This window comes from Achromobacter xylosoxidans, assembly GCF_001457475.1.
Lineage (GTDB): Bacteria > Pseudomonadota > Gammaproteobacteria > Burkholderiales > Burkholderiaceae_B > Achromobacter > Achromobacter xylosoxidans.
This window is the reverse complement of the sequence record NZ_LN831029.1, coordinates 3,969,459-4,194,542: the sequence shown is the minus strand read 5'-3', so window position 1 is coordinate 4,194,542 and position 225,084 is coordinate 3,969,459. Positions and strand designations below refer to the sequence as shown.

The window sequence follows — 225,084 nt, the reverse complement described above, 5'->3', positions numbered from 1 at the left end:
CGGGTGGAAACCTGGGACTGCGCTGTGTATGCGCTTTGGGTCGCGGAGCATCTTGGCCTGACCCGCAAAACAGAGGCGTGGTGGGATGCGATGGCGGCCAAGTTGGACGCGTTGCCGCCGCCTGCCGATTCGGTGGAGGCGGATGACGCGCCGCCGCCAGCCGCGCGCGGCAGGCGACCGTCACCAGCGGTCCCGGCCGAGGCGGCGGCCGCCAAGCCCCGGGCGCCGCCTCGGCCGGCCCGGCGCCGATCGTCTTCCTCCAGCTATTTGAAGGCCCGCAGGTAGAGAGGTGCTGCGGGCATAACCTCGGCCATAGAACAGGGCGAAAAAATGGCGTACACCCAAGCCGACCTCGAAAAGCTGGACCGTGCGATCGCGGGCAGCCAGCTTGAGGTCCAGTACGACGGCAAGCGCGTGCGCTTTCGCAGCATCGACGAACTCATGCGAGCGCGAGCGCACGTATCCGCAGAAATCAACAAGGGCAAGCGGCGCCCGCGACAGTTTCGACTACGCAGCGCCGGAAAGGGAATTCGATGAGCTACGCCAAGCACCGCCGGTCCGGCCTTCTGGTGCCGCGGCGTCTGAATGCACAGATGAGTTCCAGCTACGAGAGCGGCAGCGCGACCGGCAGCCGCGCGAAGAACTGGAATCCGTCGGCGGCCGGCCCGAACTCTGCTGCAACGCAGGGACTGCCCCTGCAGCGGCGACGGGCCAGGGACGCGGTCCGCAATGATCCGTGGGCGTCTACCGCCGAGCGCAAGTGGGACAGCAACGCGGTGGGTACGGGCATTCAGCCCTACCCGCAGCACCCCGACAAGTCGGTGCGCAGGCTCTTGAAAGAGCTGTGGGCGGACTGGTGTATAGAGGCGGATGCCGACGGGCGCCTAGATTTCTACGGCATGCAGTCGCTGGCGGACCGATCCATCTTCACTGCGGGGGAAATCTTCTGTCGGTTTCGTCGGCGGCGTCCTTCGGACGGCCTGGTGGTCCCGCTGCAGCTGCAACTGATTGAGGGCGACCAGGTTCCGGTGGAACGCACGTACTCACTGCCCAATGGCGGCGAGGTGGTCAATGGCATCGAATTCGATCCCATCGGCCGGCGGGCAGCCGTTCACATGTGGCGGCGTCACCCCGGCGAGTTCGGGCGGTCCAGCCCTGCGCAGGAGATTGTGTCAGTGCCGGCGGACCAGGTAATCCACGCATACCAGATGCAGCGGCCTGGCCAAGTTCGTGGGGTGCCGGCCCTTGCAACGGTGCTGCTGCGTCTGAAGTCGATCGACAACCTGGATGACGCGGTGATGTACCGCCAGGAGGTGTCCAACCTGTTCGCCGGCTTCATCACCAGGCCGGATCCTGATGAAGATCCGACCAATCCGTTGACGGGCGACCAGGAAGACTATGTCGAGGATGACGACGGAATCCCGTTGGTGTCCATGGAGCCGGGCACGATGCAGGAGCTGGCGCCCGGCGAGCAGGTGACGTTCTCGACGCCGCCCGGGGCCGACAACAACTATGACAGCTTCATGCGGCATCAACTGATGGCGGCTTTCGCCTCTGTCGGGATTCCCTATGAGCTGGCGACAGGAGACCTGCGCAACATCAGCGATCGGGCGCTGCGGGTGCTGGTGAACGAGTTCCACCGTCTGATCGAGCAATACCAGTGGCACTGCCTTATTCATCAATTTTGCCGACCGGTATGGGCGGCATGGATCGATGCGCTGGCGCTGGCCGGCACCATTCCGATGCCGGATTACCACCGGCGTCGCCGCGAGTGGCTGCGCGTCCTCTGGGTTCCGCAGGGCTGGCCGTACTTCCATCCGGTGCAGGACATTGAGGCCAAGAAAATGCAGGTGCGATCTGGCTTCACAAGCCGCTCGGCGGTGATCTTGGCCCAGGGTGATGACCCTGATCAGGTCGCCGCCGACATCGAAGCGGACAACTTGGCGGCGGACGCCGCGCGGGCGGTGTTCGACAGCGATCCGCGGCGGTCTACATCTGCCGGCAAGGCTCTTTCACCGGCCGATGCGGAATAGCAGCAGCAATTTCAACTATGGAGCCATCATGGCAAAGAAGCTCTGGTACACGATCACTGCAAAGGCGCAGGCCGAAAAGCCGGTGGTCGAAATCCGAATCTACGACGAAATCAGCTTCTGGGGGACAACTGCCGAGGCCTTCGTGGCAGAGTTGGACGCGGCGGCGGCCGGCGGCGCCGATATCGTGGTGTCGCTCAACAGCCCTGGGGGCGACGTCTTCGACGCGCTCGCGATCTATAACGCGCTGCGGCGCTATGCCGGCCGGGTGACGACTCGGGTTGACGGATTCGCGGCATCGGCGGCGTCCCTGATCGCAATGGCGGGCGATCAGCTGATCATGCCGGAGAACGCTCAACTGATGATCCACAACGCCTGGACCATCGCTGGCGGAACGGCCGAGGACCTGCGCTCGACCGCGGACATGATGGATCGGGTCCGCGACGGCGTTGTCGCAGCCTATTCGCGCAAGAGCGGGCAGGACGCCGACAAGATCGTGGAAATGATGGACGCGACCACGTGGATGTCGGCGTTGGAGGCGCAGGCCCTGGGATTCTGCGATCTTATCGAAGATCCTGTGCGCCTCCAGATGTCTTCCGATCTGGCCGCTGAGGTGCTCCGAAAGCATAAGAATCTGCCGGCGGAGGTGTCCGCGATGCTGGATGCGCTCGAGGCCGAGTCGCCCTGCGACCCCGCTCCGCCGCCTGCCACGACGACGGATGCGCCGCCGCTGGCGCCCGCCGCCGAGCCTCAAGCCAATGCGGCCCAGGCCACGGCCCTTGTCGGCCACGTATACGCCGCCTGCCGGACTGCCGGTGTGGCCCATCTCGCGGAGGGCGTACTACTTTCCTGCGGCCTCGCAAGCAAAGAGGGGGCGGACGAGCGAATCGTCCAGGCGGCCGAGATCGCCGGCGTCTGCCTGGCCGCCAAGATGGCCGACAAAGCACCCGAATTTGTCGCGGCAGGTCTTTCGGTGGACCAGGCCCGGGCAAGGCTGTTCGACGCTCTGGCCTCGGCTTCCGAGCAAACCGTCGACAACAGGCAGCGGCCGGACGCTAACCCGGCCAGGGCGGCCCCGGCGCTTTCGGTCACCAACTTCTACGAGGCTCGTGCTGCGGCACGCCGCCGCGCGTCCTAAGCAGCACTCAACCACCCTGGAGAACGTATGAACATCCTGCACGAAAAAGCCCGTACCGCCGAATTCCTCTTGTCCGAGGGCGCCGGCGAGATCTCCCGCGAGAAAATCATCTTGGCCGCCACGGCGACCGGCTACCCGTCCGGCCAGGTGCTGGGGCAGATCACTGCCACCAAGCAATACGCGGCGTATAACCCCGCCGGCGCCGATGGCACGGAAAAGGCCGCTGCGGTGCTGTACGGCGCGGCGGACATCTCGACGGACCTCCAGCCGGCGACTGCCATCGTCCGCCTCGCGGAAGTCGCGGCAGCGTCCCTGACCGGCCTGGACGCCGAAGCCCGCGCCGATTTCGCCCCGACCTTCCTGATCGTCCGCGACTAATTCGCGCCGTCGGAACCCCGTTCAAGGACCAAAGTATGGCCCGCTTAGGCGGGCCATCGTCATTTTCAGGAGCCTCCAACATGGCACACATCGATATCTTCCGCGACAACGCGTTCTCCCTGGCGTCCCTGACGGCCGCCCTCAACGTCCAGCCCGAAGGCCAGGCCGTGCCCTCCACTCTGGACAGCATGTTCGACGAGGACGGCGTTTCGACGCTGACGGTCTCGATCGAGCGCGAAAATGGCAAGCTCGCCCTGGTGCCGGACTCTCCCCGCGGCTCGCCTGGCCAGACCACCGAGAAGGACCGCCGCGACCTGATCCCGTTCAACACGCTGCACCTGCCGCTGCGTGACACGATCTATGCCGACGAGATCCAGGGCGTGCGCGCGTTCGGCACCGAGAGCGAGCTGGAGGTGATGCAGGGCATCGTCAACAAGCGCACCGTGAAGCTGCGCTCGAGGATCAACGCTACGCTCGCCTACCATCGCCTGGGTGCTGTCACCGGCAAGATCTTCGATGCCGACGGCCAGCGCGTGCTGCTCGATCTGTACGACCGATTCGGCTACACGCAGAAGACGGTGAACCTGGCGCTGGGTACAGCCACCACCAAGGTGCGTCAGAAGGTGCTCGACGCCAAGCGCCAGGCCGAAGACGCGCTCGCCGGCGCCGTCCAGATCAAGGGCTGGCTCGGCATTATGGGGCGCGCCCTGTACGACGCGTTTACCGGCCACGATTCCGTCGAGAAGGCGTTCGACCGCTGGAAGGACGGCGAATTCCTGCGCGCCGACATGCGCAAGGGCTTCATCTTCGAAGACGTCGAGTGGAAGGAGTACTACGGCAAAGTCGGTGCCGTGACCTTCCTCGATCCGAACGAGGGCTACCTGGTGCCGATCGTCACCGAAGATCTGTTCCAGACCCGCTTCGCGCCGGCCAACCACATCGACGTTGTCAACACCCCGGGCCTGCCGTTCTATGCCTCGCAGGAGATTCTCCAGCACGGCATGGGCGTCGACCTGAAGGTGCAGTCCAACCCGCTGACGATCAACACGCGGCCGAACGCCGTCATCCGGCTGAAGGCGTCGTAAGCACCATGTGGGACAACGCGATCTTTGATGAAGCGTTCGACCAGGCCGGGATGCGCGAGCTTGCCAGCCTGGACGGCGTTGTCCCCGCCGTCGATTTCATGGTCCGGTTTGACCGGCCCGATGTGATCGACGAGGCGAATTTGGTCCACTCCACCGATTACGAGATCGAATTCACGACGGCGTCGGCCCCCGGCTTGAAGTACCACACCCGCCTATGGATTGGGGGGAAGCTCTACCGAGTTCGGCAGGAACCCACCGTGCGTGGGGATGGGTACTGGACCCGCGCTTTGTTGGAGCTTTTGCCATGACCTCGCTGGCGCAACGTTACGTGGAGGACCTTCGCTTGGCCCTCGCGGGGGCGTCCGGAGACTTTCCGGCAGCTGTTGAGAATTCCCCCATGCGCGCGATCTCGCGCGAGGACCCGAAGGTCGTCTCGGTGCAGTTGGGGGCCGAGTCGATCCAGGAGCTGTTGTCGCCGCGTGTCACTCGAGTTCGTGAAATCCATCTGATCGTTCATACATGCGGCGACGATCACCTCCAATTGGCCGAGGAGGTGTTCGAAGCAGCGCAGCCGATCGTGATGGGGTATTCCGGGCCCAACATGGTGTCGATCGTAGAGTTCGGCACGGACGAGCCCAAGTACGCCAATGGCGATCTTCGTCGGCAGGTGGTCACCAAGCGCTACCGCATCACCTATCAGACCGATGAGCATTCGCTGGGCGCGTAACGCCCCAGCACTCGAAGGAGAACAGTATGTCCGCAATGAAAGCGGCCGGCGCGCCGGAGACCGATGCCGATACCGAGACAGTCGGCACCCCTTCCGCAGCGATCAGCCCGGCTGCGGCGGCGCCTGACAAGTTCCACGGACAGGGCGGCAGCTACGTGCGCGATCCCACCACGGGCGAGCGCGTGCTTGTCGAGCGGACGTCGCCGTGTGACTGCGGTGGCGCCAGCTGATCACTTGAATTCAGATACTTACGGAGCCAATAATGGCCAAATCCATCCGAAAGACGCTGTTGCTGGCTAAGATCCAGACGGCGGAAGGGGTCGACCCGGTTCCCACCGGGGCCGCCAACGCGATCCTGCTGCGCAACGTGACCGCCACGCCCCTGTCGGCCGAATTCGTCGAACGCGCGCTGCTGCGGCCCTACATGGGCAACGCGGGTCAAGTGGCGACCACCCAGTACGCCCAGATTGAAGGCGAGGTCGAGCTGGCCGGGTCGGGTACGGCTGGTAAGGCGCCGGCTTGGGGGCCGCTGCTGCGCGCTTGTGGCTTCGCCGAGACGGTCACGACCGGAACGGACGTGCGCTACCTGCCGGTGTCCGAAAATTTCGAGCGCATCGCGCTGCACTATTACCTGGACGGTGTCTTCCACAAGATCCTGGATGCGCGCGGCACGGTGTCTTTCGACCTGACCGCCAAGGGCATCCCGTTCATGCGCTTTCGTTTTATGGGCGTCTATCTGCCCATCACTGACGGCACCAACCCCACCGACGTGGATTACAGCGCTTTCCAAATCCCGAAGGGGGTCAACAAGGCCAACACGCCGGCCTGGTCCCTGGGCAGCTATTCCGGTTGCTTGCAGTCGCTGACCTTCGATATCGCCAACCAGCTGGTCTGGCGTTCGCTGATCGGCTGCGAAGGGGCCGAGATCACCGACCGCCAGCCGACCGGCAAGATTTCCCTCGAGCTGCCGCGCATCGCCCAGCTGGATTGGCCGGCGATCGTGCTGTCCGGCGAAGGTAAGGCGCTGGCGATTCAGCATGGCACGGCTGCTGGCAACATCGTCGAGATCAAGGCACCCACCGCGCAGCTGACCAACCCGGCCTATTCGGACCAGGACAACGTGGCAATGCTCGGCCTGGACATGAATGTGAACCCGGGACCGGACGGCAACGACGAACTGGAAATCATCGTTCGCTAACCCGCCTCGCGGTCGAGCCCTCCAACTATCTGCGCCCGGCCCGACCGGGCGCTTTCTATTCCGGAGCTTTCCATGGCTTTTGTGGTTACCAAGCGCGCCCTTGCGGCGTGCGATATCAAGGTTGTCGTCCACGGCGAAAGCGGCGCACCTGTCGAAATCGACTTCATTGCGCAATACAAGCGCAGCCCGCTGGATCAGATCAACGCGCTGCACGACGCGATGACCAATGCCTACCGTGAGCGCGTCGGTCAGCCGCTGCTGCCTGTGGCCAAAGGCCAGAAGGCGCCCGAAAAGTGGGAGTACGCCTCGGACGTCGAGTTCATCAAGGACAGGATGACCGGCTGGCTGGGTGTGCGCGACGGCCAGGGTGACGCCGTGCCGTTCTCGGTCAAGGCGCTGGACCAGGTCCTCAAGGATTGGCCTGAACTGGTCGCGCCGCTGTTCCAAGGCTTCTGGCGGGCCCATCAGCAGGTGCGGGAAAAAAACTCCTAGAGGCCGCGCGGTACTGGGCGATGGGCGGTCGGCGCGCACAAGCCGCGTTCGACCCCGATGACGCAGTGCTGGCGGCCTTGGCTTTGGCTGGTGCGCCTGCGGACGTTCTGGACGCGGCAGGAGCCAGGGCGGCCGACGAGCCCTTCGAGGTGTTCGAGGAGAACTGGGAGACGGTCAGGGCATTTCTGGAGCTTGAAACATGCTGGACTTGGGTGGCCCCCGCAATGGGGCCTCCACTGCGTACTGGCATTTCGGCGACCGAGATTCGCGCAACGCTGGAGGTCCTAATGCCTCCGGGGGCGGACCTGAGGGAGGCGTTTTTGGATATCCGCGCGATGGAGCGCGCCGCCTTGGAGGTCTTTTTGGGGCAGGCGTAGGCCGGAAATTTGAACTTTCAGCGGCAGAATTCAATGAATGACAAGGTTCTAGGCGTCACGCTGACCGCGAACGAAGCTGACCTTCTACGCGGATTTTCGGCGTCCGGTGCCGCGACGGCGGAATTTGCCGCCACGGCCGAGGCCAATTTGGGCCGAGCGAGCGCGGCCTCTGCGCGGATGGGCGCATCCGCGGGGCAGATGGGCCAAGCCGTTAACGCCTCTGCGGCGGGTAGCCAGGCGTTCGTGCAGACGTCTGATAGGTTCGTCCAGGGCCTCGAGCGCCAGGTACAGGCGATTGGCAAGACGAGGTCCGAATTGCTCGAGCTGCAGGCGGCCGAGCTTGGCGTATCCGCCCGTGCTGCCCCCTTGATTGCCAAGCTGCGCGAACAGGAAGTTGCGTTGGGCTCGTCCGGCCGCGCGCTGGATAGGTACGGCAATAGCGCCGCACAGACCGCAGCCGCCATGCGGGGTGTACCGGCGCAGCTGACCGACATCGTGGTGTCCTTGCAGGGTGGGCAACAGCCCATGACCGTCCTGCTGCAGCAGGGCGGCCAGCTAAAGGACATGTTCGGCGGCGTTGTGCCGGCCGCGAAGGCGCTGGGAAGCACGCTTCTTGGGCTGATCAACCCTTATACCCTGGCCGCTGGCGCGGCTGTGGCCTTCGGTATAGCCGCCTATCAGGGAAGCGAGGACGCCTCACGCCTGAATCGGACTATTCAGCTGACGGGCAACTATGCGGGGGTAACGGCGGAGAAGATCCGCAGTATGGCCGCCGCCGCAGCTGGTGAGAATGGAAGCCGCGGCAGGGCGCAGCAGGCAGTCGAGGCGCTGGTCGCGACGGGGCAGATTTCGGCCGACACCATCCAGATGATGTCAAGCTCGATGGTTGCCTTCCAAAAGGCATCGGGCCAGGCCATGGACGAAATCTCCAAGGATTTCGCCAAGATGCCCGAAGGGGTGACGAAGTGGGCAGAGGAGCATAACCGCTCGCTCAACTTCATGAGCCTGGCTCAGTGGGACTACATCCGTACGCTGGAGGAGACAGGCAACCGCGAAGGTGCCATGCAGGAGACCTCGCGGGCCCTGCACGACTATCTGGGCACTGAAGCGCCGGAAAAACTGGGCGTGCTCGAACGTGCGTGGCGGGACGTGAAGGGCGCCGTCGACGGCGCCTGGGAGTCAATGAAGCGGGTGGGGCAGGAGCAGGACCCGCTGGAAGCGCGTATCGCCACGCTGCGCGAGAACATTGCGCTGATGCGCCAGCGTGATGCAGGGCCGGCCGGATTGAATGAGGCTGGCCGTGCGCGCGTGAGAAATGCCGAGGGTGCCCTGGGCGACGCGCTGGATCAGAAGGGCCTGGCGGATGCCGTTGCGCAGGTCAAGGGGCTCAATGCCGCGGCGAACGCGGCGGCTATCGAGGCGGCCAAGAGCCTGGATGCTTACGACAAGCAAACCAACAAGGTTCGGCAGCTGACCGAGGCGCTGGAGAAAAACGCGCGCCTGGAGGCGGCCATTCGTGCCGTCAATCCCGAGGATGACCGGATATCGTCCAAAGCCATCCGGGAACGCGAAGCAGAGACCCGCAAGAAGTTCCAGGACAAGGACGCCGTCAGCGCCGGGCAGAATTCACTGTCTGGCCAGCTGGCAGCGATGCAAGCCCAGGCGCGCCTGCGTGAGGAGGCCTTGCGCGCTGAAACGGCCGCGCTGGAAGGCCAAAGGGCGGCCGGCCTGTTGTCCGAAGAGGCATTCATTCGGCGACGGGCGGCGGCCCAACGGGCAGCCCTCAGCGACGAGCTGGACATCGCCCGCAAACAAGCGGATATCGCCGGCGGCAAGAAGCAGATTGCCGAACGCGAGCGCTACGCCGGCCGGGTGCAGGAACTCGAGGCCCAGATCGCGAGGTCGCAGCAGCAAGAAGCGACCGACATCGAGAAGTACCAGGCCAAGATCCGGGGTGCCCTACGCGCTACGCAGCTCGATATCGCCAATTACAGCGAAACCCGCGCTCTACAGGAAAGCCGGCAGAACAACGCGCTGACCCTGGGCAGCAACGATCGAGCGCTGGTGGATGCTATCAACCAAGCGCAAGACAGGTTTCGGCGGATCCGCGACGGCTTCACCGACAAGATGCTGCGCGAAGGCGGCGGCGGTGCGCTGGAGTCTGATCAATATCTGCAGGGCATTGCTCAGATCGACGCCGCAATGCAGGCACAGATCGAGCGCGAGCGCGGCTACATGGAGGAACGGGTAGCGCTTCAAGGCGATTGGAAGAACGGAGCCATTCGCGCGCTGAACGACTGGTCTGACGCGTCTGCCAACGTCATGGCGCAATCGCAGCAGGTGTTTTCCAGTCTGTTTCAGGGCATGTCGGACGCTGTGGCCTCCTTCGTGGTCAGTGGCAAGGCGAATTTCGCAGATTTTGCGAAGAGTGTCCTTTCTGACTTGGCACGCATCGCGGCGCGTCAGGCGACGATGGGGATTTTCACCAGCGTCGTCGGCTCCTTGTTCGGTGCTGCATCTGGAGCTGCAGCCGGGACTGAAGCGGCAGCAAGTCAAGTCCAGGCGTCGGGTGGTGACGGAATCGGATCGCTGATCGCGTCGAATGGCTGGACCGCCAACGCCAAGGGCAATGTCTACGAGTCGCCGAGTCTCTCGGCTTTTTCGAATGGCGTCTTCCATACGCCCCAGGTGTTCCAGTTCGCGAAAGGAGCCGGGGTGTTCGCCGAGGCGGGTCCCGAAGCCATCATGCCCTTGCGGCGAGGTCCGGACGGACGTCTCGGGGTGCAGGCCCTAGGCATGGCGCAGCCCTCGCAAGCAGCGGCTCCCGTGCAGGTCAACATCTATATGCAACAGGACGGAACCAGCAGGACGGAAGCACCCCAGGGGCTGGAGCAATTCGGGCGTGAACTGGGCGAATTCGTCGATTCGCGGTGCCAGGTTCTTATCGCGAAGTCTTACCGCCCAGGCGGGGCGTCTTGGAACGAGCGCTATGGAAGGAAGGGGCAATGAGCAATTTGGAGGTTTTTCAGTGGAGTCCCAGGCGAAATCCGCAGGCGGAAGTGAAGTTCAGGGTTCTCCGGGCCCAGTTTGGCGACGGCTATGAACAGGTCGTCGGGGATGGAATAAACAATCGCACCGAGTCTTGGCCGCTGTCGTTCTTTGGCAGCGAGTCAGAAATCCGGCCGATCAAGGATTTTCTCGATCGCCACGGCGCCTCGCGGGCCTTCCTGTGGACCGCGCCGCTGGGAACCCAAACATCGTACCGCGCCGGCGACTATCAATTGGTGGCGATGGGAGGCGGTTGGTACACGATCTCGGTGACATTCACACAGCGGCATGTGCCGTAGAGACTATGCAAGAACTTGAACAAATCCCCATTGGCCAGCAGGACAATGATGGCACGGGTGACCCGTTGCGCAACGGAATGGCCAAAGTCAACGCCAACTTCACCAAGGTGCAGGCCGGCGTCGACGCGGTGGAGTTGACCGCGGCGAACGCGGCACAGACTGCCACCGAAGCCAAGACCACGGCCGACGCCGCGATTCCCGCCGCCCAGAAGGGCATGGCCGGGGGCGTGGCGCCTCTGGACGCCTCCGGCAAGGTGCCGGCCACGCACCTGCCGGAACTGGCGGACTATATCCCGGTGGAAGAGAAGGGAGCCGCCGAGGGCGTGGCGCCGCTGGACGCTGGCACAAAAGTGCCAGTGGCGAACCTGCCTGTGGGAACGGCGGGCGGTGTGGCGCCCCTGGGGGCGGATGGCAAGGTGCCGGCCGTCAACCTGCCCGCCGCCGAGGACTCCATCCCGCTGTCGCAGAAGGGGCAACCGGGGGGCGTGGCGTCGTTGGACACGGGTGGGAAGGTGCCCGCCGCCCAGCTGCCTCCGATCCCTACCGGCCCGCCGGTCGGTTCGGTGGCATGGTGGCCGCTGCGCTCGTCCATCCCGGCAGGGCAGATCCCCGCCGATGGGCAGACCATCAGCCGCGCCACCTTCCACGACCTTGCCGCCATGGTGGCGGCCGGCACGGTGCCGGTGGTGCCCGAAGCCGACTGGCTGGCCGATCCGCTCAAACGCGGCAGTTACACCACCGGCGATGGATCTTCCACTATCCGGGTGCCGGATTTCAATGGGAAGGCCGCTGGTTCTCTCGGAGCCCTTTTTCAGCGAGGTGACGGTGCAGTTGCCAACGGCATTATCACGAGGGACGCGATGCAGGGCCACTTTCACGCCGCAAGAAACCCGGGTGCGGCCTATGGCGGGGGTTCCTCAATTCAAGCTATCCAGTCGAACGCCGGAAGTTATGCGTTCGCCGATGGTGGTGTCGGGACGCCGACTTCGGACGGGACAAACGGCACGCCCAGGACTGCCGCTGAAACCCGTCCGATCAACGTATCTGGCGTTTGGACTATCCACGCGTTCGGCGCCGTCACCAACCCGGGGAGCGCTGACGCTGCGCAGCTGGCCAGCGACTATGCGGCGTTGAATTCCGCTTTCCAAACGCTGAATGGCCAACTCGCGTTCACCATTCTCTACCCCAACGGCGGTACGGCCGCCAACCCTGCTTCGGTTGCCGCGAATTCCACCTATGTTCTGACGCCGCCCGCGCCTTTCCTCGGGTTCAATCTGCTTTGCCGCGCCGAGCTGCTTTACACGGACGGATGGGCGGAAACAGGCTGGTACACCGATAGTTCCGGCGGTAACCGAGCCTTCGGAACCAGGGCGGGGCAACTTAGCAACGGCGCCATTCTTGTGCGGACCGGAGCTAGCGGCGTCGATCCATTGCCAAACCTAGCCGGAACGCCTACGCAGGGATCGCTTGTTTCCCCCAACAAATGCCGGGTTTTAGTCTGGAGGGTGAAGGGATGAAAATTTACGCCGAAATTGGCGAGAGCCACCAACGGGTAGGCGGAGATTGCCCGCCCGGTTGGATATTGATGGATGGCGAGCGGCCAGGCGATCATCACATTGCTGCGGAGGATGGAACTTGGGTCGAGCGGCCCGCGTTTCCACCACCTGTGTCGCGCTACCAGGGCCGCGAGGCAATGCGCCTCACGCCATATCCGAAGGAGGGGCGGCCGGACTGGACGCTGTTCGACGCCTTCGAAGAACTGCTGAACGATCCGGCCACGCCGGCGTACTACCGGCGTGCCTGGGACGAGTTGCAGGCGTTCGAATGGGGCAGCGCCATGCTGCACGCGGCGGCCGACGTACTTGGGCTTACGCTGGCCCAGCGCCTGGACCTGTTCGGCTTGGCGGCCACGTTGAAGGCATAGGGGGCAGAATGCGGATCTATGCAGATGTGCAAAAGCTTGAGGTCGGCGACCTGGTCGAACTCTACGAGCTGGACGCCACGCCGATCGGCGGGACGCTTCAGCGCTTCCATGGCTATACGCAGGTCGGCCCTATCTGGTGGCAGGGCAACCAGTACGACCCGTGGGCGATCACGGCGGAAGGCTTCGAGCAGGTGGGCGACGGCCAGCAGCCCACGCCCACGCTGTCTGTCGGAAATATCGGCGCGGACGCCGAGGGCAAGCCGATCGCCGGCGTCATTTCGTCGCTGTGCATCGCGCTGGATGACCTGGTGGGCGCCTGGGTGCGGGTGCGGCGCACACTGGGCAGCTATCTCGATGCCAAGAATTTCCCGGAAGGCAACCCCACGGCGAACCCCGCCGAAGAGTTGCCGGCCGAGGTCTGGATTGTGCAGCAGAAGACGGCAGAAACCGCCGAGGTGGTGGAATTCCAACTGTCGAGTGCGCTGGACTTCGACGGGCAGCAATTGCCCAGCCGGCCGATTCTCGCCGGCGTGTGTAGCTGGCTGCGCAAGGGCGGCTACCGCGGCCCGTATTGCGGCTACACCGGAAGCCGCATGTTTGACTTGGCCGGCAACCCGGTCACGGACCCGGCGCGCGATCGCTGCTCGGGCCTCATGTCCGACTGCAAGAAGCGATTCGGTGAATACGAGGTCATCAACTTCGGCGGGTTCCCCTCGGCCGACCTGATCAGGGGATAGACATGCGCAAGAAGACGATGGAGGCCATCCGCGCCCATGCGGTGGCCGAGTACCCGCGCGAGTGCTGCGGGCTGGTGGTGATGGCGGCGCGCAGGGAGGTGTATGTACCGTGCCGGAATACGGCGGCCAGCGCCGACCATTTCGTGCTGGCGGCCGACGACTACGCTGCGGCCGAAGACACAGGCCGGATCGTGGCAATCGTGCATTCGCATCCCGACGAGACGCCGGCGCCGAGCGAGGCGGACCGTGTGGCCTGCGAGGCTACGGGGCTTCCCTGGTTCATCGTGGCCGTGGCCAGGGATGACGACGGCGCCGTGGTGGCGGGCGAGGTGCGGGGCTTTACGCCGGTGGGCTTCCAGGCCCCGTTGCTGGGCCGTCAGTTCGCGCATGGCGTGCTGGACTGCTACAGCCTGGTGCGGGATTGGTACAAGCGCGAGCGCGGTATCGAGCTGCTGGACTTCCAGCGCGATGACGGCTGGTGGGAGCCAGGCCGCGAAGGCGACCTGTACATGGACCACTACGCCGAGGCGGGATTCCGGCCGCTGCAGGCTGGCGAGGACATGGCGCCAGGCGACGTGATCCTGATGCAGGTCCGATCCAACCGCGCCAACCACGCCGGCGTGTTCCTGGGCGCCGAAGGGCTTAAAGAGGCGCCGGGCCTGTTCTCGGTTCCGGACGCGATGCTGCACCACCTGTACGGGCGCCAGTCTGAGCGGGTGGTGTATGGCGGATATTGGCGCGAAGCAACGCGCCTGGTCCTGCGATATCAAGGGTGAAGCATGAACGAAATACTACGCACGGTGCGCCTGTACGGGGGCCTGGGCGCGCGATTCGGCCGGGTGCATAGGCTGGCGGTCAACAGCACCGCGGAGGCCGTCCGCGCGCTCTGCGTGTTGTTGCCTGGCCTTGAGGCTGAGATGGCGGCAAGCGCAGGGCAGGGCGTGGCCTACGCCTGCTTCGTCGGAAAGCGGAACCTGACGGAGGACCAGCTTTCGCATCCGGTCGGGGACGCCGATATCCGCATCGCGCCAATGCCTGCCGGTGGCAAGCGCGGCGGGTTGTTCCAGACCGTCCTGGGAGCCGCGCTTATCGCGCTGGCAGTTTGGAACCCTATGGGGTGGGTGGCATTGGGTGCGCAGGGGGCGATAGGCACGACTGCGATGTTCTCGATGGGGGTGTCGTTGGCGTTGGGTGGTGTGGTGCAAATGCTCTCGCCCCAACAGCGAGCGCTAAGTGCCGCAGATCGGCCCGAAAACGGCGCCTCCTACAACTTCAATGGACCGGTGAACACGTCGGCCCAGGGCAACCCGGTGCCGGTGTTGTACGGACGCATGATTATCGGCAGCGCGACGGTCTCGGCCGGAATATTCTCTGAGGATCAGGCATGAAAATGAGGCAGCGCAGAAAGGCACCTTCGGGTGCCTTTTTTTATGGGCGTCGTCTGGGTGAAGTCGCGCCTGTCGTCGGCCATAAGGGCGGCAAGGGTGGCGGTGGTGGCCGAGGCCCCAGCGAAGCCCCGGATAGCCTGCATAGCATCGCCTATGCCCGCGTCATCGATTTGTTGAGCGAAGGCGAGATCTACGGCCCTGTGCATGGCCTTGGTGGCGCGCTGCGCGACGTATACCTGAATGGCACGCCCGTTGCGAACGCCGACGGCTCGCTGAACTTTTCCAACGTGTCGATCGACTTCCGGACTGGCACGCAATGGCAAGACCCGTTGCCTGGCTTCCCGGCGTCCGAGAACACCATCAGCGTCAACACCGAACTGAAGGCCACGCAGCCCTGGGTCCGCCTGTTCACCAATCGCCAGTTGTCCGCTGTACGGGTGACGCTGGCCGTCGAGGGCTTGAGCCGCGCCGACACTTCGAACGGCGACATCAACGGCTACCGGGTCGAGTACGCAATTGACGTGAGCCGTGATGGTGCTGCCTACCAGCAGGTGCTGGCCAGCGCGTTTGATGGCAAGACCACGCAGCGCTACGCGCGCTCGCATCGCATTGACCTGCCTGCCGGTGCGCAGCAGGGGTGGAGCGTTCGCGTTCGGCGCCTGACGGCTAACGCGAACAGCAACACGATCGCGGATCGCACCATCGTCGACGCCGTGACCGAAGTGATCGACGCCAAGCTGCGCTATCCCATGTCCGCTGTCGTCGGGATCAAGATCGACGCGGCGCAGTTTCAAAGCGTGCCCACGCGCGCCTACGACATGAAGGGGCGCATCATCCGGGTGCCGAGTAACTACGACCCGGAGACGCGCACCTATATCGGAACCTGGGACGGCACGTTCAAGACGGCGTGGACCGATAACCCGGCCTGGGTGTTCTTCGACCTGGTCGGCAACGACCGCTACGGCCTAGGCGAGCGGGTTCCGGCCGGCTGGCTGGACAAGTGGGGCCTGTACCAGATCGGGCGCTACTGCGACGAACTGGTGGACGATGGTTTCGGAGGGAAGGAACCGCGCTTCACCTGCAATGTCTACCTTCAGACGACGGCCGACGCGTACCGGGTGATCCAGGATCTCGCATCGGTGTTTCGCGGCATGGCGTACTGGGCGAATTCTTCGGTGATCGCCGTGGCCGACATGCCGGGTGATCCGGTCTATACCTACTCGTCAGCCAACGTCATTGATGGCCGGTTTTCCTACACCGGGTCGGCGCTGAACACGCGCTACACGGTCGCGCTGGTGTCCTGGTGCGATCTGACGGATATGGGGCGCCAGAAGGTCGAGTACGTCGAGAACCGCGAAGGCATCGCGCGCTACGGCATCAAGCAGCTGGAGGTTACCGCCTTTGGATGCACGTCGCGCGGCCAGGCGAACCGGGTTGGAAAGTGGCTTTTGCTGACCTCCAATCTGGAGACCCGCGGCGTCACCTTCAGCGTCGGCCTGGAGCAATGCCAGGTCCGCCCTGGCAGCATCATCCGCGTTGCGGACCAGCATCTGGCCGGCCGGCGTATCGGCGGGCGCATCAGGGAAGCGACGGCGAGCCGAATCGTGGTCGACGCCGAGCTGGGCATCCGGCCGGGTGACCGCTTGACCGTGAACCTGCCCAGCGGAAAGTCCGAAACGCGCGTGGTGTCGTCGGCCATGGGAGAGCCGTTGACGCTGGACAGCGGCGTCTACAGCTACGACTCCACGAAGCTGACGGCGGACATGATTGGCCTGCCCGGAACGGCCATGCATATCGACGTCCAGATACCATTTTCCGAGGTGCCCGAGCCGGAATGCGTATGGACGCTGGAATCCGAAGCGCTGTCGGCGCAGACGTTCCGCGTCCTGAGCATCAAGCGCAAGGACGGCGTGCTGGCCGATATCTCGGCCATCCAGCACGAGCCGGGAAAGTTCAACAACGTGGACTTCGGCACGCGGCTGGACCGCCCTCCGATTTCGGTGGTGCCGCCTGGCGTGCAGTCGCCGCCTACGGAGCCGAAGATCAGCGCCTATTACATCGTTAGCCAGGGCATTGCGAATCACACCGCCGTTTTCGAATGGAAGGCGGCCGATAGCGCAGTGGCCTATGAGGTGCAGTGGCGCCGGGACAACTCGGACTGGATCAACCTGCCGCGCACGGGCTACACGCGGGTGGAGGTGCCGAACATCTACGCCGGTGGCTACACATTCCGCGTGCGAGCTTTGAACTCGCTTGGCGTTGCGTCGATCTGGACCACGTCTACGCTGACGCAGCTGGACGGCATTGTCGGGCCGCCGCCGGTGGTGACCAGCCTGGTGGCCACCGGGCTGCTGTTCGCCATCCAGCTGGACTGGGGACTGCCGCCTGGGCCGTCGATCATCGAGCGCACGGAAATCTACTACTCGCAGAATTCCAGCTTCGATTCGGCCATCCCGCTGGGCGTCTTCGCCTACCCGCAGAACACGCACACGCTGCTGGGCCTGCTGGCGGGCAAGGAACTGTGGTTCTGGGCGCGGCTGGTCGACAAGAACGGCGTGGCGGGTGCTTGGTATCCCTCGGAAAGCGGCCTTGGTATTCGCGGCCAGGCCAGTACGGACGCAACGCCAATCCTGGAGCAGATCGGCGGCAAGATCGAGAAATCCATGCTTGGGCAGGACTTGATCACCGAAATTGAATCCGGGGGCGGGGCGGCGACCGAGATCAAGCAGGTGAAAGACGGCCTCAATGCGATGGTGAGCATCAAGGCCGGCGTGACCGTGGACGGCAAGTATTACAGCGCCGGCATGGGTGTCGGTGTCGAAAACACGCCCGAGGGCATGCAGACGCAGGTTCTTTTCTTGGCCGACCGTCTGGCGCTCATCAACCTGATCAACGGCGTTGTCACCACGCCGTTTGTGATCCAGAACGGGCAGACGTTCATCAACCAGGCCTTTATCGGCAACGGCTGGATCACCAACGCCATGATCGGCAATTACATCCAGTCGAACGACTACGTGCCGGGCGTGTCGGGGTGGCGTATCGACAAAGGCGGCGTGCTGGAAATGAACAGCGCGCTACCTGGCGGGGGGCGCCTTCGGATCAATGGGCAAAACGTGGTGGTGTTCGATCCGAATGGCGTGGACCGCGTGACGTTGGGGTATCTACCGTAATGGCTACCTATGGACTACGAACAAAGACCGCTGGCGGGCTGAGTCAGGTCCAGTTCACAACGCGCCTGCCTCGGCGGATCGGCGAGCTGGTCACGGGGCTTTCGGATGGCTCGATCAGCGTGCCGGAGTTCGCCGGCCGCGCGCCGGTCTATCAACTGTCGGCGGTGGCAGGGACGAGCATCGGCTTCACCATGGTCCCGATCATCTCCATCGTCGGTACTACCCTGAGCTGGACTTTCGATATGCCCGCTGCCTATAGGGCGAGCGCTCGGGTTACATATGGAGTTCTAGGGTAATGGCGGATTATGGTTTCAGGGCGCGGAACGGTTCGAATGAAATCCAGATTGACAGCACGTACAAGAATTTCGCCTTGCGTGATAAGGGCGTAATCACTGCGTCTGAAGGTTGGTTCCACGTCAATTTCCGGCAGGCCAACGCTTACACGGCGCGCAACACCGGGGTTGTGGCCTTTCGATCCAATGGCGCCGCCACACTCTACGGTATGTCGCCTAGCGGCAGTGGCATGTCGTTGAACTTCCTGGGCTATCAGCCTGGAGGCACCCCGGTCACCATCTGGTGGTATGTGTTCGACGAGCCCATCGAGGCGTCAGTCCCGAGCGGGGAGCGATACGGAATGATCGTCAAGAACGCATCAGGGGTGAAGACGTTCGATTCCAGGATCGATTACATGCGGACGGCCGATTTCTGGAGCGGAACGGCAAACGATATCCCGTCTACAAGCTCGGGGCTTCCTCCGAACTTTGTGCTGCGGGTCTATCCTGGGATTACGCCGGCCATCATCCAGGGGAACATGTGCAATAGCCAGACCGAGGTGCCAATAGGCGTCGGTCCTGGCGTGCAGTTCATGCAGTTTCGCATGTGGCAGATGGCCAAACAGGACGGCGGTACGATCGGCCAGACGATATGTGTCGAGGACTATGGTCCGAGTGCGACACCGTCAAACTGGCCGGATATCCGCCGGACGCAATTCAGTTCAACCATCATCGACGTGACCGGCCTTTGATTTAGGTTTTCTCTTACCCGCTTCGGCGGGTTTTTTTTCGTCCACACAACGGGAGGCAGCAATGCGAACCCAACAAGGGAGTATGCAAATGGAACCGAGTTCCACCGGTTTGGGTGGCTTGGCGGCCTTGAAGGTCGCAATGGCTTACGGCATTCCCGCCGCCGTGGCTGCAATGCTCGGGCTGCTGATCATGCCGCCTCGCACCGCGCGGGAGTTCACCGTTCGCACCGTCTGCACGGTCGCGTGTTCGTTCATGTTTGGGCCGGCCCTGGCCGGCGCAGTTATCGCGTGGAAGCCAGGCCTGATGGATGCCATGACTTGGTTGGCCCACCATGGCGCCGGATCCGACGATGCGCTGTTGGCGAAGTTCTATGTCCTGGGGCCGAGCATGCTGCTTGCCGGCTTGCCGGCGTGGTGGGTGCTGGGCGCCTACATGCGCTGGATGGCGAGCATGCGGAAAAAGGGACTTTTGGAATGGTTTGCCGAGGCACGGGCCAAGCTGCTGGGGCTGCGGTCGGGCGGGGAGGGCTGAACCATGGACCTGAAGAAGATTATCGATACGGGCATCCGCCCTGGGCTGGCGCTGCTGCCGGCGCGCATGGACACGGCCGAGGCGCGCGTCATGTTGCTGGCAATCGGCCTGCAGGAAAGTCGATTTACGCACCGCCAGCAGATCGGCGGGCCGGCGCGGGGCTTCTGGCAATTCGAGAAGGGCACGCGCGCCAGCCGCGGCGGCGTGTGGGGCGTGTTCCTGCACGCGGCGAGCAAGAGCCACTTGGCGGCGCTCTGCAAGGCCCGCAGCGTAGTCTGCGACCCAGATGCGATCTACGCCGCGCTGGAGTATGACGACGTGCTGGCCGCCGGCGTGGCGCGGCTGCTGCTGTGGACCGACCCGAAGGCGCTGCCCGCTATCGGCGATGTTGACACAGGATGGGCGCAGTACCTGCGCACCTGGCGGCCCGGGAAGCCGCATCCGAAGACCTGGCCGGCGCTGTATGCCCAGGCCATGGCCGCCGTGGAGATCTGACCATGCCCGCATTCGTACAACGGATATGGGGCTATCTGGTCGCCGCGCTGGCGGCTGTAGCCGCGGTGGCGCTGGTCTACCTGCGCGGGCGCAGCGCTGGCCGTGCGGATGAGCGCCAGGAGCGCAACGAGAGGATCAACGAACAGGCGGCGAAAGCTCGCCAGGAGGTGCGCAATGTGGAGGGTGACGTTGCCCGTATGGACGATGATGCAGTTTCTGATCGCCTCAAGTCTGGCTGGGTGCGCCGCCCCGGCCAGGGTGGGCGTTGAGTATTGCGACCATGCGCGGCCGATCTATTTCGACTCGGCTGTGCGGGTTGATGAGACCCCCCCGGAGATTCGACGCCAGATACTGAAGAGCAACGAAACTTGGAAACGACTCTGCGCAGCGAGCGGAAGGTAGCTGTCAACGTTCAGGGGCGCAGCGCTTGACGCTTGCCCGAAATTCCGATTCGGGCATGGCCCAAAGGGTCCGACCGTACGTGTGAATGGCTATATCGGAGCCTGCGCCATTCTTGGTCGCCATTGCAAGGTAAACCATGTCTCGGGGCGAGCCGATCATGAACTCAACTGTATCGGAACCAGGGTAAGTTGTGACTTCCAACATATCAGTTGGCAAAGCGCGCATACACCGCGTCACTGCGTCAACTGGTGTAGAGCTTGTGTACGTCTCGCCTGGAGAGGAACGCAGCTGAGTCAGGGTTTTTGAAGGGGCGCAGCCAGAAACCGCCATCGACACGGCAACGACCATGAGTATTCGAATCACGCCGCATTCCCAAAGTGTGCTTGCCCGCTTTTTAACACACATCGTCGGGTGCTTTAGATGGCGTTACCCACTGCATCCACCACCCCTGGTAGTAGCGCACGCCGGCGATTTCTTCGAAGCCACAGACCATCATGCCCCGGTCCGATCCAAAGGTCAGCAACACCGGGTCAAGCAGGTCAGGGATCGCGCTTGGAATTCGGGCGCCGAACTTGGCCAAGCTCTCCATGGTCAGGCGGGGTACATGGCGATTTAGCCCCTGATGGGGCATGGTGTACATGTGGACCGTGCCCACGACGGGCTGGCCTGGATCGTTATCGCGGCGACGTTCGCCAAGGTGGTGCGTCCGGAGGACGCTGCACTGAAATTGCACGGTCTTGCTCAAAAATACTGTATGGACATCCAGTTTAAACAGTCCTAGAATTCGCGCAATTCGGCCCCGATTTCGGCCGATAGGGGACGGAACATGGCCGATGCGGCAGACTGGCAGCAGAGGGACGAGTACTACTGGGCAGGGCCTGGCGGGTGGACCATCTGCCGGGTGTTCGCACAGAACCGCTGGCAATATGAGGTGTGGGCCGCGAACGGCACACGCCACGGCATGGAGCCGTCCCTAGCCGCCGCGATCACTCTCTATGAGAAGGTCAAGCCCGCAGCATAGGCGGCACCGGGTCGATTGCATCGGGAAGCTGGTATTTTGAGTTTCCAACTTCCTGGCGCACTGGGTGCCAGGTGAAGGCCGTCTCCGGTAGGCCATGCTCCAGCAGCGCAAGCGCCTGCGCGGTGGGAAATTCCGGGTCCATCCAGTGGATGGCGAGGTCGGGCGGCAGCGCTACAGGCCGCCGGTCGTGAACGTCGATCATGCCGCCCAGGGAGTCGTTCGTGACGAGTGCGAAGCCGTGGGCCTCGTCCTTGTCCGCTCCGGGGCGCCAGTTGCTCAGGGCTGCAAAGAACAGGGGCGCGTTGTCGGTGGCGTGGATGTAGTAGGGCTGCTTGGGCGGCTTCGGCCCATCGGCCAGGGGCTTCCATTCGTACCAGCCATTCGCCGGCACCAGGATGCGGCCGCGTGCGGTGAGCATCTTCCAGGGCCAGGCGCCGGCGAGGATCTTGTCCAGCCGCGCGCTCGACATGAAGTACTTCGAGTTGTGCGGGCGCCAGCCCCAGTGCAGGCGCTCCAGTTGGAAGTCACCGGCCAGGCGATGCATTGCCAGGGGGCGTGCGCCCGGCGGGATGTTGTAGAGCGGGCCGGCGGGGTCATCGAAGACGCGGCGAGGGTTGGGAAAGATGCGCTCGACGTAATCGAGCGGGCCGGACTTCTGGACGATGCGACCACACATGACGCGCTCCTGACCAGGGGGAAGGTCCAGTATAGGTTCGGCGCTCGGGTCCCAAACGAAAAAAGGCGGAAGGGCTCATGGCCCTCCCGCCTGAATGACAACTTACGGACAACATGAGGCCGCAAAGCCGCATGAACACTGGATTGTGTAGGGGTTCGAGTCCCCTCCTTCGCACCACGTATTGCCTGACACTGTTTTGGCGTTACGCCAACAATGTCATACAACCCCCGAGGATTCGAGTGCCTCGGGGGTTTTCTTTTGCCAACAGCTTTGACATCCGCCCATTAAATCGCCTACTTTGCTACGCCAAATCCACGCCAGGATTTACGCCAAAGGGGATGAAATTGGGTACTTTCCGCAAGCGCGGGGACACATGTCGCACCGAGGTCAGCAAGGGCGGCACCAGGGAGAGCAAGACGTTTGCCACCAAGCGGGAGGCCCAGGAATGGGCTGCCAGCAGGGAAACGGAGCTGGCTACAACTGCCGTGGGCGGTATCGTCGTCAGGACGTTGGCCCAGGTCCTGGAGCGGTTCCGCGACGAGGTTTCGCCCAAGAACAAGGGGCACCGCTGGGAACGCGTGCGGATCGACCGCTTCCTGAAGGACGAGCCGGAACTGTGCGCCAAACCTATCCACGCCGTCACCACGGTGGATCTGGCGGCCTGGCGCGACAAACGGCTGGGCCAGGTGCAGCCCACATCCTGCCGGCGCGATATCGCCCTCCTGCGCGTGGCCTGGGGCTACGCCAGGAAGGAATGGCACAACGTCAAGATGACGCTTCGCTGGCGCTGACCATGCCGTCCAAGGGGCGCCACCGTGAGCGCATTTATACCCAGGAAGAAATAGACCGGATCGTGCTGGCACTGGGGTGGGAAGAGGGAAAACCCGTCGAAGACAAGCGCCACCAGACCGCGGTGGCGTTCCTCTTGCCGCTGGAGATGGCGATGCGGTCCGGCGAGCTGCTGTCCCTGGAGCGGGCCCAGGTTGACCTGAAGAAGCAGGTAGCCCAGTTGGACCAGACCAAGAACGGCGACCGACGCGCCGTGCCGCTGTCGAAGCGCGCGGTGTCCATTTTCAAGGCGCTCAATAGCGTGGACAAGGTACGCATGTTCACCCTGACCGGCGCGCTGCGCGATGTCTACTTCCGCCATGCCAAGACGCTGGCACAGGTGGAGGGCGCCACGGTCCATGACGCCCGCGCGACCGCGCTGACGCGGCTGGCCAAGAAGCTGAGCATTTTGGAGCTGGCGCGGATGGTGGGCCACCGGGACCCGCGCAGCCTGATGATCTATTACCGCGAAAGCGCTACTGATATTGCTAAGAAACTAGGATGATCACTATGGGACCTGTTGAGGTTGTAAGGATTCTAATAACGGCTTGGGCAAATCGGCGACGAAAGCAGTTCAAGTTCTGGTGGGCTGGCGTGGTCCACCAAGCACAGCTGGAAAAGCTGAATGCCAGCCTGCCCCATCAGGATGAAAAGGGCGCTGTTGATCGAGCTTGGGCCATTATCTCGGACATCGACAGACTAGAGACGAGTACCGCGGTTCTGCAATCGGAATATCTCATCCGTGAAGCGCGACGGATCGGTGCAGAAATTCCCCCGCAAGAGGTGGGAGAATTCTATGGGCAAGTAGACGTGCACGATAACTACTCGGAAGCTTGGTATCTAACTCCGAGGGGCTTTTTAGCGGTGCGCAGCGCGATATTGGATGCAAAAAAACGGCGCCGAGAGGGCGCCATGTTTTGGTTTGGGATATTCGGCTCGCTTTTCGGTATGGCCATGGCCGTATGGAAAAGCCTGCCGACTTAGATAGAGCCGTCACGGCCCATGGTTATCGTGCGCGCCGGCCATCTGGCGCTTTGCGCTGGCACTCGATCCAGTCATCCACCTCTTCGGCCTTCCATCGGCGCACACCGCCGAATTGGAAGGGCCTGGGGAAGTGAACTTTCTTGAGCGACGCATTGATGTTCGTCTGAATTTCCTTCAAAGATGCTGGTCGCTCCTCATGGGGCGCTCGTACGGATTGGTATTCCGCGTCCATTTTTTTGATGAGAAGTTCACCTTTCTGTGCGGCCCCAATCAGTTCTGTCACATGGTTTATTGCCTTTCTGAGCTGCGCGGCGATCGACTGTCGTATTTCGCGCAACGCTCGGTCCTCTTTTTGAGCGCTTATCCTGGCCACTCGCGCCTGATCTGCTCCCATGCGATACGCCATAAAAATCGCTACTACAGAGCCGGCGGCTTGTGCCCAGGAGGCCAGCTCTCCGCTGTTCTTGGGAGTGAAATCGGATTCGAAAAAAGTGGTGAAGCCAATCGAAAAAAAGAACGTCACGGCGATCACGCCGAAGATCAGGGCGAAGTAAGTAAGCGCCGTACGAATTCTCTCGGAAGACATTTTGTTTTTAAGTGGCTAGTAGTATCGGGGAGAAAATCGTACAGCAGGAGTGTGTGCAATGCGTGATTACTCAAAAGTGGGTCCGCAGTTCTAGAGCGGACGCACAGGCCGAGCCTTGAAGAAGGAAGGGCCCGAGGTCGTCATCGTGGCCATGTACTTGATGACTGCCAGCACGCCACGATGCTGGGCCTGTACTACCTGAACTCGTCCCACATCACGGTCGACACCGGCCTGTCCTTGGAAGGGGCTATGAAGGGGCTTCGAAGCGCCTGCGAAGTGGGGTTTTGCCGCTTCGACGAGGACGGCATGGTTGTGTGGGTGCCGAGCCGTTCTGGCAGTTCAAGGACCGAGTGATCGCGCGTGCCGGCCTGACCGACGACGACAAAGCGCGGCTGCGCGCCGACTACGGGGTGAGCCTGTGAACGCGGCCGTTCAGTGCGTCTACTGCGAGCGCTTCACGCTGCGCCACCCGCACACCGCCATGGCCGCGCAAGGCCTGGGCCGCTGCGCGCTCGTGACCGACCGTCCCGGCAGCTTCGTCAGCCCGTTGTGGCGCCGCAGCTGCGCCACCTACCAACCCGCGCCGGCGGCCAGGGCCGAGGCGCGCATCGAATGGCTGCGCGACCTGCGCAGCGAGGGAGCCTGATGCGCGGTTCGCGCGTAGTGCGCGAGGGCGCCGGCGTGGTCGAGGAGGGGAAGAAGGGCGAGGAAGCCCGCGCCATGGACCTAGCTGAATCCCTGCTGCGCGGTGCGGGCCTTGTCGGCGAATAGGATCTGAGATAGCGTTTTGCCAGCTCCCCAAGATCTTGGTTGCTTATGACATTCAACCCGTGGATTGTCCGCCCGCTTCCGTCAAAAGCGGAGGAGAAAAAAGAACGCGCGCGTCGACGAAAAATAGAGCGCGAAGAACAGCGAATGGCCTATGAACTCAGGGCCTACAAAAATCAGGATCGGCGGGATACGAGCCATGATGCGCGTGCAGAGAGGCTATCGCGCGAGAACATTGAAAATCTGGAGACTATCCTCGCAGCCCTGCGGGGTCGAGCCTTTAGGGCATGGTATGAGGCAACGACTGGCGAGCCCGTGTCGGACTTCTTGGAGGAGGTACTGCTTTCGCCTGAGGAGTTTGAAACGCGCTACACCCGCTTATCGTGGCACCGGGACTATCAAAACTGGCTGGAGTCTCGGATTGAGCGAGTGGCCAACGACAACCCATGGAAGAATCCAGAAAAGGTCGGGCATTGGGCGAGGGCAATTCAGGAATGCTCAGAGCCGAAGGAACGGAGACGACTGCTGATGCGGCTCGCGACGCCGGCGTGGGCAGATCGCAAAAAGATCAGGATGATCTATGACGAACGGGATCGAATCGAACTCGAAACCGGCATTCCGCACGACGTCGATCACGTCGTGCCGTTGGTCAACCCGCTGGTGTGTGGGCTTCATTGCGAAGCCAATCTGCGGATCGTGCCCGCGGTCTTGAACCGGAGCAAGTCCAACAAGTTCGACCCGGACCTTTCTCACGATGCTTGACAAAAAAGTGAGCAATCCGCAAAATCGGCCCCATTCTGTCACTGGGTAACAGTGCGTCTTAAGACCCCGCCGGGAAACCGAGCGGGGTTTTTTCATGCCGGGAGCAACTGACGGACAAAAGGGAACGAGTAATAGAAGCTCGTCCCGATGCGCCACAAGCATACGAGGAATGCGCCTGCCGTCAAGAGCCATGGCACAGTCAATTCAAGCAAGTTCCAAGAAGGCTGATATGCACGTTTCCAGGCTCTCATGTGCAGCAGGAAGTAGACCCATGGGCGTATTGCCACTTCAGTTTTTTGCATCTCCCCAACGAAGCGCGTTGCTGCAACGGTAGCCATCCCCGGCTCGGTGCTGGTTTGCAGTATTTGGACCCATCGCGAGGAGTACTTCCCGTGACGGCCATTCCATGAGCATGGGCCGGATTCCAAGAGTGTCAGGTTCTCACCCTCGGGCCTACTCGGAAAGCGAAATACAAGCTTGGACCCTTTCGATTTAGGAAGCCCATCGGCCGAGTTAATGGCAAGTGTGAGCTTAAGCAGTTGATCGCGATTGGCCCGGTAAGATCTGCGCCGGCGATCTCCCCACTCTTTGCGAAGCTCTACGTTCTCCGCAGCTTCGTGCCCGGTTGGGGCGAAGTGATATCGAAGGGCAAAGTAGGTCAATACCATAAGCGCCGCGATCCATGCCCGCCACGGCTCGACCGCGCTTAGATCGACAGCGCCAACCAATTTGCCGTCCAGAGGGATTCCGAGCGCCCATACAGCGAGGATGCCTGAGGCAACGGCCATCAAATTGCGTCGAGCTTTTTCAGCAACGTCCTCCAACTCCATCTCCTCATCCTCAGAGTGCACCTTCCACAAGTCAGGGCATTGTATTGCACTCTGTTACATTCGCCCTATGCCAAAACTCAAGTCTCATGCGCCCAAGCCGGCGCGGAAGTCGCCCGCGCGCTCCAAACGCACGCGTGTCGAACGCCGCCCGCCGCGTGGTGTCTGCGGACAGCCCGCTGACGCCCCAGCAGCGCCGGTTTGTGGACGAGTTCGCAGCGGGCGGCTTCCTGAACCCGACCAAGGCCTTCGAGGCGGCCTACCGGGCCCGCGGTGCTGCGGCCATCAGCGGCGCGTCGCGCTTGTTGAACTAGGCTAACGTCGCGGCGGTGGTGCAGGCACTGCGCGACAAGCTGTCGGCGAAACTGGAAGTCACCGCCCAGCGCGTCCTCGAGAAATGGGTGGACATGGGCTTCTACGACGGGGCGGACCTGGTGGTGACGGACGAGAATGGCGTACTGCGCGATATCACCAGCCCGAAGGATCTGCGGCTGCTGCCCGAGCGCGTGCGCCGCTGCGTGATCGGTTGGACCTACGACAAGGGCGGCGACCTCATCCTCAAGCTGGCGCCTAAGACGCCGAACCTGGAACTGATCGCGCGCCACCTGGGGCATGTTCGTGGAGCGCAAGGAGCTGCGACTGGGCGACCTGGACAAGAAGTCAGACGCCGAACTGGACGCCGCTATCGCGCAGGCTGCCCAGGAAATCGCCCAGGCCGAAGGCATCCCGGTGGAAATGGTTCTTGCCCAACTGCGCGTGGGCGGCGCTGGCGCCGGGCCCACGATGCACTGATGTCCAATCCGCGCGTGATGCTGGCCAGGGCGCTGCAGGAGCGTGCCTAGCGCGCCAAGCGCAACCGGTTGAAGTACCACCGGCCGTACGAGAAACAGAGGGAGTTCCACGCACAAGGCGCCGCATACGGCGAGCGCCTTTTTTCTGCCGGCAACCAGCTGGGCAAGACGTTCCCGGGCGCCTACGAGACGGCGATGCACCTGACCGGGCGCTACCCGGAATGGTGGGAAGGCAAGGTTTTCCAGAAACCCGCGGCGGGCTGGGCGGCCTCGGTGTCGTCGGCGCTGACGCGCGACGGCATGCAGCGCCTGCTGTTGGGCCGGCCTGGCGTCGACTAGCGAACGCGGGACCGGCGCCATCCCTGGCGACGCCATCAAGGAGGTGGCGCCGCTGGCCGGCGTGCCGGGCGCGGTGTCCATGATCGTGGTGCGCCATGGCGGTGGCGGCGACGTTCAGGCCGGCGAGCGTGCTGGGCTTTCGCACCTACGAGCAGGGCGGGGAGAAGTTCCAGGCCGAAACCCTGGATTTCGTCTGGCTGGATGAGGAGCCGCCGCACGACATCTACATGGAGGCTGTCACCCGGACCAACACGACGTTGGGCCCGGTGTACCTGACCTTCACGCCTCTGATGGGCATGTCGGCGACGGTCAAGCGGTTCCTGATCGACAAGCACGCCGGCACCGCGTGGTGTTCATGGGCATCTACGATGCCGAGCACTACACCCGCGAGTAGGCCGATGCGATCCTGGCCAACTGCCGGCAACTACAAGGTCGGGCGCACGCGCATCGCTGGCATGGATATCTCGATCGAGAATCCCGAGGGGTCGGAGCGCCGCGGCAGGTCTCCCGACGGCACCAGCTGGGTCGACCGGATGGCGGAAGCGCTGGCGTGCGGCGAGTCGGGGCGAATCGTCGAGGCGCGTTCTCTCTTTTGGGATCGGAGCAACTGGCGACCCCTGTGCTGGGCATGTCACTCGCGCAAGACTGCGAGAGGATGGCGCGTTCGGCAACCGGCGGCGAGTGCGGTAGGCGGTAGGGGCGCAGACGTCTGCACGAGAAGATCCGAGCGGGGTAGGAAATATATAGATCAGCCGACATTTTTGCCGCAGGCGGCGCAGCGCTGAAATTGGTCAGCCGTTAGTTCGGGCGAACGGTGGAATTTGAGCGTCGTGAGATGTTACATTTGGTGTTTCAAACCCTGCAGAGTTGAGTATGGAATGCGCTACAGCTGCCCTGTTGTGCGACGCTAAGCCGTGGCTAGAGGCCCTCTATTTTGTCGCTGGGGGGCCGATCTTGGCGGCTCTTGCTGCTGTGGGCCTCGGCCAGATTAGTGCGCTCAAGACCCAGATGAGAATTACACAAGATATCGAGTCGCGCAGGCTGATGTTCGAGATCAAAATGTCTTTTGATGCATGGGTAAGGTCTATGAACGACAAATGGGACACCCTGGAAGTTCCGCCACGATTCGGCGAGTCGCTCGTGAGGCTGAGTCGCGACGCTGTGGAAATCGGGTACGCGGAAGATTACAAGACCTACGAAGGGGAAGAGTATGCAGAGCTTCGAGAATTCGTTGGAGAAATTTACAGTGCGCTCAACGCCTATGTGCCTCAGTTTTTCTCTCTGATGAATGAACGCGGAGACGAGCTCTATCAGTTGTTCGGTTATCAGTATGTAAAGATGATGAATACAGTCTGCGTCGTCCGATTGCCCAGCTGGATTGAGCAGCACGCCGGTGACGCTCCGGTGGCGAACGCTATGTTGGCGTTGCAGTACTCCTGGGGCGAAAAGATGGGCATGGACCGGAAGTCCGTGGCTGTGATGCCTGCAAAGGGTGCACAAAAGGTCAACCAGCACGAGCCGGAGTGGAAGAGGCGTTTGCCGCTCAACTTCGACGGTGGATGGGCGAAGGGGATGACATTCACTCGCAGATACGATCTTCGCTAGCGCGACGTCGTGAACTCACCGACGTCTGCCAATTCAAGGCCCGGCAAATCATGCCGGGCCTTTTTGTTGGTGTTTCCGCTGGTAGCGAGGATTGGCGCGAGGTAGGGGGTCAAAAGTCACGGCGATTCGCGTCGGGACCGAGCGCCCAGCTGAATTTTTATGGGAAAGGGAAACCTATGCACTCGACTCGCGTGTGGACCTACTGCCCTCGAGCCAAGGTGGATGAACAGTCCAAGGCCGATGCTGCGCCCTATGGAATATGGGAGGCGGCGGACGCGCTACAAGTCACCGAGGGCGACGTCGTGGACTATCGACCGATGAAGGAACAGGTGCGGGAGCGACCGTGCCATGATTCATCGCTAGTGTATCGCTCGTCACATACCTTCTCCGAGGCGAATGGCTATCGACGATTTCTAGAAGTGAAGACACTGTGAGTTTGTCCACATCCTCGCCGATGCCTTCTACCAACGGCGTGCTGTGCATTCCCTGCAGGGTTGCGATGACTGCCAACACTTCATTCTTGGCTTTGTCGAAAGCCTGCGTGAGCTGCTCCGAAGTTGTTCGGGCACGTTGCAGTGTGGCCTCTCCGTCGTCACCAAGGATCGCGGCGCGCACCTCGGCCGACTCGTATTGGACCCAGTTCGCATGAGCGGGGTTAAAGGGGTTCTCGCGCAACCCTTGTTCGATGCTGAAGTGGACCGACGGCGGCGGAACGTCGAAATTTTTCCAATACACGCGCGCGTGATATCCTATCCATGAGCCGCTGGCGCTTTTGCCCAATGCCCGAGCGGCCTTCTCAATTGACAGGTAGGCATCGTCTGATCCGCTAGCCGTGACTGACGTTATCGTCAGTTGGTCTATGGTTCGTCCAAGCTGGCCGATGCGATGTTCAATTGCGCTCACCAAATGTGTGCAGACCGATCCGCCGGAAAAATGCCGATCGAGCTCGATAAAGCGCATGTCAAATCTATTGCTTAACGTGGACCCGTACTGTATCAAGTCTAGGATTTCTGCAGAGCGAGCAGCAACTACGGGTGTTGGAATGACGCAGCTCACGCCGAGCAACCTATCGGCCCCATATTGGCCCCATATTGGCCCCATTTTGTCTTGGAACCCGCATAGATAATGGATTTCCGAGTCCCCTCCTTCGCGCCAACCCCATTCAGGCACTGATCCGGCGATACGCCGGCAGTAGTGTCCCCCAAACCCCGAGACATCCGCTGTGTTCCGGGGTTTTTCATTTGGCGGGCTATCTGCCGATCTTGAATCCCCATATTGAGGGCCAGAGCCCCACGCCGGCCCGCGCCTGTACCGCCGGTCCCCTGCTTGTTATAAAGAGCCCTGAAGCTTTTCTTGTCGAGCGAGGATAAATGTTGTCGATTCAAATGCTTAGCCGCGGCGGCCTGTTGTTGCTTGTCGCGCTCCTGTCCGGCTGTTCCTCCTCGTCCATCAATCCCTGGTCTTCGCCCGCTGCCCCCGGTTCCGGCTCCGACTCGTCACGGGTCAGCCTGGAATGCCGGGTCAGCCGCAGCAGCTGCATCTATGAAGGCAAATACGAGGCGGGCGAGCGTGACTATGCCGAAGACGAGGCCAAGCGCTTGAATCGGGCCGAAATGGAACGGTTGCGCCGCGCTTTCGGCGGTTGAGCCGGGAGGTGAAAACGCCCGCCGGCTGGCGGGCGTTGATGCCGCCATCGGCGGCGCGCCGCATGCGGCGCTTTCGGAGAGGTCGAAGGCGGGGCCGGCGCTCAAGCGGCCGCGGGGGCGGTGGCTTGCGGTTTGCCGTAGAACACCCGAGCGCAGACCACGCCGCTTATCAGTCCGGGCACGCCGCCCAGGAACAGCGGAAAGCCCAGTTCGGACAGCGTGTTCTCGCGCACGGCGAAGCCCGCGAGGAAAACGAAGGCATAGAGACCGCCCAGCAGCCCCGGCCAGCAATACGAGCGCCATGTCACGACGGCGGGCCGGCAGGCGCCCGTCACCAGGCCGCACAGCAGCGCGGGCACGCCGCCGTACAGGTACGACCAGGGCACCAGGAAGACCGACATGAACAGCGATTCCAGGCTCATCGCGGCGGTGGCCAGAAACAGCGCGAACACCAGGGTGCCTACCGGGGGACCCAGCGCGGCGAACAGGGCGGCGCCAGCGGCGCCTGCGCGGGCAATGTCGCCGCGCGTCTTGCCTTCGGGCCGGCGCACGATGCGCCACGTCAGCACGCCCAGCGACGCGGCGGCCAGCACACATACGGATAACAACAGCACGGCGTGCCTTTCAAGTGTCGGTGGGTCGGTTGGGGAACAGGTTCAATGACAGGATGGCATCGGGATAGGTCGCCAGCAGCATCCCCGACAGGTGGCCGTGCAAGGCGCCGAACAGCGGCCAGCTCAGCGCCTCGCTGCCGGGCAGCAGGTCCAGCAGCATCAGCTGGCCGGTGCGCACGGTGCCGACGAAATAGGCGCGTTCGTCATGCTGGCCGGTGGGCGTGGCGCGATAGATCTTGGTGGCTCGGCCGCTGTCGTCCTTGCGCCAACTGTTGCCGCTGGTCGTGGCGCGGGCGCCGATGGGGGCGATGTCCGCCTGGATGGTTTCCCAAAGGGCGCGGGCGTTGGCGGCGTATACGACGATGGTCATGGTGGGCGCTGTCCTATGCGAAAAATTGGGAACGCGAGGCCGGGCACGGCAAAGTTACCAACGTGGCCGTGGCACGGCAAGCGCTGGAGCGTTGCGCCGCGGGCTCAGTCGCCCGCCAATTCCCGCAGTTCGTCGGCGCGGCTGATGTTCAGCAGCATCGGGCAATACTCATACATGGGTGAACCGACATGCGCCCCGGCCAGCGCGCAATGGCCGTTGCGGTACGCCAGCCAGGCCTTCTGGGTCTGTTCCAGCTTGGCGGCGTCGTCCGGGTAGTCGGTGGCCAGGCGTGCCTGGATCCGGGCGTAGAGCGTGTTGATTTCACGTTTGGCCGCCGCCGAGACGCCTTCCGCGCAGGCGCCGACGGTGCCGTTGTTGGTGACGCCGGCATCGCGCAGGCAGCGGTCGTACTGGCCCATGTAGTCCGGCGTGGAGGCGCCCAGGACCAGGGCGGGAGACAGCATCAGGGAAAGCGCGAGGGCGTGTCGGATCATGGTGGCGCGAAGGTGAAAGTGAACGGATCGGGTGCGCTGGAAGCGGCGCGCAGCGCAAGCATACCGCCAGTCCCGGCTTGGTGTTTTCCCGGTTGACACTATGCTGGATAGTCCATAAAGTCACTCGCACAGATCTAGATAAAAGACCATCTGTAAGATGGTCTTTTATCGCGCGCACGCTGCGTCGACCTCTTACAGAAATAATTCCAAGAGGAGACCGCCGTGCAATCATTACCCGTCAAGCTGCGTGGCATCGACGATGTCATCGCGTATATCGATTCATGTCCGGGCATCGTCGGCCGGGCCGGCCTGATATGGTGGCTCGCCCTGGGCGGATTGTTCCTGGATGCATTCGCCAATTCCGCGCTCAGCGCGGGCCTGGGGCCCATGACGCGCGACCTTGGCCTGAGCGCGGGCCAGGTCGCGTTGATGACGTCCTTCGCGTCCTGGGTGGCCATCGCCTTCAATCCCATCGGCGGCTGGATGGCGGATCGCTGGGGCCGCATGCGGCCTCTCATCACGGCCAAGCTGCTGGCGCTGATCGGCGCGCTGCTGGTGGTGTTCGCGCCGTCGTTCGACGTCATCCTGGCGGGCCGTTTCTTCGTGGGCGCGGCCTACGGCATCGACTTCGCCATCGCGATGGCGGTGCTGGCGGAATTCACGCCCGTCAGGCTCAAGAGCCGCCTGAACACCTGGCAGGGCATGTGGTACACGGCGGTCTGCTCCAATCTGCTGCTGGCGCTGCTGTTCCATTCATGGGAAGTGGGCGACGCGATCTGGCGCTATTCGGTCGCGGCCACCGCGGTGTTCGCGCTGGCCATCCTGGTGCTGCAACTGCGCTACATGGTCGAAAGCCCGATCTGGCTGGCGCGCAAGGAGCGCGTCGACGAGGCGGCCGTGGCGATGACCCGCATCTACGGCCAGCCGTTCACGGCGGCGCCGCCGCACGAGCGCGTGCCGGTGGTCAACCAGGCGCGGCGCGGCCTGGCCAATGTGCTGCTGATCTTCCGCGGCGTGTACCTGCCGCGCACGATACTGGCGGCCACGGTGCAGATCGGCCAGTCCATCCAGTATTTCGCGGTGGGCTGGTACCTGCCGCTCATCAGCGCGGCACTGTTCGGCAAGGACTTCGTCTACGCCACGGTGGGCGCGCTGGTGTTCAACATCTTCGGCATCTTCGGCGGCTTCATGTCGCCCTACATCGGTCGCAAGCTGGGCCTGCGGCGCGCCTCGGCGTTCGGCTTTGCGGCCGTCTTCCTGATGCTGCTGATCCTGGGCACCTTCCACGGCAAGATGCCGTTGTGGCTGGCGGTGGCGGTGCCGTCGCTGTTCATCCTGTTCCATTCCGGCGGTCCGGGCGCCAACGGCAAGAGCCTGTCGTCGCTGTCGTTCCGCGGTGAATTGCGGGCTGGCGCCAACGGGGTCATCGGCGCGCTCGGCTCGATCGGCGCGGCGGTCGGCCTGCTGGTGTTCCCGCTGTTCCGCGAAAGCTATGGCCTGGAGAAGACCTTCCTGATCCTGTCTGCCGTCCCGCTGGCGGCCAGCATCATCTGCTTTGCCATCAAATGGGATCCCACCCGCAGCGGCATCAATCCGGACAACGAAGCCGGCGCGCCGCAGTTCAAGGGGGACGAGAACCTGCCCGCGCTCGACCCGGCGCTGGGGAAAACCGCAAGATGACGCACGGAGACAACATGTCGAACAACGTGATCCTGGCCATCGACGCCGGCACCTCGGGGACACGCGCCGCCCTGGTGTCGGGCGACGGTCACGTGTCGGGCCAGGAATACCTGGCCCTGCAGGTCGATACGCCGCGCCCCGGCGTGGTCGAGCAGGATGCCGATGCGATTCTCGAAAGAACGCTGCAGGTGTGCCGCAAGGTGATCGCGCAGGCGCGTCGCGACGGCCAGGCCATCGTGGCGTTGGCATTGGCCACGCAGCGCGCCACCGCGGTGCTGTGGGATACCGCCACGGGCCGCGCGCTGGTGCCGGCCATGGTGTGGCAGGACACGCGCTATGTCGATGAACTCGATCGCCTGGCGCCCGCCTGGAACCCGCGCCTGCTGGAGCAGGTGGGCCGCCCGGCCGGTGTGCGTTCGCCGTATCTGTGGGCGGCGCGCCACCTGCGCGATTCACCGGCCGTGGCGCAGGCCTGGCGCGAGCGCCGGCTGGCGTTCGGCACCGTCGACACCTGGCTGCTATGGCATATGTCGGACCGCCGCGAATGCGTGACGACGCCCACCAATGCCACCTCGGCCGGCGCCTATGTTTTGTCCGGGCACCGCTACTACCTGGACTGGATCGACGCGCTGGAGTTTCCGCGCGAGCTGCTGCCGGCCTTGCGCCAGGAAGCCGACGATTTCGGCCAGACGCGCGCGGACCTCCTGGGCCTTGCCGTGCCGATACGGGCGTCGGCCGGCGACCAGCACGCGGGCGCGGTGGGCCTGGGCTGCCTGGATCGCGGGCAGGCGATGTGCGTGCATGGCACGGGCAGTTTCGTCGACCTGATCATCGGCCCCGAGGCGCCCGTCAACAGCGGCCGCTACGAAGGCTCGCTGACGATGACGGCGCGGCGCCAGGACCAGGTGTCGCACTTCGCGGTCGAGACCTTCGTCGCCACCACCGGTTCGGCCTTGAACTGGGTCTGCGACAAGCTGAAGTGGTTCAGGAACGCGCAGGAGATCAGTGAACTGGCCGCCACCGCGCAATCGGCGGGCGGCGTGACATTCATCCCGGCCTTGACCGGGTTGCGCGTGCCGCGCATGGCGGCCGGCGCGCGCGCCTCGCTCACCGGCATCTCCATGGCTACCACGCAGGCCGAAGTGGCCTACGCGATCCTGGAAGGCATCGCCCATTCGGTGGCCAGTTGCATCGAGGCGGACGAGGAAGTATCGGGCGTGCAGGTGTCGGAACTGGTGGTGGGCGGAGGCCTGTCCAGCAGCGATCCGTTGCTGCGCATCCAGGCGGACCTGCTGGGGATACCGATCCGCCGCATGCAGGAGGCCGATCGCGCCAGCCTGCGCGGCGCGGCGTTCCTGGCGGGGGCGTCGGGCCTGCTGTGGCCATCGTTGCAGGCCGCGCGCCAGACCGCCGCCACCGATGCGGTATTCCAACCCACCCTGGCGGCCGAGGCCCGCGCCCGCCGCCGCGCGCTGTGGCATTCGCGCGTCGAATCCGAACTGGCCCACGCGGGCCTGTATTCCCAGGACAAGCAGGAGGCATTGCGGACATGATCGGGTTGCCATCGAGAAAGCCCAGGAAGGATCGGGCCGGCATGACCCGCGGCGAACCGTTGCGGCTGGCGCGGCAGGAACAGGCGGACCGGCTGGGCGGCGAACACTTCGACATGCTCATCGTCGGCGGCGGCATCACGGGCGCCTACGCGGCGCTGGACGCCAGCCTGCGCGGCTACCGCGTCGCGCTGGTCGAAAAAGACGACTTCGCCTCGGGCACCTCGTCCAAGTCGTCCAAGATGGTGCATGGCGGACTGCGCTACATCGAGCAGGGCAACCTGGGCCTGGTGCGCCATTCCCTGCACGAACGCCAGCGACTGCGGCGCAACGCCCGCCACCTGGTGCAGCGCCTGCCGTTCCTGTTTCCGCTGCTGGAACGCGACGGCGTCTTCGACAAGCGGCTGGCCAAGGCGTTCGAGAGCCTGCTCTGGACCTACGACTTGGCCGGCGGCTGGCGCGAGGGCATCCTGCACCAGAAGCTGACCCCCGAGGAAGTGCTGTCGCATTGCCCCACCTTCAAGCAGGACGGCCTGCTTGGCGGCTTCCTGTATTTCGACGCGCGGGTCGATGACGCGCGCCTGACGCTGGCGGTGGCGCGCACCGCGGCGTTCCACGGCGCGGCGGTGCTGAACCACGCCCGGGCCATTGAAGTCACGCGCGACACGCATGGCAAGGTCGACGGCGCCATCGTGCAGGCCGGGCAGGCCGAGATCCGCGTGCGCGCCAACGTGGTGATCATGGCCACCGGCGTCTGGCTGCGCGACTGGAACGGCAGCCGCAAGGGCGATCCCCAGGCCTTGCACATCCGCCCCGCCAAGGGCGTGCACGTGGCCGTGCCCTGGCTGAAGGTGCGCAACGACTGCACGGTGACGATCCCGGTGCCGGGCCGCAGCCGCCGCGCCACCATCACGCGCTGGGGCAATGTCTCGTACCTGGGCACCACCGACGAAGACTACGCGGGCGACCTCGACGATGTCCATTGCACCCGCCGCGAACTCGATTTCCTGCTGGAAGGGGCGCGTTCGGCGCTCAAGACCGACCTGCGCGCCGAGGATGTGGTGGGCAGCATCGCCGGCTGCCGGCCGCTGGTCGCGCCGCCGGGCGGCAAGACGCTGGAGATCAAGCGCAACCACGAAATCCGGATCGCGGCCGATGGCCTGGTCACCATCGTCGGCGGCAAGCTGACGACCTCGCGCCACATGGCCGAGCAGACCATCGACGCCGCGCAGAAGGTGCTGGGGCGCAAGGCGCGCTGTGTCACGGCCAGCGCCTTCCTGCTGGGCGCGGCCGGCTACGACCCGCAGGCCATCGTGGCCTCGGGCGGCCTGTCCGCGCACCTGGGCGAACGCTATGGCACCGAGGCGCGCTTCGTCAGCGACCTGATGCAGCAGACGCCGGCGCTGGCGGCGCCGCTGGTGCCGGGGTTGCCGTACACCGAGGCCGAGGCGCTGTACGCCGTGCGCCACGAGCTGGCGGCCACGGTCGAAGACGTGCTCTCGCGCCGCATGCGGGCAAGGCTGATGGCGCGCGACGCCTCCGCCGAGGCCGCCGAACGCGTGGGCAAGATACTGCAGGCCGAACTGGGCCTGTCCGACGCCGCGGTGGCGCAACAGGTGCGCAGCTACCGCGCCGCCATCGAGCATGAAAAGTCCGTACTAATGGGAGACGACTCGTGATCAGTAAAGAAGCTATCAAGCGCGGCTACAACCGCGGCAACTACGTAGTGGGCGCGCACACGCCGCCGGCCTACGCGGCGGGCCTGACGCAGGCTGGCACCGAGCCGGGCCTGCAACGCGATCCCGTGTCCGTATCGGCCGCGCAGGTCGAGGCGCTGCGAGCGGCCGCCGACGAGGTGTTGACCACCACCGCCGACGCCGTGGCCTGGACGCGCGATTGGTGGGCCGGCTCGATGATGACCGAGACCGCCGGCCGCCCGGCCACGCCGCACGCGGTGATCGTCAAGGTGTCGACGGTGGAGCAGGTGCAGGCCGTGATGCGCATCGCGCACGCGGCCGCCATTCCCGTCACCGTGTCGGCGGGGCGCAGCAACGTCACCGGGGCGGCGCTGCCGCTGCGCGGCGGCATCGTGCTGGACGTCTGCCAGTTGAACCGCTTCATCGGGATTGACCGCGAAAGCCAGATCGTCGAGGTCGAGGCGGGTATGTTCGGCGACGTGTTCGAGCAGGCCATCCAGCGCGAGCATGGCCTGACCATGGGCCATTGGCCGTCCTCGTTCGGCATCAGCACCGTCGGCGGCTGGGTCGCATGCCGCGGCGCGGGACAACTGTCCACGCGCTACGGCAAGATCGAGGACATGGTGTTCGGCATGGACGTGGTGCTGGCCGATGGCAGCCTGATCACGGTGGGCGGTTATTCGCGCGCGGCGCTGGGCCCCGACCTGCTGCAGCTGTTCATCGGCTCCGAGGGCACGCTGGGGGTGGTGGTGCGGGTCCGCCTGAAGCTGCATCGCCTGCCCGATTACGGCCGCGCCATCGCCTACGGCTTCGAGACCTTCGCGGCCGGCCTGGATGCCTGCCGCCAGATCATGCAGCGCGGCGCCAACCCCGCCGCCTTGCGACTGTACGACGCGCTGGAAAGCGGCGTGCAGTTCAACCGGCCCGACCTGAACGTGCTGCTGGTGGCCGACGAGGGGCCGCGCCCGATCGTCGACGCGGTCATGGGCATCAGCGAAGAGGTCTGCCGCGAATCCGGCGTGGCGCTGGATGGCAATGAGGTGTTCGAGCGCTGGCTGGATACGCGCTACCTGACCGGCAAGAGCGCCGAAGGCTTCAAACGCAGCCCCGGCTTCGTGGCGGACACGCTGGAGATGGCGGGGCGCTGGAGCGACCTGTCCGCCATCTACGACGAGGTGGTTGCCGCGGTCAATGCCGTGCCCGGCACGCTGGCCGGTTCGGCGCACCAGTCGCATGCCTACGTCGATGGCGCCTGCCTGTATTTTTCGCTGCGCGGCGAGGTCGCGGTCGACGAGCGGGCACAGTGGTATCGGCGCGCCTGGGACGCGGCCAACGCGGTGTTGATCAAATACAATGCCGCGCTCAGCCACCACCATGGCGTGGGCCTGCTGCGCTCGCCCTACATGCGCGAATCGCTCGGGCCGGCCTTCGCCGTGCTGCATGCCGTCAAGCAGGCGCTGGATCCGCACAATATCCTCAACCCCGGCAAGCTCGGCCTGACGGACGAAGGCCCCTACGATCAAGGCAGGCGATAACATGGACAGGTCACTCGGCGCATGCCTGGCGCGGCATCCGGTCATTGCCACGCTCTACGGACCGGAGCAGGTCAACGCCTTCGTCGGCAGCGTGGCCGAGATCGGCATCGTCGCCAATGTCGAGCTGCGCCGGCTTGCGCCGGTGATCTCCGCCCTGAACCGGGCGGGCAAGTACGTCATCGTCAATATCGACAGCTGCGAAGGCCTGTCGCAGGACAAGGGCGGCGTCGAATACCTGGCGGACATCGGCGTGGCGAGCCTGGTGTCGACCCGTGTGGCCACCATCCAGCGCGCCAACCGCGCCGGCATGGTGACGATGCAGAAGGTGTTCGTGACCGACCGCTCCACCTGGCCGCGCAGCGTCAAGGCGCTGGAGCAGAGCGATCCCAACCTGGTGCAGATCATGCCGGCGCCGATGCTGGCCCACATGGCGCCGCAGGACCTAAAGGCACTGCCGCCGATCGTGGCGTCGGGCTTCGTCTGCAACCAGGCCGACGTGGCGGCCGCATTGCGCCAGGGCGCGGTGGCGGTGTCGACCAGCGACGTCGCGTTGTGGAGCGTGGACCCCAGAACGCCGCGATGAGCGGGGCTCGCGCGACGCCGGCCGGCCCGATACCGGCCGACATCGTCAAGCAACGTCAAGAATCGCGCGGAATTTGCATTGCTTTGAAATCGTAACGCCCGCGCCGCGCTACCTTCGCGTTTTCAATCGCGGAGGGCGAAACATGTACCCACTATCCAAGCGCTGCGGCGCGGAATTCTTCGGCACCTTCTGGCTGGTGCTGGGCGGCTGCGGCGCGGCGGTGCTGGCGGCGGGGTTTCCGCAACTGGGCATCGGCTTTGCCGGCGTCGCGCTGGCGTTCGGCCTGACGGTGCTGACCATGGCGTTCGCCGTCGGCCACATTTCGGGCGGGCACTTCAATCCCGCGGTCACGGTCGGCCTGGTTGCCGGCGGGCGTTTCCCCGCCCGCGAGATCCTGCCCTACGTGGTGGCGCAGGTGCTGGGCGCCATTGCCGCGGCCGCGGTGCTGGCGGTGATCGCCAATGGCCAACAGGGCTTCGACCTGCAGGCCAGCCGTTTCGCCGCCAACGGCTTTGACGCCTATTCGCCGGGCAAGTACTCGATGGCTGCCGCGCTGGTCACCGAAGTCGTGATGACGGCCGGTTTCCTGTTCGTGATCCTGGGCGCGACCTCCAAGCGCGCGCCGGCCGGCTTCGCCGCGATTCCGATCGGCCTGGCGTTGACGCTGATCCACCTGGTCAGCATTCCGGTCACCAACACCTCGGTCAACCCGGCGCGTTCGACCGGCCCGGCGCTGTTCGTGGGCGGCTGGGCGCTGGAGCAGCTGTGGCTGTTCTGGGTGGCGCCGATCGTGGGCGCGATCATCGGCGCGATCGCCTATCGCCTGGTGAGCCAATCGGAAGCGCAGCCCTGAGGTGATGATGCGCCCGCCGGACGGGTCGACCGTCCGGTTGCGCTCAATCCGCTTCGGGCAATTGCGCCAATTGCGCGTCGCTGGGAAATCCCCGGGTGCGGTAGCGCGCCGGATAGAGATCTTCGGGTTCGAGCAACGGCGCCAGCACCGGCGCCGCCTGCTCCCAGCTGACAACCCGCACTTCGCCGATATCGTCGTTGGCCTCCGGGCGCACCAGCGCCAGCCGGTCGACCTTGGGCAGGGAGGTGTCCACGCCGCGCGTCCAGGTCGCCAGCGAGAACGACGTGGCGGAATCGTCGTTCTGCATGAACAGATTGTAGGTGGCGACGAACACATCGATGCCCCGTTCCTCGTGCAGGCGGTCCAGCGCTTCCTTCTGCGCGTCGTAATCGCCCTGCGCCAGCACTCGCGCCAGGTGCGCCTGCAGGTGGATGATGCGCTCCTGGCGCGGCAGGTAGCGTTCGACGCCGGTTTCGCCATAGTGGTACATGTATGGCGACACCGGGCGGCCGTGGGCCACCACCTGCTGGCTCAGTTCCATCATCTTCAACAGGCCGGCGTCGTCGTTGTCGCCGCTGACCAGTAACAGATCCCGCGTGGGCATCATGAACACCGGACGCCCGCGGACCGCGACGCGTTCCAGCATGTCCGGCAGCAGCGCGCGGCTGATGTCGTAGCCGTCTTCCCAGGCCCCGCCATGCACGCCCGGCGCCACTTCCACGAAGTGGTCGGCCGAGTCACGCAGGTTGTCGATGGCGATGGCCAGCGACTGCTCGAACGACAGGCCCCAGTCGGCATCGGGGCCGTTGGTGAGCGTGGCGATGGATTCCGGATGGTCCAGCGCCAGCAGCACCACGCAGTCGTCGCCGAACGGCCGCAGGGCGGGGCGGAAGTCGGTGTCGTTGCCGTCCGTGCGCAGGTGGTGCATGCGGATCGCCTCGATCATGGCCCGGGCCCGGATCACCGGCCGCAGCAGCGGGCGGGCCTCGGCCAGCGAGGCCGGCCTGGTCTGGTCGCTGGTCAGCAGGGTCGAGACATAGCCCTGCAACGCGCCCTGGCGCTGGCCGCTTCGGGCTTCGCAATAGGCGTTATAGGCGTTGTGCAGGTTGAAGTACGAGCCTTCGCCGTGAAGCAGCCGGAATTCATCCGCTTTGTAGTCCAGCGTGCCGGTGTAGCCCCGCTGTCGGACGGCGTCGATGAAAAGCCGGGCGAACTGGTCTTGCGTGGGCTTGCGCCGGAACAGCGAGTCGAGTAATCCCATGCTTTTCCCGGGCCTTGCGGCCGCTATGCGGGCCCGCCGTGCAGTCGCGGCGCGCCCAGCCTGAACCAGGCCTTGGCGATCTGGCCGTCGCGCACTTCGTAGATCGCGACGACGTCGACTTCACCGCGGCCGTCGGCGAAGTTGCGGGTGACGACTTCCTGGTCCACCACCATGTCGCCGTTGACCATGCGATGGACCAGCCTGCCGTGCAGATCGGGTTCCTTGAAACGTTCGAGGTGACGTTCGCGGACCTGGGCGCTGCCACGCGCCAGCAGGGTGCCGGGGAACGCGTAATACTCGCAGTCCTGCGCCCATGCCGGCATGAAGGCGTCGATGTCCCGCGCATTGTAGGCGTCCAGCTGGCGCTGCACGACATCGGCCGGCGAGGGCGCGGGCCGCGCGGCGCGTTCGGCGGCCTGCTGGCGGATGCGCGCTTCGGTATCGGCATCCAGCAGCCGGCGGATCTCGCGGAACAGCGGCAGGGCATCGGTGTGCTTGCGGCCGTAGTCCAGGTTGAACGCGTAGTCGAAGTCCGGCGCGTTGGCGCCCTGGTTATGTTGCAGCAGCGTCTCCAGCTTGTCCATGGCCTTGACGGCGCGGGCTTCGGGCGAGGCGGCATTCTCGTAGTCGTCCCACAACGCCAGCAACCGGTCGCGCGCCGGGGCATCGAGCGGGCTGGCCAGTTGCAGCAGGTCCAGCCGTTCCTGGGCGCCCTTGCCGGCGCCGGGGGACTGTTGCGTCGCCGGAATGTCGCCGTGGATGGCTTCGCCCAGGTCATGGATCACGCACAGGCGCAGGATGCGGGTGAAATCCAGGTCCGCCAGGTCTTCCTCCAGCATCATGGCCATGAGGCAGAGGCGCCAGGTGTGTTCGGCGGTGCTTTCCTGGCGTCCGCCCGAACTGCGGGCGCTGCGCAGCACGTCCTTGAGCTTCTCGGCTTGCCGCAGGAATTCGAGTCGGCGGGACAGGGTGTCGGTGTCCATGAATCAGGTCGTCGTAAGTCCGTTGTCAATACGCTCGCGGGTATCGTCCCCCGTCAGCGAGTGTATCTTGCGTTCGTCCCGACCGCGCGGATCGGACGGCGCAGCGCCGCGGCGGCGCCACATGGCGTCCTGTCGCCGGACCGAGGCAAAAAAGCGGCGGCGGCGGCCGGAACCGGGGTGGGCAGGTTGTACATTACGCACTATTACCTGCTTCATCCCTACAGGACAGCCCCATCATGACCGCCCCGGAAGTCATCATTTCGCCCTCGATCACGTGCGCCAACGACCAGCCTTTCGTGCTGTTCGGCGGGATCAACGTGCTGGAATCCAAGGACCTGGCGCTGCGCGCCTGCGAGGAATACCAGCGCGTGACCACCAGGCTGGGCATTCCCTACGTGTTCAAGGCGTCGTTCGACAAGGCCAATCGTTCCTCGATCCATTCCTACCGGGGGCCGGGGCTGGAAGAGGGCATGAAGATCTTCGAGGCGGTCAAGCAGAACTTCGGCGTGCCGGTGATCACCGACGTGCACGAGCCCTGGCAGGCGGCGCCGGTGGCGGAGGTCGCGGACATCCTGCAATTGCCGGCGTTCCTGGCCCGCCAGACCGACCTGGTGGTGGCGCTGGCCAAGACCGGCCGCGTCGTCAACATCAAGAAGCCGCAGTTCCTCAGTCCTACCCAGATGCTCAATATCGTCGAGAAATTCACCGAGGCCGGCAACCAGCAGATCATCCTGTGCGATCGCGGCACCAGCTTCGGCTACGACAACCTGGTGGTGGACATGCTGGGCTTCGGGGTCATGAAAAAGGTGACGGGCAACCGGCCCGTGATATTCGACGTCACCCATGCCCTGCAGCAGCGTTCGGCCCTGGACGCCGCCTCGGGCGGGCGCCGGGAGCAGGTGGCGGAACTGGCGCGGGCGGGCATGGGCGTGGGGCTGGCGGGCTTGTTCCTGGAGGCCCACCCGGACCCCCGGAACGCCAAATGCGACGGCCCCAGCGCGCTGCCGCTGGACAAGCTGGAGCCGTTCCTCACCCAATTGAAACAACTGGATGATTTGGTGAAATCCTTTGAGCCCATCGACATCGAACCCTGACGGCTGTCATCGCGAATCAGCCAAGTTGTTATACGATCCGGGCCACCAAACCTGAGGGAGGCCCGGATGTCGTTTTACGCGATCGTCGCCGTTCGTAAAGAAGCCGTTACCGGCCATGTCGCCTACGTGCGCTGGGGGCTGGCCGAGCGCGGCGTGCCCGGTTGGGTCAGCGAACCCGTGACCGCGGCGGCTTCCGAAGTGATCGAAGCCATCAAGGCCGGCGCCGACGTCGAGACCGTCGTCAGCGTGGACGGCCTGTCAGTGGCTTCGCGCCCGGTGCGGGTGCTGACCGACGAGGACGGCCGCGAGCATCTGGCTTCCGTGCCGGCGCCCAGTTCCACCCTGCATACGGTGTTCGACCTGCCCGAGTTCTAGCCGCCCGCGCCAATCGCCTTGTTTCACAGGCACTGGCGCAGTGCAAACTTGCGGCCGAAGGCGCGGATCACGTCGCCATCGACCGACGCCGCCACGTCCCAGTAATCGCCCCGCGTGACCAGCACCGACTGCGCCGACAGGGCGTGGCGCAGCGCGAACATCCAGAACGCCGCCTCGGAACCGACCGGCGCCAGGTCGTGCGGGCCGATCCGCAGGCGCGCCGGCCGGGGCGTCGCGCCCAAGGACCAGCGCAGCGCGATCGCCAGGAAGGCGAAGCGGGCCGACATCGACGACGGCTGGACGCGCAGCACGCGGATCTTGGGTTTCATGGCCTGGTGCCCTCCATGGGGATGACTCAGCGTAGCAAAGACGGTCTCATCCTTCCATACCGCGTTTGGCCTAGCGGTGACCCGCGCCGCCCGCGGGCGCGGATGGATTCGGCTCCGCCGGCAACCGGGTGAAGACGTTGGTGACGATCAACTGGTCGGGGCGGCGCACGTTCGGTCCGGGCGGCGGCATCAGCTTGTCCATTTCCCTGCGGTCCTGCACCCGCGTCAGGCTCAGGTGATCGCCCTGGATCTTCACGTAGCGGATGGAGGCCACGCCAAGTTCATGCTTGCTGGTGGATTGCTCCAGCGTCTGTTCGATGCGCTTGGCATCGAGCCATCGGTAGGTGCCGCTGGAAACCATGTCCGGGCCTTGCATCGACCAGGTGCCGTCGCCGCGAAACTCGACCACGCCCGCGCCGCCGGAGGGCTGGGGCGGCTGCGCCTTGCCGTCGACGGTGCGCAGCATGGTCTGGTGCCGCCACTTGCCCACCAGGGCCTGCGTGACGTCCGGCGCGGGCGGTTGGGCGGGCGCGGCGGCCGGCAGCAGCACGGCGCCGCACAGCAGGGCGGCCAGGGCGTAATGACGCAAAAGCTTCATCTCGAATGATCGTGGATCCGGGTTCAGGGAAGGGGCGCGGGCCGGTGGGGCACTGAGCGCGCTGAGCGCATTATGCGCGACGATGGCGTTTGCCGCGAGGGCCAGCCCCGGGCATCGATCCGGTCAGCGCCGGCGCATGCCCTGCAGCAGCAGATCGAGCGCCTGCAAGGCCTGCGCCAGGCGCGCCGGGCCATCGTCCTCGGCGATCCAGAATGCGCTTTCGGCCAGGCCGCCATGCAGCATCCGGGCGAGCGCGCGCGGGGGCGCGGCGACGATCGCGCCTTGGTCCATCAGGTCCTGCAGCAACTCGCCCAGCGACGCGGTGCATTGTTCCTGGGCGGCGGCGCCGGCATGGCCCAGCACGGCGCGCGCATCCTGCAGCACGATGCGGCGGATCTCGGGGTCGGCGGCCATTTCCAGATACGCGCGGCAGCGCTCGCGCAGCGCGGTCCAGGCGTCGGGCGCATCCCGCGAGATGGCCTGCAGCCGCGCCTCCATCTCGGCGTCGATCTGCGCGGCCACCGCGGCGAGCAGACCTTGCTTGTCACCAAAATGGTGATACAACGCTCCCCGGGTCAGGCCGGCGGCGGCGGTCAGGTCATCCATCGAGGTGCCGGCGTAACCGGCGCGGCGAAACGACTCGCGCGCCGTCGCCAACAGTTTTCCGCGGGTTTCCTCGATCATCTCGGCGCGCGATCGCGACATGGCTGGCTCCAATGACATACGGGTCGTATGTTAATTGACATGCGCCATGCATGTGAATACCATCTCACATACGTCACGTATGTAAATTTGTCCGGCTGGCTGTCGCCGGCCCGCAACATCCCAGAGGTTCCGGGTGTCCAATCCTTATCGCGAATTGTTCCTGGCGCCCGGCGCCGCCGGTTTTGTCGCCGCGTGCGCCGTGGCGCGGCTGGCGCTGCCGATGATCGGCATCGGCATCATCACCATGCTGTCGCAAGTGCGGGGCGCCTACACCCTGGCGGGCGCGGTCGCGGCCACCTTCGCCCTGGCCACGGCGCTGCTCGCGCCGCGCATTTCACGCCTGGTGGATCGCCACGGGCAGGGCAGGGTGCTGCCGCTGGCGGCGGGCGCCAGCGTGGCGGGGCTGATCGGCCTGGCCGCCTGCGTGCGCCTGCAGGCGCCCGACTGGACCCTGTTCGTGTTCGCTGCGCTGGCGGGCAGCCTGCCCAGCATGCCGGCCATGGCGCGGGCCCGCTGGACCGAGATCTATCGCGACCGGCCGCAACTGCGCACCGCCTATGCGCTCGAATCGGTGCTGGACGAATTGAGCTTCATCATCGGCCCGCCGCTGGCCGTGGGTCTGTGCGTCATCCTCTTCCCCGAAGCCGGCCCGCTCGGCGCGGCGCTGCTGCTGGGCCTGGGCGTCACCGCCTTCGTGTTGCAGCGTGCCACCGCGCCGGCGGTGCAGCCGCGCGAAGCGGGCCGTGAGTCCTCGGTGCTGGGCGTGCCGCTGATGCGACAACTGACCGCGATGATGGCCGCCATGGGGGTCATCGTCGGCACCATCGACGTGATGAGCGTGGCCTTCGCGCGCCAGCAGGGCCTGCCGGCCGGGGCCAGCATGGTGCTGTCGGCCTACGCGCTGGGATCGTGCGTCGCCGGCCTGGCGTTCGGCGTGCTCAAGTTCCAGACGCCGCTGGCGCGGTTGCTGGCCGTGGCCGCCAGCGTGACCGCCTTCACCACTTTGCCGCTGCTGTGGGTCGGCGACCTGCTCACGCTGTCCCTGGGCGTTTTGCTGGCTGGGCTGTCGTTCGCGCCGACCATGATCATCGCCATGGCCTTGGTGGAGAGCACCGTGCCGGGCCGCCGTCTCACCGAGGGATTGACCTGGCTGGTGACGGGCCTGGGCGCGGGCGTCGCGGCTGGCGCCGCGCTGGCGGGCTGGATCGTGGATCATCATGGCGTCGGCGCGGGCTTCTGGACCGCGGTCGGCGCGGGCGCGGTGGTGTTGCTGGTGGCCGTGTACGCGGCGCGTGGCGCGCGGCCCGCGCCCGCGGCCGCCTGATGGCGGGCGCCTCTAGAATGGCGCAAGCGCCGCGCTGCGGGGCGCGCCGCCCACCAGGAGAATCCACATGTCCCGAACCGTCGTCAATCCCGATACTGTCTTCAATACGGTGCAATATGGCTTCAGCCAGGCCGTGATCGTGACCGGCCAGCGCCGCATGCTGCTGTCGGGCCAGGTCGGCGTCGATGCGCAGGAGCGCACGGTCAGCCCAGGGCTGCGCGAACAGGCCGACGCGGCGATCGACAATATCGAACGCGTGCTGGCGGCGGCCGGCGGCACACTGGCGCAGGTCATCATGCTGCGCATCTACATCTGCGAAACGGCGCGCGAGGACCAGGAGTCGATCGCGCAAGTGCTGCGCGACCGCTTCCCGAACGATCCGCCACCCTCGTCCTGGATCATCGTCAGCGGCCTGTCGTTGCCGGAGTGGCTGGTCGAGATCGAAGCGGAAGCCATGCTCGACTGATTGTGGCGGGGGGATCGAGGAGTCCGATTTATCGGAAGCGCCTGCCCCGGGCGTCCCGCGATCTGGCATCCTGCGAACGTTCATCCGGCTCGCGCCGGCAGGCACGGCTTTGCAGAGTCCACCGACTTTCCGGCGCCGCGTCGGATGAACACGCCTCCCGCTGGCTCCCCTTCCTCGCACCGCTACGCCTGGCCCTTGTCGCGCCATGGCGTGGCCGCAAAGGCTTCGCGCAGGTGGGCCAGAAAGCCCGCGGTGCGCGCGGGCAGGTCCTGGCGTGATTTCACCAGCGCCACCACATTCGCCTCGGGCAGGCTCCAGCCCGGCAGCAACGGCACCAGCGCGCGGCGCTTCACGTGCTCGGCCACATCCCATTCCGATCGCGCCACGATGCCATGCCCCGCCAGCGCCCAGGCCACCGCCGTGGCCCCGGTATTGCTCGACAGCACGGGGGCAATGCGCACGCCCACCACCGGGCCGCGACCGCGCTTGAAGCGCCACAGCGTCACGTCCTCTTCGTTTTCACGCAACGCGATGCAGTCGTGGTCGCGCAGGTCTTCGGGCTTGGCGGGCGCCCCGTGGCGAGCCAGGTATGCGGGCGACGCGCACAGGATGCGCCGGTTCGGCGCCAGGGGATACGCCACCAGCGTGGAATCGCGCAGCTCGCCGATGTGAACCATGACGTCCCAGTCATCGTTTGCCAGCCGCGGCGGACCGTCGGACAGCACCAGGCTGGCGGTCACGTTGTCGCTGTGCTGGCGAAACTCCGCCACCAGTCCCGCCACGTACCGCTGGCCGAATCCCAGCGGCGCGACAACGCGCAGATGGCCGGCCACCACGCCGCGCCGCCCCGCCAGCTCATCGGCCAGCTCGTTCAGTTCCCCGCAGATCTGCCCGGCGCGCAGCGCCAGCAGGCGGCCCTCGTCGGTCAACGCGGTGCCGCGCCCGGAACGATTGACCAGGCGCACGCCCAGGCGTTTTTCCAACGCATGCAAGCGCTGGGTCACGGCGGGCGGCGTCACGTCGAGCGCGCGCGCCGCTTGCGCCAACGAGCTGGTGGCGGCCAGGCTCAGGAAAAAGCGCAGGTCATCCGTGGTGATCATTCAGAATCGCCTTAATGATTGATTAAGCATTGATTAAACACGCAAGCGCCCTGGCGCGCCATACTGCGAACCTGCGGACGGATACCCGGGCGCCATCCGCGTTGCATTCCTTCCCGCGCGCCCGTTTCAGTTTCACCGATATCGCCATGACCACTGCCTCCGTCACCCTGGATACGCTGGATACGCCCTGCCTGCTGCTGGACGAAACCCGCATGACACGCAACATCGAGCGCCTGAACCGCCTGATGGCCGGCCATGGGGTGCAGCTGCGTCCGCACCTGAAGACGCCCAAATCGATCGAGGTCGCGCGTCGCGTCATGGCGCGGCCCGAAGGGCCGGCGGCGGTGTCGACGCTGCAGGAGGCCGAGCAGTTCGCGGCGGCGGGCGTGACCGACCTGCTGTATGCCGTGGGCGTGGCGCCCGCCAAGCTCGAACGCGTATTGGCGCTGCGGCGTGGTGGCGTCGACCTGACCGTCGTGGTCGACAGCGTCGAGGCGGCGCAGGCCGTGGCCGCGCGCGCCCTCCAAGAGGACGCCGCGATTCCGGCGCTGATCGAAATCGATTGCGATGGCCACCGCGCCGGGGTGCAGCCGGGCCAGGCCGGACAGTTGCTGGAAATCGCGCGAACACTGCATGCCGCCGGGTGCCTGCGCGGCGTCATGACCCATGCCGGCGAGTCCTATGGCTGCCGCAGCGTGGAGGCGATCGCCGACATGGCCGAGCAGGAACGCCTGGCCGCCGTCGGCTGCGCCGAAACGATTCGCGCCGCCGGCCTGCCGTGCCCGGTGGTCAGCGTGGGCTCCACGCCCACCGCCCATTTCGCCCGCAACCTGGAGGGCGTGACCGAAGTGCGCGCCGGCGTCTACGTGTTTTTCGACCTCGTCATGGCGGGACTGGGCGTGTGCGCCGTGGACGACATCGCCGCGAGCGTGCTGACCACGGTGATCGGCCACCAGCCCGACAAGGGCTGGATCCTGGTCGATGCCGGCTGGATGGCCATGTCGCGCGATCGCGGGACGGCCCGGCAGCCGGTGGACCAGTTGTACGGGCTGGTGTGCGACGCGGATGGCCAGGTCTATCCCGACCTGCTGCTGGCCGAGACCAACCAGGAGCAGGGCATCATCAAGCTGCGCGCGGGCAGCGGCGCCACCTTGCCCGATCTGCCGCTGGGCACCCGGCTGCGGATCGTGCCGAACCACGCCTGCGCCACCTGCGCCCAGCATGACGCCTACGCCGTGGTGCGTAGCGGCGATCGCCAGGTCGTGGCGCAATGGCAACGTTTCCGCGGCTGGTAGCCCGGCCGCAGCCTCCAGGAGTCGAGATGGACATCATATCCACCCCCCATGCAACGCCGCCGGCCGGTCACTATTCGCAGGCCGTGCGCGCCAATGGCTTTGTCTTCGTTTCCGGGCAGTTGGGTTTCCTGCCGCCCGTCCAGCCCGGCGAGCCGCCACGCCTCGCGCAAGGCGTGGCCGCGCAGACCGAGGCCGCGCTGCGCAGCCTGGCGGCCATTCTGCAAGCCGCGGGGACATCGATGTCCGCGGTGGTCAATGTCACGGTGTACATCCCGGACGTTGGCATGTGGAACGAGGTGAACGGCGTCTACGAACGCAGCTTCGGCGATCACCGCCCCGCTCGCGCCATCGTGCCGACACGGGAATTGCACTATGGGGCGCTGGTGGAAATCAGCGCCGTCGCGGTCGCGCCGCAGGCCTGAGGCGGGCGCCGGCGCGGCTGACGTCCTGGATCTCGGGGACAGATGGGCGGCGCGCCCGCCTATAATGCGCTCGCCTCAATACCGCAGGGGAGTCCGTCCGCATGCACTACGAATATCTGTTCTGGTCCATGGCCGCCATGGTGGCCGCGGCGCTCGTGGGTGGGTCGCTGTGCGGCCGGTTGCGCACACCGGGCCGCGTGCTCGCGGGCGTGGTGGTATGGGCCGCGGCGGTCTGCGCCGTGGTGGTGGTGTTGTCGCGATCTGCCGGTTTCGGCGATCAGGCGGCGATGCTCGCGGTTGCCGCCTTCATGTTCAGTCTGGTGATCGGCGCCGCGGCCGCATTGTTGACGCGGCGCATCCTGCGGCGCCACTGAGCCGTTCCGGAACCTGGCCGGGCGTGGCCGCCGGGCCGCCGGCGGGGCGCGATGACACGCCCGCCGGCCGCGTCGCAAGGGCCGGGGCGCGCCTCATTCCTCGGCGTCGAAATCCTCGTCGTCGTCTTCTTCGTCCTGTTCCAGCGCGTCGTAACCCTTCCAGGTGATGCGCCAGCGGGTATCGCCGGCGGTCGCCGCCGTTTCGCTGACCTGCTTGACCAGGCCCGCGTCGGCCAGCAGGTCGAGGTGGTGCGCGACCAACTGCAGGCCTTGTTCGTGGGCCAGGGCCGCTTCCTTGATGTCATGGGTGCTCAGGTTGGGGCCCGGCGCGTCGCGCAGGGCTCCCAGGATGGTGACGACCAGATCGAAATCGCGTTGCATGATGTCCGCCGTAGAGTTGGGGAAAAACAGGCCGACGATAGCAGAGTTCCGTGGCGCCCACGCGACAGCGGCGGGCGCGGGTTACATTGCAGGGTTACCGATAACCGATACAGGCAGTACCCATGAAGAAACCCGCCGAGCGCGATTGCATTGCCCTGGTCCCGGGCTACAGCGGCCAGGCCGCCAAGCTCTTCCTGACGCGCGCCGAGGACGGCGCCATCGCCGGCGTCACCGTGTTCGACCTGCTGGGGCACGTCAAGCACCAGGGCGACGCGCAGGCGGCCGCCGACTGGGTGGCCGCCTGGCTGGCCCAGGAGGCCGACAATCGCAAGGCTCGCCGCACGCAGTTGCTGGCGCAGATGTTCCTGTGCAAGTTGGCGGACGACGAGAAGGCCGCCTTCCTGGATGCGCAGAAGCCGCTGCTGGCCGCGCTGGCCGCCGCCGGCGTGCGCAGCCGCAGCGTGGCGGCCACCTCCGGCGCCGCCCGCCGCTCTTTGGGACCGGCTGTCAGGAAGCCTTAGCATAAGGCTGTTATAGTCGCGCCTGGGCGTGTGCGCACCCGTGCGGGCGCGCCCAGGCGGGCCCGGCCCGCAAGTCTAGGAAGAGTGATCATGGAAATACTGAGTCGGCATGTTGCCGACGTGGCGGGCGGCGTTGAGCTGCACACAACGCTGGATGGCGAGAGCATCAGCGCCTATGTCGTGACCGGCATGGACGATCTGGAGGCGATCGCCGACCTCGTGCCCCGCGAGAAAGTCGAAGCCGGCGCGGACATTCACGCCGCTGGTGTCGACAATGTTGATAATGCGCAAGACCAAATCGACCAGGTCCTGGAGAATATGAATCCCGGCGACGTGGCGGTTTTCCTTTGCTCGGGCCCCGAAGCTTTCAACGCGGCGCTCGATCTGTTGGGTTTACCTATCGAAGAGTAAGCCTGACGGCAAACCAAAGTGCCATCCAAACGGCGTATGTGTGAGCGACGCCCTTTGATGGCATTTATATAAGCCTTGATTGTTTTTTTATGATGCGTGGGTGTTTACACCTATGCAGGCCTTCTTTTTGCCTATGAAAACGTGTAAATTTTGTTCGCAGTTTCTCTTTGTTGCATTATTGGCACGTATTTTTTAGGATTATGTTGACTTGTGAGGGGAACATAACGATAGTGTCGGCACACGATCACAAGCGTTGCGATTTTCGTTCAGTGCCGTGCCTTTTCCGGCTCAGCGTTATTGTTCTACTGTCCCCTCCTTGATTGATTCGTGACCTCCGGGCATTTGCCCATTATCTCTAGGAAATACAGTATGGAAACCGGCGTCGTTAAGTGGTTCAATTCGGAAAAAGGCTATGGCTTCATCACCCCGGAAGCGGGTGGTAAGGATCTGTTCGCTCACTTCTCCGAAATTCAGGGCTCGGGCTTCAAGTCTCTGGAAGAGAACCAGCGCGTCAGCTTTGTGACGGCCAATGGCCCCAAGGGCCCGCAAGCCACGAAGATTCAGGTCCTGTAAGGCTCTGACTTTTCGGAAAAGCCCCTTCGGGGGCTTTTTTGCATCTGGGCTCCCCATCGGGGAGCCCTTTTGCTGTCCGGCGGCGCCTGTGGCCTCTTGGCGGGGCCGCCGCAGTCGCTGCCAGTGTTCCTGGCTCGCGGTATCCTTGCGCCAGTTCCCCGTCCTTCCGCCCGCCAGGCGGCGGACCCGCACCCCGCACCCGCAATCGATCGAGGATGATCTCCATGACCCAACCTGGCCAAGAACCTGTTTCCCTGCGCGCGGCGGACATCGTGGCGTTCTGGCGCGACGCCGGGCCGCAGCAGTGGTTCACCAAGGACGCGGCCTTCGATGAGCGCTTCCGCCAGCATTGCGGCCCGGCCCACATGGCCGCCGCGGCTCGCCAGCTCGATGCCTGGATGGACGAGCCCGAGGGGGCGCTGGCGTTGATGATCCTGCTGGACCAGTATCCTCGCAACGCATACCGTGGCACCGCGCACATGTTCGCCACCGATCCGCTGGCGCTGGTGTTCGCCGAGCGCGCCATTGCCGCCGGCCACGACCTGGCCGTCGATCCGGCGCTGCGCCAGTTTTTCTATATGCCCTTCGAGCATGCGGAAACCGTCGCCGCGCAGAACCGGGCGGTGGCGCTGATGGAACCCCTGGGCGCCGACGCGGTGCGCTGGGCCGTCCTGCATCGCGACATCATCAAGCGCTTCGGCCGCTTCCCCCATCGCAACGCCGCGCTGGGCCGGCAGACGACGCAGCCCGAGCAGGAGTTCCTGGACGCCGGCGGCTTTGCCGGATGAGGCAGGGGGGCGGCGCGGCATGCCTTGCGCGCGAGCGTATCCGCCTGTATCGACGCATGGCGAGTTGAAAAAAAGCGATCGCGGCCTCGCCGCGGGCAGGGCGCGACGCTTGCGATGATCGTTTATTTGACGTTTTTCGAGGTTCGCCAATACACTGGGTCCAGCGAGATTTTCAAGAGACGCGGTCTGCGTTCAACTTGTCGCGGTCAGTGGTGCTGCGTTGCTTTCCTCTCCCATCCTTGATCATCTGGCGCCCCGCGAGCAATCGCTTCTTTAGGTTCGAGGAAATTCCATGGCAACCGGCATCGTCAAGTGGTTCAACGCCGAAAAAGGGTATGGCTTCATCATGCCCGACGACGGCAGCAAGGATCTGTTCGCCCACTACTCGGAAATCCGCAGCGAAGGCTACAAGTCGCTGCAGGAAAACCAACGGGTCACGTTCGAGGTCGGTACCGGCCCCAAGGGCCCGAGCGCCAAGAACATCAAGGTGGCCGCCTGAGTCCAGGTCCGTGGCGCGCCCCTGGCGGCGCGCCACAATGAAAAAAGCCCCGCACGCGAGTGTCGGGGCTTTTCTTTTTGCTGCGGCGCGCGCCGGGCGCTCAATGCTTGGGATGCGAGGGCGTCGACAGTTTGTCGACCAGGGCGATGCCCAGCGCGGACAGGATGAACAGCGCGTGGATGATGGTCTGCCACATCACGCCCGCCTCCGAGAAGCGCGCATTGGGCGTGCCCAGCGTGCCGGCCTCGATGAAGGTGCGCAGCAGGTGGATCGAGGAGATGCCGATGATCGCCATGGCCAGCTTGACCTTGAGGACGCTGGCGTTGACGTGGCTGAGCCATTCCGGCTGGTCCGGATGGCCTTGCAGGCGCAGGCGCGACACGAAGGTCTCGTAGCCGCCCACGATCACCATGACCAGCAGGTTCGATATCATCACCACGTCGATCAGGCCCAGCACCAGCAGCATGATCTCCATTTCACCGAAGCTGGTGGCATGCGTCAGCAGGTGCCACAGTTCCTTCAGGAACAGCATCACGTAAACGCCCTGGGCGACGATCAGTCCCAGATAAAGCGGCAGTTGCAGCCAGCGCGAGCTGAAAATCAGGCTGGGCAGCAGGCCCAGGCGGGGAGGGGTGTTGGGGGTCATGGTGGTTGCGAGCCGTTATGAGGAAGTGCGGAAAAAACTGCGGCGGCAATTCTAACAACGCCGGCCTGCGCCGGTATTTGTTTTTGATGACGGTTTGACGTCGCAGGCGCGGTACTTACCACGGTAAGGAGTCTTTTGCATGCCTTTTGTGTAAGTGAAGTTCGCATTTGCGAAACTCTGTGGCGAAACGGTTTGAGAGCTTTGGGCGTATATAGAATTGCGGCCTCACTCGCACCCGAGTCAGTCAAGAGGAGTTTTTTTCATGAAGATCCGCTACACCGTTGCCGCGCTGGCCGTTGCTCTCGCCCCTTACTCCGCGTCGCATGCCCTCGATATCGGGGGACTGGTGGGCGCCGGCAGCAAGGTGGTGCAGGCCGCCACCCTGAGCGATGCCGAAATCAAGACTTTGTCCGACAAGGCTTGCGCGCAGAGCGATTCGCAGGAAAAGATCGCCGCGCCGGGCAGCAAGTATGACGTGCGCCTGCAGAAGATCGCCAAGCAGCTGGGCGGCACCGTCAACGGCCAGAAGGCCAACTACAAGGTCTACATCACCAAGGACGTCAACGCCTGGGCCATGGCCAACGGCTGCATCCGCGTCTACAGCGGCCTGATGGACATGATGACCGACGACGAAGTGCTGGGCGTGGTCGGCCATGAAATCGGCCACGTGGCGCTGGGCCACAGCAAGAAGGCCATGCAGACCGCCTACACGGTCTCGGCCGCGCGCGATGCCGCCGGCGCCGCCGGTGGCGCCACGGTCGCCGCCCTGAACTCGTCGCAGCTGGGCGACCTGACCGAGAAGTTCATCAACGCGCAGTTCTCGCAGTCGCAGGAAAGCGCCGCCGACGACTACTCGTTCGACCAGCTGCAGGCCAAGAAGCTGAACACCCGCGGCCTGGTGACGGCGTTCCAGAAGTTGGCCGAGCTGGACGGCGGCAAGAGCGATATGATGAGCTCGCACCCGTCCTCGGCCAAGCGCGCGCAGCACATCGAAGATCGCATCGCCAAGGCCAAGTAAAGCGCCCTGGCGGGCAATTTGCCGCCCTTTCCGGGTGGAAAACGGGGCGCGAGCATCCGGGCTTATCCGGGTGCTCGCGCCCCTTTGCGTCAGGGGTCCGGAAGTTTCCGGTAAAATGCCGCGTTTATCCGCCCGTCATCTCATATCTTTCGGAAAATAGGTCTTTTAATGCAGCCTGTGGTTGAAACCCTCTCCGGCCTCGAGCGCCGTGTTGATCTGGCCGTCTCGGTGGCCGACGTCGAAAAGGAAGTCCAGGCGCAGTTGAAGCGCGTGGCCCGCACCGCCAAGGTCCCTGGCTTTCGTCCCGGCAAGGCGCCGCTCGCCATGCTCGAGCGCAGCCATGGCCCCGGCATCCGCTACGACGTGATCAACAGCCAGGTCGGCCGTGCATTCGAACAAGCCGTCGACGGCGCCAAGCTGCGCGTCGCCGGCGCCCCGAACCTGGAACCCAAGACGGAAGGCGTCGGCGAAGACACGCTGGCCTTCACCGCCACGTTCGAGGTCTACCCCGAAGTCGCCGTGCCGGACCTGTCGGCCCTGGCCGTGACCCGCTATGAAACCGCGGTCACCGACGCCGAAGTGCAGCAGACCCTGGACGTCCTGCGCAAGCAGCGCGCCACGTTCGAAGCCCGTGAAGGCCGCGCCTCGCAAGACGGCGACCGCGTCACGCTGGACTTCGCCGGCACCATCGACGGCGTGCCGTTCGACGGCGGCAAGGCCGAAGACTTCCCCTTCGTGCTCGGCCAGGGCCGCATGCTGCCGGAATTCGAAGAAGCTGCCCGCGGCCTGAAGGCTGGCGAAAGCAAGGTCTTCCCGCTCAAGTTCCCCGATGACTACCAAGGCAAGGAAGTCGCCGGCAAGACCGCCGAATTCACCATCACCGTCAAGGAAGTGGCCGAAGGCGTCCTGCCCGAACTGAACGCCGAATTCGCCAAGTCGCTCGGCCAGGCCGAAGGCGACATCGAAAAGCTCAAGGCCGACATCCGCAGCAACATCGAACGCGAAGTCAAGGTGCGCTCGCAAGGCCGCACCAAGGCCAGCGTGATGGACGCCCTGGTCGAAGCCGGCAAGTTCGACGTGCCGAAGGCGCTGGTCGACAACGACGTGCAAAGCCGCATCGCCGCCGCCCGCGAAGAGCTCAAGCAGCGTGGCGTGCCGAACGCCGAGTCCGTGCCGATCCCGGCCGAGGCCTTCTCGACCGAATCCGAGCGCCGCGTGCGCCTGGGCCTGCTGGTGTCCGAACTGGTCAAGCAAGCCCAGCTGCAGGCCAAGCCGGAACAGGTCCGCGCCCGCATCGAGGAATTCGCGGAAAACTACGAACAACCCGCCCAGGTTGTCAGCTATTACCTGGCCGACCGCCAGCGTCGTGCTGAAATCGAGGCGATCGTGCTCGAAGACAACGTCGTCGCGCACGTTCTGGAAAAGGCCAAGGTCACCGACGAAAAGGTGCCTTTCGATCAGTTGATGGGGATGGCGTAACACTATGCAGAGATTCACCGATTTCTATGCGGCAATGAATGGCGGGTCGTCGGTGACCCCCACCGGCCTGGGCTACATTCCCATGGTGATCGAGCAGTCGGGGCGCGGCGAACGCGCCTACGACATCTATTCGCGCCTGCTCCGCGAGCGGCTCATCTTCCTGGTGGGCCCGGTCAACGACGCGACGGCCAACCTGGTCGTGGCCCAGTTGCTGTTCCTGGAATCGGAGAATCCTGACAAGGACATTTCCCTGTACATCAACTCGCCCGGCGGGTCGGTGTACGCGGGCATGGCCATCTACGACACCATGCAGTTCGTCAAGCCGGACGTGTCGACCCTGTGCACCGGCCTGGCGGCCAGCATGGGCGCCTTCCTGCTGGCGGCTGGCAAGAAGGGCAAGCGTTTCACCCTGCCCAACTCGCGCATCATGATCCACCAGCCCTCGGGCGGCGCCCAGGGGCAGGCCTCCGACATCCAGATCCAGGCTCGCGAGATCCTGGACCTGCGCGAGCGTCTCAATCGCATCCTGGCCGACAATACCGGCCAGTCGATCGACCGCATCGCCCTGGACACGGAACGTGACAACTTCATGTCCGCCGAAGATGCGGTATCGTATGGACTGGTGGACAAGGTGATGACCTCCCGCTCGGAAGGCTGACTTCCCGGCTGAGTCCCATCCGCTGCCGCCTTGTTTGAGTAAGCGCAGGCGCCGGGCCCTTTACCCGGTCCGGCGCTTCTTTACCTGAGATACGACTACATATGCCTGAAAAAAAGGGATCGGCAGACGCAAAAGTGCTGCATTGCTCGTTTTGCAATAAAAGCCAGCACGAAGTCCGCAAGCTGATCGCGGGCCCGTCGGTATTCATCTGCGATGAATGCATAGACCTGTGCAACGACATCATCCGCGAGGAAGCGCAGGCGACCGCGCGCGCGGCGATTCGTTCCGAACTGCCCACTCCGGCTGAAATCAAGACGTTCCTCGACCAGTACGTGATCGGGCAGACCTCGCCCAAGCGCATGCTGGCAGTGGCCGTCTACAACCACTACAAGCGCATCCGCCACGGCGAGATCAAGGGCGACGAAGTCGAGTTGTCCAAGAGCAACATCATGCTGATCGGCCCCACCGGGTCGGGCAAGACGTTGCTGGCGCAGACGCTCGCGCGCATGCTGAATGTGCCGTTCGTCATGGCCGACGCCACCACGCTGACCGAAGCCGGTTACGTCGGTGAAGACGTCGAGAACATCATTCAGAAGTTGCTGCAGAACTGCAACTACGAAGTCGAGAAGGCGCAGCGCGCCATCATCTACATCGACGAAATCGACAAGATTTCCCGCAAGTCCGACAACCCGTCCATCACCCGCGACGTGTCGGGCGAGGGCGTGCAGCAGGCCCTGCTCAAGCTGATCGAAGGCACGGTGGCCTCGGTGCCGCCGCAAGGCGGGCGCAAGCACCCCAACCAGGACTTCGTCCAGGTCGACACGACCAACATCCTGTTCATCGTCGGCGGCGCCTTCGACGGGCTGGAAAAGGTCATCCGCGACCGCACCGAAAAGTCCGGCATCGGCTTCTCCGCCTCCGTGCGCGCCAAGTCCGAGCGCGGCGTCGGCGAGCTGTTCTCCGAAGTCGAGCCCGAAGACCTGATCAAGTTCGGCCTGATCCCCGAGCTGGTCGGCCGCCTGCCCGTGGTCGCCACGCTGGACGAACTCGATGAAGCTGCCCTGGTGCAGATCCTCACCGAGCCCAAGAACGCCCTGCTCAAGCAATTCCAGAAGCTGTTCGCCATGGAAGGCGCCGAGCTGGACGTGCGGCCCGCCGCGCTCAAGGCCATCGCCCGCAAGGCGCTCAAGCGCAAGACCGGCGCCCGCGGCCTGCGTTCCATCATCGAGCAGGCCCTGCTCGACACCATGTATGACCTGCCGTCGCAAGGCAACGTCAAGCGTGTGGTGCTCGACGAAGGCGCGATCGAAGGCGAGGGCAAGCCCCTGCTGATCTACGCCGACGAGGAAGGGACGGCCGAAAAGCCCGAGCGCGGAGAAGTCCGCGACGCCGCGGCCTGACGGATATTTCAAAAAAACCCGTTTCCGTAACGGGTTTTTTTGTCTCCGGCGCCTGATTGAACGCACACTCCCAGGGTGCGTCCAATATAACGGGATGGCGGCCGCCGATTTTTTTTCCATTTTGTTTATCGGGCCGCCGGGATCTTGAATTTTCGGCTATTGTTCCCATAACAGACGTAACTGACGGGGCTGTCCGGGTATACCCGGTCATCCTGTCCCCGATACGCCGAGTCATACCGAGGAACCTCCTATGTCTGCCAGCCAGACCCTGCCTTCCGACCCGATCGACCTTCCCCTGCTGCCGCTGCGCGACGTCGTGGTGTTCCCGCACATGGTCATCCCGCTGTTCGTCGGCCGTCCGCGCTCCATCCGCGCGCTCGAGGTTGCGATGGAAGCGGGCAAGAGCATCATGCTGGTGGCCCAAAAATCCGCCGGCAAGGATGATCCCACTCCCGAAGACGTCTACGAGATCGGCTGCGTCGCCGGCATCCTGCAGATGCTCAAGCTGCCCGACGGCACCGTCAAGGTGCTGGTCGAGGGCACCCAGCGCGCCCGCATCAACAGCATCGAAGACGCCGATTCGCACTTCACCTGCCAGGTCACCCCGATCGAGCCGGACGCCGTCCAGGGCTCCGAGACCGAGGCCCTGCGCCGCGCGATCGTCGCCCAGTTCGAGCAATACGTAAAACTCAACAAGAAGATCCCCCCGGAGATCCTGACCTCGCTCGCCGGCATCGATGACGCCGGCCGCCTGGCCGACACGATCGCCGCGCATCTTCCGCTGAAACTCGAGCAGAAGCAGAAGATGCTCGAGATCGTCGGCACCTCCGAGCGCCTCGAAGGCCTGCTCACGCAGCTGGAAACCGAAATCGACATTCTCCAGGTCGAAAAGCGGATCCGCGGCCGCGTGAAGAAGCAGATGGAAAAGAGCCAGCGCGACTACTATCTGAATGAGCAGGTCAAGGCCATTCAGAAGGAGTTGGGCGAAGGCGAAGAGGGCGCCGACATCGAGGAGCTCGAAAAGAAGATCATCGCCGCGCACATGCCCAAGGAGGCGCGCAAGAAGGCCGATGCCGAGCTCAAGAAGCTCAAGCTCATGTCGCCCATGTCGGCCGAAGCCACCGTGGTGCGCAACTACATCGATACGCTCATCAATCTCCCCTGGAGGAAGAAGAGCAAGATCAACAATTCCATCTCCAATGCCGAGACGGTGCTCGACAACGACCACTACGGCCTGGAGAAGGTGAAGGAACGCATCCTCGAATACCTCGCCGTGCAGCAGCGCGTGGACAAGGTCAAGGCGCCGATCCTGTGCCTGGTCGGTCCTCCGGGGGTCGGCAAGACCTCGCTGGGCCAGTCCATCGCCAAGGCCACGAACCGCAAGTTCGTGCGCATGGCCCTGGGCGGCGTGCGTGACGAAGCCGAGATCCGCGGCCACCGTCGTACGTACATCGGCTCGATGCCCGGCAAGATCGTCCAGAACATGTCGAAGGTCGGCGTGCGCAATCCCCTGTTCCTGCTCGATGAAATCGACAAGCTGGGCATGGATTTTCGCGGCGATCCCTCGTCGGCGCTGCTCGAAGTGCTGGACCCGGAACAGAACCACACGTTCCAGGACCACTACATCGAAGTCGACTTCGACCTGTCGGACGTCATGTTCGTGGCCACCAGCAACACGCTGAACATTCCGCCGGCCCTGCTGGACCGGATGGAAGTGATCCGCCTGTCCGGCTACACCGAGGAAGAAAAGATCCACATCGCCCGCGACCATCTGCTGCCCAAGCTGATGAAGAACAACGGCGTCAAGGATACCGAGCTGACCGTCGACGACAGCGCGCTGCGCGACATCGTGCGTTACTACACCCGCGAAGCCGGCGTGCGTGCGCTCGAACGCGAAGTGGGCAAGATCTGCCGCAAGGTGATCAAGCAGCTGCTGACCCAGAGCGACCGCGCCAAGGCCGAAGGCAAGACCTTCGAACTCAAGCCGGTCAACGTCACGGGCGAGAACCTCAGCGACTACCTCGGCGTGCGCCGCTACACCTTCGGCATGGCCGAAAAGGAAAACCAGATCGGTCAGGTGACCGGCCTGGCCTGGACGGAAGTCGGTGGCGACCTGCTCACGATCGAAGTGGCGGACATGCCCGGCAAGGGCGTGATCCAACGCACCGGTTCGCTGGGCGACGTGATGAAGGAATCGGTCGAGGCGGCCCGCACCGTGGTGCGCTCGCGGGCGCGTCGCCTGGGCTTTGCCGACAGCGTGTTCGAGAAGCACGACATGCACGTGCACGTGCCGGAAGGCGCGACCCCCAAGGACGGTCCGTCCGCCGGTATCGCGATCACCACGGCCATGGTGTCGGCCCTGTCGCGCATCCCGGTGCGCGCCGACGTTGCCATGACCGGCGAGATCACGCTGCGTGGCGAAGTCCTGCCGATCGGCGGCCTGAAGGAAAAGCTGCTGGCCGCCCACCGCGGTGGCATCAAGACGGTCTTGATCCCGGAAGAAAACGTCAAGGATTTGGCGGAGATCCCGGACAACGTCAAGAACCATCTCGAGATCGTGCCGGTCCGCTGGATCGACAAGGTGTTGGAGCTGGCCCTGGAACGCCTGCCGGAGCCGCTGGCTGAAGACGAAGCGGTCAAGGAACCGCTGGTCGCCAAGCCGGCCGAACCGGGTTCCACGGATCCGGTGCTCAAGCACTGATGTCCGGCCCACGGCGCCCCGCGAGGGGCGCGTCAAAAATAAACCCCGCTTGCGCGGGGTTTATTTTTGACGCGGCCGTCGGGCGGGCGCCAGGTTGGGGCGGAAGGATCAGTGCAGCGCGTGCGGACGGATCAGTCCAACGGCAATGCCTTCCAGCGCGAATTCCTGGTCGGCCTCGACCACGATGACGTTGAAGTCGGGATTCTCGGGCAGCAGTTCGATGCGGCCGTTCTGGCGCTGCAGGCGCTTGACGGTGACGTCGTCGCCCAGCCGGGCCACGACGATCTGGCCGTTGCGGGCCTCGGACGCTTTCTTGACGGCCAGCAGGTCGCCTTCGAGGATGCCGGCGTCGCGCATGCTCATGCCGCGCACCTTGAGCAGGTAGTCCGGCGCCTGGGCGAACAGGCTGGAATCGACGCCGATCTCGCGTTCGACGTGTTCGGTGGCCAGGATAGGGCTGCCGGCCGCCACGCGGCCCACCAGCGGCAGCAGCAGCTGCGCCAGGCCGGGCAGGGGCAACGGCGCCTGGGATGGCGTCGGGGAGTTGTCCTTCAGGCGGATGCCGCGCGAGGCGCCGGCCGTGAGTTCGATGGCGCCCTTGCGGGCCAGGGCCTTCAGATGGTCTTCGGCCGCGTTGGGCGAGCGAAATCCCAGGGCCTGGGCGATTTCGGCGCGGGTGGGCGGAAAGCCGGTGCGCGCGACGGTCTGCCGGATGAGGTCCAGGATTTGCTGTTGACGATCAGTGAGTTTGCTGGCCATGGCGATGATCCGTTGGGTGTCGGACTGTACATATATACAGCGGCATTCTGGGGGACATAACGCAAAAAAGCAAGCGTTGATCGGGCATGGTTTTGTGACAGGCAATGAAAACGGGACCCGAAGGTCCCGTTTGGGGGTGACGCTGGCGCTGAGTCTTAGAGCACCGCGGCGATGCCCTTGGCCACCTGGTCGATGTTGCCGCTGTTGAGCGCGGCCACGCAGATGCGGCCGCTGGAGACGGCATAGACGCCGTGCTCTTCGCGCAGGCGGTCGACCTGGGCCGAGGTCAGGCCCGAGTACGAGAACATGCCGCGCTGCTGCAGCACGAAGCTGAAGTCCTGCTTGCCGCCGTGTTCCTTGATCTTCTCGACCAGCTGCTTGCGCATCAGGCGGATGCGGTCGCGCATGGCGCCGAGTTCCTCTTCCCACATGGCGAACAGTTCGGGCGAGTTCAGCACCGTGGAGACGATCGTGCCGCCGTGGGTGGGCGGGTTGGAGTAGTTGGTGCGGATGACGCGCTTGAGCTGGCTCAGCACGCGGGCGGCTTCGTCCTTGCTGCCGGCCACGACGGTCAGGGCGCCGACGCGCTCGCCGTACAGTGAGAACGACTTCGAGAACGACGAGCTGATGAACATGGTCAGGTCGAGGTCGGCGAACAGGCGCACGACCGCGGCGTCTTCATGCAGGCCTTCGCCGAAGCCCTGGTAGGCGATGTCCAGGAACGGCACCAGCTTGTTTTCCTTGACGACCGCGGCGATCTGCTTCCATTGGTCGAAGGTGGGATCGACACCGGTGGGGTTGTGGCAGCAGGCGTGCAGCACGACCACGGTGTTGGCCGGCGCGGCCTTCAGGGCGGCCAGCATGCCGTCGAAGTTCAGGCCGCGGGTGGCCGCGTCGTAGTAGGCGTAGGTGCCGACTTCGAAACCGGCGCGCTCGAACAGCGCGCGGTGGTTTTCCCAGCTGGGGTCGCTGATCAGGACCTTCGAGGTCGGCAGCAGCTGGCGCAGGAAGTCGGCGCCGATCTTGAGCGCGCCGGTGCCGCCCAGGGCCTGGGTGGTCAGGACGCGGCCGGCGGCGGCCAGCGGGGAATCCTTGCCGATCAGCAGGGCTTGCGCGCCCTGGTTGTAGCCGGCGATGCCTTCGATCGGCAGGTAGCCGCGGGCGGCGGCGGCCTCGATGCGGGCGATTTCCGCCTTGCGCACGGCGCCCAGCAGGGGAATCCGGCCCTGGTCGTCGTAGTACACGCCCACGCCCAGATTGACTTTACCGGGGCGGGTGTCCGCGTTGTATTGTTCGTTCAGGCCAAGAATGGGGTCGCGCGGCGCGAGTTCGACGGAATCGAAAAGGGTGCTCATGGGACTCTGCTGAGGGTGAGTGGACGCAGTCGGAAGTGCTGTGGATAATGGGGGGTTTACCCTGGGAACAGTCTAGCATGCCTAAGAGCGCAATAGACCCGAGCGCGGCGGGTGCCGCAGCCGTTGGCGCGGTCACCGACGGGGCGACCGATGGGCCCTCTGGCGCTGCCGTGGCGGCTCCGGAGGCCGGCCCGGGGTATGTCGATTTCCCGGACAGCCCATTCCACCTGTATCAACCCTATCCGCCTGCCGGCGACCAGCCGGGCGCAATAGAGGGACTGATCCAGGGCGTGCAGGACGGCCTGATGTACCAGACCCTGCTGGGCGTGACCGGTTCGGGCAAGACCTACACCATGGCCAACGTCATCGCCCAGCTCGGGCGGCCGGCGCTGGTGCTGGCGCCCAACAAGACGCTGGCGGCGCAGCTGTACGCCGAAATGCGCGAGTTCTTTCCCAAGAACGCCGTGGAGTACTTCGTTTCGTACTACGACTACTACCAGCCCGAGGCCTACGTGCCGACGCGCGACCTGTTCATCGAGAAGGATTCGTCCATCAATGAACACATCGAGCAGATGCGGCTGTCGGCCACCAAGAGCCTGCTGGAACGGCGCGACACCATCATCGTGGGCACCGTGTCGTGCATCTACGGTATCGGCAACCCCGGCGACTACCACGCGATGGTGCTGATCCTGCGTGCCGGCGACCAGATTTCGCGGCGCGAGATCCTGGCGCGGCTGGTGGCCATGCAGTACACCCGCAACGACGCCGAGTTCACCCGCGGCGTGTTCCGGGTACGCGGCGAAACCATCGACATCTTCCCCGCGGAAAGCGCCGAGCTGGCGCTGCGCCTGACGCTGTTCGACGACGAAATCGAAAGCCTCGAACTGTTCGATCCGCTGACCGGCCGTATTCGCCAGAAGCTGCCGCGCTTCACCGTCTATCCGGGTTCGCACTACGTGACGCCGCGCGACACCGTGCTGCGCGCCATCGAGACCATCAAGGAAGAGCTGCGCGAGCGCACCAAGCGCTTCGTCGATGACGGCCACCTGGTGGAAGCCCAGCGCCTGGAGCAGCGCACCCGCTTCGACCTGGAAATGCTGCAGGAACTGGGGTTCTGCAAGGGCATCGAGAACTACTCGCGCCATCTGTCGGGCGCCGCGCCCGGCGAGCCGCCGCCCACGCTGATCGACTACCTGCCCGCCGACGCGCTGATGTTCATCGACGAAAGCCACGTCACCATCGGCCAGCTCAGCGCCATGTACCGCGGCGACCGCTCGCGCAAGGAAACCCTGGTGCAGTATGGTTTCCGGCTGCCCTCGGCGCTGGACAACCGCCCGCTCAAGCTGGAGGAGTTCGAGGCCCGCATGCGCCAGTGCGTGTTCGTGTCGGCCACGCCGGCGGCCTACGAAAAAGAGCATGCCGACAATGTGGTCGAGCAGGTGGTGCGTCCCACCGGCCTGGTCGACCCGATCGTCGAGGTGTTGCCGGCCCGCACGCAGGTCGACGACCTGCTGGGCCAGATCAAGGCGCGCACCAGCCAGGGCGAGCGGGTGCTGGTCACCACGCTGACCAAGCGCATGGCCGAGGACCTGACCGACTTCCTGACCGAGCACGGCGTGCGGGTGCGCTACCTGCACTCTGACATCGATACGGTCGAGCGGGTGGAGATCATCCGCGACCTGCGCCTGGGCACGTTCGACGTGCTGGTGGGCATCAACCTGCTGCGTGAAGGCCTGGACATCCCGGAAGTGTCGCTGGTGGCCATCCTGGATGCCGACAAGGAAGGTTTCCTGCGTTCCGAGCGCAGCCTGATCCAGACCATCGGCCGGGCCGCCCGCAACCTGAATGGCCACGCCATCCTGTATGCCGACCGCATCACGGATTCGATGCAGCGGGCCATGGAAGAGACCAGCCGGCGCCGCGCCAAGCAGTTGCAATTCAATGCCGACCACGGCATTACCGCGCGCGGGGTGCAGAAGGCGGTGCGCGAGCTGATCGACGGTATCGTGGCCCCGGTGCAGCACGATGCGCTGGAAGCGGCGGTGCCGGCCGAATTGCTGAAGGACGAGAAGGCGCTGGCGCGCGAAATCAAGCGGCTTGAAAAGCTGATGATGGACCATGCCCGCAACCTGGAATTCGAGCAGGCCGCGGCCGCTCGCGATGCCCTGACTGCCTTGAAGCAGCGGGTGCTGCTGGACGGCGCGGTATGAGGGTAAAGCTGTATCTTTATGTGTCTTTTCGCTGACGGGTTGCTGAAAGCGATGATGAGGCAAGTGTTGCAGAAGCGGGGCCCGGAATTTGCGTAACCGAAGCGGCTCGCGGCCCTGGGATGAAGTTAAATATAGCGTTTAACTATTTGATTTATAGGGTAAATTTTCGAGGATGCATCGCCGCGAAAGAGAGTCCCTGAGCGCAAAAAAAGCTTGCCTTATCTCGGGTTTTCCCGCACACTTACTCCCATGATGACCAAGGTACTTTTCGTTTGCATGGGCAATATCTGTCGCTCGCCGAGCGCAGAGGGCGTGTTTCGCCATTTGGTGAACGACGCGGGTTTGGGCGATGTGGTTCGCATCGACTCCGCGGGCACGCACGCGTTTCACATCGGCGAGGCGCCTGATGCCCGGGCGCAGGCCGCAGCGCGCAAGCGCGGCTACGAGATCACGCACTGCGAGGCCCGCCAGGTCACCGCGGAAGACTTCCGCGACTTCGACCTCATCCTCGCCATGGACTGGGACAATCTGTCCGCCATGCAGCAGCAGTGCCCCAAGGCCTATCAGCACAAGTTGATGCTGCTGATGCGCTTTGCCAACGAGTTCGAAGAAGCCACCGTGCCCGATCCCTACTATGGCGGCGCCGATGGTTTCGGCAAGGTGCTGGACTACCTCGAAGACGCCTGTCAGGGCGTGCTCGAACTGGTCCGCAAGCGCGCTACCCAATACCAGGCGGCCTGAGGTCTCCTGTGCGCCGGGGCGCCCTGTGGGGCTCCCGGTGAATTGGCAGTGAAAAGAACCGCGCGACAGCGCGGTTTTTTCTAGCCGGGAGCCATACCAAATTACTCGGGAATTTGCTATACTTGAGCCAATTACTCGGGTATTGACCGCCGGATTCGCCGGCGGCCATTGCCGAATCACAGGGAATTCACCATGCGGCTAACTACCAAAGGGCGTTTCGCCGTGACTGCCATGATCGATCTGGCTATGCGGCAGCATAGCGGTCCGGTCACTCTTGCGGCCATCAGCCAGCGTCAGAATATTTCGCTTTCCTACCTGGAACAGCTGTTCGGGAAACTGCGTCGCCACGAACTCGTGGACAGCGTGCGCGGCCCCGGCGGCGGTTACTCGCTCGCCCGCCTGGCGCGCAACGTGACCGTGGCCGACATCATCTTCGCCGTGGACGAGCCGCTGGACGCCACCAGCTGTGGCGGCAAGCGGGACTGTACGAGCGGCAACGACGGCAAGCCTGGCAAGTGCATGACGCATGAACTCTGGGCCACGCTCAATCGCAAGATGGTCGATTACCTGGATTCGGTGTCGCTGCAGGATCTGGTCGATCAGCAGCGCGTGCGCCAATTGCAGGAAGCCAACAATCAAGCCCAGGCGTGCGCGGTACGCGTGAATCGGGTGGGCGGCGCCAACACCGCCGCCAATGCCCCGACCACCACCGTCGCGGCCAATGCCACCGTATAAGCAGTAGGAGTTGTAGAAATGACCACCCGCCCGATCTATCTGGACTACTCGGCCACCACCCCCGTCGACCCGCGCGTCGTCGAGAAAATGGTGCCCTGGCTGTACGAGAACTTTGGCAATCCCGCTTCCCGCAGCCACTCGTTTGGCTGGGAGTCCGAGGACGCCGTCGAGCGTGCCCGCGAGGAAGTCGCCAAGCTGGTGAACGCCGATCCGCGCGAGATCGTCTGGACCTCCGGCGCCACCGAATCCGACAACCTGGCGATCAAGGGCGCCGCCAACTTCTACGCCGAACGCGGCAAGCACATCATCACCGTCAAGACCGAGCACAAGGCCGTGCTCGACACCTGTCGTGAACTCGAGCGCCAGGGGTTCGAAGTGACCTACCTGGACGTCAAGGACAACGGCCTGATCGACCTGGACGTCTTCAAGGCGGCGCTGCGTCCCGACACCGTGCTGGTGTCCGTGATGATGGTGAACAACGAAATCGGCGTCATCCAGGATATCGAAACCCTGGGCGAGATCTGCCGCGAGAAGGGCATCATCTTCCACGTCGACGCCGCGCAAGCCACCGGCAAGGTCGAGATCGACCTGCAGAAGCTGAAGGTCGACCTGATGTCGTTCTCGGCGCACAAGACCTACGGCCCCAAGGGCATCGGCGCGCTGTACGTGCGCCGCAAGCCGCGCGTGCGCATCGAGGCGCAGATGCACGGCGGCGGCCACGAACGTGGTTTCCGTTCGGGCACGCTGGCCACGCACCAGATCGTCGGCATGGGCGAAGCCTTCCGCCTGGCCCGCGAGGAAATGGGCACCGAGAACGAGCGCATCCGCATGCTGCGTGATCGCCTCTGGGCCGGCCTGTCGCAGATCGAAGAGGTCTACCTCAACGGCGACATGGACCAGCGCGTGCCGCACAACCTGAACGTCAGCTTCAATTATGTCGAAGGCGAGTCCCTGATCATGGCGATCAAGGAACTGGCCGTGTCCAGCGGTTCGGCCTGCACCTCGGCCAGCCTGGAACCTTCCTACGTGCTGCGCGCCCTGGGCCGCAACGACGAGCTGGCGCACAGCTCGATCCGCTTCACGCTGGGCCGTTTCACCACCGAGCAGGAAGTGGACTACACCATCGAACTGCTCAAGAGCCGTGTCGGCAAGCTGCGCGATATGTCGCCGCTGTGGGAAATGGCCAAGGAAGGCATCGATCTGAATACCGTGCAGTGGGCCGCGCACTGAGCGCCCGAGCCAAAGAATACGTGGAGAACTAACATGTCTTACAGCACCAAAGTCCTGGATCACTACGAAAACCCGCGCAACGTCGGTTCGTTCGACAAGTCGGACGACTCGGTGGGCACCGGCATGGTCGGCGCCCCTGCCTGTGGCGACGTCATGAAGCTGCAGATCAAGGTGAACGAAGCCGGCGTCATCGAAGACGCGCGCTTCAAGACCTACGGCTGTGGCTCGGCCATTGCCTCCAGCTCGCTCGTGACCGAGTGGGTCAAGGGCAAGACGCTGGACGAAGCCATGAACATCCGCAATACGCAGATCGCCGAAGAACTGGCCCTGCCGCCGGTGAAAGTGCACTGCTCGATCCTGGCCGAAGACGCGATCAAGGCCGCGGTGCAGAACTACAAGGAAAAGCATTCGGTTCCGGCCGAAGCTGTTGCGAGCTGAACATGTCCGTTACCCTGACCCAACAGGCCGCCACCCACATCGGCCGCTACTTGCAAAAGCGCGGCAAGGGGATCGGCTTGCGCCTCGGCGTTAGGACGACGGGTTGTTCCGGCATGGCCTACAAGCTGGAGTACGTGGACGACGCGGCGCCCGAGGACCAGGTGTTCGAGAGTTTCGGCGTGAAGGTGTTCGTCGATCCCAAGAGCCTGGCCTACCTGGACGGCACCGAGCTGGACTACGCCCGCGAAGGCCTGAACGAAGGTTTCAAGTTCCGCAACCCCAACGAAAAGGCGACCTGCGGCTGCGGCGAGTCGTTCACGGTGTAAGTCTTGGCTGGAGACGATCACTTCAGCCTGTTCGGCTTGCCGTCACGCTTCGACCTGGACGCCCTGGCGCTGGAATCGGCGTGGCGCACCGTCGCCGCGCAGGTGCATCCCGACCGCTATGCCACCGCCAGCCCCGCGGAACGCCGCGTGGCCATGCAGTGGGCGGCGCGCGCCAACGAGGCCTATCGCCAGTTGCGCGATCCGCTGTTGCGGGCGCGCTACCTGTGCGAACAGGCTGGCGTGGATCTGCAGACCGAGAGCAATACGTCGATGGACACGGCTTTCCTGATGCAGCAGATGACCTGGCGCGAAATGATGGACGACGCGCGCAATGACGCCGGCGTGCTGGCCGAGCTGCGGACCGAGCTGGAGGATGCCCGGCAGCAGATGCGCGCCGCGTTGACGCGCCTGCTGGACGAACAGCGCGACTACGCCGCGGCGGGTCTCAAGGTGCGGGAATGGATGTTCGTGGAGAAGCTGGCGCAGGAGCTGGCCCAGGCCCACCCCGATTCCTAGTCCCCCAGGATGGCCCGGCCGCGGGGCGCCCGGACTTCGCCGCCTACTGAGTAGAAAAAACAATCATGGCCTTATTGCAGATTTCCGAGCCCGGCGAATCGCCCGCGCCGCACCAGCGCAAGCTGGCGGTGGGGATCGACCTGGGCACCACCAATTCCCTGGTTGCCGCCGTGCGCAGCAGCGTCGCCGAGGTCCTGCCTGATGCGCAGGGCCACGTGCTGCTGCCGTCGGCGGTGCGCTATTTCCCCGGCGGCAAGGTCACCACGGGGCGTGAACCGCTGGCGCAGCAAGCCGAGGACCCGCTGAATACAGTGGTGTCGGTCAAGCGTTTCATGGGCCGTTCGCTGGAAGAGGCGCGCGCCACGCGCGCCCCTTACGAATTCGTGGATGCGCCCGGCATGGTGCGCATCCGCACCGCGCAGGGCGACCTGAGCCCGGTGGAAGTGTCGGCGCAGATCCTGGCGGTGCTGCGCCAGCGCGCCGAGGACGTGCTGGGCGATGACCTGGTGGGCGCCGTCATCACGGTGCCGGCCTATTTCGATGACGCCCAGCGCCAGGCGACCCGCGACGCGGCGCGCCTGGCCGGCCTGAACGTGCTGCGCCTCTTGAACGAGCCGACCGCCGCGGCGATCGCCTACGGCCTGGATAACGCCGCCGAAGGCGTGTATGCCGTCTATGACCTCGGTGGCGGCACGTTCGATATCTCCATCCTGCGATTGACGCAGGGCGTGTTCGAAGTGATCTCGACCGGCGGCGATACCGCGCTGGGCGGCGATGATTTCGATTCGCTCATCGTCGACCACGTGGTGGCGGCCGCGGGCGCCAAAGCACTGACGCACGCCGACCGGCGCGGCCTGCTGATGGCGGCGCGCGCGGCGCGCGAGGCGCTGTCGGACGCGCAGGAGGCCAATCTGGATCTGACGCTGGCCAATGGCCAGGTGATCGATCACACGCTGACCCGCACGCAGTTCGAGGCGCTGGCCCAGCCTCTGGTGCAGCGCACGCTGGACAGCGCGCGCCAGGCGCTGCGCGACGCCGCGCTGAAACCGGCCGACGTGCGCGGCGTGGTGATGGTGGGCGGCGCCACGCGCATGCCGGTGGTGCGCGCCGCGGTGGGCGAGATGTTCGGCACCGAGCCGCTGACCGATCTGGACCCGGACCAGGTGGTGGCGCTGGGCGCCGCGCTGCAGGCCAATCTGCTGGCCGGCAACCGCGCGCCGGGCGAAGACTGGCTGCTGCTGGATGTGACGCCGCTGTCGCTCGGCCTGGAAACCATGGGCGGGCTGGTCGAGCGCGTGATCCCGCGCAACAGCACCATTCCGGTGGCGCGGGCGCAGGAATTCACCACCTTCAAGGATGGCCAGACGGCCATGAGCATCCACGTGCTGCAGGGCGAGCGCGACCTGGTGTCGGATTGCCGTTCGCTGGCGCGTTTCGAGCTGCGCGGCATTCCGCCGATGGTGGCGGGCGCCGCGCGGATCCGCGTGACGTTCCAGGTGGATGCCGACGGACTGCTGAGCGTGACCGCGCGCGAGCAGAGCACGGGCGTGGAAGCGGCGGTGTCGGTCAAGCCGTCGTACGGCCTGAGCGACGACGAAGTCGCGCGTATGTTGGCCGACAGCGTGGCGCAGGCCGACAACGACGCCCGCGCCCGCATGCTGCGAGAGCAGCAGGTGGAAGCGCGCCAACTGGTCGAGTCGGTGCAGGCCGCGCTGGCTGTCGACGGGGACCTGCTGAATGCCGAGGAACGCCAACGGGTCGATGAATGCCTGCAGGCGGCCAGCCGCGCCCAGGAGGCGCAGGACGTGGACGCGGTGAAGGCCGCGGTCGAGGCTTTGTCGGCCGCGACCGATGAATTTGCCGCGCGCCGCATGGACCGCAGCATCCGCGCCGCGCTGGCCGGCCGCAAACTTGACGAGATCGCCTGATAACACGCTATGCCGAAACTGACCGTACTGCCTCATCCCGACTACTGCCCCGAGGGCGCCGTGATCGAAGACGCGCCCAAGGGCGTGTCGATCTGCCGCGTCCTGCTGGACAACCATATCGACATCGAGCATGCCTGCGAACTGTCGTGCGCGTGTACGACCTGTCACGTGGTGGTCAAGCAGGGTTATGCTTCGCTGGAAGACGCGACCGATGACGAAGAGGATCTGCTGGACAAGGCCTGGGGCCTGACGCCGACCTCGCGCCTGTCTTGCCAGGCGCGGGTCGAGGATGCCGATCTGACGATCGAGATCCCCAAGTACACCATCAACCACGCGAAAGAGGGCCATTGATGAAGTGGACCGATACTTACCAGATCGCCGAGGCGCTGGCGGACGCCCACCCGGACGTCGATCCCAAGACGCTGCGCTTCACTCAGCTGCGCGAATGGGTGCTGGCCTTGCCCGGCTTCAGTGACGACCCGGAACGCAGCGGCGAAAAGATCCTGGAGGCCATCCAGATGGCCTGGATCGACGAGGCCGACTGAACCTTCAGCGAAACGCTCCTTCGGGAGCGTTTTTGCATTGGGGGCGCGGGCGGCGGGGTATCATCAAGACTCTCTTCGTTGTCCTTGCCATCCGAGTCTACCGATGCCCGCTGCCCAATTGCGCTTTGGCCTGGCCGCCAACCGACTGCACCACGAAACGCCCGATGCCGCCTTGTTCACCTGGCTGCGGGCCTGCTCATCCACCATCCGCGAACTGGGCGTGCAGTTGCATACCGTGGGCCGCACGCACGACGCGATCGTGCGCGAGGGCATGCTGCAGGGCTATCCCGGCCTGATCCGTTATCCGTATGGCCGCGAGGGCGGGTTGATGAAGCTGGTGGCGCGCGTCACCGAAGGACGCGACGGGCAGGCGCCGTTCGACGGCGCGATCTACCTGATCGATCCGGTGGACCCGTCTTCGATCTTCCCCGAGGCGCTGGCGCTCAAGCGCCAGTGCATCACGCATGGCCGTCCGTTCATCTCGACGCTGGCGGGCGCCATCGAATGGATGGAGGTGGAGCGGGTGCACGCCGGGCTGGCGCCAGATGCGGCGGCATCGCGCCTGTTCAACTACGCTGGCCAGACGCTGGCGTTGATCGCGCACGATGCGCTCAAGGACGAGATGGTGGCGTTTGCGGCCGAACACTTCGACGTGCTGTCGCAGTTCGCGCGGCGCGTGGCCACCGGCACCACCGGCGGCCGCCTGAACGAGCTGGCGTGGTCGCGCGGCTGGCCCAAGGATACGCCGTGGGTGCATCGCTACCTGAGCGGGCCGCTGGGCGGCGACGCGCAGATCGCGGAACTGGTGCTGGAGCACCAGTGCCAGCGCGTCATCTTCTTCGAGGATCCGCACGTGGCGCGCCAGCATGAAGCGGATATCCAGCTGCTGGAGCGCGCCGTGCGGGTCGTGACGGAGTCCGCGACCTGCGCGACCTCGCCGTCGGTGGCGCGGCGCTGGGCCAAGGCGGTGGAACTGCGCGCCGGCCGGGGCTGAATTGGCGGGAAGCCGAGCGGGGGCAGGGGGCAAGGGCTGAGCCGACGAGGGCCGGCGGGGCCTCGATGAGGGTTTTCTTTTTTTGGGGCCGGGTGGCTTGTCGCGCGCAAGCCACGCCGGCCCTGTTGCAAACAGGGGAAGACTTTCCTTTTGTAGGGAAAAGGAACCATTTCAATAACGAGAAACATTAACATCTGGCTCTCGAAAATCCATCAAGGGGAGCCACGTCGATGTTTGATCCTGTCATGTCCCGCCGCGCCAGCCTGGCGGCGGCGTTGAGCCTGCTGCCGGCCGCGCTGGTCGCGCAGTCGGCGCCCACCGAGCCGACGACCTTGCCGTCCGTCAGGGTGGAGGCCAGCGCGGAGGAGACGGCGACCGGCCCGGTGCTGGGCTATGCCGCCACCCGGTCGGCCACGGCCACCAAGACGGATACGCCGCTGAACGAAACGGCGCAATCGATCACCGTGGTGCCGCGCGACCAGATCGTGGACCAGGGCGCCACCAGCCTGCAGGAGGCACTGGGTTATGCGGCGGGCGTGCGGTCCGACGCCTACGGCCTGGATTCGCGCAGCGACAGCGTGCGCGTGCGCGGGACCGATGTGGACGTCTACCTGGACGGCATGCGCCAGGCGTTCGACTACTACACCAGCACGACCCGTCCCGATCCATACATGCTGGAGCGCATCGAGGTGCTGCGCGGGCCGGCGGCCATGACTTACGGCCAGGGCAGCACGGGCGGCCTCATCAACATGGTGAGCAAGCGTCCGTTGGCCGAGGCGCAGCGCGAAGTGGGCGTGCAGCTGGGCAACCACGGGCGCAAGCAGGCGCAGATGGACCTGACGGGGCCCATAACCGAAGATGGCCAGTGGCTGTACCGCCTGGTGGCGCTGCAGCGCGACGCCGATACCCAGGTGCACCATGTGCCGGACGACCGCACGTTGGTGGCGCCGTCGCTGACGTGGCGGCCGAGCGCGGCGACGACACTGACCTTGCAGGCGCTGTACCAGAAGGACAAGTCGGGCTCGACCGCGCAGTTCATGCCGTGGTCGGGGATGCGCACGCCCAATCCGAACGGCATGATTCCGACCTATCGCTTCATCGGCGAGCCGGATCACGATCGCTACGATTCCGAGCGCCGCAGCTTCGGCTGGTTGTTCGAGCACAAGTTCAACGACAAATGGGCGTTCAGCCAGGGCTTTCGCCACGCGAACAACAAGGTGACGTATTTCACGCACTATGCGGATTCGTTCAGCGTACCGGGCGGCTGGGCCGCGGATCCGATCAACCAGCGCATCATCGGCCGCTACGCCGACGACACCATCACCAAGGTCCGCATGGATACGCTGGACCAGCACCTGACGGGCGAGGTCGGCACCGGCATGGTGACGCACAAGCTGCTGCTGGGCCTGGACTGGTCGCGCTATCGCCGCGACCGCGAGAGCGGCAGCGGCATGGACACGATCGATGCCTACTCGCCCGTATACGGCAATGGCTACATTCCCGAGCTTACCGGCGAGCCGCAGTTCAACCAGCGCCAGACCGGCATCTATCTGCAGGACCAGATGAAGATCGGCCAGAACTGGATCGTGACGGCGGGCGTGCGCCACGACCGCGCCCGCAGCCAGCTCGAGGGCGGCGACGCGGACAAGGCCCAGGCCACCACCAAGCGTTTCGGGTTGATGTACGCGGCCAGCAACGGCTGGTCGCCCTACATCAGCTACAGCGAATCGTTCACGCCGGTGGCCAGCACCACGCGCAAGACGCCCGATGGCGCGGTGCCCGAGCTATACAAGCCGCTGCGTGGCAAGCAATGGGAAGCGGGCGTGAAATACCAGTCGCAGGATGGCAGCCACCTGGCCACGGCGTCGGTGTATGACCTGCGGGAGAAGAACCGCCTGGTGCCGGATCCGACGGCGGCGCTGAACAACGTGCAGACGGGCAAGACGCGCACCCGCGGCCTGGAGCTGGAATGGCGCGGCCAGTTGACGTCGTCGTTCGACGTGATCGCGCACTACAACTACATCGACCTCGATCCGCAGCTGGAAGGCATTCCGCGCCACCAGGCCGCGGCGTGGGGCCGGTACCGCTTCGCGCTCGACAACCTGGACGGGCGCTTCACGGTGGGCGCGGGCACGCGCTGGATGTCCTCGTTCCGCGATGGCGATGGGCCCAAGCTGTCGCCGGTGTGGCTGGTCGACGCCATGATGGCGTATGAAACCAGCCACTGGCGCTATGCCTTGAACGTCAACAACCTGACGGACAAGACCTACCTGGCCACCTGCCTGTCGCGCGGCGATTGCTGGTACGGAGCGCGCCGCAGCGCGATTGCCAGCGTCACCTACAAGTTCTGACGCGGGCGCCGCGCTTTACCGGCCCTGGAAGCGCGGCGCGCGTTTTTCGCGGAAGGCGCGCACGCCTTCGGTGAAATCCTCGCGCCGCGCGGTTTCCAGGAAGCAGGCGGTTTCTTCGGCCAACTGCGTTTCCAGCGTGGCATGGGCGGCGTTGCGCAGCAGGCGCTTGGCGCCGGCGATACCGTGCGGCGCGTGGCTGGCCAGCTGTTGCGCGTAGGCCTGCGCTTGCGGCGCGAGCTGGCCGGCGTCGGCGATGCGGTTGACGAGTCCCCAGGCGTGCGCATCGGCGGCGCTGAAGGCGTCGGGGCGCAGCAGCAGGTCGAGCGCGCGGCGCGGGCCGAGCAGGCGGTTCAGGCCATGCGTCATGCCGGCATCGGGCGTGGCGCCGAGTTTCAGGTAGGCCGTCATGAAGCGCGTGTCGGCCTCGGCGATGGCGAGGTCGCAGGCCAGCGCCAGCGACAGGCCGGCGCCGGCCGCGACGCCGTGTATCTGCGCCAGCCACAGCTTGTCCATGCGCGCGACGTGCGCGACGAAATCGTTGAGCGGGGTGAACAGGGCGAGCAGTTTCGCGCGCACCGCGTTGACGTCGCCTTCGAACAGCGTGATGTCGCCGCCGGCGCAGAAGGCTTTGCCCGCCCCGCGCAGCAGCACGACGCGGATGTCGGCGCGCGTATCGAGCCATTGGGCGGCGCGTTGCAGGTCGAGCGCCATGGCGACGTCGATGGCGTTGAGCGTGGCGGGCTGGTTCAGCGTCAGCGTGGCGATGCCGTCGCCGGTTTCCAGCAGCAGGGTTGGAAAGACCGGAAGGGGTGGGTTCATGGCTTGTCTCCGTTATCGGGTAAATACCAACTTTCGATCCAAAAACCACGATGCTATGGTCGGAACCAAGCGCTTGCTCGGTTGCCGTCCGCCACACAAGCGTAACGCATAGAACGATTTTCCGGCGCTGTACAGCGTAGGTAAAGACAGGTTCGCCGCATCGCCTGCCTCGGGGCTCCGCTGATTCACCGCCAATAGAAAAACAGCTTCGCGACCAAGGCGAGGAGACAAAGGTGGATCAATCCGACAGCCCTCCCTTGCTGGAGGTGGATGGGGTCACGTTGGCGTTCGGCGGGGTCAAGGCGCTCACGGGCGTGGGCTTTCGTGTCGCGCCCGGATCCATCACCACGGTCATCGGCCCCAATGGCGCGGGCAAGACCTCGCTGTTCAACACCATCTCGGGTTTCTATCGGCCGGCGGCGGGCACCATCCGCTTCCTGGGCCGCGACATCACGCGCGTGGCGGCGCCCGAGCGCGCCCGCCTGGGGCTGGCGCGTAGCTTCCAGAACATCGCGCTGTTCCGCGGCATGACGGTGCTGGACAACATCAAGCTGGGGCGCCACGCCCACCTGCGCACCAATGTGCTCGATGCGCTGCTGTACCTGGGCCGGGCGCGGCGCGAAGAGATGGCGCTGCGCGCCGATATCGAAGAACGCATCATCGACTTCCTGGAGATCGACCACATCCGCCATGCGCCGGTGGCGGCGCTGTCGTACGGGCTGCGCAAGCGGGTGGAGCTGGCGCGGGCGCTGGCGATGCAGCCCAAGGTGCTGTTGCTGGACGAGCCGGTGGCGGGCATGAACCGCGAGGAGACCGACGACATGGCGCGCTTCATCCTCGATGCGCGCGCCGAGTGGGGCGTGACGGTGCTGATGGTGGAGCACGACATGGGCATGGTGATGGACCTGTCGGACCATGTGGTGGTGCTGAACTTTGGCCAGGTGATCGCCGATGGCACGCCGGCGGCGGTGCAGGCCGATCCCGAGGTCATCAAGGCCTATCTGGGCGCGGGTGACGTCGGCGACCTGCGCCGGCGGCTGCGCGAGGCGGCCTGATGGACGGCCTGTTCTTCCTGGAGGTGACGCTGGCCGGGCTGGGCAGCGGCGGCCTGTACGCGCTGGCGGCGCTGGCGTTCGTGATCGTCTACAAGGCGACGCGGGTGGTGAACATCGCCATCGGCGAATTCCTGATGATGGGCGCCTACGTGTTCTATGCGTTTGCCGCCGGCATGGCCTGGCCGGTGTGGGCGGCGATCGCCGGGGCGGTGGCGTTGTCTGCCGTGCTGGGCGCGCTGGTGGAGCGGGTGACGATCCGGCCGATGCTGGGCGAGTCGCCGATCTCGGTGTTCATGATCACCGTGGGACTGGCGTCGATCCTGGTGGGCGTGGTGGAACTGATCTGGACCGCGGACCAGCGCCGCCTGCCGGAGTTCATGCCGCGCGCGCCGGTGATGGTGGGCGAGGCGTTTGTCGCGCCCAAGGTGTTCTATGGCTTCTGGGTGGCGCTGGCGCTGGTGCTGCTGGTGCTGGCGGTGTTTCGCTACTGGCGCGGCGGGGTGGCCCTGCGCGCCACCGCCTCGGACCAGGGAGCGGCCTACGCGATGGGCATCAACGTGCCGCGGGTGTTCTCGCTGTCGTGGGCGGCGGCGGGCGCGATCGCGGCGGTATCGGGGGTGATCGTGGGGGCGATCGGGGGGATCTCATCGTCGATGGGCGTGTTCGGCCTGTCGGTGCTGGTGGTGGTGATCGTGGGCGGGCTGGACAGCGTGGCGGGGGCCCTGGTGGGAGGCATTTTCATCGGGCTGCTGGAGGCCTGGGCCGGCGCCTACCTGGGCGGCGAATACAAACTGCTGGCGACCTTCGTGGTGCTGGTGGCGGTGCTGATGATGCGGCCCTATGGGCTGTTCGGCACGCGCGAAATCGAGAGGCTGTAGCCATGCGCATCGCGACCGCGAAAGAGACCTACCGGGCCGACGAGGCGCTGTTCGATACGGCAACCCAGCGGCTGTGGCTGGCGCTGCTGGCGGCGTCGCTGGCGCTGTTCCCGTTCGTGGCCGACGCCTACTGGCTGTACCTGGCGTGCCTGGTGGCGATCAACGTGGCCAGCGCCACGGGGCTGAACATCCTGACGGGATACACCGGGCTGGTGAGCCTGGGGCAGGCGGCGTTCATGGGGCTGGGCGCCTATACGGTGGCGGTGATGGAACTGCGGCTGGGCACGCCGGTGCTGCTGAACCTGCTGGGGGCCGGCGTGGTGGCGATGCTGGGCGGGCTGCTGGTGGGCATCCCTTCACTGCGGGTCAAGGGGCTGTACCTGGCGATCTCGACCATCGCGGCTTCGTTCATCGCGCACTTCGTGTTCGCGAATTGGGCCTTCACGGGCGGGACCGGCGGCTTGCAGGTGCCGCCGGCGCGGCTGCTGGGGATCGATCTGGACACGTCGTTCAAGATCTATTGGCTGATCGTGCCGTTGACGGCGCTGATGGTGCTGGGCGCGGCCAACCTGTTCCGCACGCGCATCGGCCGCGCGTTCATCGCGATCCGCGACCGCGACATTTCCGCCGAGGTGCTGGGCATCCACCTGCTGCGCTACAAGCTGCTGTCGTTCGGGCTGTCGTCGTTCTACGCGGGCGTAGCGGGCGGGTTGTGGGCGTATTTCTTCCGCGTGGTCACGCCGGAGAGTTTCCCGCTGATCATGTCGATCTTCTTCTTGGCCGCGATCATCGTGGGCGGCATGGGGTCGATCCTGGGTTCCATCCTGGGCGCCGTGTTCATGACCATGGTGCCCGAACTGCTCAAGCTGGTGGTGGGCTGGCTGCCGGTGGGGGGCGATGCCCTGCGGCTGATATCGCCGGTGCGCACGATTGTGTTCGGCCTGCTGATCGTGGGCTTTCTGATCTTCGAGCCGCACGGGCTCGCGGAAATCTGGCGCCGCGTGCGCCGCTACTTCCATCTGTGGCCATTCCGCACCTAGACGGCGGCCGCGTATTCCCAAGAGAACCAGGAGACGAAACCATGAAGCGCATCCGGATAGGCAGCGGTTTATCGAAGTTGCTGGCCCCCTTGGGCGTGGCATTGGCGCTGGCCGCGGCGCCGGCGGCCCAGGCCGAGGAGGACCTGGTGCTGGGCGGTTCGATCCCGCTGAGCGGCGTGTTCGCGTTCGCCGGGCAGGGCATCCATGCCGGCATCACCGACTACGTCAAGATCGTCAATGACCAGGGCGGCGTCAAGGGCCGCAAGCTGCGCTACGTGCCGGAGGACACCGCCTACAAGGTGGACGCGTCGGTGGCGGCCTTCAAGAAGATCACCAGCCAGAACAAGGTCAATTTCTACTACGGTGATTCGACCGGGTTTTCCAAGACCATCAATGCCGAGCTCAACCGTTCGGGCAACATCCTCATGACGGGCGCGTCGTTCGCCACCGAGCTGAACGACCCGGCCAAGTATCCGGCGCAGTTCATGCTGGGGCCGGACTACACGGAGATGTTCGGCATTCTGTTGCGCTACATCGCCAAGGAAAAGCCGGGCGCCAAGGTGGCGTTCGTGTATTCGGATACCGAGTTCGGCCGCGACCCGATCGCCAGTTCGCGCGCGGTGGCGCAGAAGCTGGGGCTGACGGTGGCCACCGAGATCATGACGCCGCCGGGCAGCGTCGACGTGTCGACCGAGGTCATCAAGCTGCGCCGCGCCGATCCGGACTTCACCATTTTCCACGGCTACGTGCTGGCGCCGATTCCCGAGTTCGTCGGGCAGGGCAAGCGCATGGGGTTGAAGACGCGCTACATGGGCACGTTCTGGACCATGGACAACTCCACCGTGATGCAGATGGGCGAGGACGCCGAGGGCTTCATGGGCGTGATGCCGTACCGCTATTACTACGACGAGACGGCGGACGCGCCGATGCTCAAGAAGATCCGCGAGATGCGGCCGCAATACCAGAGCACCGGCTACATGCAGGGCTTCCTTGCGGCGATGCTGTTCACCGAGGTGGCCAAGCGCACGCTGGAGGCGGGCAAGGAGCTGACCAGCGCCAACATGAAGGCGGCGCTGGAGGGCATCAAGGACTTCGACACCGGCGGGCTGATCGGCGTGCCGATCAGCATCAAGGGCAATTCGATTCCGGTGGGCCGTATCTATCGCGCCGATACCAAGCAGAAGCAGATGGTGCCGGCTTCCGACTGGATCGTGCTGCAGTGAGGCGCCCGTGAACCCCGGACACGCTGCGTTGCCGCCGACGGTGCTGGACATCAACAACATCGAGGTGGTCTACAACAAGGCGGTGCAGGTGCTGCGCGGCCTGTCGCTGTCGGTGCCGGCCGGCGCCATCGTGGCGCTGCTGGGCAGCAACGGCGCCGGCAAGTCGACCACGCTGAAGGCGGTGTCGCGCCTGCTCGACCTGGAGGATGGCGAGCTGGCGCGCGGGCGCATCCTGTTCGACGGCGGCGACACCGCGGGGGCGCGGCCGCAGAACCTGGTGCGCGCCGGGCTGGCGCATGTGATGGAAGGACGGCGCGTGTTCGAGGATCTGTCGGTCGAGGAGAACCTGGTGGCCGCGACCTATGCGCTGAGCGGCAGGTCCGGCGCCAAGGCCGATTTCGACCTGGTGTACGGATATTTTCCGCGGCTGTACGAACGCCGCCGCGGCCTGGCGGGCTATCTGTCGGGCGGCGAGCAGCAGATGCTGGCGATCGGGCGGGCGCTGATCGCGCAGCCCAAGCTGATGCTGCTGGACGAGCCGTCGCTGGGGCTGTCGCCGATGCTGGTGGAGACCATCTTTTCGATCATCGCGCGTATCAACCGCGAGCAGGGCGTGTCGATGCTGCTGGTCGAGCAGAACGCCTCGGTGGCGCTGGCGGTGGCGCATTATGGCTACATCATGGAGACCGGCAAGGTGGTGATCGACGGCACGGCCGAAAAGCTGGCGGCCGACCCCGACGTGCGCGAGTTCTACCTGGGCGTGGGCGGATCGGGCGAGGCGCGCGGCTTTCGCGACATCAAGCACTACAAGCGCCGCAAGCGCTGGCTGTCATGAACGGGCCGCTCGAATCCGCCCGCGCGCCTGGGGCCTGGCCGGCGCTGACGCTGCCGCAGATGCTGCGCGAGCAGGCGCGCCGGCAGCCGGACGCCGTCGCGGTGCGGCAGAAGGATTTCGGCATCTGGCGGCCGGTGTCTTGGGCGGAGTACTGGTGCCGCGCCTGCCGTGTCGGGCTGGGCTTGCGGGCGGCCGGCCTGTCGCGCGGCGGGCGCGTGGCCATCGTTGCCGAGAACCGGCTGGAATGGCTGTTGACGCAGCTGGGCGCGGGCGCCGTCGGGGGCGTGGCGGTAGGGGTATACGCCACCAGCCCGGCCGAGGAAATGGGCTATGTGCTGGAGCATGCCGACGTCGAACTGGTGGTGTGCGAGGACCAGGAGCAGACCGACAAGGTGCTGCAGGTGGCGCACCGGCTGCCGCTGCTGCGGCGCATCGTGGTGATGGAGACCAAGGGCCTGCGTTCCTACGCGCCGGCCGAACGCGCCCGCATCGTCGCCTTCGCCGAGCTGGAGGCCGACGGCCAGCGGCAGGAGGCGGAAGGGTTGCAGGCGTTGAACGAAGTGCTGGACACGCAGGGGCTGGACGACCTGGGCCTGATGATCTACACCTCGGGTTCGACCGGCAAGCCCAAGGGCGCGATGCTCAGCTACCGCAACATGCGCGGCGTGGCGCCCGGCATTGCCGAGCGGCTGGGCATGGACGCGCGCAGCGTGCATCTGTCGTACCTGCCGCTGTGCCACGTGGCCGAGCAGATGTTGTCGACCTTCGTGCCGATCTACCTGGGCGCGCAGGTCAATTTCGGCGAGTCGATCCGCACGGTGCAGGAGGATTTGCGCGAAGTGGCGCCGACCGTGTTCCTGGGCGTGCCGCGCATCTGGGAAAAGCTGCACGCGTCCATCTCGATCAAGATGCAGGAAGCGGGGCGATTGCAGCAATGGCTGTACCGGCGCGCGTTGGCCGCGTGCGCGCCGTTCGCGCACAAGTCGGCGCGCCAGCGCGGCATGCGCGAGCGGATGACCTATGCGCTGTGGTACTGGCTGGTGTTGCGCGCCTTGCAGAATTTCATCGGCCTGCGGCGGGTACGGGTGGCGATGACCGGGGCGGCGCCGATCGCGCCCGAGGTGGTGCGCTACTTCCGCAATCTCGGCGTGCCGCTGGTGGAGGTATACGGCCTGACCGAGTCCACCGGGATGATCTTCGGCCAGCATCCGGACCGCGTGCAGGCGGGCACGGTGGGCGAGCCTATCCTGGGCGTGGATTGGCGCCTGGGCGAGCAGGGCGAATTGCAGGTGCGCGGCGAGATGGTGTTCGCCGGCTATTACAAGAACGAAACCGCCACCGCCCAGACCGTGCGCGACGGCTGGCTGCATACCGGCGACGTGGCCGAGGTACGCCAGGGCCAGTTGCGCATCGTGGACCGCTTGAAGGACATCATGATCACCGCCGGCGGCAAGAACCTGACGCCGTCGGAGATCGAGAACGCGGTCAAGAGCAGCCCCTATGTGAAGGAATGCGTGATCGTGGCGGACGGCCGGCGCTATGTGGCGGCGCTGATCCAGCTGGAGTTCGAGACCGTGGGCAAGTGGGCCGAATCGCGCCGCATCGCCTTCACCCATTTCCGCTCGTTGGCCGAGTGCGCCGAGGTGCGCGAATTGGTGGCCGGCGAGGTGGCGCGCGCCAACGCGGGACTGGCGCCGGTGGCGCAGATCAAGCGTTTCCATCTGCTGACCAAAGAGCTGGACCATGACGATGGCGAGGTGACCGCGACCATGAAGGTGCGCCGCGCCAGCATTTACCGCAGCTACGCGGACGAGATAGAACGGCTCTACGCCGAGGAGGCGCCAGCATGAACGAAGCGGTGATCGTGGAGGCGGTGCGCACGCCGTTCGGGCGGCGCGGCGGCTGGTGGGCCGACAAGCGGCCCGATGACCTGCTGGCCGAGGTGATCCAGGGCCTGCTGGCGCGCGCCGGTCTGCCGGGCGGCCAGGTGGACGATGTGATCGCCGGTTGCGTCAGCCAGGCGGGTGAGCAGGGCGCCAACATCGGCCGGCTGTCAGCCCTGCTGGCCGGCCTGCCGGAGACGGTGCCGGGCGTGGCCCTGAACCGCATGTGCGGTTCGAGCCAGCAGGCGGTGCATGCGGCGGCCCAGGCCATTGCCGCCGGCGATATGCGCTACGTGGTCGCCGGCGGCGTCGAGAGCATGAGCCGCGTGCCGATGTTCCTGGACGTGACCTTGGGCCAGCGCGAGTTCCGCGGCTTCGAGTCGCTCAATCCCGGACTGTTGCAGCGCTATCCGCTGATCCACCAGATCGAGAGCGCCGAACGCATCGCCGAGCAGTGGCAGCTGGGGCGCGGGGAACTGGATGCCTGGTCGATGCAGAGCCATGCGCGCGCCTGGGCGGCGGCCAGCGCCGGCCGCCACAGCGAATTGCTGCCGGGCCCGGCCGGGACGCCGGCGCGCGACGAGGGCATCCGCGAGCATGCCGACCCCGCCAAGATGGCCGCGCTGGCGCCGGCCCTGCGCCCGCCGGGGCAGGGCAACGTGACGGCGGCGCAGTCGAGCCAGCTGGCCGATGGCGCGGCGGCGGTGTTGCTGGCCGACCGCCAAGCCGCGCTGGCGGATGGGCTGCGGCCGCAGGCGCGCTTTCGCGCGCGGGTGGCGATCGGCTCGGATCCGGTGTTGCAGCTGACCGGCGTGATCGCCGCCACCGAGCGCGCCCTGGAGCGGGCCGGCCTGCGCCTGCGGGACATCGACTGGATCGAGATCAACGAGGCCTTTGCCAGCGTGGTGCTGGCCTGGTTGAAGACGCTGGATGCGGATCCGGCCAAGGTCAACCCATGGGGCGGCGCCATTGCCCACGGCCACCCGCTGGGCGCCACGGGCGCGGCGCTGATGGCCAAGATGCTGGCGGGCCTGCGCGCCACCGGCGGCCAGTTCGGCCTGCAGGTCATGTGCATCGGGCACGGCATGGCGACGGCGACCATCGTCGAACGGCTATGAACCGATCCGGCAAGGCCGCGGCGCAGGTGGCCCCGCAGGGCCACGAGGACGGCGCGGAATCGCTGCGCCGCGCCGAAGTGATCCTGACGGCGGCCCGGCTGTTCCGCAAGCACGGCTACGAACGCACCACCGTGCGTGAACTGGCGCGCGCCGTGGGCCTGCAATCGGGCAGCCTGTTCCATCATTTCCGCAGCAAGGAGGAAATCCTGGTGGCGGTGATGAACAACGGCATCCAGGAGGTGCTGGACGAAGGTCGCCAGGCGCTGGATCGTTACCGGACGCCGGCCGACCGGCTGGCGGCGCTGTTCCGCGTGCACATGTGGAGCATGCTGCATGGCGCCGGCGGCGATGCGATGAACGCGCTGGTCTACGAATGGCGCAGCCTGTCCGCGTCGAGCCAGGCCAGCGTCAAGGCGCTGAGCGACCGCTACGAGGCCATGTGGCAGGACGCGGTGGCGGCGGCGGTGGCCGCCGGCGTGCTGCGGGGCGATGCGCGCGTGATCAAGCGCTGCGTGCTGGGGGCGATGAACCTGACCGTGCAGTGGTACAAGCCGGAAGGCCGGTTGCGGCCGGCGGCGTTCATCGATGAGATGTTGCGGGCCAGCCTGCCGGCGCTGCCGGAGGGAGCGGGGCGCTGGCCGGTGGCCTAGGGCCGTCCCGTTGCGCAGGCTACGCCGCGCCCGGCCAGTAGTGGCTGTCCGGCAGCGCGCGGGCGCCGAAGATGGCCTGGCCGACGCGCACGACGGTGGCGCCTTCCTCGATGGCGATCTCGAAGTCGCCGGACATGCCCATCGACAGTTCATCCAGGCTGATGCCCGCCGGGGCATCCTGGCGCAGGCGGTCGCGCAGGCCGCGCAGCAGCACGAAGCACTGGCGCACCCGCTCGGCATCGCTGGAGAACAATGCCAGCGTCATGAAGCCGCGCACCCGCAATGAGGAAAACGCCGGCAGCGCCTGGATGAAGGCGGCGACATCGTCGGGCGCCAGGCCGTATTTGCTGGGCTCGCCGGAGGTGTTGACCTGCACGTAGACATCCAGCGCGCGGCCTTCGGCCTGCAGGCGGCGATCCAGCGCTTCGGCCAGGCGCAGGCTGTCCAGCGCCTGGAATTCGCTGGCGAACTGCGCCATCAGCTTGGCCTTGTTGGTCTGCAGGTGGCCGATCACCGACCAGCGCAGGTCGGGCAGGTCCGCGGTGTTCTGCCATTTGCGGTGGGCTTCCTGGATCTTGTTTTCGCCCAGCAGGCGGCAGCCCGCGGCATGGGCCAGCCGGATGCGCGATTCGTCCATGGTCTTGCTGACCGGCAGCAGCCGCACGCCGGCCGGGTCGCGGCCGACGCGCCGGCAGGCGGCGTCCATGCGCGCGTGGATGGCGGCGAGGTTGTGGCGGAAGTCCTCGACGCTCAGCGCCTGCGGATAGCGGCCGTGCTGGTCGTGGCGGGTCTGCGTGTCGGCGCCGCCAGGCGCGGCCTGGGCGGGATCGGTCGGGAGCGTCATCATTTCACCATTTCCTTGCCGGTGGCTTGCGGGCGCGGCAGATCAGTGTAGCGGGGCGGGCGCAGGCGTCGCGGCAGGCGGCCATTGAGCGCGGCATGGGCGAGCAGGCCGATCACCAGGCCCCAGAAGGCGCCGCCGATGCCGAACAGCTTGATGTTGGCCGCTGCCGCCAGGAAGGTGATCAGCGAGGCCTCGCGTGTTTTTGGATCGGCCAGGGCGCCGGCCAGGCTGCCGCCGATGGTGCCCAGCAGCGCCAGGCCCGCCAGGGTGGTGATGAAGGTGGCGGGCAGGGCCATGAACAGGGCGGCCAGCGTCACGCCGAACACGCCGACCAGGATGTAGAACAGGCCCGCGGCGATGCCGGCGATCCAGCGCTTGGACGGATCGTCATGGGCTTCGCGGCCGGTGCAGATGGCGGCGGTGATCGCGGCCACGTTGAAGGCATGCGAGCCGAACGGCGCCATCAGCAGCGAGCCCAGGCCGGTGAGGGTGACGATGGGGTTGGCGCTGGTCTTGAAGCCGTCGTTGCGCAGCACCAGCATGCCCGGCATGTACTGCCCGGTCAGCGTGATCAGGAACAGCGGCAGCGCCACGCTCAGCAGGCCATTGAGCGAGAATGCGGGCGCGGTGAAGACCGGCGTGGCAAATTCCAGCCGCAGACCCGACAGGTCGACCCGGTCCTGCAACAACAGCAGGGCCAGCCCCGACACCAGGATGCCGACCACGGCGTAGCGCGCGGTATAGCGCTTGAGGGCGACGTAGGCCAGGATCAGCCAGCCCGTCAGCAACGGGTCCAGCGACATGCCGCCAAACGCGCCGATTCCGAACGGCAGCAGGATGCCGGCCAACAGGCCGGCGGCCACGCCGGGCGGGATCAGGCGGATGGCCTTGTCGAAGCAGCCGGACAGCCCAAGCGCGACGAACGCGGCGGCCGAGATCAGGTAGGCGCCGATGGCTTCGGCGTAGGGCGTGGTGGCGAGCGCCGTGACCAGGAAGGCCGCGGCGGGCGTGGACCACGCGGTGATGATGGGTTCGCGCGCGGCCCAGCTCAGCAGGATGCCGGTGACGCCGACGCCGATGGACACCGACCAGACCCAGGAGGCGGTCAGCGCTGGACTGAGGCCGGCGACCTTGGCGGCCTGGAACACCAGGATGAAGGTGCCGCCATAGTTGACGATGACCGAGATCAGGCCGGCGACGACGGGATGGAGGAGATCGCGCGCGAGCAGGGGGGAAGCGCTGGGGGAAGACATGGGCGAGACAGGTTGGAAGGGTTGAGTGGCAAGCCACTTTGTAACGCCGTATTGGACTGTCTGGACCGTACACTTTTAGTGGTCTGGCCAGACCACTTTATTGCTCCCGGCGCGCTCGCCGCCGACTAGAATGGTCGGTCGTCATTGACGCTTTCATCGCCCTTGGGCAGACCGCATGAGCAAGACTTTCACGCTTGAGACACTGAAGATCCGCATGGGCGACGCGGACCTGGCGCCGCTCGACCTGCACCAGCGGATCCAGCGCGCGTTGCGCGCGCTGGTGCTGGACGGCGACCTGGATCCCGGCGTGAAGCTGCCCGCCACCCGCGCGCTGGCGCAGTCGCTCGGCGTGGCGCGCGACACGGTCGAAAACGCCTACGTGCAGTTGCAGCGCGATGGGTTCATCGCGCGGCGCAAGGGCTCGGGCAGCTATGTATCGGAAACCATCGGCACCGAACTGCGCGGTTCGGCGCGGCGTCGCGCGCTATCGCGGGAGCGCCGGCCGGCGTCGGCGCAATCGATCGCGCCGGCGGCCGGCCTGAGCCGGCGTGGCCGGGCGATCTTCGACAGCGGCGGCGTGGCCGACCAGCAATCGGTCCAGGCCTTCGCCACGGGGCTGCCCGAGACCCGCAGCTTTCCGCTCGCGGTCTGGGAGCGCTTGCAGCGGCAGGTACTGCGGGACCACCGCGGCCATGTGTTGCTGCATGGCGACCCGCAAGGCGCCGAGCCCCTGCGCCGCGCGATCGCCACCTACCTGAACCTGGAGCGCGGCGCCAAGGTGCGCGCCGAGCAGATCGTGGTGCTGAGCAGCACGCGCCAGGCCTTGTTCCTGTGCGCGCAGTTGCTGGTGGATGCCGGCAAGCCGATCCTGCTGGAGAATCCCGGCTATTTCGGCGCGCGCAAGGCCTTCGAGTTCGCCGAGGCCCGCGTGGTGCCGGTCGACGTCGATGCGCAGGGCATCCGCACCGACCTGCTGCGCGCCGACCGCAGCGGCGCCGCGTGCGTCTACGTGACGCCTTCGCACCAGTATCCGACCGGCGCCACGCTATCGCTGGAGCGCCGGCTCGAACTGACGCGCTGGGCGGCCGAGGGCGGCAGATGGATCATCGAGGACGACTACGACAGCGAATTCCACTACGACGGCCTGCCCACCGCCTGCGTGCAGGGGCTGGACAAGCACGGCCGCACGATCTACCTGGGCACGTTCAGCAAGACCCTGTACCCCGGCCTGCGGATGGGCTACATGGCCTTGCCGGAAGAACTGGTGTCGGCTTTCACCCGCGCGCGCAGCATTGTCGATGGCCATACGCCGCAGATCCTGCAGCTGACGCTGGCGCGTTTCATGGCCGACGGCCACTACAACGCCCACGTGCGCGCCATGCGCAAGCTGTATGCGGCGCGGCGCGAAGCCATGCTGGAAGCGGTCGGCCGGCACCTGGCGGGCGTGGCGCGGGCGTTGCGGCCGGAGGGGGGATTGCAGGTGCCGTGCCTGCTGGAACCGGGCTGGTCCGAAGCGGACACGATCCGCCGGGCGGCGGCGGCCGGCCTGGCGCTGCCGGGACTGGGGCGCCTGTATGCCGGCACGCCCGCGTTGCAGGGCTGGCTGCTGGGCTATGCCTCGCTCAGCGCGCACGAGATCGATCTTGCCATGCGGCGCCTGGCGGCGGCCCTGGGCGGGGAGTAGGGGGCGGGGGGACGCGCCGGCGCCAGAGAGGCGCGGGACCACGGGGTCCGTCGGCGCTAGGCCTTGCGCTTGAGGAAGGCGCCGACGCCGCAGGCCACCGCGATCGCCAGCAGGGCGCCGGCGATGGTCAGGAGGAAATCGGCTTCGCCATGATAGCCGCCGCCGGTCACGCCGCCGGCGACGCTGCCCATCCACAGGACCGCCGTGACCAGCGCGCCCGTGATCGACAGCGCGGTGGCCAGGCACAGGGCGATGAACAGCGGCGCGCGGCGCACGGGCGCCGCGGCGCCGTGGTAGCCGCCGCGGGCGCGACGCGGTTGCATCACCATGTAGAACAGGGCGGCAACCACCGCCGCCAGCATCAGGATCTTGAGGATCACGATGCCGACCGCGTCTTAGTCTTCACGGCGCAGGTGCGGGAAGAGGATGACGTCGCGGATGCTGGGGCTGTCGGTCAGCAGCATCACCAGGCGGTCGATGCCGATGCCGCAGCCGCCCGTCGGGGGCATGCCGTATTCCAGCGCGCGGATGTAGTCGGCGTCGTAGTACATCGCTTCCTCGTCGCCGGCGTCCTTGGCCTCGACCTGCGAGCGGAAACGCTCGGCCTGGTCTTCGGGATCGTTCAGCTCGGAGAAGCCGTTGGCGATCTCGCGGCCCGTCATGAACAGCTCGAAGCGCTCGGTGATGCCCTCGCGGGTATCGGAGGCACGCGCCAGCGGCGACACCTCGACCGGGTAGTCGATGATGTAGGTGGGGTTCCACAGCTTGGCTTCGGCCGTTTCCTCGAACAGCGCCAATTGCAGCGCGCCCAGGCCGGCGCGCGCCAGCACCGGGCCATCGGCATCGGCGCCCAGCTTCTTGAGTTCGGCGCGCACGAAGGCGACGTCGTCCAGTTGCGCCTGGGTGTAGCCGGGGGCGTACTTGAGGATGGCTTCGCAGATGGTCAGGCGGTCGAACGGCTTGGACAGATCCAGCTCGCGTTCCTGGTAGGTCAGCACGGCGCTGCCGGTGGCCGAGATGGCGGCCTGGCGGATCAGTTCCTCGGTGAAGTCCATCAGCCAGCGGTAGTCCGCGAAGGCCGCGTAGAACTCCATCATCGTGAATTCCGGGTTGTGGCGCGGGCTCACGCCTTCATTGCGGAAGTTGCGGTTGACTTCGAACACGCGTTCGAAGCCGCCGACGATGAGGCGCTTGAGATAGAGCTCGGGCGCGATGCGCAGGAACATTTCCATGTCCAGCGCGTTGTGGTGCGTGACGAAGGGCTTGGCCGCCGCGCCGCCCGGAATCGGGTGCAGCATGGGCGTTTCGACTTCGAGGAAGCCGGCGTTCAGCATGAACTGGCGGATGCTGCCCATGGCCTTGCTGCGCGCCTCGAAGGTGCGGCGCGTGGCGTCGGTCATGATGAGGTCGACGTAGCGCTGGCGGTAGCGCAGTTCCTGGTCGGCCACGCCGTGGAACTTGTCCGGCAGCGGGCGCAGCGACTTGGACAGCAGGCGCGCCGTGGCGGCGTGCACCGACAGTTCGCCCTTGTTGGTCTTGAAGACCGACCCTTCGACCGCGATGATGTCGCCGATGTCCCATTGCTTGAACGCGGCGTAGCTGTCTTCGCCCAGCGTGCCGCGGTCCAGGTAGATCTGGATGCGGCCGGTGCTGTCCTGCAGCGTGGCGAAGCTGGCCTTGCCCATGACGCGCTTGAGCATCATGCGGCCGGCGACCTTGACGGTGACGGGCGCGGCGGCCAGGGCTTCCTGCGTCTGGTCGTCGTACTTGTCGTGCAGGGCCGCGGCGCGGGCGTCGGGGACGAAATCGTTGGGATACGCGACCCCGGTCTCGCGCAGTTTGGCCAGCTTGGCGCGCCGTTCGGCGATCAAGCGGTTTTCATCCTGGGCGGTTGCCGGAGCGGTCGTGTGGTCGGTCATGGTCGGGGGATCAGTCGTAATTGCGGATGTCGTCGATTTCGGTGGTGCCGAAGTCGTCGCGATCCAGGTAGGCGAGGATGCGGGAGGCCACGTTGGCGGGCGAGGACAGTTTGCCGCTGGCGTGGAAGTCCTGGAACTTGGCCAGCGCCGGGAAGCTCTTGGGGTCGCTGGAACGGATGGCGGCCTGCATGTCGGTGTCGACAATGCCGGGGGCCAGCGAGACGACGCGCGCGCCGCCTTCGCCCTGTTCCTGCTTGACCACGCGCGAGTACATGTCGAGCGCGGCCTTGGTGGCGCAGTACACGCCCCAGCCGGCATTGGGATTGCGGCCGGCGCCGGACGAGATGTTGAGCACGCGGCGGTCGGCCTTGAGATCTTCGACCGCGGCCAGGAAGCGCGCGGTCAGCAGCATCACGGCCGTCACGTTCAGGTTGAAGGCGGCGGCAATCGCCGGGCCGTCGATCAGCGCGTCGGTGCCGGACACGGGATGCACGGTGCCGGCGTTGTTGATCAGCAGGTAGCGGCCGGCGTCGCGCGGCAGCGCGTCGCAGATGCGGCGCGCGGCCGCTTCCGCCGCGGCCAGGTCCGACAGGTCCACGGACAACTGTTCAAGCTGCGCGTCCTGCGAGCGGGCGTAGGCGGCCAGCTCGGGGTCTTCGCAGCGCGCCAGGGTGATCAGGCGGGTGCCCGGTTTGGCCAGGCCGCGCGCCATGGCGGCGCCGATGCCGCGCGAGGCGCCGGTGAGAATTGCGATGGTGTCGGACATGCGTGGACCCTCGGGGGACGGTGGACGGAAGTATCGCGGAACTTACACGCCTTGCTTGAGGCTGGCCTGGATGAAGGGATCCAGGTCGCCGTCCAGCACTTTCTGCGTGTTGGAGATTTCGACGTTGGTGCGCAGGTCCTTGATGCGGCTCTGGTCCAGCACGTACGAGCGGATCTGGTGGCCCCAGCCCACGTCGGTCTTGGAGTCTTCCAGCTTTTGCTGCTCGGCCATGCGGTTGCGCATTTCCAGTTCGTACAGCTTGGACTTGAGCATCTGCATCGCTTCGGCGCGGTTGCGGTGCTGCGAGCGGTCGTTCTGGCACTGCACCACGATGCCGGTCGGGATGTGCGTCAGGCGCACGGCCGAGTCGGTCTTGTTGATGTGCTGGCCGCCCGCGCCCGAGGCGCGATAGGTGTCCACGCGCAGGTCGGCCGGGTTCACTTCGACTTCGAAGGAATCGTCGACCTCGGGGTAGACGAAGACGCTGGCGAACGAGGTGTGGCGGCCGCCCGAGGAGTCGAACGGGCTCTTGCGCACCAGGCGGTGCACGCCGGTTTCCGTGCGCAGGTAGCCGAAGGCGTATTCGCCCTCGAGCTTGATGGTGGCGGACTTGATGCCGGCGACTTCGCCCTCGGATTCTTCCAGCACTTCGGCCTTGAAGCCCTTGCGCTCGGCGTACTTGAGGTACTGGCGCAGCAGCATCGAGGCCCAGTCCTGCGCTTCCGTGCCGCCCGCGCCGGCCTGGATGTCCAGGAAGCAGTTCAGCGGATCGGCCGGGTTGGAGAACATGCGGCGGAATTCGAGGCTTTCCAGCTTTTCCTGGAAGCCGTTGGCGTCCAGCTCGATGGATTCGAGGGTGGCGTCGTCGTTGTCGGCGGCGGCCAGCTCGAACAGCTCGTTGGAGTCGGCCAGGCCCGTGCCCAGGCCGGTGAGCGTTTCCACCACGTCTTCGAGGGCTTTCTTTTCACGGCCCAGGTCCTGGGCGTGCTTGGGGTCGTTCCAGACCGCCGGGTCTTCGAGCTCGGCGTTTACGACTTGCAGGCGTTCGGCTTTGGCATCGTAGTCAAAGATACCTCCGTAGAGCCTGTTCGCGCTCCGCGTAGTCGGCGAGGCGGGCTGCGAGCTGGTTCTGACGTTCGGCTTCCATGATGATTCCTGATGACTTTTGTGCGAAACCGGACATTTTACCGTGGTTGGGGCCACCCTGTGGGCCCTGCCGCGGAATGGGAGGGACGGATCGAAGCGAAAACACACTAGGGGTTTGCACGCACAGCGGCAAGTTGTTCAGTTTTTTGTCAACTACGGGGTTCTAGGCTTGATGCGCCGGTCCATGCGTCCCCTCGGGGGCGGCGGGACCGCGCAAGCCGCCGGCAGACAGAGCCGGCCTGTCCCGTTAGAGGAGGAGACATTGATGGAACACACTATGGCCCCCGGGGTCTCGCCGGCGATCCCGGCGGCTGAGGAGGACCGGATCTATCGCAAAGTGGGGTGGCGGCTGGTGCCGCTGTTGGTCGTCTGCTACGTCGTGGCCTACCTGGACCGCGTCAACGTGGGCTTCGCCAAGCTGCAGATGCTGCAGGAACTCCAGTTCAGCGAGACGGTGTACGGCTTGGGCGCGGGGATATTCTTCATCGGCTATTTCCTGTTCGAGATCCCCAGCAACATCATCCTGCACAAGGTCGGCGCGCGGGTCTGGATCGCGCGCATCATGATCACCTGGGGCATCATCTCGGCCTGCATGATGTTCGTGACCAGCGTGCACATGTTCTATTTCCTGCGCTTCCTGCTGGGCGCGGCCGAGGCCGGGTTCTTCCCGGGCATCATCCTTTACCTGACCTACTGGTATCCCGCCGCCCGGCGCGGGCGCATCACCACCTTCTTCATGACCGCGGTGCCGATGTCCGGCCTGATCGGCGGCCCGATCTCCGGCTGGATCATGAATACCTTCCACGGCGACCACGGCCTGTCGGGCTGGCAATGGCTGTTCCTGCTCGAAGGCATCCCGTCGGTGATCATCGGCGTGCTGGTGCTGATGTACCTGGATGACCGCATCAACAAGGCCAAGTGGCTGACCGCGAGCGAGAAGGCGGTGCTGATCCGCAATATCGCGGCCGAGGAACAGCACAAGGAAGACCCGCCGATCCGCGCCGCGCTGGCGCATCCGCGCGTGTGGGCGATGGCGCTGATCTACTTCTCGTTCGTGATGGGGCTGTACGGGGTGGGGTTCTGGATGCCGACGCTGATCAAGAGCACCGGCGTGCAAAGCCCGCTGGCGATCGGCCTGCTGACGGCGGTGCCCAACCTGTTCGCGGTGATCGGCATGATCCTGATCGCGCGCAACTCCGACCGCAACCGCGAGCGCCGCTGGCACGTGGCCATCCCGGCCCTGTGCGGCGCGCTGGGGTTGCTGTTCTCGGCGATCTGGAGCGGCAACACGGTGCTGGCCATCCTGGCGCTGACGGTGGCCAACATCGGCATCTGCACGGTGCTGCCGCTGTTCTGGAGCCTGCCGACCGCGCTGCTGGGCGGCACGGCGGCTGCTGCCGGGATCGCGCTGATCAACTCCGTGGGCAACCTGGCGGGCTTCGTCAGTCCCTACCTGGTGGGCTGGCTCAAGGACATGACCGGCACCACCAATACCGGCCTGTACATGCTGTCGGCGTGCCTGGTGATTGGCGCGCTGGTGGCGTTGGCGCAACCGGCCAGGCTGGTCAACAAGTAGCCGCGCGCGCCGCGCGGCGGGGTGGGCAAAAGAAAATGGGCGCATCCTCGCGGATGCGCCCATTTTTATTCGGTATCGGCGAGAAGGCCTTTTGCCGCCGGGCCGCCCCAAGGCAAAAGCGCCCCCTCGGGGGGCAGCTAGCCCGCGCAGCGGGCGCGGCGTGGGGGCAACATCATGCAGCGTGTTCGATTACCAGCTGGACCGACACCATCCCGTTCCACACATTCTGCTCCAGCCGGTAGGCCGCCTGGATGCGTTCGGGCAGCGACTGGTCGTGGCCGAACCAGATGGCGTCGAAGCGCTGCTGGCCGCGTTCGAGCGACAGTTTCAGGTGCTTCTCGCCGACCAGGCGCTGGTTGCGCACCACGAACTCGTCCAGGAACAGCGGCGCGGCGAAACCCGCGCCCCACACCTGTTGCTGCAACAGGCCGGCAACCTCGGCATTGGCGTAGCCGGATTCCAGCGAGCCATCGGTCTCGATGACCGGCTCGAAGCTGTCGCGACCGGTCAGTTCGCGCACGGCCGCGTCGAAGGCGGGGGCGAAGGCCGGGAAGTCGTTGCGGCCCAGCGTCAGGCCGGCCGCCATGGCGTGGCCGCCGAACTTGCGGATCAGGTTGGGGTGGCGCTTGGACACCAGGTCGAGCACGTCGCGCAGGTGCACGTCGGGAATCGAACGGCCCGAGCCGCGGATTTCGTCGTCGCCGGCCGGGGCGAAGGCCAGGGTGGGGCGCCAGAATTTCTCTTTCAGGCGCGAGGCCACCAGGCCCACCACGCCCTGGTGCCAGCCCGGGTCGAACACGCAGACCGTGGCGCCCGGCGCGGCGTCGGGCGCCTCCATGGCGGCCAGCGCCTGTTCGCGCATCTCGGCCTCGATGCTGCGGCGCTCGCGGTTGATGTTGTCCAGTTCGCGCGCCATTTCCAGCGCCTGGGCCTCGTCGTCGGTGGTCAGGCAGGCGATGCCCAGGCTCATGTCGGCCAGCCGGCCGGCGGCGTTGATGCGCGGGCCCAGCGCGAAGCCCAGGTCGAAGCCGTTGGCGCTGCGCGGCTCGCGCCCGGCCACGGCGAACAGGGCGCGCAGCCCAGGTTGCAGGCGGCCGCTGCGCATGCGTTGCAGCCCCTGGGTCACCAGCAGGCGGTTGTTGGCGTCCAGCTTGACCACGTCGGCCACCGTGCCCAGCGCCACCAGGTCGGACAGCGCGTCCAGGCGCGGCCCGCCATCGGGGGCGTAGACGCCGCGGCGGCGCAGCTCGGCGCGCAGCGCCAGCATCATGTAGAAGATGACGCCGACGCCCGCCAGGTTCTTGGACGGGAAGCCGCAGCCCGGCTGGTTCGGATTGACGATGGCCAGGGCGTCCGGCAGCGTGTCGCCCGGCAGGTGGTGGTCGGTGATGACCACGCCGATGCCGGCGGCGTTGGCCGCGGCCACGCCGTCGACGCTGGCGATGCCGTTGTCCACGGTGATGATGATGTCGGGCTTGCCGGCGCGATGGCGGCAGGCCAGCTCGACCACGGCGGGCGACAGGCCGTAGCCGGTCTCGAAGCGGTTGGGCACCAGGAAGTCGACGTCGGCGCCCATGGCCGACAGGGCGCGCAGGCCGACGGCGCAGGCGGTGGCGCCGTCGCAGTCATAGTCGGCCACGATCAGCAGCTTCTTGCCGGCCTGGATGGCGTCGGCCAGCACGCCGGCGGCGTGGGTCGAATGGGTCAGGCCGGCCGGCGGCAGCAACGAGGGCCAGGCCAGCCTGGTCTGGTCGGGATGGACGACGCCGCGCGCGGCCCACAGGCGCGCCAGCAGGGGATGGATGCCCGAGGATTCCAGGACATGGCAGGCGGCGAGGTCGGCGCGGCGGACGGTTAAGCGGGGTGAGACCACCAGGCGCTCCAGTTTTTCTTGGGCGCGGGCAGCAAGCCGAGCAGGCCCCCGCGCGGTTTCAGGGTGAGGGTGGCGCTGCGGTCGTCGCCCAGCAGCAGCAGTTCGGCGGGCGCGTCCGGCAGGCCCTTGGGACCGGCCAGCGCTTGCAGGCGCCGGTCGAGCGCGGCCAGGGCGTCGAGCCAGGCGGCCCAGTCGCCGGCGCGCTGCGCAGCGTCCAGCTCGGTCATGACCTGTTCCGGGCCGGCCGGGCGCATGGTCCAGGGCGTGCCGCCGCCATACAGCCAGAGGGCGTTGACCGGCGGCAGGCCGCGCGCGGCGCGGGCTTCGTTGGCCGGGTGCTCGTGCCACGACATCTGGATCTCATTGAGCAGACGGCGCCATGGCCGGGTTTCGGCATCCTGGCGCCACCAGTCGTTCAGGCGCTGGCCGGCCACCGCCAGGGGGCTGGCGGTCTGCGGCCGCAGGCCGTCCGGCAGGCGCAGGCGCCAGCGGGAGGCCGACAGCGCCTGGACCGCGAAGCCGGTGTCTTCGAACAGGGGGCGGGCGGTGTCCAGCAGCGCGGCGGTTTCGTCGTCGCGCAGTTCCATCAGGGCGGGATCGAGCAGGGTGGCCTGGTCGGTGCCCAGGGCCAGGTGGACCAGTTCGGCCAGCCAGACAGGGCCGTCCGCGGGCTGGCCGGCGGCCAGCAGCGGGCCCAGTCCGGCGCCCGGCAGCAGGCCGGCCTCGGGCGTGTAGCCCGCCCGGCGCAGTTGCCAGGCTTCGAACGCGGTGCAGCCCTGGGTACGGATATCGTGGGCCTGGACCCGGGCGCTGCCGGCCTGCAGCCAGCGGTGCAGGGTGGGCGCGCGCTGGGGCAGCAGTTTGGCCAGTTCCGCGGCGACGGGAAGGGCGGGCAAGGCGCCCGGGATGACGATCAGCATGGGCAGGATTGTAGACGCAGGCCGGCATGGGAACTAAGCCCGGCTCCGACTGCCATAGCTTGTCACGGCTTGTCTTGCCTTCCCGCATTCCGGGGACGGTTTTACGGCCGGTTAATGCCATAATGCGCTCGTGCTGAAAATACCCTACGAACTCTGGATCGGCGCCCGCTATGCCGGGTTGGCCCGGATCCGCCAGCGACGCGGCCGCCGCGATCGCTTCATCTCTTTCATCGCGGCCAGTTCCATGGCCGGCATCGCGCTGGGCGTCGCCGCCCTGATCGTGGTGCTATCGGTCATGAACGGCTTCCAGAAAGAGGTCCGTGACCGCATGCTGTCGGTGCTGCCGCACATCGAACTCTACATTCCCGGCGCCGCGCCCGAGCGCGTGCTGGAACAATGGCAGCAGTTCGCGGATGCCGCCAAACGCAATCCCGAGGTCAAGGCCGGCGCGCCGTTCGTGGCCGCGCAAGGCATGCTGGTGCGCGGCCAGGCGCTGCGCGGGGTGCAGGTGCGCGGCATCGACCCGGCCACCGAAGGCAACGTGTCCGACCTGCCGCGGCAGATGGTGTCGGGCAAGCTGGCCGACCTGAAACCGGGCGGCTTCGGCGTGGTGCTGGGCAACGAGCTGGCCGACGGCATGGGCGTGAAGGTGGGCGATACGCTGCTGATGCTGGCGCCGCAGGGCTCGATCAGCCCGGCCGGCTTCGCGCCGCGCATGCGCCAGTTCACCGTGGTGGGCGTGTTCTCTTCGGGCCACTACGAATATGATTCCTCGCTGGCCTTCGTCGACAACGAAGACGCCGCCAAGGTGTTCCGCGACAGCGGCACCGCCGGCGTGCGCCTGCGCATCGCCGACATGCAGAAGGCGCCCGAAGTCGCGGCCGAGCTGCGCAACGTGCTGCCGCCGTACGTCATGGCCAGCGACTGGTCGCGCAACAACCGCACCTGGTTCGCCGCCGTGCAGACCGAAAAGCGCATGATGTTCCTGATCCTGGCGCTGATCGTCGCGGTGGCCGCGTTCAACCTGCTGTCGTCGCTGGTGATGGCGGTCAAGGACAAGCAGTCGGACATCGCCATCCTGCGCACGCTGGGCGCCGGACCGGGCGAAGTGGCCCGCATCTTCCTGGTGCAGGGCGCGCTGATCGGCGTCATCGGCACGCTGCTGGGCGTGGCCGGCGGCATCCTCATCGCCTACAACGTCGACGTGATCGTGCCGTTCATCGAGCGCCTGCTGGGGGTGCACTTCCTGCCGCGCGAAATCTATTTCATCAGCGCCCTGCCGTCCGATCCGCAGGTGGGCGACATCGTGACCATCGGCGTGACCTCCCTGGTGCTGTCGCTGCTGGCGACCTTGTATCCCAGCTGGCGCGCCTCGCGCCTGCAACCCGCACAGGTGCTGCGCCATGATTGATTCCCTTTCCCCGGCACTGCAGGCCGATGATCTCGTCAAGATCTACGACGAGGGTCCGGCCCGCATCGAGGTGCTGAGCAACGTCAGCCTGAGCGTGGCGCGCGGCGAGATGGTCGCCATCGTCGGCGCGTCCGGCTCCGGCAAGAGCACCCTGCTGCACATCCTGGGCCTGCTGGACGTGCCCACCAGCGGCTCGGTCGCGGTCGATGGGCAACTGGCCGTCGGCCTTTCCGAAGCGAAGAAGAGCCAGGTGCGCAACCGCAGCCTGGGCTTCGTCTACCAGTTCCACCATCTGTTGCCGGAATTCTCGGCGCTGGACAACGTGGCCATGCCGCTGATCGTGCGGCGCGAGAACCGCGACAAGGCCCGCGCGGCGGCGCGCGAGGTGCTGGGCCTGGTGGGCCTGGCGGCGCGCGAAGGCCACTTCCCCGGCCAGCTGTCGGGCGGCGAGCGCCAGCGCGTGGCGCTGGCGCGCGCGCTGGTGACGCGGCCGGTCTGCGTGCTGGCCGACGAGCCCACCGGCAACCTCGACCGCCACACCGCCCACAACATGTTCGAGCTGCTGACCCGCGTCAACCGCGAGTCGGGCACGGCGTTTGCGATCGTCACCCACGATCCCGAGCTGGCGGCGCGCGCCGATCGCCAGCTGCTGATGGAAAACGGCCGGCTGGTCTCGGGCTGAGGCCTGCCCGCGGGCCGGGCGGCGCGATGATTGAGCAGGAAACCGGGGCAAGGAGGCCGCGCCCATGCTGATCGACACCCATTGCCACCTGGATGCCGCCGAGTTCGATGCCGACCGCCCCGAAGTGGCCGCGCACGCGCTCGACTCCGGCGTGCAGGCCATTGTCATTCCCGCCATCGAACGCGCCAATTTTGCCGTCGTGCGGGACCTTGCCGCACAGGTCGCCGGCGGCGCCTACGCGCTGGGCATCCATCCCCTTTACGTGCAGCGCGCCGATGACGCCGACCTGGACGCCTTGCGCGAGGCCATCCGGCAAGCGCTGGGCGATCCGCGCTTCGTGGCCATCGGCGAGATCGGGCTGGATTTCTTCGTGCCTGAAATCGCTTCGGGCGAGCCGCGCGCGCGCCAGGAGCGTTTCTACGCCGCCCAGTTGGCCATGGCGGCGGAATTCAAGCTGCCGGTGCTGCTGCACGTGCGCAAGTCGCAGGACATCCTGCTCAAGTACCTGCGGCGCCACGACCGTATCGGCGGCATCGCGCACGCCTTCAACGGCAGCGCGCAGCAGGCCCAGGCCTTTGTCGAACAGGGCTTCGCGCTGGGGCTGGGCGGCGCCATGACCTACGAGCGGGCGCTGCAGATCCGCCGCCACGCCACCGACGTCGACCTGCGCCACCTGGTGCTGGAGACCGACGCGCCGGACATCCCGCCGGCCTGGCTGCACCCGCCGCGGCGGCGCAACCGGCCGGGCGAGTTGGCGCGCATTGCCCAGGTGCTGGCCGAACTGCGCGGAATCACGCCGGCGCAGGTGGCGCAGGCGACCACGGCCAATGCCTTGCGGGTATTGCCGCGGCTGTCGGCAGCGATCCTGGCGGACGACTGAGACCGGGCGCCAGATGCCCGATGACGGCGCGGCGCCGCCATCGGGACACAGCTCAGGCCGCCACGCGCGGCAGTTCGATGCGCACGCTCAGGCCATGCGGCGCGACATTGCGCGCCGAGATCCGGCCCTTGTGCGCCGCGACGGCGGCGCGCGCAATGCTCAGGCCCAGGCCGGCGCCGCCGGCAGGCGCGCCGGCGGCCGGGGCGCCCTGGTAGAACGGTTCGAACAGATACGCCAGTTCCTTTTCCGGAACGCCGGGGCCGTTGTCCTCGATTTCCAGGCAGGCCTCGCCGGCGTCCACCAGCAGGCGCGCCTGGATCGCGCCGCCCGCCGGGGCGAAGCGCAGGGCGTTGCGCAGCACGTTTTCGATGGCGCTGGCCAGGCTGTCGCGGTCGGCCGCGATGCGCAGCGGCGCCGGGCGGTGCCAGGCGATGGCAATGCGGCGTTCGCCGGCCTCGAAGCGCGCATCCTGCACCACCTCGTCGACCACCTCGGCCAGGTCCAAGGTCGCGGTAGGCTGGGGCAGGGCGCCCATGCGCGCCAGCCGCAAGGTGCTGCCCACCAGCGTATCCAGCCGTTCGCATTCCCGTTCGATGCGGTCCAGCTGCAGGTCCTGGCGTTCGTCCTTGCGGCGCGCCAGTTCGACGCCCAGGCGCATCCGCGCCAGCGGCGAGCGCAATTCATGGGCGATGTTGCGCAGCAGCTGCTCGCGCGTATCGACCAGCGCCTGCAGGCGGCCCGCCATGGCGTCGAAGTCGCGCGCCAGCAGGCCCAGTTCGTCCTTGCGCAGCGGCAGCGCCGCCGGCGTGCGGGTATCCAGCCGGCCGGCGGCCAGCGAGCGGGCCGCGCCCCGCAGTTGCTCCAGCGGCGCGGCCACGTGGCGGGTCAGGGCCCAGCAGAAGGGCGCCGTGACCGCCAGCGCGAACAGCAGCAGCCCCAGCGTGACCGGCGTCAGGCCTAGCACCTCCCAGTGCGAGGAGTCGAACGGCAGGAACAGCATCAGCAGTTCGCTATGATCCGGCAACACCAGCAACTGTGGATCCCACCACGATACGCGCAGCGCGTCCGGGTCGGCGGGCACGTCGATGGCGGCGATCAGGCCGTGATCGGGCGAGGCGCGGAAGGCGGCCAGCCAATCGTCCAGGCGGGTCGGCAGGCGCCGTTCGAGGATGTCGCGGTCCTGCGTGTCGACGATGTAGATCTTGAGCGCCGAATAGCGCGCGTCCATGGCCCCGACCCAGCGCCGCAGGCCCTCGGCGCCTTCGCGGCGCGCGATCTGGGCGGCATCGCGCGTCAGGTTGCCGGGGTTCAGGCCGTCGAGCGAATCGACGCGGTACCAGGCGACCGCCGCGGTCAGCATCATGCCGCAGACCATGATGACGGCCATCGCGCCCCAGAAGGTCAGGAAGGCGCGCCAGAAGAGGGAGCGGACCGGCAGCCAGCGCATCAGGCCGCGCCGGCCAGCACGTAGCCCAGTCCGCGCAGGTTGCGGATGGCGGGGGCGTCGCCGGCCTGGTCCAGCTGCAGCTTCCTGCGCAGGCTGCTGATGTGGGTGTCGATGCTGCGGTCGTAGCGGTCGGCGGCGCGGCCCAGCGCATACAGGCTGATCTGCTCGCGCGGCACCACCTGGCCCGGGGTGCGCATCAGGACTTCGAGGATGCGTTGCTCGGCGCCGGTCAGCAGGACTTCCTGGGCGCCCAGGCGGGCGCGGCCGCTGGCGGCATCCAGCGACAGCGCGCCCACGCTCAGTTCGGGCGGGGCGGGTTCGGGTTTTTCCTCGAAGCGGCGCAGCACCGCGCCGATGCGGGCCTTGAGCTCACGCGGGCCGAAGGGCTTGGTCAGGTAGTCGTCGGCGCCCAGTTCGAGTCCCAGCACCCGATCGGTTTCGCCGCCGTGGGCGGTGAACATGATGACGGGACGGCGCGAATGGCGGCGCATATGGCGCAGCAGATCGAGGCCGTTGCCGTCGGGAAGCATCAGGTCGAGCAGCACCAGATCGAAGCATTCCTGCATTGCAAGCGGCAGACCTTGGGCGCTGTTGTGCGCCAGCGTCAGTTCGATGTGGGTGGGCTCTAGGTACTCGCGCAGCATCAATGCCAGGTCGACGTCGTCGTCGATCAACAGGATGCGGCGCGTTGCCATGGGGGTGGGTATGGACATGCGCTTGGGTTCTGTTGCCACGGCAGCATAGCGGGTCGCCGGCGGCCGAAGTGTCAAGAAGTGCGAAGAAAGTAAAAGTTGCGGAAAGCGTGTTGCAGCTCACGGATGGGCTCAATTCTAATATGAGAATAGTTTTCATTAAAAATTGAAGCGGAACGGGGCTGCGCGTGGGGCGCGGCGCCGTCCGGGACGGGAGAGTCTGAAATCATGAGCAGCAACGATCTGGCCGCGCGCCGCGCATTCGGCCCGCGTACCCGCCTGGCTGTCGCCCTGTGCGCCACCGGCCTTGCCACCGGTCATCCGGCCTGGGCGCAATTGGCCGCGTCGGCCGACCCCAAGAAGCTGGATACCGTGGTGGTCACGGCCAGCGGCTACGAGCAGCAGATCCAGGACGCGCCTGCCTCGATCAGCGTGATCACGCGCCAGGATCTGGAAAAGAAGTTCTACCGCGACGTCACCGACGCGCTGGTCGAAGTGCCGGGCGTGGTGGTCACGGGCGGCGGCGACCGCCAGGACATCAGCCTGCGCGGCATGGGCCCGAAGTACACGCTGATCCTGATCGACGGCAAGCGCCAGAATTCGCGCGAAACCCGCACCAACTCCGACTCCAGCGGCGTCGAAGGCGGCTGGACGCCGCCGATCTCGGCCATCGAGCGCATCGAGGTGGTGCGCGGGCCGATGTCGTCGCTGTATGGTTCCGACGCCATGGGCGGGGTGATCAACATCATCACCCGCAAGGTGCCCAACGAGTGGGGCGGTGAAATCCGCATGGACACCACCATCCAGGAAAGCAGCAAGTCCGGCGACATCTACCAGGGCAACTTCTACCTGGCGGGCCCGATCAAGAACGACCTGCTGGGCCTGCAGATCTACGGCCAGGCGACCCAGCGCGACGAAGACAGGATCATCGACGGCTACCGCAAGCGCAATGCCACCAACATCACGGCCAAGTTGGCGCTCACGCCCAACCGCGATCACGACATCGTGCTGGAAGCCACTTCCAGCCGCCAGAAGTACGAGAACACGCTGGGCAAGACCGTCGCGCCGCTGGCTCCCGGCGTGGCGTGCCCACGCAACGGCTGCCCGGCCTCGTCGGAAACCGATTACCGCAGCAACAAGTGGGCGTTGTCGCATACCGGCCGCTGGGGTTGGGCCGTGTCCGACAGCTACGTGCAGCAGGAAGAGTTCGACAACCGCTCGCGCCAGATGAAGATCAAGAACCTGGACCTGCAGACCAGCTGGACGCTGCCGCTCGGTTCGCACATGCTGACGCTGGGCGGCACCTACCTGACGCAGCGCCTGACCGACCAGACCGGCAACCAATTGGCCGGCGGCCCCAGCAAGGTGGAGCGCTACCAGTGGGCGCTGTTCGCCGAGGACGAATGGCGCCTGGCCGAGAGCTTCGCGCTGACCGGCGGCCTGCGCATGGACCAGGACGAGAACTTCGGCAGCCATTTCAGTCCGCGCCTGTACGGCGTGTGGCACATGGCCGAACGCTGGACCCTGAAGGGCGGCGTGTCCACCGGTTTCCGCGCGCCCGACCTGCGCCAGACCGTGGCCGGCTGGGGCCAGGTCAGCCGCGGCGGCAACATGTACGGCAACCCCGACCTGACGCCCGAGAAGTCGGTGACCCAGGAACTCGGCCTGCTGTATGACGACGGCGAGGGCTTCAATGCCGGCCTGACCCTGTTCAACAACAACTTCAAGGACAAGATCACGCGCGTCGCGTGCCCGCTGTCGCAGTGCACCGATGGCCCCAACCAGTTCGGCTCCAACCCCACCACCTACATGAACGTGGACAAGGCGGTGTCGCGCGGCGTCGAGGCCAACCTGAAGCTGCCGCTGGGCCGTGACTGGTCGCTGACTAGCAGCTACACCTTCACCAAGTCGGAACAGAAGTCCGGCCAGTACCAGGGCCAGCCGCTGAACCAGCTGCCCAAGCACCTGTTCACCACCACGGTCAACTGGCAGGCTTCCGACGCGCTCGAAGCGTGGGCGCGCCTGAATTACCGCGGCAAGGAAAGCCAGCCGATCACTGGCCCGTCCTCGACCTCGCTGGTGGCGCCGTCGTACACCTTCGTCGACTTGGGCGGCTCGTATGCCGTGAACAAGAAGGTGTCGGTCTACGCCGGCATCTACAACCTGTTCGACAAGCAGGTCGGCTACGACGACTACGGCTACGTCGAAGACGGCCGCCGCTACTGGCTGGGCGTGGGCGTGAAGTTCTGAGCCCGCAGGCAACACCAGGGAACCGCCGCCGACAGGCGGCCTTCCCGCTACATGAAGAGGCAAGCATGACGATGAATCAAGCACAAGCAGGACGCGCCGGCCGCTGGCTGGCGCGCGCCACCGCGGCCCTGGCCCTGGGCGCGGCCAGCGCTTTGAGCGTGGCCCAGACCATGCCGGTCAAGCATGCGCGCGGCGAGACCGCCGTGCCGTCCAACCCGGCCAAGACCGTGGTGCTGGACCTGGCGGTGCTCGACACGCTGCATGCGCTGGGTGTCGACGTGACCGGCGTGCCCAGCGCCGCCAAGCTGCCGCCGCAGCTGGCGCAGTATGCCGACAAGCGCTACCTGAAGGTCGGCAGCATGTTCGAGCCCAACTACGAAGTGATCCACGCGGCCCAGCCGCAGGTCATCTTCGTGGCCGGGCGCTCGGCGCCCAAGTACGACGAGCTGGCCAAGCTGGCGCCCACGGTCGACCTGACGGTCAACGCCAAGGACCTGGTCGGCAGCGTCACGCGCAACACGGAAACGCTGGCCGCCATCTACGGCAAGCAGGCCGTGGCCAAGGAAAAGCTCGACGCCCTGCGCGCCTCGATCGCGGCGCTGCATGGCCAGGCGGCCAAGGCCGGCAGCGCGCTGATCGTGCTGACCACCGGCGGCAAGATGAGTGCCTACGGCCCCGGCTCGCGTTTCGGCGTGATCCACGACGCCTTCGGCTTTGCGCCGGCCGCCAAGGACCTGAACGTGTCGAACCACGGCCAGGCGATCTCGTTCGAGTTCATCGCCCAGACCGATCCCGACTGGCTGTTCGTGATCGATCGCGACGCCGCCATCGGCCGCGAAGGCACTTCGGCCCAGCGCATGCTGGACAACGACCTGATCCGTCCGACCAAGGCCTGGAAGCAGCAGCGCGTGGTCTACCTGAACGGCTACAACTGGTACCTGCTGGGCAGTGCCGGCCTGAGCGCCATGCAGCAGAACGTGGACGATATCGCCCGCGCGCTGTCTGCCGCCAAGCCCGCGGTCAAGTAAGCGCAAGGCGGGCATGACGGAGTCGAAGTGGCGGTTGTGAGGGCAGGCGGGGCGATCACCGGTTGGGCCGGACTGGCGGCATTGCTGCTGTTGCTGCTGCTGTTGTGCGCGGCCAGCATCGGCCTGGGCGCGGGGTCGTTCTCGTTCGCCGCGCTGGCCGGCGGGCCTGACGCCGAACGCGCCTGGCGCCTGCTGCTGGTGAGCCGCGTGCCGCGCACGCTGGCGCTGCTGCTGGCCGGCATGGCGCTGGCGGTGGCGGGGCTGATCATGCAGATGCTGGTGCGCAACCGCTACGTCGAGCCGACCACGGCCGGCACCGTCGAATCGGCCACGCTCGGCATCCTGGTCGTGACCCTGCTGGCGCCGGACACGCCGGTGATCGGCAAGATGCTGACGGCCACCGGCTTCGCGCTGGCGGGCTCGCTGCTGTTCCTGGCGCTGTTGCGGCGCGTGCCGCTGCGCACGCCGTTCATCGTGCCGCTGATCGGCCTGATCCTGGGCGGCGTGATCCACGCCGTCACCACTTTCGTCGCCTACCGCTACGACCTGCTGCAGTCGCTGCACGCCTGGACCACCGGTGATTTTTCCGGGGTGCTGCGCGGCCGCTACGAACTGCTGTGGATCGGCTTCGGCCTGGCGGCCGCGGCCTACCTGGCGGCGGATCGCTACACCGTGGCGGGCATGGGGCGCGAGTTCGCCGCCAATCTCGGCCTGAACCATGCGCGCCTGACGCTGGTGGGCCTGCTCATCGTGTCGGCGATTTCCGCGGTGGTGGTGGTCACGGCCGGCGGCATTCCCTTTCTGGGGTTGATCGTGCCGAACGCCGTCAGCCTGGTGCTGGGCGACAACATGCGCCGCTCGATTCCCTGGGTGGCGATGCTGGGCGGCGTGTTCGTGCTGGCCTGCGACATCATCGGCCGGCTGGTGATCCATCCCTACGAGGTGCCGCTGGGCACGGTGGTGGGCGTGGTCGGCAGCATCCTGTTCCTGTGCCTGCTGCGCAGCCGGGGAGCGCGCCGTGGCTGAGTTCATCGCGCGCGCCGTGCCGCTGCGTTCGCCCCAGGCGTGGCGCCTGGCGCTGCTGGCCGTGGCCGCGCTGTCGTGCGTTGTCGGCTTCATGGCGTTGGGCGCGAACGGCCAGTGGGCCTTCGTGCTGCCGTTTCGCGGCGCCAAGCTGGTGGCGATGCTGCTGGTGGCGTACGCGGTGGCGGTGTCGTCGGTGCTGTTCCAGACCGTCACGCACAACCGCATCCTGACGCCGGCCATCATGGGTTTTGACGCGCTTTACCTGCTGATCCAGTCGGTGGTGGTGTTCGGCTTCGGCCAGGCGGCGGGCGCGGTCAACCATCCGGTGGCGGCCTTCGTGCTGGAAGTGTGCGCGATGACGGGGTTCGCCTGCCTGCTGTTCCGCTGGCTGTTCACCGACGCCGTGCGCAGCCTGCATTTGATGATGCTGGTGGGCATCATCTTCGGGCTGCTGTTTCGCAGCCTGTCCAGCTTCGTGGTGCGACTGATCGATCCGAACGAATTCCTGGTGCTGCAGGACCGCCTGTTCGCCAACTTCAATTCGGTGCGCACCGAACTGCTGCCGATCGCGCTGGCGGCGGTGGCCGCCGCCACGCTGCTGGTGTGGCGCATGCGGCGCCGCTATGACGTACTGGCGCTGGGCCGCGAGATCGCGCTGAACCTGGGCGTGGACTACCGCCGCACCCTGCTGCTGACGCTGGCCGCCATCGCCGTGCTGGTGTCGGTGTCCACCGCGCTGGTGGGGCCGGTGACGTTCTTCGGCCTGCTGGTGAGCAACCTGGCCTACCAGGCGATGGGGTCGGACCGGCATCGCCACACCGTGCCCGCCGCGGTGCTGCTCAGCGTGATCTTCCTGGTCGGCGGGCAGACGCTGCTGGAGCGGGTGCTGCAACTGAGCACCACGGTCAGCGTGGTCATCGAATTCGTGGGCGGAGTGATGTTCCTGGCCCTGATCTTGCGCAGGGGACGCCAATGATCGATATCCAACAAGTCAGCAAGCAGTACGGCGACAGCGTGGTCGTGGACCAGGTGTCGCTGGCCTTGCCGGCCGGCGGCGTGACCGCCATCATCGGCCCCAACGGCGCCGGCAAGTCGACGCTGCTGTCGATGATCAGCCGGCTGCTGCCGATGTCCGCCGGCCGCATTCAGGTGGACGGCCTGGACGTGACGCGCAGCGACAGCCGCGAATTGGCGCGGCGCCTGGCCATCCTGCGGCAGGACAACCACCTGCCGCTGCGCCTGACGGTGCGCGACCTGGTGGCGTTCGGCCGCTATCCGCATTCCGGCGGCCGGCTGACGCTGGACGACAAGGCGCATATCGACCGGGCCATTGCCTATCTGGACCTGGAACCGCTGGCCGGCCGCTACCTGGACGAGATGTCCGGCGGCCAGCGCCAGCGCGCATTCGTGGCGATGGTGCTGTGCCAGGACACGCGCTACGTGCTGCTGGACGAGCCGCTCAACAGCCTGGACATGAAGCACGCCGTGGCCATGATGGGCACGCTGCGCCGCGCCGCCGACGAGCTGGGCAAGACGGTGGTGCTGGTGCTGCACGACATCAACTTCGCCTCCAGCTATGCGGACCGCATCGTGGCGATGAAGGCGGGCAGGGTGGCGCACTGCGGCACGCCCGCCGAATTGATCCGCCCCGAGGTGCTGGGCGCCTTGTATGAACTGCCGATAGACGTGCACGAGATCGACGGCAAGCGCATCTGCGTGTATTACCGCTGAAAGCCGCCATGACGCGGGCGCGATTCGCGCGCCCGCGTCGACTGCGATGCGTTGCCTTCAACGCGTCACTTTCACCGCGTCAACATCAACGCGCGAGTCTCAACGCGTCAGGTCCACCGCGTAGCGCGACAGCTGCGTCGTCGCGTCCGGCGTCGGGTCGTACACCGACACATTGGTGACGCCATGCGCCGTGGCCAGCGCCAGCGTGTTCGGCACCGACGCGAACACCACCGGGCCGGCCAATGCCGCCACGGGCTTGAAGCCCCAGCTGCGCGCCAGGCCGTAGGTGGCCAGGTCCAGGTTGGGGTGCTTCTTGATGTAGCTGATCAGCACATCGCGGCTGGCGTCGGGCGCCTGCAGCACGATGTCGCCCTTGCCGCCGGCCAGTCCCGGGAAGTCGCCGCCGCCGCTGGCGCGGTAGTTGTTGGTGACCACCAGGAATTGCGCCGCCGGATCCAGCGGCGCGCCCTGGTAGGTCAGCGCGGCGATGCGCGAGCCCTTGGGTTGCGTCACGTCGATCTGGTAGCGCAGGGCGTTGCCCTCGGCGTAGAGCACATCGAAGTTGAAGGTCGGAAAGCCGGTGTCGATCAGGTCCTGCGGCGCGACCTGGGCCGGATCGATGCGCTTGAACTGTTCCGCCGTCTTCTCCAGCCACTGGCGCACGATGTCGCCGCTGACCCGCACCACCTGCAGGGTGTTCGGATACAGGTACAGGTCGGCCGCGTTGTTGATGGCGATGTTGCCTTGCGGCACGAAGGTGAAGTCGCCCGGGCCGTTGCGTCCGCCCTTGAACGGCGCGGCCGCCGACAGGATCGGCAGGCCGGCGTAGGCGGGGCTGTTGCGGGCGATGTAGTCCTTCAGGTAGTCGATCTGCGCCATGTTGACGATCTGCAGCGCCGACACGTCGCCGGCCAGCGCGTAGTAGGTGGCCATGTCGAACTGGCTTTGGCCGATCGGCGTCTTGACGTAGGCGATGGTGGCGCTGTGCTCGGCCTGCACCAGTTGCTGCGCGGCGCTGTCGGGCGCGACGTAGGTGGCGGGCGTGCCGCCGTTCTGCGCGGTCAGGCGGGTCGGGATGCGCTGCACCTGGGTGGCGTTCTTCTGCACCTTCCAGCCCTGGTCGTAGGCCAGCTTCAGCGTGATCTGGCCGAGGTTGTTGCCCCATTGGCCGGCCTGCACCGCGGGCACGCCGTTGATCAGGCCCTTTTCGAGGTCGATGCCCGGCTGGCCGGCGAATTGCGACTTGGGATTGGTGTCGGGAAACAGCAGGTGCTGGTGGCCGGTGATCAGGGCGTCGATGCCCGCCACCTGGCTCAGGTAGCCCGCGCCGTTTTCCATGGACGGACTGTAGGGCGTGACCAGGTCGATGCCGCCATGCGCCAGCGCCACGACCAGGTCGGCGCCCGCCGCCTTCATTTCGGGCACATAGCGCGCGGCGGTTTCCTTCCAGCCGGCGACGGTCACGTGGCCTTCCAGGTTGGCCTTGTCCCACTGCATGATGGGCGGCGGCGCGAAACCGATCACGCCCACCTTGAGGGCGACGTCGAGCGCCTTGCCATCCGGGCCGGTTGCCTTGAAGGTGCGCGTCAGCAGCGTCCACGGCTTGAAGATCGGTTGTTGCGTGGCGGCCGCCACCACGTTGGCCGACACGAACGGAAAGCCCGGCGCGGCGCAATCCTTGGCGCCGGTCGGGTTGGTCTGCGCCGTGCCCTTGCCGATGCCAGGCAGGCCGAAGTCCACGTTGGTGACCTGCGACAGATAGGGCAGGCCATAGTTGAATTCGTGGTTGCCCAGGGTGGCCGCGTCATAGGCCAGCAGCTTCATCTGCTTGTAGATCGCCAGCATGTCCGAGCACTGCACCGGCGCCACCAGCGCCTGGTAGTCCGACAGGGCGGTGCCCTGGATGGTGTCGCCGTTGTCGAACAGCAAGGTATTGGCGTGCTGCTTGCGGGCGTTGCCGATCAGGGTGGCGGTGCGGTCGACGCCGTAGCTCTTGTCCTCGGCCAGCTTGTAATAGTCGTAACCCAGCACGTTGGCGTGCAGGTCCGTGGTGGCCAGGATGGCCAGGTCGAGCGTGGCGCCCCGGGGCACCGACGCTGGCGGCGCGTCGTCGTCATCGTCATCGCTGCCGCCACAGGCGGACAGGCTGGCCAGCAGCAGGGCGCTGGCCGACAGTGCAAAGATCTTTCGGAGGGGCTGCTTCACCGTCGTTCCTTTCGTGTCGGGGGAACGCAAAATTCTGGGGACGGGTTATGACCCGCTGGTGACATGCGGATCGCCGGCAACGCCGCGCACGCGTTGCATGGGCAAGCTTAAAAACATCTGAATTGGACGCGCGTCTCATTTATCGTCGTCTCAAGGCAACGGAACGATAAAAGCATTGCGACTGATTCTCGTTGTCAAGAGAATGGCGAATCCTTCCATTTCAAACGACTTCGATACCCGCTGGCCATGCACGTCCTTCGTCCCCTCTCCGCCGCCTTGCTCGTCCTGGGCCCGCTGGCCCCCCTGGCCGCCCAGGCCCAGGCGGCTGCGCCCACCGCCACCTTGCCCGCCGTCAGCGTCGTCGGCACCGATGACACCGCGCAAAGCTACAACCCGCCGGCGTCCACCAGCGCCACCAAGATCGACGCGCCGCTGCGCGACATTCCGCAGACGGTGAACGTGGTGCCGGCGCAGGTGCTGCGCGACCAGCACGCCATGTCGGTGCAGGACGCGCTCAAGAACGTGCCCGGGGTCAGCTTCTCGACCGGCGACGGCCAGCGCGACCAGGTCTCGATCCGCGGCTTCACCGCCATCGCCGACCAGTTCGTCGACGGCTTCCGCGACGACGCGCTGTACTTCCGCGACCTGTCCAACGTCGAGCGCATCGACGTCATCAAGGGCCCGGCGGCGGTGCTGTATGGCCGCGGTTCGTCCGGCGGCCTGATCAACCGCGTGACCAAGAAGCCGGGCGAAGACATTTCGCAGGTCGGCCTGAGCTACGGTTCGTGGAACGACCGCCGGCTCGACCTGGACCTGGGCCGGGCCAACGAAAGCGGCAGCATGGCCTGGCGCCTGACCGGCGCGGTGGAGAAGGGCGACAGCTATCGCGACAAGCAATTCATCGACCGCAAGGCGATCGCGCCGTCGGCCCAGTTCAAGCTGGGTGAGAACACCACCTTCCTGCTGCAGACCGAGTTCCTGGAAGACCGCCGCCTGACCGACTTCGGCATCCCGGCCTACCATGGCCGTCCGGTCGATGTGGACCCGTCGACCTATTACGGCGCCGAGAACGCGCGCGACACCGACTACACCCAGACCCGGGTGCAGTCCTATGCCGCCACGCTGACGCACCGCTTCAACGACAACTGGTCGCTGCGCAACGCCACGCGCTACTACCACTACACGCTCAACCGCAACAACACGCTGCCGGGTTCGGTCAACGAAGCCGCGCGAACCGTGTCACTGACCCACGGCAACGTGCTGCGCGACGAGCACGGCTGGACCAACCAGACCGAACTGATGCAGCGCGTCCAGTGGGGCTCGGTGCGCCACGACATGCTGTACGGCATCGAGGTGGGCCAGCAGAACAAGGACCTGCTGAACTGGTCGGCCGCCAACGTCGCGGTGGTCGACCTGTTCGACCCGCGCTTGCCGACCTTGCAGCGCCAGGTGAGCGGCGCGCCGGGTTCCGACAGCCTGGGCCGCTTCAACACCCTGGGCCTGTACGTGCAGGACATGATGTCGCTGGGCGAGCACTGGAAGGTGCTGGCTGGGGTGCGCCACGACCGCTTCGAGCAGGAAACCGAGGACCGCCGCAGCGGCCGCAACCTGTCGCGCACCGACTCCAACTTCAGCCCGCGCCTGGGCCTGGTGTTCCAGCCCGACAGCGTGCAGTCGTATTACGTGTCGTGGAGCCGTTCCTACCAGCCCTCGGGCGAGACCTTCGCGCTGGCGGCCAACAACGTCGACCTGGCGCCGGAGAAGACCACCAACTACGAAGTCGGCGCCAAGTACGATTTCCTGGATGGCAAGCTCTCGACCACGGTGTCGGTGTTCCGCCTGGAGCGCACCGACATCAAGGTCACCAATCCGGTGACCAACACGCTGGTGCCGGTGGGCACGCAGCGCACCGACGGCGCCGAATGGACCCTGTCGGGCGACCTGTCCAACGGCTGGCGCGCGATGCTGGGCTATGCCTACCTGGATGCGCGCGTGACGCAGTCGGTGGCACGCGACGCCGGCAAGGACGTGCAAGGCAAGCGCGCCACGCTGACGCCGCGCCATGCCGGCAACGTCTGGATCACCAAGGACCTGGGCGAGGGCTTCGGCGTCGGCGCCGGCTTGAACCTGGTGGGCGCGCGCTTCGCCAATCCGGGCAACACCGTCAAGTTGCCCGGCTACGTCACGGCGGATGCCGCCGCGTGGTGGCGCCAGGGGCCGTATTCGGTGCAGTTGAACGTCTACAACCTGTTCGACGCCGGCTACATCGTGTCGGCGCACGGCAACAGCCCCAACCTGAACATGCCCGGCGCGCCACGCAACGCCATGCTGAGCCTGCAGTACCGCATGTAGTAGGGGCAAGCGTCCGCGCGCCGGTCCGGCGCGCGCAGGGCGGATCAGCGCAGCGGCGATTCCGCCGTCAGGCTGTCCGTTTCCAGCGCCGCCAGCGCGTCCAGAAAGCGCCACGCGAACGAACCCGGGCCTTCGGCCAGCGCGCCGGCGCGGCGGCCGGCGATGCCGAAGCAGGACAGCGCCGCCACCGCCGCCGTGTAGGCGTCATCGCGCGCCACCGCCGCGAAGGCGCCGACCACCGCCGTCAGTGCGCACCCCGTCGCGGTGACCCGCGGCATCAATGGCGAACCGCCGGTCACGCGCACCTCGCGCCGGCCGTCCGTGACGAAATCGACTTCGCCCGTCACCGCCACCACCGTGCCGCGCGCCCGCGCCAGTTCGCGCGCGGCCGCTTCGGCCAGTTGCACCGGATCGCGCGCGTCCACGCCCTTGCTGGCGCTCTGGCCGCCGGCCAGGGCGATGATCTCCGATGCGTTGCCACGGATCACCGTGGGCCGCAGGTCCAGCAGGCGCCGCACCGCATCGCGCCGGAAGCTGGTGGCGTGATGCGCCACCGGATCCAGCACCCAGGGCGTGCCGGCCTTGGCCGCCGCGGCGGCCGTCAGTAGCATGCTGTCCAGCCAGGGGGATGAGAGCGTGCCGATGTTGATCACCACCGCGCCGCTGATGGCGGCAAATTCGGGCGCTTCCTCGGCCGCGTGCACCATGGCCGGCGACGCGCCGATCGCCAGCAGCGTATTGGCCGCGGTATTCATCGACACGAAGTTGGTCAGGCATTGCACCAGCGGCGCGTCGCGGCGCACGGCCGCGTACAGGTCGCGCGAGGCGAGCGCCAGCTGGGACAGGATGGGGGCGTTGGAGGCCATGCCGCAGGTCCTTGCAAGGGGACAACGGGCGGGGCGGGGCGTCATGGCGCGGCATTGCGGGCCGGCGGGTTGCGCACCTTCCCTACGCCAGCATTGTCTGGATCAGGTTCGACGGGTCTCTCGCGCCGCGCGCCGCGCGCGGGGCGCGGCCGCCATCGGAATCTCAGCTTCTTGCCGAAGCTCCCCGGGTGGATGGGGCTATGTTCGAAGGAGGTAGGGGGGCTTGTCAAGCCAGGCCGGCGCGGCGGACGGCGCTTCTGTCATCATGGCGGTTCGACACGGGGAGGAATGGGGAATGCAGACCCACGATGAGGCGTTGAGCGCGCAGGACCTGTCATGGTTGCGCCGGCATGCGCGCCATCACGTGGCGGACACGGTGCTGGGCGGGGTGTTCTTCACGTTGTTCTTCGCCATGACGGCATTCCTGGCCTGGCTGTGGCTATCGAATGCCACGAGCATCGCGCGCGATCCGGTGCTGTCCGCGATGATCCTGGTGCTGGCTGGATTCACGCTCTATCTCGGCCGCCGCTTGCTGCGCGGCCCGGCGGCCCGCCAGCGCCTGCGGCAGGTGCTGCGCGGCGCCGTGCCCAAGCAGGTCGTCACCGGCGCGGTCACCGATTTCGCGCCGGCCCCCGGCGGCGGCGTGCGATACGGCATCGATGGCCGCAAGCTGGAGGTGGCGCTGCCATTCATGAACGGCTTCACGATGCCGGGGGACGGGGGCAGGAGCCCCGAACGCTGCGCCGCCCGGCTCGGCGCGCCGCTGCGGCTGCACCTGCTGGCGCTGTGGCCGGGCGAGGCGCCGGTGCTGCTGCGCGCGGACTACGACGGTCCTGGCGATGTGCAGAAGGCCTTCGAGGCCCTCAGCGATGCCGATCGCGCGCAGGTGCGCAACGGCGACACCCTGTTGCGCAACGCGTTCCTGGGCGCGGCGCTGATCCTGCTGGGAGGAGGCTGGTTCCTGTGGCCGCTGTATGGCGTTGCCGCCTTGTGTCTGCTGGCCGGCCTGTGGGTCGGGTGGTCGAGCCGGGCGCTGCGGCGCGCCACGGTCAAGTATGGCGTGCGCGGACGGGTCGACGAGGTCCTGACCTACAAGGTGCGGACGCCGGAATCGACGTCGTGGACCGCCGTGCATGCCTATCGCCTGGGCGGCGAGCTGTATAGCGTCAGCCACGGCGGCGGGCCGGCCCAGCCCGGCGAAAGGGTGACGTTCGAATACCTGGACCGGGGCAGGAAGGGGTTGCGACCGTTGTTCTTCCGCCGCGAGGGCGGCGCGCCGCAGGCCGCGGCCCACATGGTCGCCAACGACCGCGCCGGGCCTTGATTGCCGGGCATGGCGTGCTGCAGCGTCCGCGGTTCTGTCATCATGCCGGACACGCAAAAGAGGGGAGACACGAATGACCGGATTTCTTCGCGCCCGGATGGTGCCGGAACTGCTGGTGGCCGACCTGCCGCGCAGCCTGGCTTTCTGGATGGACCATTGTGGATTCCAGATCGCCTATCGCCGCGTGGCCGCGGCGTCAATTTCGAGATCAAGGTGTCCGCCATCGAGCCTTTGCTGGAACGCTTGGCGCGGGCACGCTGGCCGTTGTACCGGGAACCGGAAGAGCGCTGGTACCGCAGCGACGCCGTCGAAGTGGGGGTGCGCCAATTCCTGGTGCAGGATCCGGACGGGTATCTGCTGCGATTCTCGGCCAGGATCGGCGAGCGGCCGGCGGCAAGATGAAGCCGCGCGCCGTGCTCCTGCTGCTGGCGCTGCTCTGTACGATGACGGCGCACGCGGCGAACTATCCGTGTTCCGGCAGGAAGTCGTACCCGCGCAAGTGACGCAACCCCGTCAGGTGGCCGGGCCCTTCAACTGCCGCCAGACTTTCGCCAGGATGCCCTGCAAGGCCTTGCGGTCGTTCTCGTCCAGGCAATCCACCAGCGACGCGCACATGGTCCAGAACGCCGGCAGCGCCTGCGTGAGCAGTTCGCGTCCGGCGTCGGTCAACGCCAGCGAGATGCTGCGCCGGTCTTCGTGGTTGAGCGCGCGCGTGAGCAGTTCGCGCTTTTCCAGCCAGTCCAGCAGGCCCGTGACCGTCGAGCGCGTGACGCCGAAATAGTCGGCGATGTACGACGGCGTCACCGCGCGGCTGTCGATCAGTCCGCGTTCGGCCAGGCCGAAGATCATCAACACGTCGAGCTTGCTTTCCGATATGCCGAACGGCGCCAGCGCGGCGTTGGCGCGCTGTTCGACGTCGTCGGCCAGCCATAGCAGCAGCAGTCCCAGCCCGGCCGCGCCCGCGTCGGTGCCGCGCGCGGCGGTTTGCGCCATCAGCGCCAGGTGTGGCCGGGCGGCGGCGGCGGCGCCGTCGCGCTCGGCGCGGGCCTGGCGGGTGGCGGGGATCCCGGGCAATTCCGGCGCGACACGGGCGTCTGCCGGAGCGGGGGATTTGGGGGCGGGGGCCTTGGCGGCGCGCCCGGCCTTGGCAGCCGGGGCGGCGGGAGCGGGGGACTTGCGGACGGGCATGGGGCAGGGTTGTCGCGGGGAATGAGGGAAGCCGGGGCGGCAAATTCGGATTATACGTCGATCAAATAATACGATTTGCATATAGTACGTTTAACGTACTATATTCGCCGCTGCGGCGTTCATGCCGTGTCCGCAGCCCCGGCGCCGTCGCCCGGCGCACTGCGCTGCCCCTAACGAGGAGACTCCCCATGCCCGTCAAAGTGCTTGAACTTCACCACGTCGGATTCGGTGTGAACCACGCCCAGGCCGACGCCATGCTCGATTTCTACCGCGATGTCCTGAACCTGCCGCAGGATCCCGCGCGCTGGAAGATTCCGGGCATCTATGGTTCGTGGATCAACCTGCCCAATGGCACCCAGCTGCACATCCTGGGCAGCGAGGGCCCGTCGCGCTACGCCAAGGGACCGGGCAAGGATCCGGTGTCCAACCACATCGCGCTGGCGGTCGAGGACGTGCTGGCCGCCGAGCAGGAACTGATCGCCCGCGGCATCGAGTACTTCACGCTCGACAACGTGGCCTCGCCCAGCCTCAAGCAGCTGTTCCTGCGCGACCCCGCCGGCAACCTGGTGGAACTGCACCAGTCCAGCGCCCGCCGGGCCGGCGTCGAAAAGCCGGAGCAGGATCCGGCGCGCGCAGGCAACGAATAAACGACCAGGATCTGCCAGCCCATGTACTTCGACATGCAAGCGCTCAGCGGTGAGCAGCGCAGCAAACTCATGCATTCCACCGTCCTGCCCCGGCCCATCGCCTGGGTCGGGTCGCGCGATGCGCGGGGCGCGTTGAACGTCGCGCCGTTTTCCTTTTTCAACGTGATGTCCGGCGATCCGCCGATCCTGTGTTTCTGTGTCGGTTCGCGCGATGGGCGGCTGAAGGACACCGCGCGCAACATCGCCGCGCGCGGCGAGTTCGTCGTCAACCTGGTGTCGGCGACGCAGGCGCGCCGCATGAACGTGACCGCCATCGACTTCGATGCCAGTATCGATGAGTCGATGGAGGCGGGGCTGCTGCTGGCGCCGGGCCGCAATGTGGACGTGCCCCGGATCCAGGACAGTCCCGCGTCGATGGAGTGTCGCGTGCGCCAGCTGGTCGATATCGATGCGCGCCGCACGCTGGTCATCGGCGACATCGTGGGCATGCACCTGATCGACGCGGCCGTGACCGATCCCGATCGCATGTTCATCGATCCCTTGCCGATGCAGCTGATCGGCCGGCTGCACAATCCGGGCTGGTATTGCGAAGTGACGCGCGCCTTCCAGATGGCGACGCCGTCGGTGGAGCAGTGGCGCCAGATGCAGCAGGACGGCGTGGCGCAGCAGTACCTGGAGGAATCGCCGGTTCCTGCGTAAACTGGCGCCATGCTACGCATCGACAATCTCACCAAACGCTACGGCGACCATCTCGTCTTCCAGGGTCTGACGCACGCCTTCGGGCCGGGCTGCGTGGCGCTGTGCGAAGAGGAAAGCACCGGCAAGTCCAGCCTGCTCGGCATCATCGCGGGCGCGATCGCGCCGGATGAGGGCGAGGTCTGGATAGATGGCCAGCCGCTGGCGCAAGCGCCGCGGCAGGCCAGGGCGCGCCTGGCCTACGTGCCCGACAACTGCCTGGCGCTGCCGCAGCAGACCGGGCGCGGGCTGCTCGAACAGGCGGCGGCGGAAAAGGGCGTGGCGGTGGACGACGCGGTGCTCGACCTGGCCGCCCGGCTGGGACTGGAGCCGCACCTGGACAAGCGCTTCGAGCAGATGTCCACGGGCACGCGCCGCAAGGTCTACCTGACCGCGGCCGCCCTGGGCGCCCCGGCCGTCGTCATCGCGGACGGTCCCAGCAACGGGCTGGACACGCCGGCGCGGCGCGCGCTGGCCGAGTTGTTCAAGACCTGGGGCAGGGACCGGCTGGTGCTGTTCGCCAGCCATGATCCCGAGCTGGTGCAGGCCTGCGGGGCAACCGTCGTGGACGTTGCCGCGCTGCGCTAGCGGGCGGTTCCGGGCTTACTTGCCGCCCGTGACGTCGACGAAGGTGCCGGTGACGTACGAGGCCTCGGCGCCGGCCAGCCACAGGATGGCCCGCGCCACCTCTTCGGGCTGGCCGCCACGGCCCATGGGCACGGTGTCCTTGATGCGGTCCACCCGTCCCGGTTCGCCGCCGCTGGCGTGCATTTCGGTGTAGATGTGGCCGGGGCGCACGCAATTCACGCGGATGCCCTCGCGCGCCACCTCCTTGGAAAAGCCGATCGTGAAGCTCTCCAGCGCGCCTTTCGAGGCGGCATAGTCCACGTATTCATTGGGGCTGCCCAGGCGCGCCGCGGCCGAGGATATGTTGATGATGGCGCCGCCGCGGCCATTGTGGCGCTGCGACATGCGCCGGGCTGCCTGCTGCGCGCACAGCATCGGGCCGAGGGAATTGACCGCGAAGATCCGCTGCATGCGCTCGAAGGCCAGGTCCTCCAGGCGCGACTGGCGCGCGATGATCGCGGCATTGTTGACCAGCACGTCGAGACGGCCGAATTCGCGGTCGATCGCGTTGAACAGGCCGGCGATCTGGTCCGGGTCGGCGCTGTCGGCGCGCACGGCCAGGGCGCGGCGGCCCAGCGCCCGCACGTCCGTCACCACCGCCTGCGCGGCCGCCTCGTTGGCGACATAGCTGATCGCCACGTCATAGCCCTGCGCCGCGGCCAGCCGCGCGGTCGCGGCCCCGACACCGCGACTGCCTCCGGTGATGAGGATAACGGGGGCTTGAGCGTCGTTCGTCATGGGAAATCTCCGTGTATGGGGCAAGGTCGTGGCAACCGGCGCGCGGGCGCCGCGTCGATGACTATACTTCCCCGGGAACCGCAGCATCCATTGCCGGCGTCCCCGCAATGGACGGGCGCCGGCCCTGTTTTCCGAGGAGTTTTTCCATGGCACGCATCTTCATCACCGGTTCGGTCGACGGCCTGGGCCTGGCGGCCGCGCGCGCACTGCAGGCGGACGGACACCAACTGGTCGTGCACGGCCGCAGCCGCGAGCGCCTGGAGGCCGCGCGCGACCTGCTGGCGCGCGGGGCGCGGGCGGTCGTGGGCGACCTGGCCGATCTGACCCAGACGCGGGAGCTGGCCGAACAGCTCAACGCCCTGGGCCAAATGGACGCGGTCATCCACAATGCCGGCGTGTTCACCGGCGCCGCCATCCTGCCGGTCAATGTGGCGGCGCCCTATGCGCTGACCGCGCTCATCACGCGGCCGCGGCGCCTGATCTACCTGAGCAGCGAAATGCACTACGACGGGCGGCCCGAGCTGGGCGGCCTGGCCTGGGACGGGGCGCGCGAAACCGCTTCGTATTCCGACAGCAAACTATTCGTGACGGCCCTGGCCGCCGCGGTGGCGCGGCGCTGGCCGGACGTGATCAGCCAGGCCGTCGATCCCGGTTGGGTGCCCACCAAGATGGGAGGCCCGGACGCGCCGGGAGACCTCCGGCTGGGCCACGTGACGCAGGCGTGGCTGGCCACGACCGACGATGCCGCGGCCCGCGCGAGCGGCGGCTATTGGCACCACCAGGAGCGGCGCGAGCCGCATCCGGCCGTGCATGACGAGGCCTTCCAGGCGCGCCTGCTCGACGCGCTTTCCGGGGCCACGGGGATCGACCTGGCGTGACCGCCTCAGTGGTTCTCCTTGGCATGATTGAGCGTGTATCTGGGAATATCGATGGTCAGGTCCTGCTCGCCGACGATGGCCTGGCAACTCAGGCGTGACTGCGCTTCCAGGCCCCACGCGCGGTCCAGCAGGTCTTCCTCGGTTTCGTCCATTTCGTTGAGCGCGTGAAAGCCCTTGCGGACGATGCAGTGGCAGGTCGTGCATGCCCGGCTTTGCTCGCATGCGTGTTCGATGTGGATGCCATGGTCGAGCAGGGCGTCGCAGATGGACGCGCCTTGCCTGGCGTCCACAACGGCGCCCTCGGGCGCGAGGTCGGGGTGGGGGAGAACCGTGATTTTCGGCATGTCGGGGTACCTTTGTTCGTCGGGACGGCAGTGAAACGCCCGCGCACGCTGAAAGGGGCGGCGTTTCACCGTGCGACCAGCGTAAAGGTGGCCACCTTGGCAAGGTCAAGCGTGTCCTGGCCCGGGATTCGAGGCCTTGCCGGAACCGCCGGATGGAGATTGAGAATAAATCTCAGTACAATGCGGCAAGTTTCAACCGGCCCGCGGCGTTCGCGCCATGGGCCGATGGCCAATCAGTGGGCGCCGTGTTCGTCATTCCGTATCCCTTTTCCATCGCTCGTCCGGCCGCGGCCCGCTCCAGGCCGGCTTGTCCGCGGCCCGTCCGGTCGAGCGCGGGATGAGCCGCAATCCGTTGTTGGCCTCCGAGCAGGCGGCCGCGCCCGCCGACGCCCAGGCCGAGAACGGCGGCGCCATCGCGAAAGCCTATGCGCGCTGGCGCCTGCCCTTGCTGCGCGGGCTGGCGCGGTTCAAGGGCAGCGTTGGCAGCGCCGAGGACGTGCTGCACGACGGCGTCGTCAAATGGGTCGCCGCCAACCCCGCCCTGGATTCCAGCGAAGAGCAGGGCGCGTACCTGCGCAAGACCGTCATGAACGGCGTGGCGGACGAATTCCGCGAGCGCAGGGCGGGCCGGCGGTTGCAGACGGTGTCGCTCGATGAAGCGGCGCGGGACGGTCAGGCCTGGGAGGCCGACGATGCGTCATGTCCCATGCGCGCGGCGGCTTGCCAGCAGCGCCTGGAGCGATTGGCTGAAGCGTTGCGGGAACTGCCGGAGCGCCAGCGCGAGGCCTTCGTGCTGAGCCGCTTCGATGGGCTGACCCAGGATGAAGTCGCCGAGCGCATGCAGATTTCCCGGCGCATGGTCGTCAAGCACCTGGCGCGCGCCATCGCCTACTGCGAGGTCCGGGTGCACTATGCTACGGTTGCACAGATGCAGCAATTGCATCGGCCCGCCAGCGATGACGGCGGCCCGGACAATAACAACAATAGCGACTCCGCCTCTTCATGACCGATCCGTCTTCTTCCGCTTCGCCCGACGCGCTTGCCCTGCACGAGGCGGCGGCCGAGTGGCTGGTGCGCCGCCAGGACGCCACGTGGTCGGCGGCGGACCAGCGCGAGCTGGACGCCTGGCTTGCCGCGCACCCGACGCACCGGCAGGCGTTCGCGCGCGTATCCCGCACCTGGCAGGACCTGGCACGGACGCCGCGGCCCGCGCTGGCATCCGATGGGCTGCCCGCGGCCGCGACACCCCGGCCGGCGCCCGCGGCGCGTCCCGCGCCGGACCGGGGGCGGGCCCCTGGGCGGCGGCCGGGATTCTGGCTGCCGCTGCCGGGGCTGGCGGCCTTCCCCAAGGCGTTGGCCGCTGTCTGTGCGGTGCTGGTGATCGGTGGCGGCTACGGCTGGTACCGCTGGGACAACACTCCCGGCTATGTGCTGGACGTGAGCACCGCGGCGGGAGAGATACGCCAGCTGGATCTGCCCGATGGCTCGCGCATTGCGTTGAATTTCGGCAGCACGTTGCAGGTGCGCTACTACCCGCGCCGCCGCGAGGTGGTGCTGAACCAGGGCGAGGGATTCTTTGACGTGGCGCCGGACACCGGCAGGCCATTCACCGTCGACGCGCGCCAGAGTCGCGTCACCGTGGTGGGCACGGCGTTCAATGTCCGCACCACGCCGCAGGCCGTCATCGTCAAGGTGTTGCATGGCCGCGTGCGCGTGCAGCCCGACCGCGACCACGGCGGGCAGGCGCTGTCGTTGGGCGCCGAACAAGGCGTGTCCGTGGACGCGCGCGCCGCTATCTACCAGACCGTGGCGGTGGCCGCGGACAGCGTGGGTGGCTGGCGCAACGGCCGCCTGGTGTTCCGGCGCACGCCCCTGGGCGAAGTGGCGCAGGAAGTGGCGCAGTACCTCGGCAAACCGGTGGCGTTGGCCAGCCCGGACCTGAAAACGCTGCCCGTTTCCGGCTTCGCGGCGACCAATGCGCCCGCCGCTTTCCTGGAGGCCTTGCCGGATCTGCTGCCGGTGCGGGTCACGCGCGCGGCCGACGGCGGCTATCTGATCCTGGCCCGCTGAACCGCGGCGTTCCGGCAAGAATTTATTTTTCCCCGCGGGTTCCCACTCCCGTCCCGGAATCCGTTTACCCCTGCAAGGCCGGTAGCGGTCAACAACGAGGGAGTGGGAATGGGACGGGGCAGGTTGAGAAGCGCGCTGGCAGGCAGCGCATTGATGGCGCGCATGCAGCTCAAGGCGGTGCCGGCGCTGGTGGCATGGGCGCTGGCCGCGCCGGTTGCGCAGGCGCAGCCGCAGGCGGCGCCGATGCAGTTCAGCATTGCGGCGCAGCCGTTGGACCGCGCACTGCGACTGTTCTCGGAGCAGTCGCGGCACCAGGTGCTGTTCGATGAAGCGGCGGTGGCGGGTCAGCAGGCGCCGGCGATCGAGGGCCGCTACACGCCGCGCGAGGCGCTGGACAGATTGCTGGCCGGCACCAACGTGCGCGTCAACGGCAGCCGGCCCGACGTCTTCACCCTGACCGCCATCGGCCGCCCATCGAGTGACGCCGTGACGTTGCAGCCGGTGACGGTCAGCGGCGGCAGCCTGCGCGATCCGACCACGGAACTCACGGGTTCCTACACCAGCGGCGCGCTGACCATCGGCAAGCTGACGCAGTCGATCCGCGAAACGCCGCAGTCGGTCAGCGTGATCACGCGGCAACAGCTGGACGACAAGAATCTGACCACGCTGGACGAGGCGCTGGCGCAGACCACCGGCGTGACCAAGACGGCGCGCAACTTCGGCAACCACAAGTTCTCGATACGCGGCTTCACGGTCGACGACAACAACTATCTGGTCGACGGCGTCGCCGGCATCGTCTATGCCCCGGTGGGGTGGCTTCCCATCGACACGGCGGTGTTCGACCGGGTCGAGGTGCTGCGTGGCGCCGGCGGGCTGATGCTGGGCTCGGCGGATCCCAGCGGCGCGATCAACATGGTGCGCAAGCGGCCGCGTGGAGAAGGCCATCTCGAAATGAACACCACGGCGGGGTCGTGGGACAACTACCGCATGGAGTTCGACGGCGGCGGCCCGATCAACGCCGCCGGCACGGTGCGCGGCCGCCTGGTCACGGCCTACCAGGATCGCCATTACTTCTACGACGGCACCAAGTCCCGATCGCCGCTGTTCTATGGCGTGATCGATGCCGATGTCGGGCAGCACACCACGCTGACGTTCGGCGCCCGTCACCAGGCCACGGACACCGACGGCTACTGGCTGTTCGGGCTGCCGCGCTATACCGACGGCGGCGCGCTCGATATCAAGCGTTCGACATCGCTGATCCAGGACTGGAACCGGCAGACGGAACAGGTTGACGAGATCTTCGCCGAAGCCGAGCACCGCTTCTCCAAGGACTGGAAGGCGCGGCTGTCGCTCAACAGCACGGAGGTGGACCTGGACCAGCGCGTGGCCATTCCGATCGGCGGCGTGGATCGGGCGAGCGGCCGCGGCTCCAGCTTCTACACCGTCTACTTCAACCGCGCGCGCGTGCGCAGCGATGGCGTCGATCTGAACACCACGGGCAATTTCCAGGCGCTGGGCGGCTCGCACCAGATCCTGCTGGGCGCCAGTTGGGCGCGCCAGCGCATCAACCAGAAGTCGGCCAGCCTGGACGCCGACATGCCGATCGACGTGTACGACCCCGATCATTCCGCCATTCCCAAGCCGGCGCGCCCGGCCTGGGACTCGAAGGAAACGGCGCGGGGCGAGCAGGCGGCGCTGTACGGCAATTTGCGACTGCAATTGGCGGATCCGCTGCATCTGCTGCTGGGCGGCCGGTTGAGCTGGCTGAAGTACCAGTCCACCAATGGCCTGACCGGGGCCAGGACCCGCGATTACCAGCAGAGGCATGAGTTCACGCCCTATGCCGGGCTGGTCTACGACCTGGACCGCCAATGGTCGGTCTACACCAGCTATGCGGACACCTTCCAGCCGCAGAGTTCCTACGTGACGTCATCGGGTTCGCCGCTGGACCCGGCCATCGGCGCCAACTACGAAGCAGGCATCAAGGGAGAGCTCTACGATGGGCGGCTGAACCTGTCGGCGGCGGTGTTCGCGGTGAAGAAATCGGGCATCGCGGTGGTGGACGAGTCCAACCCGGGCGGTTGCACCGGCTCGCTGGCTTCGAGCGACTGCTATCGCAATGGCAGCACGCTGCGCAGCAAGGGTTTCGAGCTGGAAGCCAGCGGGGAATTGTCGCCGGGCTGGCAGGTGATGGCGGGCTACACCTTCGTCACCAGCCGCGATGACGAGGGCGAGACCATCAGCGCCGAGACGCCGCGCCACCTGTTCCGCCTGTCGACCACGTACCGGTTGCCGGGCCGCTGGAACGCCTTCAGCGTTGGCGGCGGCGTGTCGGCACAGAGCGGCTATTCGTATCCCGCCTATGACGACACATCCGTGCGGATGGGCGCGCCCGGTCGCGCGGTGTGGGACCTGCGCGCCGGATACCGCATCGACAAACACTGGAGCCTGGCCTTGAACGTGGCGAACGTGTTCGACAAGCACTACTACGGGATGGTCAGCCAGATCCGCCGCGGCAACCATTTCGGGGAGCCGCGCAACGTGATGCTGACCCTGCGCGGCACGTTATGACGCCACGCGCCGCCGTCGCGCCGGCGCGGCACGCGCGCCAGGCCGGCATGAAACCGGGACTGCGCCAGAGCATGGCCTGGCTGCATACCTGGTGCGGCCTGGTCTGCGGCTGGCTGCTGTGCGCCATCATGCTCACCGGCACGCTCAGCGTGTTTCGCGAACCGATCACGCGGTGGATGCAGGCCGAACCCTTGCCGCGGATGACGGCCACGGCGGCGGTCGACGGCCAGGCGCAATGGCTGGCGCGCGCGACCCGGTTCCTGGCGTCCCGCGCGGGCGACGCGGCCGCCTGGGACATTGCCTGGCCAGTGAGGCCAGGCCAGCCGATGCGCCTGGCCTGGCGCGCCGCCGAGGGCCGGCCACAGCAAGCCTGGATGGACCCGTTGACCGGCGACGAGCAGGCGCAGCCGCAATGGCGGCGGACGGAGGGCGGCCGCCATTTCATGTCCTTCCACTACACCTTGCACGGCGGCCTGCCGGGCTATTGGCTGGTGGGCGCGATTTCGCTGTGCATGCTGGTGGCGCTGGTGTCCGGGGTGGTGGTGCACAAGCGCATCTTCAAGGACTTCTTCACCTTCCGGCGCGGCAAGGGTCAACGTAGCTGGCTTGACGTCCACAATGCCACGGCCGTGCTGACGCTGCCGTTCCTGTTCATGATCTGCTACACGGGACTGGCGTTTTTCTACACCAGCTATATGCCATGGCCCTTGCACGCCGCGTTCGGCGGGGATGATGGCGCCTATCGCCGCTACCAGGCGGAACTGGCGCCCACGCCGCCCGAGCCGCGGATCGCCGGGCCGGACCGGGGCGGGGTGCCGGACCTGTATCCCTTTGTCCTGCGGGCTCGCGCGCTGACCGGCCAGGACGCGGCACTAGTGACGGTCGATCATCCAGGCAATGCGCGCAGCATCGTCCGCGTGCTGGGCGACAAGGCCGACACCAGCTCCGGCCGGCGCCTGCCCGTGCGCGCCAGTCGCGTCGCGTTCGATGCGCGCAGCGGCGCGGTGCTGCAGGTGGCGCCCGCCGTGGCGGACGAAGTGGCCGCGCGGCATGTCCATGAAGTGATCGAAAGCCTGCACAAGGTCGACTTTGGCGGCTGGACGATGAAGTGGCTGTACTTTTTCAGCGGTCTGGCGGGCACCGCGATGGTCGCCACCGGCACGTTGCTTTTCGCCCTCAAGCGGCGCAAGAAAAGCGAGCACGAGTTCGGCGCGGCCACCGCGCAGATCTACCGCTGGGTGGAGGCGCTGAATGTGGCGGCGCTGGGCGGGATCGCGCTGGCGAGCATCGCCTATCTCTATGCGAACCGGTTGATTCCCGCGTCCTGGGCGGAGCGCGACACGTGGGAGATCCGGCTGTTCTTCGCCGCGTGGGCCGGGTCCTTGATTCACGCGCGATGGCGCGCGCCCCGGCGCGCCTGGATCGAGCAACTGGGGCTGGCGGCGCTGCTGTGCCTGGCGCTGCCATTGCTGAACTGGGCGACGACCGGGCAGCATCTCTGGGCCTATGCCAGACTGGCAGACGGACAACTGCTGGCGGTGGAACTCACGGCGCTGGCGTTCGGCCTGGCGCTGGCGTACGCGGCCAGTGCCTTATGGCGAAGGGCAAGGGATGCGCCGATCGAGCCGGATCGCGCGCCGCCGCGCGCCGGCCAGGACCGGACGGCCTGGCGATGGCAGGTCGCCAGTCGCGTATTGGCCGCCGCCGCGGGTGGCTATGGGGTGTCGGCGCTGGCGATGTCGGCGCTGGCGCTGGCCTTGCCGGCCGTCATCGGCGCATCGCGGGCGGTCGGCGTATTGACCGGAACGCTGTCGAGTTTCGTCCTGTACGCCGCGATCGTGATCGGCGTGTTCCACGCCCGCAGCGCCCGGCGGGCTTGGGGCGGGTTGGCAGTGGCGGGCGCGCTATCGGCGGGGGCCTTGCTGTGGTTGCGCCTTTGAGGCCAGCTTATCGAACGCCGGCGGCACTGGCGCGGAAGGCAAAAAAGCTGTCGCCGGGGATCAGCCGCGATACCTCCACGTTTGCATAACCGGCGTCGCGCAACTGCTGCCGCATTTCGTCGCTGTCGGGCAAGCGGCCGCCGTGACGGTTCGACGCGCCCCATAGATTGAGGGCTTCCATGCCGGCGTTGCCGCCCTGGCAGCAGGTGGCCAGCAGGAGCTGCCCCGCAGGCTTGAGCAGTTGTCCTACCCGGGCCAGCAACGCGACCCGCTCGTGGACCGGGAAATAGTAGATATTGTTGTACAGCGTGACCAGGTCGTAGGCCGGACTCAGCTCCCCCTGTCGTATGTCGCCGGTTTCGATGGTGACGCGGTCCCGCAGCCCCCAGGCCTGGATATTCTCTTGGGCGACGCGCGCGACCCGGGGTTGCAGTTCCAGCCCGGTCGCGGTCAGTTCGGGATTGTGCAGGGCGGCGTGGCGGATGTAGATCGCCGAGCCGCAGCCCACTTCAAGCAGCCGGCAGGGCCCGGTGCGCGGCACGAAACGCCGGATGGCCTCGACCAGGAAAGGCTCGAGCGCGCGCGATGAGCGCGCGGTCAGTTCGCCGTCCTGGTTTTCCAGGTCCCAGAGTTCCCCCTGGCGCAGCTTGGCCGGCGTCTGCAGGATCAGGCGGTGATGCATGCTGGCCGCTTCCTGGACCAGCGCCAGCGTGGCGTCGTTTTCGGGCCGCGCCAGTTTCCTGGCCAGGCCGCGCAATGCATATCCCTCGGGCCCCAGTTGCAGCAGTCCGAGCCGGCAGCCCATCTGTAGCCAGGCGCGCAGGGCTTCGCGCGCGCCGGCCGCGTCGCCCGCGGTGTTGCCGGCCGCCAGTTGCGCCAACGGGATCGGCCCGTCGGCCAGCCGCGCCATCAGTCCGGACGCGCTCAATGCCGCCAGGAAACTGAGCCGGTAGAACGGCCGGTACAGCGCATTGGCGGCCAAAGCCGGCAAGAGCTGTTTGTTCCTCAGCATCTGCAACAGCGGTCTGAACATGATGATCGATCCAATTATTAAACGTCGTTAAATATTAGACGTCGTTCAATATTATGGTCAAGTTACGGGAAGGCGAGTCCCTCGCGCTGGCATGGCGCGTATGCCGGGCGGGCGAATGCGCCGGAACGGGGCGCGCTGCGGTACAGTGGGATTCCCATTCCACCTGCCCACCGCTGGAGCCTGAACCATGGAATTCGTGATTCCCAGTACCGCAAACCTGGCGCTGTTCGTCAGTGCCGCGCTGATCCTGTTGGCGATTCCCGGACCGGCCGTGCTCTATATCATTGCCCAGTCGGTCGAACAGGGCCGCAAGGCGGGGCTGGTGTCGGACCTGGGCATCCACGCGGCCACGCTGGTGCACGTGCTGGCGGCCGCGCTCGGATTGTCGGCCTTGTTGGCTTCCTCGGCGCTGGCGTTCAGCATCGTCAAGTATGCTGGCGCCGCCTACCTGATCTGGCTGGGCCTCAAGAAAATCTGTACGCGCCCGGCCGCCGCCTCCGTCGACGCGCCGTCCAAGGCGCGTGGTTACGGCAGGATGTTCCGCGACGGCTTCATCGTCAATCTGCTCAACCCCAAGACGGCCCTGTTCTTCATGGCGTTCCTGCCGCAGTTCGTGGACGTCAGCCGCGGCCATGTGGCCGCGCAGGTGGTATTCCTGGGGCTGGTCTTCACCTTGCTGGGCCTGGCCAGCGACGCGTGCTACGCCTTTGCCGCGAGCGCCGCCGGCCAATGGCTGCGGCGCAGCCGCGGCTACCTGCACTTCGAGCGCTATGTGGGGGGCGCCATGTTGATCGGTCTGGGCATCACGGCCGCATTCGCCGGCAACAACAGGAAATGACCGCGCGGTAGCGATGGCCGGGGGCCGGCGTCAGTCCGCCGTCTCCGTGCCGCTCATGAACCATCGCAGGTAAGCGTTCTCGCGGCTGGCGCGGGCCAGCACGGGGGCGTCGCGCGACCAGCTTTCGCGGTCGCCGCGATACGCCGCCAGCGCGCTGCGATAGAACAGGTCCAGCACGGCGCGTTCGCCGTCGATGTCGGCGGCCCAATCGGCTGGCGGGCCTTGCAGGGGCGGCGCGCCGCGCAATGCCATCAGCGCAGGCAGCGTGCGGACGATCTCGCGCGGGCGGACCCAGGGGGCGTATTCGATCGAGGGCCTGTCGTCCGTCACCGGCGCGGCGTCCTCCGCAAAGCGCGCCAGTCCCTCGCGGTCGGTCACCCAGGTCGCCATCAACGCCGCCACCGAGGACACGCCGACTTGCGCCAGGGCGGCATGCAGGGCCGGCGCGGCAAAGCGCCGCGCCATGCGTTCGGGCACCAACGGCAGCGGATCCGGCGACCCGACCAGCAACATTTCATGTAGCTCGGTGGTCCACAGCGAGGCGTGCGGGAATACCGCGATGAAGCTGGCCACCAGGGCGCGAGTCTCGTCCAGGTTCTGCGTCGGCAGGGGCAGCCACTGGGCCACGATGCCTTGCGGATTGAGCCGGCGCGCCGCCAGCTCGTAGAAGTCGCGGGAATACAGGTTGACCACGCCCGCGGCCGACGGCGGCGGCGGTTCCAGCGTGATCAGGTCGTACGTGTCGGCGCTGGCCAGCAGCTCGCGCCGGCCGTCGCGCAGCCGCACTTGCAAGCCGCTGTCGCGATAGGCGTCGTAGGTGCCCTGGAAAAACGGCGCGGCCTGCAGCACGCCGGGCAGCAGTTCGGCCACCACCCGGCGTTTCAGGCCGGGATAGCGCGATAGCGCGCCCGCCGTGATGCCGGTGCCATAGCCGATGACGAGGGCGGATTCCGGTTCGCCGGCATGCACGATCAGCGGCAGCAGGGCTTGCAGCCGCATGTAGCGCAGCGATGGCATGGCATCGCCCGAGTTCGACACGCCCTGGATGTAGAGGCGGTTGAAGCGCTGCCCGCCGCGGCCGTTCTCGACCACGGCAACGGTGCCGCCATGGCTCTCGTGGTGGAACACCAGGGGCTTGCCGCGCGCGCCCGGCATGAGCCGCGCCAGATGATCCTGCGGCAGGGCCCAGCCGACGATGAGCGCGGCGACGCCGAGCGCGCCGGCCAGCGCCGGGGCCATGGGGGCGACCGCGCGGCCGCGCCAGGCGGCCGCCACGCCCACGGCGCACGCGGTCGCGGCAAGCAGCGTCAGGCTGCGGATCGTGCCCAGCCAGGGCAGCAGCACGAAGGCGACCAGCGCGGTGCCCGCGATGCCGCCCAGGGTGTTGGCCGCCAGGGCCAGGCCCGCGCCACGGCTGCGGCGCTCGCCCGGGGCGACGATCTGCAGCACCGCCGGAAAGGCCGCTCCCAGCAGCAGGGTGGGCAGCAGCACCACCGCGCCGGCGGCGACGGCGAAGCGCGCGCTCATTCCGGCCAGGCCATTGTCGAAAATCCTGCGCATGCCGGCTTCGGCCAGATCCTGGGCCGGCACCAGCCAGAGGCCCAGCAGCGCGGCCTCGGCCAGGGCGATCAGGCCCGCGCCCGCGATCAATGTCGCGAACACGCGCCACGGATCGCCGAACCGGTGGCCCCAGCGGGCATAGCATGCCGCGCCCAGCGCCAGCCCGGCCAGGTAGACCGCCAGCACCACCGAAAAGGCGAAGGCCCGCGTGCTCATGAAGGGGATGATCATCTGCGACCACAGCACCTCGTAACCCAGCGCCACGGCGCCAGCCACCGCATACAGCGCCACGGCCAGCCGGGCCTGCGGCGACAGGCGCGACGCCTCGCGGGCGGCGGGGCCGTCGACCGCCGGGGCCGGCGGCCGGCCGCGCAGCGACCACGCGCCGCAGGCGGCCGCCAGGTTCAGCGCGGCGGCGGCCAGGGCGCTGCCTTGCACGCCGAGGGCGGGAATCAGCAGGAAGGCCGGCAGCAACGCGCCGGCGATGGCGCCGGTGGTGTTGGCGGCGTACAAGGCGCCGCCATCATGGCCGCTGCGGCCGGCGCTGACCGCGCGCATCAGGATGGGCAAGGTGCCGCCCATGAAAAAAGGCGCCAGCGCGACCACCGCGAACAGGATGGCCCAGGCCAGCAGCGGCTGCTGCGGCTGCCAGCGGGCGAACAGGCCGGCGCCGTGCGCCAGCAGGAAGGTGACCGCCAGCGCGGCCAGGCCGATCGCCAGTTCGACGGCGGCATACAGGCGCCAGGGGTTGGCGTGCCGTTCCGCCAGCCTGCCCAGCCACCAGCTGCCCGCCGCCAGCCCCAGGAAAAAGGCGCTGACGGCCGTGGCGATGGCGTGGACTTCGACCCCGACGATCAGGGAAAGCTGCTTGATCCACAGGATCTGGAATATCAATGAGGCCGCGCCCGACAGTCCCAGCAGCGCGCAGGCGGGCGCCAGGCTCGCGCCCGCGCCCGTCAAGGTTCCGGCTTCGTTCGGTGACGCGCTTGCCACGCCTGCTTGTGCCATACGGGACGCTCCATGGATTGAGGGACTGCCATCACGCGCAGGCGGCGCCCGCCGCGGCGGGCGCCGCCTGGCGCGCTACGAGCCGGACTTGCCTTGTTTCCTGGCCTGTTCCTCGAAGTGCTTCTCGATGGCCTTGTCCACGGCTTCCTGCACCTGGTCGACGCTGAAGCTCGCCGGCCGCTGGCTGGGCGGATACTCGACGAAGGTCTGCAGGAACTCCGACGCCTTGGCCGAGCCGATGAACGCCAGATAGGCGTTCTTGGACAGCCAGTCGTTGTACTGGTCGGAGACGATGTCGGCGCGTTCGTACGGGTCCATGCGCAGGTTGAACACCTTCGGCACGCGCAGGCACACGAACGGGTCGCTCCAGACCGCGAAGCCGCCCGGCGCGCGCTGTTCGCAGAACACGATCTTCCAGTTCTCGAACCGCATGGCCACCAGCAGGCCATCGTCGTTGAAGTAGTAGAAGTCGTCGCGCGCGCTCTTGTCCGACTTGCCGGTCAGGTAGTCGAGCTGGTTGTAGCCGTCCAGGTGGACCTTGTAGTTCTTCTGCCCGCCACCGGGCGTCCAGCCCTTGAGCAGGCGGTCCTTCACGTCGGTGTCGCCCACCGCCGCGAGCAGGGTCGGGAACCAGTCCAGGCCCGACACGATGCCGTTCTTGACGGTGCCCGGCTCGATCTTGCCCGGCCATCGCACCATGGCTGGCACCCGGAACGCGCCTTCCCAGTTCGAGTCTTTCTCGTTGCGGAACGGCGTGGTGGCGGCATCGGGCCAGCTGAACTGGTTCGGCCCGTTGTCGGTGGTGTAGACCACGATGGTGTTGTCGGCGATGCCCAGGTCGTCGAGCTTCTTGAGCAGCTTGCCCACGTCCTGGTCATGCTCCCACATGCCATCGGCGTAGTCGTTGCCGGGCATGCCGCTCTTGCCCTTGTACTCGGGCCGGATGTGGGTGTAGATGTGCATGCGCGTGGTGTTCATCCACACGAAGAACGGCTTGTCGTCCTTGGCGTGCTTGTCGATGTAGTCCAGCGCCGCGCCCACGGTCTCGTCGTCGATCGTTTCCATGCGCTTGGTCGTGAGGGCGCCGGTGTCTTCGATCTTGCCGTCGGCCGAAGCCTTGATCACGCCGCGCGGCTTGTAGGCCGCGATGATGGGATCCTTGGGATTCTGCGGCCAGTAGGGGCGCTCCGGTTCCTCCTCGGCGTTCAGGTGGTAGAGGTTGCCGAAGAATTGGTCGAAGCCGTGCTTGGTCGGCAGGTACTCGTCGCGGTCGCCAAGGTGGTTCTTGCCGAATTGCGCGGTGTTGTAGCCATGCGACTTGAGCGCCTGGGCCATGGTGATGTCGCGATCCTGCAGGCCCACCGTGGCGCCCGGCACGCCGACCTTGGACAGGCCGGTGCGCCGTGGCGACTGACCCGTGATGAAGCTCGACCGTCCGGCCGTGCAGCTGTTCTCCGCGTAGTAGTCCGTGAAAATCGCGCCTTCCTTGGCGATGCGGTCGATGTTCGGCGTCGTGTAGCCGACCACGCCGCGCGTGTAGGCGCTGATGTTCGCCTGTCCGATGTCATCGCCGAAGATCACCAGGATGTTTGGTTTCTTCCCGGAGGCATCGCCCTGGGGCTTGGCCTGCCCCGTTGTCGCCTGCGCCTGCGCGCCGCCCATGGCCACCAGGCTGCTGGCGGCCAACAGCGCGGCTCCCCACCATCGTCTTGCCTTCATGACTGTTCTCCTTGCCCGCTCGGGGCGCGTTGATTCACCACAATCACTACTGGTCGAACGAATACACCTGCTTCCACTCCTGCTGCATGTCCACCACGGTCCACCCCTGGCGGCGAGCCTCGTCCAGCGCCTTGTCCAGGCGGCCGATCTTGGAATCCCGGTCGTAGGCCCACTCACGCCGGGCATCCGTGTGATGCACCAGCGCCGCCAGCCGCGGTCCGGGGCCGGCGGCGGTCCACTGCAGCATCTGCAGGTCGCCGTCCGAATTGCCGAAAGCCAGGATCGGCCGCTTGCCGATCTGGCGCTGGATCGACACGGGCTTGCCCGGGCCGTCATCGTTGAATTCCAGCTTGGCCGTGCGCCACAGGGTGGGCTTGCCGTCACGCACGTCGAAGGTCGTCACGAAGGTCGTGCCGATGACCTGTTCGGGCGGAATGCCATAGGCCTGCTGCGCCCAGGCGCGCATGAATTCGACCTCGCCGCCCGACACGATGTAGGTCTTGAAGCCGTTCGCCCTCAGGTAATCGAGCAGTTCGCGCATCGGCTTGTAGATCATGGCGGTGTAGGGCTGCTGGAAGCGCGGATGACGCGCCGTGCCGACCCAATGCCTGACACTGTCGGTGAAGGCCTCGGTCGTCATGTCGGCATGCGTGACGCCGACAATCTTGATCAGGCCCTCCGTGCCGCTGGCCGCGAGCGCCGCATGGTCGCCCGCCAGCGCCGCCTGATAGGGTTGCTCGCGCCGCCACTGCGGGTGGCTGGGCGCCATTTCCTTGACCCGGTCGAGCGAGAACAGCAGTTCGAAATACGCCGGTTGCTCGCTCCACAGCGTGCCGTCATTGTCGAACACCGCGATGCGGTCCGCCTCGGCCACGTAGCCCGCGCCGCCCGGCGTGGTCACGGTCCGCACGAAGTCCACGATGGCGCGGCGCGACGGCCCGTCGTTCCATGAAGGCAAGGTGGCTGCCGGGTCGGCGCGGTGGCCCGCGCAAGCCGACAACAGCCCGATCGCCATCACGCCACACAGCAGGCGCCAGCGGCGCCACACCTGCATTCCCCAGTCGCTCATGGGTTGCTCCTTGCGGGCCCGCGGCCCGTTGCCGATGCGCCGTCCTGGCGCGGATTCAGGTGGCGCGGCAAGGCATGCGGCGCCGGGTGCGCCGCCGCGGCGCGCCACGCCCGACGCCAGCCGCGCGACAGCGCCAGCCACTGCGCGCGCGGCGCCGCGCCCTGGCGCTGCGGGCCATAGGTGGCTTCGAGCAGCGCGTTGCCGGCGTCTCGCTGCGATGCCTGCGCGGCGCGCAGCGCGCCGCGCAGGTCCGGGCTGTGGGCGGCAAGGCCGAGCCAGCGGTAGAACGCGGTCAGGCCGGCGGACGCGTCGCCGGGCGCGCGCCGCCACTGCCGCCAGGCATAGCGCTCGCTCGCGCGGTAGCGCGCCCGCGCCGCGCGCAACCGGGCGCGCGCCGCCGTCGCCAGCCGCCGCAGCGGAAAGCGGGCCGACCAGGCAAGCAGCGCCAGTGCGATCACGGCGGCCGCGGCATGCAGCCAGGCGGCCGGAATCACCCAGCGCAGGCCCTGGCGCAGATGCGCCAGGTCATCGGCCAGCGAGAACGGCGGCGTGGCGGCGGGCGCGGCGCCGACCTGGAAGCTGCGTCCCGGCAGGCGGGCCTGCGCGCCGCCGGCGCCGCTCGCGTCCGGCGAGTTCCAGGACAGGGCGGGCAGGGCGGCTTCGCCGGCCGCCAGCGGCTCGTAGTCGCTGCGGTCGACGCGCTGCCCGCCCAGGAAGCCGCCGCGGCCGTCGGTCAGCGTCGTCACTTCCGGCTCATGCGGATAGCGCTTGAAGCCGGGCACGTCGCGCAGCGGGGCCGGGGGCAGCATCATCGGCTGCACCCCCATGGCGCGCTGCGTGACCGACCGCGTGATGCGCCCGCCCACGACGGCCGGATCGGGCGCCAGGCTGAATGCCTGGGATACCTCCGGCGTGGGCGCCGGTGCGGCTGCGCCGCCCGCCGTGGCCGGCGTGGCCGTCACCTCGAACGTGAGCGGCTGGCTGGCGCCCGCGGCGTCACGCTGGCCCGGACCGACCTTGGCGCTGACCCGCAACGGCGGCACCGTCACCGTGCCGGCCGCGGCGGGGCTGAGCAGGTAGGTGTAGCGCAAGCCGCTGTAGGCCACGCCGTCGATGGTTTCATGCAGGATCGCGCCTTCACCGGTGGCGGGCGTCACCATGACGCCCGGCAGGCTCAGCGCGGGCAGTTGCGGCGGCTGGGTGAACCAGGTCGATGTAAGCACGTCCAGTTGCAGCGGCACCGTGGCGCCCGGCGCGATCCGCGCCGCGTCCTGCACGGCGGCGCGCACGCGCAACGCCGGCGCGGCGTCCTGCGCCCGGGCGGGGACGCACGCCAGGGCCAGCGCCCACAGCAGGCCGGTGAGCATGGCGGTTTTCATGGCGTGGCCTCGCGCATGCTGTCTTCCACCGCGAACTTGCCGCGCAGGAACTGGGCCGGCGACAGCGTCAGGTTGCGCAGCCATACGTCTTCGGAAACGGCCTTGGGCGCCGCGGCCGTCTTCATCCTGGCGTCCTTGGCGGCGCGGTCCTGGCGGCTCTGGTCGGGCGGTTCGGCCTGGTCGCCCTGGTCTTCCTGCGTCATGGCGGCCAGCAGCCGGCGCAGGATGTCGCGATTGAAGATGGCGTCGGGCCACTCCGGGCGCAGGGCCAGCGCCTTGTCGTAGGCCGCCAGCGCGGCGTCGTATTGGCGCAGGCGGGTCTGGCAGTTGCCCACGTAGAAGTGGGCCTGCGGTGTGTCCAAGGCGGAGAATGCCGTCAGTGCCGCGGCATAGTCGCCAGCCTCATAGGCGGCGCGGCCCTTCCAGTACGGATCGGCGAAATGGGCCGCGGCAGCCGCATAGTCGCCGTGGTCGAATGCCCACCGGCCTTGCTGGTCCGGCGTGAGGAAGGCGTCCGCCCAGGCTCCCGCCTGGACCGGCTGCGGCGCGGTCCAGATGCCGGCCACCAGCAGGCAGGCCGACCACGACACGCGCCAGCCCCGCCGCAGCGCCATCAGCGCCAGCAAGGCCAGCGGCCAGCACAGCCAGTAGCCGGCGTCGCGCCAGTGCGGTTGCGCCGTGGCGGCGTCCTGGACCGCGCGGAAATGCTGTTGCGCATGCAGCCGGACCCAGTCCAGATCGTCGGCGCTGCGCGTCAGGCTGCCCAGGGGGGCGTGCGCGGCCTGCGCCAGGTCGCGCAGCGCGCCGGTGTCCAGGCCGTTGATACCCACGGCCATGACCAGTACCTGCAGGTCGGGCGCGGCGCGGGCGGCCTTGCCCACCGCGTCCAGGTTGGCGGGGTCGGCGCCATCGGTCAGCAGCAATACCGAACCCCCGGCGCGCTCGGCGCGCAGCACCTGGTTGGACAAGGCGATCGCGCCCGCGACGTCGCGGCCGCGCGCCGGCAGCAGATCGGTGGCCAGCGCCTGCGCGAACAGGTCGAGCAGGGCGGCATCGTCGGTCGGCGGCAGCACCAGATGGCTGGTGCCGGCATACACCACCAGGCCGGTCTTGGCGCCCTTGCGCTGGGCGGCGATGTCGCGCACGCTGCGTTTGACGGCTTCGAGCCGGCTGGGCGGCACGTCCGCCGTGTCCATCGAGGCGGACAGGTCCACCGCCAGCACCAGCGGCGCCACATTGTCCAGATAACCGGGCTCGTCGCGCTGCCAGGTGGGCCCGGCCGCGGCGACCGCGCCCAGGGCCAGCAGCGCCGCCAGCACGTCGATGGGGCGCGGTCCACGGCTGCCCGCCGATTGCAGCAGCAGATAGGGCAACAGCTGCGGCGCGATGCCGCTGTGCTGCGGCCGCGCGCGCAGGGCGCGCCACCCGGCCCACAGCAGCGCGGCGGGCACCAGGCCCAGCAGCCACAGGGGCCGCAGGAAATGGAAGGCGCTCAGGTCGAGGTCCATGCGCCGTCCTCTTTTTCCCGCGCCACCGGCTGCCCATCCCGCCGCCATGCCAGCAGCGCCGCGATCGCATGCCACAGCGCCAGCAGCAGCACCGCCAGGCCCACTGGCACCCAGAAGAAATCGCGCTTGGGCTGGTGGCTCAGCGTGTCGACCCGGCGCGGCGTGATCTGGTCCAGGGTCGCATACACCTGTTGCAGGCTCTCGCGGTCGTTGGCCTGGAAGAAGCGCCCGCCGGTGGCCTGCGCAATGTGTTCGAGCAGGCCGAAATCGACCTTGTCATCGCCGCGCGCTTGCGGGTCGCCCATGCCGATGGTGTGGATGCGGATGTGATGCTGCGCGGCCAGGGTGGCGGCGCGTTGCGGCGGCACCGCGCTGCCGGTGTCGTTGCCGTCGGTCAGCAGGATCAGCACCTTGTCGGGTTCGTCCACGGCATCCAGCATGCGGATGGCCAGGCCGATGGCGTCGCCGATGGCGGTATTGGGCCCGGCCATGCCAACCGCCGTGTGCCGCAGCAGCAGTTGCAGCGCCGCGTGGTCCAGCGTCAGCGGCGCCTGCGGATAGGCGGCCGTGCCGAATACGATCAGCCCCAGCCGGTCGTCGCCGCGCCGGGTGATGAAGTCCGCCACCACGGCCTGCACCGCGCTCCAGCGGCTGACCGGGCGCCCCTGCGCGTCGCGGAAATCCGTGCTGTCCATGGACTGCGAAATATCGAGCGCCAGCAGCACGTCGCGCACCGGCCGGCTGTGCGTGAGCGGCGGCTCCACCCATTGCGGCCGTGCCAGCGCCAGCACCAGCAGCAGCCAGACCGCCACCCCGAGCCACGCCTGGGCGCCGCCGCGCGACGCTTCGGGCCGGTGCGGCGAGCGGCCGGTGAGCGTGGCGATCTGCTCGAAGAACGGCATGCGCAGCGCCGAGCGGGCGGGTCGATAGGGCGGCAGCAGGCGCCAGGCGACCCAGGCCAGGGGCGCCAGCGCCAGCAGCCACGGATATTCAAGCCGCCACATGGTGCCGCTCCATCCAGACGCGCGTTTCGCGCAGCAACTGCCGCGTCTGCGCCGGCGCGAGGCCGCGCAGGCGATCGTCGGGCGCATAGGCGATGACCGCCAGCAGCCGCGCGCTGTCCGGCGCCAGCGCGACGCTGCCGGCCGCCAGCGCGCGCACCCAGGCGTCGCCGCTGAGCGCGCCGACGCCGCCGGTCTTCCCGCGGCCCCGTTGCGCCGCCAGGGCGGTGCGCTTGATCAGGCCGGGCAGGGCGCGCAGGGCGAGCGGATCGGCCTGCACGGCCCGATCGAGCCGGCCGAGTTCGGCCAGCGCCTCGCGCCGGTAGCGGTTGCGGCGGCGGTGGCGCAGCGCGGCAAACAAGCCGCCGCCCAGCAGCGCCAGCAGAATCACGCCCAATACCAGCCAGCCCCAGGTCTGCGGCCAGTAGGGCACCGCCGCCGGCAGCGGCAGCTCGCGCAGTTGATCGAGTCCGGGCGGCTCGGCGCTCATGCGCGGCCTCCCGGCGCCGGCATGCGCCCGAGTTCGCGGCGCAGTTGCATCAGCGCATCGTCGGCCGTGTCGATCGAGAGCAGCGGCACCTGGCTGCGGCGCAACAGGTCCGCCACCTCGCGCAGGCGGCCGCTGAAGAAGTCGGCCAGCGGCCGGCGCTCGCGCTCGCGGCCGATGGCCACTTCGATCTGCAATTCTCCCTGCGAGACCACCAGCCGGCCGCGCCGCGGCAGGTCCTGCGCCATGGGGTCGTACACCAGCATCGCCAGCACGTCGTTGTGCGCGGCCAGCAGCCGCAGCAGGCGCAGCGTCTGCGCATCGGCGCCGACGAAGTCGCTGATGACGCAGACCAGCCCATCGTGCGGCATCAGGGCCTGGGCGGCCCGCAGCGCCTGGTTGAGCGCGCCGTCGGCGTCCCGCGCGGCGCTGTCGGCCGAGAGCGCGCCGTTGACGCGCGCCACCGCGGCGAGCATCTCACGCACCCGGTCGCGGCTGCGCAGCGGAGCGATGGCGTGGCTGCCGTCATCGCCGAAGACAATGCCGCCGACGCGGTCGCCAGCGCGGTAGCCGGTCCAGGCCGCCAGGGCGGCCATCCGCGCGGCGACGGCGCACTTGAAGGCGCGCACGGAGCCGAAATACATGCTCATGCGCTGGTCCACCACGATCAGCGCGGGCCGGTCCCGTTCCTCGGTGTAGGTGCGCACGTAGGGCTTGCCGTAGCGTAGCGAGGCGCGCGCGTCCAGTTGCCGCAGGTCGTCGCCCGCGACATAGCGGCGCAGTTCGGAGAAATCCAGGCCGCGCCCGCGCAGGCGGGAGGCGTGCAGGCCGGCCAGCACACTGTGCGGTTTCTGGCGCGCGCCCAGCGAAAGCCCCTGGACGGCCGCCTCCAGCCCGACGAGTTCGGACAGGGGCGGATGCACGGGATGCGGGGGCACGCTCATGGATCTAGGCCGGCACGGCGACGGTATCGAGCAGGCGACCGATCACGGCCTCGGGCGTCAGCCCATCCGCCACGGCGTCGTACGAAAGGTGCAGGCGGTGGCGCAGCACCGGCAAGGCCACGGCGCGCACATCGTCGGGCGTGCTGAAGGCGGCGCCGCTCAGCCAGGCATGCGCGCGCGCGGCGCGATCCAGGGCGATGGCGCCGCGCGGACTGGCGCCGATCTGCAGCCAGCGCCCCAGGTCCGCGTCGTGGTCGGCCGGCCGGCGGGTGGCATTGACGAGGTCCACGATGTACTCGTCGACCGCGGGCGCGACCTGCACCGCCGCCACCTCATCGCGACAGGAGAACAGGGCTTCCTGAGACAAGGGCGCCGCCGCGCGCGTGCCGCCGGCCGCGGCCGGATGGCGCAACAGCGCCAGCATGGCGGCCTCGTCGGCGGCGGCCGGGTAGTCCAGCCGGATCTTCATCAGGAAGCGGTCCATCTGCGCTTCCGGCAAGGGATAGGTGCCTTCCTGCTCGATCGGGTTCTGGGTGGCCACCACCATGAACAGCGCCGGCATCGGGCGCGTGGTGCCGCCCACCGTGACCTGCCTTTCCTCCATGGCCTCCAGCAGCGCCGACTGCACCTTGGCCGGGGCGCGGTTGATTTCGTCGGCCAGGATGATGTTGCCGAACAGCGGTCCCTGCTGGAACTGGATGCGATGGCCGCCCGCGCCATCGGCTTGCAGCACGTCGGCGCCGGTGATGTCCGAAGGCAGCAGGTCCGGCGTGAACTGGATGCGGCTCATGCGCGCGTCCAGGTTGGAGGCCAGTGCCCGCACCGTGCGGGTCTTGGCCAGGCCCGGCAGGCTTTCCAGCAGGATATGGCCGTCGGCCAGCAGGCCGACCACGATCATCCGGACGACCGCGTCCTGGCCCAGCACCTGTTGGTTGATGGCGCTTTCGAGCGCGAGAATGGCATCGCGTTGACTCATGAAGACAAGCCCCTCCCCAAGTGGTGGCTTCATTCATGCGGGCGCACGCCGCGGACGGCGCGGCGGCGCGGCAGTTCGACTGCGTGTTATTTCAACGTTGCGCCAGGGCGTCCTGGCGGGCGCGCGCAACCTTCCATTGTTCCGGCGTCATCACCGTGCGAAAGCCCAGGTGCGACATGCCGTTCATGGGATCGTTGCCGCGCCTGGCGCTGGCGCGATAGCTGATGCAATAGGTGTCGCTGCACAGGAACGATCCGCCGCGCACCACCCGTTTGGGCGCATTCCGCGGCACGTTGCCGTCGTCCGGATCGAAGCTGTCTTTCGGCCCGGCAGGGTCCAGCGGCGGCCGGCGGTATTGCGATTGGGTCAGGAAGGCATCCGCGCGATACCAGTCCGCGGTCCACTGCCAGACGTTGCCCGCCATGTCGTAGAGGCCGTAGCCATTGGGCGGAAAGCTTGCCACCGGCGTGGTGCCGACCTGCACCTTTTCATCGGTCACCACCGGGAAGGGCTGGCGTTGCTGCGTATCCCAGATGTTGGCCATGGCCTGGCCGCGCGGGGCGAGTTCGTCGCCCCAGATATAGGTGGCCTGCTCCAGTCCGCCGCGCGCCGCGAATTCCCATTCGGCTTCGGTGGGGAGCCGTTTGCCTGCCCAGGCGGCGTAGGCCTGGGCGTCTTCGTAGGAGACCTGCACGACCGGATGGTCGTCCTTGCCTTCGATGCTGCTGGCGGGCCCCTGCGGGTGCCGCCAATTCGCGCCCGCCACGAAGCGCCACCAGCGGCTGTAGTCGCGCAGCGAGACTTCCTGTTCGGTGCCGGTGAAGACCATGGCGCCGGGCACCAGGGCGGCATCGATGGGGCGAGGCGTGCCGGGCGGCAATTGCACCGCCAGGTCTTCCCAGCGGGGTTTGCGTTCGGCGGTGGTGAGGTAGCCGGTGGCGTCGACGAAGCGGCGGAATTCGGCGTTGGTGACGTCGTGGGCGTCCATCCAGAAACCCGTCAGGCGCACCCGATGCGCGGGCCGCTCGTTCGGTTGCGACATGCGGTGGTCGTTGCCCATCAGGAATTCCCCGGCGGGAATCCAGGCCATGCCTTGCGGGCCGTTCTTGCCGTCGCCCATTCTGGCGACACCCTGCTGTGACGGGGCGGGGGTGGACGTGCTGGCGACGTAGCCGCCCAGCGCGGTGGCCGCGGCGATGATGGACGCGACTGTCAAACCGATCTTCAATTGCTGTTTCACGTGACCTCTCCGAATTGCTGCCAAGACGGACTGCCAAGCCCTTGCAGCCTGGCGGGACACCACAAACCTGCCTGATCGTACTGACTGAACCGATTATCGAATTAATGCGAATATTACATAAATGAGGATACAAAGCTAATACGACTGATCAGCGCCGGCATAGCGCATTATCGAAACAACATGTAATCAGGGCGGCTGTTGCGGCGCGGAATATCGCGAACATTAAAACGCGGTCGCCAGCAAGGCGTAATCCGGGCGCATGCCGCATGCGCGGGATATTCGCAAAAGTGTTGATATCGCCGTGCGGATCGGTTAATAACTGAAAACCCCGCCACGAGAAACCAGGGCGCGGCGCGGAAATAATGCGGATTATTCTCCGTGCGCGTTCGCCCTGGCCGCAGTTTGCAGGTTGTCATTGGCCGCTTTCCAGGGTGATCGATGAAACACGCTGCACCGCCTTCCCGAAGTCACGTGTCATTCATGGCGCGGCAAGGCGCGCGCATCGGCCCGCCGCCGCATCGACGAGCATTGCCGCCACGCTCCGCGACCGCGCCATCCGCCGGCCGCGGCAGGCACGAAACACATCCGGTTGGATTCAAGGCGCATGACTACGCACAGGTGACGGCATGGATTATTCCCTGATTCTGTTTTTCCTGGCGCTGGCGTTCTTCCTGCTGCTGTTGCTGGCCATGAATATCGGCAGGCGGCTCGGCCGGGGCGGCGACGAGAAGAGCCGCGCGGGATCGGCGGCCGTCGAGGCCTCGGTGTTCGCGCTGCTCGGGCTGTTGATCGCCTTCACCTTTTCCGGCGCGGCGCAGCGCATGGCGGAGCGCCGCAACCTTCTGGTGCTGGAGGTCAACGCCATCGGCACGGCCTGGCTGCGGATCGACCTGCTTGCCGCGCCCGCGCAACCCGCGCTGCGCGACGCGTTCCGCCGCTATGTCGACGAGCGCATCAACTACTACCGACATGTGGCCGACCTCGAGGCGCGCGAGGCGATCGCCGCCAAGGTGGCGGGCTTGCAGAAGCAGATCTGGCAGGGCTCGATCCAGGCCGCCAACGACAGCGTGCCGCCGTTTGCCGCGTCGTACATCAACGCGGTCAACGAGATGTTCGACGTCGCCACCACGCAATCGGTCGCGCAGAAGGTGCATCCGCCCATCATGGCCTACCTGTTCCTGGGGCTGCTGGCGCTGGTCAGCGCCGCACTCGTCGGCATGAACCTGGCCGTCGCCAATCGCTCGGGCTGGATGCACCAGGTGGTCTATGCGCTGGTCATGACCGCCGCCCTCTACATCATCATCGATTTCGAATTCCCGCGGATAGGCACCATCCGCATCGACCAGAGCGACGCGCTGCTGCTGTCGCAGCGGCAGGCCATGGTGGACCCATAGCGCGCGCCGACGCGCGCTGTCTCCCACGCATTTTCCTTCTCATGGCGAGGATCCGGATCATGGCGGCATCGAGGTTGCGGTGGTGGCGGTCGCAATGGTGGCTGGCGGGGCTGCTGGCCTGTGCCGCGCCGCCGTTGGCCGGCGCGCAGGGCCTGCGGCTGACGCACGATGATCTGCAAAAGCGCGCCAACGGCGTGCTGGCGCTGATGTCGTTTTCGATCGTGCCCGACATCACCACCAGTTCGCTGAAAATCGGCAGCGGCGGCGGTTCGACCGCGGGTTCCAACGACTTCTTCATGACCCAGCTGGGCGGGGGCGACACGATTTCCCAATCGGTGCCGATCTACCTGGAAGGCGTGCTGGCCGCGAGCCGCTACGATCCGACCTTCGTCGCCACGCAGGGCGCCGAAACCCGCCGGATCCCGACGCGCTGGAACAGCATTTCGGCGACCGGCGGGATCGGCTGGGATTTCAAGCTCGCCGACGAACTCAAGCTGCGCCCCATCTTCAACTTCGCGCTGGGCAATGTATCGAGCGACCTGCGCGCGGCCAGCTGGTACGTGGGCCGCCAGACCGGTCGCGATATCGATTTCCTGGACAAGGGATCGCTCAACGCCTATGGCCTGGGCGGGTCCCTGATGCTCGACTACGAGCACTATCGCCCGGGTTATGAAGTCGACGTGGAACTGCGCTATTCCGATATCCGCCTGCAAAGCTTCGACAGCTCGGCCGCCGTCAAGGGCCGCGCCACCGCGCAGTCGGCCAATCTGTGGGCCCGCTACCGCGCGCCCACCGGGCTCACCGCGCTGCAGCGGCCGGTGCGCTATGTGCTGGAACTGACTCATTCGGAATTCCTGGGCGACCAGCGCGGCATTCTGGGGTTCGACCGTCTGACCTCGCTGGGCGCCGGGCTGGAGTTGGACTCCAGCGCCTACGACGTCTTCATCACCCGCACCCGGTTGGTGGGCCGCTATGTGTTCGGCACCAATGTGCGCGGCTTTTCCGTGGGGCTGGCGGTCAGTTTTTGAAGTTGGCCGGGCGCGAGGGCCGGGACGTTATTCGTCGGCGGAACGTGCCGTACGCAAAACGCGCAGCGCGTCAGCCACCTCCTCCAGCACCGGCTGCCATGCATGCGGAGCCGGTTGGCGGAACAGGCGTATTGACGGATACCAGGGACTGTCGCGGCGCTCCCGCAGCCAGCGCCAGTCGGACGCGAAGGGCAATAGCGCCCAGGCCGGGCAGCCCAGCGCGCCAGCCAGGTGGAGCGGCGATGAGTCCACCGACACGAGCACATCCAGCTGGGTCAGAATGGCCGCGGTGTCGTCGAAGTCGCGGATATCCTGGCTCAACGGCACCATGCTCAGGCCCGGCGGGGGCGAGGCCGCCTGGGCCGACGCCTCGCCCAGTTGCAGGCCGACGAAGGTGACGCCGGCCTGCGCCAGCGGGGCCAGATCGGCCAGGGCCAGGGAACGCTGGGCGTCGCGCGGATGGGTCGGCCGGCCGGCCCAGACCAGGCCGACCAGGGGGCGCGGCAAGTCAGCCAGCCGCGCGCGCCAGAGAGCCACACAGGCCGGGTCGGCGCGCAGGTAGCCAGTGCGCACGGGCAGGTCGTCAAGCCGCAAGCCCAGCGCCAGCGGCAGGCTCATCAGTTCGCAGTGCGAATCGAACGGCGGCGGCGGCGAGCCAGTGACGATGACTTCATCAATCCCGTCGCCGCGCCGCGCCAATGCGTGGCACGGCTCCTTGACCTCCAGGACGATGCGGGCGCCGCTGCGCGCGCGGGCCAGCGCCACCAATTGCAGGAACTGGAAGGTATCGCCGTAGCCTTGCTCGTCATGCAGCAGCAGCGTCTGGCCGGGAATGGGGCGGCCGTCCCAGCGCGGCTTTTGCACGTGGCGGGCCAGCGCCGCCGTGTGCGCCAGGTGATAGCGGTAGCGGTATTCGCGCCAGCCGGCATCGAAATCTCCTTCCGTCAGCAGCACCTCCGCCAGCTCGAAACGCGACCCCGCGTCGCCCGGCTCCGCGCGCAGCACGCGCTCCAGGGCGTCGCGCGCGTCCCGCAGTTTTCCCTGCGGCCGCAGGGCCTGGACCAGCAGGCGCAGCAGCGCGACATGATGCCCCGCCTGCGTCAGCGCGTCGCGCAACAACGTTTCGGCCTGGGCGTGTTGGCCCTCGCGGAGCAACGCCTCGGCCTCGCGCAGCGTGTGTTCGTCGTGCGGTGGGGGCTGCTTCGAATGTGTGCCCGGAACCCCCTGTAGCGGAGACTGCCGTGGCCGCGCGCGTTCCAGCGCGGCCAGATTCCGGTGGGCCTCTGGCATTAGCGGGTCGATCTCGATGGCGCGCCGGATGGCGGCCAGGGCGGCGTCGTGCCGGCCGTCGTCGCCCAACGCCACCGCCATGTTGCTCAAGGCCTGCGCGTAGTCCGGGTCCAATTCCAGGGCGCGGCGGTAATGCGCCAGCGCCTGCGGGTTGTCGCCCAGGCGCTTGCAGGTGTTGCCCAGGTTGTTGTGGGCCTGCGGGCTGTCGGGCAGCAACGCGGCCACGCGCTGCAGGCAATCGAGGCTGGCGGCAAGCTGGCCTGCCTCCTGCAGGATGATGCCCAGGTTGTTCCAGCCCTCGGCCAGCCCCGGGTCGGCGGCTACCGCGCGGCGGGCGGCCGCCTCGGCTTCGTCGAGCCGTCCCTGCTGGCGGCACACTTCCGCCAGATTGCTGCAATAGGCGGCCGGCGCCGCGGGCGGCTGGCAGGCCGCGCGCAGGTGCGCCAGCGCCAGCGCTGGATGGCCGTACGCATGCGCGATCAGGCCGAGCAAATGCCGCGCGTCGGGCTGGTCCGGAACCGCGTCCAGCACGCGCAGGCAAAGGTCTTCGGCTTGCGCGGCCTGACCGGCGTTCCAGTGCGTGTGGGCCAGGGCGATGGCCTCGCGGACGGTCAACGGCGGGGCGGCGCGGTCGGCGGTCGGGCCCAAGAAGGTCGCTCCTTGTAAATCGGCATTGGCGGCAAAAGTGTGATTATCTTCGCGGTGGGCAGGAATTGACCAGTGATTGCGCCTTTTCTTTTCGCTTCAGCCGCCGTGGCGCCGGCTATATTGTGCGCAAATATTCCACCCGTTGGCCAAAAAGGCCGCTCGTCCCGTCGTGGATGCGCCGCGCTGTCGCATGCGTCCGCACCACGTTCACAGTGCACCGGGATGACGCCGGCCATCGCAAATACAAGGGTCCCCGCTTTGAACCACATCTACCGTCTGGTATGGAACCGCCGCCTGCGCGTCTGGCAAGCGGCGTCGGAACTGGCATCGCAAGCGCGCGCGGGCGGGATCTCGCGCGGCCCCGTCCTGCCTTTCCCGCCGCGCCGTCATGCGCTGGGCGCCGCGCTGGCGCTCGCACTGGCCGGGACCGGCGGGGCGGCCCAGGCGGACTGTATCCGCGTCGGCCTTCTCGTCCAATGCGCCTCGCCAGCCAATCCTGTCACGCCGTCCTACGCGGATGCGTCCAATAACCTGGAGGTCACCGTGACTGGCACGGGGTCGTTGGGCGTCATACCGCCCGGCGGCGGCACCGCGCTCAGCCTGACCGGCAGCAACGTGACCGTGTCGAACCATGGCAAGATCGACCCTAACCCGCTTGGCGTGAATTCGGCCGGGTCGACCGGCATGTTCGTCGGCAACAGTTCGGCCGGCGTCACACGGGTGACCAATGAGATGACGGGGGCGATTGTCGGCGTCACCCCCGGCGTCGGCGGCGGCTCCAGCCTGCCGTCGCTACTGGGCATGGCCGTGGCCGTGCAGAACGGCAGCGGCGGGACGAGCTATCTCACCAACGCTGGCATGATAAGCAGCAGAGATGTGGACGGCACCGTCACCGCGGCGGCGGACAAGGCCGTCATTGCCGCTTACGGCGGCGCCAAGGTGGAATTCCTCAACGACCGTACCGGCACCATCGTCGGCCGCGTCGCGTTCGAAGCCGCCGGCATTCCCGGCGAGGGGCACAGTTTCACCAATGCCGGGACCATCGTCGGCGGCGTGTCGCTGGGCCAGGGCGGCAACAACACCTTCACCGCCGTCTCCGGCTCCGTCGTGTTTCGCGGTTCGGGATCCTCGTCAGCCGACCTGCCGGTGGCCGGTCAGCCCGGGCTTGCCTTCGCGCCTGCCGGCACGGTCGATGGCGGCATGGGCGGGGGCAACACGCTGGTGCTGCAGAACGCGCTGCCGTCCGCGGGCACGGGCAGCGGCACGGGAGGGGCGGTCACCGCCATCTCGGGGCTGACCTACATCAACTTCCAGAACCTGCGTATCAACAGCGGTTCCTGGATATTGCAGGATTCGCCCCTGGTCTCCGGCGGCAGCGTGACACTCAACGGCGGCCTGGCGACGCTGCAGCACGGCGCCATGCTAGGACTCGGCCCGATCAACGCGAATGGGGGCGCGATTGCCGCCGGCGGCGCGCCGGGGACGTTGAGAATGGCCAACGACTTCGTGCTGGGTCCTGGCGGGCTCACGGTAACAGGCGCCAATGGCATGACGCTGTCCGGCACGCTGTCCGGCGCGGGGGCGCTGAGCCTGACTGGCACCGGCACCGTCATCCTCACCGGCGCCGGCAACCATGCCGGCGGTACTTTCGTGCAAGCCGGCACCCTGCAGATAGGCAACGGCGCCAACTCGGGCAGCCTGGCCGGCGACGCGGACATCGCGGCGGGCGCGGCGCTGGTCTTCAATCGTAGCGATACGGTCCGCTTCGACGGGATACTGCGCGGCGCCGGACAGGTGCGCCAGGCCGGCGCCGGCACCCTGGTGCTGGCTGGCGAGAACGCCTTCGCGGGCACCACGGTGGTCGACGCGGGCACGCTGCAAGTGGGCGATGGCGGCAATCGCGGCTCGTTGCGCGGCAATATCGTCAACAACGCCAACCTGCGGTTCGATCGCGCGGACGACTCCGCCTACAGTGGCGCGATTTCCGGCGCGGGCGCAACGACGAAGCTGGGAGCCGGGACGCTCGCGCTCACCGGCGACAGCAGCGCCTACACGGGCGCCACGCAGGTGGCGGCCGGCACGTTGCAGGTGGACGGCAAGCTTGGCGGCCAGGTGCTTGCCGCGAGCGGATCGACGCTGTCCGGCTCCGGAACGCTGGGCGCGGTGACCATCGCATCCGGCGCCACCCTGGCCCCGGGCAGCGCCAACCTTCCCACGGGCCGCATGAACGTGCAGGGGGACCTGACCTTCCAACCGGGCTCCGTCTTTCGCGTCGCCACCACCCCCGATGGCATGGCCAGCAGTGTGCGGGTGGCCGGCAGCGCCAGCCTGGCCGGCTCGGTCGTGCACATCGGCCAGAACGGCAACTATGCGCCTTCCACCACCTATACCATCCTGACCGCGGACAATGGCGTGCTGGGACGCTTCGACAGTGTCTCGAGCAACCTGGCGTTCCTGACGCCGTCGCTGGCCTACGACAGTCAGCGCGTCGATCTGGTGGTGAGCCTCAAGCAGGTTCCGTCCGATGACGGCGGCTCGCGCCCGATCCAGTTTGTCGACGCGGCGGCCAGCGGTAACCAGCGCGCGGTGGCGCGGGCCCTGCAGAGCCTGGCGCCGGAGAGCGCGTTGTACCGGCACGTGTTGAACCTGCCGGACGGCATGCCCGCCCAGGCCTTCAATGCGCTCTCGGGCGAGGCCCATGCCAGCGCGATGTCGATCCTGCAGGGCGCCACCAGCGCAATGACGCAGATGCCGCTGTCGCGGCTGCGCGCCAATCTGGGCGCGGGCTGGGCCCCTGGCGCGCCGACGGCACAGCTGGGCAGGGGCGATGCCGCGTCGCTGCCGCAATCGAATGCGCAACCGCTCTGGACCCAGGTGTTCGGCAATTGGACCACCCTGGGCGGCGACGGCAACGCCGCCCGTACCACGCAGACTGACTCGGGCATGATCCTAGGCGGCGACGTAGCGGTCGGCGCGCAATGGCGCCTGGGCGGCGCGCTGGGCTACACCAACAGCCGCAGCCGTACCAGCGACCGGGCCTCCAGCGCCGACGTCGACAGCTACAGCGTCACGCTGTATGGCGGCCGGGCCTTCGAGGCCGGCGCGGGCCGCATCAACCTCAGCCTGGGCGCCGCCTATACCTGGCACGACGTTGACACCCGCCGCAGCACCGCCGCCGCCGGCCTGGACCAGACGCTCAAGGCCGGCTATGGCGCCAGCACGGGACAAGTATTCGGTGAACTCGGTTATGCCGTGCCGTTGAATGACCGGGTCACGCTCGAGCCTTTCGTCGGCGCCAACTTCAACGACCTGCGTACCCGCGGCTTTTCCGAATCCGGCGGCGACGCGGCGCTGCGCGGCGAGAGCGGCCGCAGCCGCATCACGACTACCACACTGGGCCTGCACGCGCGCAGCGATTTCGAAAGCGCCGGCGCGCGCGGCGCGGTGCAGGGCACGCTGGGATGGCGGCATGCTTTCGGTGATCGCAACCCGCTCAGCACGATGTCCTTCGTCCAGGGCGGGGACGCGTTTTCGGTAACGGGGGCGCCGGTGGCGCAAGACGCCGTCGTGGTCGAACTCGGCGTGGGCATCGACGTCAGCAAGCGCACCACGGTAAGCGCACTGTATGGCGGGCAGTTCGGCGATGGCAACCGGCAGAACAGCGGCACGCTGGAAGTGAAATACCGCTACTGACTCCGGCAGCGTCCCGCGCGGCGCGAGCCCGGATTGTGAAAACGCCGCGCCACGGCAGTGCCGCGGCGCGGCGCATCGTTTACGCCACCGTCACCGGAATCTGGCGCGGTTGCGCTTCGCGCACACGCGGCACGCGCAGCGTCAGGACCCCTTGCTTGAGGTTGGCGCTGATCGCGTCCTTGTCGAATTCCGGTCCCAGCCGGAACGAGCGGCGAAACAGCGGCTCGCGCAGTTCGCTGTGGATCAGGCGCAGTTCCTGCGGCACCGGCACGGCGGCTTCGCCTTCGATGACGAGCACGTCGGATTCGACCTTGATGTTCAGGCGTTCCTTGGTGACGCCGGGCAGGTCGGCCAGCACCGTGACGCCGGCGGTGTCCTCGAAAATGTCCACGGCGGGCAGGGTGGCGGGGCGCCGCTGCGCGGCGCGGCTTTCTTGTTCGACAACGAGTTCGTTACGCGTATTCATGATGCTATCTCCTGAATAGTGCGATGGGCGGGCGTTACTGCACCGGGATGAGACGCGGCTTGGACGACTCCTTCTTCTTGATGGAGACCAACAGGCAGCCGTCGACATAGCGCGCCTGCACGTTGTCCGCGTCGACGTCGGCCGGCAGTTCGATGGCGCGGGTGAATGAACCGTCGGCGCGTTCACGCGCGTAGTAGCGCGCGTTCTCGGGCAGCGCCTGCGCTTCGCGCGTGCCGCTGATCGTCAGCAGGCCTTTCTCGATGGACACTTTCAGGGTGTCCGGATCGATGCCGGGGATGAATGCCACCACGACCGCGGCCTCATCCGACACGCCGATATTGACCGGCGGAAAATGCCCGCGCGGCAGGGCGCGCAGGGTGGCGGGCAGGCCCGCGCCGCGCAGGATGCGGTCCATCTGTTCCTGGACCGCGTCGAAGAAGGACTCGACACCGGTATCGGTGAATGGGTAGTTCGCCATGATTACCTCCCAAGATGGTTTGGACAGGATCGGGGCCGCTTCATGCGTCGCAATCGCCAGCCGCTCGACCGCTTCAACAGAGATATGAGTGCGGTCCGCGCGGATTCAAGACCCGCCATTTTTGATTCGTGAAATCGTGTGGCGCAAGCGCATAGACAGCATCGAACGGCGGCTCGCGAGGACGCGGGGACGACGGATTTTTCGGGCCGCACACGCAAAAAAAAGGCACCGCGCCAGTGGCGCGATGCCTTCACGCTGCTCCGGTCCGAGAGGGGTCAGAAGTCCATGGCTTCGGCCGGCGCCGCCTGCGGCTTGGTCTCTTCGGCGGCCTGCGCGACGGTCGCGTCGGTCGTCAGGATCAGGCCGGCGATCGACGCGGCGTTCTGCAGCGCGGTGCGCGTGACCTTGGTCGGGTCGACCACGCCGATTTCCACCAGATCGCCGTACTCGCCGGTGGCCGCGTTGTAGCCATGATTGCCCTTGGCGTCCGCCACCTTGGCCACCACCACCGACGGCTCCTCGCCGGCGTTGGCCACGATCGCGCGCAGCGGCGCCTCCAGGGCGCGGCGCACGATGCGGATGCCGGCGTCCTGGTCGGCATTGGCGCCCTTGAGGTCCTGGATGGCCGCGCGCGCGCGCAGCAATGCCACGCCGCCGCCGGGCACGATGCCTTCCTCGACGGCCGCGCGGGTCGCATGCAGGGCATCGTCGACGCGGTCCTTCTTCTCCTTCATCTCGACTTCCGTGGCGGCGCCGACCTTGATGACGGCCACGCCGCCAGCCAGCTTGGCCACGCGTTCCTGCAGCTTCTCGCGGTCGTAGTCGCTGGTGGCGTCCTCGATCTGCTTGCGCAGCGTCTTGACGCGGGCGTCGATGGCTTCCTGCTTGCCGGCGCCGTCGATGATGATGGTGTCTTCCTTGCGCACCTCGATGCGCTTGGCGCTGCCCAGGTCCTGCAGCGTGGCCTTCTCGAGCTGCTTGCCGGTCTCTTCCGAAATGACCGTGGCGCCCGTGAGGATGGCGATGTCCTCCAGCATGGCCTTGCGGCGGTCGCCGAAGCCCGGCGCCTTGACCGCGGTGACCTTGAGCACGCCGCGCATGGCGTTGACCACCAGGGTGGCGAGCGCCTCGCCTTCGACATCCTCGGCCACGATCAGCAGCGGTTTGCCCGCCTTGGCGGCGCCTTCCAGCACCGGCAGCAGTTCACGCACGTTGGAGATCTTCTTGTCGTACAGCAGCACCAGCGGGTCGTCGAGCTGGGCCACCTGCTTCTCGGGATCGGTGATGAAGTAGGGGCTAAGGTAGCCGCGATCGAACTGCATGCCCTCGACGATATCGAGTTCGTTGTCCAGCGACTTGCCGTCCTCGACGGTGATCACGCCTTCGCGTCCGACCTTGTCCATCGCATCGGCGATGATCTTGCCGATGGCTTCATCCGCGTTGGCCGACAGCGCCGCCACCTGCGCCGTTTCCTTGCTGGTGGAAATTGGCTTGGAAAGCTTGCGCAAGGCCTCCACCACGGCCGACACGGCCTGGTCGATGCCGCGCTTCAGGTCCATCGGATTCATGCCGGAGGCCACGTACTTCATGCCTTCCTGCACGATGGCCTGCGCCAGCACGGTGGCGGTGGTGGTGCCGTCGCCGGCCACATCGGCGGTCTTGGAGGCGACCTGCTTGACGATCTGCGCGCCCATGTTCTCGAACTTGTCCTTCAGTTCGATCTCCTTGGCGACCGAGACCCCGTCCTTGGTGATGGTGGGCGCGCCGAAGCTGCGTTCCAGCAGCACGTTGCGGCCCTTGGGGCCGAGCGTCACCTTGACGGCATCGGCCAGGATGTTGACGCCCTTGACCACGCGGGCGCGGGCGTTATCGTGGAATTTGACGTCTTTGGCACTCATTTCTTGCTCCTCGATTCGCGATGGCCGGGCCTCAGGCGGCCTTCTTCAATTGCTTGTCCTGCGGCGTGAGCACGGCGAAGATGTCGTCTTCGCGCATGACCAGCAGCTCCTCGCCGTCGACCTTCACGGTCTGGCCGGCATACTTGCCGAAAAGGACGTGGTCGCCCACCTTGAGTTCCGGCTCGCGCAGCGAGCCATCGGCGTTGCGCTTGCCCTGGCCGACGGCGAGTACTTCGCCTTGCTCGGGCTTTTCGGCGGCGGAGTCCGGGATGACGATGCCGGATGCGGTCTTGCGCTGTTGTTCGATTCGCTTGACGATAATCCGGTCATAGAGGGGACGGATCTTCATGACTCTATCTCCTGAAGTCTTGATCATCAAAAAGTGAATACCGGCGCGTTGCGCGCCGCACGGCAGCGCCACGCATCGGGCATCCACGAACGGGATGCGCAAAAAATCTATGGGCGGGCCAAAGACGCTTCAAGGGTCAAAAATGCATCAAAATGAAACTTAAAGAATCAGAAAATCCTTGCCTCGTCCAAGCCGGTAAAGCACCTTGCGGCGCAGTTCGCGGCCGTCCGGTTGCAGCGGCACCGGGCAGGGTAGGGAGCGTCCGCCGTCGGCGTCCAACGTATCGTCGTCGCCGTCCAGTTGGCGCCACAGGCCGCCCTTGCGTGGCCTGAACAGCCAGCGCACGTAGCCCTTGCGCGCCGCCAGTTCAAGCAGGTCTTGCTGATCCGGCGCTTCCACCACGACGGTGTCGTCCGATCGCGGCAGGTCGGAATAATCGGCGAAGGCGCGGTGGCCGGCCACGGCTTCCGAGGCTGGCGCGTTCAGGCGCCACCAGGGCGGGCGCGCCAAGCGCTCGACATCCCAGGCGCCAAGCGCCCATCCGGCGTCGATGATCGCGCGGTCCAGCACGGCAAAATCGCGCCAGCGCAGATTGAGTTGGACCGCCGACCCGGCGACGGAGCGCAGTCCGCCGTCCGCCGTGCCATCACGGTGAAAGCCATGCCAGTGCAGCGTGAGAATGAGCGGCGTGTCGGCCTTGCGGATGGCGCTGGCCGTCACGGCATACAGCGGCATGCGCAGGGCCGCGGTGTGCGAAGCGATCGTCTCGATGATATCCATGCGTGCGACTCCAACGACGGGCCTGCGTGGCAGGCCATGGCAACGATTTCGCTGGAGCAAATTTATCGCTTCGGGCAGGGATGCTCAAGATCGCGGCGGACACCGTCGGACGAACATGCCGGAAGCGCGCGGGTGATTGATCTTTCAATATCTACTAAAAGTAGGCTACTATTCGTATATAGAAACTCTGTACGGAAGATCCGCATGCACGCGCTTATCGTTGTCGCACATCCCGACCCCGCATCCCTGACCCATGCCATCGCCGCCCAGCTCGCGCAGGGCGTTGTCGCCCGCGGCCCGGAACATTCCTTCGAGATCGCGGATCTGGCCGCGGAAGGGTTCGATCCGAGGTTCACCCAGGCCGATGCGGCCCTGCATCTGAAGCAGGCTGCGTCGTCGCCGGACGTCGTCGCCGAGCAGGCGCGGATCGACCGCGCGGATGCATTGGTGTTGGTCTATCCGGTTTACTGGTGGTCGTTCCCCGGCCTGTTGAAAGGCTGGATCGACCGCGTGTTCACCAACGGCTGGGCCTATGACGCCGGCGCGGACGGCAAGCTGGTCAAGAAACTGCAGCGCCTGCCCGTGCATCTGGTTGCCAGTGGCGGCGCCGATATGCGAACCTACGGCAGGCATGGCTACTTCGGCGCCATGAAAACGCAGATCGACCACGGCATCTTCGGCTACTGCGGCGCGCGCGTCGCGACATCGGAATTGCTGCTTCCTTCGGATGCCGGCTTTCCGGCTTCCCATCTCGACGCGGCGCACGCCATCGGTCAGCGGATTTTTGCCGTGCAATCCTGATCGATACCCGAGAATACAGATGTCCGCCGTTCCCGTTCCCGCTCCCGCTTCCCCGCCACGCCGCCGCCTGTCGAAAGACGAGCGCTCGCGCCAGCTGATGGAGGTTTCCTGGAAACTGGTCAGCGAGGAAGGCACCGACGCCTTGACCCTGGGACGCCTGGCCGAAGCGGCCGGCGTCTCCAAGCCGGTGGTCTATGACCACTTCGGCACACGCAATGGCCTGCTGGCCGCCTTGTACCAGGACTTCGACGCGCGCCAGACGGCGATCATCGATGACGCCATTGCGGCCAGCAAGCCGAGCCTGAAGGACAAGGCCGGCGTCATCGCCGAGCGGTACGTCGCATGCGTGTCGACGCAGGGGCGCGAGATTCCCGGAGTGCTGGCGGCGCTGGACGGCTCGCCGGAACTGGCGGCCGTGAAACGGCAGTACCAGTATGCCTTCATCGAAAAATGCCGGCGGCTGTTTGCGCCCTTCGCCGGGCCGCAAGGCATTGCCACGGCCAGCCTGTGGGCCATGCTGGGCGCGGCCGACGCGCTGTCGACCGCGGCCGTCGCCGGTGAAATTTCCGAGGCGCAGGCGTGCGACGAACTCCGCAAGACCATCCTGGATATGGTCAAGCGAAACAAGTGACGCGCGGCGCGGCCAGCGCCGCGCCAATGAGGCCCGTCAGTACAATACCGGCCTGCCCGAAAAAGGAGTTTTCATGGACGTCGCACTCGGCGCAAGAATGGGAGGGCCGGAGGCCGGCTCGCGGTTCCTGCCCGCCGTCGTCGCGTACCGGCCCAGGTTGAAAGCCGCGTTGGCGCCGGTCGTGGTGCCTGGCGCCGCCACGCTGGATATCGAGCTATTCGTGGGCGGCAGCATCAGCGATTACGCCGAGTCGGGGTTCAGCGCCGTGGCGAAGTACTCGGGCAAGAAGGCGGCCCTTGCGCTTGCCATCCAGGTCCCGCGCCACGACGCGATGGCAGTGGCCGACGCGGAGGCGAATGCGGCGGTGGCCAGTTGGGTGGCTCGCGGGCTCGAATCCATGAAACGCTCCGCCAGCGCCGGCGCGCTGGATCTGACCGGGGTGCTGGCGGCGCTCAAGCGCGCGTAAGCGCCGGCCTCCTCGGTCCGATTGCTGGCTCGGCGGCGCGCGGTCGCGTGTTGTCCGTCGGACGCAGCCGGAAGGCACAGAGATGGCTCGGGTATAGTGGGCCCACCTCAATTTCCGGCCGTGCCCGCCCCATGCCATCGTCCATCTTCCGTCCTCATCTCCCTTCCCTTGGCGCCCTGGCGCTGGCCCTGCTGGCCCTGCCGGGGACGCAGGCCGACGCCGCCCAGCGCACCGTCTACAAGGGCACGCTGCAAGGGGCCGGCGAGGTGGTGCTGGAACTGGATGACGCGGCCGGCGCCAACGGGGTCGTGAGCGGGCGCTATTTCTACCCGAAGAGCGGCGTCGACATTCCCCTGCGCGGCACGGGCGACGTCCTGTACGAGCCCAAGCCGCACCCGGCGCGGCCTCCGGCTTCGGACACGGCCGCGATCGACGCGCCCGACCGCGCCGCCAGCTGGCAAGGCACGCGTGACGAGAAGGGCTATCGCGGGCAGTGGACCGACACCCGCACCGGCAAGCAACGCCGCTTCGACCTGCAGCGCGTGGCCGGCTACGACACCGCGCAACTCGAACGCGACCGCGCCAAGGCGCGCGCCACGCAGGCCGACGTGGGCGACATCGACCTCAAGGCGGGCATCGACGCTGCCCGCGCGCCCTATGAAACACTGAAGCTGGCCGGCCACGCCAAGCCGGTGGGCAAGGACGTCGGCACGGGCGCGGTGGCCTACCGCATGTGGCAAGATCCGCGCACCGGGTTTGCCTATCCACGGCTCAGCCGTCATCCCGATCCGCAGGTCATGCGGCGCGTCAATGACCTGCTGGAACAACGCCACTGGCGCAAGAGCCTGGGCGCGCTGGAATGCATGGCCTCTGCCTACACCAGCACGAGTCCCGGCGCGGGCACGTTGGGCGGGTTCGACGAAGAAAACATCAACGTCACCTGGCTGTCGCGCGCGCTGCTGACCGTGACCGAAGCGGGCAGCCTGGATTGCGGCGGGGCGCATCCCGCCAACCATTTCGAGCCATACACCTTCGACTTGCTGCGCGGCGAATACCTCGATTGGAACCGCGTCTTCGACGCCTACGCGCCGGGCAAGCGCAGCTTCGGCCGCGAGCCCAGCGCGGCGCTGCTGGGGCTGGTGGAACAGGTGGTCAAGGCCGGCCCGCCCGAGGACCGCGCAGAGCAGCATCCCAACGTGGAAGATTGCGCCGACCTCTGGCCGCAATACCTGGCCCTGGGCGCCACCTCGCCGGGGGCATTGAGCCTGTCGGTGTCCGGCGTGGGACACGCTTCGGGCGCCTGCCTGGGTACCCACGGCAGCGTGCCGTTCAAGGCACTGCAACCCTACCTGAAGCCGGGCGGGCAGGCGTATCTGGTGACTGACTTGGACTCAAACTGATAAACGACGTGTCATTGTTGACGGTCCAATGTTCGGCGCACAGGATGAGTCCTTGCAGACGCGATGCCGATTGGGATGCCGTGGGGTGAACACAATTTCACCCCTTCAATTCCCGCATCGTGTATCGTTACGGGATACGTTCACGAATGATCATTGGATTTCGCCACAAAGGCCTTGAGGTCTTCTATCGCACCGGTTCGACGCGAGGCATCCAAGCTTCACATGCCGGCAAGCTTAGGCGGATCCTGGCCGTTCTGGATGTGGCTGCCAGGCCTCAGGATATGAGTATGCCCGGCTATAAGCTGCACTCGTTGAAAGGCGAACTCGCGAACCAATGGTCAGTCTGGGTCAACGGCAATTGGCGCGTGACATTCCGCTTTACCGAGGCGGGTGTCGAGCTGGTCGATTATCGCGACTACCATTAGGAATCATCATGATGCATAACCCTCCGCATCCGGGCGAAGTGTTGCGGGAAGACGTTATTGCCCCCTTGGGCCTGTCGGTGACAGACGCTGCTGATCGCCTGGCGATGTCGCGGGTGGCGCTGTCGCGGGTACTCAACGGCAAGGCGGGTATCAGTCCGGACCTCGCCGTCCGATTGGAGCAGGCGGGAGCGGGCACCGCGCAGGCGTGGGTCGCGATGCAGGCGAACTACGATCTGTGGCAGGCATTGCAGCACGAGCAACCGCCAGTCAGGCCCCTGGCTTCAGTGGCGGATGCGCATTAGGCCCGCTTGCGTCACCGGCGTGTGACCGCCCCGGATGAAAAGCGCCCCAAAGGTGTAGCGCGGGAGGATAGGGGGCAGCGTCGCCACGAGGGTTCAGGACATCGCCGCGTGGAAAAGGCGCACGCCGTGCCAGGCGCCCGCCAGGCACAGCAACAGGGCCGCGCAGGTGGCCGCCATGACGACGCGCGGGTCCGGCGCGCTGGCGCGCGCGCCAAGCGAGGTGGACAGGCGCGCGCGAACGCGGGCATACAGCCAGCCGGCCAGCGCCATGACGAGCAGCCCGACGCCGATCGCGGCGGGTTCCCCGTGCAAGGCTCCGCCGCGCATCAGCAGGAAACTGTTCAGCAGCAGGCCCAGGCAGGTGCGCCGCCAGGCCAGCAGGGTTCGCTCGGGTTGCAGGCCCGGATCGCGGGGATAGGTCATGGTTGGCGCACAGCTGGCCGGGTTCACAGGGGGGGATCAAGCGTGGCTGAGCAGCAGCCAGCACACGCCCGCGCCGATGGCAAGCATGGCCAGGCACAGCAGCGCCAGGGCCGGGCTGTGCGGCAGCGCCGCCGCATGGCGCATGGCGATTTCGTTGCCGCGCCAGCGCCGGTAGGCGCTGGCGCTGGCCAGCACCGCCAGCACGCACAGACCGAGCGCGAGTCCGGTGCGCACGGCCGGACTGCCGGCCATGCCGGGTTGATCGAGCAGCAGGCCGGCCGCCAGCAAGGCCAGCGCCGAGCGGATCCACGCCAGGAAGGTGCGTTCGTTGGCCAGGGAATAGCGGTAGTCGGGTTCGCTGCCGCGGTGACGCCACAGAGGGGATTTCATTTTTTCAGGTGAAGCGCAAGGGTCTTAGGGTAAGTCCCGACACGGCCGGGCATTGAACTTAAGAACTATATAGGACTATAGTTTTGACACGGCACGGAGTCAACGCGCCGAAACGCAAAACAAGGGGCGAGACATGGCAACTGCAGCACCAGGGAAGGTGAATGTACGAGGGTGGGTCGTGACAGTGCTTCTGGCCTTGTTCATGGTCATCAATTTCATGGACAAGGCGATTCTTGGCATCGTGGCCGTGCCGCTGATGCAGGAACTGAGCATCGAGCCGGCGCAGTTCGGCATGATCGCCAGCAGCTTTTTCCTGTTCTTCTCGGTCTCGGCGATCGGCTTCGGTTTCCTCGCCAACCGGGTGTCGTCCAAGGTCGTGCTGGTGGTGCTGGCCGGCATCTGGGGCGTGTCGCAAATGCCGCTGGCCTTCTTCGCCTCGGTGCCGCTGCTGTATTTCTCGCGGATTCTGCTGGGCATCGGCGAGGGGCCGGCGTATCCGCTGGCGCTGCACTCCTGTTACACCTGGTTCACGGACGACCAGCGCAACGTGCCGTCGTCGGTGATTTTCCAGGGCGTGACGGTCGGCCTGCTGATCTCCGGGCCGGTGCTCACCTACATCATGCTCAACCACAGCTGGCACGCGGCGTTCCTGCTGCTGGGCGTCCTGAGCATTGTCTGGATGGTGCTGTGGCTGCTGTTCGGCGGCGACGGGCAGGTCCGCAACGCCGGCGCCAGCGCCGACGCATCGCAGGCGCGCGTGCCTTACTGGGTGCTGCTGACGGATCGCACCTTCCTGGCCAACATGCTGTTGTACTGGACCACGTATTGGATCTTCTCGGTGATGTTCACCTGGATCCCGGCCTACATGAGCAAGGCGCTGGGTTACTCCACGCAGGAAACCGGCTGGATGTTCATGATTTTCACCGGCATCAACATTCCGCTGGTGCTGGTCGGGTCGTGGCTGTCGCAGCGCATGCTCAAGCGCGGCGTCGCTTCGATCTACGCCCGCGGCTGGCTCAGCTGTGCATTCGTGTTGCTGGGCGGGGCCTGCATCCTGCTGTCGCTGTACGTGGCCGAACACCCCACGCTGCGCGTGCTGTTGCTGGCGCTGGGCTGCAATCTGCCGCAACTGACATTCGTGCTGAGCTCGGCAATCGTCGCCGAGATCTCCTTCGATTCGCAGCGCTCGGCCGCGATGTCGATCAGCAGCGCGCTGGCGACCACGGGCGGCCTGGTGGCGCCGGCCTTGATGGGCCGTTTCATCGGCAGCGGCAACACCATCGCGGCTGGCTATGAGCAGGGCTTCCTGGTGTCCGCGGTGCTGGCGATCGGCGTGAGTCTCGTCGGCGTGCTGTTCATCAATCCGCAGGCCAGCCGCCGACGCATGCAGGCCCGCATGATCGCCGCGTCGGGCGCGGTCGCAGGAACCATGCCGGGCGGCGCGCAGCGGCTGTCCTGACGGATCTTCTTCCCTTTTCCAGAACCACGATGAGTCATAAGCCATGAAGGAAACGAAACAAGAGCGGGCCGCGGCGGCCGCGAGCCTGGATGCGGCGGCCTATCCCCAGGCGCTCGCCCTGTACGTGGGCGGACAGTGGCGCGGCGCGCAGGGGCGCGACACGCTGGCGGTGCGCAATCCCGCCAACGGCGCCGAGTTGGGCAGGCTGCCGGTGGCCACGGACGAGGACATCGACGACGCGCTGCGCCACGCCGACAGCGCGTTCGCCACCTGGTCGCGCACCAGCGCCTGGGAGCGGGCGGCGATCCTGATGCGCGCCGCGCAGCTGATCGACCAGCGGCGCGGCGAGATGGCTGTCGTTCTGACGCTGGAGAACGGCAAGCCGCTGGCCGATTCGGACGGCGAGCTGAGCCGGGTGATCGAGGGCATCATCTACTGCGCGGAGGAATGCAAGCGCGCTTACGGCCGGCAATTGCCGCCGCGCTCGCCGCTGTTGACGCAGACCACGGTCAAGCGTCCGATCGGGCCGGTGGCGGCTTTCGTGCCGTGGAATTTCCCGGCGTTCCTGGCCGCCCGCAAGGTGGCGGCGGCGCTGGCGGCCGGTTGCACGGTGGTGCTCAAGGCGCCCGAGGAAACCCCCGCCATCGGCATGCTGCTGCTGCGGGCGTTCCTGGATGCGGGCGTGCCGTCCGGCGCGATCAGCCTGCTGTATGGCAAGCCGGCGCAGATTTCCGAGCGCCTGATCGCCTCGCCGATCATCCGCAAGGTCTCCTTCACGGGCTCGGTGCCGGTGGGGCGGCTGCTGGCCATGCTGGCCGCGCGCCATCTCAAGCCGTGCACGATGGAACTGGGCGGCCATGCGCCGGTGATCGTCTGTGACGACGTCGACGTAGCCCGCGTCGCGCAGGCATGCGTCGCATTCAAGTTCCGCAACAGCGGCCAGGTGTGCCTGTCGCCCAGCCGCTTCTTCGTGCAGGACAGTCTCTACGAGGCTTTCGTCGCGCACTTCGTGGAATACGCCGGCCAGCTCGAAGTGGGCGACGGATTGGCCGCCGGCGTGCGGATGGGGCCGCTGAACAACGAGCGGCGCCTGGCCGCCGCGGCCGGCCTGGTCGAGGACGCGCAGCGGCGTGGCGCCAACGTCAGGCTGGGCGGGACCCGCCTGGCGGGCGAGGGCTACTTCTTCCCGCCGACCGTGTTGACCGACGTACCGGCCACGGCCCGCATCCTGCACGACGAACCGTTCTGCCCGGTGGCGCCGATCCTGCCGTTCGGCACCCTCGACGACGCCATCGCCCGGGCCAATGCCGTCGAGTATGGCCTGGCGGCCTATGCGTTCACCAACGACCTGCAGCGCGCCGCCACCTTTGCCGAGGGCATCGATGCCGCCTGGATCGGCATCAACAACTTCACGCCCTCGCTGGCGGACGCGCCGGTCGGCGGCGTCAAGGACAGCGGACTGGGCTACGAAGGCGGGCCGGAAGGCCTGGACGCATACCAGCAGATCCGCTTCGTCAGCCAATCGAATCTGCGTGTTTGATCCATTCCCATCATCAGGAGACAAGACATGACACAAGCCACGAGTTCCGTGCCCCCGACCCGCAACGAGCATCCGTTGCGGTTCTCCGGCTACCAGCAACGCAACCGGCCCGGCCCGGACCTGGAACTGACCAGCAGCAATCCCGGCACGCCGATGGGCGAATACATGCGCCGCCATTGGCAGCCGGTGTGCCTGTCGCAGGAACTGACGGACGTGCCCAAGGCCATCCGCATCATGGGCGAGGACCTGGTGGCGTTTCGCGACAAGAGCGGCGACGTTGGCGTCATGCACCGCCAGTGCGCGCACCGTGGCGCCTCGCTGGAATTCGGCATCATCGCCGAGCATGGCATCCGCTGCTGTTATCACGGGTGGCATTACGGCGTGGATGGCACCTTGCTGGACGCGCCCTGCGAACCCGACGCCACGCGCCTGAAGGAAACGGTGTGTCAGGGCGCCTATCCCGCGTTCGAGCGCGATGGACTGGTCTTTGCCTACATGGGCCCGGGCCAGGCGCCGCCGTTCCCGGAGTTCGATACCTACAGCCTGCCCGCCGACACCCGGCTGGTGCCGTTCTCGAATATCTACCCGTGCAACTGGCTGCAGGTCTACGAGAACATCATGGACCACATGCATACCGCCGTGCTGCACAACCACATGGTGGTCGAGGGCGTGGATGCGGCGACCTCGGCCGGCGTGTCGCTGGAAGGCTTCGGCGACATGCCGGTCATGCAATGGGAAGCCACGCGCGACGGCAATGGCTGCGTGTTCATCGCCTCGCGCCGCCTGCCCGGCGACAAGATCTGGGTGCGCATCACCGAAATGGTGTTCCCCAACTACCTGCAGATCGGCTCGCTGCTGCCGACCGCCGCGCGCGAACGCCATGGCACCGCCGGCTGCACCCGCTGGAGCGTGCCCGTCGACGACGAGAACATGATCATCTTCGGCTACCGCCACTTCAACAGCACCGTCGACCCGGACGGCCTGGGCAACGAAGCCGACTGCGGCGTCGACAAGATCGACTTCCTGGAAGGGCAGACAGGCAACCGCAGCTACGACGAGGGGCAGCGCGCGCCGGGCGACTGGGAGGCCATTGTCAGCCAGGGCCGCATCGCCGCGCATGGCGCCGAGCATCCCGGCGTCTCCGACGTGGGCGTGTACATGTGCCGCAAGCTGCTGCGCAATGCCGTGCAGGACAAGACCGCGCCCTACGCGCTCTACCAGCAATTGCAGGAGCAGGGCCGGACGCTGCCGATCTATGCCCAGGATTCGGTGCTGGACATTCCCGAACTGGCCGACAAGCAGGCCGATCGCAAGCAGCTGGCCGCCGCCGGCAAGCAGGTGCTGGAGATCATGCGGTCGGCCGACGCGCTGCCGGCGGACCAGCGCGATGCGCACGTGCGCGCCCGGCTCGACGGCCTCGACCGCGCGAACCAGGCGGCCACCGCCGGCTGAGGGATGCGGAGAGAGCCATGCTGAAGTTGCGAGTCAGTGCGATCCGGTACGAGGCGCAAGGCATCTACGCCTTCGACCTGGTCGATCCGGACGGCGCGCCGCTGCCCGCCTTCGAGGCCGGCGCGCACCTGGATATCCGTACTCCAGGCGGCGCCAGCCGCCGCTATTCCCTGTGCAATGCGCCGGGCAGCACTGATCGCTATTGCATCGCCGTGCTGCGCGTGCCGGACAGCCGCGGCGGTTCGCGCGCCATGCACGAACAGGTGCGGCCCGGCGACCTGCTGGAGGTGGCGGGCGTGCACAACTACTTCCCGCTGCGGGAGGACGCCGGCCATTGCCTGCTGCTGGCCGGCGGCATCGGCATCACGCCGCTGCTGGCGATGGCCGAACGGCTGCACGCGCTGGGCCGGCCGTACACGCTGCACTACTGCACGCAGTCGCCCGAGCGCACCGCCTTCGCCCGCTATCTGGCCGGTGAGAAGTGGCGCGGCCGCGTCTTCCTGCACCACGATGGCGGCAACCCCGCCAACGGGCTGGATCTCGGCCAGTTGCTGGCGCAGCGGCCAGAAGATGGCCAACTGTATTTCTGCGGCCCGCCCGGCTTCATGCGGGCGGTGCAGGCCGCCTGCGCCCATTGGCCGGCCGAGGCGGTGCATTCGGAGCATTTCGGCGCCGACCTGGCGCCGCCGCCAACGCCGCCGGCGGACGGCCTGCCGGCCAGCCTGACGCTGCGCCGCAGCGACCGGTCGGTGCCGGTGGCGCCGGGGCAGACCATCCTGCAGGCCCTGCGCGGCGCCGGCGTGGCCTGCAATTCATCCTGCGAGGCGGGGCTATGCGGCGAATGCCGGCTGAACTACCTGTCGGGCCTGATCGAACACAACGACTACCTGTTGAGCGACGAAGAACGCGCCGACAGCGTACTGATCTGTTGCGCGCGCGTCCGCGAGGGCGCCGTGGTGCTGGACATCTGAGGGGAAGGGAACGTGGAGACCAGGGAGTTTGACTACATCGTCGTGGGCGCCGGATCGGCCGGATGCGCCGTGGCCGCCAGGCTGGCGCAGGATCGCAGGACGACCGTGCTGCTGCTGGAGGCCGGCCCGCGGGACCGGAACATGTGGATCCACATCCCCATCGGTTATGGCAAGACGATGTTCAACCCGCAGCTGAACTGGCAGTTCGAATCCGAGCCCGAGCCCAATCTGGACAATCGCAAGATCTATATTCCGCGAGGCCGTACCTTGGGCGGCTCCAGTTCGATCAATGGCCTGGTCTATATCCGAGGCCAGAAGGAGGACTTCGAGCGCTGGCGGGCGGCTGGCAATGTCGGCTGGGGCTGGGACGATGTCCTGCCCTATTTCAAGCGCTCCGAGGCCAACGAACGCGGCGCGGACGCATGCCACGGCGGCGACGGCCCGCTGGCGGTCTCGGATATCCGTGGCCGTCATCCGCTGATAGAGGCCATTATCGGTGGCGCCAACGAGCTGGGCGTGCCGCGCACCGATGATTTCAACGGCGCGCGCCAGGAGGGCGCCGGCTACTTCCAGCTGACGACGCGCAATGGCCTGCGCTGTTCGGCCGCCAAGGCCTACCTGAGGTCGGGCATCGCCGGCGCCAATCTGTGCGTCGAGTCCGACGCGCACGCCACCGGCGTGATCCTGGAGGGGCGCCGCGCCGTGGGCGTGTCCTACCTGCGCGGCGGCCGCGCCTGCCAGGCCCGGGCGCGTTGCGAGGTGGTGCTGAGCGCCGGCGCGATCCAGTCACCGCAGCTGCTGATGCTGTCGGGCATCGGCGATGCCGATGCGCTGCGGGCGCTGGGCATCGCGCCGGCGCACCATCTGCCCGAGGTTGGCCACAACCTGCAGGATCACCTGCAATCGCGGCTCATGTACCGCTGCACCCGGCCGATCACCACCAACGACGCCCTGCGCACCTGGTGGGGGACGGCCCGCATCGGCCTGCAGTGGATCCTGCGCCGCGCCGGGCCGGTGGCGGCCGGCATCCAGCTGGGCGGCATGTTCGCGCGCACCAACGACAGCGAGCAGACGCCCAACGTGCAATTTCATTTCGGCACCATCAGCGCCGACATGACTGCAGGCAAGCCGCATGATTTCCCCGGTTTCACCTTGTCGGTCTGCCAGTTGCGTCCGACCAGCCGGGGCCGGCTCGACCTGGCCTCGCCGGACCCGCTGGCCGCGCCACGCGCGCGGTTCAACTACCTGGACACCGAGTTCGACCGCCGCACCATGATCGAGGGAGTGAGAATGGCGCGCCAGCTGGTTCGCACCCGGTCGCTGGCGCCGTACGTCGCCGATGAATACCGGCCGGGGTTCAACGTCGAGTCCGACGATGAAGTGCTGCGTTTCATCCGGGGCTACGCCACCACCATCTTCCACCCGGTGGGCACCTGCCGCATGGGCCCCGACACCGCTTCGGTGGTCGACAACCGGCTGCGGGTCCGCGGCGTCGACCGCCTGCGCGTGGTCGATGCCTCGATCATGCCCCTGCTGCTTTCCGGCAATACCAACGCTGGTAGCATCGTGATCGGCGAGAAAGGCGCCGACATGATTATGGAAGACAGGGAGAAAATCTCATGAGTACCTTGGAACGTCGTCTGGAAGTTTTCGAGACGTTGCACGCACCCGATCCGACCCGCCGGCCCAAGTACCAGCGGCTGGTCGAGGTGCTGATCGACGCGATCCGGCGCGGCATCTGGCAGCCGGGCGACCAGTTGCCGGCCGAGGAGGAACTGGCGCAGCTCACGCCGTTCAGCCTGGGCACGGTGCAACGCGCGCTGCGCGACCTGGTCGAGCAGGGCCTGGTGGTGCGCATGCACGGCCTGGGCAGCTTCATCGCCGAGGCGCCGCGCCGGCTCGAAGATCCCTGGCATTGCCGCTTCCTGGACGACGACGGATCGGTGCTGCCGATCTTCTCGCAGGCCATCCTGCGCACCCCCGTGACCGGCGCGGGCCCCTGGAACCAGTATCTGGGAGGCGACGCCAATGTCATGCGGCTGGACCGCATCATCATCATCAACGACGAGTTCCGCGTCTCCAGCCGGTTCTATGCCGACCGGCAATTGCTCAAGCGCCTGTGGGACATGCCCATGGACAAGCTCAACGGCGCCAACTTCAAGAAGGTGATCATGCAGCAATTCAAGCTGCCGATCACCAACATCACCCATCTGACGAGGCTGGCCGATTTCGATGCCGAATCGTGCGAGCGCATCGGCGTGACGCATCCCTACCGCGGCATCTACATGCAGGCCGTGGCGCGTTCCGGGCGCGGGCAATGTGTGTACTACCAGGAATTCTTCCTGGGCCCGACCACGCGGGATCTGGCGTTCCCGCATTCGAATTTATCAAGCGGCTGACATCAGCCATTCAACCTAGTAGAGCCATGACCGTGAAACCGAAGAACCTGTTGATCATCATGTCCGACGAACACTCGCCCAAGGCCCTGGGCTGCTATGGCAGCGAGATCGTCCAGACCCCGAACCTCGATGCCCTGGCCGCGCGCGGCACGCTGTTCCGCTCGGCCTATTGCGCCAGCCCGGTGTGCATTCCCGCCCGGGCCTCGTTCGCGGTGGGCAAGTACATTCATCAGATCGGCTACTGGGACAACGCCGACGCCTACGATGGCGCGGTGCCCAGCTGGCATCATCGCTTGCGCGAACGCGATCACGACGTGGTTTCCATTGGCAAGCTCCATTTCCGCCAGCCCGGCGAGGACCACGGGTTCTCGGAAGAGATCATTCCCATGCACATCATCGAGGGCAAGGGCGACCTGATGGGGCTGGTCCGCAGCGAACTGCCGGTGCGCAAGGGCGCCTACAAGATGGCCCATTTCGCGGGGCCCGGCGAAAGCTCATACACCTTCTACGACCGTGAGATCACGGCCCGCGCCCAGATCTGGCTGCGCGAGGCGGCCCGGCGCGAATCGGACAAGCCCTGGGTGCTGTTCGTCTCGCTGGTGGCGCCGCATTTCCCCCTGACCGCGCCGCCGGAACACTACTACCGCTACTTCAACCATAACCTGCCGCTGCCCAAGCTGTACGACAGGCGCGAGCGGCCGGACCACCCCTATCTGGTGGACTACCGCAACAGCTTCAACTACGACGACTATTTCGAGGGCGACGCGGTCAAGCGCGCCGTCGCCGGCTACTACGGCCTGTGCTCGTTCCTGGACGAGAACATCGGCAAGATCCTCAACGCGCTGGAAGACGCCGGCCTGGCCGATGACACCCGCGTGATGTACACCTCCGACCATGGCGACAACCTGGGCGCGCGCGGCCTGTGGGGCAAGTCGACCATGTTCGAGGAAACCGCGGGCGTGCCGCTGATCATGGCCGGCGACGACATTCCGCGCGGGCGGGTGGTCGACGTGCCCGTCACGCATATCGACGCCTATCCCACGGTGCTGGACGCCGTCGGCAACACCGAGCCGGCCTTGCGCGAAGGCTATCCCGGCCATTCGCTGTTCGACATCGCCCGTGGCGAGACGCCGCGGCGCAACGTGCTGGTGGAATACCACGGCATGGGCTCGACCACCGGCGCCTTCATGATCCGCCACGGCAAGTACAAGTACATCGAATACGCCGGCTATCCCGCGCAGTTGTTCGACCTGGAAGCCGACCCCGAAGAGCTCCAGGACCTGGCCGCCGACCCGCGCCACGCCGATGCCCTGCAAGCCTGCCGCCAGCAGCTGTACCTGATCTGCGATCCGCAGGCCGTCGACCGTCAGGCCAAGGCGCGCCAGCAGGCGCTGCTGCGCGAGAACGGCGGCCGCGAAGCGGTGATCGCCCGTGGCGATCTCGGCTTCACGCCGGTGCCCGGTTCGGCCTTGGCGTTCGACTGAGGCGGCACGGCGGCCGCGCCTCGCGCGGGCACCACGGCGGGCATCAGGGCTTGTGCGAGGCTTCTTTCAGCCTGAACAGGTCCTGGCCTTATCTTCCTTCGATTCCATTTGGGACAGCATATGCTCTTCGGGCCGATGTTGTGGTTCACCCTGGGCGGCGCGGCCGTCGCGGGCTTCGTACAGGGCTTGTCGGGTTTCGCTTTCAGCATGGTGTCGATGGCGATCTGGGCCTGGGTGCTGGAGCCCAGCCTGGCCGCGGTGTTGACGGTGTTCGGCGCGCTCGTCGGCCAGGTGACCGGCGCCTTATCGGTGCGCCAGGCGTTCCCTTGGAAACTATTGTTGCCGTTCCTGGCGGGCGGGGCGCTGGGCGTGCCGATCGGCCTTGCCTTGCTGCCCCTGCTGGATCCCGCCGTTTTCAAGCTGCTGCTGGGAATCGTGCTGGTCGCCTGGTGTTCGTTCATGCTGCTGTCGCGCCGCAAGATCGAGCTGGACAGCCGTGGTTGCCTGGGAGAGGGCATCGCCGGCCTGTGCGGCGGGATACTGGGCAGCCTGGCGGGCCTCACGGGACTCGCGCCCGCTTTGTGGTGCACCCTGCGCCACTATCCCCGCGACGTGCAGCGCAATCTGATCCAGGGATTCAACCTGCTGATCCTGTCGTTCACGATGACGTGCTATGTCGTGTCGTCGACCGTGTCGGCGGCCATGCTGCCCTGGTTCGGGGCGTTGCTGCCCGTCGTCATGGTGTCGACCTGGCTGGGCGCGCGCCTGTACGCCCGCTTGTGCGACGAAACGTTCCGCCGCGTCGTCCTGATGTTGTTGACGCTATCCGGCGCGGCCTTGCTGGTCTCGTCAGCCCGCGCCTTCCTGTGACGCAGGCCCGTGACGGCCTGACTTGGAGACATCATGCTTCGAACTGCCATTCTCGTTTCCTGTTTTGCGCTTTTCGGCGCGGGCGCCCAGGCCAATCCCTGGCCGCAACGTCCCGTCACTTTGATCGTGCCGTATCCCGCCGGCGGAGGGGTCGATACCGCCGCCCGCATCTATGGTGCCGCCATTTCCAGGATCCTGGGACGGCAGGTCGTCGTGGAAAACCGCGCGGGCGCTTCGGGCGCGATCGGCGCCCAGGCCGTTGTGCGTGCCGAGCCAGACGGCTACACGTTTCTGCTGTCGTCGCCGGCGGAAGTCCTGGTTACCCCCATCGCCGGAAAGCCCTTGCCCTATGATCCGGAAAAGGACTTGACGCCAATCGCGTTCGTGGGCGACACGCCTTTGGGAATCGTGGCGCATCCCGAGCGCGGTCCGAAGTCGCTAGGTGAATTGGTTGCCAGTTCACAAAAGCAAGGTGTCAAATTCAACTATGGCACGCCGGGCAGTGGCAGTACGATGCATTTCGCCGGCGCCGCGATGCAATCGATTGCCGGCGTGAATTGGCAACACGTGCCGTACAAGGGCGCCGCGCCAGCGGTCAACGACGTTCTCGGAGGCCAGATCGACTTCGTCATCACGGGCTTGCCCCCGCTGGTAGCGCACATCAAGACCGGCAAACTGACCCTGCTGGCGGTTACATCCGCGAATCGTTCGCCGCTGTTCGCTGACGTGCCCGCCATCTCGGAGCTGCCGTCGATGGCTGGCTACCAATTCACCAACTGGCTCGGGCTCTTCGGCCCCGCTCAATTGCCTCCCGGGATCGGAAGGAAAATGAGCGCCGCATTCGAAAGCGCGGTCCAGGACGAAGCGGTCCGTCAACGATTGCAGGAAGCCGGCTGGCGTGCCGTCGTGCTGGAGCAGGACGCATTTGTTCAGTTCCTGGCGCAAGAGCGCTCTCGCTACCAAACGGTGCGCGACAAGGCCGGGATGATCAGTGAATGACCGCGCGTGCCCCTTGCGTCGTCACCGATGGCGCGATGGCCATGATTTCCCGTTCCCACAGTTTCTTACCAAGGACCTGCATGAATCCCGATAACCAGCGCCTGCTTGACGAATTGCGTGGCATTGTAGGCACCGCCCATGTCTTGACCGACCCGCAGCATACGCAACGGTTTCGGACAGGGTTCCGCTTCGGCTTCGGATCGGCGATCGCGGTCGCGCGCCCGGGTAGCCTGCTGGAGCAATGGCGCCTGGTCCAGGCTTGCGTGGCGCATGACAAGATCGTGATCATGCAGGCGGCCAATACCGGGTTGACCGGGGGTTCCACCCCGGATGGCAATGACTACGATCGGGAGATCGTGATCATCAGCACGTTGCGCATGAAGAAAATACAGCTGATCCGCGATGGGCGCCAGGTGATCTGCTTTCCCGGCGCAACCTTGGATCAGCTGGAGAAGGCGCTCAAACCGCTGGGACGCGAACCACACTCGGTCATCGGGTCCTCATGCATTGGCGCTTCGGTGTTCGGCGGGATTTGCAATAATTCCGGTGGATCGTTGGTTCAGCGAGGTCCCGCCTTTACCGAAATGGCCGTGTTCGCGCAATTGGGGCAGGACGGCAAGCTATCCCTGGTCAACCACTTGGGCATCTCGTTGGGCGAAACCCCGGAGGAGATCCTGCGGCGTCTGGACGACGGGACCTATCGTCCCGATGACATCCGCGACGGTGGGCGAGGGTCCGACCAGGATTATGCACGGCACGTGCGCGACGTCGACGCGGACTCGCCGGCGCGATTCAACGCGGACCCGAAACGGTTGTACGAGGCTTCAGGGAGCGCCGGAAAACTGATTCTCTTTGCCGTGCGCCTGGACACGTTTCCGGCGGAGACACAGACCGACGTTTTCTATATCGGGACGAACGATCCCTCGGAACTGACGGATATTCGACGATACCTTTTGACGGCCCTGCCGGCATTGCCCATTGCAGGGGAATACATGCACAGGGACGCGTTCGATATCGCCGACGTCTACGGCAAGGACACCTTCCTGGCCATCCGCAGGCTGGGCACCGCAAGGCTTCCGACCTTTTTCGCATTGAAGGCACGCGTGGACAATTTCTGCGCGAGATTCTCGTTCCTTCCCAGGAACATGAGCGACCGGCTATTGCAGTTCTTCAGCGGACGCTGTGGCGATCACCTGCCCGCCCGCCTGCGCGACTTTCGCGCCCGGTATGAGCACTATCTGATGATCAAGGTGTCGAGAAAGTTGAAGGAGCCGCTTCAGGTTTTCCTGGATTCCTATTTCAAGAAGGCCAGCGGCGCGTATTTCCTGTGCACCCCGCAAGAGGGCGCTTCGGCTTTCCTGCTGCGATTCGCGGCGGCGGGGGCCGCCGTCCGCTACCGCGCCATGCATCCGGACGCGGTGCAGGACATCGTCGCGCTCGATATTGCCTTGAAGCGCAATGACCGGGACTGGCTGGAAGTCCTTCCCGCGGAAATGGAGACCGCCATGGTGGCCAAGCTCTATTACGGGCACTTTCTCTGCCATGTCTTCCACCAGGACTACATCGCGAGAAAGGGCGTGGACTGCCTGGAACTGGAACACCGTATGTGGAAGCTGCTGGACGCCCGTGGCGCGCAATATCCCGCCGAACACAACGTTGGACATCTGTATCGCGCCGGCCCGGAGCTCCGAAATTTCTATCGGGCCCTGGATCCGTGCAATCAATTCAATCCGGGGGTCGGACAGCTTTCAAAGCGCAAGAACTGGTTGTGAGGCGCCGAAGTCCCTCACCCTAGTGCTGCACGCGCGCTGGTCGTTGCCGACGGCGCGTCAATCTTCCTTCAACAACGCCAACACGTTCTGCGCCAGCTGGTTGGCCTGGGTCAACGCCACCTTGCTGGCCTGCTGCAGGATCTGCTGGCGGGTCAGGTTGGAGGTCTCCACCGCGTAGTCCGCGTCCTCGATGCGGCTGCGGGCCTGGCTGAGGATGCCGGCGGTGTGGTTGAGGTTGGTGATGACCGAACCCAGGCGGTTCTGCATCGCGCCCAGTTCGCCGCGCAGGCTGTCCACCTGGCCCAGGGCGTTGCTCACCCGCTTCATGGGCGCGACCTTGAGGTTGACGGTGGGCGGCGCGTCTTTCGGCTTGAATGACACCTCGCCGGTGGACGAAATGCTGATGTCGTAGAAATTGCCGTCGCTGCCGCTGACGACGTATTCGCCGTTGGCGTTGCCGCTGGCGTCGGTCAGGTAATGCACCTTGCTGTCCTGGTCGAACAGGGGCCGGCCATCGCGGGCCGTGGGCACCGGCGCGAGGCTCTGGAGAAAGTCGAACAGCCTGATGGGCGTGTCTTTCTTGACGCCGTCGGCGGGGAGCGGGGCGGCGGGAGCCGGGGCCGGCGGCGTGGGCGCCACGGGCGGGGCGACGGGCGGGGTGACCGGCGGCGTGGCGGGGACAGTGATCGTGCCGCCTGGCAGGGAGGCAGTGCCCACCGCGATGGCCGCAACCTCTGCCGCGCTCAGTGTCGTCACGTCCAGCACGGGCAAGGTCGTGACGTCGATATCGAGAACGCCCCCTGTGGCGGCGGGCAGGGGCGTTACCCGGTAATTGACGTTGGCGCCGGGGGTGGGGAAATCATGCACCTGCGCGTTGTAGTAGGTCGCGCCATTGAAGTCATACCGAATCATGAAGGCCTGGAACATCGTGAGTGTCGTGGAGCCTGACCGCATGTTCAAGGTGGCGGTGGTGGTGGTCGGTGGCACGATCGCGGGTGGCGGCGCGACGGCCGGCGGCGGGGCGGTGGGCGCGGGATCGGGTTCGGTGTCGATCACCGTCCTGTCCACCGCGCCGCCCAGGCGCGGATCGTGCACCACGTCGATCCGGTCCAGTTCCAGGGTCTTCGTATCGACCCGCCTGGTATTGATGTCGATGGTGTCGCCGTCGTTGACGCCGATCTGGAGCGGGATGTCGACATCCTGCGCCAGCACATCGAGGTTGTTGAAGCGTGTCTGGTGGGAAATGCGCTCGATTTCAGCCAGGTGCTGGTCGATCTCGGCCTGGATGGCCTGAAGGTCGTCGAGCGAGAGGGTGCCGTTCTGCGACTGGACCGCCAATTCGCGGATGCGTTGCAGGCTGCGGCCCATTTCACCCAGCGCGCCTTCGATGGTCTGCGCCAGCGAAATGCCGTCGTTGGCGTTGCGCGCCGCCTGGTGCTGCCCACGGAGTTGGGCGGTGAAATGGCCGGCGATCGATTCGCCGGCGGCGTCATCCGCGGCGTGGTTGATGCGCAGGCCGGACGACAGGCGTTCCATGGCGACACCCTGCGCGGATTCCGATTTGCCCAGGTTGGTACGCGCCCGTAGTGACAGGGCCTGGTTTCGGATCGAGGGCATGAGGTTCTCCAATGCAAGGTTGCGACAGGGCCATGCCGCGGCTGCAGCGGGCACGGCGTGCATGTTGTTGCGGACGGAATGGCGGGGGGCGATTCGCGCCGTTGTCGTGTCGCCGTGGACGGCGACATGTGCGACGGATCAACGCGATGGCCGAGACGGGGTTGATGATGGCACGCGGCCAGCTTGCGGTGACCCGCCACGGGCCGCCAGGACGCGGGTTGGCTTATCCAATCTGGAATAGATCATTCCGAAAATGCTAAGCCAATCATCCGCCGGTCGTCTCGCTGCGAAGACAAATCCCGGATCGGTCCGACGCGGCGGGCCAGCGGTCAGGACGCGTTGGATTGCGCTTCCGTTGTCAGCCAGCGCTTGATGTCGTCCACGATCTGCCCGGCATCGGCGCGGGCGTAAAGGCTGAACCGACCACCGGTTTCCTGGAACCCGAGGGGCGCGGCCAGCCGGCCCGCGCGGATGTCGGCCTGCGCCAGTTCCCTGGGCGCCATGCCGATGCCCAGGCCGGCCGCCGCGGCTTCGAGCATGTGGCCGAGCTGGTCGAACTGGCGCCTGGGTTGGCGCGTGTCGAGCGTCAGGCCGCGGGCCTGCGCCCAGTGTTCCCAGATGGCGGGGCGCGAGGCGGTGTGCAGCAGGGGCGCGCCCGCCACGTCGGCGGGCTGGCGGATGCGGCGGGCAAGATCGGGCGTGCAGACCGGGCCGATGGCCTCCCGGAACAAGGGCAGCGCCTGGATGGCCGGCGACTGGTGCGCGTCGGCCACGATCAGCACGTCGACCACGCGCCGCTCCAGCAGGCCAATGTCCGTGGCGGTTTGCAGCCGGACCTGGACGTCGGGATGGTCGCGCTCGAAATGCTCCAGCCTGGGGATGATCCAGTTCGACAACAGGCTCGCCGGCGCGCCGATCACCACCTCTGGCGACGCCGATCGGCCTAGCAGTTCGGCCAGGCGTTGTTCCAGCATGTCGAAGGCCGGCAGGCTGGCGCGGTGCAGGTCCTGGCCCGCCGCGGTAAGCCGCACGCCCTCCGAGTGACGGTCGAACAGCTTGCGGCCCAGCCAGGTTTCGAGCTGCCGGATCTGCTGGCTGACCGCGCTGTGCGACACGCCCAATTCCTGCGCCGCCAGCGACAGGTTCAGGTGCCGGGCGGCGCTGTCGAAAAAACGCAGCGAGTTCATCGGGGGCAGGTTACGCATGCTGTCGATATTAGAAAATCTGACATCGGTGCGCAAGAAATCTATGATTTATTCCGCCAATTTCCCTGGATACCATGGTGCCCATGTTTCCGAAGGGCTGAAGCCATGTCTTTTACCTTACATCCAGAGTTTCCCGACGCGTCGGGGCAGTTCGGCGGCTACGGCGGCCGCTACATGCCCGAGACGCTGGCGCCGGCGCTGGACGCGCTTGAACGCACCTATCGCGCCGTCCGGGCGGAACCCGGGTTCTGGGCCGAGTACCGCGCCATGCTGGCGGACTACGTGGGCCGCCCGAGCCCGCTGCTGTATGCCGCGGCGATCAGCGACGAGCTGGGCGGCGCCCGCCTGTTCCTCAAACGCGAAGACCTGAACCACACGGGCGCCCACAAGATCAACAATTGCCTGGGTCAGGCGCTGCTGGCGCGGCGCATGGGCAAGCGCCGCATCATCGCCGAGACCGGCGCGGGGCAGCACGGGGTCGCCACGGCCACGGTGTGCGCGTTGTACGGCCTGGAATGCGTGGTCTACATGGGCGCCGTCGACGTGGCGCGCCAATCCTCCAACGTGGCGCGCATGAAGATGCTGGGCGCCCAGGTGCGTCCGGTGCGGGACGGCAGCGCCACCTTGAAGGACGCGATGAATGCCGCCATCCGCGACTGGATCGCCCATCCGGACGACACCTACTACCTGCTGGGGACCGGCGCCGGCCCCCATCCCTATCCCTGGCTTGTGCGCGAATTGCAGAAGGTGATCGGCGAGGAAACGCGGGCGCAGATCATCGAGAAGACGGGGCGGCTGCCGGACGCGATGGTGGCCTGCGTCGGCGGGGGCTCCAACGCCATCGGCTTTTTCCATCCGTTCCTGAACGATGCCGGCGTGCGGCTGTTCGGGGTCGAGGCGGGCGGACGCGGCACCGAGACCGCCGAGCACGCGGCCAGCATCGGCGAGGGGGCGCCCGGCGTCCTGCATGGCTGCCGCAGCTATTTCCTGCAGGATGCGGATGGCCAGATCCGGAATGCCCACTCGATTTCGGCGGGCCTGGATTATCCGGGCGTTGGCCCCGAACACGCGTTGCTGCACGATACCGGGCGCGTCATCTACGAGTCGATCACCGATGCCGAGGCGGTCGACGCATTCGTCTGGCTGACGCGGCGGCAGGGCATCATCCCCGCGCTGGAAAGCGCGCACGCCCTGGCCTACGCCCGCAAGCTCGCGCCGCGCATGGCGCGCGACCAGACGCTGGTGGTGTGCCTGAGCGGGCGCGGCGACAAGGATATGGATTCGGTGCTGCAATTCACGGGGGAAGCGCGATGAACCGGCTTGAACGAACCTTGGCGGACCTGCGCGCCGCCGGCCGGCCGGGCCTGGCGGCCTACTTCACGGCCGGCGATCCCTGCTACGACGACTGCCTGGCCTTGCTGCGAGCGCTGCCTGCGGCGGGCGCAGACGTGATCGAGTTGGGCATGCCGTTCAGCGACCCGATCGCCGACGGCCCGGTGCTGCAACGGGCCAACGCGCGCGCGCTGAAGGCGGGGCAGACGCTGCGGCGCACCCTCGACCTGGTCGCCGCCTTCCGCGAGGAAGACGCCCACACGCCAGTCGTGCTGATGGGCTACCTGAACCCATTGATGCGCTATGAAGCGGCCAGCTTCATGGCCGACGCGGCCTGGGCCGGCGTCGATGGCCTGATCGTGGTGGATTTGTCGCCCGAGCATGCCGCCGGCATCGAACGGCTGGCGCGGCGGCACGGCATCGCCATCATCAGGATGACCGCGCCAACGACGCCGGACGACCGCCTGGAGCGGGTGCTGGCCGGCGCCGGCGGCTTCGTATACCACGTCATGCTGGCGGGAACCACGGGAGCCGCGCTGCCCGCCGACGAAGTCATCGCCGCTTCGCTGGCGCGGCTCCGGGCGCGAACGCGGCTGCCCATCGCCGCCGGCTTCGGCGTGCGGACGGCCGACCAGGTGCGGGCGGTGGGGCGCCATGCCGATCTCGTCGCCGTCGGCACGCGGCTGGTCGAAGTGCTGGCGTCCTCCGGCGTGCCCGCGGCGCTGGCCGAAGTCCGGTCGCTGGCCGCCGCCGCCAGGGCGGGGCGCTAAACCGCGGCGATCCCGCGCCTGGCTTGCGCGCGGCGCCCTGGCGTTCCTCATTGCGAGCGCCGCGCCCCGCGGTCCGCCGAGGTGGGCAAATCCGTTCACTGGCCCATCCCCGGCGGGGCGGCGCGTCCTACGCTGATCCGTTTCTTGGGAGACGGATATCAAAGGGCGCATATTCTGCCTGGCCATGGTGGCGGGCGCCGGGGCGGTGCAAAGCCTGGCGGTGTTGCCGGGCACGGCGTTGCGCCTGGTTGCGGGCGCGGCCTGCCTGCTGTTGGCGTGGGTGGCCCGCCGTTGGCGCAAGGGCGCCGCGGGCGTGCTGGCGGTTTTGGCGGCGGGGCTGCTGGCCGGGGCGCTCAATGCCATGGTGCGGGCGCAATGGCGCCTGGATGACGCGCTTGCCGACGAACACCAGGACGCGGTGGCGCGACTGGTGCTGCGCGTGGCCGAACTGCCCGACGCCGACGCGCGCGGGGTGCGCTTCACGGCCGAGCAGGCGGGGCCGGGCCTGCCCGGCGTTCCCCGGCGCATCCTGGTCTCGTGGCTGGCGCCGCAGGCGGGCCGGCAGGAAGGGGCGCGGACCGCGCCGCCGGCGCTGCCGCAGGTGGTGCCGGGACAGGTGTGGCGCATGGCGCTGGTGCTGCGCCGGCCGCATGCGCCGCTCAATCCCGAGGCGGCCGATGGCGAGGCGCGGCTCTTCGCGCGCGGCTTGCGGGCCACCGGCACGGTGCGCGGCCAGCCGCGCCTGCTCGATGACCAGCCCTGGGCCTCGGCCGGCGTCGCCATCGAACGGGCCCGTCATCAGGTTCGCGAAGGCATGCGGCGCGCGTTGGGCGGGCACCGCTACGCGCCGGTGCTGATCGCGCTGGCAATCGGCGACCAGGCGGGGGTGTCGCGCGAGGACTGGCGCATTTTCAATCGCAGCGGTATCACTCACCTGGTGTCGATCAGCGGCATGCATGTGACATCGATCGCCGGGCTGGCGGCGTGGCTGGTGGCGGCGGCCTGGCGGCGCGCGCGGTGGCGCGGCTGCGGCCTGGCCGAACGGGTTCCGGCGCGCATCGCCGGCGGCGTCGCGGCGGCGGCGGTGGGCCTGCTGTATTGCCTGTTGGCGGGGTGGGGCGTGCCGTCGCGCCGCACCTTCTTCATGCTGTCGGTGGCGCTGGCGGCCGCGTGGTCGCGCTTGCGGGTATCGGCGGGGCGGGTGCTGGCGTTCGCCGCAGCGGCGGTGACGCTGCTGGATCCCTGGGCGCCGATGGCGGCGGGATTCTGGCTGTCGTTCGGCGCGGTGGCGATTCTGTTGCGCGTTGCGCAGGCGCCGCGCGATGCCGACGCCGGCTGGCGGCAACGCTGCGGCGCGGCCCTGGCGCAGGCCACGCGGCTGCAACTGACCGTGACGCTGGGATTGACGCCGCTGCTCGCCTTCCTGGTACACCAGGTATCGCTGGGATCGCCGCTGGCCAATGCGGTGGCGATTCCGGCGGTGACTTTCCTGGTGACGCCATTGGCCCTGTTGTGCGCGCTGCTGTCGGTGACCCCGGCGATGGCGGGGGCCGCCGCCGTCGCTGGGCAGGCGGGGGCGCGGGTATTCGAGCTGGCAATGACGGTGGTGGCGTGGGTGGGCAACGCCGAGTGGGCCAGCTTCACGGTGGCGGCGGCGCCCTGGCCATGGCTGGCGTGGGCGCTGGCGGGCATGGCGTGGGCGTTGCAGGCGCCGGGCTGGCCCGCCCGGCGCCTGGGATGGCTGTGCATGCTGCCGCTGTTGTGCTGGCGGCCGGAGCGGCCCGCGCCAGGCGAGTGGCGCATGAGCGCATTGGACGTCGGGCAGGGCAGCGCGATCCTGGTCGAGACCGCGACGCAGGCCCTGCTGTTCGATGCCGGCCCGCGCCATTTCGGCGGAGGCGACGCCGGCGAGCGGGTGATCGCGCCGCAATTGCAGGCGCGCGGCATCGGCCGGCTGGACGTGCTGGTGCTGTCGCACGCCGACCTGGACCACGTGGGCGGGACGCGTTCGGTGCTGGCGGCGGTGCCGGTGGCGCGTAGCTATGCGTCGTTCGATGTGGCGGCATGGCTGCGGCGCGACGCGCGCCTGTGGCCCGGGCAGGACGGCGCCGGGGCGGACGGCAGGACGCCGGCGCGGATGTTGCGTTGCGAGCGCGGCGACAGTTGGCAGGCCGATGGCGTGACCTTCACGTTTCTGCATCCCGCGGCGGGCGCGCCGGTCGCCGGTGGCGACCGCAACGCCAACAGCTGCGTGCTGCGAGTCGGGGGCGCCCATCATTCCCTGCTGTTGACGGGCGATATCGGCGTCGCCCAGGAGCGCGAGTTGGCCGCCCTTGGGCTGCCGCCCACCAATATCGTGCTGGCGCCGCACCATGGCTCGGCGTGGTCGTCCGGGCGCGAGCTGGTGGCGGCGGCGCGGGCCGGCCATGCGATTGCGCAGAGCGGCTACCTGAATCGCTTCGGGCATCCGGCGCCGGCGGTGGAGCGGCGCTGGCTCCGCGCCGGCGCGGCGTTCTGGCGCAGCGATCGCGACGGCGCGGTGATGGCCGAATCGCGCGCCGGCGGCCTCGATGTATGGGCCCAGCGGGCGCGCCACCGGCGCTATTGGCACGGACGCTGAGGCGGCGCCGCCCGACTGGGGCGCGCCGGCGCGCGGGCGCCCTGGCGCTCAGGCGCTCAGGCGCCCGTCTCGCTGACGCCGCACCACTGCGCGATGAACAACGCGATGGTCTTGGTGATCAGCCGCAGCGACTCCAGGTGCACGCGTTCGTCGAAGCCATGGATGTCGAGCGATTTCGGGCCGTAGACCAGCGTGGGCATGTCGCCATAGATCACGAACACCCGGGCGTCGAGATAGCCGGGCGTGGTGAAGCTCTGCAGCTCGCTGTTGAAGGCCTGCTGGTGGCACGCGCGCAGGGTGTTCTCGGCGGCGCTGCCTTCCTCCAGCACATAGCCTTCGGCGTAGAAGCCGGTGTAGGTGACCTGAGGCGGCGTGCCGCCCAGGCGCGGGTCGGCGACGGCATCGCGCAGGCAGGCGTCGATCTGGGCGCGGGCCTCGTCGGCGGTGGTGCCAGGATAGATCGCGGCGCGCACGTCGAATTCACACCAGGGCGGCACGGTCGACGGCCAGTCGCCGCCTTCGATCTTGCCGATGTTGAAATTGATCGGATGATCCAGGTGCTCGAAATGGCGGTGGCAGTGATGTTCGGCGTTCCACTTGGCCTCGATGCCACGCAGGGCTTCGATGGCGGCGTAGGCGGCATCGATGGCATTGAAGCCGTTGGCCATTTCGCGGGTGTGGGTGGGATGGCCCTGCACGCGGACCTTGAACCACAGCACGCCCACGTTGGCGCGCACCAGCATGTTCTCCTCGGGTTCCGGGATGATCACGGCATCGGCGCGGTAGCCGCGCAGCAGCGCCGCCAGGGCGCCGTTGCCGGTGCATTCCTCTTCGACCACCGACTGGAAATAGATGGGGGCGCCGGGCGCGTAGCCGGCCGCGCGCACCGCGTCGTAGGCGTACAGGTTGGCAACCAGCCCGGCCTTCATGTCGGCCGCGCCGCGACCGTACATCCAGCCGTCGATGATGGCCGGGTCCCAGGGCGAGCGGCTCCACATGTCGACCGGTCCGGTCGGCACCACGTCGATGTGTCCGTTCAGGATGAGGGAGCGGCCGGTCTGCTGTTCGGGACGATAGGTGCCCACCACGTTGAAGGCGTTTTCGTACGACACGGTCACCGGGCCGAAGCCGGGATGCGACTCGATGTCGCGCACGTCGATCTTCCAGCGGTCCATGGCGAAGCCGCGCGCGCGCATCGCTTCGAACAGGAAGTCCTGCGCCGTGTGTTCCTGTTCGCGCAGCGACGGAAAGCGCACCAGATCCTGGGTGAAGGCGAGCTGGGCGTCGAACCGGGCATCGACGGCCTGCAGGATGCGGCGGGTCTGTTCTTCGGAAAGCGCCGGCGGGGTGGAGGTTTGTTGCGTCATCGTGTTTCCTTGGGGAGGCGGATTCAGGTTCAGGCGGCCGGCGCGTGCGCGGCGCGGGGCGTGTCCAGCGCCAGCCGGCGCTTGTGGCCGGCCAGGGCCCAGATCGACACCAGCGTGATCGCCGACAGGGTCGAGTAGAAGATCGCCAGCGGCAGCCATTGGCCGGGATAGTGGTAGGTCAGCCAGGTGCCGATCAGCGGTGTCATGCCGCCGGCGACCGCGCCGCAGAGCTGGTACGAAAGAGAGATGCCGGAATAGCGCACGTGCGCAGGAAACGCCGCGCTGATGTAGCCGGCCATCGCCGAGTAGATCGCGGCCATGAAGACCAGCACGATGGCGATGCCGCCGACGATGCTGTAGGACGTGCCCTGCGTGACGAGCATGAACATCGGGTAGGGCGCCAGCACCGAACAGACCGCGGCCGTGATGAGCACGCGGGTCGGACCGAGGATGTCGGCCAGCCACGCCGCCAGCGGCTGCACGAAGAACTGGATGATGGCGACCGCGAACAGGCAGTCCAGGATCAGCTTGCGGTCCAGGCCCATCGTCTGCGTGGTGTAGGACAGCATGAAGGTGTTGGTGAAATAGATGCCGCCGATGGCCACGGTGCACACGCCCATGCACAACAGCACGGTGCGCCAGGCGGTGCGCAGCACTTCCTTGGCCGGGACCTCGGCGCGTTCCTGGCGTTCGAGCACCTGGGCGAAGTCGGGCGATTCATTGACGCCGACGCGGATGAAGTAGCCGACCAGCAGCAATACCGCGCTGATCAGGAACGGGACGCGCCAGCCCCAGCTGACGAAATCGGCTTCGTCCAGCGCGGTCAGCAGGCGGAACGCGAGCAGCGACAGGATCAGGCCGGCCGGGCTGCCCAGCTGCGCGAACGAGGCGGCGAAGGTGCGGCGCCGCTGCGAGGCGTGTTCGCCCGCCATCAGCACCGCGCCGCCCCATTCGCCGCCGACCGCCAGGCCTTGCGCCAGGCGCAGCAGCAGCAACAGGGCGGGGGCCCACAAGCCGGCGCTGGCGTAGCTGGGCAGCAGGCCGATGCCGACCGTGGCCAGGCCCATGATGACCAGGGTGGCCATCAGCGCCTTCTTGCGGCCGACACGGTCGCCCAGGTGGCCGAAGATGACGCCGCCCAGCGGACGCGCCAGGAAGCCGGCCGCAAAGGTGCCGAACGAGGCCATGGTGCTGATGAACGGGTCGGCCGTGGGGAAGAAGACCTTGCCGAACACCAGGGCGGCGGCGGTGGCGTAGATGTAGAAGTCATACCACTCGATGGTGGTGCCGACGAAGGCGGCGGTCGCGGCGCGCACGGGCTGGCGCGCCGCCGGAGCATGGGCGGGAGCGGTCATGGGTTTCCTCTTGGGGTGTTGTCGTTGTTCGAAGGCGTGTTTATCGCTCCCGCCTCGATATAACGTCAATTTATGATTTTTAATTTTTCACTTAAGTAAAATTGATGTTTTGATTTAGCACGCCCGCCATCGATGAAGCAGACCCACCCCGATCCCCGCAGCGGCGACCGCCTGGACTGGAACCTGCTGCGCACCTTCCTGGTCATCGTGCAGGAGCGCAGCATCAGCGGCGCGGCCGCCAAGCTGCACCTGACGCAATCGGCCGTCAGCCAGGCGCTCAAGCGGCTCGAGGAGCAGCTGGACCGGCGCCTGGTCGAGCGGCACAACCAGGCGTTCACGGTCACCAACGCCGGCGAGGAGGTGCGCCGCGCGGCCGAGGCCATCTACGGCAACGTGGCGCAGTTGCTGACCGACGTGTCGCAGACCGAGGTGGAGGCGAGCGGCCGCATCCACCTGCTGGTGGCCAGCCGCATCCATTCCCAGGTCTATGACAATTTCTGGGCCGCGTTCCACGCCGCCTATCCGCGCATCGAGGTGCAGTTGGACGTGCTGCCCAGCAGCGAGATCGTCACGCTGATGCAGCAGCGCGTGGGCACGGCGGGCATCGCGCTGTGCCGGCAGATGCCCAAGCGCCTGGAGAACAAGGTGTTCCTGCACCAGCGCTATGCCTTGTTCTGCGGCCGCAATCACGCGCTGTTCGGCCGGCAGGACCTGCGCATCGAGGACCTGATGGGCGAGAACTTCGTGTCTTTCGCCAGCGATGCGCTGGGCGACAGCCTGTCGCCGCTGACGATCTTTCGCGACCAGCGCGGTTTTTCAGGGCGGGTGGTGGCGACGTCGACGCAGCATGACGAGGTCAAGCGTCTGCTCATCGCGGGTTTCGGCATCGGTTGCCTGCCCGAGCACAGCGTGCGGCGCGACCTGGCCGAGGGCCGGCTGTGGCGTCTGCCGCCCGGCGAAGGGGTGTGTTCGGTCGACCTGCACCTGCTGTGGCATCGCGATGCGCCGCGCAGCCCCGCCGAAAAAGCCTTCCTGACGCACTTTCGCGACTATATCGATGGGTTCACCATGGCCGAGCGGCTGGCGTCCGACAACCTGCCGCCGCTTTGACGCGCGCGGCCGGCTGGGGGTATCAGCGCGGCGCGATCCGGATGCCGTCGCGCACCTGCCTGAACATCGTCACGGCGGCCGGCATCGCGCCGCGCTGGGTGGCGCAGGCCATGCGGACGCGGCCCTGCGGCAGCGGCAGCTCGGCGTAGTACTCCAGCGTGTCGGCGTGGCCGGGACCGGCGCCGGGCGCCGCCACGTAGTCGATGCCGGCGCTGCCGGCCAGCGTGTAGTGGTCGTACAGCTCGATGCTCGCGCGTCGCTGGCGCTGGCGGCGTTCGGCGGCCTTGAGCTGGGCCTGCCAGGTCGGCGCGGCGGGCGCCTTGGCGCCCCGGGCCAAGGGCCGGGCGGCCACGAAGCCGACGCGGCACAGGTATTTGGCATCCTGCGCCCGGGGCGGAAAGCCGTCGGGGCTGGAGATCTCGATCAGGGCGTCGAAGCGGCCGCGCGCCGGCGCGGGGCCGACCCGCAAGGGCGACGGCACGGTGACGGTCAGTCCGCTGGCGGCGTCGGAGTAGCGGCGCGGCGCAATGTCGGCGGGCGGCCCGCGGTCGTCCGCGCGATCGCCCGCCGGCTCGTCTTCCTCTTGCTGGAACCGCAGCGGCAGGCTCAGCGCGGTCTTTTCGCCCGTCATGTCGGCGGAAAAGGCGGGCAGCGGCCCGGCGCGTTGCACCATCCCGGTGGCGGCGCGGTCGACCGCCGCGTCGCCGGAGGAGCGATCGACGCTGACATCGGCGATGCTGCCGTCGCGCCGCACGATGATCTTCAGCGACAGGCTGATCGGGCCGCTCAGGCGCCGGGCTTCCGGCGGAAACTTGAAGCTGCTGATCATGCGCCGCTGCACGGCCTGAGTCCACTCGGCCTGATTGGCGGGGGCGGCCGCGAACACCGGCGGCGCGGCGCAGGCCAGGGTGAGGGCCAGGCTACAGGCAAGCACGCGCCAACGCATACGCAGGTCTCCGGTCAAGGGGGGGCGGCGCCGGCGTGGCCGGCAAGAATTTGAAAGCGAGCATACCCGAGTGGCGCGCGTGGCGTGGGCCGGGCTGGCGCGCATCCGCCTGGCCTACGCAAACGCGGCCCGCACCGCATCGAACGCGGCCATCACCAGCGGCTCCTCGCGCCGCGCCGCGAGCGTGATGAAGGCCAGTTCGGCCTGGATCGACAGGTCCGGCGCCAGCGCCAGGCCGTGGGCCTGCGATTCGCGCAGCGCGATCGAGTCGCGCGCCAGGGTCAGCCCGACGCCGGAACGCACCAGGTCCAGCATCGAGGCCTCCTGGTCGACCTCGGCAACGGTGTTGGGCGTGACGCCCAGTTCGGCGAATTTCGCGGCGAGCAGGCGATGGTGGACCGAGTCGGGCGGCGTCCATATCCAGGGCAGCGCGGCGATGTCGCGCCAGTCGCGCCCGGCCAGTTGCGGCCCCCAGCCCTTGGGCGCCACCACGTAGTAGGAAAAGCCTGCCAGCGGCAGGGCGTGCAGCGCCGGCTGGCCACGGGCCGCGTCGCGCGGGCCGAGGAAGAAGCCGACGTCCAGTTCGCCCGCGCGCACCTGGCGGCCGACCGAGCCGGACATGCCGTGGCGCAGGGTGGGGCGGATCTTGGGATAGTGCTGCACCAGGTATTGCAGCGTGGCGCCCAGCCGCAGGAATTCCGGATCCAGGATGGTGCCCAGGCGCAGCTCGCCCTGCACCGTGGTGCGCAGCGCGCCGATGGCGCGCTCGAAGTCCTCGAGCGCGTCCAGCACGCGCTGGGCCGAGGGCAGCAGGGCGCGTCCATCGGCGTTGGGCGCCAGGCCCTGGGCGGTGCGGGTGAACAGCGGCAGGTCCAGGGCTTCCTGGAAGCTCTTGAGTTGCAGGCTGAGCGCCGGCTGCGTCAGGTGCAGGTGTTCGGCCGCGCGCGTCAGGTTGCCGACGCGCGCCACGGCGGCGAAGGTGCGGATGTGCTTGAGGTCCATGGTTCCGGTCCCGGCAGGGCGATACCCATTATTAAAGAGCCTTATAAAGCGCTTTTCAACAATTCATTGGACAGGGGCGGCCGGCTGCGCGACAGTGGCACAGCCCCTTGAGACTCAAAAGAAGAAGCGCAATGGAGACATACGACTACATCATCGTGGGCGCGGGGTCGGCCGGCTGCGTGCTGGCCAACCGCCTGAGCCGCGACCCGGCGGTGCGCGTGCTGCTGCTGGAGGCGGGCGGACGCGACAACTACCACTGGATCCACATTCCGGTCGGCTACCTGTATTGCATCGGCAATCCCCGCACCGACTGGATGTACCGCACCGGCGCCGAGCCGGGGCTGGGCGGGCGGTCGCTGATCTATCCGCGCGGCCGGGTGCTGGGCGGCTGCTCGTCGATCAACGGCATGATCTACATGCGCGGGCAGCGCCAGGACTACGACCAATGGGCCGAGATCGCCGGCGATCCGTCCTGGCGCTGGGACCAGGTGCTGCCGGTGTTCAAGCGCAGCGAAGACCATTATCGCGGGGCCGATGAATTCCATGGCGCCGGCGGCGAATGGCGGGTCGAGGCGCAGCGGCTGCGCTGGGACATCCTCGACGCCTTCGCCAGCGCGGCGGAACAGGAAGGCATTCCGCGCGTGGCGGACTTCAACCGGGGCGACAACTTCGGCGTCGGCTATTTCGACGTGAACCAGCGCCGAGGCTGGCGCTGGAACACCGCCAAGGCGTTCCTGCGGCCGGTGCGCGAGCGGCCCAATCTGCAGGTGATGACGGGCGCGCATGCCGAGCGCCTGCTGTTCGAAGGCACGCGCTGCGTCGGCGTGCAGGTGCGCCGCGACGGACAGTCCGCCAGCGTGCGCGCGGCGCGCGAGGTGGTGCTGGCGGCGGGCGCCGTCAATACGCCGCAACTGCTGGAACTGTCGGGAATCGGCGAGCCGGCGCGCCTGCGCGAAAGCGGCATTGCGCTGCGCCACGCCTTGCCCGGCGTGGGCGAGAACCTGCAGGACCATTTGCAGCTGCGCGTCATCCTGAAAGTGCGCGGGGTCAAGACGCTGAACCGCGTCGCCTCGACCTGGTGGGGCAAGGCCGGCATCGGGCTGGAATACCTGCTGAACCGCAGCGGGCCGATGAGCATGGCGCCGTCGCAACTGGGGGCGTTCGCCAAGTCCGACCCGGGCCAGGCGCGCGCCAACCTGGAGTTCCATGTGCAGCCCTTGTCGCTGGGCGCGTTCGGCGAGCCGCTGCATGGTTTCGATGCGTTCACGGCCAGCGTCTGCAACCTGCGGCCGGTGTCGCGCGGCAGCGTGCACGCGCAGGGCGCGGACGGTTCGCTGCCGCCCGCGATCACGCCGAACTACCTGAAGGAAGAACAGGACCTGAAGGTGGCGGCCGACGCTATCCGCCTGGTGCGGCGCATCAGCGCGGCGCCGGCCTTGCAGCGTTACCAGCCCGAGGAATGGCTGCCGGGCCCGGCCTACCAGAGCGAGGCCGAGCTGCGCGAGGCGGCGGGCAAGATCGGCACCACCATCTTCCATCCGGTCGGCACCTGCGCCATGGGCCGCCGCGCCGACGACGGCGCGGTGGTGGATGCGCGCCTGCGCGTGCATGGTCTGCAAGGCCTGCGCGTAGCCGACGCGTCGATCATGCCGACGATCACCTCGGGCAACACCAATTCGCCCACCATCATGATCGCGGAGCGGGCGGCGCAGATGATCCTGGAGGATGCGGTGCGCGTCGGCGCCGAGGCGCGGGCGGCCGAGCTGGTCGAGTGACGCGGAGCGGGACGCGTCCGTGGCGATCCGGGCGTGGCGCGTTGGAGGGGGGGCGGCCAGGCCCGGCATTTCACGCCTGGCGCCCGGGCGGCGCCTTCCAGAGGGGTGCCCCCCGGGAAGGCGCTTTCCGAGTCCGCTTCAGCGCAGAGAGCGGTACATTTCCTGGCGCTGCGGATGCGTCAGGATCACCTGCCACAGCTGCCCTTCGCGCGAGCGGAAGAAGCCCGCGCAACACATCAGGTAGTACTGCCACATGCGGTAGAAGCGCGTGCCGTAGCGTTCCTGCAATTGCGGCCAGGCGCGCTGGAAGTTGTCCCACCAGGCCATCAGCGTGCGATCGTAGTCGGCGCCGAAGTTATGCCAGTCCTCGATGATGAAGCGGCCTTCGACCGCGGTGCTGATCTCGCGCGCCGAGGGCAGCTTGCCGTTGGGGAAGACGTAGCGGTCGATCCAGGGATCGGTGCTCTGGCTGGTCGAGGCGATGCCGATGGTGTGCAGCAGGAAGATGCCGCCGGGCGCCATCAGCCGTTGCACATTGGTGAAGTAGGTGTCGTAGTTCTTGGGGCCGACGTGCTCGAACATGCCGACCGACACCACCTTGTCGAAGCTGCCCTGCAGGTCGCGGTAGTCCTGCAGCAGCAGTTCCACCGGCAGGCCGCGCACGCGCTCCTGCGCCAGCGCCAACTGTTCCTTGGACACGGTGACGCCGGTGACCTTGACGCCATAGCGCTCGGCCGCGAATTTGGCCAGCCCGCCCCAGCCGCAGCCGATGTCCAGCAGCGTCTCGCCGGGCTTGAGCTGCAGCTTGCGGCAGATCATGTCGAGCTTGGCTTCCTGCGCGGCTTCCAGCGTGTCGGCCTGTTCCCAGAAGGCGCAGGAATAGATCATGCGGCTGTCGAGCATGGCTTCGAACACGTCGTTGCCGGCGTCGTAGTGCTGTTCGCCGACCTCGAAGGCGCGGCTGCGCGATTGCAGGTTGAACAGCTTGTGGCGCAGGTGTTCGGCGATCAGCTTGACGCGCGCCAGGCCCAGCGCGGCCGAGCCCATGTCGGCGCGCAGCAGGCGGGTGAACAGTTCGTCGAGCTGCTCGCAGTCCCATTCGCCGTCCATGTAGGATTCGCCCAGCCCCAGCGACCAGCTGGCGAAGACGCGCTCGTACATGTGTTTGTCATGAACCTGGATGTCCCAGGGGCGCGAGCCGTTGATCTGCACGTCGGCCCGGCCCAGCAGGTCCTGCAGGACCTTGGGCGGTTCGGGCGGCGGGGCGGCCTCCGGGCGGGAGGGGGTTAGCTGAGTAGTCGGACTGCTTTGGTGCATAGTGGCTCCATATCAATTCTGGACTGACTGATCTGGCAATGCTCGAAGCGCATAACTCTCGCCCGGACCGGCGGATGGAATCCAATTTAATGATTGAATCGGCTCGATAGGCAATCGTAATTTCAGCGGGATGTCAGCGCCGTGACACCGCGGTCGCCGAACCGGGACCCGCCAATCTTAACCAACGTATGCTGCTGCGCAAGGCCCAGGCGCATCCTGCCACCAACAGGGGCGGCCCAATGACAAGACCATGGAGGCAATGGTGTCGTTGGCCCGCGCCATGCAATGCAGGCGTGGGCGCCGGGCGAACGCCGCTACACTGGTCGCCTGCACCGGTGTTCGCCACGGTGGCGTTGCCCGCCTGCGTGGCGGCGGCATCCGCAATGGCTGCATTCGTGCCTGTCGTCGGCGGATCGTGATCCGCCGTGTCGCGTCCGTTTCAAGGAGAGTCCCATGGCTGCGCGCATACATCTGTTCGGCGCCTCCGGCTGTGGCGCCACCACGCTGGGCGCCGCGCTCGGCCAGCGCCTGGGCGTGCCCCATCTCGAAGCCGATGACTATTATTGGCTGCCGACCGATCCGCCCTTCACGGACAAGTATCCGAAGGAGGAACGTTGGCGCCGCATCCGCGAACGGCTGCAAGGGCACGACGATTGGGTGCTCAGCGGCGGTTCGGTCTACAACTGGGGCGAGGGCCTGATTCCCGAGTTCACGTTGGCGGTGTTTCTGCGCCTGCCGGCGGCCGAGCGGATGGCGCGGCTGCAACGGCGCGAGGCCGAGCGCTACGGCGCGGCGCTGGCAACTGACCCCGCGATCGGCGACAAGAGCCGGCGTTTCCTGGAATGGGCGGCCGGCTACGACACCGGCGCCGAGGGCACCCGCACCCCCGAGCGGCACCGCGAATGGATCCGCCAGCTGCACTGTCCGGTATTGACGCTGGACACGCGCGCCAGCGTCGACGACCTGGCCGACCAGGTGCTGGCCGCGCTGCGCTTCCGATAAGATACCGGCCATGCGCGGCGCCGCCGTCGCGGCGCGCGTTGGTCTTTTGGAGCACAACGATGCTGGATGCGAGCCTGGAACCCCGATTGGAATTCGTCACCTGCGCCAGCCCGGCGGGCCTGCACCGCATGGCGTACTGGGAATGGGGCGATCCGGCCAACGACCAGGTGCTGGTCTGCGTCCACGGCCTGACGCGCAGCGGCCGCGACTTCGACACGCTGGCGCGGCGCCTGGCCGGCCAGTACCGCGTGGTATGCCCGGACGTGGTCGGCCGCGGCCGATCCGACTGGCTGGCCAATCCGGCTTTCTACACCGTGCCGCAATACGTGTCCGACATGGTGACGCTGGTGGCGCGGCTGCGGCCGGCCACGCTGGCCTGGGTCGGCACCTCGATGGGCGGGCTGATCGGCCTGGGGCTGGCCGGCGCCGCCGCTTTTGCGCGGGCGATGCTGCCGCTGCGCCCGCACGCAGGCATGTTGCCGCCGCAGGACGGCATCCGCCTGTCGCGGCTGGTGCTCAACGATGTCGGCCCGCGGCTGGAAACCAGCGCGCTGGCGCGTATCGGACAGTACGTGGGCGAACCCGGCGCGTTCGCGTCGTTCCCCGAGGCGGTGGCGGCCATGCGCGCCAATTCCGAGACCTTCGGCCCGCACACGGATGCGCAGTGGGATCACCTGGCGCGTTTCGTCTACCCCGAGCAGGGCGGACAATGGGTCAAGCACTACGACCTGGCGCTGGCGCAGCCGATGGCGCTGCAGACCGGCGATGAACTGGCCGCCGGCGAGCAGATCCTGTGGCGCTCGTACGATGCGGTCGACTGCCCGATCCTGATCGTGCGCGGCGAGCATTCCGACCTGCTGACCCGCGCCACCGTCGACGAAATGCGCCAGCGCAATCCGCGCGCGCGGGTCTACGAGGTGCGCGGCGTCGGCCACGCGCCGACGCTGATGGCCGACGACCAGGTGGCGGCGGTGGCGGACTTCCTGCTCACCTGACCACCGCAAGCGGCGCCTGCGCGCCGCGCGCCGAGCGCAACGCGGGCCGCCCCGGGGATGGTCCGCCAGTCGCCTTGCGGTCGGCATCCGTTGATTCATCCGTTCATATTGGGGACGCCGCCGCCCGCGCCGCTACCCAGGGGGGCGGGGCTTCTCTACAATAGGTTCCATGAATACGCCCGTGCTCAACATCGATCTGCATTGCCATTCCACCGTGTCCGATGGCGCCCTGGCGCCGCGCGACGTGGCGCAGCGCGCGCACGCCAACGGCGTCGATGTCTGGGCCCTGACCGACCACGACGAGGTCGGCGGCCTGGCCGAGGCCGCGGCCATGGCCGGCGAGCTGGGCATGCGCTTTGCCACCGGCGTCGAGATTTCGGTGACCTGGGCCGGCCTGACCGTGCACATCGTCGGCCTGCGTTTCGATCCCTCCAATGCCGCGCTGATCGAAGGCCTGCGCAAGACGCGCTCGGGCCGCGCCGAGCGCGCCCGCCGCATCGGCGAGCGCCTGGCCGAAATGGGCATGCCCGGCGCCTACGAAGGCGCGCTGCCGTTCGCCGGCAATCCCGAACTGATCAGCCGCACGCACTTCGCGCGCTACCTGGTCGAAGCCGGCTACTGCCCCGACGTGCAGACCGTCTTCACCAAGCACCTGGGCGATGACCGCCCGGGCCACGTGCCGATGCAATGGGCCACCCTGGCCGAGGCGGTGGGCTGGATCCGTGGCGCCGGCGGCATCGCCGTCATCGCGCATCCGGGGCGCTACAAGTACACGCCGCTGCAGTTCGCCGCGCTGTTCGACGAATTCCTGCAGTTGGGCGGCGTGGGCATCGAAGTCACAACGGGCAGCCACACCGTGGAAGAGGCGCGCCAGTATGCCGAGGTGGCGCGCCGCTATGGTTTCCTGGCCTCGCGCGGTTCCGACTTCCACAGCGCCAAGGAAAGCCGCATGGACCTGGGCCGGCTGCCGCCGCTGCCCTCCGACCTGAAGCCGGTCTGGCACGACTGGTTCTAGCGCGGGCGGCGCGCCGCCGCCCGGCTCCTGGCATGGCGCGTCCATGCCGTCTTTGAACTGATTTGATCGCGCGCCGAGCGCGCTGCCCGCCATGAACAAAGCATTTGTCAAAGAATCCGACAACGAGGACGACGATGACCTGCCGCAGGCCCAGGCCTTGCCGGCCGGCACCAAGAACTACATGACGCCCGAAGGCTACGAGCGCTTGCGCGGCGAGCTGACGCACCTGATGAACGTGGAGCGCCCGGCGGTGGTGCAGGTGGTGTCGTGGGCCGCGTCCAACGGCGACCGTTCCGAGAACGGCGACTATCTCTACGGCAAGAAGCGCCTGCGCGAGATCGATCGCCGCATGCGTTTCCTGACCAAGCGCCTGGACATCGCCGAGGTGGTCGACCCGGCCGCCCAGCCGAACCGCGACCAGGTCTTCTTCGGCGCCACGGTGCTGTATTCCGACAAGGCCGGCGAGGAGCACACCGTCACCATCGTCGGCGTGGACGAGGCCGAGCCGCTGGCCGGCAAGATCAGCTGGATCTCGCCGGTGGCGCGGGCGCTGATCAAGGCGCGGGAGGGCGACACGGTGGTGCTGCGCACGCCGGGCGGGATCGAGGAGCTGGACATTCTGGAAGTGCGCTACCCGGAGTAGGACGGCGCCACGGGGCGTTGCGGCGCCGCCGCCGAAACGGACCCTCCAAAAGGTGACGGGCGCCGGCTTGTGGCCGGCGCCCGTCTTTTGGTGGGCGGGATCTGACGTCCCTGCCTCGGTTGGCGGCTCGCGCCGCCGTTCCCCTGGGGCTTGCTGCTTGTTCGGTGTCGTGTCCTGGCCGGATTATTTCTTGCGCGCGGCGACCGACTTCTCGGCCAGATTGACCAGGTCCTCGCCAATCTGCTTCTTCCACTTGTCGTAGACGGGCTGGGTGACCTTGGCGAAGGCGTCGTGCTCGGCCTGGCTGAGCGAGGTCACGGTGACGCCATGGCCCTCGATCTCCTTGAGCAAGGACGGATCTTCCGGCGTGACGCCCTTGCGCGCGATCACGATCTGCTGCTTGCCGGCGTCCAGCGCGGCCTGGCGCACGATGTCGCGGTCCTTTTCCGACCACGAATTCCACACTTCGCGGTTGACCACGAAGATCAGCGGATCGGCCACGTAGTTCCACAGCGTCAGGTATTTCTGGCCGACGGTGTAGAGCTTGGAGCCGGTGTAGATCGACAGCGGGTTCTCCTGGCCGTCGACCGCGCCGCTGGCCAGCGCCGGCTGGGCGTCGGCCCAGCTCATCTGGGTCGGGTTGGCGCCCAGCGCGGTGAACGTGTCGATGTAGAGCGGCGAGCCGACCACGCGCAGCTTCATGCCCTTCATGTCCTCGGGCCGCTTGATCTCGCGCTTGGAGTTGCTGAGCTGGCGGTAGCCGTTCTCGCCCCAGGCCAGCGGCACCACGCCGGCCTTCTCGATCAGCTTGAACATTTCCTTGCCCACGTCGCCCTGCACCAGCGCGTCGATGGCGGCGTAGTCGGGCATCAGGAAGGGCAGGGAGAACAGGTTGAGCTGCTTGACCTGCGGCGACCAGTTGATGGTCGAGCCGACGGCCATGTCGATCACGCCCTGGCGGATGGCGGTGAATTCACGGGTCTGGTCGCCTTGCACCAGCGAGGTGCCGGGGTAGACCTTGATGTTGATGCGGCCCTGGGTGCGCTCGCGCACCAGGTTCGACCAGATCTCGGCGCCCTGGCCCCACGGGAAGGTGGTGCCGACGACGATGGAGAGCTTGTACTCGGGCTTGTAGTTCTGCGCCTGCGCGGCCGCGGGAATGGCGGCGACGGCGGCGGCGCACAGCGTGGCGCCGATCAGCTTGCGGAAATTCATGTTGCGTCTCCTCTCTTTGCGGGTCTGTCTGTTGTTGTCATGAATGCATGCCGGGCGGTGGCGTCCAGATCCCCGTCCGGTTCCCTCAATATCCCAGCTTGTGCGGCAGCCACAGCGCCAGCTGCGGGAACACCAGCACCGCCACCAGCACCAGGAACATCGCGCCGAGCAGCCACACCACCCAGCGCACCGTCGATTCCATCGGCACGCGCGCGATGCGGCACGACACCATCAGGTTGACCGCCAGCGGCGGGGTGAACTGGCCCAGCGCCACCTTCAGCGTCAGGATCACGCCGAACCACACCGGGTCCCAGTTGTAGGCCTTGGCGATCGGCATCAGCAGCGGCACGAAGATCAGGAAGATGGAGATGCCGTCCAGGAACATGCCGACGGTCATCAGCAGCAGGATCAGCAGCGCCAGCACGCCCCATTCGCCCAGCCCGGAATTGACGATGGCGTGGGTGATCGGGTCGATCACGCTGAGCGTGGACAGGGCCCAGGCGAAGATGCCGGCCAGCGTCACCACCAGCATGATCACGGCCGACAGCTCGGCCGCCTCGCGCAGGATCACGTACAGGTCGCGCAGCTTGATGGTGCGGTGGATGCACATGCCCACGAACAGGCCGTAGAACACCGCCACCACGGCCGCCTCGGTGGGCGTGAACCAGCCCATGCGCATGCCGCCCAGGATCAGCACCGGCGCGGCCAGGCCCCACGAGGCCTCGCGCAGGCTGCGCCAGAACGGCGGGCGCGGCAGGTGCGCTTCCAGCATGCCCATCTTGTGCTTGCGCGACAGCCACACGGCCGGCACGATCAGCGCCAGGCCGGCCAGGATGCCCGGCACCATGCCGGCGGCGAACAGCGCCGGCACCGAGGCCTCGGGCACCAGCACCGAATAGATGATGAAGGCCACCGACGGCGGAATCAGGATGTCGGTGGCCGCGCCCGCCGCCACCACCGAGGCCGAGAACGCGCCCGGATAGCCGGCGCGCGACATGGCCGCGATCATCACCGCGCCCACCGCGGCGGCGCAGGCCGGGCCGGAGCCCGAGATGCCGCCCAGGAACATGGCCACGGCGATCGACACCAGCGGCAGCATGCCGGGGCCGCGGCCGACGATGGCGATGGCGAAATCCACCAGCCGCTTGGCCACGCCGGAGCGGTCGAAGATGGAGCCGACCAGCACGAACATCGGAATCGCCAGCAGCGGGTACTTGGCCAGCCCGGCGTAGAAATTCTGCGGCACGGTCAGCAGGCCATACCAGGGCGTGTCCAGGTTGGACAGCACGATGGCCACGGTGCCGCCGATGCCCAGCGCCACGCCGACCGGCACGCCGATCAGCATCAGCGCGATGAAGACGGCGAACAGGATGCCGGCGATCATGCCTGGCCCCCGTCGGCCTTGGGCAGCGGCGCCCGCCACAGCCGCCGCAGCGTGCCCAGCGTGCGCAGCGAGATGGCGGCGGCCATCACCGGCAGCCAGATCGAATACCACCAGGTCGGCACGCCGATGGCGGGCGAGGTTTCCTCATAGACGAATTCGTCGGACACCAGCTTGATCGACAGCACCGTCAGCAGCACGAAGAACGCCAGCACGCAGAAGTTGGCGATCAGCGCCATGATGCGCTGGCGCCGCGGCGAGCCGTTGTCGGCCAGGATCTCGATGCGGATGTGGTGGTTGCGCACGAAGGCCACGCTGCCGCCGGCCATGGTCAGCACGATCAGCAGGAACACCGAGATTTCCTCGGTCCAGGCGAACGACTGGTCGGTGAAGTAGCGCACCAGCACGTTCAGGAAGGTAATGATGGCCAGCGCCGCCAGCAGGATCACGGCCAGCCAGTCCTCGATGGCCAGCGGCACTTTCACGGCGGGGTCTGCTTCGGCGGGGATGATCGGTTCGACAGGCTCGGCGGGGGCTTCGGGGCGTGACATGTGAGGCAACGGCCAGCGCGGCGGGCGCTTTCTTGGTATGGGGTCGCTGCATCCTACCGTCGGGGCAAGGGCAGGGGTGTTCGTGTTTTCCCGCGCTGCGGTATGGCCGCAACATGGTGCGTCGCAATACCGCGGCCGCCGGCGCGGGGCGGGTGCACGCCATAACCCGCGATGCGGACAGGGATTTGGTGGGGATATTGCTGTGCAACAGGCCGGCCGTTGCGTCGCGGAATTCTTTTGTAACAATGGCCAAAGCCGGACGAATTCGGGCCGGATCGGGACATGGCTGTCCTTCCGTCCGGGAAAACCCGCCAAGCGGGGTAAAATCCTTGTTTTGCTCCCTTCCTTATACGGCGCCCGCATCGTGTCCCTTGTTCAGCATCTGCCTGGTTCCTCCGTCCTGTCCTCCTTTCGTCGTGACCGCCTGCTGGCGCAATTGAAGGAAGCCGGCCTGCCCGTGGCCGACATTTCCGCCCGCTACGAGCACTTCGTCAGCACCGACGCCGCCCTGACGGCCGAACAGCAGCAGCAACTGACCCAACTGCTGGATTACGGCACGCCCGCCACCGGCGAGGCGCCGGCCAAGAGCCTGGCGCTGCTGGTGATCCCGCGCCTGGGCACGATCTCGCCGTGGGCCAGCAAGGCCACCGACATCGCCCACAACTGTGGCCTGTCGGCCGTGCACCGCATCGAGCGCGGCGTGCGCTACGTCATCACGCCCGAACGCGGCCTGCTGGGCAGCAAGACGTTCGACGCCGACATGCTGGCGCGCGCGGCCGACTGCCTGCACGACCGCATGACCGAAACCGTGGTCGACGCCAGCTTCGACGGCCAGGCGCTGTTCCAGCCGCTGGCCGGCAAGCCGATGCGCACGGTCGACGTGCAGGCGCGCGGCGCCGCCGCGCTGGTCGAGGCCAACAGCGCGCTGGGCCTGGCCCTGTCCGACGACGAGATCGAATACCTGGCCCAGTCGTTCAGCGACCTGGGCCGTGATCCCACCGACGTCGAACTGATGATGTTCGCGCAGGCCAACAGCGAACACTGCCGCCACAAGATCTTCAACGCGCAGTGGGTGATCGACGGCCAGGAGCAGCCCAACACGCTGTTCGGCATGATCCGCGCCACCCACAAGGCGCAGCCGGAAGGCACCGTGGTCGCCTACTCGGACAACGCCGCCATCATGGCCGGCGGCCCGGCGCAGCGCTTCCAGGCCGGCGTGCCCGGGGTGACGGGCGAGGGCGTGGATGGCGCCAAGTACATCCGCCGCGACACCACCGTGCACACCCTGATGAAGGTCGAGACGCACAATCACCCGACCGCGATCGCGCCGTTCCCCGGCGCCTCGACCGGCGCCGGCGGCGAAATCCGCGACGAAGGCGCCACCGGCCGCGGCTCCAAGCCCAAGGCCGGCCTGACCGGCTTCACCGTCTCGCACCTGCGCTTCGACGACGCCACGCAGCCCTGGGAAGCCGACCACCACGGCCTGCCGGACCGCATCGCCTCACCGCTGTCCATCATGATCGACGGCCCCATCGGCGGCGCCGCCTTCAACAACGAATTCGGCCGTCCCAACCTGCTGGGCTATTTCCGTTCGTTCGAGCAGACCGCCGGCGGCACGCGCTGGGGCTACCACAAGCCCATCATGATCGCGGGCGGCCTGGGCAGCATCGACGCCGGCCTGACCCACAAGAACGAGATCCCTCCCGGCGCGCTGCTGATCCAGCTGGGCGGCCCGGGTTTCCGCATCGGCATGGGCGGCGGCGCCGCCTCCAGCATCAGCATGGGCAGCAACTCGGCCGAGCTGGATTTCGACTCGGTCCAGCGCGGCAACCCCGAACTGGAGCGCCGCGCCCAGGAAGTGATCGACCGCTGCTGGCAGCAGGCCGAGAACAACCCCATCATCGCCATCCACGACGTCGGCGCGGGCGGCCTGTCCAACGCTTTCCCGGAACTGGTCAACGATGCCGGCCGCGGCGCCATCTTCGATCTGAAGCGCGTGCCGCTGGAAGAATCCGGCCTGTCGCCCGCCGAGATCTGGAGCAATGAATCGCAGGAACGCTACGTCCTGTCGATCCTGCCGCAGGACCTGGAGCGTTTCGACGCCATCGCCCGCCGCGAACGCTGCCCCTACGCGGTGGTCGGCGTGGCCACCGAGGAGCGCCAGCTGCGCGTGGTCGACGGCGAAGGCCTGCCGGGCCTGGACACGATCCGTCCGCAGGGCGAGGCCGAGGTGCGTCCGGTCGACGTGCCGATCGACGTCATCCTGGGCAAGCCGCCGCGCATGACGCGCGACGTGCGCCGCCTGCCGGGCGTGTCCGAGCCGCTGGACCTGGCCGGCATCGACCTGACCGAAGCGGCCTACCGCGTGCTGCGCCACCCCACGGTGGCCAACAAGTCGTTCCTCATCACCATCGGCGACCGCACCGTCGGCGGCCTCTCCAGCCGCGACCAGATGGTCGGCCCGTGGCAGGTGCCGGTGGCCGACTGCGCCGTCACCCTGGCTGACTACCAGGGCTTTCGCGGCGAAGCCATGGCCATGGGCGAACGCACCCCCATCGCCATGCTGAACGCGCCGGCCTCCGGCCGCATGGCCGTGGCCGAGGCCCTGACCAACCTGGCCGCCGCCGACGTGGCGCGCCTGGAAGACATCAAGCTGTCCGCCAACTGGATGGCCGCCTGCGGCGTCGACGGCCAGGACGCCGCGCTGTACGACACCGTGTCGGCCGTCAGCGAGCTGTGCCAGGCCGCCGGCCTGTCGATCCCGGTGGGCAAGGATTCGCTGTCCATGAAGACCTCCTGGGAGCAGGACGGCGAGCAGCGCCAGGTGGTGGCGCCGGTGTCGCTGATCGTCACGGCCTTCGCGCCGGTCGGCGACGTGCGCGCCAGCCTCACGCCGCAGCTGCGCACCGACGCCGGCGACAGCGTGCTGATCCTGATCGACCTGGGCCGCGGCCTGCACCGCATGGGCGGCTCGATCCTGGCGCAGACCTACAACCAGGTCGGCGAGACCGTGCCGGACATCGATTCGCCGGAAGCGCTGCGCGCCTTCTTCGTCACCATCCGCACCCTGGCCGAGGCCGGCACCATCCTGGCCTACCACGACCGTTCGGACGGCGGCCTGTTCGCCACGCTGGTGGAAATGGCCTTCGCCGGCCGCACCGGCATCTCGGTCAACCTCGACATGCTGACCTTCGACCCGCAATCGGCCGATTGGGGCGACTACAAGATCCGTCCGGAACAGGTGGCGGTGCAGCGCGACGAACTGACGCTCAAGGCGCTGTTCGCGGAAGAAGCCGGCGCCGTCATCCAGGTGCCGGCCGCCCAGCGCGACGCCGTCATGCAGGTGCTGCGCGGCGCCGGCCTGTCGGCCCACTCGCACGTCATCGGCGGCCTGAACGGCGGCGACGAGGTCGAGTTCTACCGCGACGGCAAGAAGGTCTGGGGCCAGCCGCGCGCCGACCTCGGCCGCGCCTGGAGCGAAGTCTCCTACCGCATCATGGCGCGCCGCGACAACCCCGCGTGCGCCCAGGCCGAGCTGGACGTCTGGAGCGACACGCAGGACCCGGGCATGAGCCCCAACGTGGCCTTCGACCCGCAGGAAGACGTGGCCGCGCCGTTCATCAGCAGCGGCAAGCGCCCGCGCGTGGCGATCCTGCGCGAGCAGGGCTGCAACAGCCAGGTGGAAATGGGCTGGGCCTTCGACACCGCGGGCTTTGACGCGGTCGACGTGCACATGACCGACCTGCTGTCGGGCCGCGTTGACCTGGCGCAGGTGCAGGGCCTGGTGGCCGTGGGCGGCTTCAGCTACGGCGACGTGCTGGGCGCCGGCGAGGGCTGGGCCCGCACCATCCGCTTCAACGGCAAGCTGTCGGATCAGTTCGCGGCGTACTTCGCCCGCCCCGACACCTTCGCGCTGGGCGTGTGCAACGGCTGCCAGATGATGGCCGCGCTGGCCCCGATGATCCCGGGCGCCGAGCACTGGCCGCGCTTCACCCGCAACCTGTCCGAGAAGTACGAGGCGCGCCTGTCGATGGTCGAACTGGCCAAGTCGCCGTCGATCTTCTTTGCCGGCATGGAAGGCGCGCGCATCCCGGTCGCGGTGGCGCACGGCGAAGGCTACGCCGACTTCTCGCAGCAGGGCGACGCCGGCCGCGTGCTGGCGGCGGCGCGCTACATCGACAACCGCGGCAACGCCACCGAGGCCTATCCGTTCAACCCGAACGGCAGCCCGGGCGGCCTGACGTCCGTCACCACCGCCGACGGCCGCTTTACCGTGATGATGCCGCACCCGGAACGCGTGACCCGCAACGTCATGATGTCGTGGGCGCCCGAGAAGTGGGGCAACGCCGACAGCGGCGGCCAGTTCAGCCCGTGGATGCGCATCTTCCGCAATGCGCGCGCCTGGCTGAAATAGAAGGGGCCTCCGCGCCGCGCGCTTCGCGCTAGCTGCCCCCCGAGGGGGCGGCCCGGCGGCGAGGTGGCGATCCTTGCCGGCCTGACGCAAAAAGAAGCTCCACCGAATCGGTGGAGCTTTTTTATTCGCGCCGTTTTTCAGAAACGGTACTTCACCCGCCCGATCACGCTGCGCCGGCTGCCCGGGTAGCAGTCGGTCAGGTCCGAGCACGTCGCCAGGTACTCCTTGTCGAACAGGTTGGTGGCGTTGACCGACAGCGTCAGGTGCTTGTCCACCGCGTACGACACGCCGGCGTCGATCAGGGTGTGGCTGTCGATCTTCAGCGTGTTGGCGTTGTCGCCATAGGTCGAGCCGACGTAGCGCGCGCCCACGCCCAGGCTCAGGCCGGCCAGCGCGGCGTTGCGCACGGTGTAGTTGAGCCAGCCCGAGGCGCTGTGCTCGGGCACCAGCGCCGGGCGCTTGCCCTGGGTGGCGTCGTTGGCGCGGCTGATGCGGGCGCGCACGTAGGTGTACGAGCCGGTGAAGTCCCAGCCGTCGCCCAGGCTGAACTTGCCTTCCAGTTCCACGCCGCGCGACTGCACTTCGCCCGAGGCCACCTGGAAGCCCGGGTTCTGCAGGTCATTGGTCAGCACGTTGCTCTTCTTGATGTCGAACACGGCCAGCGTGTACAGCGCGTTCGAGCCTGGTGGCTGGAACTTGATGCCGCCTTCCCACTGGCGGCCGCGCGACGGCGCGAAGGCGGCGCTGCCGTTGGCCGGCGCGGTCACGCCGGTGTTGGGCAGGAACGACTGCGCGTAGCTGACGTAGGGCGCGAGACCATTGGGCATGACGTAGTTCAGGCCGGCGCGGCCGCTGAAGCGCGAGCCGTCCTGGTCGGCGGTATTGCCCAGCAGGCGGTTCTGGTTCTTCTGGCGGTACCAGTCGTAGCGGCCGCCCAGCGTCAGCACCCAGCGTTCGGCCAAGCGCACCTGGTCCTGCACGTACAAGCCGGTCTGGTGGGTGGTTTCCAGATAGTTGGCCATCGGCGTGGTGGGCGTGGGCACGTGCACGCCATACACCGGGTCGTAGGGATTCAGGCTGGGGGCGGGGCCGTAGGTGCGCGAGACGTCGGCGCTGCTGCGGTTGAAGTCCAGTCCCAGCAGCAGCGTGTGGGCCAGCGGGCCGGTGTTGAAATCCAGCTGCGCCTGGTTGTCCAGCGCCAGCGCGGTCATGCTTTCGTCGTAGCGGCGCGCGGTGCGGGTCAGGCCCGCCGGACCGATGCCCGACAGCAGGATGTTGTCCAGCAGCGCGTCGACCTGGCCGTAGCGCAGGTTCTGGCGAACCTGCAAGGTGTCGTTGAAGCGGTGCTCGAACAGGTAGCCGATGCTCTTCTGTTTCTGCGTGTAGCGGTTGAAGTCCGGATCGCCGTTGCGCAGGTCGGTCGGCTTGCCGTTGATGGTGACGGTGCCGATGGTGCCGCCGGAGCGGTCGTGCAGGTACTCGGTCTGCAGCGTGAAGCGGGTGGCGGCAGACGGCGCCCAGGTCAGCGACGGCGCCAGGAACAGGCGGTCGTCGGCAATGCGGTCGCCGTTGGGGTAGGTGAACTGGGTGTTGGCGTCGCGCGCCACGCCGATCACGCGGTACAGCAGCGTGCCGTCTTCGGTGGCCGGGCCGGTCAGGTCGACCGCGGCCTGCTTGCGCTGGAAGCTGCCGTACTCCAGTTCGGCCTCGTATTGCGGCGTGGCGGACGGCAGCTTGCTGACGCGGTTGATGACGCCGCCGGCATCGCCCTGGCCGTACAGCACCGACGACGGGCCGCGCAGCACCTCGATGCGTTCCAGTGCGTAGGGCTCGCTGCGGAACAGCGTGTAGCCCGACGTGATCTGGCGCAGGCCGTCCTTGTAGTCGCTGGTGGCCTGGGCATTGAAGCCGCGCAGCATGACCCAGTCAAAGCCCTTGGGATCGACGCCGTAGGTTTCCACCGCCACGCCGGGCACGTAGCGCAGCACCTCGGTCACGCTCTGCGCGTTCTGCGCCTCCATCTGCGCGCGCGTCACCACCGAGATCGACTGCGGCACCTCCAGGATCGGCGTGTCGGTCTTGGTGCCGGCGCGGCTGGCCTCGGCCACGTAGCTGTCGGGCGCCACGCCGCCGGCGCTGACCGTCACCGGTTCCAGCGTGGCGACGCCGCCGGCGCCGGCCGGCAGCCGGCGCAGCACGTAGCCGCCGCCTTGCGCTTGGGCCGCCAGGCCGCTGCCGGCCAGGATGGCGGCGAAACCGTCGCGCAGCCCATAGGCGCCGCGCAGGCCGGCACTGCGCCGGCCTGCGGTCAGGGCGCCGTCGATGGCGATCATCACGCCGGCCTGCTGGGCGTAGGCGTTGAGCACTTGGTCGAGCGAACCGGCCGGAATGTCGTAGCGGACGGCGGCCGGGCCCGGGCGGGCCGGCGCGTCGGCGGCAAGGGCGGCGGGCGGCGCGGCCAGCGCCAGGGCTGCCAAGGCCAGCGCCAGGGTGCCGCGGGCGGCGTTCAGGGGAGTGCGGACAGACATGAAAAAGGATCCTCGTTGCGGGCGTGAATACTGCGGTTATGCAGGGTTCCCGAACGAGAACGGAAAAGTGCTACGGTTGGCCCGGATTTTTAGGTTCCACCACCACCCAGTAGCCGGTGTAGCGCGACACCCGCAACGGCAGCGCGGCCGCCAGCGATGCCAGGATGCGGTCGGTGTCGGCCAGCGGATAGACCCCCGAGACGATCAGGTCGGCCACGCGCGGGTCGCAGCGGATCACGCCGTGGCGGTAGCGCTCCACCTGGTCGAGGAAGTCGGCTAGCCGCAGGCGGTCGGCCACCAGTTGGCCCCGCAGCCAGGCGGGCGCGGCGGCGGAGGCGGCCGGCAGCAGCGCGGCCGTATCCGCGGTGAAGCCGGCGGCCTGGCCGGCCTGCAATCGCAGCGCGGCGCCTTGCCGCGGCTGGATCTCGACCGCGCCTTCGTACACGCCGACCCGCATGCGGTCGCGCTGGATCTCGACGCTGTAGCGCGTGCCCAGCGCCAGCACGCTGCCGTATTCCGTGGCGACCGAGAAGGGGCGGCCGGCGGCCAGCGCGCCGTGGCCGGTGGCCACGTACAGTTCGCCACGGCGCAGCACCAGGCGGCGCGCGCCGGCGCTGTATTGCACGTCGACGGCGCTGTCGCTGTTCAGGGTGAAGCGGGTGCCGTCTTCCAGCAGCACCTCGCGCCGTTCGCCGACGGCGGTGCGGTAATCGGCTGCATAGGCGGCCCAAGGCAGGCGGCCGGCCGCGAGGCCGGCGGCGCCGGCGCCCAACAGGCCAAAGCCCATCAGGCGCAGCGCCTTGCGGCGGCCGGCCTGGCGCCCGGACGACGCCAGCGCCCGGGCCGAGGCTTCGGGCGACACGCCCAGCAGGCGCGCGTCCAGCCGCTGCACCTGCTGCCAGGCGCGTTCGTGATCGGGATGGGCGTTGCGCCAGCGCTGCCAGGCGGCGCGCTCGTCGGCGGTGGCTTCGCCCGACCACATGACCACCAGCCACTCCAGGCCCTGGGCCAGGATCGGTTCGGGGATGCCCGCTGCGCCGGCGCTCATAGCGCCGCCAGGCAGGCCTGGGCGGCGCGCAGCATGTGCTTGCGCACCAGCGCCACCGAGACGCCCAGCTGCGCGGCGATCTCGGAATAGGTCAGGCCCTCGAAGCGGGACAGGATGAAGACCTGGCGCGCGCGGGCGGGCAGGGCGTCGAGCGCGGCGTCCACCGCCATCAACGTTTCCAGCGCCAGCGCGCGGCCCTCGGCAGACGGCATGTGCGGTTCGGGCAGTTGCGCCAGCGCTTCGAGATAGGCGGTTTCGAGGGTGCGGCGGCGGAACAGGTCAATCACCAGGCCCTTGGCGATCTGGGTCAGGAAGGCGCGCGCCTGGCCGGCCTCGGGCAGGCGGCCGGACACCATCAGGCGTTCGTAGGTGTCGTGCGACAGGTCGGCGGCGTCGTGCGCGCTGCCCAGCCGTCGCCGCAACCAGCCGGCCAGCCAGCCGTGGTGGTCGCGGTAAAGCGCGCTCAGGGAGGGGTGCGCCGTGGGCTGGTTGGCCGCCGTCACGATGGAAGTCCTTCTCTCGCGGGGTTCAAAGACTGGAAATGATAATCGTTGTTAATTCTGTTGGACAAGTCGGAAATTGCGCGTTGTCGATGTAACCCAATGAGATATTTAACTTTTCATTGCAATAAGCCGTAAACACTTCGACAGCCGCCCAAGGCTGCCCTCCGCAACCCCCGAGTGGCCCTCCCCATGTTCAAGAATCTGAGTATCCGCGCCGTCCTGACGACCGCGCTCTGTGTTTTTTTCGCCCTTTTCCTGGTCACCGGCATCGCCGTATACCAGCAACTGACCTCCAACCGCACCTCGATCGAGGTGATGCTGGATACCAACCTGGTGCGCGCCAACGCCGTGGACGACGCCGGTTCCGAGCTGCTGCGCGCCCGCCTGGTGCTGCTGGCTGCCCAGACCACCTTGCTGGAAGGCAAGAGCATCGACAACCTGGCCAGCATGCAGCGCCTGGACGGCTACACCAGGAAGGCCGCCGACCTGATTCAGAGCGCGCGCCAGAATCCCGAGACCTCGCCCGTGGGCAAGCCCCTGTTCGATGATGCGCTGGCCGCCTATGACGTCTACCAGCGCGACGCCATCGTGCCGATGATCGCCGCCATCCGCGCCGGCAAGGCCCAGGATGCCAGCCGCCTGAACCTGGAGAAGGTGACGCCGCTGGGCATCACCTTCACCCAGGCGATCCAGAAGTACGTGGACTACGCCGACGAAGTCGGCCAACGCGTGGCGCGCGAGGCCAACACCCGCATCAATGGCGCCATCGCCTTCCTGATCGGCCTGCTGGTGGTGGTGGCCGTGCTGGTGGTGGGGCTGTACGCGGTCTTTGCCCGCTCGGTGTTCCGCCCGTTGCATGACGCCGGCCGCCTGTTCGACCGCATCGCCGGCGGCGACCTGACCAACCGCATCGAGCAGCGCGGCAACAATGAAATCGGCGTGCTCTACGCCGCCGTCAAGCGCATGCAGGACAGCCTGGCGCGCACCGTGGCCGCCGTGCGCCAGGGCGTGGAAGAGATCCACACCGGCTCGCGCGAGATCGCGGCCGGCAACATCGACCTGTCCTCGCGCACCGAACAGCAGGCCGCCTCGCTGGAGGAAACCGCCGCCAGCATGGATGAACTGTCGTCCACCGTGAAGAACAACGCCGACAGCTCGCGCAGCGCCTCGCAACTGGCCAGCGCGGCTTCCGACGTGGCCACCCGCGGCGGCCAGGCGGTGGGTGACGTGGTGGGCACCATGCGCGCCATCGCCGACAGCTCCAACCGCATCGCCGACATCGTCGGCGTGATTGACGGCATCGCCTTCCAGACCAACATCCTGGCGCTCAACGCCGCGGTCGAGGCGGCCCGCGCCGGCGAGCAGGGCAAGGGTTTCGCGGTGGTGGCCAGCGAAGTGCGCGCGCTGGCGCAGCGCAGCGGCCAGGCCGCCAAGGAGATCAAGGGCCTGATCGACGATTCGGTGCAGAAGGTGTCCATTGGTTCCGACCAGGTCGAAGCGGCCGGTGCGACGATGCAGGAGATCGTGGTGTCGGTGCGCCGCGTGACCGACATCATCAACGAGATCTCCAGCGCCTCGGAAGAGCAGTCGCAGGGTATCCAGCAGGTCAACCAGGCGGTCTCGCAGATGGACAGCGTGACGCAGCAGAACGCCGCGCTGGTCGAGCAGGCGGCCGCGTCGGCGGCGTCGCTGGAGACCCAGGCGCAACGCCTGCGTGACGCGGTGGCGGTGTTCAAGCTGCAGACCGGCCGCGTGATCGACTCCGAGGCCGCTGCCCTGGGCCGCGCGGGCGAACCGGCATTGCTGGGCGCCTGACGCGGCATCTTCGAGGCGCCGGCGCGGGCGCCTTCAGGCCAGCGTCCGCGCCAGCCAGTCGATCAGGGCATGGGCTCGCGCCGGCAGGCGCCGGGAGCCCGTCAAGGCGTATAGGGTGACCGGCTCCAGTTCCCATCGCGGCAGCACCGGCACCAGCCCCGCGCCCCGCCAGACGGCCGCGCCCAGCGCGTGCAGCGCGGCGATGCCGACGCCGCGGGCGGCCAGTTGCAGCGCCATGGCGGGCGTGTCGACGCCATAGCGCTCGCGCGCCAGGACCACGACGCGCTCGGGGCCGCACCACAGGCGCCAGCGGGCGGGTCGTGTGTCATGGGCACGATGCGCGCCGACGTGCAGGCCGATGCAGTCGTGCATCGCCAGGTCGGCGGGATGCTCGGGCGCGGGCCGTCGCGCCAGATAACCGGGCGCCGCGTACAGGCTGGCGCGCAAGGCGCCCAGCCGGTGCGCCATCCATGCCGGGTCCGCCGGCGGTTCCAGACCGATCGAGATATCGGGGGGCTGCGGCGCCGCGTCCGCGCCGCCGGGCGAGTCCAACTGCATGGCCAGGTCCGGATGGCGCTCGGCGAAGGCCGCCAGCGCGGGGGCCAGCGCATGCCGCACGCTGGCGTCCGGCAAGCGCACGCGCAGCGCGCCGGCCTGGCCCACCGGCCGGTCGCGCAGGGACCCGCGCCGGCATGCGCGGGCCGGGGCCGCGTCGGCCGGAATGCGGCGCTGTTCCAGGTCGAGGCGGCCGTGTCCGCCCTGCGCCATGTCTTGCGTGAATTTCATCGATCCCGCTCCCGGCGCCACCGCGTTCGTTCAGAACGCGTAGACCACCCCGACGCTGCCGAACACGTTGGCGCGGCGCTCGGTCAGCGGGCTGTCGCGGGCGTCGCCCAGCAGCGTGTTCACGCCCACGGTGGTGACGGTGCTCCAGCTGGCGTCGATGCGATGCGACCAGGTGGCGAACAGGGCGGCGGATTTGAAGCCGGACGACGGCGAGTAGGTCGACAGCCCTTCGCGGCTGCGCGCGGCCTGCGAGGACGTGACGCCATACCAGGTCTGCATGTCGTCGTGGCTGGCCCACTGCGTGCTGGCGCCGAGGTTGACGCGGTTGGCGCCGTCCTGCCAGGCGGCATAGGTGGCGCGCAGTTCGAGCGTGCCGCCGTAGCCGCTGCGCGCCGCCTGGCGGTATGCCGCGCCCAATGAAAACGGACCCGGCGCCCATTCGACGAAGGCGCCATAGGTGCCGTGGAAATCGATGTCGTCCAGGCCCTTGGTGCGGTCGGCGTCGCTGGAATCGCGGCCCAGCGCCATGCCGACGAATACGCCGGCCTTCCAGTCGGGCGCCAGCGTGGTCTGCAGGCCCATCGCCGGCAGGCCGGCGCGCGGCGAGATGAAGAAATTGCCGGAATGGTAGTTGATCAGCGGCACCGGCAGGGCGCGGTATTCGCTGGAGCCCTGGTACACCGGCACGTAGCCGACGCCCAGGCCGATGAAATTGGTGCCAGATTGCTCGGCCTGCGCCGTGCCTGCGGCGCAGGCCAGGGCGGCGCCAGTTGCTAACATAGCCAGCTTCATTTGCGGGGAATTTCCTTTCTTTCGTGAACCGGTGCCCTGGCGCGAGCCAGGGGCACGACGAGCCGCCATTGTCGGAGCCGGCTTTTAAAAATTCTTTAAATCCAGGGCGCCACAATGGCGCGCCATGGACAGTCTGGGAGCGTTCTTGCAAGTTCTGCTGGTCGAAGATGACGCCATGCTCGGAGACGCCTTGCGATCCAGCATGGTGGGCGCGGGCCTGCGCGTCGATTGGGTGCGCGACGTGCCCGCCGCCCGGCTGGCGCTGGTCGAGCATGGCTACGGCGCGGTGCTGCTGGATCTGGGCCTGCCGGGCGGCAGCGGGTTGGCGGTGTTGAAACACCTGCGGGCGCGCTACGACGCCACGCCGGTGCTCATCATCACCGCCCGCGACCGCCTCAGCGAGCGGGTGCAGGGCCTGGATGCCGGCGCCGACGACTACATCGTCAAACCGTTCCAGCTGGACGAACTGCTGGCGCGGCTGCGCGCCGTGGTGCGCCGCAGCAGCAATTCGGTGGTGTCGGTCCTGCGCTGCCGCGACGTGCAGCTGGATCCGGCGCGGCGCGTGGTGACGCGGGCCGGCGCCGAAGTGGTGCTCAGCGCCAGCGAGTACCGCACCCTGCTGGCGCTGATGGAACGCGCCGGCCAGACCGTCAGCCGCGAACAGCTGGAGGCCGCGGTCTACGGCGGCAGCGGCACCATCGAAAGCAATACCGTGGCGGTGTACGTCCACCAGCTCAGGCGCAAGCTCGGCGACGACCTGGTCGCCACCGTGCACGGCCTGGGTTATCGCATCGCCGCGGCGGACGCGGCATGAAGACGCTGCGCAAACGCCTGACCGTCACGCTGCTGCTGACCCTGCTGTTGACCTGGGCGGCGGTGTTCATGTGCCAGCAGCACGCCATGAACGAGGCGCGCACCGGCATCCGCGACCAGTCCCTGGTCGACTCGGCCAACCAGACCATCCTGTCGCTGCGCCGCAGTCTGCTGGAGGAGCGGCCCGATGAGCGTTTCAAGCTGCCGCCGTCCAGCCATTTCCGCGGCGAGCGGACCACGGTGCAGATCTGGTCCAAGGGCGACCGGCGCCTGGCCCTGCGTTCGCCCGAGGCGCCGGACCAGCCGCTGAACCCGGACTTCGAAGACGGCTTTCGCGACAGCGTGATCGGCGACGACACCTGGCGCGTGTACTCGCTCAGCGACGCTTCCGGCCAGGTGCAGGTGCAGCTGGCGCGCGCCGACAGCGACCGGCGCGCCGAAGCCGTGGCCGCCTTCAAGCGCGGCCTGGTCATCGTGTCGGCGTTGTTCCTGCTGCTGGCGGCATCAACCTGGATCGTGGTGCGGCTGGCGTTCCGTCCGGTCGATCGCGCCGGTGACGCGATCCAGCGGCGCACGCCATTCGACCTGGCGCCGTTGCCGCTGGACCGCCTGCCGGGGGAATTGCATCCCTTCGTGCGCTCCATCAATGCCCTGCTGGTCCGGCTTCAGGCCGCCATGGACCACGAGCGCCGCTTCCTGGCCGATGCCGCGCATGAACTGCGCACGCCGCTGGCCGCGCTCAGCGCGCAGACCGAACTGCTGTCGCAGCGCATCGCCGACACGCCGGCCGCCGACGCCGCCGCCCCGTTGCGCGCGGTGGCGCAGCGCACGGCGCGCCTGGCCGAACAATTGCTGGACCAGGCGCGCATGGACGCGGTCAGTGAAACCGGCGCCGATCTCGACACCGTGTCGCTGGACGCGCTGGTGGTCCTGCTGGTGCGCGACGGCGAGGCGGCCGCGGCGCGCAAGCGCCAACGCATCCAGCTGGACGTCCAGGCCTGCGAGGTGCGCGGCGGCATGGATACGCTGGGCGTGCTGGTGCGCAACCTGCTCGACAACGCCCTGCGCTACACCCCCGAGGGCGGCCAGATCGCCGTGGCCTGCGGGCCGCACGAGCGGGGCGGGGCCTGGCTACGGGTGGCCGACGATGGCCCCGGCATCGCGCCGGCCGAACGCGCGCGGGTGTTCGACCGCTTCTATCGCGCCCCGGGCGCCAACGGCGGCGGCAGCGGCATCGGCCTGTCGCTGGTGGCGCAGATCGCGGCGCGCCACGGCGCCGTGGTGGCCTTCGTGCCTGGCCTGAATGGCCGGGGCGTGGGCCTGATGGTCACTTTTCCCGCGACCGCGGCGGCATGAAAAGGGCCGGCCTGAATGGCCGGCCCGCGAACCAGGCGCGGTGGCGCGCGTGGTTTACTGATCCAGCTGGATCCTGGCGTCGGCCGCCACGTTCTTCCACTTCTTCACGTCGCTGGCGATCACGTTCTTGAACGCGTCGGACGTGCCGGCCACCACCGTGCCGCCCAGGCTGGCCAGCTTGGCCTTGACCTCGGGATTGTTCAGCGCCTTGACCGAGGCGTCGTGCAGCTTCTGCGTCACGTCGGCCGGCAGGCCCTTGGGCGCCAGCAGGCCGTTCCAGGCGTTGGCCTCGTAGCGCGGCAGGCCGGCTTCCTTGAAGGTCGGCGTGTCGGGCAGTTCCGGCGAACGGGCGTCGGCGGCGATGGCGATGGGACGGATCTGGCCGCCCTTGATGTACGGAAGCGAGGCCGGCACCGGCTCCCAGATCATCGACACCTGGCCGCTGATGACGTCGGTGAAGGCCGGGCCCGCGCCGCGGTAGGCGATGTGCATGAGCTTGGCGCCGGTCATCGACTTCATCAGCTCCATCGCCAGGTTGCCCAGGCCGCCCGCGCCCGACGAGGCGTAGGTGTACTTGTCCGGGTTGGCCTTGGCGGCGGCGATCAGGCCGTTCAGGTCGGCGGCGGGGAAGTCCTTGGTCACGCTCAGCACGCCCGGCACGGTCACCAGTTGCGTGATGGCGGTGAAGTCCTGCGCCGCGTCGTAGGTCAGGTTCTTGTAGACCGCCGGATTGGTGCCGTGGGTGCTGGACGAGGCCAGCAGCAGTACGTAGCCGTCGGGCGCCGCGTCGGCCACGAAGCGCGTGCCGATCGAGCCGCCCGCGCCGGCCTTGTTCTCGACCACCACGGTGGCGCCCAGTTCGGTGCCCAGCTGCGCCGCAAATACGCGGCCGATGATGTCGGCGGTGCCGCCGGGGGCGAACGGCACGATCAGGCGCACGGGCTTGTTGGGGTAGTCGGCCTGCTGCGCCGAGGCCGGGCCGGCGATCAGCGAGGCGCCGCTCAGCAACGCCACGGCGATTGCGGTTTTGGTCAGTTTCATGGTGTCTCCAGGCGAAGGTTAGTCGAGGCCGTTGAGCCAGTCGACGATGAGTTCGGCGATGCGGTCGCTGTTGCGGTCCAGCATGCAGAAATGGGAATTGCCGGCGATGCCGGCGGCGGGCAGGTCCAGCACGTCGGCGCGGCGGCCGGCCCGCCGCAGGGCGTCCCAGTAGGCGTCGGTCTGGGCGCGGTAGCGCTGCCAGGTGTCGTGGTGGTCGAAGTGGTCGCCCCATACCAGCAGTTGCGGGGGCAGGGAGCCGTCGACGCGTTCGGGCGTGCCGGTCGGTTCCACCGCCACTACCGCGCGGATCGGGCCGGGGCATTCGCGCGCCAGTTGCGTGGCGTAGCCGCCGCCCTGGCTGTGGCCGATGACGATGCAGGGGCCGGCCAGGTCGAGCAGTTCGCGATAGGCGTCCAGCGCCATGGCGTCGTGCGCCAGCCAGCGCGGCACGAACTGCTTGGCGAAGGTGTCGAAGGCGTCGGCCGGGAATTGCTGCCCCGGATGGGCGCCACGCGGCTGGCCGCGGGGCGCGTAGCCGCTGGCCGGGCCGATGCGGAACAGGTGCCAGGCTTCTTCCTTGGAACGGAAGATCGGCGCCGCGTCGTAGATCTGCGGGTACATCGCCCAGGAAGCGCGGCCGCGCTCGGGCGCGTCGGCCACGAATACGTCATAGCCGGATTGCAGCAGCCGCCAGAGCCAGCCCTGGCGGCCGTCGGGAGTGCTTTCCCATTGCGCGCCGCTCATGCCGCCGCCGTGCCACAGCAGCACCGGATGCGGATGGCGCGGCTCGGCCAGGCGGTATTCCTGCACGTACAACTGGCCGGCGCAGTAGCTGCCGTTCATGTCGATGGCGCGCGCGGCGCCGTTGCCCACCACTTGCCTGCGCAGCACCGGCAGCCCGCTGGCCACGGCCTCGCGGCCGCCCAGGAAGTGGCTGCGCAGGGATTTCAGCAAAACGGGGGCGTCGGGCATCGGCATCTCCAGGGGACGCCGTAATACTAGTTGTAACAAACGCTGGGTTTGTGCAGAATGTGCAGCGCTTGTGCCGATACGGCACAACCCCACGACAGGACAACGGAGACGAAATGGACATCAAGTGGCTGGAGGACTTCGTGGCGTTGTCGAAGTCGCGCAACCTGTTCCAGGCGGCCGAGGCGCGCAACGTCACGCATCCGGCCTTCGGGCGCCGCATCAAGGCGCTGGAGGACTGGGCCGGCGTGCCGCTGGTCGAGCGCGGCCACCAGGTGTCGACGCTGAACGCGGCCGGGCGCAGCATGCTGGCGGCCGCCATCGACGTGCTGGACATCCTGCGCGAGACGCGCCAGGGCCTGCAGAAGCCCGAGCTGGAACGCAGCCGCCGCATCGCCATCGCCTCGGGCAAGACGCTGGCGCATTCGGTGCTGCCGGGGCTGATGGCCAAGGTGCAGCAGGGCATGCAGCCGTTCCAGTTGAAGGTGGTGACCACCACGCTCAACTACGGCATCGACATGCTGGCCGACGGCGAGGTCGACTTCCTGCTGTGCCACGCGCACGAGCCGCTGTACGCGCAGATCGACAATCCCGACTACCGCTGCCGCCGGGTTGGCGCCGACAAGCTGGTGGCCGTCAGCGCGCCGCTGGCGCCGGGCAGCCGCCATCCGCGCCACGCCGTGCCCAAGCTGGCCTCGGATCCGGCGGTGCCGTTCCTGGCGTACGCCGACAGCATGTCGCTGGGCCGCATCCTGCGCGACCGCCTGCGCGGCCTGTGCGTGCCGGCGCGGTTGCAGACCATGTACGAGTCGGACCTGGCGGACGCGCTGCATGCCATGGCGCGGCAGGGCTTCGGCCTGGCGTGGCTGCCCCACACGCTGGTCGAGTCCGACCTGCGCGCCGGCGTCCTGGCGCGGGCCGACAGCGCGCGCAACGACATCCACATGGAGATCCGGCTGTACCAGTCGGTGGCCAACGCCAAGCCGCTGGCGCGGCAGGTGTGGAGCCGGATCGAGGCGTACGCGGCGCGCTAGGGTGGAGGGCGGCGCCAGCCGGCACCGTTTTTCCGGCGCCGCGCGACAAACAGGGACAAAAGATGCCGGCGGCGCCCGGCAGGCATAAAATGGCGGATTATTCCGCTTCCCGACCACAGGATCCCGCGCCATGAACGCACGCATCCCCGACGACGCACTACCTCCTACCCTCGATCCGAAGGCTTTGCAGGCTTTTGTGGACGACAAGTGGGACAACGAGATCATCCCCGCGCTGACCGACTACATCGCCATTCCGGCCAAGAGCCCGGCGTTCGACGCCGACTGGGAAAAGAACGCGTTCATCGAGCGCGTGGTGCGCGACGCGGCGCAGTGGGTCGAAGCCCAGAAGGTCTCGGGCCTGAAACTGGAAGTGGTGCGCCTGCCGGGCCGCACGCCGGTGATCTTCTTCGACGCGCCCGCCACCCGCAGCGATAACGGCGACACCGTGCTGCTGTACGGCCACCTGGACAAGCAGCCGGAATTCTCCGGCTGGCGCGCCGGCCTGGGCCCCTGGACCCCCAAGTACGAAGACGGCAAGCTCTACGGCCGCGGCGGCGCCGACGACGGCTACGCCGTGTACGCCTCGCTCACCGCCATCATGGCGCTGGACAAGCAGGGCATTCCGCGCCCGCGCTGCGTCGGCATCGTCGAGACCTGTGAGGAATCCGGCAGCTACGACCTGCTGCCCTACGTCGACGCGCTGCGCGACCGCCTGGGCAACGTGGCCCTGGTGGTGTGCCTGGATTCGGGCGCCGGCAACTACGACCAGCTGTGGATGACCACCTCGCTGCGCGGCATGGTCTCGGGCACGCTGGAAGTGCAGGTGCTGGACGAAGGCGTGCACTCGGGCGATTCCAGCGGCGTGGTGCCGTCGTCGTTCCGCATCCTGCGCCACCTGCTGGACCGCCTGGAAGACAGCGCCACCGGCCGCCTGCTGCCGCAAAGCCTGCATTGCGAGATTCCCGCCGACCGCATCGAACAGGTGCACGCCACCGCCCGCATCCTGGGCGACGAAGTCTGGCGCCGCTTCCCCTGGAGCTGCGGCGCCGACGGCGGCTTCGTGCTGCCCATGACCACCGAGCCGGAACAGGCGCTGTTGAACCGCACCTGGCGTCCGACCCTGTCGGTGACCGGCGCCGAAGGCCTGCCGCCGCTGTCCAGCGCCGGCAACGTGCTGCGTCCGCGCACCGCCTTCAAGCTGTCGCTGCGCCTGCCGCCGCTGGTCGACGCCGTTGCCGCCTCGGAGGAGATCAAGGCCTTGCTGGAAGCCGACGCGCCCTACAACGCCAAGGTCATCTTCAAGGCCAACGAGGGCGCCGCCACCGGCTGGAACGCGCCGGCCTCGGGGCCGTGGCTGACCCAGGCGCTGGATGCCGCCTCGCAGCAGTACTATGGCGCTCCCTGCGGCTACATCGGCCAGGGCGGCACCATTCCGCTGATGAGCATGCTGCAGAAGGGCTTCCCCAAGGCGCAGTTCATGGTCTGCGGCGTGCTGGGCCCCAAGTCCAATGCCCACGGCCCGAATGAATTCCTGCACGTGCCCTACGGCAAGAAGCTGACCGCAGCGGTCGCGCAGACCATGGCGGCGATGCCGGCGGCCTGATCGGCGTTGGCGGAGGAAAGAAAGCCCGGCCTGGCCGGGCTTTTTTCATGGCGCCACGCTAGCGCGGCCCTTCCGCGCGGCGCCACGGGCGCCGGCAATGTCGGACGGACGGCGAATGGCGAGCGCGACCGTCAACGGCGCCCCGGCCGCCGCCATCACAGCGTCCGCACCAGCGCCATCGCCCCGAACAGCGCCGCCAGCCCCAGCCCGAGCGACAGGCCGGCGTACAGCAGCGCGGTGCTGATGCGCCCCTGTTCCACATGCAGTGCCGTTTCCAGCGCGAAGGTCGAGAAGGTGGTGAAGCCGCCGACGATGCCGGTGGTCAGGAACAGCCGGGTCGGTTGCGACACCGAGAACTTCAGCGCCAGCAGTTCGGTGATCAGCCCCATGACGAAGCAGCCGATGACATTGGTGGCCAGGGTGGCGTAGGGGAAGGCAATCCAGCCCAGGCGCAACGCGGCCAGGCTCATGCCGTAGCGAGCGGCCGAGCCGAGGCCGCCACCGATGAAAACCAGCAATAGATTCAAGATTTCTCTCCAGGTGAAACGATGGAGAGCAACAGCCTGGGGCTTGTCCACGGGCCGCGCCGGTTGAAGGCGCGGGCGGCCAGCGACGAGGTCGCGGCCCGAAAAACAAGAAACCCGCCGCGGCGGGTTTTGTCTGGACGGCACCCGCTGCGGGCATGTTGCCCGGTCAGCAGGAGCCATCAGCCGAGGGATCGGCGGTTTTGGGAAGCTCCATTCCCATTGCGATCGATTGTATCCCAGGCGTGGCGGCAGGGCGTTGGCCCACGATGAACCCGGTCGCGGCGCCTCCCACCTGGTCGCCTATACTCGCGTTTTGCCAGGACTGCCCGCCATGATTTCCACTTCCGACGCCTACGCCAACGTGGTTGCCGAAACCCGCCATTGGCTCACCCAGGCCGTGATCGGCCTGAATCTCTGTCCGTTCGCCAAAGCGGTCCAGGTCAAGGACCAGATCCGCTTTGCCGTCAGCGATGCCACCGACGCCGAAGGCGTCCTGACCGACCTGCAGGACGAACTGGCCCTGCTGGCCGAGGCCGATCCGGAGAAGATCGACACCACGCTGCTGATCATTCCCGACGCGCTCGACGATTTCCTGGAGTTCAACGACTTCGAAGACCTGTCGGACCGCCTGCTCAAGCGCATGCGCCTGGTGGGGGAGTTGCAGGTGGCCACGTTCCACCCGCAGTTCCAGTTCGCCGACACCCAGCCGGACGATATCGAGAACTACACCAACCGGTCGCCGTATCCCATCCTGCACCTGCTGCGAGAGGACAGCATCGACCGCGCGGTCGAGTCCTTCCCGGACGCCGCCGAGATCTACGAGAAGAACATCGACACAATGCAGCGGCTGGGCCTGGAAGGCTGGAAGCGGTTGATGAGCAAGCCCGCCTGAAGCCGGGCGCGGCCGGCGGCGAAGGCCGTCTGCGCGGTTGTCGCATCTGTCGGGACGCCGCCGCACAAGGGCGCGACCGCGCGGGGCACGGTCGGCCGCGCGAACGTGGGTTCAGCGGGGCAACGAAGCCCCGCCGCAGATGGCGATGTCCTGACCGGTGATGGCGGCCGCCTCGGCGGACAGCAGGAACGCCACCAGGGCCGCGATCTCGCCGGGCTGTATCAGCCTGCCGATCGGGGGCATGCGGGCCGGACTGACGGCCCGGGCGGGGTCTTCCAGCATGCCCGTCTGCGTGGCGGCCGGGGACACCACGTTCACCGTGACGCCCTGGCCGGCCAGTTCCGCGCCCCAACTGTGCGCCAGCGCCACCAGCGCCGCCTTGGACGCGGCATATTGGCCGCGGCCGGGCATGCCCTGGGCCACGCGGCTGCCGACCAGCACCACGCGGCCGCCGCCTTGCGCGACCATCGCCGGCGCCAGATCGCGGGTCAACCGGACCGCGGCATCGACGTGCAGTTTCCACATTAGTTCGCCATCGGCGGATTCCGATTGCGCCAGCGGCGCCACCCGCAACAGCCCGGCCGCATGCACCAGGGCCGTGGCATTGTCCAGACCCTGCAAGGCCCGATGGGTGGCGGCGTCGTCACACAGGTCGACCGTGACATGCCGGTAGGCGGGATGCCGCGTCACGGCCGGCCCGAGGTCCAGTCCGGTCACGCGCCAGCGGCCATCCAGCAGCCGCTGCACGATCGCCTGGCCGATGCCGCCGGTGGCGCCAGTGACGACCGCGTGGCCTGGGGTGGGATCAGTCGACATGGATGTGGCCTTCTTCGATGATTTTGCGCGAGCGCGCCATATCGTCCTTCTGGAAACGCGTGAACCCGGCCGTGGTGATAGGCGTGATCGTCACGCCCAGCTGTTCGTACTTGGCCGCCATGCCCGAGGACAGGGCCTTGTTGACCTCGGCGTTGAGCTTCTCGACGATCGTCGCGGGGGTGCCGGCCGGCGCCCACAGGCCGTACCAGCTGTAGTACTGGTAGCCGGGCAGCACTTCGCCCACCGTGGGCACGTCGGGCAGGTTGGGCAGGCGCGTTTCCGAGGTGACGGCGAGGATCTTCAGCATGCCGCCCTTGTAGTACGACAGGGCGCCCAGCACCGGGTCGATGAATCCGTCGATGCGCCCGCCCACCAGATCCTGCAGCGCGGGCGAGGTGCCGCGGTACGGGATGACCATGTAGTCCAGGCCGCCCTGGCGCTTGAGCAGTTCGGTGGCCAGGTGACCGGCCGATCCGATCGAGCCGACGGCGAAGGTCAGTTTGCCCGGATTCTGCTTGGCATAGGCCAGCAGGCCGGCCAGGTCGGACACCGGCAGGTCCTTCTTGACCGAGACCGACAGTGGCGCCTTGCCGGCCATGGCGACGGGCACGAAATTCTTGTCGACGTCGAAAGGCACGGACTTCATCGTCATCGGCGCCGTGGTGAAGGTCGAGGCGTTAAAGAGCAGGGTGTAGCCGTCGGCCGGCGACCGGGCCACGACGTCGGCGCCGATGATGCCGTTGCCGCCCGAACGGTTTTCCACCACGAAGCTCTGGCCGGTCTGCTCGCTTAGTTTCTGCGCCACGTCGCGGCCCAGCATGTCGAGCGTGCCGCCCGGCGGGAAGGGGATCACGAACCGCACCTGGCGCGCGGGGTAGGCGGCCTCGGCGTGCGCCGCGGCGGCGCCAAGCGCCGTGCACAGGGCCAGCGCGGCGGGCAACAGAATGGTTTTTCGCATGATGTGTCTCCTCTGGTTTTGGTGTCGTCGCGGCGTGGCCCGGGCTGTCCCGCCCCTGGGCCGCCGCGCGATGCGGCGTCAGCGCGCCAGCAGTTCCGCCTTGGCCAGCGCGGCGCGCAGCGCGTCCATCTCGGCCGCGCCGGGGGCTTCGGTGGGCGGACGCACCGCGGCGCTCTCCAGCACGCCGGCCAGGTACATGCCGGCCTTCATGCGGGCATGCGCTTCGCCAGTGGGTTCGCCGGCGCCGTACACCGCGTCCTTGAGCGGGGTGATCAGCGCCTGCACCGCCTGGGCGCGCTTCAGATCGCCGGCCTTCACCGCCTCCCACAGGTCGATGATGAGCTGCGGGATGAAGGTGGCGAAGCCGACCAGCGCGCCGTCCACGTCCTGCACCATCGAGGCCAGCAGGTATTCGTCGTGGCAGGTGAGAATGGCCTTGGAGGCATCGGCGTCGCGCAGCGCCTGAATGTCGCGGGCATACTTGTTCATGTCGCGCTGGCCGACCTTGAAGGCCTGCACGTAGGGCAGCCGCGCCAGGTCGGCCAGCAGGCTCGACGAATAGGACGCGCGCGTCCACGCCGGATAGACGTGGCAGACCAGGTCGAGATCGGGCGCGGCCTCGTGGATGGCCTGGAAGTATTCCAGCGCGTGGCCGGGCGTGAAGCCGAAACGCAACCAGTGGTGGGGCGGCATCACATCCAGCGCGGCGGCGCCGGCGGCGCGCGCGGCGCGGGCGTGTTCGGCAGCCTCGGCGATGCCTTCGCACACGATCGAGGAAATCACGGGCAGCCTGCCGCGCAGCTCGTCGGCCACGATGCGGGTGACCTGCGCGCGTTCAGCGGGCGTCAGCGAAAACACCTCGCCGGTGTGGCCGTTGGTCATGATGGCGACCACGCCATCGTGGCCCGCCAGCCAGCCGGCCAGGCGGCGCAGCGCGGGCTCGTCGATGCGGCGGTCGGCGGTGAACGGGCAGGCGATCGCGGGGATGATGCCACGGTAATTCGGGATGGAAGGCATGGGTGTTTTCCAGGTCCTGTGGGTGGGGGAATGGCCGCTATGATTGCGGCATCCCCTTTGGGCCGTCCAATACTCGAATTGCATAGAATTATCTATGCTGCGCTGCAAACAATCATGGGACCTGGAAACCGACCTCTGGACATGAATTGGCTGGAGGATTTCCTCGCGCTGGCCGACACCGGAAGTTTCTCGCGCGCGGCGGAAGCGCGCGCCATCGCGCAGCCGGCGTTCAGCCGCCACATCCGCGCGCTGGAGGAATGGGTGGGCGCCGACCTGTGCGACCGCAGCTCGCATCCCACCGAACTGACCGCCGCCGGCCGCCGCTTCCTGCCGCTGCTCAAGCAGGTGCTGGCCGACCTGGAGGCGGCGCGCATCAAGGCGGTCGCGGCCCATGCGCAGGATGCCGCCAGCCTGCGCTTCGCGGCGACCCATCTGCTGTCGCTGACGTTCTTTCCGAAATGGCTGGCCGGCCTGGAAGCGGACATGGAAGTCGGCGCGATCCAGATGATGTCCGACAGCTTCCAGGCCTGCGAAGACCTGATGGCGCAGCGCCGCGTGCAGTTCCTGCTGTGCCACCGGCATCCGCGCGTGGCCAGCCGCCTGGATGAAACCGCCTATCCCATGGTGCGGCTGGGCACCGATACGCTGGTGCCGGTCAGCGCGCCGGGCGGATCGGCCGCGCCGGCGCATCGCCTGGCGGGCGAGGGCGCCGTGGACTTCCTGGCCTATGGGCCGGCCTCGGGCCTGGGGCGCATCGTGGCCAGCCAATTGCGCAAGAAGGACCTCGGCGAGGAACGCATACGCGCCACCTTCGTCGGGCCGCACGCCACGTTGCTGCGGACCATGGCGGTGCAGGGCCGTGGCGTCGCCTGGCTGCCGAACATGCTGGTGCGCGAGGACCTGGCGCAGGGCAGGCTGGTGCGCGCCGGCGGCCAGGAATGGGACATTCCGCTGGAGATCTGCCTGTTCCGCCAGCCGACCGACATGGCCGCGGTGGCCGAGCAACTGTGGCGGCTGGCCGCGGCGCGCGCGGCGGGGCAGGCCGCCGACCCGGGATATCCCTAGATAGCCCCCGCGCCATATTGCATACAAGATACCGTCATTGAGACCCCCCGCCGTTCGGCGGGCGGCCTGTGCTTCCTTCCCCCTTGTTCATCGCATGGCTCGCGCGGCCGCCTGTCGCGCGGTCGTCGTGCGCGCCTGTCTGGAGAGAGCCTTATGCCGTTCACCCGCCGCCACGCCCTGGGCGCGCTTGCCGCGCTGCCGTTGATGCCTCGCCTGGCGCATGCCCAGGCCCAGGCCAATTTCCCCACCCGCCCCGTGCGCCTGCTGGTCGGCTTCGCGCCCGGCGGCCTGACCGACATCGCCGCGCGCGCGCTGGCCGAACGCATGGGCAAGGTCCTGAAGGGCAGCGTGGTGGTCGAGAACCGGCCGGGCGGCCAGGCCATCATCGCCACGGTGGCGGTGGCGCGGGCCGAACCCGACGGCTACACGCTGGGCTTTGCCGGCACCAACGGCATGATCCTGAACCCCTTGCTCTACAACAACCTGCCGTACCAGCAGTCGGACTTCAAGCAGCTGGGGTCGATGGGCAAGTCGCCGATGCTGCTGATCGTGCATCCGGCGCTGGGCGTCAAGAACGTGCAGGAATTCATCGCGCTGGCCAAGAAGAAGCCGGGCGACATCACTTGCGCCCATGCCGGGCGCGGCGTCATCAACCACCTGGCGCTGCTGCATTTCCAGTCCAAGACCGGCACCCAGTTCCAGGACGTGCCCTACAAGGGCAGCGGCCCGGCGCTGCTGGACCTGATGGCGGGCACGGTGCAGAGCACCTTCGATTTCCCGACCTCGGCGCTGCCTAACATCCAGTCGGGCAAGCTGCAGGTGCTGGCGGTGACGGCCGACCAGCGCCTGTCGAGCCTGCCGGACGTGCCGACCATGAAGGAGGCCGGCGTCGACGGCTTTGAACTCTATACCCGCATGATGATCTCGGGGCCGGCGGCGATGCCGGCGGAGGTGGTCAGGACGCTGGAGCATGCGGTGCGCGAAGGCACGCGCGATCCCAGCCTGGTCAAGCAGTTCGCCGAGCAGGGCGTGACCGTGGAGTTCACCTCGTCGGCCGACCTGGACCGCGTCATCGCCGAGGAATCCGCCATGTGGGCCGGCGTGATCCGCGCCAACAACGTGCCCAAGACCGACCTGAAAGGCTGAGGAAGCGCCATGACCGAGCAAGCCCGCATCACCGTCAGTCCCGAAACGGCGCTGATCGACGTGCCGCGCCAGATCCGCATCGACGGCTTTCCCGCCTACGCCTTCGTCACCGTCACGGCCCGCATGCGGATGAGCGGCGTGCCGTGGCGTTCGCAGGCGGTGTTCATGGCCGGCCACGACGGCAGCCTGGACCTGGCGCGCGACTGCCCCGTGTCCGGCAGCTATGCCGAGCCGTCCGCCATGGGACTGGTGTGGTCGATGACCTGCGAGGAGATGGACCGGGTGGTGTTTCCGCCCGATCGCACCGAGCCGCTGGCGATCGACCTGCACGCCACCGACGGCCGGCATGAGGCCACCGCGCGGCTGGTACAGACCTTCGTGGCCGAGGGCGTCACGCACCGCGCCGTGCGCGAACAGGTCGGCGGCATGACGCTGTCGGGCGAACTCTACACGCCCGCCGGCCCCGGCCCGCATCCGCTCGTGATCTACATGAACGGCTCGTCCGGCGGCGTCAACGCGCCGCGCGCGGCGCTGTTCGCGGCCCGCGGCTACCAGTGCCTGGCGCTGGCCATTTTCAACTACGACGGCCGGCCCAAGTACCTGAACGACATGCCGCTGGAGTATTTCGAGCAGGCGCTGCGCTGGGCCCGCGCCGAACTCAAGCCGCGCGACGGCTTCGTGGCGCTGTCGGGCATCAGCCGCGGCGGCGAGACCTCATTGCTGGTGGCGTCGCACTATCCCGACCTGGTGAGCGCGGTGGTGGCCTACGTGCCGTCGCCCGTGACGCACGGCGTGGTCAGCGCGGGCGAGCCGGGCACCGGACGCAATGCGCAGGTCTGGCGCAAGGGCGGGGAGCCCTTGCCGCACCTGTGGCAGGACAACGCCAGCGCCGATTGGGAGGCGGCCTACGCCTCGGACCCGCCGTACCGGCAGACCCATGCGTTCCTGAGCGCCAGCCGCGATGCCGCGGCGTTCGAGCGCGCCCGCATTCCGGTTGAACGCTATCCGGGCCCGGTCCTGCTGGTGAGCGCGTCGGATGACGGCTTCTGGCCCAGCACCGCATATTCCGAGATCGTCATGCGCCAGCGCGAGGCGCACGGGCTGCCCACGTCGCATTATGTGTGCAAGGGGGCGGGGCATCACGTGCACTATCCGTGCCTGCCGGCCACGCTGATCAGCAAGCCGCACGCCATGTCGGGCCTGTTGCTGGACGCGGGCGGCACGCCGCCGGCCAATGCGGCCGGCAACGAGGGGTCCTATCGCGCGGTGCTGGAATTCCTGGCGCGCGCGGCCGGGCAAGGCCAGTAATGCACACGGCCCCGACCGGCGGGGCCGTGGGGGCGCGGGTCGGCGCGTGCGCCGGCCCGCGGGCGTTCCGGAAGATCACGCCTCGGCGGCTTCCTCGGCCGCGACCACCGGCTGCACCTGATCGATCAGGCTGGGCCAGGTGTTGATCGACAGCAGGTGGCAATAGACCAGCGGCAGCCAGCCATTGGCGCGCCAGCGCAGGAATTCCGCTTCCGGCAGCTTGTTGAACCTGGCTTCGTCGATCACCTTGAAGCCGGACATGGCCAGGCGCTGGCCGTCGGCCAGGGTGATGTCGGCGCGGTTTTCGACCAGCAGGTCGGCGTCGGCCAGGGCGCGCGCGAATTCCAGCGTGTAGGCGTGCTGGTTCTGGTAGTCGCGGCAGAATTCCAGGGCGCTGCGGGCCAGCGCGGTCGGCTCGCCGGCCTCGTCGAAGAACGGGTTGTCACGGCCCTCGACCACCGCGGCGGCCTTCTCGTCGATACACAGCGTGTACTGGCTGCGGTCTTCGTTCTCCATGAAGATGAAGGGATAGCGGCGCACGTAGGCCGGGATGTAGGTGCCGGGGCGCCATTGGCCCTGCGCGTCGACGAACAGGTTTTCCTGGCCGCGCACGCCCAGCACGGCGACCGGCGTGGGCTGCTCGCCATCGGTGAAGACGATGGGGAAGTGGCGGCACGCGGTCGGCAGCTCGGTGGCGACCAGCGGCACCGCGTTGGTCTTGGCGGCGTAGGCGAAGCCGGTATTGCCGGCCAGCGACAGGTTGGCGTGCACGCCGGCAGCGAGCGGACGGGGTTGTTCGTAGAACAGGGGAAGCGAAGTCTGCGTGGTCATGGTGTTGGATCAGAGAGTACGTGAGGGAGTGCCGGTGTCGCGGCGCGCGTCATCGGATGACGGCACGCCTTCGGCGGCGGGGCGCTGCGGATTGGCGCCGGGCGTCTGCAGCACCGGGTTGTTGCCGGCCGGCACGCTCAGGAGCGCATTGTCGCCGGAAGGCAGCTGCCAGGTAAACGCGGAGGCCACGGTCAACACCTGCGGATCGGTGTACGCGCCCAGGGCGTCGGGGCCGAAGCCCTTGGACGGAACCGTGCCCTGGAACAGCGGGTTGGCGGTGGGCGTGGTGGGGATCACCGTGCGCGGCGCCGTCACGGCGGCCAGGCGGTCGATCACGTCCGTCGGGCCCCAGGTGGCGCCGTTCATGTAGTACGGCGCGCCGACCAGCGAACTGCGGACCATGGTGGCGGCCATGGAGCCGGTCTTGCCGCCGATCGCGCCCCACATGTCGGCCGAGCCGGCGTTCGGCACGGTCAGCCCGGCCACGTCCAGCTTGTGGCTCGGATCCGCGTCGTTCAGGCCGATGCGCAGCGCGCCCACGCCGGAGGCCAGCGTCAGCGAGGTCTGCAGGCCGCTCAGGCCGATGGCGGTGATGTCGCCGTTGGTCTGGATGACCGCGTTGCCGCCTTGCAGCTTCGCCGGCGCGCCCAGGTTGATGGGGCCCTGCGTCACCAGCAATTGCGCCGGCAGCGTCAGCCCGGCGCCGCCGGTCTGGGTGAAGCCGGTGGCGGCCCTCACGGTGCTGCCCGCGCCAAAGGACGTGGTGCCGGTCGGGCTGGTATTGGCGATGCGGATCGAACCCGTGTCGGCGGTGACGTTCTTGCCGAACGACAGCGTGTCGCCCGCGATGTCGATGCCGTCCGGGCCGGAGGCGCGCACCGCGCCGTTGTAGCTGGCGGACTTGGCTTCCAGCTGCTGCACGCGGTAGGCGCTGACATCGCCGTTGAACACGATGGTGTCGACGGCGCGCAGGGTCAGCGAACCCAGGCCGGTGGCGTCGCCCGCGACCTGGATATTCTTGCCGGCGTTGACGTTCAGGTTGTTGCCGTTGCCGCCATCCAGCTTGCTGCCCAGGATCACCGAGCCGGTGTCGCTGGCCAGGTCGCGGTTGCCAGCCAGGGTCACCGCGCCGTTGTAGACCTGGTCGCCGGTGGTGTGCGTCTTGCCCGGACCCATGGTCGTGGCGCCGGAGACGGCCAGGCCGCGCAACGGCGTGGTGGCGCCCACGTCGCCCTGGATATCGGCGTTGCCGACGATGATCAGGCCTTGCTGGCCCGGCTGGGTGCCGTCGACGCCGGCCTTGAGCTGCACGTCGGCGCCGGTCAGGGTGGTGTCCACGCCGCTCAGGATGACGTGCTGGCCGTATTGCTGCGAACCGGTGGTGTCCACCGAGCCGCCGTTGATCAGCACGTCGCCGTTGCCGCCGGTCTGCACCGAGGCGGCGCGCACCGGGCCGTCCAGCACGATGTCGCCGGCGGCGCTGACCTTCAGGTCGCCCAGGCGCGAGCCCTGGCCGACCGGGCCGGCGAAGGTCACTTCGCCTTGAGTGGCGACGACCGTCAGGCCGTGGCCGCCGTCGACCGCGCGGTCGAAGCCGATGTCGCCCTGGCGGCTGGTCACCGAGACGTTGCCGCCCACGGTCACATTGCCTTGGTACGACTGTTCGCCGTCGGTGACGATGCTGCCCGCGCCCAGCGTGGCGTTGCCCTTGACCGTCAGGCTGGCCAGCGGATCATTGGCGCCCAGCGGTCCCTTGAGCACGGCGTCGCCGTCGATGGTCAGGTCGTGCTTGCCGTCGCCGCCGCCCAGCAGGCTGACGGTGCTGCCCTTGAGCACGGTGTCGGTGCCGAACAGGGCGCGTTCGCCATAGGATTGCGTGCCGGTGGTGTCCACCAGGCCGCCGTTGATGGCCACGGTGCCGCCGGCGTCGGTGTTGACCGAGGCGGCGTACACGGCCTTCTCGAAGGTGGTGGCGCCGTTGCTGTTGACGGCCAGGGCGCCCAGGCGGCCCGTGGCGGCGTCGCCGACCTGTTCGGCAAAGCGCACGTCGCCGCTGCCGCTGCTGACCGTCAGGCCGCTGCCGTTGCCGCTGGTGACCGTATCGTTGAAGGTCACCTTGGCGTCGGCGGTGCTCAGTTGCGCATTGCCGGACAGTTCGACCTTGCCCAGGTAGGACTGTTCGCCCACCGTCTTGAGCGGGCCGCCGCCGAGCGTCGCGTCGCCGTCGACGGTCAGATAGGCCAGGCGGCCATTGGCGCCGGCGCCCACCGGGCCGTTGATCGTGGCCGGACCTTCGATGGTCAGGCCCTGGCCCTCGTCGGTCGAGTTCGCGCCGCCGGCCAGGGTGACGCTGGCGCCCTTGAGCGTGACGTTGCCGCCCAGCGTGACCAGCTCGCCGAATCGCATGACGCCAGTGGTGTCGACGCGCTCGCCCGTGATGGTCACGGCGCCCGGGTCGTCGGTCTGCACCGATGCCGCGTAGACCGAACCATTGAAGGCGGTCGTGCCGGCCGTGTCGACCGTCAGGCTGCCCAGGCGTTGCGTGGCGCTGCCGACCGCGTCGAAGCTGACGTCGCCGCCGGCCGTGGACACGACGTGCAGGTCATGCGTGCCGTCCAGCGCGCCGTCGAAGGCTACGCCGCCGGTGGTGGCGCTCAGCGTGTGATCGCCGCTCAGCGTCACGGCGCCCTTGTAGCGCTGGTTGCCGGTGGTGGCGATGCTGCCCGCATTGAGCGTGG

The 225,084-nt window shown here is 67.4% G+C and carries 214 protein-coding genes, 1 pseudogene and 2 riboswitches (2 of these 217 running past the window's edge); of the genes and pseudogenes, 138 read left to right on the top strand and 77 right to left on the bottom strand.

Annotated features, from left to right (window positions below):
* The 24 genes from AT699_RS18870 to AT699_RS18750 form a co-directional block, all read left to right on the top strand.
* Positions 1-285, top strand: partial view of a phage terminase large subunit family protein gene (locus tag AT699_RS18870; RefSeq protein WP_058207405.1) — the 3' end only. It extends 1,791 nt beyond the left edge of the window; only the last 285 of its 2,076 coding nucleotides appear in the window; its start codon lies off the left edge, out of view; it ends in the stop codon at positions 283-285.
* Between the two features lie 45 nt (positions 286-330).
* On the top strand, positions 331-537 hold the full coding sequence (locus AT699_RS18865; RefSeq protein ID WP_020928369.1) for a phage head-tail joining protein: 207 nt from the start codon (positions 331-333) through the stop codon (positions 535-537).
* Positions 534-2,033 (top strand): phage portal protein, encoded by a 1,500-nt coding sequence (locus tag AT699_RS18860; RefSeq protein ID WP_058207404.1) that lies wholly within the window; start codon positions 534-536, stop codon positions 2,031-2,033. Before AT699_RS18865 ends, AT699_RS18860 begins: the two co-directional genes overlap by 4 nt.
* Positions 2,034-2,061: 28 nt before the next feature.
* Positions 2,062-3,168 (top strand): head maturation protease, ClpP-related, encoded by a 1,107-nt coding sequence (locus AT699_RS18855; protein ID WP_024069471.1) that lies wholly within the window; start codon positions 2,062-2,064, stop codon positions 3,166-3,168.
* A 27-nt stretch (positions 3,169-3,195) separates the two neighbouring features.
* Positions 3,196-3,546: a head decoration protein gene (locus tag AT699_RS18850; RefSeq protein ID WP_024069470.1), complete on the top strand. Its 351-nt coding sequence runs from the start codon at positions 3,196-3,198 to the stop codon at positions 3,544-3,546.
* A gap of 80 nt (positions 3,547-3,626) precedes the next feature.
* Positions 3,627-4,631 carry a major capsid protein gene (locus tag AT699_RS18845; protein ID WP_020928365.1) on the top strand — a complete coding sequence of 335 codons (1,005 nt, stop codon included), beginning with the start codon at positions 3,627-3,629 and terminating at the stop codon, positions 4,629-4,631.
* A 5-nt stretch (positions 4,632-4,636) separates the two neighbouring features.
* Positions 4,637-4,939 carry a head-tail joining protein gene (locus tag AT699_RS18840; RefSeq protein WP_058207403.1) on the top strand — a complete coding sequence of 101 codons (303 nt, stop codon included), beginning with the start codon at positions 4,637-4,639 and terminating at the stop codon, positions 4,937-4,939.
* Entirely contained in the window at positions 4,936-5,358 is a 423-nt protein-coding gene (locus AT699_RS18835; protein WP_058207402.1) for a hypothetical protein, read from the top strand. Before AT699_RS18840 ends, AT699_RS18835 begins: the two co-directional genes overlap by 4 nt.
* Before the next feature lie 26 nt (positions 5,359-5,384).
* The gene (locus AT699_RS18830) at positions 5,385-5,588 is read left to right on the top strand and encodes a hypothetical protein (RefSeq protein WP_058207401.1); all 204 of its coding nucleotides are present in this window, start codon (positions 5,385-5,387) and stop codon (positions 5,586-5,588) included.
* A gap of 32 nt (positions 5,589-5,620) precedes the next feature.
* Entirely contained in the window at positions 5,621-6,556 is a 936-nt protein-coding gene (locus AT699_RS18825; protein ID WP_058207400.1) for a phage tail tube protein, read from the top strand.
* Positions 6,557-6,628: 72 nt separating this feature from the next.
* Complete coding sequence (locus tag AT699_RS18820; protein ID WP_024069468.1) at positions 6,629-7,048, top strand: hypothetical protein; 420 nt, start codon at positions 6,629-6,631, stop codon at positions 7,046-7,048.
* A gap of 65 nt (positions 7,049-7,113) precedes the next feature.
* Complete coding sequence (locus AT699_RS18815; protein WP_158646890.1) at positions 7,114-7,425, top strand: DUF1799 domain-containing protein; 312 nt, start codon at positions 7,114-7,116, stop codon at positions 7,423-7,425.
* Positions 7,426-7,458: 33 nt separating this feature from the next.
* Positions 7,459-10,434: a phage tail tape measure protein gene (locus tag AT699_RS18810; protein ID WP_058207398.1), complete on the top strand. Its 2,976-nt coding sequence runs from the start codon at positions 7,459-7,461 to the stop codon at positions 10,432-10,434.
* Complete coding sequence (locus AT699_RS18805; RefSeq protein ID WP_024069466.1) at positions 10,431-10,772, top strand: phage tail protein; 342 nt, start codon at positions 10,431-10,433, stop codon at positions 10,770-10,772. Before AT699_RS18810 ends, AT699_RS18805 begins: the two co-directional genes overlap by 4 nt.
* A gap of 5 nt (positions 10,773-10,777) precedes the next feature.
* Positions 10,778-12,289, top strand: coding sequence for a phage tail protein (locus tag AT699_RS18800; RefSeq protein ID WP_058207397.1), 1,512 nt, complete (start codon positions 10,778-10,780; stop codon positions 12,287-12,289).
* Between the two features lie 176 nt (positions 12,290-12,465).
* Positions 12,466-12,696: a hypothetical protein gene (locus tag AT699_RS18795; RefSeq protein WP_145964689.1), complete on the top strand. Its 231-nt coding sequence runs from the start codon at positions 12,466-12,468 to the stop codon at positions 12,694-12,696.
* A gap of 8 nt (positions 12,697-12,704) precedes the next feature.
* A complete protein-coding gene (locus tag AT699_RS18790) occupies positions 12,705-13,433 on the top strand; it encodes a phage minor tail protein L (protein ID WP_024069463.1) in 729 nt (242 codons plus the stop codon).
* 2 nt (positions 13,434-13,435) lie between these two features.
* A complete protein-coding gene (locus AT699_RS18785) occupies positions 13,436-14,209 on the top strand; it encodes a C40 family peptidase (protein ID WP_024069462.1) in 774 nt (257 codons plus the stop codon).
* 3 nt (positions 14,210-14,212) lie between these two features.
* Complete coding sequence (locus AT699_RS18780; RefSeq protein WP_006387649.1) at positions 14,213-14,821, top strand: tail assembly protein; 609 nt, start codon at positions 14,213-14,215, stop codon at positions 14,819-14,821.
* On the top strand, positions 14,818-17,991 hold the full coding sequence (locus AT699_RS18775; protein WP_024069460.1) for a TipJ family phage tail tip protein: 3,174 nt from the start codon (positions 14,818-14,820) through the stop codon (positions 17,989-17,991). The genes AT699_RS18780 and AT699_RS18775 overlap by 4 nt, the downstream gene beginning before the upstream one ends.
* A 295-nt stretch (positions 17,992-18,286) precedes the next feature.
* Positions 18,287-19,015: a hypothetical protein gene (locus AT699_RS18765; protein WP_058207396.1), complete on the top strand. Its 729-nt coding sequence runs from the start codon at positions 18,287-18,289 to the stop codon at positions 19,013-19,015.
* Between the two features lie 88 nt (positions 19,016-19,103).
* Positions 19,104-19,547 (top strand): hypothetical protein, encoded by a 444-nt coding sequence (locus AT699_RS18760; protein WP_058207395.1) that lies wholly within the window; start codon positions 19,104-19,106, stop codon positions 19,545-19,547.
* Positions 19,548-19,550: 3 nt separating this feature from the next.
* Positions 19,551-20,042 carry a hypothetical protein gene (locus AT699_RS18755; protein WP_024069458.1) on the top strand — a complete coding sequence of 164 codons (492 nt, stop codon included), beginning with the start codon at positions 19,551-19,553 and terminating at the stop codon, positions 20,040-20,042.
* A 2-nt stretch (positions 20,043-20,044) separates the two neighbouring features.
* A complete protein-coding gene (locus tag AT699_RS18750) occupies positions 20,045-20,311 on the top strand; it encodes a hypothetical protein (protein WP_058207394.1) in 267 nt (88 codons plus the stop codon).
* A 527-nt stretch (positions 20,312-20,838) separates the two neighbouring features.
* On the opposite strand, the gene AT699_RS18745 is transcribed toward AT699_RS18750, so the two are convergent.
* Both AT699_RS18745 and AT699_RS18735 read right to left on the bottom strand, forming a co-directional pair.
* Positions 20,839-21,189, bottom strand: a complete 351-nt coding sequence (locus tag AT699_RS18745) for a hypothetical protein (RefSeq protein WP_232254214.1) — start codon at positions 21,187-21,189, stop codon at positions 20,839-20,841.
* Between the two features lie 259 nt (positions 21,190-21,448).
* Positions 21,449-22,141: an SOS response-associated peptidase gene (locus tag AT699_RS18735; RefSeq protein ID WP_024069456.1), complete on the bottom strand. Its 693-nt coding sequence runs from the start codon at positions 22,139-22,141 to the stop codon at positions 21,449-21,451.
* Between the two features lie 338 nt (positions 22,142-22,479).
* Here AT699_RS18735 and AT699_RS32245 point away from each other — a divergent pair, with 338 nt between their 5' ends.
* Genes AT699_RS32245 through AT699_RS31110 form a run of 3 tightly spaced genes read left to right on the top strand, consistent with a single transcriptional unit; the run spans position 22,480 to position 23,953 of the window.
* Positions 22,480-22,932: a hypothetical protein gene (locus tag AT699_RS32245; protein ID WP_232254215.1), complete on the top strand. Its 453-nt coding sequence runs from the start codon at positions 22,480-22,482 to the stop codon at positions 22,930-22,932.
* Positions 22,896-23,474, top strand: coding sequence for a site-specific integrase (locus tag AT699_RS32240; protein ID WP_232254216.1), 579 nt, complete (start codon positions 22,896-22,898; stop codon positions 23,472-23,474). Before AT699_RS32245 ends, AT699_RS32240 begins: the two co-directional genes overlap by 37 nt.
* Positions 23,471-23,953, top strand: coding sequence for a hypothetical protein (locus AT699_RS31110; protein ID WP_081247814.1), 483 nt, complete (start codon positions 23,471-23,473; stop codon positions 23,951-23,953). Before AT699_RS32240 ends, AT699_RS31110 begins: the two co-directional genes overlap by 4 nt.
* A gap of 22 nt (positions 23,954-23,975) precedes the next feature.
* Here the strand turns inward: AT699_RS31110 and AT699_RS18725 are convergent, their stop codons facing one another.
* The gene (locus AT699_RS18725) at positions 23,976-24,539 is read right to left on the bottom strand and encodes a hypothetical protein (RefSeq protein ID WP_058207392.1); all 564 of its coding nucleotides are present in this window, start codon (positions 24,537-24,539) and stop codon (positions 23,976-23,978) included.
* Between the two features lie 418 nt (positions 24,540-24,957).
* Between AT699_RS18725 and AT699_RS18720 the strand changes: the two genes are divergently transcribed.
* Together AT699_RS18720 and AT699_RS18715 are read left to right on the top strand one after the other, a co-directional pair.
* Positions 24,958-25,185 carry a hypothetical protein gene (locus tag AT699_RS18720; protein ID WP_024069455.1) on the top strand — a complete coding sequence of 76 codons (228 nt, stop codon included), beginning with the start codon at positions 24,958-24,960 and terminating at the stop codon, positions 25,183-25,185.
* 170 nt (positions 25,186-25,355) lie between these two features.
* Positions 25,356-26,069, top strand: coding sequence for a hypothetical protein (locus tag AT699_RS18715; protein WP_145964688.1), 714 nt, complete (start codon positions 25,356-25,358; stop codon positions 26,067-26,069).
* A gap of 92 nt (positions 26,070-26,161) precedes the next feature.
* Here the strand turns inward: AT699_RS18715 and AT699_RS31635 are convergent, their stop codons facing one another.
* The gene (locus tag AT699_RS31635) at positions 26,162-26,899 is read right to left on the bottom strand and encodes a hypothetical protein (RefSeq protein WP_145964687.1); all 738 of its coding nucleotides are present in this window, start codon (positions 26,897-26,899) and stop codon (positions 26,162-26,164) included.
* 134 nt (positions 26,900-27,033) lie between these two features.
* Here AT699_RS31635 and AT699_RS31630 point away from each other — a divergent pair, with 134 nt between their 5' ends.
* From AT699_RS31630 to AT699_RS18695, 5 genes are all read left to right on the top strand, one after another.
* Positions 27,034-27,210, top strand: a complete 177-nt coding sequence (locus AT699_RS31630) for a hypothetical protein (RefSeq protein WP_024069453.1) — start codon at positions 27,034-27,036, stop codon at positions 27,208-27,210.
* Positions 27,211-27,225: 15 nt separating this feature from the next.
* Positions 27,226-27,738, top strand: a complete 513-nt coding sequence (locus AT699_RS31625) for a terminase small subunit (protein WP_145964686.1) — start codon at positions 27,226-27,228, stop codon at positions 27,736-27,738.
* Between the two features lie 144 nt (positions 27,739-27,882).
* Positions 27,883-28,026 (top strand): hypothetical protein, encoded by a 144-nt coding sequence (locus tag AT699_RS32235; protein ID WP_155523073.1) that lies wholly within the window; start codon positions 27,883-27,885, stop codon positions 28,024-28,026.
* A 95-nt stretch (positions 28,027-28,121) separates the two neighbouring features.
* Positions 28,122-28,811, top strand: a complete 690-nt coding sequence (locus tag AT699_RS32070) for a terminase large subunit domain-containing protein (protein ID WP_058207389.1) — start codon at positions 28,122-28,124, stop codon at positions 28,809-28,811.
* Between the two features lie 88 nt (positions 28,812-28,899).
* Entirely contained in the window at positions 28,900-29,631 is a 732-nt protein-coding gene (locus tag AT699_RS18695) for a hypothetical protein (RefSeq protein WP_111727680.1), read from the top strand.
* 285 nt (positions 29,632-29,916) lie between these two features.
* On the opposite strand, the gene AT699_RS31610 is transcribed toward AT699_RS18695, so the two are convergent.
* Entirely contained in the window at positions 29,917-30,591 is a 675-nt protein-coding gene (locus AT699_RS31610) for a hypothetical protein (protein WP_145964685.1), read from the bottom strand.
* A gap of 410 nt (positions 30,592-31,001) precedes the next feature.
* Between AT699_RS31610 and AT699_RS18690 the strand changes: the two genes are divergently transcribed.
* Entirely contained in the window at positions 31,002-31,277 is a 276-nt protein-coding gene (locus AT699_RS18690; RefSeq protein ID WP_006386213.1) for a hypothetical protein, read from the top strand.
* Between the two features lie 101 nt (positions 31,278-31,378).
* Here AT699_RS18690 and AT699_RS18685 read toward each other — a convergent pair whose 3' ends face one another.
* The 3 genes from AT699_RS18685 to AT699_RS18675 form a co-directional block, all read right to left on the bottom strand.
* The gene (locus AT699_RS18685; protein ID WP_024069450.1) at positions 31,379-31,891 is read right to left on the bottom strand and encodes a hypothetical protein; all 513 of its coding nucleotides are present in this window, start codon (positions 31,889-31,891) and stop codon (positions 31,379-31,381) included.
* A 10-nt stretch (positions 31,892-31,901) separates the two neighbouring features.
* On the bottom strand, positions 31,902-32,261 hold the full coding sequence (locus tag AT699_RS18680) for a hypothetical protein (RefSeq protein ID WP_020928346.1): 360 nt from the start codon (positions 32,259-32,261) through the stop codon (positions 31,902-31,904).
* Between the two features lie 104 nt (positions 32,262-32,365).
* Entirely contained in the window at positions 32,366-32,755 is a 390-nt protein-coding gene (locus AT699_RS18675) for a lysozyme inhibitor LprI family protein (RefSeq protein ID WP_054471758.1), read from the bottom strand.
* A 222-nt stretch (positions 32,756-32,977) separates the two neighbouring features.
* Here AT699_RS18675 and AT699_RS18670 point away from each other — a divergent pair, with 222 nt between their 5' ends.
* From AT699_RS18670 to aqpZ, 6 genes are all read left to right on the top strand, one after another.
* The gene (locus AT699_RS18670) at positions 32,978-34,435 is read left to right on the top strand and encodes an MFS transporter (RefSeq protein WP_006386209.1); all 1,458 of its coding nucleotides are present in this window, start codon (positions 32,978-32,980) and stop codon (positions 34,433-34,435) included.
* Positions 34,436-34,449: 14 nt separating this feature from the next.
* Entirely contained in the window at positions 34,450-35,988 is a 1,539-nt protein-coding gene (locus AT699_RS18665; RefSeq protein ID WP_006386208.1) for an FGGY family carbohydrate kinase, read from the top strand.
* Positions 35,985-37,664, top strand: coding sequence for a glycerol-3-phosphate dehydrogenase/oxidase (locus AT699_RS18660; RefSeq protein ID WP_024069448.1), 1,680 nt, complete (start codon positions 35,985-35,987; stop codon positions 37,662-37,664). The genes AT699_RS18665 and AT699_RS18660 overlap by 4 nt, the downstream gene beginning before the upstream one ends.
* The gene (locus tag AT699_RS18655) at positions 37,661-39,217 is read left to right on the top strand and encodes an FAD-binding oxidoreductase (protein WP_024069447.1); all 1,557 of its coding nucleotides are present in this window, start codon (positions 37,661-37,663) and stop codon (positions 39,215-39,217) included. Before AT699_RS18660 ends, AT699_RS18655 begins: the two co-directional genes overlap by 4 nt.
* A gap of 1 nt (position 39,218) precedes the next feature.
* Entirely contained in the window at positions 39,219-39,800 is a 582-nt protein-coding gene (locus AT699_RS18650) for a glycerol-3-phosphate responsive antiterminator (RefSeq protein ID WP_006386205.1), read from the top strand.
* Positions 39,801-39,942: 142 nt separating this feature from the next.
* Entirely contained in the window at positions 39,943-40,653 is a 711-nt protein-coding gene (gene aqpZ / locus AT699_RS18645; RefSeq protein WP_024069446.1) for an aquaporin Z, read from the top strand.
* Positions 40,654-40,696: 43 nt separating this feature from the next.
* Here aqpZ and AT699_RS18640 read toward each other — a convergent pair whose 3' ends face one another.
* From AT699_RS18640 to AT699_RS32220, 3 genes and pseudogenes are all read right to left on the bottom strand, one after another.
* Positions 40,697-41,914, bottom strand: a complete 1,218-nt coding sequence (locus AT699_RS18640; protein WP_024069445.1) for a DUF1444 domain-containing protein — start codon at positions 41,912-41,914, stop codon at positions 40,697-40,699.
* A 23-nt stretch (positions 41,915-41,937) separates the two neighbouring features.
* Positions 41,938-42,237, bottom strand: a complete 300-nt coding sequence (locus AT699_RS32225; RefSeq protein ID WP_411469340.1) for a nuclear transport factor 2 family protein — start codon at positions 42,235-42,237, stop codon at positions 41,938-41,940.
* Between the two features lie 90 nt (positions 42,238-42,327).
* A pseudogene (locus tag AT699_RS32220) lies at positions 42,328-42,897 on the bottom strand (HD domain-containing protein); the annotation flags it as partial.
* Between the two features lie 236 nt (positions 42,898-43,133).
* Between AT699_RS32220 and kdsA the strand changes: the two are divergent.
* Positions 43,134-43,991 (top strand): 3-deoxy-8-phosphooctulonate synthase, encoded by an 858-nt coding sequence (gene kdsA, locus AT699_RS18630; protein WP_006386201.1) that lies wholly within the window; start codon positions 43,134-43,136, stop codon positions 43,989-43,991.
* Positions 43,992-44,057: 66 nt separating this feature from the next.
* On the top strand, positions 44,058-44,366 hold the full coding sequence (locus AT699_RS18625) for a hypothetical protein (RefSeq protein WP_006386200.1): 309 nt from the start codon (positions 44,058-44,060) through the stop codon (positions 44,364-44,366).
* Between the two features lie 23 nt (positions 44,367-44,389).
* Here the strand turns inward: AT699_RS18625 and AT699_RS18620 are convergent, their stop codons facing one another.
* The 3 genes from AT699_RS18620 to AT699_RS18610 form a co-directional block, all read right to left on the bottom strand.
* Entirely contained in the window at positions 44,390-44,695 is a 306-nt protein-coding gene (locus AT699_RS18620) for a hypothetical protein (protein ID WP_006386199.1), read from the bottom strand.
* A 70-nt stretch (positions 44,696-44,765) separates the two neighbouring features.
* On the bottom strand, positions 44,766-45,293 hold the full coding sequence (locus tag AT699_RS18615) for a hypothetical protein (RefSeq protein WP_006386198.1): 528 nt from the start codon (positions 45,291-45,293) through the stop codon (positions 44,766-44,768).
* Positions 45,294-45,416: 123 nt separating this feature from the next.
* Complete coding sequence (locus AT699_RS18610; protein WP_024069443.1) at positions 45,417-45,998, bottom strand: TetR/AcrR family transcriptional regulator; 582 nt, start codon at positions 45,996-45,998, stop codon at positions 45,417-45,419.
* Positions 45,999-46,131: 133 nt separating this feature from the next.
* Between AT699_RS18610 and AT699_RS18605 the strand changes: the two genes are divergently transcribed.
* Positions 46,132-47,322: an MFS transporter gene (locus AT699_RS18605; RefSeq protein WP_024069442.1), complete on the top strand. Its 1,191-nt coding sequence runs from the start codon at positions 46,132-46,134 to the stop codon at positions 47,320-47,322.
* A gap of 67 nt (positions 47,323-47,389) precedes the next feature.
* Entirely contained in the window at positions 47,390-47,788 is a 399-nt protein-coding gene (locus AT699_RS18600) for a RidA family protein (RefSeq protein WP_020928335.1), read from the top strand.
* Positions 47,789-47,970: 182 nt separating this feature from the next.
* Here AT699_RS18600 and AT699_RS18595 read toward each other — a convergent pair whose 3' ends face one another.
* Entirely contained in the window at positions 47,971-48,888 is a 918-nt protein-coding gene (locus AT699_RS18595; protein WP_024069441.1) for a LysR family transcriptional regulator, read from the bottom strand.
* A gap of 146 nt (positions 48,889-49,034) precedes the next feature.
* On the opposite strand from AT699_RS18595, the gene AT699_RS18590 reads away from it, so the two are divergent.
* From AT699_RS18590 to AT699_RS18580, 3 genes are all read left to right on the top strand, one after another.
* Positions 49,035-50,183, top strand: coding sequence for a DSD1 family PLP-dependent enzyme (locus tag AT699_RS18590; RefSeq protein WP_058207611.1), 1,149 nt, complete (start codon positions 49,035-49,037; stop codon positions 50,181-50,183).
* A gap of 26 nt (positions 50,184-50,209) precedes the next feature.
* Positions 50,210-50,605, top strand: a complete 396-nt coding sequence (locus tag AT699_RS18585) for a RidA family protein (protein ID WP_020928333.1) — start codon at positions 50,210-50,212, stop codon at positions 50,603-50,605.
* Between the two features lie 101 nt (positions 50,606-50,706).
* Positions 50,707-50,979, top strand: a complete 273-nt coding sequence (locus AT699_RS18580; RefSeq protein WP_006386191.1) for a hypothetical protein — start codon at positions 50,707-50,709, stop codon at positions 50,977-50,979.
* Between the two features lie 93 nt (positions 50,980-51,072).
* Here AT699_RS18580 and AT699_RS18575 read toward each other — a convergent pair whose 3' ends face one another.
* On the bottom strand, positions 51,073-51,360 hold the full coding sequence (locus tag AT699_RS18575) for a DUF2513 domain-containing protein (RefSeq protein ID WP_006386190.1): 288 nt from the start codon (positions 51,358-51,360) through the stop codon (positions 51,073-51,075).
* A 122-nt stretch (positions 51,361-51,482) separates the two neighbouring features.
* Between AT699_RS18575 and AT699_RS18570 the strand changes: the two genes are divergently transcribed.
* The 5 genes from AT699_RS18570 to AT699_RS18550 all read left to right on the top strand — a co-directional run bounded on the left by AT699_RS18570 (position 51,483) and on the right by AT699_RS18550 (position 54,152).
* Positions 51,483-51,881 (top strand): hypothetical protein, encoded by a 399-nt coding sequence (locus tag AT699_RS18570; RefSeq protein ID WP_006386189.1) that lies wholly within the window; start codon positions 51,483-51,485, stop codon positions 51,879-51,881.
* Between the two features lie 90 nt (positions 51,882-51,971).
* Positions 51,972-52,292, top strand: coding sequence for a hypothetical protein (locus tag AT699_RS18565; protein ID WP_006386188.1), 321 nt, complete (start codon positions 51,972-51,974; stop codon positions 52,290-52,292).
* A gap of 369 nt (positions 52,293-52,661) precedes the next feature.
* Positions 52,662-52,865 carry a cold-shock protein gene (locus AT699_RS18560; RefSeq protein WP_006220190.1) on the top strand — a complete coding sequence of 68 codons (204 nt, stop codon included), beginning with the start codon at positions 52,662-52,664 and terminating at the stop codon, positions 52,863-52,865.
* Positions 52,866-53,089: 224 nt separating this feature from the next.
* Positions 53,090-53,653, top strand: coding sequence for a DUF924 family protein (locus AT699_RS18555; RefSeq protein WP_020928332.1), 564 nt, complete (start codon positions 53,090-53,092; stop codon positions 53,651-53,653).
* 292 nt (positions 53,654-53,945) lie between these two features.
* The gene (locus AT699_RS18550; protein WP_006225311.1) at positions 53,946-54,152 is read left to right on the top strand and encodes a cold-shock protein; all 207 of its coding nucleotides are present in this window, start codon (positions 53,946-53,948) and stop codon (positions 54,150-54,152) included.
* A gap of 100 nt (positions 54,153-54,252) precedes the next feature.
* On the opposite strand, the gene AT699_RS18545 is transcribed toward AT699_RS18550, so the two are convergent.
* Complete coding sequence (locus AT699_RS18545) at positions 54,253-54,798, bottom strand: TIGR00645 family protein (protein WP_006386185.1); 546 nt, start codon at positions 54,796-54,798, stop codon at positions 54,253-54,255.
* 262 nt (positions 54,799-55,060) lie between these two features.
* Between AT699_RS18545 and loiP the strand changes: the two genes are divergently transcribed.
* From loiP to lon, 5 genes are all read left to right on the top strand, one after another.
* On the top strand, positions 55,061-55,816 hold the full coding sequence (gene loiP / locus AT699_RS18540) for a metalloprotease LoiP (RefSeq protein ID WP_006386184.1): 756 nt from the start codon (positions 55,061-55,063) through the stop codon (positions 55,814-55,816).
* A 168-nt stretch (positions 55,817-55,984) separates the two neighbouring features.
* Complete coding sequence (gene tig / locus AT699_RS18535; RefSeq protein ID WP_006386183.1) at positions 55,985-57,295, top strand: trigger factor; 1,311 nt, start codon at positions 55,985-55,987, stop codon at positions 57,293-57,295.
* A 4-nt stretch (positions 57,296-57,299) separates the two neighbouring features.
* A complete protein-coding gene (gene clpP, locus AT699_RS18530) occupies positions 57,300-57,953 on the top strand; it encodes an ATP-dependent Clp endopeptidase proteolytic subunit ClpP (protein ID WP_006386182.1) in 654 nt (217 codons plus the stop codon).
* Positions 57,954-58,054: 101 nt separating this feature from the next.
* Positions 58,055-59,353: an ATP-dependent Clp protease ATP-binding subunit ClpX gene (clpX, locus tag AT699_RS18525; protein WP_006386181.1), complete on the top strand. Its 1,299-nt coding sequence runs from the start codon at positions 58,055-58,057 to the stop codon at positions 59,351-59,353.
* Between the two features lie 250 nt (positions 59,354-59,603).
* Positions 59,604-62,054, top strand: a complete 2,451-nt coding sequence (gene lon / locus AT699_RS18520) for an endopeptidase La (RefSeq protein WP_020928331.1) — start codon at positions 59,604-59,606, stop codon at positions 62,052-62,054.
* Positions 62,055-62,162: 108 nt separating this feature from the next.
* Here lon and lexA read toward each other — a convergent pair whose 3' ends face one another.
* Together lexA and AT699_RS18510 are read right to left on the bottom strand one after the other, a co-directional pair.
* Positions 62,163-62,813 carry a transcriptional repressor LexA gene (gene lexA, locus AT699_RS18515; RefSeq protein WP_024069438.1) on the bottom strand — a complete coding sequence of 217 codons (651 nt, stop codon included), beginning with the start codon at positions 62,811-62,813 and terminating at the stop codon, positions 62,163-62,165.
* 155 nt (positions 62,814-62,968) lie between these two features.
* Complete coding sequence (locus tag AT699_RS18510; RefSeq protein ID WP_006386178.1) at positions 62,969-64,168, bottom strand: amino acid aminotransferase; 1,200 nt, start codon at positions 64,166-64,168, stop codon at positions 62,969-62,971.
* A 170-nt stretch (positions 64,169-64,338) separates the two neighbouring features.
* On the opposite strand from AT699_RS18510, the gene uvrB reads away from it, so the two are divergent.
* The 12 genes from uvrB to AT699_RS18450 all read left to right on the top strand — a co-directional run bounded on the left by uvrB (position 64,339) and on the right by AT699_RS18450 (position 76,182).
* Complete coding sequence (gene uvrB, locus AT699_RS18505; protein WP_006386177.1) at positions 64,339-66,378, top strand: excinuclease ABC subunit UvrB; 2,040 nt, start codon at positions 64,339-64,341, stop codon at positions 66,376-66,378.
* 249 nt (positions 66,379-66,627) lie between these two features.
* Positions 66,628-67,119, top strand: coding sequence for a low molecular weight protein-tyrosine-phosphatase (locus tag AT699_RS18500; protein WP_006386176.1), 492 nt, complete (start codon positions 66,628-66,630; stop codon positions 67,117-67,119).
* A 192-nt stretch (positions 67,120-67,311) separates the two neighbouring features.
* A complete protein-coding gene (gene iscR, locus AT699_RS18495; RefSeq protein WP_006386175.1) occupies positions 67,312-67,854 on the top strand; it encodes a Fe-S cluster assembly transcriptional regulator IscR in 543 nt (180 codons plus the stop codon).
* A gap of 18 nt (positions 67,855-67,872) precedes the next feature.
* Positions 67,873-69,084, top strand: coding sequence for an IscS subfamily cysteine desulfurase (locus AT699_RS18490; RefSeq protein WP_006386174.1), 1,212 nt, complete (start codon positions 67,873-67,875; stop codon positions 69,082-69,084).
* Between the two features lie 33 nt (positions 69,085-69,117).
* Complete coding sequence (gene iscU / locus AT699_RS18485; protein WP_006386173.1) at positions 69,118-69,522, top strand: Fe-S cluster assembly scaffold IscU; 405 nt, start codon at positions 69,118-69,120, stop codon at positions 69,520-69,522.
* Between the two features lie 2 nt (positions 69,523-69,524).
* A complete protein-coding gene (gene iscA / locus AT699_RS18480; protein ID WP_006386172.1) occupies positions 69,525-69,848 on the top strand; it encodes an iron-sulfur cluster assembly protein IscA in 324 nt (107 codons plus the stop codon).
* Positions 69,849-69,851: 3 nt separating this feature from the next.
* Entirely contained in the window at positions 69,852-70,364 is a 513-nt protein-coding gene (hscB, locus tag AT699_RS18475; RefSeq protein WP_024069436.1) for a Fe-S protein assembly co-chaperone HscB, read from the top strand.
* A 65-nt stretch (positions 70,365-70,429) separates the two neighbouring features.
* Positions 70,430-72,292, top strand: coding sequence for a Fe-S protein assembly chaperone HscA (gene hscA / locus AT699_RS18470; protein WP_006386169.1), 1,863 nt, complete (start codon positions 70,430-70,432; stop codon positions 72,290-72,292).
* Positions 72,293-72,301: 9 nt separating this feature from the next.
* A complete protein-coding gene (gene fdx / locus AT699_RS18465; protein WP_006386167.1) occupies positions 72,302-72,643 on the top strand; it encodes an ISC system 2Fe-2S type ferredoxin in 342 nt (113 codons plus the stop codon).
* Positions 72,643-72,837: a Fe-S cluster assembly protein IscX gene (gene iscX / locus AT699_RS18460; protein ID WP_006386165.1), complete on the top strand. Its 195-nt coding sequence runs from the start codon at positions 72,643-72,645 to the stop codon at positions 72,835-72,837. The genes fdx (AT699_RS18465) and iscX overlap by 1 nt, the downstream gene beginning before the upstream one ends.
* 103 nt (positions 72,838-72,940) lie before the next feature.
* Positions 72,941-73,831, top strand: a complete 891-nt coding sequence (locus AT699_RS18455; RefSeq protein WP_006386163.1) for a methylglyoxal synthase — start codon at positions 72,941-72,943, stop codon at positions 73,829-73,831.
* A 245-nt stretch (positions 73,832-74,076) separates the two neighbouring features.
* Complete coding sequence (locus tag AT699_RS18450) at positions 74,077-76,182, top strand: TonB-dependent siderophore receptor (RefSeq protein ID WP_109442187.1); 2,106 nt, start codon at positions 74,077-74,079, stop codon at positions 76,180-76,182.
* Between the two features lie 15 nt (positions 76,183-76,197).
* Here AT699_RS18450 and AT699_RS18445 read toward each other — a convergent pair whose 3' ends face one another.
* The gene (locus tag AT699_RS18445; RefSeq protein WP_024069435.1) at positions 76,198-77,001 is read right to left on the bottom strand and encodes an enoyl-CoA hydratase/isomerase family protein; all 804 of its coding nucleotides are present in this window, start codon (positions 76,999-77,001) and stop codon (positions 76,198-76,200) included.
* Between the two features lie 257 nt (positions 77,002-77,258).
* Between AT699_RS18445 and AT699_RS18440 the strand changes: the two genes are divergently transcribed.
* Genes AT699_RS18440 through AT699_RS18405 form a run of 8 tightly spaced genes read left to right on the top strand, consistent with a single transcriptional unit; the run spans position 77,259 to position 85,683 of the window.
* On the top strand, positions 77,259-78,056 hold the full coding sequence (locus AT699_RS18440) for an ABC transporter ATP-binding protein (protein WP_373862777.1): 798 nt from the start codon (positions 77,259-77,261) through the stop codon (positions 78,054-78,056).
* Positions 78,056-78,934: a branched-chain amino acid ABC transporter permease gene (locus AT699_RS18435; protein ID WP_006386157.1), complete on the top strand. Its 879-nt coding sequence runs from the start codon at positions 78,056-78,058 to the stop codon at positions 78,932-78,934. The genes AT699_RS18440 and AT699_RS18435 overlap by 1 nt, the downstream gene beginning before the upstream one ends.
* Before the next feature lie 2 nt (positions 78,935-78,936).
* The gene (locus AT699_RS18430; RefSeq protein ID WP_006386156.1) at positions 78,937-79,974 is read left to right on the top strand and encodes a branched-chain amino acid ABC transporter permease; all 1,038 of its coding nucleotides are present in this window, start codon (positions 78,937-78,939) and stop codon (positions 79,972-79,974) included.
* A gap of 41 nt (positions 79,975-80,015) precedes the next feature.
* A complete protein-coding gene (locus AT699_RS18425) occupies positions 80,016-81,197 on the top strand; it encodes an ABC transporter substrate-binding protein (RefSeq protein WP_006386155.1) in 1,182 nt (393 codons plus the stop codon).
* 40 nt (positions 81,198-81,237) lie between these two features.
* Positions 81,238-82,032, top strand: coding sequence for an ABC transporter ATP-binding protein (locus AT699_RS18420; RefSeq protein WP_026384304.1), 795 nt, complete (start codon positions 81,238-81,240; stop codon positions 82,030-82,032).
* Positions 82,029-83,882, top strand: a complete 1,854-nt coding sequence (locus AT699_RS18415) for an AMP-dependent synthetase/ligase (protein WP_024069432.1) — start codon at positions 82,029-82,031, stop codon at positions 83,880-83,882. Before AT699_RS18420 ends, AT699_RS18415 begins: the two co-directional genes overlap by 4 nt.
* Positions 83,879-85,033 carry a thiolase family protein gene (locus tag AT699_RS18410; protein WP_024069431.1) on the top strand — a complete coding sequence of 385 codons (1,155 nt, stop codon included), beginning with the start codon at positions 83,879-83,881 and terminating at the stop codon, positions 85,031-85,033. The genes AT699_RS18415 and AT699_RS18410 overlap by 4 nt, the downstream gene beginning before the upstream one ends.
* Entirely contained in the window at positions 85,030-85,683 is a 654-nt protein-coding gene (locus tag AT699_RS18405) for a TetR/AcrR family transcriptional regulator (protein ID WP_024069430.1), read from the top strand. Before AT699_RS18410 ends, AT699_RS18405 begins: the two co-directional genes overlap by 4 nt.
* A gap of 19 nt (positions 85,684-85,702) precedes the next feature.
* Here the strand turns inward: AT699_RS18405 and AT699_RS18400 are convergent, their stop codons facing one another.
* Positions 85,703-86,530, bottom strand: a complete 828-nt coding sequence (locus AT699_RS18400; protein ID WP_024069429.1) for a YggS family pyridoxal phosphate-dependent enzyme — start codon at positions 86,528-86,530, stop codon at positions 85,703-85,705.
* Positions 86,527-87,780, bottom strand: coding sequence for a benzoate/H(+) symporter BenE family transporter (locus AT699_RS18395; RefSeq protein WP_024069428.1), 1,254 nt, complete (start codon positions 87,778-87,780; stop codon positions 86,527-86,529). Before AT699_RS18395 ends, AT699_RS18400 begins: the two co-directional genes overlap by 4 nt.
* A gap of 175 nt (positions 87,781-87,955) precedes the next feature.
* On the opposite strand from AT699_RS18395, the gene pdxR reads away from it, so the two are divergent.
* Complete coding sequence (pdxR, locus tag AT699_RS18390) at positions 87,956-89,464, top strand: MocR-like pyridoxine biosynthesis transcription factor PdxR (protein WP_024069426.1); 1,509 nt, start codon at positions 87,956-87,958, stop codon at positions 89,462-89,464.
* Positions 89,465-89,520: 56 nt separating this feature from the next.
* On the opposite strand, the gene AT699_RS18385 is transcribed toward pdxR, so the two are convergent.
* The 4 genes from AT699_RS18385 to prfB form a co-directional block, all read right to left on the bottom strand.
* A complete protein-coding gene (locus AT699_RS18385) occupies positions 89,521-89,844 on the bottom strand; it encodes a hypothetical protein (protein ID WP_020928310.1) in 324 nt (107 codons plus the stop codon).
* Between the two features lie 15 nt (positions 89,845-89,859).
* A complete protein-coding gene (lysS, locus tag AT699_RS18380; protein WP_024069425.1) occupies positions 89,860-91,383 on the bottom strand; it encodes a lysine--tRNA ligase in 1,524 nt (507 codons plus the stop codon).
* 10 nt (positions 91,384-91,393) lie between these two features.
* Entirely contained in the window at positions 91,394-92,149 is a 756-nt protein-coding gene (locus AT699_RS18375; RefSeq protein ID WP_024069424.1) for an SDR family oxidoreductase, read from the bottom strand.
* 42 nt (positions 92,150-92,191) lie between these two features.
* A protein-coding gene (prfB, locus tag AT699_RS18370; RefSeq protein WP_102949866.1) for a peptide chain release factor 2 occupies positions 92,192-93,296 on the bottom strand; the annotation gives its coding sequence in 2 pieces (ribosomal slippage) (positions 92,192-93,214 and positions 93,216-93,296; 1,104 coding nt in all).
* 264 nt (positions 93,297-93,560) lie between these two features.
* Between prfB and AT699_RS18365 the strand changes: the two genes are divergently transcribed.
* Positions 93,561-94,871: an MFS transporter gene (locus AT699_RS18365; protein ID WP_049058060.1), complete on the top strand. Its 1,311-nt coding sequence runs from the start codon at positions 93,561-93,563 to the stop codon at positions 94,869-94,871.
* A 172-nt stretch (positions 94,872-95,043) separates the two neighbouring features.
* Here the strand turns inward: AT699_RS18365 and recJ are convergent, their stop codons facing one another.
* Both recJ and AT699_RS18355 read right to left on the bottom strand, forming a co-directional pair.
* Positions 95,044-96,744: a single-stranded-DNA-specific exonuclease RecJ gene (gene recJ / locus AT699_RS18360; RefSeq protein WP_024069421.1), complete on the bottom strand. Its 1,701-nt coding sequence runs from the start codon at positions 96,742-96,744 to the stop codon at positions 95,044-95,046.
* Complete coding sequence (locus AT699_RS18355) at positions 96,726-97,664, bottom strand: Regulatory protein, RpfE type (RefSeq protein WP_024069420.1); 939 nt, start codon at positions 97,662-97,664, stop codon at positions 96,726-96,728. Before AT699_RS18355 ends, recJ begins: the two co-directional genes overlap by 19 nt.
* A gap of 178 nt (positions 97,665-97,842) precedes the next feature.
* On the opposite strand from AT699_RS18355, the gene AT699_RS18350 reads away from it, so the two are divergent.
* From AT699_RS18350 to AT699_RS18340, 3 genes are all read left to right on the top strand, one after another.
* Positions 97,843-99,075 carry a lipoprotein-releasing ABC transporter permease subunit gene (locus AT699_RS18350; RefSeq protein ID WP_230846718.1) on the top strand — a complete coding sequence of 411 codons (1,233 nt, stop codon included), beginning with the start codon at positions 97,843-97,845 and terminating at the stop codon, positions 99,073-99,075.
* Positions 99,068-99,757 carry an ABC transporter ATP-binding protein gene (locus AT699_RS18345; RefSeq protein ID WP_006384955.1) on the top strand — a complete coding sequence of 230 codons (690 nt, stop codon included), beginning with the start codon at positions 99,068-99,070 and terminating at the stop codon, positions 99,755-99,757. The genes AT699_RS18350 and AT699_RS18345 overlap by 8 nt, the downstream gene beginning before the upstream one ends.
* Before the next feature lie 64 nt (positions 99,758-99,821).
* Positions 99,822-100,637, top strand: a complete 816-nt coding sequence (locus AT699_RS18340; RefSeq protein WP_020928303.1) for a TatD family hydrolase — start codon at positions 99,822-99,824, stop codon at positions 100,635-100,637.
* A 52-nt stretch (positions 100,638-100,689) separates the two neighbouring features.
* Here the strand turns inward: AT699_RS18340 and AT699_RS18335 are convergent, their stop codons facing one another.
* Positions 100,690-102,084, bottom strand: coding sequence for a sensor histidine kinase (locus AT699_RS18335; protein ID WP_024069419.1), 1,395 nt, complete (start codon positions 102,082-102,084; stop codon positions 100,690-100,692).
* On the bottom strand, positions 102,084-102,779 hold the full coding sequence (locus AT699_RS18330; protein WP_024069418.1) for a response regulator transcription factor: 696 nt from the start codon (positions 102,777-102,779) through the stop codon (positions 102,084-102,086). Before AT699_RS18330 ends, AT699_RS18335 begins: the two co-directional genes overlap by 1 nt.
* A 225-nt stretch (positions 102,780-103,004) precedes the next feature.
* Here AT699_RS18330 and AT699_RS18325 point away from each other — a divergent pair, with 225 nt between their 5' ends.
* From AT699_RS18325 to AT699_RS18305, 5 genes are all read left to right on the top strand, one after another.
* The gene (locus AT699_RS18325) at positions 103,005-105,026 is read left to right on the top strand and encodes a ligand-gated channel protein (RefSeq protein WP_024069417.1); all 2,022 of its coding nucleotides are present in this window, start codon (positions 103,005-103,007) and stop codon (positions 105,024-105,026) included.
* A gap of 65 nt (positions 105,027-105,091) precedes the next feature.
* Entirely contained in the window at positions 105,092-106,054 is a 963-nt protein-coding gene (locus AT699_RS18320) for a siderophore ABC transporter substrate-binding protein (protein ID WP_020928299.1), read from the top strand.
* A 36-nt stretch (positions 106,055-106,090) separates the two neighbouring features.
* The gene (locus tag AT699_RS18315; RefSeq protein WP_006384961.1) at positions 106,091-107,080 is read left to right on the top strand and encodes an ABC transporter permease; all 990 of its coding nucleotides are present in this window, start codon (positions 106,091-106,093) and stop codon (positions 107,078-107,080) included.
* Positions 107,073-108,056 (top strand): iron chelate uptake ABC transporter family permease subunit, encoded by a 984-nt coding sequence (locus tag AT699_RS18310; protein WP_006384962.1) that lies wholly within the window; start codon positions 107,073-107,075, stop codon positions 108,054-108,056. The genes AT699_RS18315 and AT699_RS18310 overlap by 8 nt, the downstream gene beginning before the upstream one ends.
* Positions 108,053-108,811: an iron ABC transporter ATP-binding protein gene (locus AT699_RS18305; RefSeq protein WP_006384963.1), complete on the top strand. Its 759-nt coding sequence runs from the start codon at positions 108,053-108,055 to the stop codon at positions 108,809-108,811. The genes AT699_RS18310 and AT699_RS18305 overlap by 4 nt, the downstream gene beginning before the upstream one ends.
* A 99-nt stretch (positions 108,812-108,910) precedes the next feature.
* Here AT699_RS18305 and AT699_RS18300 read toward each other — a convergent pair whose 3' ends face one another.
* Complete coding sequence (locus AT699_RS18300; RefSeq protein ID WP_006384964.1) at positions 108,911-111,016, bottom strand: 5'-nucleotidase C-terminal domain-containing protein; 2,106 nt, start codon at positions 111,014-111,016, stop codon at positions 108,911-108,913.
* A gap of 246 nt (positions 111,017-111,262) precedes the next feature.
* Here AT699_RS18300 and AT699_RS18295 point away from each other — a divergent pair, with 246 nt between their 5' ends.
* Positions 111,263-113,368, top strand: coding sequence for a TonB-dependent receptor (locus AT699_RS18295; RefSeq protein WP_006384965.1), 2,106 nt, complete (start codon positions 111,263-111,265; stop codon positions 113,366-113,368).
* Positions 113,369-113,412: 44 nt separating this feature from the next.
* On the opposite strand, the gene thiM is transcribed toward AT699_RS18295, so the two are convergent.
* On the bottom strand, positions 113,413-114,234 hold the full coding sequence (gene thiM, locus AT699_RS18290) for a hydroxyethylthiazole kinase (protein WP_024069416.1): 822 nt from the start codon (positions 114,232-114,234) through the stop codon (positions 113,413-113,415).
* Between the two features lie 61 nt (positions 114,235-114,295).
* Positions 114,296-114,431, bottom strand: a riboswitch (TPP riboswitch).
* Positions 114,432-114,529: 98 nt separating this feature from the next.
* On the opposite strand from thiM, the gene AT699_RS18285 reads away from it, so the two are divergent.
* Both AT699_RS18285 and AT699_RS18280 read left to right on the top strand, forming a co-directional pair.
* Positions 114,530-115,558: a hypothetical protein gene (locus AT699_RS18285; RefSeq protein ID WP_006384968.1), complete on the top strand. Its 1,029-nt coding sequence runs from the start codon at positions 114,530-114,532 to the stop codon at positions 115,556-115,558.
* Between the two features lie 156 nt (positions 115,559-115,714).
* Positions 115,715-115,960, top strand: a complete 246-nt coding sequence (locus tag AT699_RS18280) for a VOC family protein (RefSeq protein ID WP_006384969.1) — start codon at positions 115,715-115,717, stop codon at positions 115,958-115,960.
* Positions 115,961-116,071: 111 nt separating this feature from the next.
* Here AT699_RS18280 and AT699_RS18275 read toward each other — a convergent pair whose 3' ends face one another.
* Positions 116,072-116,746, bottom strand: a complete 675-nt coding sequence (locus AT699_RS18275; protein ID WP_024069415.1) for a MarR family winged helix-turn-helix transcriptional regulator — start codon at positions 116,744-116,746, stop codon at positions 116,072-116,074.
* A 188-nt stretch (positions 116,747-116,934) separates the two neighbouring features.
* Here AT699_RS18275 and AT699_RS18270 point away from each other — a divergent pair, with 188 nt between their 5' ends.
* Genes AT699_RS18270 through AT699_RS18260 form a run of 3 tightly spaced genes read left to right on the top strand, consistent with a single transcriptional unit; the run spans position 116,935 to position 118,716 of the window.
* Positions 116,935-117,393: a VOC family protein gene (locus AT699_RS18270; protein ID WP_020928292.1), complete on the top strand. Its 459-nt coding sequence runs from the start codon at positions 116,935-116,937 to the stop codon at positions 117,391-117,393.
* Between the two features lie 21 nt (positions 117,394-117,414).
* A complete protein-coding gene (locus AT699_RS18265) occupies positions 117,415-118,092 on the top strand; it encodes a flavin reductase family protein (RefSeq protein ID WP_024069414.1) in 678 nt (225 codons plus the stop codon).
* A 9-nt stretch (positions 118,093-118,101) separates the two neighbouring features.
* Positions 118,102-118,716: an ABC transporter ATP-binding protein gene (locus AT699_RS18260; RefSeq protein ID WP_024069413.1), complete on the top strand. Its 615-nt coding sequence runs from the start codon at positions 118,102-118,104 to the stop codon at positions 118,714-118,716.
* A 15-nt stretch (positions 118,717-118,731) separates the two neighbouring features.
* Here the strand turns inward: AT699_RS18260 and AT699_RS18255 are convergent, their stop codons facing one another.
* The gene (locus tag AT699_RS18255; protein ID WP_024069412.1) at positions 118,732-119,493 is read right to left on the bottom strand and encodes an SDR family oxidoreductase; all 762 of its coding nucleotides are present in this window, start codon (positions 119,491-119,493) and stop codon (positions 118,732-118,734) included.
* Between the two features lie 146 nt (positions 119,494-119,639).
* Between AT699_RS18255 and AT699_RS18250 the strand changes: the two genes are divergently transcribed.
* On the top strand, positions 119,640-120,371 hold the full coding sequence (locus tag AT699_RS18250) for an SDR family NAD(P)-dependent oxidoreductase (RefSeq protein WP_024069411.1): 732 nt from the start codon (positions 119,640-119,642) through the stop codon (positions 120,369-120,371).
* 5 nt (positions 120,372-120,376) lie between these two features.
* Here AT699_RS18250 and fdx (AT699_RS18245) read toward each other — a convergent pair whose 3' ends face one another.
* Positions 120,377-120,715: an ISC system 2Fe-2S type ferredoxin gene (gene fdx / locus AT699_RS18245; protein ID WP_006384976.1), complete on the bottom strand. Its 339-nt coding sequence runs from the start codon at positions 120,713-120,715 to the stop codon at positions 120,377-120,379.
* A 337-nt stretch (positions 120,716-121,052) separates the two neighbouring features.
* On the opposite strand from fdx (AT699_RS18245), the gene AT699_RS18240 reads away from it, so the two are divergent.
* From AT699_RS18240 to AT699_RS18225, 4 genes are all read left to right on the top strand, one after another.
* Positions 121,053-121,721, top strand: a complete 669-nt coding sequence (locus AT699_RS18240) for an RNA polymerase sigma factor (protein WP_006384977.1) — start codon at positions 121,053-121,055, stop codon at positions 121,719-121,721.
* Positions 121,718-122,785 (top strand): FecR family protein, encoded by a 1,068-nt coding sequence (locus AT699_RS18235; RefSeq protein WP_024069410.1) that lies wholly within the window; start codon positions 121,718-121,720, stop codon positions 122,783-122,785. Before AT699_RS18240 ends, AT699_RS18235 begins: the two co-directional genes overlap by 4 nt.
* A gap of 153 nt (positions 122,786-122,938) precedes the next feature.
* A complete protein-coding gene (locus AT699_RS18230; RefSeq protein WP_024069409.1) occupies positions 122,939-125,356 on the top strand; it encodes a TonB-dependent siderophore receptor in 2,418 nt (805 codons plus the stop codon).
* Positions 125,353-127,296: a PepSY-associated TM helix domain-containing protein gene (locus tag AT699_RS18225; RefSeq protein ID WP_024069408.1), complete on the top strand. Its 1,944-nt coding sequence runs from the start codon at positions 125,353-125,355 to the stop codon at positions 127,294-127,296. Before AT699_RS18230 ends, AT699_RS18225 begins: the two co-directional genes overlap by 4 nt.
* A gap of 7 nt (positions 127,297-127,303) precedes the next feature.
* Here the strand turns inward: AT699_RS18225 and AT699_RS18220 are convergent, their stop codons facing one another.
* Positions 127,304-128,329: an SAM-dependent methyltransferase gene (locus AT699_RS18220; RefSeq protein WP_058207385.1), complete on the bottom strand. Its 1,026-nt coding sequence runs from the start codon at positions 128,327-128,329 to the stop codon at positions 127,304-127,306.
* Between the two features lie 187 nt (positions 128,330-128,516).
* Here AT699_RS18220 and AT699_RS18215 point away from each other — a divergent pair, with 187 nt between their 5' ends.
* The gene (locus tag AT699_RS18215; RefSeq protein WP_006384982.1) at positions 128,517-129,167 is read left to right on the top strand and encodes a LysE family translocator; all 651 of its coding nucleotides are present in this window, start codon (positions 128,517-128,519) and stop codon (positions 129,165-129,167) included.
* A gap of 30 nt (positions 129,168-129,197) precedes the next feature.
* Here AT699_RS18215 and AT699_RS18210 read toward each other — a convergent pair whose 3' ends face one another.
* From AT699_RS18210 to AT699_RS18165, 10 genes are all read right to left on the bottom strand, one after another.
* Entirely contained in the window at positions 129,198-131,735 is a 2,538-nt protein-coding gene (locus tag AT699_RS18210; RefSeq protein WP_024069406.1) for a fused MFS/spermidine synthase, read from the bottom strand.
* A 75-nt stretch (positions 131,736-131,810) separates the two neighbouring features.
* Entirely contained in the window at positions 131,811-133,454 is a 1,644-nt protein-coding gene (locus tag AT699_RS18205) for an arylsulfatase (protein ID WP_024069405.1), read from the bottom strand.
* Positions 133,455-133,500: 46 nt separating this feature from the next.
* Positions 133,501-134,523 (bottom strand): HAD family hydrolase, encoded by a 1,023-nt coding sequence (locus AT699_RS18200; protein WP_024069404.1) that lies wholly within the window; start codon positions 134,521-134,523, stop codon positions 133,501-133,503.
* Positions 134,520-135,902, bottom strand: coding sequence for a BatD family protein (locus AT699_RS18195; protein ID WP_024069403.1), 1,383 nt, complete (start codon positions 135,900-135,902; stop codon positions 134,520-134,522). Before AT699_RS18195 ends, AT699_RS18200 begins: the two co-directional genes overlap by 4 nt.
* Positions 135,899-137,410, bottom strand: coding sequence for a VWA domain-containing protein (locus AT699_RS18190; protein WP_024069402.1), 1,512 nt, complete (start codon positions 137,408-137,410; stop codon positions 135,899-135,901). The genes AT699_RS18195 and AT699_RS18190 overlap by 4 nt, the downstream gene beginning before the upstream one ends.
* Positions 137,395-138,414: a vWA domain-containing protein gene (locus AT699_RS18185; protein ID WP_020928280.1), complete on the bottom strand. Its 1,020-nt coding sequence runs from the start codon at positions 138,412-138,414 to the stop codon at positions 137,395-137,397. Before AT699_RS18185 ends, AT699_RS18190 begins: the two co-directional genes overlap by 16 nt.
* Positions 138,401-138,901, bottom strand: coding sequence for a DUF4381 domain-containing protein (locus AT699_RS18180; protein ID WP_020928279.1), 501 nt, complete (start codon positions 138,899-138,901; stop codon positions 138,401-138,403). The genes AT699_RS18185 and AT699_RS18180 overlap by 14 nt, the downstream gene beginning before the upstream one ends.
* On the bottom strand, positions 138,898-139,842 hold the full coding sequence (locus tag AT699_RS18175; protein ID WP_024069401.1) for a DUF58 domain-containing protein: 945 nt from the start codon (positions 139,840-139,842) through the stop codon (positions 138,898-138,900). The genes AT699_RS18180 and AT699_RS18175 overlap by 4 nt, the downstream gene beginning before the upstream one ends.
* A gap of 4 nt (positions 139,843-139,846) precedes the next feature.
* Complete coding sequence (locus tag AT699_RS18170) at positions 139,847-140,818, bottom strand: AAA family ATPase (RefSeq protein WP_024069400.1); 972 nt, start codon at positions 140,816-140,818, stop codon at positions 139,847-139,849.
* 91 nt (positions 140,819-140,909) lie between these two features.
* Positions 140,910-142,058 (bottom strand): formylglycine-generating enzyme family protein, encoded by a 1,149-nt coding sequence (locus tag AT699_RS18165; protein ID WP_006386594.1) that lies wholly within the window; start codon positions 142,056-142,058, stop codon positions 140,910-140,912.
* Between the two features lie 626 nt (positions 142,059-142,684).
* Between AT699_RS18165 and AT699_RS18160 the strand changes: the two genes are divergently transcribed.
* Together AT699_RS18160 and AT699_RS18155 are read left to right on the top strand one after the other, a co-directional pair.
* Positions 142,685-143,452 carry a bestrophin-like domain gene (locus AT699_RS18160; RefSeq protein WP_006386593.1) on the top strand — a complete coding sequence of 256 codons (768 nt, stop codon included), beginning with the start codon at positions 142,685-142,687 and terminating at the stop codon, positions 143,450-143,452.
* A 59-nt stretch (positions 143,453-143,511) separates the two neighbouring features.
* On the top strand, positions 143,512-144,480 hold the full coding sequence (locus AT699_RS18155; protein WP_006386592.1) for a hypothetical protein: 969 nt from the start codon (positions 143,512-143,514) through the stop codon (positions 144,478-144,480).
* Positions 144,481-144,507: 27 nt separating this feature from the next.
* On the opposite strand, the gene AT699_RS31100 is transcribed toward AT699_RS18155, so the two are convergent.
* Positions 144,508-146,418: a tetratricopeptide repeat protein gene (locus AT699_RS31100; protein ID WP_024069399.1), complete on the bottom strand. Its 1,911-nt coding sequence runs from the start codon at positions 146,416-146,418 to the stop codon at positions 144,508-144,510.
* Between the two features lie 258 nt (positions 146,419-146,676).
* Between AT699_RS31100 and AT699_RS18145 the strand changes: the two genes are divergently transcribed.
* Positions 146,677-150,111, top strand: a complete 3,435-nt coding sequence (locus tag AT699_RS18145) for an autotransporter domain-containing protein (protein WP_058207384.1) — start codon at positions 146,677-146,679, stop codon at positions 150,109-150,111.
* Positions 150,112-150,190: 79 nt separating this feature from the next.
* Here AT699_RS18145 and AT699_RS18140 read toward each other — a convergent pair whose 3' ends face one another.
* From AT699_RS18140 to AT699_RS18120, 5 genes are all read right to left on the bottom strand, one after another.
* Positions 150,191-150,577 carry an Hsp20/alpha crystallin family protein gene (locus AT699_RS18140; RefSeq protein ID WP_020928275.1) on the bottom strand — a complete coding sequence of 129 codons (387 nt, stop codon included), beginning with the start codon at positions 150,575-150,577 and terminating at the stop codon, positions 150,191-150,193.
* Between the two features lie 34 nt (positions 150,578-150,611).
* On the bottom strand, positions 150,612-151,055 hold the full coding sequence (locus tag AT699_RS18135; protein ID WP_020928274.1) for an Hsp20/alpha crystallin family protein: 444 nt from the start codon (positions 151,053-151,055) through the stop codon (positions 150,612-150,614).
* A 275-nt stretch (positions 151,056-151,330) separates the two neighbouring features.
* The gene (groL, locus tag AT699_RS18130; RefSeq protein WP_024069397.1) at positions 151,331-152,953 is read right to left on the bottom strand and encodes a chaperonin GroEL; all 1,623 of its coding nucleotides are present in this window, start codon (positions 152,951-152,953) and stop codon (positions 151,331-151,333) included.
* A 31-nt stretch (positions 152,954-152,984) separates the two neighbouring features.
* Positions 152,985-153,302 (bottom strand): co-chaperone GroES, encoded by a 318-nt coding sequence (locus AT699_RS18125; RefSeq protein WP_006386586.1) that lies wholly within the window; start codon positions 153,300-153,302, stop codon positions 152,985-152,987.
* Between the two features lie 159 nt (positions 153,303-153,461).
* Positions 153,462-154,082: a hypothetical protein gene (locus AT699_RS18120; protein ID WP_024069396.1), complete on the bottom strand. Its 621-nt coding sequence runs from the start codon at positions 154,080-154,082 to the stop codon at positions 153,462-153,464.
* A 204-nt stretch (positions 154,083-154,286) separates the two neighbouring features.
* Here AT699_RS18120 and AT699_RS18115 point away from each other — a divergent pair, with 204 nt between their 5' ends.
* From AT699_RS18115 to AT699_RS18090, 6 genes are all read left to right on the top strand, one after another.
* The gene (locus AT699_RS18115; protein ID WP_024069395.1) at positions 154,287-154,883 is read left to right on the top strand and encodes an NAD(P)H-dependent oxidoreductase; all 597 of its coding nucleotides are present in this window, start codon (positions 154,287-154,289) and stop codon (positions 154,881-154,883) included.
* 19 nt (positions 154,884-154,902) lie between these two features.
* A complete protein-coding gene (locus AT699_RS18110) occupies positions 154,903-155,514 on the top strand; it encodes a TetR/AcrR family transcriptional regulator (protein WP_024069394.1) in 612 nt (203 codons plus the stop codon).
* A 73-nt stretch (positions 155,515-155,587) separates the two neighbouring features.
* Positions 155,588-155,980: a hypothetical protein gene (locus tag AT699_RS18105; RefSeq protein WP_145964684.1), complete on the top strand. Its 393-nt coding sequence runs from the start codon at positions 155,588-155,590 to the stop codon at positions 155,978-155,980.
* 131 nt (positions 155,981-156,111) lie between these two features.
* Complete coding sequence (locus AT699_RS18100) at positions 156,112-157,380, top strand: hypothetical protein (protein WP_024069392.1); 1,269 nt, start codon at positions 156,112-156,114, stop codon at positions 157,378-157,380.
* Positions 157,381-157,526: 146 nt separating this feature from the next.
* The gene (locus tag AT699_RS18095; RefSeq protein ID WP_006386579.1) at positions 157,527-157,805 is read left to right on the top strand and encodes a type II toxin-antitoxin system RelE/ParE family toxin; all 279 of its coding nucleotides are present in this window, start codon (positions 157,527-157,529) and stop codon (positions 157,803-157,805) included.
* 11 nt (positions 157,806-157,816) lie between these two features.
* Positions 157,817-158,107 (top strand): HigA family addiction module antitoxin, encoded by a 291-nt coding sequence (locus AT699_RS18090; protein WP_197487178.1) that lies wholly within the window; start codon positions 157,817-157,819, stop codon positions 158,105-158,107.
* Between the two features lie 93 nt (positions 158,108-158,200).
* Here AT699_RS18090 and AT699_RS18085 read toward each other — a convergent pair whose 3' ends face one another.
* Positions 158,201-158,530, bottom strand: a complete 330-nt coding sequence (locus AT699_RS18085) for a DUF202 domain-containing protein (protein ID WP_049054559.1) — start codon at positions 158,528-158,530, stop codon at positions 158,201-158,203.
* A gap of 36 nt (positions 158,531-158,566) precedes the next feature.
* Positions 158,567-158,920 (bottom strand): YidH family protein, encoded by a 354-nt coding sequence (locus AT699_RS18080; protein WP_006386575.1) that lies wholly within the window; start codon positions 158,918-158,920, stop codon positions 158,567-158,569.
* A gap of 178 nt (positions 158,921-159,098) precedes the next feature.
* On the opposite strand from AT699_RS18080, the gene AT699_RS18075 reads away from it, so the two are divergent.
* The 10 genes from AT699_RS18075 (at position 159,099) to dld (ending at position 171,866) form a co-directional block, all read left to right on the top strand.
* Positions 159,099-160,379, top strand: a complete 1,281-nt coding sequence (locus AT699_RS18075) for an MFS transporter (protein ID WP_223821435.1) — start codon at positions 159,099-159,101, stop codon at positions 160,377-160,379.
* 43 nt (positions 160,380-160,422) lie between these two features.
* Positions 160,423-161,919 (top strand): NAD-dependent succinate-semialdehyde dehydrogenase, encoded by a 1,497-nt coding sequence (locus AT699_RS18070; RefSeq protein ID WP_024069387.1) that lies wholly within the window; start codon positions 160,423-160,425, stop codon positions 161,917-161,919.
* Between the two features lie 27 nt (positions 161,920-161,946).
* On the top strand, positions 161,947-163,371 hold the full coding sequence (locus tag AT699_RS18065; RefSeq protein ID WP_024069386.1) for a Rieske 2Fe-2S domain-containing protein: 1,425 nt from the start codon (positions 161,947-161,949) through the stop codon (positions 163,369-163,371).
* Positions 163,372-163,388: 17 nt separating this feature from the next.
* Positions 163,389-164,342: a PDR/VanB family oxidoreductase gene (locus AT699_RS18060; protein WP_006386570.1), complete on the top strand. Its 954-nt coding sequence runs from the start codon at positions 163,389-163,391 to the stop codon at positions 164,340-164,342.
* A 12-nt stretch (positions 164,343-164,354) separates the two neighbouring features.
* Positions 164,355-165,965: a GMC family oxidoreductase gene (locus tag AT699_RS18055; RefSeq protein ID WP_006386569.1), complete on the top strand. Its 1,611-nt coding sequence runs from the start codon at positions 164,355-164,357 to the stop codon at positions 165,963-165,965.
* A complete protein-coding gene (locus tag AT699_RS18050) occupies positions 165,962-166,741 on the top strand; it encodes a GntR family transcriptional regulator (RefSeq protein ID WP_006386568.1) in 780 nt (259 codons plus the stop codon). Before AT699_RS18055 ends, AT699_RS18050 begins: the two co-directional genes overlap by 4 nt.
* Positions 166,742-166,767: 26 nt before the next feature.
* Positions 166,768-168,225: a sulfatase-like hydrolase/transferase gene (locus tag AT699_RS18045; RefSeq protein WP_024069383.1), complete on the top strand. Its 1,458-nt coding sequence runs from the start codon at positions 166,768-166,770 to the stop codon at positions 168,223-168,225.
* Between the two features lie 120 nt (positions 168,226-168,345).
* Positions 168,346-169,095 (top strand): sulfite exporter TauE/SafE family protein, encoded by a 750-nt coding sequence (locus tag AT699_RS18040; RefSeq protein ID WP_024069382.1) that lies wholly within the window; start codon positions 168,346-168,348, stop codon positions 169,093-169,095.
* Between the two features lie 33 nt (positions 169,096-169,128).
* A complete protein-coding gene (locus AT699_RS18035; protein WP_024069381.1) occupies positions 169,129-170,094 on the top strand; it encodes a Bug family tripartite tricarboxylate transporter substrate binding protein in 966 nt (321 codons plus the stop codon).
* Between the two features lie 80 nt (positions 170,095-170,174).
* Positions 170,175-171,866, top strand: coding sequence for a D-lactate dehydrogenase (dld, locus tag AT699_RS18030; RefSeq protein WP_024069380.1), 1,692 nt, complete (start codon positions 170,175-170,177; stop codon positions 171,864-171,866).
* Between the two features lie 57 nt (positions 171,867-171,923).
* Here dld and AT699_RS32100 read toward each other — a convergent pair whose 3' ends face one another.
* Entirely contained in the window at positions 171,924-173,483 is a 1,560-nt protein-coding gene (locus AT699_RS32100; protein ID WP_024069379.1) for a flagellin N-terminal helical domain-containing protein, read from the bottom strand.
* Positions 173,484-173,812: 329 nt separating this feature from the next.
* Positions 173,813-174,688, bottom strand: coding sequence for a LysR substrate-binding domain-containing protein (locus tag AT699_RS18020; protein WP_054447799.1), 876 nt, complete (start codon positions 174,686-174,688; stop codon positions 173,813-173,815).
* A gap of 105 nt (positions 174,689-174,793) precedes the next feature.
* Between AT699_RS18020 and trpB the strand changes: the two genes are divergently transcribed.
* From trpB to AT699_RS18005, 3 genes are all read left to right on the top strand, one after another.
* A complete protein-coding gene (gene trpB / locus AT699_RS18015) occupies positions 174,794-176,002 on the top strand; it encodes a tryptophan synthase subunit beta (RefSeq protein ID WP_024069377.1) in 1,209 nt (402 codons plus the stop codon).
* Positions 175,999-176,790 (top strand): tryptophan synthase subunit alpha, encoded by a 792-nt coding sequence (gene trpA / locus AT699_RS18010; RefSeq protein ID WP_024069376.1) that lies wholly within the window; start codon positions 175,999-176,001, stop codon positions 176,788-176,790. The genes trpB and trpA overlap by 4 nt, the downstream gene beginning before the upstream one ends.
* Before the next feature lie 184 nt (positions 176,791-176,974).
* Positions 176,975-179,410, top strand: coding sequence for a DNA internalization-related competence protein ComEC/Rec2 (locus tag AT699_RS18005; protein WP_024069375.1), 2,436 nt, complete (start codon positions 176,975-176,977; stop codon positions 179,408-179,410).
* A 56-nt stretch (positions 179,411-179,466) separates the two neighbouring features.
* Here AT699_RS18005 and AT699_RS18000 read toward each other — a convergent pair whose 3' ends face one another.
* Together AT699_RS18000 and AT699_RS17995 are read right to left on the bottom strand one after the other, a co-directional pair.
* A complete protein-coding gene (locus tag AT699_RS18000; RefSeq protein WP_024069374.1) occupies positions 179,467-180,777 on the bottom strand; it encodes an ArgE/DapE family deacylase in 1,311 nt (436 codons plus the stop codon).
* 29 nt (positions 180,778-180,806) lie between these two features.
* Positions 180,807-182,132 (bottom strand): MFS transporter, encoded by a 1,326-nt coding sequence (locus AT699_RS17995; RefSeq protein ID WP_024069373.1) that lies wholly within the window; start codon positions 182,130-182,132, stop codon positions 180,807-180,809.
* Positions 182,133-182,264: 132 nt separating this feature from the next.
* Between AT699_RS17995 and AT699_RS17990 the strand changes: the two genes are divergently transcribed.
* Positions 182,265-183,242, top strand: a complete 978-nt coding sequence (locus AT699_RS17990; protein ID WP_024069372.1) for a LysR family transcriptional regulator — start codon at positions 182,265-182,267, stop codon at positions 183,240-183,242.
* Between the two features lie 22 nt (positions 183,243-183,264).
* On the opposite strand, the gene AT699_RS17985 is transcribed toward AT699_RS17990, so the two are convergent.
* Both AT699_RS17985 and AT699_RS17980 read right to left on the bottom strand, forming a co-directional pair.
* Positions 183,265-184,188: a TonB family protein gene (locus AT699_RS17985; protein ID WP_024069371.1), complete on the bottom strand. Its 924-nt coding sequence runs from the start codon at positions 184,186-184,188 to the stop codon at positions 183,265-183,267.
* 114 nt (positions 184,189-184,302) lie between these two features.
* Positions 184,303-185,190, bottom strand: coding sequence for a LysR family transcriptional regulator (locus AT699_RS17980; RefSeq protein ID WP_020928260.1), 888 nt, complete (start codon positions 185,188-185,190; stop codon positions 184,303-184,305).
* A gap of 131 nt (positions 185,191-185,321) precedes the next feature.
* On the opposite strand from AT699_RS17980, the gene AT699_RS17975 reads away from it, so the two are divergent.
* Entirely contained in the window at positions 185,322-186,965 is a 1,644-nt protein-coding gene (locus AT699_RS17975) for a GMC family oxidoreductase (RefSeq protein WP_024069370.1), read from the top strand.
* A 138-nt stretch (positions 186,966-187,103) separates the two neighbouring features.
* On the opposite strand, the gene cfa is transcribed toward AT699_RS17975, so the two are convergent.
* A complete protein-coding gene (cfa, locus tag AT699_RS17970) occupies positions 187,104-188,282 on the bottom strand; it encodes a cyclopropane fatty acyl phospholipid synthase (RefSeq protein WP_024069369.1) in 1,179 nt (392 codons plus the stop codon).
* A gap of 453 nt (positions 188,283-188,735) precedes the next feature.
* On the opposite strand from cfa, the gene AT699_RS17965 reads away from it, so the two are divergent.
* The 4 genes from AT699_RS17965 (at position 188,736) to greB (ending at position 191,937) form a co-directional block, all read left to right on the top strand.
* Positions 188,736-189,284, top strand: a complete 549-nt coding sequence (locus AT699_RS17965; RefSeq protein ID WP_006385109.1) for a P-loop NTPase family protein — start codon at positions 188,736-188,738, stop codon at positions 189,282-189,284.
* A gap of 59 nt (positions 189,285-189,343) precedes the next feature.
* Positions 189,344-190,279, top strand: a complete 936-nt coding sequence (locus tag AT699_RS17960) for an alpha/beta fold hydrolase (RefSeq protein ID WP_006385110.1) — start codon at positions 189,344-189,346, stop codon at positions 190,277-190,279.
* A gap of 169 nt (positions 190,280-190,448) precedes the next feature.
* A complete protein-coding gene (locus tag AT699_RS17955; protein WP_035181723.1) occupies positions 190,449-191,294 on the top strand; it encodes a 3',5'-nucleoside bisphosphate phosphatase in 846 nt (281 codons plus the stop codon).
* Positions 191,295-191,385: 91 nt separating this feature from the next.
* On the top strand, positions 191,386-191,937 hold the full coding sequence (gene greB / locus AT699_RS17950) for a transcription elongation factor GreB (protein WP_024069367.1): 552 nt from the start codon (positions 191,386-191,388) through the stop codon (positions 191,935-191,937).
* A 183-nt stretch (positions 191,938-192,120) separates the two neighbouring features.
* Here greB and AT699_RS17945 read toward each other — a convergent pair whose 3' ends face one another.
* The 3 genes from AT699_RS17945 to AT699_RS17935 all read right to left on the bottom strand — a co-directional run bounded on the left by AT699_RS17945 (position 192,121) and on the right by AT699_RS17935 (position 195,084).
* On the bottom strand, positions 192,121-193,152 hold the full coding sequence (locus tag AT699_RS17945) for a DctP family TRAP transporter solute-binding subunit (protein ID WP_024069366.1): 1,032 nt from the start codon (positions 193,150-193,152) through the stop codon (positions 192,121-192,123).
* An 85-nt stretch (positions 193,153-193,237) separates the two neighbouring features.
* The gene (locus AT699_RS17940) at positions 193,238-194,536 is read right to left on the bottom strand and encodes a TRAP transporter large permease (protein ID WP_006385115.1); all 1,299 of its coding nucleotides are present in this window, start codon (positions 194,534-194,536) and stop codon (positions 193,238-193,240) included.
* On the bottom strand, positions 194,533-195,084 hold the full coding sequence (locus tag AT699_RS17935; protein WP_006385116.1) for a TRAP transporter small permease: 552 nt from the start codon (positions 195,082-195,084) through the stop codon (positions 194,533-194,535). Before AT699_RS17935 ends, AT699_RS17940 begins: the two co-directional genes overlap by 4 nt.
* Positions 195,085-195,448: 364 nt before the next feature.
* Between AT699_RS17935 and purL the strand changes: the two genes are divergently transcribed.
* Positions 195,449-199,498: a phosphoribosylformylglycinamidine synthase gene (purL, locus tag AT699_RS17930; RefSeq protein WP_024069365.1), complete on the top strand. Its 4,050-nt coding sequence runs from the start codon at positions 195,449-195,451 to the stop codon at positions 199,496-199,498.
* 137 nt (positions 199,499-199,635) lie between these two features.
* Here purL and AT699_RS17925 read toward each other — a convergent pair whose 3' ends face one another.
* From AT699_RS17925 to AT699_RS17915, 3 genes are all read right to left on the bottom strand, one after another.
* Positions 199,636-202,026 (bottom strand): TonB-dependent siderophore receptor, encoded by a 2,391-nt coding sequence (locus AT699_RS17925; RefSeq protein ID WP_024069364.1) that lies wholly within the window; start codon positions 202,024-202,026, stop codon positions 199,636-199,638.
* Between the two features lie 70 nt (positions 202,027-202,096).
* A complete protein-coding gene (locus AT699_RS17920) occupies positions 202,097-203,074 on the bottom strand; it encodes a FecR domain-containing protein (protein ID WP_020928252.1) in 978 nt (325 codons plus the stop codon).
* Positions 203,071-203,577: a sigma-70 family RNA polymerase sigma factor gene (locus tag AT699_RS17915; RefSeq protein WP_024069363.1), complete on the bottom strand. Its 507-nt coding sequence runs from the start codon at positions 203,575-203,577 to the stop codon at positions 203,071-203,073. The genes AT699_RS17920 and AT699_RS17915 overlap by 4 nt, the downstream gene beginning before the upstream one ends.
* A 189-nt stretch (positions 203,578-203,766) precedes the next feature.
* Here AT699_RS17915 and AT699_RS17910 point away from each other — a divergent pair, with 189 nt between their 5' ends.
* Positions 203,767-205,392, top strand: coding sequence for a methyl-accepting chemotaxis protein (locus AT699_RS17910; RefSeq protein WP_024069362.1), 1,626 nt, complete (start codon positions 203,767-203,769; stop codon positions 205,390-205,392).
* A gap of 33 nt (positions 205,393-205,425) precedes the next feature.
* Here AT699_RS17910 and AT699_RS17905 read toward each other — a convergent pair whose 3' ends face one another.
* On the bottom strand, positions 205,426-206,178 hold the full coding sequence (locus AT699_RS17905) for a LysR substrate-binding domain-containing protein (RefSeq protein ID WP_024069361.1): 753 nt from the start codon (positions 206,176-206,178) through the stop codon (positions 205,426-205,428).
* 30 nt (positions 206,179-206,208) lie between these two features.
* Positions 206,209-206,970, bottom strand: coding sequence for a MipA/OmpV family protein (locus tag AT699_RS17900; RefSeq protein ID WP_020928248.1), 762 nt, complete (start codon positions 206,968-206,970; stop codon positions 206,209-206,211).
* Between the two features lie 145 nt (positions 206,971-207,115).
* On the opposite strand from AT699_RS17900, the gene AT699_RS17895 reads away from it, so the two are divergent.
* Together AT699_RS17895 and AT699_RS17890 are read left to right on the top strand one after the other, a co-directional pair.
* The gene (locus tag AT699_RS17895) at positions 207,116-207,784 is read left to right on the top strand and encodes a response regulator transcription factor (RefSeq protein ID WP_006385125.1); all 669 of its coding nucleotides are present in this window, start codon (positions 207,116-207,118) and stop codon (positions 207,782-207,784) included.
* Positions 207,781-209,139 carry an ATP-binding protein gene (locus tag AT699_RS17890; RefSeq protein WP_024069360.1) on the top strand — a complete coding sequence of 453 codons (1,359 nt, stop codon included), beginning with the start codon at positions 207,781-207,783 and terminating at the stop codon, positions 209,137-209,139. The genes AT699_RS17895 and AT699_RS17890 overlap by 4 nt, the downstream gene beginning before the upstream one ends.
* Before the next feature lie 54 nt (positions 209,140-209,193).
* Here the strand turns inward: AT699_RS17890 and AT699_RS17885 are convergent, their stop codons facing one another.
* Positions 209,194-210,180 (bottom strand): Bug family tripartite tricarboxylate transporter substrate binding protein, encoded by a 987-nt coding sequence (locus AT699_RS17885; protein ID WP_024069359.1) that lies wholly within the window; start codon positions 210,178-210,180, stop codon positions 209,194-209,196.
* A gap of 18 nt (positions 210,181-210,198) precedes the next feature.
* Positions 210,199-211,152: an alpha/beta hydrolase gene (locus tag AT699_RS17880; RefSeq protein WP_024069358.1), complete on the bottom strand. Its 954-nt coding sequence runs from the start codon at positions 211,150-211,152 to the stop codon at positions 210,199-210,201.
* 113 nt (positions 211,153-211,265) lie between these two features.
* Here AT699_RS17880 and AT699_RS17875 point away from each other — a divergent pair, with 113 nt between their 5' ends.
* Complete coding sequence (locus AT699_RS17875) at positions 211,266-212,183, top strand: LysR family transcriptional regulator (RefSeq protein ID WP_020928244.1); 918 nt, start codon at positions 211,266-211,268, stop codon at positions 212,181-212,183.
* A gap of 130 nt (positions 212,184-212,313) precedes the next feature.
* The gene (locus tag AT699_RS17870; protein WP_024069357.1) at positions 212,314-213,786 is read left to right on the top strand and encodes a M20 family metallopeptidase; all 1,473 of its coding nucleotides are present in this window, start codon (positions 212,314-212,316) and stop codon (positions 213,784-213,786) included.
* Positions 213,787-213,941: 155 nt separating this feature from the next.
* On the opposite strand, the gene crcB is transcribed toward AT699_RS17870, so the two are convergent.
* Positions 213,942-214,313, bottom strand: coding sequence for a fluoride efflux transporter CrcB (gene crcB, locus AT699_RS17865; RefSeq protein WP_006386311.1), 372 nt, complete (start codon positions 214,311-214,313; stop codon positions 213,942-213,944).
* 163 nt (positions 214,314-214,476) lie between these two features.
* Positions 214,477-214,540, bottom strand: a riboswitch (Fluoride riboswitch).
* A 104-nt stretch (positions 214,541-214,644) separates the two neighbouring features.
* On the opposite strand from crcB, the gene AT699_RS17860 reads away from it, so the two are divergent.
* Positions 214,645-215,205 carry a DUF1415 domain-containing protein gene (locus AT699_RS17860; protein WP_024069356.1) on the top strand — a complete coding sequence of 187 codons (561 nt, stop codon included), beginning with the start codon at positions 214,645-214,647 and terminating at the stop codon, positions 215,203-215,205.
* Positions 215,206-215,316: 111 nt separating this feature from the next.
* Here the strand turns inward: AT699_RS17860 and AT699_RS17855 are convergent, their stop codons facing one another.
* From AT699_RS17855 to AT699_RS17845, 3 genes are all read right to left on the bottom strand, one after another.
* Positions 215,317-216,021: an SDR family NAD(P)-dependent oxidoreductase gene (locus tag AT699_RS17855; RefSeq protein WP_024069355.1), complete on the bottom strand. Its 705-nt coding sequence runs from the start codon at positions 216,019-216,021 to the stop codon at positions 215,317-215,319.
* The gene (locus AT699_RS17850; RefSeq protein ID WP_006386314.1) at positions 216,011-216,979 is read right to left on the bottom strand and encodes a Bug family tripartite tricarboxylate transporter substrate binding protein; all 969 of its coding nucleotides are present in this window, start codon (positions 216,977-216,979) and stop codon (positions 216,011-216,013) included. Before AT699_RS17850 ends, AT699_RS17855 begins: the two co-directional genes overlap by 11 nt.
* 78 nt (positions 216,980-217,057) lie before the next feature.
* Complete coding sequence (locus AT699_RS17845) at positions 217,058-217,996, bottom strand: dihydrodipicolinate synthase family protein (RefSeq protein WP_006386315.1); 939 nt, start codon at positions 217,994-217,996, stop codon at positions 217,058-217,060.
* A 141-nt stretch (positions 217,997-218,137) separates the two neighbouring features.
* On the opposite strand from AT699_RS17845, the gene AT699_RS17840 reads away from it, so the two are divergent.
* From AT699_RS17840 to AT699_RS17830, 3 genes are all read left to right on the top strand, one after another.
* Complete coding sequence (locus AT699_RS17840; protein ID WP_024069354.1) at positions 218,138-219,061, top strand: LysR family transcriptional regulator; 924 nt, start codon at positions 218,138-218,140, stop codon at positions 219,059-219,061.
* Between the two features lie 153 nt (positions 219,062-219,214).
* On the top strand, positions 219,215-220,207 hold the full coding sequence (locus AT699_RS17835; protein WP_006386317.1) for a Bug family tripartite tricarboxylate transporter substrate binding protein: 993 nt from the start codon (positions 219,215-219,217) through the stop codon (positions 220,205-220,207).
* Positions 220,208-220,216: 9 nt separating this feature from the next.
* On the top strand, positions 220,217-221,515 hold the full coding sequence (locus AT699_RS17830; RefSeq protein ID WP_024069353.1) for an alpha/beta fold hydrolase: 1,299 nt from the start codon (positions 220,217-220,219) through the stop codon (positions 221,513-221,515).
* A gap of 75 nt (positions 221,516-221,590) precedes the next feature.
* On the opposite strand, the gene AT699_RS17825 is transcribed toward AT699_RS17830, so the two are convergent.
* The gene (locus AT699_RS17825) at positions 221,591-222,346 is read right to left on the bottom strand and encodes a SapC family protein (protein ID WP_006386319.1); all 756 of its coding nucleotides are present in this window, start codon (positions 222,344-222,346) and stop codon (positions 221,591-221,593) included.
* Positions 222,347-222,355: 9 nt separating this feature from the next.
* Positions 222,356-225,084, bottom strand: the 3' portion of a protein-coding gene (locus AT699_RS17820; RefSeq protein WP_024069352.1) for a filamentous hemagglutinin N-terminal domain-containing protein. The gene runs 11,932 nt beyond the window's last position; the window shows 2,729 of its 14,661 coding nt (coding positions 11,933-14,661); the start codon falls outside the window, past its right edge; the stop codon is at positions 222,356-222,358.

Bases quoted from the DNA above. Each gene is read 5' to 3' on its own strand.
- greB (WP_024069367.1), top strand. From the start codon at position 191,386: ATGAACAAAGCATTTGTCAAAGAATCCGACAACGAGGACGACGATGAC.
- AT699_RS17830 (WP_024069353.1), top strand. From the start codon at position 220,217: ATGACCGAGCAAGCCCGCATCACCGTCAGTCCCGAAACGGCGCTGATC.
- AT699_RS18020 (WP_054447799.1), bottom strand. From the start codon at position 174,688: ATGCGTAACCTGCCCCCGATGAACTCGCTGCGTTTTTTCGACAGCGCC.
- AT699_RS18500 (WP_006386176.1), top strand. From the start codon at position 66,628: ATGATGACCAAGGTACTTTTCGTTTGCATGGGCAATATCTGTCGCTCG.
- AT699_RS17990 (WP_024069372.1), top strand. From the start codon at position 182,265: ATGAAGCAGACCCACCCCGATCCCCGCAGCGGCGACCGCCTGGACTGG.
- AT699_RS18765 (WP_058207396.1), top strand. From the start codon at position 18,287: ATGGCGGATTATGGTTTCAGGGCGCGGAACGGTTCGAATGAAATCCAG.
- AT699_RS18445 (WP_024069435.1), bottom strand. From the start codon at position 77,001: ATGAACCCACCCCTTCCGGTCTTTCCAACCCTGCTGCTGGAAACCGGC.
- AT699_RS18825 (WP_058207400.1), top strand. From the start codon at position 5,621: ATGGCCAAATCCATCCGAAAGACGCTGTTGCTGGCTAAGATCCAGACG.
- AT699_RS17825 (WP_006386319.1), bottom strand. From the start codon at position 222,346: ATGACCACGCAGACTTCGCTTCCCCTGTTCTACGAACAACCCCGTCCG.
- dld (WP_024069380.1), top strand. From the start codon at position 170,175: ATGAATCCCGATAACCAGCGCCTGCTTGACGAATTGCGTGGCATTGTA.
- AT699_RS18250 (WP_024069411.1), top strand. From the start codon at position 119,640: ATGGCACGCATCTTCATCACCGGTTCGGTCGACGGCCTGGGCCTGGCG.
- AT699_RS18160 (WP_006386593.1), top strand. From the start codon at position 142,685: ATGGATTATTCCCTGATTCTGTTTTTCCTGGCGCTGGCGTTCTTCCTG.
- AT699_RS32100 (WP_024069379.1), bottom strand. From the start codon at position 173,483: ATGCCCTCGATCCGAAACCAGGCCCTGTCACTACGGGCGCGTACCAAC.
- iscR (WP_006386175.1), top strand. From the start codon at position 67,312: ATGCGGCTAACTACCAAAGGGCGTTTCGCCGTGACTGCCATGATCGAT.
- AT699_RS17835 (WP_006386317.1), top strand. From the start codon at position 219,215: ATGCCGTTCACCCGCCGCCACGCCCTGGGCGCGCTTGCCGCGCTGCCG.
- AT699_RS17995 (WP_024069373.1), bottom strand. From the start codon at position 182,132: ATGACCGCTCCCGCCCATGCTCCGGCGGCGCGCCAGCCCGTGCGCGCC.
- AT699_RS18205 (WP_024069405.1), bottom strand. From the start codon at position 133,454: ATGAAGGCAAGACGATGGTGGGGAGCCGCGCTGTTGGCCGCCAGCAGC.
- AT699_RS17920 (WP_020928252.1), bottom strand. From the start codon at position 203,074: ATGAGCGCCGGCGCAGCGGGCATCCCCGAACCGATCCTGGCCCAGGGC.
- AT699_RS18265 (WP_024069414.1), top strand. From the start codon at position 117,415: ATGTACTTCGACATGCAAGCGCTCAGCGGTGAGCAGCGCAGCAAACTC.
- AT699_RS18715 (WP_145964688.1), top strand. From the start codon at position 25,356: ATGACATTCAACCCGTGGATTGTCCGCCCGCTTCCGTCAAAAGCGGAG.
- AT699_RS18840 (WP_058207403.1), top strand. From the start codon at position 4,637: ATGTGGGACAACGCGATCTTTGATGAAGCGTTCGACCAGGCCGGGATG.
- loiP (WP_006386184.1), top strand. From the start codon at position 55,061: ATGAAGATCCGCTACACCGTTGCCGCGCTGGCCGTTGCTCTCGCCCCT.
- AT699_RS18860 (WP_058207404.1), top strand. From the start codon at position 534: ATGAGCTACGCCAAGCACCGCCGGTCCGGCCTTCTGGTGCCGCGGCGT.
- AT699_RS18170 (WP_024069400.1), bottom strand. From the start codon at position 140,818: ATGAGTCAACGCGATGCCATTCTCGCGCTCGAAAGCGCCATCAACCAA.
- AT699_RS18425 (WP_006386155.1), top strand. From the start codon at position 80,016: ATGAAGCGCATCCGGATAGGCAGCGGTTTATCGAAGTTGCTGGCCCCC.
- clpX (WP_006386181.1), top strand. From the start codon at position 58,055: ATGCCTGAAAAAAAGGGATCGGCAGACGCAAAAGTGCTGCATTGCTCG.
- AT699_RS18115 (WP_024069395.1), top strand. From the start codon at position 154,287: ATGCACGCGCTTATCGTTGTCGCACATCCCGACCCCGCATCCCTGACC.
- AT699_RS18805 (WP_024069466.1), top strand. From the start codon at position 10,431: ATGAGCAATTTGGAGGTTTTTCAGTGGAGTCCCAGGCGAAATCCGCAG.
- AT699_RS18040 (WP_024069382.1), top strand. From the start codon at position 168,346: ATGCTCTTCGGGCCGATGTTGTGGTTCACCCTGGGCGGCGCGGCCGTC.
- AT699_RS18215 (WP_006384982.1), top strand. From the start codon at position 128,517: ATGGAATTCGTGATTCCCAGTACCGCAAACCTGGCGCTGTTCGTCAGT.
- AT699_RS18320 (WP_020928299.1), top strand. From the start codon at position 105,092: ATGACGATGAATCAAGCACAAGCAGGACGCGCCGGCCGCTGGCTGGCG.
- AT699_RS18090 (WP_197487178.1), top strand. From the start codon at position 157,817: ATGCATAACCCTCCGCATCCGGGCGAAGTGTTGCGGGAAGACGTTATT.
- AT699_RS18195 (WP_024069403.1), bottom strand. From the start codon at position 135,902: ATGAAAACCGCCATGCTCACCGGCCTGCTGTGGGCGCTGGCCCTGGCG.
- AT699_RS17885 (WP_024069359.1), bottom strand. From the start codon at position 210,180: ATGAAACTGACCAAAACCGCAATCGCCGTGGCGTTGCTGAGCGGCGCC.
- AT699_RS18850 (WP_024069470.1), top strand. From the start codon at position 3,196: ATGAACATCCTGCACGAAAAAGCCCGTACCGCCGAATTCCTCTTGTCC.
- AT699_RS18185 (WP_020928280.1), bottom strand. From the start codon at position 138,414: ATGTGGCGGCTTGAATATCCGTGGCTGCTGGCGCTGGCGCCCCTGGCC.
- AT699_RS18225 (WP_024069408.1), top strand. From the start codon at position 125,353: ATGACGCCACGCGCCGCCGTCGCGCCGGCGCGGCACGCGCGCCAGGCC.
- AT699_RS17955 (WP_035181723.1), top strand. From the start codon at position 190,449: ATGAATACGCCCGTGCTCAACATCGATCTGCATTGCCATTCCACCGTG.
- AT699_RS18400 (WP_024069429.1), bottom strand. From the start codon at position 86,530: ATGATGACGCTCCCGACCGATCCCGCCCAGGCCGCGCCTGGCGGCGCC.
- AT699_RS18865 (WP_020928369.1), top strand. From the start codon at position 331: ATGGCGTACACCCAAGCCGACCTCGAAAAGCTGGACCGTGCGATCGCG.
- AT699_RS18110 (WP_024069394.1), top strand. From the start codon at position 154,903: ATGTCCGCCGTTCCCGTTCCCGCTCCCGCTTCCCCGCCACGCCGCCGC.
- fdx (WP_006384976.1), bottom strand. From the start codon at position 120,715: ATGCCGAAAATCACGGTTCTCCCCCACCCCGACCTCGCGCCCGAGGGC.
- AT699_RS18780 (WP_006387649.1), top strand. From the start codon at position 14,213: ATGAACGAAATACTACGCACGGTGCGCCTGTACGGGGGCCTGGGCGCG.
- pdxR (WP_024069426.1), top strand. From the start codon at position 87,956: ATGAGCAAGACTTTCACGCTTGAGACACTGAAGATCCGCATGGGCGAC.
- AT699_RS18240 (WP_006384977.1), top strand. From the start codon at position 121,053: ATGAGCCGCAATCCGTTGTTGGCCTCCGAGCAGGCGGCCGCGCCCGCC.
- AT699_RS18295 (WP_006384965.1), top strand. From the start codon at position 111,263: ATGCACGTCCTTCGTCCCCTCTCCGCCGCCTTGCTCGTCCTGGGCCCG.
- AT699_RS32245 (WP_232254215.1), top strand. From the start codon at position 22,480: ATGAAATTGGGTACTTTCCGCAAGCGCGGGGACACATGTCGCACCGAG.
- AT699_RS18570 (WP_006386189.1), top strand. From the start codon at position 51,483: ATGAAGAAACCCGCCGAGCGCGATTGCATTGCCCTGGTCCCGGGCTAC.
- AT699_RS18305 (WP_006384963.1), top strand. From the start codon at position 108,053: ATGATCGATATCCAACAAGTCAGCAAGCAGTACGGCGACAGCGTGGTC.
- lysS (WP_024069425.1), bottom strand. From the start codon at position 91,383: ATGACCGACCACACGACCGCTCCGGCAACCGCCCAGGATGAAAACCGC.
- AT699_RS18065 (WP_024069386.1), top strand. From the start codon at position 161,947: ATGACACAAGCCACGAGTTCCGTGCCCCCGACCCGCAACGAGCATCCG.
- trpA (WP_024069376.1), top strand. From the start codon at position 175,999: ATGAACCGGCTTGAACGAACCTTGGCGGACCTGCGCGCCGCCGGCCGG.
- AT699_RS18680 (WP_020928346.1), bottom strand. From the start codon at position 32,261: ATGACCATCGTCGTATACGCCGCCAACGCCCGCGCCCTTTGGGAAACC.
- AT699_RS18590 (WP_058207611.1), top strand. From the start codon at position 49,035: ATGACCACTGCCTCCGTCACCCTGGATACGCTGGATACGCCCTGCCTG.
- AT699_RS18810 (WP_058207398.1), top strand. From the start codon at position 7,459: ATGAATGACAAGGTTCTAGGCGTCACGCTGACCGCGAACGAAGCTGAC.
- AT699_RS32225 (WP_411469340.1), bottom strand. From the start codon at position 42,237: ATGCCGGCATGGGCGCAGGACTGCGAGTATTACGCGTTCCCCGGCACC.
- AT699_RS18450 (WP_109442187.1), top strand. From the start codon at position 74,077: ATGTCCCGCCGCGCCAGCCTGGCGGCGGCGTTGAGCCTGCTGCCGGCC.
- AT699_RS17910 (WP_024069362.1), top strand. From the start codon at position 203,767: ATGTTCAAGAATCTGAGTATCCGCGCCGTCCTGACGACCGCGCTCTGT.
- AT699_RS17840 (WP_024069354.1), top strand. From the start codon at position 218,138: ATGAATTGGCTGGAGGATTTCCTCGCGCTGGCCGACACCGGAAGTTTC.
- AT699_RS18345 (WP_006384955.1), top strand. From the start codon at position 99,068: ATGATTGATTCCCTTTCCCCGGCACTGCAGGCCGATGATCTCGTCAAG.
- AT699_RS18045 (WP_024069383.1), top strand. From the start codon at position 166,768: ATGACCGTGAAACCGAAGAACCTGTTGATCATCATGTCCGACGAACAC.
- AT699_RS18260 (WP_024069413.1), top strand. From the start codon at position 118,102: ATGCTACGCATCGACAATCTCACCAAACGCTACGGCGACCATCTCGTC.
- AT699_RS18000 (WP_024069374.1), bottom strand. From the start codon at position 180,777: ATGACGCAACAAACCTCCACCCCGCCGGCGCTTTCCGAAGAACAGACC.
- AT699_RS18180 (WP_020928279.1), bottom strand. From the start codon at position 138,901: ATGAGCGCCGAGCCGCCCGGACTCGATCAACTGCGCGAGCTGCCGCTG.
- AT699_RS18675 (WP_054471758.1), bottom strand. From the start codon at position 32,755: ATGATCCGACACGCCCTCGCGCTTTCCCTGATGCTGTCTCCCGCCCTG.
- AT699_RS17900 (WP_020928248.1), bottom strand. From the start codon at position 206,970: ATGAAGCTGGCTATGTTAGCAACTGGCGCCGCCCTGGCCTGCGCCGCA.
- AT699_RS31110 (WP_081247814.1), top strand. From the start codon at position 23,471: ATGATCACTATGGGACCTGTTGAGGTTGTAAGGATTCTAATAACGGCT.
- AT699_RS32235 (WP_155523073.1), top strand. From the start codon at position 27,883: ATGCACCTGACCGGGCGCTACCCGGAATGGTGGGAAGGCAAGGTTTTC.
- AT699_RS18585 (WP_020928333.1), top strand. From the start codon at position 50,210: ATGGACATCATATCCACCCCCCATGCAACGCCGCCGGCCGGTCACTAT.
- AT699_RS17925 (WP_024069364.1), bottom strand. From the start codon at position 202,026: ATGTCTGTCCGCACTCCCCTGAACGCCGCCCGCGGCACCCTGGCGCTG.
- AT699_RS18455 (WP_006386163.1), top strand. From the start codon at position 72,941: ATGCCCGCTGCCCAATTGCGCTTTGGCCTGGCCGCCAACCGACTGCAC.
- AT699_RS18085 (WP_049054559.1), bottom strand. From the start codon at position 158,530: ATGACCTATCCCCGCGATCCGGGCCTGCAACCCGAGCGAACCCTGCTG.
- AT699_RS18785 (WP_024069462.1), top strand. From the start codon at position 13,436: ATGCGCAAGAAGACGATGGAGGCCATCCGCGCCCATGCGGTGGCCGAG.
- AT699_RS18750 (WP_058207394.1), top strand. From the start codon at position 20,045: ATGCCCGCATTCGTACAACGGATATGGGGCTATCTGGTCGCCGCGCTG.
- lon (WP_020928331.1), top strand. From the start codon at position 59,604: ATGTCTGCCAGCCAGACCCTGCCTTCCGACCCGATCGACCTTCCCCTG.
- AT699_RS18575 (WP_006386190.1), bottom strand. From the start codon at position 51,360: ATGCAACGCGATTTCGATCTGGTCGTCACCATCCTGGGAGCCCTGCGC.
- AT699_RS18270 (WP_020928292.1), top strand. From the start codon at position 116,935: ATGCCCGTCAAAGTGCTTGAACTTCACCACGTCGGATTCGGTGTGAAC.
- AT699_RS18255 (WP_024069412.1), bottom strand. From the start codon at position 119,493: ATGACGAACGACGCTCAAGCCCCCGTTATCCTCATCACCGGAGGCAGT.
- AT699_RS18210 (WP_024069406.1), bottom strand. From the start codon at position 131,735: ATGGCACAAGCAGGCGTGGCAAGCGCGTCACCGAACGAAGCCGGAACC.
- trpB (WP_024069377.1), top strand. From the start codon at position 174,794: ATGTCTTTTACCTTACATCCAGAGTTTCCCGACGCGTCGGGGCAGTTC.
- fdx (WP_006386167.1), top strand. From the start codon at position 72,302: ATGCCGAAACTGACCGTACTGCCTCATCCCGACTACTGCCCCGAGGGC.
- AT699_RS18760 (WP_058207395.1), top strand. From the start codon at position 19,104: ATGGAACCGAGTTCCACCGGTTTGGGTGGCTTGGCGGCCTTGAAGGTC.
- AT699_RS18545 (WP_006386185.1), bottom strand. From the start codon at position 54,798: ATGACCCCCAACACCCCTCCCCGCCTGGGCCTGCTGCCCAGCCTGATT.
- AT699_RS17860 (WP_024069356.1), top strand. From the start codon at position 214,645: ATGATTTCCACTTCCGACGCCTACGCCAACGTGGTTGCCGAAACCCGC.
- AT699_RS18615 (WP_006386198.1), bottom strand. From the start codon at position 45,293: ATGAAGCTTTTGCGTCATTACGCCCTGGCCGCCCTGCTGTGCGGCGCC.
- AT699_RS17880 (WP_024069358.1), bottom strand. From the start codon at position 211,152: ATGCCCGACGCCCCCGTTTTGCTGAAATCCCTGCGCAGCCACTTCCTG.
- AT699_RS18430 (WP_006386156.1), top strand. From the start codon at position 78,937: ATGCGCATCGCGACCGCGAAAGAGACCTACCGGGCCGACGAGGCGCTG.
- AT699_RS18190 (WP_024069402.1), bottom strand. From the start codon at position 137,410: ATGGACCTCGACCTGAGCGCCTTCCATTTCCTGCGGCCCCTGTGGCTG.
- AT699_RS17845 (WP_006386315.1), bottom strand. From the start codon at position 217,996: ATGCCTTCCATCCCGAATTACCGTGGCATCATCCCCGCGATCGCCTGC.
- AT699_RS18120 (WP_024069396.1), bottom strand. From the start codon at position 154,082: ATGGATATCATCGAGACGATCGCTTCGCACACCGCGGCCCTGCGCATG.
- AT699_RS18235 (WP_024069410.1), top strand. From the start codon at position 121,718: ATGACCGATCCGTCTTCTTCCGCTTCGCCCGACGCGCTTGCCCTGCAC.
- AT699_RS18070 (WP_024069387.1), top strand. From the start codon at position 160,423: ATGAAGGAAACGAAACAAGAGCGGGCCGCGGCGGCCGCGAGCCTGGAT.
- AT699_RS17870 (WP_024069357.1), top strand. From the start codon at position 212,314: ATGAACGCACGCATCCCCGACGACGCACTACCTCCTACCCTCGATCCG.
- iscU (WP_006386173.1), top strand. From the start codon at position 69,118: ATGTCTTACAGCACCAAAGTCCTGGATCACTACGAAAACCCGCGCAAC.
- AT699_RS17940 (WP_006385115.1), bottom strand. From the start codon at position 194,536: ATGATCGCCGGCATCCTGTTCGCCGTCTTCATCGCGCTGATGCTGATC.
- hscA (WP_006386169.1), top strand. From the start codon at position 70,430: ATGGCCTTATTGCAGATTTCCGAGCCCGGCGAATCGCCCGCGCCGCAC.
- aqpZ (WP_024069446.1), top strand. From the start codon at position 39,943: ATGTACCCACTATCCAAGCGCTGCGGCGCGGAATTCTTCGGCACCTTC.
- AT699_RS18395 (WP_024069428.1), bottom strand. From the start codon at position 87,780: ATGTCTTCCCCCAGCGCTTCCCCCCTGCTCGCGCGCGATCTCCTCCAT.
- AT699_RS18625 (WP_006386200.1), top strand. From the start codon at position 44,058: ATGTCGTTTTACGCGATCGTCGCCGTTCGTAAAGAAGCCGTTACCGGC.
- thiM (WP_024069416.1), bottom strand. From the start codon at position 114,234: ATGGCCTCCAACGCCCCCATCCTGTCCCAGCTGGCGCTCGCCTCGCGC.
- AT699_RS18080 (WP_006386575.1), bottom strand. From the start codon at position 158,920: ATGAAATCCCCTCTGTGGCGTCACCGCGGCAGCGAACCCGACTACCGC.
- AT699_RS18695 (WP_111727680.1), top strand. From the start codon at position 28,900: ATGGAATGCGCTACAGCTGCCCTGTTGTGCGACGCTAAGCCGTGGCTA.
- AT699_RS18560 (WP_006220190.1), top strand. From the start codon at position 52,662: ATGGAAACCGGCGTCGTTAAGTGGTTCAATTCGGAAAAAGGCTATGGC.
- AT699_RS18735 (WP_024069456.1), bottom strand. From the start codon at position 22,141: ATGTGTGGTCGCATCGTCCAGAAGTCCGGCCCGCTCGATTACGTCGAG.
- AT699_RS18820 (WP_024069468.1), top strand. From the start codon at position 6,629: ATGGCTTTTGTGGTTACCAAGCGCGCCCTTGCGGCGTGCGATATCAAG.
- AT699_RS18285 (WP_006384968.1), top strand. From the start codon at position 114,530: ATGCAGACCCACGATGAGGCGTTGAGCGCGCAGGACCTGTCATGGTTG.
- AT699_RS18325 (WP_024069417.1), top strand. From the start codon at position 103,005: ATGAGCAGCAACGATCTGGCCGCGCGCCGCGCATTCGGCCCGCGTACC.
- AT699_RS17945 (WP_024069366.1), bottom strand. From the start codon at position 193,152: ATGAATTTCCGCAAGCTGATCGGCGCCACGCTGTGCGCCGCCGCCGTC.
- AT699_RS18060 (WP_006386570.1), top strand. From the start codon at position 163,389: ATGCTGAAGTTGCGAGTCAGTGCGATCCGGTACGAGGCGCAAGGCATC.
- AT699_RS18005 (WP_024069375.1), top strand. From the start codon at position 176,975: ATGGTGGCGGGCGCCGGGGCGGTGCAAAGCCTGGCGGTGTTGCCGGGC.
- AT699_RS18550 (WP_006225311.1), top strand. From the start codon at position 53,946: ATGGCAACCGGCATCGTCAAGTGGTTCAACGCCGAAAAAGGGTATGGC.
- AT699_RS18665 (WP_006386208.1), top strand. From the start codon at position 34,450: ATGTCGAACAACGTGATCCTGGCCATCGACGCCGGCACCTCGGGGACA.
- AT699_RS31610 (WP_145964685.1), bottom strand. From the start codon at position 30,591: ATGCGCTTTATCGAGCTCGATCGGCATTTTTCCGGCGGATCGGTCTGC.
- AT699_RS18095 (WP_006386579.1), top strand. From the start codon at position 157,527: ATGATCATTGGATTTCGCCACAAAGGCCTTGAGGTCTTCTATCGCACC.
- AT699_RS18555 (WP_020928332.1), top strand. From the start codon at position 53,090: ATGACCCAACCTGGCCAAGAACCTGTTTCCCTGCGCGCGGCGGACATC.
- AT699_RS18415 (WP_024069432.1), top strand. From the start codon at position 82,029: ATGAACGGGCCGCTCGAATCCGCCCGCGCGCCTGGGGCCTGGCCGGCG.
- cfa (WP_024069369.1), bottom strand. From the start codon at position 188,282: ATGCACCAAAGCAGTCCGACTACTCAGCTAACCCCCTCCCGCCCGGAG.
- AT699_RS17850 (WP_006386314.1), bottom strand. From the start codon at position 216,979: ATGCGAAAAACCATTCTGTTGCCCGCCGCGCTGGCCCTGTGCACGGCG.
- AT699_RS18355 (WP_024069420.1), bottom strand. From the start codon at position 97,664: ATGCTGATCGTCATCCCGGGCGCCTTGCCCGCCCTTCCCGTCGCCGCG.
- AT699_RS18845 (WP_020928365.1), top strand. From the start codon at position 3,627: ATGGCACACATCGATATCTTCCGCGACAACGCGTTCTCCCTGGCGTCC.
- tig (WP_006386183.1), top strand. From the start codon at position 55,985: ATGCAGCCTGTGGTTGAAACCCTCTCCGGCCTCGAGCGCCGTGTTGAT.
- AT699_RS18200 (WP_024069404.1), bottom strand. From the start codon at position 134,523: ATGAGCGACTGGGGAATGCAGGTGTGGCGCCGCTGGCGCCTGCTGTGT.
- AT699_RS17960 (WP_006385110.1), top strand. From the start codon at position 189,344: ATGCTGGATGCGAGCCTGGAACCCCGATTGGAATTCGTCACCTGCGCC.
- AT699_RS18660 (WP_024069448.1), top strand. From the start codon at position 35,985: ATGATCGGGTTGCCATCGAGAAAGCCCAGGAAGGATCGGGCCGGCATG.
- AT699_RS17875 (WP_020928244.1), top strand. From the start codon at position 211,266: ATGGACATCAAGTGGCTGGAGGACTTCGTGGCGTTGTCGAAGTCGCGC.
- AT699_RS17975 (WP_024069370.1), top strand. From the start codon at position 185,322: ATGGAGACATACGACTACATCATCGTGGGCGCGGGGTCGGCCGGCTGC.
- iscX (WP_006386165.1), top strand. From the start codon at position 72,643: ATGAAGTGGACCGATACTTACCAGATCGCCGAGGCGCTGGCGGACGCC.
- AT699_RS18565 (WP_006386188.1), top strand. From the start codon at position 51,972: ATGGAAATACTGAGTCGGCATGTTGCCGACGTGGCGGGCGGCGTTGAG.
- AT699_RS18175 (WP_024069401.1), bottom strand. From the start codon at position 139,842: ATGAGCGTGCCCCCGCATCCCGTGCATCCGCCCCTGTCCGAACTCGTC.
- kdsA (WP_006386201.1), top strand. From the start codon at position 43,134: ATGACCGCCCCGGAAGTCATCATTTCGCCCTCGATCACGTGCGCCAAC.
- AT699_RS18275 (WP_024069415.1), bottom strand. From the start codon at position 116,746: ATGCCCGTCCGCAAGTCCCCCGCTCCCGCCGCCCCGGCTGCCAAGGCC.
- AT699_RS18650 (WP_006386205.1), top strand. From the start codon at position 39,219: ATGGACAGGTCACTCGGCGCATGCCTGGCGCGGCATCCGGTCATTGCC.
- AT699_RS18790 (WP_024069463.1), top strand. From the start codon at position 12,705: ATGCGGATCTATGCAGATGTGCAAAAGCTTGAGGTCGGCGACCTGGTC.
- AT699_RS18230 (WP_024069409.1), top strand. From the start codon at position 122,939: ATGGCGCGCATGCAGCTCAAGGCGGTGCCGGCGCTGGTGGCATGGGCG.
- AT699_RS17935 (WP_006385116.1), bottom strand. From the start codon at position 195,084: ATGTCACGCCCCGAAGCCCCCGCCGAGCCTGTCGAACCGATCATCCCC.
- AT699_RS18335 (WP_024069419.1), bottom strand. From the start codon at position 102,084: ATGCGCTGGCTGCCGGTCCGCTCCCTCTTCTGGCGCGCCTTCCTGACC.
- AT699_RS18140 (WP_020928275.1), bottom strand. From the start codon at position 150,577: ATGAATACGCGTAACGAACTCGTTGTCGAACAAGAAAGCCGCGCCGCG.
- clpP (WP_006386182.1), top strand. From the start codon at position 57,300: ATGCAGAGATTCACCGATTTCTATGCGGCAATGAATGGCGGGTCGTCG.
- AT699_RS18340 (WP_020928303.1), top strand. From the start codon at position 99,822: ATGCTGATCGACACCCATTGCCACCTGGATGCCGCCGAGTTCGATGCC.
- AT699_RS18435 (WP_006386157.1), top strand. From the start codon at position 78,056: ATGGACGGCCTGTTCTTCCTGGAGGTGACGCTGGCCGGGCTGGGCAGC.
- AT699_RS18835 (WP_058207402.1), top strand. From the start codon at position 4,936: ATGACCTCGCTGGCGCAACGTTACGTGGAGGACCTTCGCTTGGCCCTC.
- AT699_RS18490 (WP_006386174.1), top strand. From the start codon at position 67,873: ATGACCACCCGCCCGATCTATCTGGACTACTCGGCCACCACCCCCGTC.
- AT699_RS18035 (WP_024069381.1), top strand. From the start codon at position 169,129: ATGCTTCGAACTGCCATTCTCGTTTCCTGTTTTGCGCTTTTCGGCGCG.
- AT699_RS17985 (WP_024069371.1), bottom strand. From the start codon at position 184,188: ATGCGTTGGCGCGTGCTTGCCTGTAGCCTGGCCCTCACCCTGGCCTGC.
- AT699_RS18100 (WP_024069392.1), top strand. From the start codon at position 156,112: ATGCCATCGTCCATCTTCCGTCCTCATCTCCCTTCCCTTGGCGCCCTG.
- AT699_RS17965 (WP_006385109.1), top strand. From the start codon at position 188,736: ATGGCTGCGCGCATACATCTGTTCGGCGCCTCCGGCTGTGGCGCCACC.
- AT699_RS18405 (WP_024069430.1), top strand. From the start codon at position 85,030: ATGAACCGATCCGGCAAGGCCGCGGCGCAGGTGGCCCCGCAGGGCCAC.
- AT699_RS31635 (WP_145964687.1), bottom strand. From the start codon at position 26,899: ATGGAGTTGGAGGACGTTGCTGAAAAAGCTCGACGCAATTTGATGGCC.
- AT699_RS32240 (WP_232254216.1), top strand. From the start codon at position 22,896: ATGGCACAACGTCAAGATGACGCTTCGCTGGCGCTGACCATGCCGTCC.
- AT699_RS18795 (WP_145964689.1), top strand. From the start codon at position 12,466: ATGCGCCTCACGCCATATCCGAAGGAGGGGCGGCCGGACTGGACGCTG.
- AT699_RS17890 (WP_024069360.1), top strand. From the start codon at position 207,781: ATGAAGACGCTGCGCAAACGCCTGACCGTCACGCTGCTGCTGACCCTG.
- AT699_RS18600 (WP_020928335.1), top strand. From the start codon at position 47,390: ATGTCCCGAACCGTCGTCAATCCCGATACTGTCTTCAATACGGTGCAA.
- AT699_RS17905 (WP_024069361.1), bottom strand. From the start codon at position 206,178: ATGAAATTCACGCAAGACATGGCGCAGGGCGGACACGGCCGCCTCGAC.
- AT699_RS18725 (WP_058207392.1), bottom strand. From the start codon at position 24,539: ATGTCTTCCGAGAGAATTCGTACGGCGCTTACTTACTTCGCCCTGATC.
- groL (WP_024069397.1), bottom strand. From the start codon at position 152,953: ATGAGTGCCAAAGACGTCAAATTCCACGATAACGCCCGCGCCCGCGTG.
- AT699_RS18125 (WP_006386586.1), bottom strand. From the start codon at position 153,302: ATGAAGATCCGTCCCCTCTATGACCGGATTATCGTCAAGCGAATCGAA.
- AT699_RS17855 (WP_024069355.1), bottom strand. From the start codon at position 216,021: ATGTCGACTGATCCCACCCCAGGCCACGCGGTCGTCACTGGCGCCACC.
- AT699_RS18050 (WP_006386568.1), top strand. From the start codon at position 165,962: ATGAGTACCTTGGAACGTCGTCTGGAAGTTTTCGAGACGTTGCACGCA.
- AT699_RS17980 (WP_020928260.1), bottom strand. From the start codon at position 185,190: ATGGACCTCAAGCACATCCGCACCTTCGCCGCCGTGGCGCGCGTCGGC.
- AT699_RS18610 (WP_024069443.1), bottom strand. From the start codon at position 45,998: ATGTCGCGATCGCGCGCCGAGATGATCGAGGAAACCCGCGGAAAACTG.
- AT699_RS18800 (WP_058207397.1), top strand. From the start codon at position 10,778: ATGCAAGAACTTGAACAAATCCCCATTGGCCAGCAGGACAATGATGGC.
- iscA (WP_006386172.1), top strand. From the start codon at position 69,525: ATGTCCGTTACCCTGACCCAACAGGCCGCCACCCACATCGGCCGCTAC.
- AT699_RS18855 (WP_024069471.1), top strand. From the start codon at position 2,062: ATGGCAAAGAAGCTCTGGTACACGATCACTGCAAAGGCGCAGGCCGAA.
- AT699_RS18690 (WP_006386213.1), top strand. From the start codon at position 31,002: ATGTTGTCGATTCAAATGCTTAGCCGCGGCGGCCTGTTGTTGCTTGTC.
- AT699_RS18510 (WP_006386178.1), bottom strand. From the start codon at position 64,168: ATGAGCACCCTTTTCGATTCCGTCGAACTCGCGCCGCGCGACCCCATT.
- AT699_RS18365 (WP_049058060.1), top strand. From the start codon at position 93,561: ATGGAACACACTATGGCCCCCGGGGTCTCGCCGGCGATCCCGGCGGCT.
- AT699_RS18375 (WP_024069424.1), bottom strand. From the start codon at position 92,149: ATGTCCGACACCATCGCAATTCTCACCGGCGCCTCGCGCGGCATCGGC.
- AT699_RS18220 (WP_058207385.1), bottom strand. From the start codon at position 128,329: ATGTTCAGACCGCTGTTGCAGATGCTGAGGAACAAACAGCTCTTGCCG.
- AT699_RS18580 (WP_006386191.1), top strand. From the start codon at position 50,707: ATGCACTACGAATATCTGTTCTGGTCCATGGCCGCCATGGTGGCCGCG.
- AT699_RS18775 (WP_024069460.1), top strand. From the start codon at position 14,818: ATGAAAATGAGGCAGCGCAGAAAGGCACCTTCGGGTGCCTTTTTTTAT.
- AT699_RS18830 (WP_058207401.1), top strand. From the start codon at position 5,385: ATGTCCGCAATGAAAGCGGCCGGCGCGCCGGAGACCGATGCCGATACC.
- lexA (WP_024069438.1), bottom strand. From the start codon at position 62,813: ATGGCCAGCAAACTCACTGATCGTCAACAGCAAATCCTGGACCTCATC.
- AT699_RS18595 (WP_024069441.1), bottom strand. From the start codon at position 48,888: ATGATCACCACGGATGACCTGCGCTTTTTCCTGAGCCTGGCCGCCACC.
- AT699_RS18410 (WP_024069431.1), top strand. From the start codon at position 83,879: ATGAACGAAGCGGTGATCGTGGAGGCGGTGCGCACGCCGTTCGGGCGG.
- AT699_RS18105 (WP_145964684.1), top strand. From the start codon at position 155,588: ATGGACGTCGCACTCGGCGCAAGAATGGGAGGGCCGGAGGCCGGCTCG.
- AT699_RS18135 (WP_020928274.1), bottom strand. From the start codon at position 151,055: ATGGCGAACTACCCATTCACCGATACCGGTGTCGAGTCCTTCTTCGAC.
- AT699_RS32070 (WP_058207389.1), top strand. From the start codon at position 28,122: ATGGCGGTGGCGGCGACGTTCAGGCCGGCGAGCGTGCTGGGCTTTCGC.
- AT699_RS18330 (WP_024069418.1), bottom strand. From the start codon at position 102,779: ATGGCAACGCGCCGCATCCTGTTGATCGACGACGACGTCGACCTGGCA.
- AT699_RS18755 (WP_024069458.1), top strand. From the start codon at position 19,551: ATGGACCTGAAGAAGATTATCGATACGGGCATCCGCCCTGGGCTGGCG.
- AT699_RS18640 (WP_024069445.1), bottom strand. From the start codon at position 41,914: ATGGGATTACTCGACTCGCTGTTCCGGCGCAAGCCCACGCAAGACCAG.
- AT699_RS18620 (WP_006386199.1), bottom strand. From the start codon at position 44,695: ATGAAACCCAAGATCCGCGTGCTGCGCGTCCAGCCGTCGTCGATGTCG.
- AT699_RS18155 (WP_006386592.1), top strand. From the start codon at position 143,512: ATGGCGGCATCGAGGTTGCGGTGGTGGCGGTCGCAATGGTGGCTGGCG.